206 protein-coding genes, 4 pseudogenes and 2 riboswitches (2 of these 212 running past the window's edge) are annotated in these 226,974 nt (G+C 72.7%); of the genes and pseudogenes, 135 read left to right on the forward strand and 75 right to left on the reverse strand.

The features are described from left to right. Positions 1-396, reverse strand: partial view of a type I pantothenate kinase gene (gene coaA / locus DDJ31_RS23095; protein WP_164784910.1) — the beginning only. It extends 573 nt beyond the left edge of the window; only the first 396 of its 969 coding nucleotides appear in the window; the start codon lies at positions 394-396; its stop codon lies off the left edge, out of view. 153 nt (positions 397-549) lie between these two features. Between coaA and glmS the strand changes: the two genes are divergently transcribed. The 8 genes from glmS (at position 550) to DDJ31_RS39700 (ending at position 9,311) form a co-directional block, all read left to right on the forward strand. Then, positions 550-2,397 (forward strand): glutamine--fructose-6-phosphate transaminase (isomerizing), encoded by a 1,848-nt coding sequence (gene glmS, locus DDJ31_RS23100; RefSeq protein ID WP_127178468.1) that lies wholly within the window; start codon positions 550-552, stop codon positions 2,395-2,397. 36 nt (positions 2,398-2,433) lie between these two features. Next, on the forward strand, positions 2,434-2,805 hold the full coding sequence (locus tag DDJ31_RS23105; RefSeq protein ID WP_127178467.1) for a holo-ACP synthase: 372 nt from the start codon (positions 2,434-2,436) through the stop codon (positions 2,803-2,805). A 72-nt stretch (positions 2,806-2,877) separates the two neighbouring features. Beyond that, entirely contained in the window at positions 2,878-4,317 is a 1,440-nt protein-coding gene (locus tag DDJ31_RS23110) for an NAD(P)H-hydrate dehydratase (RefSeq protein WP_127178466.1), read from the forward strand. Positions 4,318-5,084: 767 nt separating this feature from the next. Continuing rightward, positions 5,085-5,972, forward strand: a complete 888-nt coding sequence (locus DDJ31_RS23115; RefSeq protein WP_240678108.1) for a L,D-transpeptidase family protein — start codon at positions 5,085-5,087, stop codon at positions 5,970-5,972. Positions 5,973-6,019: 47 nt separating this feature from the next. Beyond that, positions 6,020-7,228: an alanine racemase gene (gene alr / locus DDJ31_RS23120; protein WP_127178464.1), complete on the forward strand. Its 1,209-nt coding sequence runs from the start codon at positions 6,020-6,022 to the stop codon at positions 7,226-7,228. A gap of 64 nt (positions 7,229-7,292) precedes the next feature. Further along, positions 7,293-8,534 carry an alpha/beta fold hydrolase gene (locus tag DDJ31_RS23125; protein ID WP_127178463.1) on the forward strand — a complete coding sequence of 414 codons (1,242 nt, stop codon included), beginning with the start codon at positions 7,293-7,295 and terminating at the stop codon, positions 8,532-8,534. Then, positions 8,500-9,018 carry a tRNA (adenosine(37)-N6)-threonylcarbamoyltransferase complex ATPase subunit type 1 TsaE gene (gene tsaE / locus DDJ31_RS23130; RefSeq protein ID WP_127178462.1) on the forward strand — a complete coding sequence of 173 codons (519 nt, stop codon included), beginning with the start codon at positions 8,500-8,502 and terminating at the stop codon, positions 9,016-9,018. The genes DDJ31_RS23125 and tsaE overlap by 35 nt, the downstream gene beginning before the upstream one ends. A gap of 164 nt (positions 9,019-9,182) precedes the next feature. Further along, a complete protein-coding gene (locus DDJ31_RS39700; protein ID WP_276319340.1) occupies positions 9,183-9,311 on the forward strand; it encodes a hypothetical protein in 129 nt (42 codons plus the stop codon). Positions 9,312-9,372: 61 nt separating this feature from the next. Here the strand turns inward: DDJ31_RS39700 and DDJ31_RS23135 are convergent, their stop codons facing one another. Next, the gene (locus DDJ31_RS23135) at positions 9,373-9,939 is read right to left on the reverse strand and encodes a hypothetical protein (RefSeq protein ID WP_127178461.1); all 567 of its coding nucleotides are present in this window, start codon (positions 9,937-9,939) and stop codon (positions 9,373-9,375) included. 161 nt (positions 9,940-10,100) lie between these two features. Here DDJ31_RS23135 and tsaB point away from each other — a divergent pair, with 161 nt between their 5' ends. The 4 genes from tsaB to DDJ31_RS23155 are packed head-to-tail and all read left to right on the forward strand — an operon-like array spanning position 10,101 to position 12,619. Then, entirely contained in the window at positions 10,101-10,757 is a 657-nt protein-coding gene (gene tsaB / locus DDJ31_RS23140) for a tRNA (adenosine(37)-N6)-threonylcarbamoyltransferase complex dimerization subunit type 1 TsaB (RefSeq protein ID WP_127178460.1), read from the forward strand. Beyond that, the gene (gene rimI, locus DDJ31_RS23145; protein ID WP_127178459.1) at positions 10,754-11,269 is read left to right on the forward strand and encodes a ribosomal protein S18-alanine N-acetyltransferase; all 516 of its coding nucleotides are present in this window, start codon (positions 10,754-10,756) and stop codon (positions 11,267-11,269) included. The genes tsaB and rimI overlap by 4 nt, the downstream gene beginning before the upstream one ends. Beyond that, positions 11,262-12,365 carry a tRNA (adenosine(37)-N6)-threonylcarbamoyltransferase complex transferase subunit TsaD gene (gene tsaD / locus DDJ31_RS23150; protein WP_127178458.1) on the forward strand — a complete coding sequence of 368 codons (1,104 nt, stop codon included), beginning with the start codon at positions 11,262-11,264 and terminating at the stop codon, positions 12,363-12,365. The genes rimI and tsaD overlap by 8 nt, the downstream gene beginning before the upstream one ends. Next, complete coding sequence (locus DDJ31_RS23155; RefSeq protein ID WP_127178457.1) at positions 12,362-12,619, forward strand: hypothetical protein; 258 nt, start codon at positions 12,362-12,364, stop codon at positions 12,617-12,619. Before tsaD ends, DDJ31_RS23155 begins: the two co-directional genes overlap by 4 nt. 33 nt (positions 12,620-12,652) lie before the next feature. Here DDJ31_RS23155 and DDJ31_RS23160 read toward each other — a convergent pair whose 3' ends face one another. Beyond that, positions 12,653-14,959: a glycoside hydrolase family 3 N-terminal domain-containing protein gene (locus tag DDJ31_RS23160; RefSeq protein WP_127178456.1), complete on the reverse strand. Its 2,307-nt coding sequence runs from the start codon at positions 14,957-14,959 to the stop codon at positions 12,653-12,655. Between the two features lie 215 nt (positions 14,960-15,174). On the opposite strand from DDJ31_RS23160, the gene DDJ31_RS23165 reads away from it, so the two are divergent. The 5 genes from DDJ31_RS23165 to DDJ31_RS23185 all read left to right on the forward strand — a co-directional run bounded on the left by DDJ31_RS23165 (position 15,175) and on the right by DDJ31_RS23185 (position 20,628). Then, entirely contained in the window at positions 15,175-16,242 is a 1,068-nt protein-coding gene (locus tag DDJ31_RS23165) for a LacI family DNA-binding transcriptional regulator (RefSeq protein WP_127178455.1), read from the forward strand. 83 nt (positions 16,243-16,325) lie between these two features. Next, entirely contained in the window at positions 16,326-17,690 is a 1,365-nt protein-coding gene (locus tag DDJ31_RS23170; RefSeq protein ID WP_127178454.1) for an endo-1,4-beta-xylanase, read from the forward strand. Positions 17,691-17,770: 80 nt separating this feature from the next. Next, on the forward strand, positions 17,771-18,817 hold the full coding sequence (locus tag DDJ31_RS23175) for an LCP family protein (protein WP_240678107.1): 1,047 nt from the start codon (positions 17,771-17,773) through the stop codon (positions 18,815-18,817). Positions 18,818-18,964: 147 nt separating this feature from the next. Beyond that, positions 18,965-19,321, forward strand: coding sequence for a YciI family protein (locus tag DDJ31_RS23180; protein ID WP_127178453.1), 357 nt, complete (start codon positions 18,965-18,967; stop codon positions 19,319-19,321). A 44-nt stretch (positions 19,322-19,365) separates the two neighbouring features. Next, on the forward strand, positions 19,366-20,628 hold the full coding sequence (locus tag DDJ31_RS23185) for an RNA polymerase sigma factor (protein ID WP_127178452.1): 1,263 nt from the start codon (positions 19,366-19,368) through the stop codon (positions 20,626-20,628). Between the two features lie 42 nt (positions 20,629-20,670). On the opposite strand, the gene DDJ31_RS23190 is transcribed toward DDJ31_RS23185, so the two are convergent. Beyond that, positions 20,671-21,837, reverse strand: a complete 1,167-nt coding sequence (locus DDJ31_RS23190) for a class I SAM-dependent methyltransferase (RefSeq protein ID WP_171480888.1) — start codon at positions 21,835-21,837, stop codon at positions 20,671-20,673. Positions 21,838-21,928: 91 nt separating this feature from the next. On the opposite strand from DDJ31_RS23190, the gene DDJ31_RS23195 reads away from it, so the two are divergent. The 4 genes from DDJ31_RS23195 to groL all read left to right on the forward strand — a co-directional run bounded on the left by DDJ31_RS23195 (position 21,929) and on the right by groL (position 25,999). Then, positions 21,929-22,894 (forward strand): polysaccharide deacetylase family protein, encoded by a 966-nt coding sequence (locus DDJ31_RS23195; protein ID WP_127178451.1) that lies wholly within the window; start codon positions 21,929-21,931, stop codon positions 22,892-22,894. After that, positions 22,891-23,721: a polysaccharide deacetylase family protein gene (locus tag DDJ31_RS23200; protein WP_240678106.1), complete on the forward strand. Its 831-nt coding sequence runs from the start codon at positions 22,891-22,893 to the stop codon at positions 23,719-23,721. The genes DDJ31_RS23195 and DDJ31_RS23200 overlap by 4 nt, the downstream gene beginning before the upstream one ends. A 223-nt stretch (positions 23,722-23,944) precedes the next feature. Then, entirely contained in the window at positions 23,945-24,253 is a 309-nt protein-coding gene (groES, locus tag DDJ31_RS23205; protein WP_003998759.1) for a co-chaperone GroES, read from the forward strand. Between the two features lie 120 nt (positions 24,254-24,373). Beyond that, on the forward strand, positions 24,374-25,999 hold the full coding sequence (gene groL / locus DDJ31_RS23210; protein ID WP_127178450.1) for a chaperonin GroEL: 1,626 nt from the start codon (positions 24,374-24,376) through the stop codon (positions 25,997-25,999). 292 nt (positions 26,000-26,291) lie between these two features. Here the strand turns inward: groL and DDJ31_RS23215 are convergent, their stop codons facing one another. Next, on the reverse strand, positions 26,292-27,065 hold the full coding sequence (locus DDJ31_RS23215) for an SDR family NAD(P)-dependent oxidoreductase (RefSeq protein ID WP_127178449.1): 774 nt from the start codon (positions 27,063-27,065) through the stop codon (positions 26,292-26,294). 60 nt (positions 27,066-27,125) lie between these two features. Then, positions 27,126-27,794 (reverse strand): MOSC domain-containing protein, encoded by a 669-nt coding sequence (locus DDJ31_RS23220; protein ID WP_127178448.1) that lies wholly within the window; start codon positions 27,792-27,794, stop codon positions 27,126-27,128. A 90-nt stretch (positions 27,795-27,884) separates the two neighbouring features. Here DDJ31_RS23220 and DDJ31_RS23225 point away from each other — a divergent pair, with 90 nt between their 5' ends. After that, a complete protein-coding gene (locus DDJ31_RS23225; RefSeq protein ID WP_127178447.1) occupies positions 27,885-28,784 on the forward strand; it encodes a LysR family transcriptional regulator in 900 nt (299 codons plus the stop codon). A 185-nt stretch (positions 28,785-28,969) separates the two neighbouring features. Here the strand turns inward: DDJ31_RS23225 and DDJ31_RS23230 are convergent, their stop codons facing one another. Then, positions 28,970-29,299 (reverse strand): WhiB family transcriptional regulator, encoded by a 330-nt coding sequence (locus DDJ31_RS23230; protein ID WP_127178446.1) that lies wholly within the window; start codon positions 29,297-29,299, stop codon positions 28,970-28,972. Positions 29,300-29,680: 381 nt separating this feature from the next. On the opposite strand from DDJ31_RS23230, the gene DDJ31_RS23235 reads away from it, so the two are divergent. From DDJ31_RS23235 to DDJ31_RS23250, 4 genes are all read left to right on the forward strand, one after another. After that, entirely contained in the window at positions 29,681-30,292 is a 612-nt protein-coding gene (locus DDJ31_RS23235) for a response regulator transcription factor (RefSeq protein WP_003948568.1), read from the forward strand. A gap of 265 nt (positions 30,293-30,557) precedes the next feature. Beyond that, positions 30,558-31,145 carry a sigma-70 family RNA polymerase sigma factor gene (locus DDJ31_RS23240; protein WP_127178445.1) on the forward strand — a complete coding sequence of 196 codons (588 nt, stop codon included), beginning with the start codon at positions 30,558-30,560 and terminating at the stop codon, positions 31,143-31,145. Positions 31,146-31,339: 194 nt separating this feature from the next. Further along, the gene (gene guaB / locus DDJ31_RS23245) at positions 31,340-32,842 is read left to right on the forward strand and encodes an IMP dehydrogenase (protein ID WP_127178444.1); all 1,503 of its coding nucleotides are present in this window, start codon (positions 31,340-31,342) and stop codon (positions 32,840-32,842) included. Between the two features lie 152 nt (positions 32,843-32,994). Continuing rightward, complete coding sequence (locus tag DDJ31_RS23250) at positions 32,995-34,119, forward strand: GuaB3 family IMP dehydrogenase-related protein (RefSeq protein WP_127178443.1); 1,125 nt, start codon at positions 32,995-32,997, stop codon at positions 34,117-34,119. Between the two features lie 155 nt (positions 34,120-34,274). On the opposite strand, the gene DDJ31_RS23255 is transcribed toward DDJ31_RS23250, so the two are convergent. Further along, positions 34,275-35,483: a nucleotide sugar dehydrogenase gene (locus DDJ31_RS23255; RefSeq protein ID WP_127178442.1), complete on the reverse strand. Its 1,209-nt coding sequence runs from the start codon at positions 35,481-35,483 to the stop codon at positions 34,275-34,277. 383 nt (positions 35,484-35,866) lie between these two features. Here DDJ31_RS23255 and DDJ31_RS23260 point away from each other — a divergent pair, with 383 nt between their 5' ends. Beyond that, positions 35,867-37,573 carry a glycerol-3-phosphate dehydrogenase/oxidase gene (locus DDJ31_RS23260; RefSeq protein ID WP_127178441.1) on the forward strand — a complete coding sequence of 569 codons (1,707 nt, stop codon included), beginning with the start codon at positions 35,867-35,869 and terminating at the stop codon, positions 37,571-37,573. Positions 37,574-37,637: 64 nt separating this feature from the next. On the opposite strand, the gene DDJ31_RS23265 is transcribed toward DDJ31_RS23260, so the two are convergent. Beyond that, the gene (locus tag DDJ31_RS23265) at positions 37,638-38,684 is read right to left on the reverse strand and encodes a serine hydrolase domain-containing protein (protein WP_127178440.1); all 1,047 of its coding nucleotides are present in this window, start codon (positions 38,682-38,684) and stop codon (positions 37,638-37,640) included. Positions 38,685-38,909: 225 nt separating this feature from the next. On the opposite strand from DDJ31_RS23265, the gene DDJ31_RS23270 reads away from it, so the two are divergent. The 5 genes from DDJ31_RS23270 (at position 38,910) to DDJ31_RS23290 (ending at position 49,826) form a co-directional block, all read left to right on the forward strand. Then, complete coding sequence (locus DDJ31_RS23270) at positions 38,910-41,078, forward strand: serine/threonine-protein kinase (RefSeq protein ID WP_127182640.1); 2,169 nt, start codon at positions 38,910-38,912, stop codon at positions 41,076-41,078. A gap of 163 nt (positions 41,079-41,241) precedes the next feature. Further along, positions 41,242-44,568, forward strand: a complete 3,327-nt coding sequence (locus tag DDJ31_RS23275) for a protein kinase (RefSeq protein ID WP_127182639.1) — start codon at positions 41,242-41,244, stop codon at positions 44,566-44,568. Between the two features lie 210 nt (positions 44,569-44,778). Beyond that, positions 44,779-46,485, forward strand: a complete 1,707-nt coding sequence (locus tag DDJ31_RS23280) for a serine/threonine-protein kinase (RefSeq protein ID WP_127178439.1) — start codon at positions 44,779-44,781, stop codon at positions 46,483-46,485. Between the two features lie 68 nt (positions 46,486-46,553). Then, on the forward strand, positions 46,554-48,116 hold the full coding sequence (locus DDJ31_RS23285) for a serine/threonine-protein kinase (protein ID WP_127178438.1): 1,563 nt from the start codon (positions 46,554-46,556) through the stop codon (positions 48,114-48,116). Between the two features lie 90 nt (positions 48,117-48,206). After that, on the forward strand, positions 48,207-49,826 hold the full coding sequence (locus DDJ31_RS23290) for a serine/threonine-protein kinase (protein ID WP_127178437.1): 1,620 nt from the start codon (positions 48,207-48,209) through the stop codon (positions 49,824-49,826). 10 nt (positions 49,827-49,836) lie between these two features. Here the strand turns inward: DDJ31_RS23290 and DDJ31_RS23295 are convergent, their stop codons facing one another. Continuing rightward, positions 49,837-51,852 carry a glycosyltransferase family A protein gene (locus tag DDJ31_RS23295; protein ID WP_127178436.1) on the reverse strand — a complete coding sequence of 672 codons (2,016 nt, stop codon included), beginning with the start codon at positions 51,850-51,852 and terminating at the stop codon, positions 49,837-49,839. Between the two features lie 275 nt (positions 51,853-52,127). Here DDJ31_RS23295 and DDJ31_RS23300 point away from each other — a divergent pair, with 275 nt between their 5' ends. Together DDJ31_RS23300 and DDJ31_RS23305 are read left to right on the forward strand one after the other, a co-directional pair. After that, positions 52,128-53,741 (forward strand): succinic semialdehyde dehydrogenase, encoded by a 1,614-nt coding sequence (locus DDJ31_RS23300; RefSeq protein WP_127178435.1) that lies wholly within the window; start codon positions 52,128-52,130, stop codon positions 53,739-53,741. Positions 53,742-53,812: 71 nt separating this feature from the next. After that, a complete protein-coding gene (locus tag DDJ31_RS23305) occupies positions 53,813-55,591 on the forward strand; it encodes a GMC oxidoreductase (RefSeq protein ID WP_127178434.1) in 1,779 nt (592 codons plus the stop codon). Between the two features lie 94 nt (positions 55,592-55,685). Here the strand turns inward: DDJ31_RS23305 and DDJ31_RS23310 are convergent, their stop codons facing one another. Then, positions 55,686-56,705, reverse strand: a complete 1,020-nt coding sequence (locus DDJ31_RS23310; RefSeq protein ID WP_127178433.1) for a cell wall protein — start codon at positions 56,703-56,705, stop codon at positions 55,686-55,688. 255 nt (positions 56,706-56,960) lie between these two features. Between DDJ31_RS23310 and DDJ31_RS23315 the strand changes: the two genes are divergently transcribed. Beyond that, entirely contained in the window at positions 56,961-58,106 is a 1,146-nt protein-coding gene (locus DDJ31_RS23315; protein WP_127178432.1) for a hypothetical protein, read from the forward strand. Between the two features lie 574 nt (positions 58,107-58,680). Here the strand turns inward: DDJ31_RS23315 and DDJ31_RS23320 are convergent. Beyond that, on the reverse strand, positions 58,681-58,968 hold the full coding sequence (locus DDJ31_RS23320; RefSeq protein WP_127178431.1) for a chorismate mutase: 288 nt from the start codon (positions 58,966-58,968) through the stop codon (positions 58,681-58,683). A gap of 288 nt (positions 58,969-59,256) precedes the next feature. On the opposite strand from DDJ31_RS23320, the gene guaA reads away from it, so the two are divergent. Further along, complete coding sequence (gene guaA, locus DDJ31_RS23325; RefSeq protein WP_127178430.1) at positions 59,257-60,837, forward strand: glutamine-hydrolyzing GMP synthase; 1,581 nt, start codon at positions 59,257-59,259, stop codon at positions 60,835-60,837. Between the two features lie 3 nt (positions 60,838-60,840). Here guaA and DDJ31_RS23330 read toward each other — a convergent pair whose 3' ends face one another. Beyond that, positions 60,841-61,314, reverse strand: a complete 474-nt coding sequence (locus DDJ31_RS23330; protein WP_127178429.1) for a pyridoxamine 5'-phosphate oxidase family protein — start codon at positions 61,312-61,314, stop codon at positions 60,841-60,843. A 140-nt stretch (positions 61,315-61,454) separates the two neighbouring features. Here DDJ31_RS23330 and DDJ31_RS23335 point away from each other — a divergent pair, with 140 nt between their 5' ends. Continuing rightward, positions 61,455-62,249: a class II aldolase/adducin family protein gene (locus DDJ31_RS23335; RefSeq protein WP_127178428.1), complete on the forward strand. Its 795-nt coding sequence runs from the start codon at positions 61,455-61,457 to the stop codon at positions 62,247-62,249. A 116-nt stretch (positions 62,250-62,365) separates the two neighbouring features. Here the strand turns inward: DDJ31_RS23335 and DDJ31_RS23340 are convergent, their stop codons facing one another. Next, positions 62,366-63,220, reverse strand: a complete 855-nt coding sequence (locus DDJ31_RS23340) for a DUF4429 domain-containing protein (protein WP_127178427.1) — start codon at positions 63,218-63,220, stop codon at positions 62,366-62,368. A gap of 137 nt (positions 63,221-63,357) precedes the next feature. Between DDJ31_RS23340 and DDJ31_RS23345 the strand changes: the two genes are divergently transcribed. Both DDJ31_RS23345 and DDJ31_RS23350 read left to right on the forward strand, forming a co-directional pair. Further along, a complete protein-coding gene (locus DDJ31_RS23345) occupies positions 63,358-64,653 on the forward strand; it encodes a hypothetical protein (RefSeq protein ID WP_127178426.1) in 1,296 nt (431 codons plus the stop codon). Between the two features lie 155 nt (positions 64,654-64,808). Beyond that, positions 64,809-65,342 carry a TQO small subunit DoxD gene (locus tag DDJ31_RS23350; protein WP_171480889.1) on the forward strand — a complete coding sequence of 178 codons (534 nt, stop codon included), beginning with the start codon at positions 64,809-64,811 and terminating at the stop codon, positions 65,340-65,342. 47 nt (positions 65,343-65,389) lie between these two features. On the opposite strand, the gene DDJ31_RS23355 is transcribed toward DDJ31_RS23350, so the two are convergent. Continuing rightward, the gene (locus DDJ31_RS23355; protein WP_240678104.1) at positions 65,390-66,370 is read right to left on the reverse strand and encodes an alpha/beta hydrolase; all 981 of its coding nucleotides are present in this window, start codon (positions 66,368-66,370) and stop codon (positions 65,390-65,392) included. Positions 66,371-66,514: 144 nt separating this feature from the next. On the opposite strand from DDJ31_RS23355, the gene DDJ31_RS23360 reads away from it, so the two are divergent. Further along, complete coding sequence (locus tag DDJ31_RS23360) at positions 66,515-67,078, forward strand: helix-turn-helix domain-containing protein (protein ID WP_127178423.1); 564 nt, start codon at positions 66,515-66,517, stop codon at positions 67,076-67,078. Between the two features lie 33 nt (positions 67,079-67,111). On the opposite strand, the gene DDJ31_RS23365 is transcribed toward DDJ31_RS23360, so the two are convergent. Both DDJ31_RS23365 and DDJ31_RS23370 read right to left on the reverse strand, forming a co-directional pair. Continuing rightward, positions 67,112-67,345, reverse strand: coding sequence for a hypothetical protein (locus DDJ31_RS23365; protein ID WP_127178422.1), 234 nt, complete (start codon positions 67,343-67,345; stop codon positions 67,112-67,114). After that, a complete protein-coding gene (locus tag DDJ31_RS23370) occupies positions 67,332-68,651 on the reverse strand; it encodes a PspC domain-containing protein (RefSeq protein WP_127178421.1) in 1,320 nt (439 codons plus the stop codon). Before DDJ31_RS23370 ends, DDJ31_RS23365 begins: the two co-directional genes overlap by 14 nt. Positions 68,652-68,839: 188 nt before the next feature. Here DDJ31_RS23370 and DDJ31_RS23375 point away from each other — a divergent pair, with 188 nt between their 5' ends. Then, positions 68,840-70,138 carry an ATP-binding protein gene (locus tag DDJ31_RS23375; protein ID WP_127178420.1) on the forward strand — a complete coding sequence of 433 codons (1,299 nt, stop codon included), beginning with the start codon at positions 68,840-68,842 and terminating at the stop codon, positions 70,136-70,138. After that, complete coding sequence (locus DDJ31_RS23380) at positions 70,135-70,872, forward strand: LuxR C-terminal-related transcriptional regulator (RefSeq protein ID WP_127178419.1); 738 nt, start codon at positions 70,135-70,137, stop codon at positions 70,870-70,872. The genes DDJ31_RS23375 and DDJ31_RS23380 overlap by 4 nt, the downstream gene beginning before the upstream one ends. 23 nt (positions 70,873-70,895) lie before the next feature. Here DDJ31_RS23380 and DDJ31_RS23385 read toward each other — a convergent pair whose 3' ends face one another. After that, entirely contained in the window at positions 70,896-71,960 is a 1,065-nt protein-coding gene (locus DDJ31_RS23385) for a C40 family peptidase (RefSeq protein ID WP_127178418.1), read from the reverse strand. Positions 71,961-72,412: 452 nt separating this feature from the next. Between DDJ31_RS23385 and DDJ31_RS23390 the strand changes: the two genes are divergently transcribed. Next, positions 72,413-72,766, forward strand: a complete 354-nt coding sequence (locus DDJ31_RS23390) for a hypothetical protein (protein WP_127178417.1) — start codon at positions 72,413-72,415, stop codon at positions 72,764-72,766. Here the strand turns inward: DDJ31_RS23390 and DDJ31_RS23395 are convergent. Beyond that, positions 72,744-73,763, reverse strand: a complete 1,020-nt coding sequence (locus DDJ31_RS23395; RefSeq protein WP_127178416.1) for a tellurite resistance/C4-dicarboxylate transporter family protein — start codon at positions 73,761-73,763, stop codon at positions 72,744-72,746. The genes DDJ31_RS23390 and DDJ31_RS23395 overlap by 23 nt on opposite strands. A gap of 260 nt (positions 73,764-74,023) precedes the next feature. Further along, positions 74,024-75,169, reverse strand: coding sequence for a C40 family peptidase (locus DDJ31_RS23400; RefSeq protein WP_127178415.1), 1,146 nt, complete (start codon positions 75,167-75,169; stop codon positions 74,024-74,026). Between the two features lie 8 nt (positions 75,170-75,177). After that, positions 75,178-75,333: riboswitch (cyclic di-AMP (ydaO/yuaA leader) on the reverse strand. A 269-nt stretch (positions 75,334-75,602) separates the two neighbouring features. On the opposite strand from DDJ31_RS23400, the gene pcrA reads away from it, so the two are divergent. Further along, positions 75,603-78,092, forward strand: a complete 2,490-nt coding sequence (gene pcrA / locus DDJ31_RS23405; RefSeq protein WP_127178414.1) for a DNA helicase PcrA — start codon at positions 75,603-75,605, stop codon at positions 78,090-78,092. 105 nt (positions 78,093-78,197) lie between these two features. On the opposite strand, the gene DDJ31_RS23410 is transcribed toward pcrA, so the two are convergent. Then, entirely contained in the window at positions 78,198-79,943 is a 1,746-nt protein-coding gene (locus DDJ31_RS23410; RefSeq protein WP_164784909.1) for a M23 family metallopeptidase, read from the reverse strand. A gap of 175 nt (positions 79,944-80,118) precedes the next feature. Next, a complete protein-coding gene (locus tag DDJ31_RS23415) occupies positions 80,119-80,988 on the reverse strand; it encodes an esterase/lipase family protein (RefSeq protein WP_127178412.1) in 870 nt (289 codons plus the stop codon). A gap of 339 nt (positions 80,989-81,327) precedes the next feature. Here DDJ31_RS23415 and DDJ31_RS23420 point away from each other — a divergent pair, with 339 nt between their 5' ends. Then, complete coding sequence (locus DDJ31_RS23420) at positions 81,328-81,738, forward strand: cobalamin B12-binding domain-containing protein (protein WP_127178411.1); 411 nt, start codon at positions 81,328-81,330, stop codon at positions 81,736-81,738. A 118-nt stretch (positions 81,739-81,856) separates the two neighbouring features. On the opposite strand, the gene DDJ31_RS23425 is transcribed toward DDJ31_RS23420, so the two are convergent. Together DDJ31_RS23425 and DDJ31_RS23430 are read right to left on the reverse strand one after the other, a co-directional pair. Further along, the gene (locus DDJ31_RS23425) at positions 81,857-83,800 is read right to left on the reverse strand and encodes a DUF5691 domain-containing protein (protein WP_240678103.1); all 1,944 of its coding nucleotides are present in this window, start codon (positions 83,798-83,800) and stop codon (positions 81,857-81,859) included. 46 nt (positions 83,801-83,846) lie between these two features. After that, positions 83,847-85,190, reverse strand: coding sequence for an SWIM zinc finger family protein (locus DDJ31_RS23430; protein WP_127178410.1), 1,344 nt, complete (start codon positions 85,188-85,190; stop codon positions 83,847-83,849). Between the two features lie 132 nt (positions 85,191-85,322). Here DDJ31_RS23430 and DDJ31_RS23435 point away from each other — a divergent pair, with 132 nt between their 5' ends. From DDJ31_RS23435 to sucD, 6 genes are all read left to right on the forward strand, one after another. After that, positions 85,323-86,519, forward strand: a complete 1,197-nt coding sequence (locus DDJ31_RS23435) for an ATP-binding protein (RefSeq protein WP_127178409.1) — start codon at positions 85,323-85,325, stop codon at positions 86,517-86,519. Positions 86,520-86,549: 30 nt separating this feature from the next. Further along, entirely contained in the window at positions 86,550-89,312 is a 2,763-nt protein-coding gene (locus DDJ31_RS23440; protein WP_431027432.1) for a DUF5682 family protein, read from the forward strand. A gap of 152 nt (positions 89,313-89,464) precedes the next feature. Then, positions 89,465-90,625, forward strand: a complete 1,161-nt coding sequence (locus DDJ31_RS23445) for a VWA domain-containing protein (protein WP_127178408.1) — start codon at positions 89,465-89,467, stop codon at positions 90,623-90,625. Positions 90,626-92,125: 1,500 nt separating this feature from the next. Further along, positions 92,126-92,593, forward strand: coding sequence for a hypothetical protein (locus DDJ31_RS23450; protein ID WP_127178407.1), 468 nt, complete (start codon positions 92,126-92,128; stop codon positions 92,591-92,593). A 510-nt stretch (positions 92,594-93,103) separates the two neighbouring features. Beyond that, positions 93,104-94,285 (forward strand): ADP-forming succinate--CoA ligase subunit beta, encoded by a 1,182-nt coding sequence (sucC, locus tag DDJ31_RS23455; protein WP_127178406.1) that lies wholly within the window; start codon positions 93,104-93,106, stop codon positions 94,283-94,285. 28 nt (positions 94,286-94,313) lie between these two features. Continuing rightward, positions 94,314-95,198, forward strand: coding sequence for a succinate--CoA ligase subunit alpha (gene sucD, locus DDJ31_RS23460; protein ID WP_127178405.1), 885 nt, complete (start codon positions 94,314-94,316; stop codon positions 95,196-95,198). Positions 95,199-95,354: 156 nt separating this feature from the next. Here sucD and DDJ31_RS40070 read toward each other — a convergent pair whose 3' ends face one another. Beyond that, a complete protein-coding gene (locus DDJ31_RS40070) occupies positions 95,355-96,206 on the reverse strand; it encodes an RNA polymerase sigma factor (RefSeq protein WP_431029176.1) in 852 nt (283 codons plus the stop codon). Positions 96,207-96,299: 93 nt separating this feature from the next. On the opposite strand from DDJ31_RS40070, the gene DDJ31_RS40075 reads away from it, so the two are divergent. Further along, positions 96,300-96,677 carry a hypothetical protein gene (locus tag DDJ31_RS40075; protein ID WP_240678489.1) on the forward strand — a complete coding sequence of 126 codons (378 nt, stop codon included), beginning with the start codon at positions 96,300-96,302 and terminating at the stop codon, positions 96,675-96,677. A 108-nt stretch (positions 96,678-96,785) separates the two neighbouring features. Here the strand turns inward: DDJ31_RS40075 and DDJ31_RS40080 are convergent. Further along, positions 96,786-96,911: pseudogene (locus DDJ31_RS40080) on the reverse strand (helix-turn-helix domain-containing protein); the annotation flags it as partial. A gap of 113 nt (positions 96,912-97,024) precedes the next feature. Here DDJ31_RS40080 and DDJ31_RS40085 point away from each other — a divergent pair. Further along, positions 97,025-99,262, forward strand: coding sequence for a cell division protein PerM (locus tag DDJ31_RS40085; protein WP_431027429.1), 2,238 nt, complete (start codon positions 97,025-97,027; stop codon positions 99,260-99,262). Between the two features lie 101 nt (positions 99,263-99,363). Here DDJ31_RS40085 and DDJ31_RS23475 read toward each other — a convergent pair whose 3' ends face one another. Next, entirely contained in the window at positions 99,364-100,182 is an 819-nt protein-coding gene (locus tag DDJ31_RS23475; protein WP_127178403.1) for a hypothetical protein, read from the reverse strand. Positions 100,183-100,472: 290 nt separating this feature from the next. Between DDJ31_RS23475 and purN the strand changes: the two genes are divergently transcribed. Continuing rightward, positions 100,473-101,111, forward strand: a complete 639-nt coding sequence (purN, locus tag DDJ31_RS23480; RefSeq protein WP_127178402.1) for a phosphoribosylglycinamide formyltransferase — start codon at positions 100,473-100,475, stop codon at positions 101,109-101,111. Beyond that, positions 101,108-102,673, forward strand: a complete 1,566-nt coding sequence (gene purH, locus DDJ31_RS23485; RefSeq protein ID WP_127178401.1) for a bifunctional phosphoribosylaminoimidazolecarboxamide formyltransferase/IMP cyclohydrolase — start codon at positions 101,108-101,110, stop codon at positions 102,671-102,673. Before purN ends, purH begins: the two co-directional genes overlap by 4 nt. Positions 102,674-102,816: 143 nt before the next feature. Here the strand turns inward: purH and DDJ31_RS23490 are convergent, their stop codons facing one another. Both DDJ31_RS23490 and DDJ31_RS23495 read right to left on the reverse strand, forming a co-directional pair. Next, positions 102,817-103,686 carry a hypothetical protein gene (locus DDJ31_RS23490; RefSeq protein WP_127178400.1) on the reverse strand — a complete coding sequence of 290 codons (870 nt, stop codon included), beginning with the start codon at positions 103,684-103,686 and terminating at the stop codon, positions 102,817-102,819. A 233-nt stretch (positions 103,687-103,919) separates the two neighbouring features. Next, positions 103,920-104,516, reverse strand: coding sequence for an RDD family protein (locus tag DDJ31_RS23495; protein WP_127178399.1), 597 nt, complete (start codon positions 104,514-104,516; stop codon positions 103,920-103,922). Positions 104,517-104,768: 252 nt separating this feature from the next. Here DDJ31_RS23495 and DDJ31_RS23500 point away from each other — a divergent pair, with 252 nt between their 5' ends. From DDJ31_RS23500 to DDJ31_RS23560, 13 genes are all read left to right on the forward strand, one after another. Beyond that, positions 104,769-105,623 (forward strand): bifunctional methylenetetrahydrofolate dehydrogenase/methenyltetrahydrofolate cyclohydrolase, encoded by an 855-nt coding sequence (locus tag DDJ31_RS23500; protein ID WP_127178398.1) that lies wholly within the window; start codon positions 104,769-104,771, stop codon positions 105,621-105,623. 172 nt (positions 105,624-105,795) lie between these two features. Beyond that, the gene (locus tag DDJ31_RS23505) at positions 105,796-106,458 is read left to right on the forward strand and encodes a DUF3017 domain-containing protein (protein WP_240678102.1); all 663 of its coding nucleotides are present in this window, start codon (positions 105,796-105,798) and stop codon (positions 106,456-106,458) included. Positions 106,459-106,814: 356 nt separating this feature from the next. Next, on the forward strand, positions 106,815-107,276 hold the full coding sequence (locus DDJ31_RS23510; protein WP_127178397.1) for a helix-turn-helix domain-containing protein: 462 nt from the start codon (positions 106,815-106,817) through the stop codon (positions 107,274-107,276). 147 nt (positions 107,277-107,423) lie between these two features. After that, entirely contained in the window at positions 107,424-108,701 is a 1,278-nt protein-coding gene (locus tag DDJ31_RS23515; protein ID WP_431027425.1) for a DUF2690 domain-containing protein, read from the forward strand. Between the two features lie 372 nt (positions 108,702-109,073). Continuing rightward, complete coding sequence (locus DDJ31_RS23520) at positions 109,074-110,063, forward strand: malate dehydrogenase (RefSeq protein WP_127178395.1); 990 nt, start codon at positions 109,074-109,076, stop codon at positions 110,061-110,063. Positions 110,064-110,248: 185 nt separating this feature from the next. Further along, positions 110,249-111,871 (forward strand): hypothetical protein, encoded by a 1,623-nt coding sequence (locus DDJ31_RS23525; RefSeq protein ID WP_127178394.1) that lies wholly within the window; start codon positions 110,249-110,251, stop codon positions 111,869-111,871. Between the two features lie 5 nt (positions 111,872-111,876). Next, positions 111,877-112,236 carry a hypothetical protein gene (locus tag DDJ31_RS23530; RefSeq protein ID WP_127178393.1) on the forward strand — a complete coding sequence of 120 codons (360 nt, stop codon included), beginning with the start codon at positions 111,877-111,879 and terminating at the stop codon, positions 112,234-112,236. Between the two features lie 3 nt (positions 112,237-112,239). Continuing rightward, complete coding sequence (locus DDJ31_RS23535; protein ID WP_127178392.1) at positions 112,240-113,262, forward strand: hypothetical protein; 1,023 nt, start codon at positions 112,240-112,242, stop codon at positions 113,260-113,262. Between the two features lie 254 nt (positions 113,263-113,516). Further along, positions 113,517-115,046 (forward strand): aldehyde dehydrogenase family protein, encoded by a 1,530-nt coding sequence (locus DDJ31_RS23540; protein ID WP_127178391.1) that lies wholly within the window; start codon positions 113,517-113,519, stop codon positions 115,044-115,046. Positions 115,047-115,125: 79 nt separating this feature from the next. Further along, positions 115,126-116,658: a GMC family oxidoreductase gene (locus tag DDJ31_RS23545; RefSeq protein WP_127178390.1), complete on the forward strand. Its 1,533-nt coding sequence runs from the start codon at positions 115,126-115,128 to the stop codon at positions 116,656-116,658. Continuing rightward, positions 116,655-117,743 (forward strand): quaternary amine ABC transporter ATP-binding protein, encoded by a 1,089-nt coding sequence (locus DDJ31_RS23550; protein ID WP_127178389.1) that lies wholly within the window; start codon positions 116,655-116,657, stop codon positions 117,741-117,743. The genes DDJ31_RS23545 and DDJ31_RS23550 overlap by 4 nt, the downstream gene beginning before the upstream one ends. Before the next feature lies 1 nt (position 117,744). Continuing rightward, the gene (locus tag DDJ31_RS23555; RefSeq protein ID WP_127178388.1) at positions 117,745-119,706 is read left to right on the forward strand and encodes an ABC transporter permease; all 1,962 of its coding nucleotides are present in this window, start codon (positions 117,745-117,747) and stop codon (positions 119,704-119,706) included. Between the two features lies 1 nt (position 119,707). Then, the gene (locus DDJ31_RS23560) at positions 119,708-120,655 is read left to right on the forward strand and encodes an ABC transporter substrate-binding protein (protein WP_127178387.1); all 948 of its coding nucleotides are present in this window, start codon (positions 119,708-119,710) and stop codon (positions 120,653-120,655) included. Positions 120,656-120,773: 118 nt separating this feature from the next. On the opposite strand, the gene DDJ31_RS23565 is transcribed toward DDJ31_RS23560, so the two are convergent. Together DDJ31_RS23565 and DDJ31_RS23570 are read right to left on the reverse strand one after the other, a co-directional pair. Then, entirely contained in the window at positions 120,774-121,592 is an 819-nt protein-coding gene (locus tag DDJ31_RS23565; RefSeq protein ID WP_127178386.1) for a hypothetical protein, read from the reverse strand. Positions 121,593-121,739: 147 nt separating this feature from the next. Then, entirely contained in the window at positions 121,740-122,312 is a 573-nt protein-coding gene (locus DDJ31_RS23570) for a TetR/AcrR family transcriptional regulator (RefSeq protein ID WP_127178385.1), read from the reverse strand. Between the two features lie 234 nt (positions 122,313-122,546). On the opposite strand from DDJ31_RS23570, the gene DDJ31_RS23575 reads away from it, so the two are divergent. Beyond that, positions 122,547-123,284 (forward strand): SDR family oxidoreductase, encoded by a 738-nt coding sequence (locus DDJ31_RS23575; RefSeq protein ID WP_127178384.1) that lies wholly within the window; start codon positions 122,547-122,549, stop codon positions 123,282-123,284. Between the two features lie 206 nt (positions 123,285-123,490). Here the strand turns inward: DDJ31_RS23575 and DDJ31_RS23580 are convergent, their stop codons facing one another. After that, positions 123,491-123,715: a hypothetical protein gene (locus tag DDJ31_RS23580; RefSeq protein WP_127178383.1), complete on the reverse strand. Its 225-nt coding sequence runs from the start codon at positions 123,713-123,715 to the stop codon at positions 123,491-123,493. A gap of 80 nt (positions 123,716-123,795) precedes the next feature. Here DDJ31_RS23580 and DDJ31_RS23585 point away from each other — a divergent pair, with 80 nt between their 5' ends. From DDJ31_RS23585 to DDJ31_RS23605, 5 genes are all read left to right on the forward strand, one after another. Beyond that, positions 123,796-124,650: a helix-turn-helix domain-containing protein gene (locus tag DDJ31_RS23585; RefSeq protein ID WP_240678101.1), complete on the forward strand. Its 855-nt coding sequence runs from the start codon at positions 123,796-123,798 to the stop codon at positions 124,648-124,650. Further along, positions 124,647-124,853: a DUF397 domain-containing protein gene (locus tag DDJ31_RS23590; RefSeq protein ID WP_127178382.1), complete on the forward strand. Its 207-nt coding sequence runs from the start codon at positions 124,647-124,649 to the stop codon at positions 124,851-124,853. Before DDJ31_RS23585 ends, DDJ31_RS23590 begins: the two co-directional genes overlap by 4 nt. A 17-nt stretch (positions 124,854-124,870) precedes the next feature. Continuing rightward, positions 124,871-125,077 carry a DUF397 domain-containing protein gene (locus DDJ31_RS23595; RefSeq protein WP_127178381.1) on the forward strand — a complete coding sequence of 69 codons (207 nt, stop codon included), beginning with the start codon at positions 124,871-124,873 and terminating at the stop codon, positions 125,075-125,077. 20 nt (positions 125,078-125,097) lie between these two features. After that, on the forward strand, positions 125,098-125,301 hold the full coding sequence (locus tag DDJ31_RS23600) for a DUF397 domain-containing protein (protein ID WP_127178380.1): 204 nt from the start codon (positions 125,098-125,100) through the stop codon (positions 125,299-125,301). Positions 125,302-125,376: 75 nt separating this feature from the next. Continuing rightward, positions 125,377-126,408, forward strand: coding sequence for a transcriptional regulator (locus DDJ31_RS23605; RefSeq protein ID WP_127182634.1), 1,032 nt, complete (start codon positions 125,377-125,379; stop codon positions 126,406-126,408). Positions 126,409-126,437: 29 nt separating this feature from the next. Here DDJ31_RS23605 and DDJ31_RS23610 read toward each other — a convergent pair whose 3' ends face one another. Further along, positions 126,438-127,433 carry a hypothetical protein gene (locus DDJ31_RS23610; RefSeq protein WP_240678405.1) on the reverse strand — a complete coding sequence of 332 codons (996 nt, stop codon included), beginning with the start codon at positions 127,431-127,433 and terminating at the stop codon, positions 126,438-126,440. A 181-nt stretch (positions 127,434-127,614) separates the two neighbouring features. On the opposite strand from DDJ31_RS23610, the gene DDJ31_RS23615 reads away from it, so the two are divergent. From DDJ31_RS23615 to DDJ31_RS23635, 5 genes are all read left to right on the forward strand, one after another. Continuing rightward, on the forward strand, positions 127,615-127,944 hold the full coding sequence (locus DDJ31_RS23615) for a hypothetical protein (RefSeq protein ID WP_127178379.1): 330 nt from the start codon (positions 127,615-127,617) through the stop codon (positions 127,942-127,944). A 3-nt stretch (positions 127,945-127,947) separates the two neighbouring features. Further along, entirely contained in the window at positions 127,948-129,132 is a 1,185-nt protein-coding gene (locus DDJ31_RS23620; protein WP_127178378.1) for a glutathionylspermidine synthase family protein, read from the forward strand. A 225-nt stretch (positions 129,133-129,357) separates the two neighbouring features. Next, positions 129,358-129,447, forward strand: a riboswitch (ZMP/ZTP riboswitch). A 44-nt stretch (positions 129,448-129,491) separates the two neighbouring features. After that, a complete protein-coding gene (locus DDJ31_RS23625) occupies positions 129,492-130,943 on the forward strand; it encodes a glycine hydroxymethyltransferase (protein ID WP_127178377.1) in 1,452 nt (483 codons plus the stop codon). A 403-nt stretch (positions 130,944-131,346) separates the two neighbouring features. Continuing rightward, positions 131,347-132,360 (forward strand): tryptophan--tRNA ligase, encoded by a 1,014-nt coding sequence (trpS, locus tag DDJ31_RS23630; RefSeq protein WP_127178375.1) that lies wholly within the window; start codon positions 131,347-131,349, stop codon positions 132,358-132,360. 137 nt (positions 132,361-132,497) lie between these two features. Further along, positions 132,498-133,082: a 2'-5' RNA ligase family protein gene (locus tag DDJ31_RS23635; RefSeq protein WP_127178374.1), complete on the forward strand. Its 585-nt coding sequence runs from the start codon at positions 132,498-132,500 to the stop codon at positions 133,080-133,082. 12 nt (positions 133,083-133,094) lie between these two features. On the opposite strand, the gene DDJ31_RS23640 is transcribed toward DDJ31_RS23635, so the two are convergent. Together DDJ31_RS23640 and DDJ31_RS23645 are read right to left on the reverse strand one after the other, a co-directional pair. Continuing rightward, positions 133,095-133,850, reverse strand: coding sequence for a decaprenylphospho-beta-D-erythro-pentofuranosid-2-ulose 2-reductase (locus DDJ31_RS23640; RefSeq protein ID WP_127178373.1), 756 nt, complete (start codon positions 133,848-133,850; stop codon positions 133,095-133,097). 89 nt (positions 133,851-133,939) lie between these two features. Further along, the gene (locus tag DDJ31_RS23645; protein WP_164784908.1) at positions 133,940-135,289 is read right to left on the reverse strand and encodes an FAD-binding oxidoreductase; all 1,350 of its coding nucleotides are present in this window, start codon (positions 135,287-135,289) and stop codon (positions 133,940-133,942) included. 164 nt (positions 135,290-135,453) lie between these two features. Here DDJ31_RS23645 and DDJ31_RS23650 point away from each other — a divergent pair, with 164 nt between their 5' ends. Genes DDJ31_RS23650 through DDJ31_RS23665 form a run of 4 tightly spaced genes read left to right on the forward strand, consistent with a single transcriptional unit; the run spans position 135,454 to position 138,353 of the window. Then, positions 135,454-135,978 carry a phosphatase PAP2 family protein gene (locus DDJ31_RS23650; protein WP_127178371.1) on the forward strand — a complete coding sequence of 175 codons (525 nt, stop codon included), beginning with the start codon at positions 135,454-135,456 and terminating at the stop codon, positions 135,976-135,978. Beyond that, positions 135,971-136,960, forward strand: coding sequence for a decaprenyl-phosphate phosphoribosyltransferase (locus tag DDJ31_RS23655; protein WP_164784907.1), 990 nt, complete (start codon positions 135,971-135,973; stop codon positions 136,958-136,960). Before DDJ31_RS23650 ends, DDJ31_RS23655 begins: the two co-directional genes overlap by 8 nt. Next, on the forward strand, positions 136,957-137,394 hold the full coding sequence (locus tag DDJ31_RS23660; RefSeq protein ID WP_127178370.1) for a GtrA family protein: 438 nt from the start codon (positions 136,957-136,959) through the stop codon (positions 137,392-137,394). Before DDJ31_RS23655 ends, DDJ31_RS23660 begins: the two co-directional genes overlap by 4 nt. Further along, positions 137,382-138,353: a YihY/virulence factor BrkB family protein gene (locus tag DDJ31_RS23665; RefSeq protein WP_127178369.1), complete on the forward strand. Its 972-nt coding sequence runs from the start codon at positions 137,382-137,384 to the stop codon at positions 138,351-138,353. The genes DDJ31_RS23660 and DDJ31_RS23665 overlap by 13 nt, the downstream gene beginning before the upstream one ends. On the opposite strand, the gene DDJ31_RS23670 is transcribed toward DDJ31_RS23665, so the two are convergent. After that, the gene (locus tag DDJ31_RS23670; protein ID WP_253302958.1) at positions 138,301-139,569 is read right to left on the reverse strand and encodes a D-alanyl-D-alanine carboxypeptidase family protein; all 1,269 of its coding nucleotides are present in this window, start codon (positions 139,567-139,569) and stop codon (positions 138,301-138,303) included. The genes DDJ31_RS23665 and DDJ31_RS23670 overlap by 53 nt on opposite strands. Positions 139,570-139,660: 91 nt before the next feature. On the opposite strand from DDJ31_RS23670, the gene DDJ31_RS23675 reads away from it, so the two are divergent. The 3 genes from DDJ31_RS23675 to DDJ31_RS23685 all read left to right on the forward strand — a co-directional run bounded on the left by DDJ31_RS23675 (position 139,661) and on the right by DDJ31_RS23685 (position 143,233). Continuing rightward, positions 139,661-139,900, forward strand: a complete 240-nt coding sequence (locus tag DDJ31_RS23675; protein WP_127178367.1) for an SCO4848 family membrane protein — start codon at positions 139,661-139,663, stop codon at positions 139,898-139,900. A 71-nt stretch (positions 139,901-139,971) separates the two neighbouring features. Continuing rightward, positions 139,972-141,261 carry a metallophosphoesterase gene (locus DDJ31_RS23680; RefSeq protein ID WP_127178366.1) on the forward strand — a complete coding sequence of 430 codons (1,290 nt, stop codon included), beginning with the start codon at positions 139,972-139,974 and terminating at the stop codon, positions 141,259-141,261. Between the two features lie 415 nt (positions 141,262-141,676). Beyond that, the gene (locus DDJ31_RS23685; RefSeq protein WP_127178365.1) at positions 141,677-143,233 is read left to right on the forward strand and encodes an ABC transporter substrate-binding protein; all 1,557 of its coding nucleotides are present in this window, start codon (positions 141,677-141,679) and stop codon (positions 143,231-143,233) included. 19 nt (positions 143,234-143,252) lie between these two features. Here DDJ31_RS23685 and DDJ31_RS23690 read toward each other — a convergent pair whose 3' ends face one another. Together DDJ31_RS23690 and DDJ31_RS23695 are read right to left on the reverse strand one after the other, a co-directional pair. Further along, positions 143,253-144,713, reverse strand: a complete 1,461-nt coding sequence (locus DDJ31_RS23690; protein ID WP_240678100.1) for a sensor histidine kinase — start codon at positions 144,711-144,713, stop codon at positions 143,253-143,255. Then, the gene (locus DDJ31_RS23695) at positions 144,710-145,399 is read right to left on the reverse strand and encodes a response regulator transcription factor (protein ID WP_127178364.1); all 690 of its coding nucleotides are present in this window, start codon (positions 145,397-145,399) and stop codon (positions 144,710-144,712) included. Before DDJ31_RS23695 ends, DDJ31_RS23690 begins: the two co-directional genes overlap by 4 nt. Before the next feature lie 205 nt (positions 145,400-145,604). Between DDJ31_RS23695 and DDJ31_RS23700 the strand changes: the two genes are divergently transcribed. After that, positions 145,605-147,995: an MMPL family transporter gene (locus DDJ31_RS23700; RefSeq protein ID WP_127182631.1), complete on the forward strand. Its 2,391-nt coding sequence runs from the start codon at positions 145,605-145,607 to the stop codon at positions 147,993-147,995. Here DDJ31_RS23700 and DDJ31_RS23705 read toward each other — a convergent pair. From DDJ31_RS23705 to DDJ31_RS23720, 4 genes are all read right to left on the reverse strand, one after another. Then, positions 147,992-148,726, reverse strand: coding sequence for a TetR/AcrR family transcriptional regulator (locus DDJ31_RS23705; protein WP_127178363.1), 735 nt, complete (start codon positions 148,724-148,726; stop codon positions 147,992-147,994). The two genes, DDJ31_RS23700 and DDJ31_RS23705, sit on opposite strands and share 4 nt — an antisense overlap. Positions 148,727-148,735: 9 nt before the next feature. Next, positions 148,736-149,251, reverse strand: coding sequence for a thiol-disulfide oxidoreductase DCC family protein (locus tag DDJ31_RS23710; protein ID WP_127178362.1), 516 nt, complete (start codon positions 149,249-149,251; stop codon positions 148,736-148,738). Further along, on the reverse strand, positions 149,248-149,655 hold the full coding sequence (locus DDJ31_RS23715; protein ID WP_127178361.1) for a hypothetical protein: 408 nt from the start codon (positions 149,653-149,655) through the stop codon (positions 149,248-149,250). The genes DDJ31_RS23710 and DDJ31_RS23715 overlap by 4 nt, the downstream gene beginning before the upstream one ends. A gap of 93 nt (positions 149,656-149,748) precedes the next feature. Then, entirely contained in the window at positions 149,749-150,159 is a 411-nt protein-coding gene (locus DDJ31_RS23720; protein ID WP_127178360.1) for a VOC family protein, read from the reverse strand. Positions 150,160-150,344: 185 nt separating this feature from the next. On the opposite strand from DDJ31_RS23720, the gene DDJ31_RS23725 reads away from it, so the two are divergent. The 3 genes from DDJ31_RS23725 (at position 150,345) to DDJ31_RS23735 (ending at position 151,707) form a co-directional block, all read left to right on the forward strand. Beyond that, complete coding sequence (locus DDJ31_RS23725; protein WP_171480891.1) at positions 150,345-150,815, forward strand: TM2 domain-containing protein; 471 nt, start codon at positions 150,345-150,347, stop codon at positions 150,813-150,815. Next, complete coding sequence (locus DDJ31_RS23730) at positions 150,808-151,212, forward strand: DUF2752 domain-containing protein (RefSeq protein ID WP_127178358.1); 405 nt, start codon at positions 150,808-150,810, stop codon at positions 151,210-151,212. Before DDJ31_RS23725 ends, DDJ31_RS23730 begins: the two co-directional genes overlap by 8 nt. A 231-nt stretch (positions 151,213-151,443) precedes the next feature. Beyond that, on the forward strand, positions 151,444-151,707 hold the full coding sequence (locus DDJ31_RS23735; RefSeq protein ID WP_127178357.1) for a TM2 domain-containing protein: 264 nt from the start codon (positions 151,444-151,446) through the stop codon (positions 151,705-151,707). A 71-nt stretch (positions 151,708-151,778) separates the two neighbouring features. Here DDJ31_RS23735 and DDJ31_RS23740 read toward each other — a convergent pair whose 3' ends face one another. The 5 genes from DDJ31_RS23740 to DDJ31_RS23760 form a co-directional block, all read right to left on the reverse strand. After that, on the reverse strand, positions 151,779-152,558 hold the full coding sequence (locus DDJ31_RS23740; RefSeq protein WP_127178356.1) for a succinate dehydrogenase iron-sulfur subunit: 780 nt from the start codon (positions 152,556-152,558) through the stop codon (positions 151,779-151,781). Then, positions 152,558-154,312: a succinate dehydrogenase flavoprotein subunit gene (gene sdhA / locus DDJ31_RS23745; RefSeq protein WP_127178355.1), complete on the reverse strand. Its 1,755-nt coding sequence runs from the start codon at positions 154,310-154,312 to the stop codon at positions 152,558-152,560. The genes DDJ31_RS23740 and sdhA overlap by 1 nt, the downstream gene beginning before the upstream one ends. A 19-nt stretch (positions 154,313-154,331) precedes the next feature. Beyond that, positions 154,332-154,814: a succinate dehydrogenase hydrophobic membrane anchor subunit gene (locus tag DDJ31_RS23750; RefSeq protein ID WP_127178354.1), complete on the reverse strand. Its 483-nt coding sequence runs from the start codon at positions 154,812-154,814 to the stop codon at positions 154,332-154,334. A gap of 5 nt (positions 154,815-154,819) precedes the next feature. After that, positions 154,820-155,200, reverse strand: a complete 381-nt coding sequence (gene sdhC, locus DDJ31_RS23755; protein WP_127178353.1) for a succinate dehydrogenase, cytochrome b556 subunit — start codon at positions 155,198-155,200, stop codon at positions 154,820-154,822. A gap of 190 nt (positions 155,201-155,390) precedes the next feature. Then, positions 155,391-155,954: a 2-oxo-4-hydroxy-4-carboxy-5-ureidoimidazoline decarboxylase gene (locus DDJ31_RS23760; RefSeq protein ID WP_127178352.1), complete on the reverse strand. Its 564-nt coding sequence runs from the start codon at positions 155,952-155,954 to the stop codon at positions 155,391-155,393. A 242-nt stretch (positions 155,955-156,196) separates the two neighbouring features. On the opposite strand from DDJ31_RS23760, the gene DDJ31_RS23765 reads away from it, so the two are divergent. The 4 genes from DDJ31_RS23765 (at position 156,197) to DDJ31_RS23780 (ending at position 159,712) form a co-directional block, all read left to right on the forward strand. Then, positions 156,197-157,846, forward strand: a complete 1,650-nt coding sequence (locus tag DDJ31_RS23765) for a beta-N-acetylhexosaminidase (protein ID WP_127178351.1) — start codon at positions 156,197-156,199, stop codon at positions 157,844-157,846. Between the two features lie 74 nt (positions 157,847-157,920). Continuing rightward, positions 157,921-158,436, forward strand: a complete 516-nt coding sequence (locus tag DDJ31_RS23770) for a hypothetical protein (RefSeq protein ID WP_127178350.1) — start codon at positions 157,921-157,923, stop codon at positions 158,434-158,436. A gap of 87 nt (positions 158,437-158,523) precedes the next feature. Further along, a complete protein-coding gene (locus DDJ31_RS23775) occupies positions 158,524-159,138 on the forward strand; it encodes a hypothetical protein (protein WP_127178349.1) in 615 nt (204 codons plus the stop codon). 160 nt (positions 159,139-159,298) lie between these two features. Continuing rightward, positions 159,299-159,712 (forward strand): hypothetical protein, encoded by a 414-nt coding sequence (locus DDJ31_RS23780; protein WP_127178348.1) that lies wholly within the window; start codon positions 159,299-159,301, stop codon positions 159,710-159,712. Between the two features lie 87 nt (positions 159,713-159,799). On the opposite strand, the gene DDJ31_RS23785 is transcribed toward DDJ31_RS23780, so the two are convergent. Further along, complete coding sequence (locus DDJ31_RS23785) at positions 159,800-162,040, reverse strand: peptidoglycan recognition protein family protein (protein ID WP_127178347.1); 2,241 nt, start codon at positions 162,038-162,040, stop codon at positions 159,800-159,802. A gap of 179 nt (positions 162,041-162,219) precedes the next feature. Between DDJ31_RS23785 and DDJ31_RS23790 the strand changes: the two genes are divergently transcribed. From DDJ31_RS23790 to DDJ31_RS23800, 4 genes and pseudogenes are all read left to right on the forward strand, one after another. Next, positions 162,220-162,885: an RNA polymerase sigma factor gene (locus tag DDJ31_RS23790; protein ID WP_127178346.1), complete on the forward strand. Its 666-nt coding sequence runs from the start codon at positions 162,220-162,222 to the stop codon at positions 162,883-162,885. Then, complete coding sequence (locus DDJ31_RS23795; protein ID WP_127178345.1) at positions 162,882-163,112, forward strand: hypothetical protein; 231 nt, start codon at positions 162,882-162,884, stop codon at positions 163,110-163,112. Before DDJ31_RS23790 ends, DDJ31_RS23795 begins: the two co-directional genes overlap by 4 nt. Before the next feature lie 28 nt (positions 163,113-163,140). Further along, positions 163,141-163,266: pseudogene (locus DDJ31_RS40090) on the forward strand (DUF6980 family protein); the annotation flags it as partial. Between the two features lie 124 nt (positions 163,267-163,390). Beyond that, complete coding sequence (locus DDJ31_RS23800) at positions 163,391-164,122, forward strand: class I SAM-dependent methyltransferase (RefSeq protein WP_127178344.1); 732 nt, start codon at positions 163,391-163,393, stop codon at positions 164,120-164,122. Between the two features lie 21 nt (positions 164,123-164,143). Here DDJ31_RS23800 and DDJ31_RS23805 read toward each other — a convergent pair whose 3' ends face one another. From DDJ31_RS23805 to DDJ31_RS23815, 3 genes are all read right to left on the reverse strand, one after another. Beyond that, positions 164,144-164,587, reverse strand: a complete 444-nt coding sequence (locus DDJ31_RS23805) for a DUF2267 domain-containing protein (RefSeq protein ID WP_127178343.1) — start codon at positions 164,585-164,587, stop codon at positions 164,144-164,146. Positions 164,588-164,642: 55 nt separating this feature from the next. After that, positions 164,643-165,038: a DUF2267 domain-containing protein gene (locus tag DDJ31_RS23810; protein WP_127178342.1), complete on the reverse strand. Its 396-nt coding sequence runs from the start codon at positions 165,036-165,038 to the stop codon at positions 164,643-164,645. Positions 165,039-165,142: 104 nt separating this feature from the next. Further along, positions 165,143-165,574, reverse strand: coding sequence for an Hsp20/alpha crystallin family protein (locus DDJ31_RS23815; RefSeq protein WP_127178341.1), 432 nt, complete (start codon positions 165,572-165,574; stop codon positions 165,143-165,145). 127 nt (positions 165,575-165,701) lie between these two features. Between DDJ31_RS23815 and DDJ31_RS23820 the strand changes: the two genes are divergently transcribed. After that, complete coding sequence (locus DDJ31_RS23820; RefSeq protein WP_127178340.1) at positions 165,702-166,343, forward strand: type III effector protein; 642 nt, start codon at positions 165,702-165,704, stop codon at positions 166,341-166,343. Between the two features lie 55 nt (positions 166,344-166,398). On the opposite strand, the gene DDJ31_RS23825 is transcribed toward DDJ31_RS23820, so the two are convergent. Further along, positions 166,399-167,307 (reverse strand): LysR family transcriptional regulator, encoded by a 909-nt coding sequence (locus DDJ31_RS23825; protein WP_127178339.1) that lies wholly within the window; start codon positions 167,305-167,307, stop codon positions 166,399-166,401. A gap of 230 nt (positions 167,308-167,537) precedes the next feature. Here DDJ31_RS23825 and DDJ31_RS23830 point away from each other — a divergent pair, with 230 nt between their 5' ends. The 9 genes from DDJ31_RS23830 to DDJ31_RS23870 all read left to right on the forward strand — a co-directional run bounded on the left by DDJ31_RS23830 (position 167,538) and on the right by DDJ31_RS23870 (position 175,798). Continuing rightward, complete coding sequence (locus DDJ31_RS23830; protein WP_171480892.1) at positions 167,538-168,287, forward strand: SDR family oxidoreductase; 750 nt, start codon at positions 167,538-167,540, stop codon at positions 168,285-168,287. A gap of 105 nt (positions 168,288-168,392) precedes the next feature. After that, positions 168,393-169,283, forward strand: a complete 891-nt coding sequence (locus DDJ31_RS23835) for an SDR family NAD(P)-dependent oxidoreductase (RefSeq protein ID WP_127178338.1) — start codon at positions 168,393-168,395, stop codon at positions 169,281-169,283. A 97-nt stretch (positions 169,284-169,380) separates the two neighbouring features. Next, positions 169,381-170,277 carry an alpha/beta hydrolase gene (locus DDJ31_RS23840; RefSeq protein ID WP_127178337.1) on the forward strand — a complete coding sequence of 299 codons (897 nt, stop codon included), beginning with the start codon at positions 169,381-169,383 and terminating at the stop codon, positions 170,275-170,277. 153 nt (positions 170,278-170,430) lie between these two features. After that, the gene (locus DDJ31_RS23845; RefSeq protein WP_127178336.1) at positions 170,431-171,345 is read left to right on the forward strand and encodes an NADP-dependent oxidoreductase; all 915 of its coding nucleotides are present in this window, start codon (positions 170,431-170,433) and stop codon (positions 171,343-171,345) included. A 752-nt stretch (positions 171,346-172,097) separates the two neighbouring features. After that, complete coding sequence (locus tag DDJ31_RS23850) at positions 172,098-172,436, forward strand: MerR family transcriptional regulator (protein WP_127178335.1); 339 nt, start codon at positions 172,098-172,100, stop codon at positions 172,434-172,436. 586 nt (positions 172,437-173,022) lie between these two features. After that, entirely contained in the window at positions 173,023-173,226 is a 204-nt protein-coding gene (locus tag DDJ31_RS23855) for a cold-shock protein (protein ID WP_031097515.1), read from the forward strand. Positions 173,227-173,451: 225 nt separating this feature from the next. Continuing rightward, positions 173,452-174,987: a DEAD/DEAH box helicase gene (locus tag DDJ31_RS23860; RefSeq protein ID WP_127178334.1), complete on the forward strand. Its 1,536-nt coding sequence runs from the start codon at positions 173,452-173,454 to the stop codon at positions 174,985-174,987. Positions 174,988-175,033: 46 nt separating this feature from the next. Further along, the gene (locus tag DDJ31_RS23865) at positions 175,034-175,438 is read left to right on the forward strand and encodes a hypothetical protein (protein WP_127178333.1); all 405 of its coding nucleotides are present in this window, start codon (positions 175,034-175,036) and stop codon (positions 175,436-175,438) included. Between the two features lie 48 nt (positions 175,439-175,486). After that, the gene (locus tag DDJ31_RS23870; RefSeq protein WP_127178332.1) at positions 175,487-175,798 is read left to right on the forward strand and encodes an SCO5918 family protein; all 312 of its coding nucleotides are present in this window, start codon (positions 175,487-175,489) and stop codon (positions 175,796-175,798) included. A gap of 113 nt (positions 175,799-175,911) precedes the next feature. Here DDJ31_RS23870 and DDJ31_RS23875 read toward each other — a convergent pair whose 3' ends face one another. Next, positions 175,912-176,271: a hypothetical protein gene (locus tag DDJ31_RS23875; RefSeq protein WP_127178331.1), complete on the reverse strand. Its 360-nt coding sequence runs from the start codon at positions 176,269-176,271 to the stop codon at positions 175,912-175,914. 326 nt (positions 176,272-176,597) lie between these two features. On the opposite strand from DDJ31_RS23875, the gene DDJ31_RS23880 reads away from it, so the two are divergent. Both DDJ31_RS23880 and DDJ31_RS23885 read left to right on the forward strand, forming a co-directional pair. Continuing rightward, the gene (locus DDJ31_RS23880) at positions 176,598-177,260 is read left to right on the forward strand and encodes an RNA polymerase sigma factor (RefSeq protein ID WP_127178330.1); all 663 of its coding nucleotides are present in this window, start codon (positions 176,598-176,600) and stop codon (positions 177,258-177,260) included. Beyond that, entirely contained in the window at positions 177,260-178,408 is a 1,149-nt protein-coding gene (locus DDJ31_RS23885; protein WP_127178329.1) for a hypothetical protein, read from the forward strand. Before DDJ31_RS23880 ends, DDJ31_RS23885 begins: the two co-directional genes overlap by 1 nt. A 200-nt stretch (positions 178,409-178,608) precedes the next feature. Here the strand turns inward: DDJ31_RS23885 and DDJ31_RS23890 are convergent, their stop codons facing one another. Then, the gene (locus DDJ31_RS23890; RefSeq protein WP_127178328.1) at positions 178,609-179,535 is read right to left on the reverse strand and encodes a L,D-transpeptidase family protein; all 927 of its coding nucleotides are present in this window, start codon (positions 179,533-179,535) and stop codon (positions 178,609-178,611) included. Between the two features lie 180 nt (positions 179,536-179,715). On the opposite strand from DDJ31_RS23890, the gene leuE reads away from it, so the two are divergent. From leuE to DDJ31_RS23910, 4 genes are all read left to right on the forward strand, one after another. Next, complete coding sequence (gene leuE / locus DDJ31_RS23895; protein WP_127178327.1) at positions 179,716-180,357, forward strand: leucine efflux protein LeuE; 642 nt, start codon at positions 179,716-179,718, stop codon at positions 180,355-180,357. Between the two features lie 9 nt (positions 180,358-180,366). Further along, positions 180,367-180,582, forward strand: a complete 216-nt coding sequence (locus tag DDJ31_RS23900; protein ID WP_127178326.1) for a hypothetical protein — start codon at positions 180,367-180,369, stop codon at positions 180,580-180,582. Between the two features lie 188 nt (positions 180,583-180,770). Further along, complete coding sequence (locus DDJ31_RS23905; RefSeq protein WP_164784906.1) at positions 180,771-181,160, forward strand: transposase; 390 nt, start codon at positions 180,771-180,773, stop codon at positions 181,158-181,160. A gap of 674 nt (positions 181,161-181,834) precedes the next feature. After that, positions 181,835-182,602, forward strand: coding sequence for a transposase (locus tag DDJ31_RS23910; protein WP_127178323.1), 768 nt, complete (start codon positions 181,835-181,837; stop codon positions 182,600-182,602). A gap of 27 nt (positions 182,603-182,629) precedes the next feature. On the opposite strand, the gene DDJ31_RS23915 is transcribed toward DDJ31_RS23910, so the two are convergent. Together DDJ31_RS23915 and DDJ31_RS23920 are read right to left on the reverse strand one after the other, a co-directional pair. After that, positions 182,630-183,274: a hypothetical protein gene (locus tag DDJ31_RS23915; RefSeq protein WP_240678098.1), complete on the reverse strand. Its 645-nt coding sequence runs from the start codon at positions 183,272-183,274 to the stop codon at positions 182,630-182,632. Positions 183,275-183,426: 152 nt separating this feature from the next. Then, positions 183,427-185,004 carry a recombinase family protein gene (locus tag DDJ31_RS23920; protein ID WP_127178322.1) on the reverse strand — a complete coding sequence of 526 codons (1,578 nt, stop codon included), beginning with the start codon at positions 185,002-185,004 and terminating at the stop codon, positions 183,427-183,429. A 43-nt stretch (positions 185,005-185,047) separates the two neighbouring features. Between DDJ31_RS23920 and DDJ31_RS23925 the strand changes: the two are divergent. Further along, positions 185,048-185,269: pseudogene (locus DDJ31_RS23925) on the forward strand (LysE family transporter); the annotation flags it as partial. A 16-nt stretch (positions 185,270-185,285) separates the two neighbouring features. Here DDJ31_RS23925 and DDJ31_RS23930 read toward each other — a convergent pair. Then, positions 185,286-186,701 (reverse strand): FAD-dependent monooxygenase, encoded by a 1,416-nt coding sequence (locus tag DDJ31_RS23930; protein WP_127178321.1) that lies wholly within the window; start codon positions 186,699-186,701, stop codon positions 185,286-185,288. A gap of 72 nt (positions 186,702-186,773) precedes the next feature. Between DDJ31_RS23930 and DDJ31_RS23935 the strand changes: the two genes are divergently transcribed. Further along, complete coding sequence (locus DDJ31_RS23935) at positions 186,774-187,427, forward strand: TetR/AcrR family transcriptional regulator (RefSeq protein WP_127178320.1); 654 nt, start codon at positions 186,774-186,776, stop codon at positions 187,425-187,427. 2 nt (positions 187,428-187,429) lie between these two features. On the opposite strand, the gene DDJ31_RS23940 is transcribed toward DDJ31_RS23935, so the two are convergent. The 3 genes from DDJ31_RS23940 to DDJ31_RS23950 all read right to left on the reverse strand — a co-directional run bounded on the left by DDJ31_RS23940 (position 187,430) and on the right by DDJ31_RS23950 (position 191,408). After that, on the reverse strand, positions 187,430-188,593 hold the full coding sequence (locus DDJ31_RS23940) for an acyltransferase family protein (RefSeq protein ID WP_240678402.1): 1,164 nt from the start codon (positions 188,591-188,593) through the stop codon (positions 187,430-187,432). Positions 188,594-189,090: 497 nt separating this feature from the next. Further along, positions 189,091-190,422: an alpha-2,8-polysialyltransferase family protein gene (locus DDJ31_RS23945; RefSeq protein ID WP_127178318.1), complete on the reverse strand. Its 1,332-nt coding sequence runs from the start codon at positions 190,420-190,422 to the stop codon at positions 189,091-189,093. Continuing rightward, complete coding sequence (locus tag DDJ31_RS23950) at positions 190,422-191,408, reverse strand: glycosyltransferase family 2 protein (protein ID WP_127178317.1); 987 nt, start codon at positions 191,406-191,408, stop codon at positions 190,422-190,424. Before DDJ31_RS23950 ends, DDJ31_RS23945 begins: the two co-directional genes overlap by 1 nt. A 222-nt stretch (positions 191,409-191,630) precedes the next feature. On the opposite strand from DDJ31_RS23950, the gene DDJ31_RS23955 reads away from it, so the two are divergent. From DDJ31_RS23955 to DDJ31_RS23970, 4 genes are read left to right on the forward strand one after another with little or no spacing between them, the layout of a single operon-like run. Continuing rightward, the gene (locus DDJ31_RS23955; protein ID WP_127178316.1) at positions 191,631-192,953 is read left to right on the forward strand and encodes a DUF6716 putative glycosyltransferase; all 1,323 of its coding nucleotides are present in this window, start codon (positions 191,631-191,633) and stop codon (positions 192,951-192,953) included. 32 nt (positions 192,954-192,985) lie between these two features. Continuing rightward, entirely contained in the window at positions 192,986-194,212 is a 1,227-nt protein-coding gene (locus DDJ31_RS23960) for an N-acylneuraminate cytidylyltransferase (RefSeq protein ID WP_127178315.1), read from the forward strand. A gap of 14 nt (positions 194,213-194,226) precedes the next feature. Next, complete coding sequence (locus tag DDJ31_RS23965) at positions 194,227-195,165, forward strand: N-acetylneuraminate synthase family protein (RefSeq protein ID WP_127178314.1); 939 nt, start codon at positions 194,227-194,229, stop codon at positions 195,163-195,165. A gap of 26 nt (positions 195,166-195,191) precedes the next feature. Beyond that, positions 195,192-196,256: a hypothetical protein gene (locus tag DDJ31_RS23970; protein WP_127178313.1), complete on the forward strand. Its 1,065-nt coding sequence runs from the start codon at positions 195,192-195,194 to the stop codon at positions 196,254-196,256. Between the two features lie 16 nt (positions 196,257-196,272). On the opposite strand, the gene DDJ31_RS23975 is transcribed toward DDJ31_RS23970, so the two are convergent. Further along, positions 196,273-196,953 carry a class I SAM-dependent DNA methyltransferase gene (locus tag DDJ31_RS23975; protein WP_240678097.1) on the reverse strand — a complete coding sequence of 227 codons (681 nt, stop codon included), beginning with the start codon at positions 196,951-196,953 and terminating at the stop codon, positions 196,273-196,275. 337 nt (positions 196,954-197,290) lie between these two features. Here DDJ31_RS23975 and DDJ31_RS23980 point away from each other — a divergent pair, with 337 nt between their 5' ends. The 8 genes from DDJ31_RS23980 (at position 197,291) to DDJ31_RS24015 (ending at position 207,181) form a co-directional block, all read left to right on the forward strand. Further along, complete coding sequence (locus DDJ31_RS23980) at positions 197,291-198,535, forward strand: M20 family metallopeptidase (RefSeq protein ID WP_127178312.1); 1,245 nt, start codon at positions 197,291-197,293, stop codon at positions 198,533-198,535. Between the two features lie 241 nt (positions 198,536-198,776). Continuing rightward, positions 198,777-199,847, forward strand: coding sequence for a BMP family lipoprotein (locus DDJ31_RS23985; protein ID WP_127178311.1), 1,071 nt, complete (start codon positions 198,777-198,779; stop codon positions 199,845-199,847). A 219-nt stretch (positions 199,848-200,066) separates the two neighbouring features. Then, positions 200,067-201,122 carry a BMP family lipoprotein gene (locus tag DDJ31_RS23990; RefSeq protein ID WP_127178310.1) on the forward strand — a complete coding sequence of 352 codons (1,056 nt, stop codon included), beginning with the start codon at positions 200,067-200,069 and terminating at the stop codon, positions 201,120-201,122. Positions 201,123-201,346: 224 nt separating this feature from the next. After that, positions 201,347-203,044, forward strand: a complete 1,698-nt coding sequence (locus DDJ31_RS23995) for an ABC transporter ATP-binding protein (RefSeq protein ID WP_127178309.1) — start codon at positions 201,347-201,349, stop codon at positions 203,042-203,044. Further along, a complete protein-coding gene (locus DDJ31_RS24000; protein ID WP_127178308.1) occupies positions 203,041-204,165 on the forward strand; it encodes an ABC transporter permease in 1,125 nt (374 codons plus the stop codon). The genes DDJ31_RS23995 and DDJ31_RS24000 overlap by 4 nt, the downstream gene beginning before the upstream one ends. Then, on the forward strand, positions 204,162-205,424 hold the full coding sequence (locus DDJ31_RS24005; RefSeq protein WP_127178307.1) for an ABC transporter permease: 1,263 nt from the start codon (positions 204,162-204,164) through the stop codon (positions 205,422-205,424). Before DDJ31_RS24000 ends, DDJ31_RS24005 begins: the two co-directional genes overlap by 4 nt. Then, the gene (locus tag DDJ31_RS24010) at positions 205,421-205,813 is read left to right on the forward strand and encodes a cytidine deaminase (protein ID WP_127178306.1); all 393 of its coding nucleotides are present in this window, start codon (positions 205,421-205,423) and stop codon (positions 205,811-205,813) included. Before DDJ31_RS24005 ends, DDJ31_RS24010 begins: the two co-directional genes overlap by 4 nt. 90 nt (positions 205,814-205,903) lie before the next feature. Next, entirely contained in the window at positions 205,904-207,181 is a 1,278-nt protein-coding gene (locus tag DDJ31_RS24015) for a thymidine phosphorylase (RefSeq protein ID WP_127178305.1), read from the forward strand. Between the two features lie 72 nt (positions 207,182-207,253). On the opposite strand, the gene DDJ31_RS24020 is transcribed toward DDJ31_RS24015, so the two are convergent. Further along, a complete protein-coding gene (locus DDJ31_RS24020; RefSeq protein ID WP_127178304.1) occupies positions 207,254-208,174 on the reverse strand; it encodes an AEC family transporter in 921 nt (306 codons plus the stop codon). Between the two features lie 189 nt (positions 208,175-208,363). Between DDJ31_RS24020 and DDJ31_RS39305 the strand changes: the two are divergent. Then, positions 208,364-208,561, forward strand: a pseudogene (locus DDJ31_RS39305) (STAS domain-containing protein); the annotation flags it as partial. Positions 208,562-208,591: 30 nt separating this feature from the next. On the opposite strand, the gene DDJ31_RS24030 reads toward DDJ31_RS39305, so the two are convergent. Further along, on the reverse strand, positions 208,592-209,611 hold the full coding sequence (locus DDJ31_RS24030; protein ID WP_127178303.1) for a sigma-70 family RNA polymerase sigma factor: 1,020 nt from the start codon (positions 209,609-209,611) through the stop codon (positions 208,592-208,594). Between the two features lie 162 nt (positions 209,612-209,773). Beyond that, complete coding sequence (locus DDJ31_RS24035) at positions 209,774-211,063, reverse strand: MFS transporter (RefSeq protein ID WP_127178302.1); 1,290 nt, start codon at positions 211,061-211,063, stop codon at positions 209,774-209,776. Positions 211,064-211,126: 63 nt separating this feature from the next. Here DDJ31_RS24035 and DDJ31_RS24040 point away from each other — a divergent pair, with 63 nt between their 5' ends. Then, positions 211,127-212,104, forward strand: a complete 978-nt coding sequence (locus DDJ31_RS24040; RefSeq protein ID WP_127178301.1) for a LysR family transcriptional regulator — start codon at positions 211,127-211,129, stop codon at positions 212,102-212,104. On the opposite strand, the gene DDJ31_RS24045 is transcribed toward DDJ31_RS24040, so the two are convergent. Then, the gene (locus DDJ31_RS24045; RefSeq protein ID WP_127178300.1) at positions 212,087-212,848 is read right to left on the reverse strand and encodes an alpha/beta hydrolase; all 762 of its coding nucleotides are present in this window, start codon (positions 212,846-212,848) and stop codon (positions 212,087-212,089) included. The two genes, DDJ31_RS24040 and DDJ31_RS24045, sit on opposite strands and share 18 nt — an antisense overlap. A gap of 123 nt (positions 212,849-212,971) precedes the next feature. Between DDJ31_RS24045 and DDJ31_RS24050 the strand changes: the two genes are divergently transcribed. Further along, positions 212,972-214,129, forward strand: a complete 1,158-nt coding sequence (locus tag DDJ31_RS24050) for an adenosine deaminase (protein WP_127178299.1) — start codon at positions 212,972-212,974, stop codon at positions 214,127-214,129. Positions 214,130-214,267: 138 nt separating this feature from the next. Beyond that, complete coding sequence (locus DDJ31_RS24055) at positions 214,268-214,621, forward strand: ATP-binding protein (protein WP_127178298.1); 354 nt, start codon at positions 214,268-214,270, stop codon at positions 214,619-214,621. A gap of 75 nt (positions 214,622-214,696) precedes the next feature. Here the strand turns inward: DDJ31_RS24055 and DDJ31_RS24060 are convergent, their stop codons facing one another. From DDJ31_RS24060 to afsQ1, 5 genes are all read right to left on the reverse strand, one after another. Beyond that, positions 214,697-214,897, reverse strand: a complete 201-nt coding sequence (locus DDJ31_RS24060; protein WP_127178297.1) for a PspC domain-containing protein — start codon at positions 214,895-214,897, stop codon at positions 214,697-214,699. 84 nt (positions 214,898-214,981) lie between these two features. Beyond that, the gene (locus DDJ31_RS24065) at positions 214,982-215,533 is read right to left on the reverse strand and encodes a VanZ family protein (RefSeq protein WP_127178296.1); all 552 of its coding nucleotides are present in this window, start codon (positions 215,531-215,533) and stop codon (positions 214,982-214,984) included. Positions 215,534-215,847: 314 nt separating this feature from the next. Then, positions 215,848-216,450, reverse strand: a complete 603-nt coding sequence (locus DDJ31_RS24070) for a hypothetical protein (RefSeq protein ID WP_127178295.1) — start codon at positions 216,448-216,450, stop codon at positions 215,848-215,850. Then, positions 216,447-218,030, reverse strand: coding sequence for a sensor histidine kinase (locus DDJ31_RS24075; RefSeq protein WP_127178294.1), 1,584 nt, complete (start codon positions 218,028-218,030; stop codon positions 216,447-216,449). Before DDJ31_RS24075 ends, DDJ31_RS24070 begins: the two co-directional genes overlap by 4 nt. Continuing rightward, positions 218,027-218,704: a two-component system response regulator AfsQ1 gene (gene afsQ1 / locus DDJ31_RS24080; protein ID WP_127178293.1), complete on the reverse strand. Its 678-nt coding sequence runs from the start codon at positions 218,702-218,704 to the stop codon at positions 218,027-218,029. Before afsQ1 ends, DDJ31_RS24075 begins: the two co-directional genes overlap by 4 nt. Before the next feature lie 230 nt (positions 218,705-218,934). Between afsQ1 and DDJ31_RS24085 the strand changes: the two genes are divergently transcribed. Next, a complete protein-coding gene (locus tag DDJ31_RS24085) occupies positions 218,935-219,678 on the forward strand; it encodes a SigE family RNA polymerase sigma factor (protein WP_127178292.1) in 744 nt (247 codons plus the stop codon). A gap of 244 nt (positions 219,679-219,922) precedes the next feature. Here the strand turns inward: DDJ31_RS24085 and DDJ31_RS24090 are convergent, their stop codons facing one another. After that, the gene (locus tag DDJ31_RS24090; RefSeq protein WP_127178291.1) at positions 219,923-220,558 is read right to left on the reverse strand and encodes a uridine kinase family protein; all 636 of its coding nucleotides are present in this window, start codon (positions 220,556-220,558) and stop codon (positions 219,923-219,925) included. Between the two features lie 127 nt (positions 220,559-220,685). Here DDJ31_RS24090 and DDJ31_RS24095 point away from each other — a divergent pair, with 127 nt between their 5' ends. Beyond that, on the forward strand, positions 220,686-221,102 hold the full coding sequence (locus tag DDJ31_RS24095; protein WP_127178290.1) for a hypothetical protein: 417 nt from the start codon (positions 220,686-220,688) through the stop codon (positions 221,100-221,102). A 111-nt stretch (positions 221,103-221,213) separates the two neighbouring features. Here the strand turns inward: DDJ31_RS24095 and DDJ31_RS24100 are convergent, their stop codons facing one another. Genes DDJ31_RS24100 through deoC form a run of 3 tightly spaced genes read right to left on the reverse strand, consistent with a single transcriptional unit; the run spans position 221,214 to position 224,511 of the window. Beyond that, positions 221,214-222,104: an aldehyde dehydrogenase family protein gene (locus tag DDJ31_RS24100; RefSeq protein ID WP_127178289.1), complete on the reverse strand. Its 891-nt coding sequence runs from the start codon at positions 222,102-222,104 to the stop codon at positions 221,214-221,216. Then, positions 222,097-223,548, reverse strand: a complete 1,452-nt coding sequence (locus tag DDJ31_RS24105) for an aldehyde dehydrogenase family protein (RefSeq protein WP_127178288.1) — start codon at positions 223,546-223,548, stop codon at positions 222,097-222,099. The genes DDJ31_RS24100 and DDJ31_RS24105 overlap by 8 nt, the downstream gene beginning before the upstream one ends. A gap of 6 nt (positions 223,549-223,554) precedes the next feature. Continuing rightward, a complete protein-coding gene (deoC, locus tag DDJ31_RS24110; RefSeq protein WP_127182628.1) occupies positions 223,555-224,511 on the reverse strand; it encodes a deoxyribose-phosphate aldolase in 957 nt (318 codons plus the stop codon). A gap of 127 nt (positions 224,512-224,638) precedes the next feature. On the opposite strand from deoC, the gene DDJ31_RS24115 reads away from it, so the two are divergent. After that, positions 224,639-225,442, forward strand: coding sequence for a PH domain-containing protein (locus DDJ31_RS24115; protein ID WP_127178287.1), 804 nt, complete (start codon positions 224,639-224,641; stop codon positions 225,440-225,442). A gap of 255 nt (positions 225,443-225,697) precedes the next feature. Here DDJ31_RS24115 and helR read toward each other — a convergent pair whose 3' ends face one another. Then, positions 225,698-226,974 carry the 3' portion of an RNA polymerase recycling motor ATPase HelR gene (gene helR, locus DDJ31_RS24120; protein WP_127178286.1) on the reverse strand. It continues 871 nt past the right edge of the window, so 1,277 of the gene's 2,148 nt are visible here — the last part of the coding sequence; its start codon lies beyond the right edge, outside the window; it ends in the stop codon at positions 225,698-225,700.

The raw sequence follows: 226,974 nt of genomic DNA on the forward strand, positions 1-226,974 counted from the left end.
GTCGGTGGTGACGCGCTCCACCCTGGGGTGCTCGGGCCAGCGGGAGAGCAGCGCCTGGAGCAGCCGGGCGACGGTGGACTTGCCGCCCGCGACGGAACCCGCCACCCCTATGACGAACGGCGTCCCCGACTGGGAGCCCTTCTCGCCGAGGAAGGTGTTCAGGGCGCCGCGCAGGCCGTCGGTGGCGCCGACGTAGAGGTTGAGGAGCCGGGAGAGCGGGAGGTAGATGTCCCGCACCTCGTCGAGGTCGATGACATCGCCGAGGCCGCGCAGCTTCTCCACCTCGTCGGCGGTGAGCGGCAGCGGCGTCTTGTGCCGCAGCGCGCTCCACTCGGCTCGGGTGAGATCGACGTAGGGAGTCGCCTCCGGCCTGTGCCGGTGGGCGCTCCGGGGCATCGGGGAGACCGGAGAGATCACAGTCCATTGTTAACGGAGTTTGAACGGGGCGGAGGGTGGGGTCGGTCACGTCGGCCGAACGGCCGTCGCCATTTCCGGAATCGGGCACGACGTGCCGTGTTCTGACCGGGTCCGGCGCCTAGGCTGCCGCTCATGTGCGGAATTGTGGGATACGTGGGGTCGCAGTCGGCGCTTGACGTGGTGATGGCCGGACTGAAGCGGCTGGAGTACCGGGGGTACGACTCGGCGGGCGTGGCGGTGCCCGCGGACGGGGGGCTGGCCGCGGCGAAGCGGGCGGGCAAGCTCGTCAACCTGGAGAAGGAACTGCTGGAGCGGCCGCTGCCGAGCGGCTCGACGGGCATCGGGCACACCCGCTGGGCCACCCACGGCGGCCCGACCGACACCAACGCCCACCCGCATCTCGACAACGCGGGCCGGGTCGCCGTCGTCCACAACGGGATCATCGAGAACTTCGCGGCGCTCAGGGCCGAGCTGGCCGAGCGCGGGCACGACCTGGTCTCCGAGACCGACACCGAGGTCGTCGCGCACCTGCTCGCCGAGGAGTTCTCGGCGAGCGCCGACCTCGCCGAGGCGATGCGGCTGGTGTGCCGGCGGCTCGAAGGGGCGTTCACGCTGGTCGCGGTGCACGCCGACGAACCGGACGTGGTGGTCGGCGCCCGCCGCAACTCGCCGCTGGTGGTGGGCGTGGGGGAGGGCGAGTCGTTCCTCGCCTCCGACGTCGCCGCGTTCATCGCGCACACCCGCTCGGCGATCGAGCTGGGCCAGGACCAGGTGGTGGAGCTGCGCCGGGACGGCGTCACGGTGACCGGCTTCGACGGCACCCCGGCCGAGGTCCGCTCCTACCACGTCGACTGGGACGCGTCGGCGGCGGAGAAGGGCGGCTACGACTACTTCATGCTGAAGGAGATCGCCGAGCAGCCCAAGGCGGTCGCCGACACCCTGCTGGGCCGGATCGACGCGGCCGGGTCGCTGACCCTCGACGAGGTCAGGATCGGCGCCGCCGAACTGCGCGAGCTGGACAAGGTCGTGATCGTCGCGTGCGGGACGGCCTTCCACGCCGGTCTGATCGCCAAGTACGCGATCGAGCACTGGACGCGGCTGCCCTGCGAGGTGGAGCTGGCCAGCGAGTTCCGCTACCGGGACCCGATCCTCGACCCGCGGTCCCTGGTGATCGCGATCTCCCAGTCGGGCGAGACGATGGACACCCTGATGGCGGTGCGGCACGCCAGGGAGCAGGGCTCCAAGGTGCTGGCCATCTGCAACACCAACGGGTCGACGATCCCCCGGGAGTCCGACGCGGTGCTGTACACGCACGCGGGGCCCGAGGTCGCCGTCGCCTCCACGAAGGCGTTCCTGACGCAGCTCGTCGCCTGCTACCTCGTCGCGCTGTACCTGGGGCAGGTGCGGGGCACCAAGTGGGGCGACGAGATCCGCGCGGTGATCAGGGACCTGTCGCGGATCTCCGGCGCGGTCGAGCGGGTCCTGGAGACGATGGAGCCGGTGCGGGCGCTGGCCAGGTCGCTCGCCGGCAAGAAGACCGTGCTGTTCCTGGGGCGGCACGTGGGCTACCCGGTCGCCCTCGAGGGCGCGCTCAAGCTCAAGGAGCTGGCCTACATGCACGCGGAGGGGTTCGCGGCGGGCGAGCTGAAGCACGGGCCGATCGCCCTGATCGAGGAGGATCTGCCGGTGGTGGTGGTCGTTCCCTCGCCGCGCGGGCGGTCGGTGCTGCACGACAAGATCGTCTCCAACATCCAGGAGATCAGGGCGCGCGGTGCCCGCACGATCGTGATCGCGGAGGAGGGCGACGAGGCGGTCGTCCCGTACGCGGACCATCTGATCCGCGTCCCGGCCACGCCGACGCTGCTGCAACCGCTGGTCTCGACGGTCCCGTTGCAGGTCTTCGCCTGCGAGCTGGCCACGGCCCGCGGCAACGAGGTGGACCAGCCGCGCAACCTGGCGAAGTCCGTGACGGTGGAGTGAGCGGGGCGGCGCCGCGCGGATCGTAGGGTGCTCGGCATGAGCATCATCGGGGTCGGGATCGACGTCGCCGAGATCGAGCGGTTCGGGGCGTCGCTCGCGCGTACGCCCGCGCTCGCCGAGCGGCTTTTCGTGCGGAGCGAGTTGGTGTTGCCGAGCGGCGAACGGCGGGGCGTGGCCTCGCTCGCCGCCCGGTTCGCCGCCAAGGAGGCCCTCGCCAAGGCGCTCGGCGCACCGGCGGGGCTGCTGTGGACGGACGCGGAGGTGTTCGTCGAGGCGAGCGGACAGCCCCGGCTGCGGGTCTCGGGGACGGTGGCCGCCCGCGCCGCCGCCCTGGGGGTGCGGTCCTGGCACGTCTCGCTGAGCCATGACGCGGGCGTCGCCTCGGCGGTGGTCGTCGCGGAGGGCTAGCCGAAGGCGGGGCCGGGGCGGAGATCTCCGTCCCGTAGGCGTTCGGGGCGTGCGGCAGGGAGACTCGGAGTCATGCGTACCGCTTACAGCGTCCAGACGGTCAGGTCCGCCGAGCGTGCCCTCATGGCGCGGCTTCCCGAGGGGGCGCTGATGCAGCGCGCCGCCGCCGGGCTCGCCGCCGCCTGCGCCGAACTGCTGGGACGGGTGTACGGCCGCAGGGTCGTCCTGCTCGTCGGGAGCGGCGACAACGGCGGGGACGCCCTCTACGCCGGCGCCCGGCTCGCCCGCCGGGGCGCGGGTGTGACGGCGGTGCTGCTCGCGTCGCCCGAGAAGACCCACGCGGGCGGGCTCGCCGCCCTGGTCGCGGCCGGCGGGCGCCCGGTGGCGGGCGACCGTGGCGCGGACGCCGTGGCGCGGGCCGATCTCGTCGTGGACGGCATCGTCGGCATCGGCGGGCGGGGCGGGCTGCGGGCCGACGCGGTGCCGCTGGCCGACGCGGTGGAGCGGGCGCGGGCCGCCGTCGTCGCCGTCGATCTGCCGAGCGGGGTGGAGGCGGGCAGCGGCGAGGTGCGCGGGCGGGCCGTCCGGGCCGATCTCACCGTCACCTTCGGGACGCACAAGCCCGCGCTGCTGGTGGACCCGGCGCGGGAGTACGCCGGGTCGGTGCGGCTCGTCGACATCGGACTGCGTCCCAAACTGCCGGCCGAACCCGAACTGGAGGCCCTCCAGCACACCGACGTCGCCGCGCTGCTGCCGCGGCCCGGCGCGGCCAGCGACAAGTACCGGCGAGGTGTGGTCGGGATCGCCGCCGGCTCCGCGCGGTACCCGGGAGCCGCGGTGCTCGCCGTCTCCGGGGCGCTGCGGGGCGGCGCGGGGGCCGTGCGGTACGTGGGGCCCGCCGGGGACGCCGTGCTCGCGCGGTTCCCCGAGACGCTGGTCTCGGACCGGGGGCCCAAGGAGGCGGGGCGGGTCCAGGCGTGGGTCGTGGGGCCGGGCGCGGGGGACGACGCGTCGGCGGTCGGCGAGGTGCTCGGCCAGGACGTGCCGGTGCTGATCGACGCGGACGGGCTGCGGCTCGCGGACCGCGCGGCGGTGCGGGCGCGGACCGCGCCGACACTGCTGACCCCGCACGCGGGCGAGGCCGCCGCGCTGCTCGGCGTGGCCCGCGAGGAGGTGGAGGCCGCGCGGCTCGCCTCGGCACGGGAGCTGGCGGACCGGTACGGCGCGACGGTCCTCCTCAAGGGCTCGACGACGCTGGTCGCCGACCCGGGCGGCGGACCGGTACGGGTCAACGCGACCGGTACGGGCTGGCTGGCGACGGCGGGCAGCGGCGACGTCCTGTCGGGGCTGGCGGGCTCCCTGCTCGCCTCGGGCCTCACAGCACGGGACGCGGGCAGCGTGGCCGCGTACCTGCACGGCCTGGCGGGCCGCTACGCGGCGGACGGCGCCCCGGCGGGCGCCCACGACGTGGCGGCGGCGATCCCGGACGCCTGGCGCGACGTTCTGAGCTGACGGCGGGACGGCGGGGCGGCGGGGCCTCGGCGGGGAGCGGCAAGCCGGGCGGGGCGGGGCGGGGCGCGGCAGGCCTGGCAGGGCGCGGCGGGGATGAGGGAGAGGCGGCCGGGATGAGGGAGAGGCGGCCGGGATGAGGGAGCAGGCGCCGGGACGAGGGTGAGGCGGCGCGGGTCGTCGGCGCTCGCTCGGGTCGGAGGCCGGTCGTTCGCGCTTGGGTCGAGGGGCCGGTCGTTCGTGACTGGGTCGAGGGGCCGGTCGTCCGTGCTCGGGTCGGGGACCGGCCGTCCGTGCTCGGGTCGAGGGGCCGGTTGCCCGTGCTCGGGTCGGGGACCGGTCGTTCGTGCTCGGGGGCCAGTCGGCGGCTAGTCGGCGGCTAGTCGGCGGGTGGGGGCGGCCGCGAGCCCCTCCGCGTCGGTCAGAGCGCGGGCGGTCGAGACGATGCTCGCTCGGGTCAGGGACCCGCCGTCCGTGCTCGGGACCGGGGCCGGTCGCCCGTGCTCGGCGGGTCGGGGACCGCTCGTCCGTGCTCGGCGGCCAGTCGGCGGCCAGCCGGGGGGTGGAGGCGGCCGCGAGCCCCCTCCGCGTCGATCAGAGTGCGGGCGGTCGAGACGATGCTCGCTCGGGTCGGGGACCCGTCGTCCGCGCTCGCTCGGGTTGGGGGGACCGCCCTTCGCGATCGGATGGGGCAGTGGTTCCGCTTCGTACGGGTGACCCCTTCAGCGTGCCCCGGGTGGCTGGGCGGGCTCGGGCGTTTCTCTGATCAGGTGATCAACAGACCTTTTGCTTGTCGTGCCGTCGCCGTGGCGCTCGTCGTCGCGGCCGTGCTGCCCGTGGGGAGCGCGCGGGCCGTCGAGCCCCCGCCGCCCGCCGCGGGGCCCGAGGCCGAGCTGGTGCCCGGGGTCTCCGGCCCCTACCGGCCGTGGCAGATCGACGCGCCCGACCAGGCGCTCCCGCCCGTCGTGTACGAACCGAGCGCCGCCGAGGACGCCGTCGAGCCGCAGGACGCGGCGCCCGGCGCCTACGACCTCGTCGAACTGGTGCCGCTCGGGGACGCCGTGGGGAAGGTCGCGTGCAGCAAGCGGACCGGGCCTTACCAGCGGCAGGTCGAGCGGTGGCTGAAGCTGCCGGTGGACGGGAAGCAGTCGGCCGCCGACTGCCGGGCCATCCGCGCCTTCCAGGCCGACCTGAAGATCAAGCCCGCCAACGGGTTCGCGGGACCGGTCACCTGGGCCACCATGCAGCTCGTCGGCGCGCGCGAGAACCCCAACGCGGCCGGGAAGTGCCCGGTGCGGTCGTACCGGGTCGCGTGCGTCGACCTGAACCGGCAGCTGACCTGGGTGCAGAAGGGGCGCGACGTCGTCTTCGGGCCCGTCCCGATGCGCAGCGGACGGCCCGCGCACGCGACCAGGACCGGCTGGTTCAAGGTGTACTGGAAACACAAGAACCACTGGTCGACGCTGTACAACTCGCCCATGCCGTATGCCCAGTTCTTCAGCGGCGGGCAGGCCTTCCACGCCGTGTACGGCAGCATCTACACGACCGTCGGTTCCTGGGGGTGCGTCAATCTGCGGCTGCCGGACGCCCGGAAGCTGTGGGGCGTGCTGAAGAAGAACGACCGGGTGTACGTCTGGGGGCGGCGGCCCGGCTCGTAGCCGTCCGTGGTCGCGCTGTCCGAGCCCTCTGAGAGACTGGGGGCGCCATGAACGAGACAGCCACCGCCGCCACCGCGCCCCTGCGTGCCCGTGCCGAGATCGACCTGGGAGCCCTGCGGTCCAACGTACGGGCCCTGCGCGCGCTCGCGCCGGGCGCCGCCCTCATGGCCGTCGTCAAGTCGCAGGCGTACGGCCATGGGGCGGTCCGGTGCGCCCGTGCCGCCGTCGAGGCGGGAGCCACCTGGGTGGGGACCGCCACGCCCGAGGAGGCCCTCGCGCTGCGCGCGGCCGGGCTGCCCGACGGGGTGCGGCTGATGTGCTGGCTGTGGACGCCCGGCGGGCCCTGGCGGGAGGCCGTCGAGGCCGGGATCGACGTGTCGGTGAGCGCCCTGTGGGCGCTGACGGAGGTCACCGCCGCCGCCCGGTCGGCCGGGGTGGTCGCGCGGGTGCAGCTCAAGGCCGACACCGGCCTCGGACGCAACGGCTGCCAGCCGGGCGCCGACTGGGCCGAACTGGTCGCCGCCGCGCTGCGCGCCGAGCGCGAGGGCGTGCTGCGGGTCACCGGCCTCTGGTCGCACTTCGCCTGCGCCGACGAACCCGGCCACCCCTCGATCGCCGCCCAGCTCACCGTCTTCCGCGAGATGCTCGGGTACGCCGAGGGCCAGGGCGTGCGGCCCGAGGTGCGGCACATCGCCAACTCGCCCGCCACCCTCACCCTCCCCGAGTCCCACTTCGACCTGGTGCGCTGCGGCATCGCCCTCTACGGCATCTCGCCCAGCCCGGAGATCGGCGCCCCGGCCGACTTCGGACTGCGGCCCGTGATGACGCTCTCGGCCTCGCTCGCGCTGGTCAAGCACGTCCCCGGCGGCCACGGCGTCAGCTACGGCCACCACTACGTCACGCCCGGCGCCACCACCCTCGGCCTGGTCCCGGTCGGCTACGCGGACGGCATCCCGCGGCACGCCTCGGGCACCGGGCCCGTCCTGATCGGCGGCAAGTGGCGGACGGTCGCGGGGCGGGTCGCGATGGACCAGTTCGTGGTCGACCTCGGCGGCGACGAGCCGGAGGCGGGCGCCGAGGCCGTCCTCTTCGGTCCTGGCGACCGCGGCGAGCCCACCGCGGAGGACTGGGCGCAGGCGGCCGGGACCATCGCCTACGAGATCGTCACCCGCATCGGGACCCGCGTCCCGCGCGTCTACCGCGACGAGCGGCCGCCGCGGGCGACGGCGTGGACGGACGAGGGACACCCGCGGTAGGCGGCAGCGCGCGACGACAGCGGCGCGGACGGTCCGCGCACCACCCGGCGAACAGGAGCGGTACGTGAGCGAGAGCAGTGCGGAGGCCGTGCGGGCCGCCGCCTCCGCCGCGGGGGCGAACGGGAACTGGCGCAGGGCGACCGGCATCGCGGGCGCCGCGATAGGCGTGGTCGCCGCGGGGGCCGCGGCCGGGGTCGCCATCGAGCGGCTCACCGTCGGCCGCGGCATGCGCAAGCGGGCCAGGCTCGCCCTGGACTCGACGGGACCGTACGGCGCCCTGCGCGGCACCCCGGGCACCGCGCACGCCGACGACGGCACGCTGCTCTACTACGAGGTCGACGACGTCGACCCGGAGGCCGTGCCCGCGCTCGGCCCGCGCCGCAGGCGGCTGTTCGGGCGGAAGGCGCCCGCCCCCGTCACCGTCGTCTTCAGCCACGGCTACTGCCTGAACCAGGACTCCTGGCACTTCCAGCGGGCCGCGCTGCGGGGCGTGGTGCGGACCGTGCACTGGGACCAGCGCAGCCACGGGCGGTCCGGGCGCGGCGAGGCACAGTTGCGGGACCGCGAGCCGGTCACCATCGACCAGCTCGGCCGCGATCTGAAGGCGGTCCTCGACGCGGCGGTCCCCGAGGGCCCGATCGTGCTCGTCGGGCACTCCATGGGCGGGATGACGGTGATGGCGCTCGCCGACCAGTTCCCCGAGCTGATCCGCGACCGGGTCGTCGCGGTGGCCCTGGTCGGGACCTCCTCCGGGGGGCTCGGCGAGGTGAACTTCGGGCTGCCGGTCGCCGGGGTGGCCGCGGTGCGGCGGGTGCTGCCGGGGGTGCTGAGGGCGCTGGGGCAGCAGGCCGCGCTGGTGGAGCGGGGGCGCCGGGCCACCGCCGACCTCTTCGCGGGGGTCATCAAGCGCTACTCGTTCGCGTCGCGTGACGTGGACCCGGCGGTCGAGCGGTTCGCCGAGCGGATGATCGAGTCCACGCCGATCGACGTGGTCGCCGAGTTCTACCCGGCGTTCAGCGACCACGACAAGACGGCCGCGCTCGCCCTGTTCCGGGAGCTGCCGGTGCTGGTGCTCGCGGGCGTCAAGGACCTCGTCACGCCGAGCGAGCACAGCGAGGCCATCGCCGACGAGCTGCCGGAGGCCGAGCTGGTCCTCGTGCCGGACGCAGGGCACCTGGTGATGCTGGAGCATCCCGAGGTCGTCACCGACCGGCTCGCCGACCTGCTCACCCGTGCGGGAGCGGTGCCCGTAGGAGCTACCGTGGGTGGCTATGGAAGCACCAACGGCACCGTACGACCGGGCTGAGACCGAGCTGACCGTCACCTCCCCCGAGCAGATGCGGGAGCTGGGCAGGCGCCTCGCCGGCCTGCTGCGCGCGGGCGACCTCGTGATGCTCAACGGCGAACTGGGTGCCGGCAAGACGACGCTGACCCGCGGTCTCGGCGAGGGGCTCGGGGTGCGCGGCGCGGTCACCTCGCCGACGTTCGTGATCGCCCGGGTCCACCCGTCCCTCGGTGACGGGCCGCCGCTGGTGCACGTCGACGCCTACCGGCTCGGCGGCGGCCTCGACGAGATGGAGGACCTCGACCTGGACGTCTCGCTGCCCGACTCGGTGGTCGTGGTCGAGTGGGGCGAGGGCAAGGTCGAGGAGCTGACCGACGACCGGCTGCACCTCGTCATCCACCGGGCGGTCGGCGACACCACCGACGAGGTGCGGCACGTGACGCTGACCGGGCTCGGGGCGCGCTGGGCGACGGCGGATCTGAGCGGGCTCGCGTTCCCCGCGTGAAGGTTCCGACACGGTGTCGGCATATTATTGCGTTCCACGTCACGGACGTGGTCACATGGTACCCAGCCCGTGGTTAGGTCTACCTAACCACGCCCGCCCCCAGGTTCCAGGAGGCGTCCGTGTCGGCCACCGAACGAGACAAGGCACTGCCGGGAATGTCCGGTGTGACCATGCGTGACCTGCTGGCGTCCTGCGGTGCGGCCCGCGCGGTCTCCACCCCGCCCCCCGCACCGGACCCCGAGCTGCCCCGCGCGGTCGCCCCGCTGACCCCCCGGCACCGCGACGCGGCCTGAGCGCGCGTCCCCGGTGGTACCCCGGCACCGCGACGCGGCCTGAGCGCGCGTCCCGGAAGGGTCAGCGGATCACGACCACCCGGCGGCCGATCGTCGCGAACTCCCACATCGCCGCGCCGTCCGCCGAGGACTCGCGGATGCCGCCGGTGCGGGCCCCGCTGCCCGAGCGGTCGGCCGGGCGGTTCGCCGCGCCCTCGACGGCCGCGCTGAACCCGATCGCCACCCCGTCGACGACGGTGAAGCGCACCACGTGCTCGACGGGCGTGCCGTCGGTGCCGGTGACGGCGTTCGAGCGGGAGCTGACCGCGTAGATGTTCGGGGGCGGGTCGACGGTGCCGGGGGTGACCTTGAAGGTGCGTTCGACCTTGTCGCGGCGGCCCACCAGCCAGACCCGGTCGTCGTCCACCGAGTACACGACCCGCTGGCCCGTGCCGGAGCCCGCGGGCAGCGCGGTGGGGTTCTTCTTGTCGCGGGGCGCCTTGGAGAGCGTCGGCGAGGCCGAACCGGTGGGGCGCGGCTCGCTGGGGTCCTCGGGGGCGGTCGCCGCGGCCTGGTAGGCGAGGACGCCGACCGTCGCGACGGCCGCCGCGGCGAGCCCGAACACCGTCACGGAGCTGCTTCCTGCCACCGTCGTCCACCTCAGCCTTCGCGTTCGTACGCCGTACCCCGGGCGACCGTAGCAGCCCATACCGGTACAAACCGGGTGCGGTGGCGGGGGTGCCGGCCGTGTCGGGGGACCGTTCGCCCCGGTCGTCCGACACGGCGGGCGGGGAGCCGTAGGCTGTTTGTGTGCTCTTGCTCGCTCTGGATACCGCCACCCCCGCCGTCACCGTCGCCCTGCACGACGGCCGGGACGTCATCGCCTCCTCCAGCCAGGTGGACGCGCGCCGGCACGGAGAGCTGCTGCTGCCGGCCGTCGACCGGGTGCTCGCCGACGCCGGGCTGCGGCTCGACGCCGTCACCGGCGTCGTCGTGGGCGTCGGACCCGGCCCCTACACCGGTCTGCGGGTCGGTCTGATGACCGCCGACACCTTCGGGCTCGCCCTCGGCGTCCCGGTGCACGGCCTGTGCACCCTGGACGGCCTCGCGCACGCGGCCGGCTTCGACGGCGGCCCCTTCGTGGTGGCGACCGACGCGCGCCGCAAGGAGGTCTACTGGGCGACCTACGCCGACTCCCGCACCCGGCTGACGGAGCCCGCCGTCGACCGCCCCGCCGACATCGCCGAGCGCGTCGCGGGACTGCCCGCGGTGGGCGCGGGTGCGCTGCTGTACCCCGACACCTTCCCCGACGCCCACGACCCGCAGCACGGGTCGGCCGCCGCCCTCGCCGAACTCGCCGTCGAGCGGCTCGCCGCAGGGCAGGAGCTGCCCGCGCCCCGGCCGCTCTATCTGCGCAGGCCGGACGCCCAGGTCCCGAAGAACTACAAGGTGGTCACCCCCAAGTGACCGCACCCGTGACACCTCGGCTGCGCGAGATGCGCTGGTGGGACATCGACCCCGTCCTCGACCTGGAGAAGGACCTCTTCCCCGAGGACGCCTGGTCCCGCGGCATGTTCTGGTCCGAGCTGGCCCACGCGCGCGGCGCGGGCGCCACCCGCCGCTACTTCGTCGCCGAGGACCCGGACAGGGCCGGCGGGGTGGTCGGGTACGCGGGGCTCGCCGCCTCGGGCGACCTCGCCGACATCCAGACCGTCGCCGTCGCGCGCGGCCACTGGGGCACCGGGCTCGGCGGCCGGCTGCTGGCCGAACTGCTCAGCTCCGCCACCGACTTCGAGTGCGCCGAAGTGATGCTGGAGTGCCGGATCGACAACGTCCGCGCCCAGAAGCTCTACGAGCGCTTCGGCTTCGAGGCGATCGGCTTCCGCCGCGGCTACTACCAGCCGGGCAACGTCGACGCGCTGGTCATGCGACTGACCGACCCCGCAACCTCCGTACAAGGAACCGAGATCAATGGCTGACGAACCGCTCGTCCTGGGCATCGAGACCTCCTGCGACGAGACCGGCGTCGGCATCGTGCGCGGCACCACCCTGCTGGCCGACGCCGTCGCCTCCAGCGTCGACGAGCACGCCAGGTTCGGGGGCGTCGTCCCCGAGGTCGCCTCCCGGGCCCATCTGGAGGCGATGGTCCCGACCATCGAGCGCGCGCTGAAGGACGCCGGGATCACCGCCCGCGACCTCGACGGCGTCGCCGTCACCGCCGGCCCCGGGCTGGCCGGCGCGCTGCTGGTCGGCGTCACGGCGGCCAAGGCGTACGCCTACGCGCTCGGCAAGCCGCTGTACGGCGTCAACCACCTGGCCTCGCACATCTGCGTGGACCAGCTGGAGCACGGCGCGCTGCCCGAGCCGACGATGGCGCTGCTGGTCTCGGGCGGTCACTCCTCGCTGCTCCTGTCGACCGACATCACCTCCGACGTCCGCCCGCTCGGCGCGACCATCGACGACGCGGCGGGCGAGGCCTTCGACAAGATCGCCCGGGTGCTGAACCTCGGCTTCCCCGGCGGCCCGGTCATCGACCGGTACGCCCGGGAGGGCGACCCGAAGGCGATCGCGTTCCCGCGCGGTCTGACCGGACCGAGGGACGCGCCCTACGACTTCTCCTTCTCCGGGCTGAAGACCTCGGTCGCCCGCTGGATCGAGGCCAAGCGCGCGGCGGGCGAGGAGGTGCCGGTGCGCGATGTGTCGGCGTCCTTCCAGGAGGCGGTCGTCGACGTGCTGACCCGCAAGGCGGTACGGGCCTGCAAGGACGAGGGCGTCGACCATCTGATGATCGGCGGCGGGGTGGCCGCCAACTCCCGGCTGCGGGCGCTGGCGCAGGAGCGCTGCGAGGCGGCCGGCATCCGGCTGCGGGTGCCCAGGCCCAAGCTCTGCACGGACAACGGCGCGATGGTCGCGGCGCTCGGCGCGGAGATGGTCGCCCGCGGCCGGCCCGCGTCGGACTGGGACCTGTCGGCGGACTCCTCGCTGCCGGTGACCGAGCCGCATGTGCCGGGCCACGGGCATGAGCACGGCCACGACCATGTGCACGAGGTCAGCAAGGAGAACCTGTACTCGTGACCGTCGCCCTGATGTGGGAGGCGCGGGCCGCCGAGGGCCGGGGCGCCGACCTGCTCGCCTGGGCCGGGGAGCAGGAGCTGCCCAGGCAGCCGCTGCGCCGCGAGGTGCTCCGCGCCCCGGGCGACCGGGTCCTCGTCATCACCTGGTGGGACGCGGAGTTCGACGCCGAACTGCCCGAACTGCCCGAGCCGGACCCCGGGTCGGTGACCCGCGCCGTGCACCGCTGGCGGTTCGAGTCGGTCACCGTCGGCTGACCGTTCCCCGACCGGCCGCCCGCCCGGCCGGGGTCACCGGGGCCGCGACACCTCCGTCTCGCACCACAGCCGCCGGTCGGTGCCCGGCCTGCGCACCGGCCCGGTCAGTTCGAGCCGCGCGGTGTGCCGCACGTCGGCGCTGGACGCCGCCAGCCGCAGCTCAAGGGCGCCCGGTTCGACCACCCGGGTGCCGGTGCGGTCGGTGAACGCGGACAGCTCGGCGTGGAAGCGGAAGCTGACCCTGGCCGCCTCGCCCGGATCGAGGTCGAGCCGCCGGTAGCCGATCAGCCGGACGTCGGGCCTGGTCACCGAGGCCACCGGGTCGTGCAGATACAGCTGGACGACCTCGGCGCCCGCGCGCCCGCCCGTGTTGCGGACGGTCAGCGCCAGCTCAAAGGAGCCGTCGGTGCCGATCCGCGGTTCGGTGCCCTCGAAGCCGTCCCAGGTGAACGTCGTGTACGAGCGGCCGTGCCCGAACGGGTACAGCGGGGTCGGGTCCAGGTTGCTGACCTCGCCCGCGAGGCCGAGCGGCGGCTGGAGGTAGGTCCAGGGCTGGCCGCCGGGCAGCCGCGGCACGCTCACCGGGAGCCGGCCCGACGGGTTGACCCGCCCCGACAGCACGCCCGCCACCGCGGGGCCGCCCTCCTCGCCGGGGAAGAACGCCTGCACCACGGCGCCCAGCCGGCCGTGCCAGCGGCCCAGCGCGTAGGGGCGGCCGGTCAGCAGCACCAGGACCACCGGGACGCCGGTGGCGAGCAGCGCGTCCAGCAGCTCGCCCTGCACCCCGGGCAGCCGCAGGTCCGTCACGTCGCAGCCCTCGCCCGAGGTGCCGCGGCCGAAGAGGCCCGCCCGGTCGCCGAGCACCGCCACGCACACGTCCGCCTCGGAGGCCCGCGCCACCGCCTCGGCGATCCCCGCCCGGTCGGGATCGGACACCCCGCAGCCCTCGGCGAACGTCACCTTGGCGTCCGGGAGTTCGGCGCGCACCGCGTCGAGCAGCGGCGGGATGTCGATGCCCAGCGGCACCTCGGGGTGGCGGGGCAGTACATGGGACGGGAAGGAGTAGCAGCCGAGCATCGCGAGCGCGTCGGCGGCGCGCGGGCCGACCACCGCGATCCGGGCGTCGGGGGAGAGCGGCAGCAGGGCGTCCGGGTTGTCGAGCAACACCGCCGATTCCTCGGCCAGTCGGCGGGCGAGGTCCCGGTTGGCCGGCGGGTCGAGGTCGATCGGGCCGGTCGGCTCCGGGGCGAAGTCCTCGTCGAGCAGCCCGAGTTCGCACTTCTGGAGCAGGACCCGGCGGGCCGCGCGGTCGATCAGCTCCTCGGGGACGGTGCCGTCGCGGACCGCGTCGAGCAGCGGGGTGCCGTAGCACTTCAGGGTGGGCAGCTCGACGTCGATACCGGCGTTCAGCGCGGCGTGCGCGGCCTCGGCGGGGCTGCCCGCCACCCGGTGCAGGCTCTGCAGGAAGCCGATGCCGAAGTAGTCGGCGACGACCGTGCCGGTGAACCCCCAGCGCTCCCGCAGGAGTTCGGTCAGCAGCCCGGGGTCGGCGGAGGCGGGGACGCCGTCCGTCTCGGTGTACGCGGCCATCACCGAGCGGGCCCCGCCCTCGCGCAGCGCCATCTCGAACGGCACCAGCGTCACGTCGGCGAACTCGCGCACCCCGGCCCGCACGGGCGCGAGGTTGCGGGCGCCCGCCGAGGACGCGTACCCGGCGAAGTGCTTGAGGGTGGCGACCACCCCGGCCGACTCCAGCCCCCGCACATAGGCGGCGCCCACGGTGCCGACCAGGTAGGGGTCCTCGCCGATGGTCTCCTCGACCCGGCCCCAGCGCGGATCGCGGACGACGTCGAGGACCGGGGCGAGGCCCTGGTGGACGCCGGCCGCGCGCAGGTCCTGGCCGATCCGCCGGCCCATCTCCTCGACCAGCGGCGGATCGAAGGAGGCGCCCCACGCCAGTGGCACCGGGTAGGCGGTGGCGCCCCAGGTGGTGAACCCGGCCAGGCACTCCTCGTGGGCGACGGCGGGCACGCCGAACCGGCCGGCCGCCATGATGCGGCGCTGGGCGCGGGCCAGCGCCTGCGCGCCCAGCGCCGGGTCGACGGGGGCGGTGCCGAAGGAGCGGGTGAGCTGGCCGAGGCCGTGGCCGATCAGCTCGTCCCAGTCGTGGTCGGCGGCCATCTCGCTCTGCAACGGCGCGACCCCGTCGCCGTCCGTGGCGGCGCCCACCCACACGCCGTACAGCTGGGCGGTCTTCTCCTGAAGGGTCATCCGGGAGAGCAGGTCGTCGACGCGGGCGGCGGCGGGCAGCGCGGGGTCACGCCAGGAGGCGGTGGTCATGAAACTCCTGCTCTTGTCGGGTCGGGACGGCGTGTCGGGCGGCGCGTCGCGTCGGGGGTGGGGCGAGGGGTGCCGGGCGGGTGTCTGGTGGGGCTGCGGGCGGGGGTTCCGGCGGGCTCTCGTGCGAATGTTTCGTTATGTACTTCGAATGTTCCGGGAACCTAGGCCGGTGCGAGGGGTTCGTCAAGAGGGAGCGCAGGGATACGATCGCCGCCATGACACCCCCGGAGCCCGTGGAAACCCGGACGGCAGCGACGACGACAGGCCGGTCGACGCAGACCGCGACCCTCGCCGAGATCGCCCGTGAGGCCGGCGTCTCCGCGCCGACTGTTTCGAAGGTCCTCAACGGCCGCGCCGACGTGGCCCCGGCCACCCGCAGCCGCGTCGAGGGCCTGCTGCGCGCCCACGGCTACCGGCGCAGGCGCGCGGAGGCCAGCCGCTCGCCCCTGATCGACCTGGTCTTCCACGAGCTGGAGAGCGCCTGGGCGATGGAGGTCATCCGGGGCGTGGAGGACGTGGCGCGGGAGGCCGGGCTGAGCGTCGTGCTCAGCGAGAGCGCCGGACGGCTCACCCCGGGACGCACCTGGGCCGACCAGGTCGCCGCGCGACGCCCGCACGGCGTGATCCTGGTCCTCTCCGGCCTCGACGAGTCCCAGCGGGCCCTGCTCACCAGCCGTTCCATCCCGTTCGTGGTGATGGACCCGGCGGGCGACCCGGGTGTCGACGTGCCGTCCATCGGCGCCACCAACTGGCAGGGCGGGCTCGCCGCCACCCGGCATCTGGTCGACCTCGGCCACACCAGGATCGGCGCCATCACCGGACCGTCGAGGATGATGTGCAGCCGGGCCCGCGTCGACGGCTACCGGGCCGCCCTGGAGACCGCCGGGCTGCCGGTCGACCCGTCGCTGATCGTGACCGGCGACTTCCACCACGAGGCCGGCTACCGGCAGGGCCTCCAGCTGCTGCGCCGCCCGGACCGGCCCACCGCCGTCTTCGCCCTCAACGACCTCCAGGCGCTCGGCCTGTACGAGGCGGCGCGGGAGCTGGGGCTGCGCATCCCGGAGGACCTGAGCGTGGTCGGCTTCGACGATCTGCCGGTGGCCCGCTGGGTCGGGCCGCCGCTGACGACCGTGCGGCAGCCGCTGACCGAGATGGCGGAGGCGGCGGCCAAACTGGTCCTCGACCTCGGCCGCGGGGAGCGCGCGCCCGCCGCGACCCGGGTGGAGCTGGCCACCAGCCTGGTGGTGCGGGCCAGCACCGGGGCGCCGGCGGCCGGAAGGTGACGTATTGACGGGTGGGGTGAGCGCCCCCACACTCCTCCGAAGTCAATCGGTTGCACAACCGAAACTTTCGGAGGCCACCCGCAATGAGAACCTCCAGATCAGCCGTACGCGCGCGGCTCGCCGCCCTCTGCGCCGGGCTTCTGGCAGCCGGCGCCCTGTTCGCGGCGGGCGCCGCGCCCGCGCACGCCGCCGCCACCCCGCTGCGCGACCTGGCCGCGGCCAAGGGCAAGGTCATGGGCACGGCGGTCACCGGCTCCAAGCTCACCGGGACCTACGGCGACCTGGCCGGCGCCCAGTTCTCCTCGCTCACCCCGGGCAACGCCATGAAGTGGGGGTCGGTCGAGCCGGCCCAGGGGACCTTCAACTGGGCCGAGGCCGACCAAATCGTCGCCTTCGCGCAGGCCCACGACCAACTGGTGCGCGGCCACACCCTGGTCTGGCACAGCCAGAACCCGAGCTGGCTGACCAACGGCACCTGGACGTCCGCCCAGCTCGGCACCCTGCTCCAGAACCACATCGCCACCGAGGTGGGCCGCTACAAGGGCAAGGTGTCCGTCTGGGACGTCGTCAACGAACCCTTCAACGAGGACGGCACCTACCGCTCGACCCTCTGGTACGACGGCCTCGGCCCCGACTACATCGCCTCCGCGCTGACCTGGGCGCGGGCCGCCGACCCGGCCGCGAAGCTGTACATCAACGACTACAACGTCGAGGGGGTGGGCGCCAAGAGCACCGCCCTGTACAACCTCGTCAAGTCGCTGAAGGAGCGGGGCGTGCCGATCGACGGCGTCGGCCTCCAGGCGCACCTCATCCTCGGACAGGTGCCGTCCACCCTCCAGCAGAACATCCAGCGCTTCGCCGACCTCGGCGTCGACGTGGCGATCACCGAACTCGACGTGCGGATGGCGCTGCCCGCCGACAGCGCGAAACTCGCCCAGCAGGCCGCCGACTACAAGGCCGTCACCGCCGCGTGCGTCGCCGTCACCCGCTGTGTGAACCTCACCGTCTGGGGCTTCACCGACTCCGACTCCTGGGTGGAGTCGACGTTCCCCGGCTACGGCGCGGCGACGCCCTACGACGCGAACTACGCGCCGAAACCGGCGTACAACGCCATCGCCGAGGCGCTCGGCGGCACCAGCACCCCGCCGACCGGCGCCTGCGCCGTCACGTACGCCGTGACCAGCCAGTGGAACACCGGGTTCACCGGGCAGGTGACGATCGCCTGCTCCGGGGCCGCGCTCTCGTCGTGGAAGGCGAACTGGACCTTCGGCGCTGGCCAGCAGGTCACCCAGGCGTGGAACGCCACCTGCACCCAGTCGGGCAACGCGGTCAGCTGCGCCAACGCCTCGTACAACGGGACGGTGCCGGACGGCGGCTCGGTGAGCTTCGGGTTCAACGGCTCGTGGAGCGGGAGCAATCCGGTGCCGACGGTCACCCTGGGCCAGTAATCATGAGATTTTCCGAAGAAAACGGTCCGGGAAGCGTTCCGCTAACAGCCTCCTCATAATTCGGACTTACGTTCCTGCCCGTGACCGGAGTTGACGAGAGCGGCGAGGGCGGACGCGGGGGCCGGCGGTCGGTCGTGGTGAAGACCGTCGGCCTCACCGTGGCGGCCGTGCTGGTGCTGGGCGCCGCGGCGGGCGGCCTGGCCTACTGGCACCTGAACGACAACATCAAGAGCGTCGACATCGACAGCGCGCTCGGCGACGACCGTCCGGCCCGCGGGGTGACCACCCCGTCCGCCTCCGCCTCCGCGACGCCGCTGCCGACCGGCGCCGTCAACCTCCTGGTCCTCGGCTCGGACTCGCGCAGCGGCGCGGCCAACGAGGAGCTGGGCGGCGGCGACAGCTCGGGCGCCCGCTCCGACACGGCGATGGTCGTGCACGTCGAGGCGGGCCGCGCCGGCGCCACCGTCGTCAGCATCCCGCGCGACACCCTCGTCACCCGGCCGTCCTGCCCGCTGTCGTCCGGCGGCTCGACGGCGGTGGCGTACCGGGCGATGTTCAACAGCGCTTACGCGGTCGGCGGCGCGGTGTGCGCGGTGAAGACCGTCGAGGAGCTGACCGGCGTCCGCATGGACCACTACCTGGAGATCGACTTCTCCGGGTTCGCGAAGCTGGTGGACGCGCTCGGCGGGGTCACCGTCACCACCGAGCAGGACATCGACGACGACTACAGCCATCTGAAGCTGGCCGCCGGGACCCACCACCTCGACGGCGAGCGGGCCCTGGCCCTGGCCCGCACCCGGCACGGCATCGGCGACGGCAGCGACCTGGGCCGGATAGCGCTCCAGCAGACGCTGGTGAAGGCCCTGCTGGCGCAGATGTCCTCGACGGAGCTGCTGACCGACCCGGCCGGGCTCTACCGGGTCGCCGACGCCGTCACCGGCAGCCTCACCACCGACACCGGGCTCGACTCGCTGACCGAGCTGATCCGGTTCGGCCAGAGCCTGAGGGGCCTCGCCGCGGACGACGTCAGGACGGTCACGATGCCCGTCGTCACCGCGCCGGCCGACCCCAACCGGGTGGTGGCCGAGGAACCGGCGGCAGGCAAGCTGTGGCGGTCGCTGCGCTGAGGGCGGGCGGCTCGCGCAGGGCGCCGCCAGGGATCGGAAAGATTTCTCGGAAATCTCCGGGGACGGTGTCGATCCCGGGCTCTCCCGTTCGACGTACGGGGTGAGAGGCCGGGAGGGACCGGCCCGCAACCGCACCGAGGAGTCACCATGCCCCGCTACCTGTCGCTCATCAGGATCGACGAGTCGAGCGCGCCCGCCGAAGGCCCGAGCCCCGAGCTGATGCGCCGGATGGGCGAGCTGATCGAGGAGATCACCAAGGCCGGGGTGATGCTCGACACCGCCGGTCTCACCCCGTCCGCGCAGGGCACCCGGGTGCGCTGGGAGGACGGCCGGATCAGCGTCACAGACGGGCCGTTCACCGAGTCCAAGGAGGTCGTCGGCGGCTACGCGCTCATGCAGTGCAAGGACCGCGCCGAGGCCCTGGAGTGGACGAAGCGGTTCCTGAAGGTGCACGAGGAGTTCTGGACGGTCACCTGCGAGGTCCGTGAGGTCGTCGAGGGCTGACCTCCGTTGGCCCCCGGGCCGCCGAGGGTGTTGCATGGTGGGCTGTGGAACCGCAGCCCACCGCCGCAGCCGCCATCGAGACCGTCTTCCGCATGGAGTCGCCCCGGGTGATCGCCGCCGCCGCGCGCGTCGTCCGTGACGTCGGGGTCGCGGAGGAACTCGCCCAGGACGCGCTGGTCGCCGCCCTGGAGCAGTGGCCGCGCGACGGCGTCCCCGACCGGCCGGGCGCCTGGCTCACCGCGGTCGCCAGGCGCCGCGCGGTCGACCTGGTCAGACGCCGTGCGACGCACGCCCGCAAGCTCGCCGAGATCGGCCGCGACCTGGAGAGCGCCCCGCCCCCCGGGGAGCCCGCCGACCTCGCCGACCCCGACGCCATCGACGACGACCTGCTGAGGCTCGTCTTCACCGCCTGCCACCCGGTGCTCTCCGCCGACGCCCGGATCGCGCTGACCCTGCGCCTGCTCGGCGGCCTCACCACCGAGGAGATCGCCCGCGCCTTCCTCACCCCCGAGGCGACGGTCGCCCAGCGCATCGTCCGCGCCAAACGCACCCTCGCCGAGCGCGCCGTCCCCTTCGAGGTGCCGGCGGGCCCCGACCGCGAGGCCCGGCTCGGCTCCGTCCTCGACGTCATCTACCTGATCTTCAACGAGGGGTACGCGGCCACCGCGGGCGACGACTTGGTGCGCCCCGCGCTCTGCGAGGACGCGCTGCGCCTCGCCCGGGTGCTCGCCGGCCTGATGCCCAAGGAGCCCGAGGTGCACGCGCTGACCGCGCTGCTGGAGTTGCAGGCGTCCCGCGTCGCCGCCCGCACCGGTCCCGACGGCGCCCCGGTGCTCCTCGCCGACCAGGACCGCGGGCGCTGGAACCGGATGCTGATCGCCCGCGGGGTGGCGGCCCTCCACCAGGCCGACGCCACCGCCACCGGCGCCCCCGGCCGGTACGCCCTCCAGGCCGCCGTCGCCGCCTGCCACGCGCACGCCGTCCGCTACGAGGACACCGACTGGGCGACCATCGCCACCCTCTACGGCCTGCTCGCCGCCCGCGCGCCCTCCCCGGTCGTGGAACTCAACCGCGCGGTCGCCGTCTCGATGGCCCGCGGCCCGGCCGAGGCCCTGCGGATCGTGGACGGCCTCATCCAGGACCCCGCGCTGCGCGGCTACCACCTGCTGCCCAGCGTCCGCGGCGACCTGCTGGACCGGCTCGGACGCCCGGCCGAGGCCCGCGCGGAGTTCGAACGGGCGGCGGAACTCGCCCGCAACGGACGGGAGCGGGAACTGCTGCTGGCGCGCGCCGCGCGGTGCGCCTGACGCGGCTCTGCGGCAGCGGGCGCGAGGCGGGCGTGCGGGGGCTCAGGACGGGGCCGGTGCGCCGATCAGCATGGTGGGGGCGCCCGCCACCCGGGTCAGGAACACCGTCGCCGCGTGCGGCCCCTGCGGCTTGACCTTCCTGCGCAGCTCCTCGGGCTCCACGGCCGAGCCGCGCTTCTTCACGGTCAGCGTGCCGACCCGCCGCTCCCGCAACAGCGCCTTCAGCCGCTTGAGGTTGAAGGGCAGCTGGTCGGTGATCTCGTAGGCGGTGGCGTACGGGGTGGCGCGGTGCTCGTCGGCGGTGATGTACGCGATGGTCGGGTCGAGGAGACCGCCGTCCAGGTCGGCGGCGACCTCCGCGACCAGATGGGAGCGGACGACGGCGCCGTCCGGCTCGTACAGCCAGCGCCCCACCGGCCTGACCTCCGGGTCGGGCAGGCCCCTGCCGAGCAGGGTGCGCGGTCCCGGCAGCAGGGTCGCGCGGACCGCGCCCGGGTCGGTGCCGAACCAGAGCACGGCCTCCTTCACGTCCCCGCCGTCCGAGATCCACTCCGCCTCGGCCTCGCCGGGCACCGCCTCGTGCGGGATGCCGGGGGCGACCTTCAGGGCCGCGAGGGGGGCCGCGCGGGCCGCCTCGACCGCCCACGACAGGGGCGGCGAGTACGCCTCGGGGTCGAAGATCCGGCCCCGGCCGCCGCGCCGCCCCGGGTCCACGAAGACGGCGTCGAAGCCGGCCGTGTCCACCTCGGTGACGTCGGCCTCGCGCACCTCGATCAGGCCGGCGAGCCCGAGCGCCTCGGCGTTGGCCCGCGCCACCGCCGCCGTCAGCGGGTCGCGGTCCACGGCGAGGACCCGGATGCCGGCCCGCGCGAGGGCGATGGCGTCGCCGCCGATCCCGCAGCACAGGTCGGCGAGCGAGGTCACGCCGAGCGCCTTGAGCCGCCCGGCCCGGTACGCGGCCACCCGGGCCCGGGTGGACTGTTCGACGCCGTTCGGGGTGAAGAACATCCGGCCCGCGTCCTCGTCGCCGAACTTCGCCGCCGCCCGCTGCCGCAGCCGTGCCTGGCCGAGCGCCGCCGACACCAGGCCGGCCGGGTGGGTGCGGCGCAGCCGGGTGGCGACGGCCAGTTCGTCGGCGGGGGCCGTGCCGCGCACCTCGTCGAGGAGTGCGCGGCCTTCGGGGGTGAGGAGGGGGGCGAGGTCGTTCACCGGGTCATTGTGGGCCAGTCGGTGGACGGTGTGCCGCCGGCGGCGGTGTCGGGCCGGGTCGGTGGGGGGTGACCTGGGAGGATCCGGCTCCATGGGATCAGTAGTACAAAATGACAAAAATAGGGCACCGGTCCAGATCCGCGGACGGTCCTGGACCCCGCTCCGCCGCGCCAAGGCCGGCGCCCGCGCCCGCGTCGCCGTCGCCCTGCTCGCCGTCACCGCCGTCGCCTCCGGCTGCGCCCAGAGCCCCGGCGGCGCGGCCCACCCGGCCCCGGGACAGCAGGCCCCGCCGGCCGAGGCGTTGGACTCCTACGCGGCCAGGCTCCGCGCCGAGCAGACCGCCCGGGTCGCCGCCGCCAAGCGCTGGCGCCTCGCCGCGGTGCCGCTGACCGCCCCCGCGCCCCCGGCGAGCAAACCGGAGATCACCGCCCGCGACGGCTTCGAGGTCGAGGGCCAGGAGGAGGAGAACCTGCCACCGGTCTTCACCACCGTCCCCACCCGGCAGAAGGTCGTCTTCCTCACCATCGACGACGGCGAGGAGAAGGACCCGGACTTCCTCCGGATGATGAGCGAACTGCGCATCCCGTACACCGCCTTCCTCAGCGACTACCTGGTCAACAAGGACTACGGGTACTTCAAGAAGATGCAGCAGCGGGGCGTGGTCCTGAACAACCACACCCTCCACCATCCCTACCTGCCCGGCCTCTCCTACGCCCAGCAGAAGCACGAGATCTGCGCCATGCAGGACATCATCGAGAAGCAGTACGGCAAACGCCCCAAGCTGTTCCGCCCGCCCTACGGCAACTACAACCAGGACACCCTGCGCGCCGCCAAGACCTGCGGCGTCAAGTACGCGCCGATCTGGGACGAGGAGGTGTTCGTCGACCACTGGGAGTACCGCGAGTGGGACCGCGACCTGCACCCGGGCGACATCGTCCTCACCCACTTCCGCGGCCGCAAGGACTGGAAGGGCACCATGCCCGACATGGTCAGGCGCTTCCTCGACCACGTCACGGCCAAGGGGTACGCGGTGGCCCGGCTGGAGGACTACCTGTGAGGCAGCGGGGCCCGGGTCGGCCGGCCGGCGTCCTGGCCGCGGTGCTGGCGGCCGTGCTGCTGGCCGGCTGCGCCCAGTCCGTCGACCCGATCGAACGGCTCGGCAAGAAGGCCGCCCAGCGGGTGCGCCCGCACGGACCCGCCGCCGAGCCGCCGTACCGCCGCTGGGGCCTGACCGCCCCGCTCACCCCGGCCCCGCACCCCGCCGCCCGGCCGCCCGCCGCCCACCCGGCGGCCCCGGGGCTGCCCCCGGTCGTCTCCCGGGTGCCGACCCGCGACCCGGTGGTCTTCCTCACCTACGACGACGGCGCCGAGAAGGACCCGCGCTTCGTCGACATGGTCCGCGAACTGCGGCTGCCCGTCAGCATGTTCCTCACCGACAGCGTCGTCGGACCCGGCTACGGGCACTTCGCGCGCCTCCAGGCGGTCGGCGCCTCCATCCAGAACCACACCCTCGACCACCCGGCGATGCGCGGACTGCCGTTCGCCGGCCAGCGCGCCGAGATCTGCGGCCAGCAGGACAAACTCCGCTCCCGCTTCGGCCACCGCCCCCGCCTCTTCCGCCCGCCCTACGGCGCGTACGACCGCACCACCCTGCGGGCCGCCGCCCGCTGCGGGGTCGCCGCGCTCGTCCTGTGGCGGGCCGCCTCCGAGGGCGACGGCAGCCTGACCTACCGCAGGGGCGGGCACCGGCTGCGCCCCGGCGACGTCGTCTCCCTCGCCTCGGGCGAGACCGCCGCGCTGACCCTGCGCGAACGCACCACGCGCGTCCTGCGGGAGGCCCAGCACCGACGTCTGACGGTGGGCCGTCTCGAGGACTACCTGTAGGGCCCGGCGCCTGGCCCGGACGGTCGCCGACGCCGCGCCCGGCGGACGGAATTGGCACTCCGCTTGACCGAGTGCTAATCGCGGTCATAGTCTCGGACCTGGCACTCCCCACTGGAGAGTGCCAAGAAGCGACGGGCAGGTCCGGCACCCGCGACGACGGATCGACCTGGTCGCCACCTCAGACAGTTAACCCCGTGAGATCTCCGAAGGGGGAGGTCGGATCGTGACGACCACCAGCTCCAAGGTTGCCATCAAGCCGCTCGAGGACCGCATTGTGGTCCAGCCGCTGGACGCCGAGCAGACCACGGCCTCTGGCCTGGTCATCCCGGACACCGCCAAGGAGAAGCCCCAGGAGGGCGTCGTCCTGGCCGTTGGCCCCGGGCGCTTCGAGAACGGCGAGCGCCTGCCGCTCGACGTCAAGACCGGCGACATCGTGCTGTACAGCAAGTACGGCGGCACCGAGGTGAAGTACAACGGCGAGGAGTACCTCGTCCTCTCGGCCCGCGACGTGCTCGCGATCATCGAGAAGTAGTTCACCCCGAGCACTGAACAGTTGCTCACAGCTGCGCCCCCGGATCCCGCGATCATCAATCAGCCGGGCGCCGGGGGCGCAGTCACATACACCCCATTTTTCGAGAGGGCTCACGCTGTCATGGCGAAGATCCTGAAGTTCGACGAGGACGCCCGTCGCGCCCTCGAGCGCGGCGTCAACAAGCTTGCCGACACGGTCAAGGTGACGATCGGCCCCAAGGGCCGCAACGTCGTCATCGACAAGAAGTTCGGCGCCCCCACCATCACCAACGACGGTGTCACCATCGCCCGCGAGGTCGAGATCGAGGACCCGTACGAGAACCTCGGCGCCCAGCTCGTGAAGGAGGTGGCGACCAAGACCAACGACATCGCGGGTGACGGCACCACCACCGCCACCGTGCTGGCCCAGGCGCTCGTCCGCGAGGGCCTGAAGAACGTCGCCGCCGGCGCCTCGCCCGCCCTCCTGAAGAAGGGCATCGACGCCGCCGTCAAGGCCGTCTCCGAGGAGCTCCTCGCCACCGCGCGCCCGATCGACGACAAGTCCGACATCGCCGCCGTGGCCGCGCTCTCCGCGCAGGACACCCAGGTCGGCGAGCTGATCGCCGAGGCGATGGACAAGGTCGGCAAGGACGGTGTCATCACCGTCGAGGAGTCCAACACCTTCGGGCTCGACCTGGACTTCACCGAGGGCATGGCCTTCGACAAGGGCTACCTGTCCCCGTACATGGTGACCGACCAGGAGCGTATGGAGGCCGTCCTCGACGACCCGTACATCCTGATCCACCAGGGCAAGATCTCCTCGATCCAGGACCTGCTGCCGCTCCTGGAGAAGGTCATCCAGTCCGGCGCCTCGAAGCCGCTGCTGATCATCGCCGAGGACGTCGAGGGCGAGGCCCTGTCGACCCTGGTCGTCAACAAGATCCGCGGCACGTTCAACGCCGTCGCGGTCAAGGCGCCCGGCTTCGGCGACCGCCGCAAGGCCATGCTCGGCGACATCGCCACCCTCACCGGTGGCCAGGTCATCGCCGAGGAGGTCGGCCTCAAGCTCGACCAGGTCGGTCTCGACGTGCTCGGCACCGCCCGCCGCGTCACCATCACCAAGGACGACACCACCATCGTCGACGGTGGCGGCGACTCCGACGAGGTCTCCGGCCGCGTCAAGCAGATCAAGGCCGAGATCGAGAACACGGACTCCGACTGGGACCGCGAGAAGCTCCAGGAGCGCCTCGCGAAGCTGGCCGGCGGCGTGTGCGTGATCCGGGTCGGCGCCGCCACCGAGGTGGAGCTGAAGGAGAAGAAGCACCGCCTCGAGGACGCCATCTCCGCCACCCGCGCCGCGGTCGAGGAGGGCATCGTCTCCGGCGGTGGCTCCGCGCTCGTCCACGCCGTGAAGGTCCTGGAGGACAACCTCGGCAAGACCGGCGACGAGGCCACCGGCGTCGCCGTGGTCCGCAAGGCCGCCGTCGAGCCGCTGCGCTGGATCGCCGAGAACGCCGGCCTGGAGGGTTACGTCATCACCTCCAAGGTCGCCGAGCTGGACAAGGGCCAGGGCTTCAACGCGGCCACCGGCGAGTACGGCGACCTGGTCAAGGCCGGCGTCATCGACCCGGTCAAGGTCACCCGCTCCGCCCTGGAGAACGCGGCCTCCATCGCCTCCCTGCTCCTCACGACCGAGACCCTGGTCGTCGAGAAGAAGGAAGAGGAGGAGCCCGCCGCGGCCGGTCACGGCCACGGTCACTCCCACTGACCCGAGCGTCAGTCCGACCCGAGCGTCGGCACCGAAGGCCCGGCACCCCACGAGGATGCCGGGCCTTCGGGCTGCGCGGGACCGGTCCCGGCCCGGCCGGGATCGCGGGCGGGTCCTGGCCGCGACGCGCGACGCGGCGGCGCGTCAGGTCCCCGGCGGGTCGGCGCGTCCCGTCCCCGGCGGGTCGGCGCGTCCCGTCCCCGGCGGGTCGGCGCGTCCCGTCCCCGGCGGGTCGCCGTGTCCGGTCCCGGGCAGGGCGCCGCGTCCCGTCCCCGGTGGGGCGGTAACGCCGTCACTGGGGCCCGTACTTCCGGCCCGTCCGCGAGGTGATCCCGCCCAGCAGGGCGTTGGGCGTCACCTTCACCATGCCCATCAGCGCCTTGTACCGCGGGTCGGGGATCGACAGCGACCTGCCCCGCGCCAGATCGTGCAGCGCCGCCGCGACCACCTTGTCCGCGTCCAGCCACATCCAGCCGGGGATGTTGTCGGTGCCCATCCCGGCCCGCGCGTGGAACTCGGTCCGCACGAAACCTGGGCAGAGGGCCATCAGCCGCACCCCGCTGCCCGCGAGGTCCTTCGCCGCGCCCTGCGTGAACTGCACGACCCACGCCTTCGACGCGCCGTACGTGCCGCGCGGCACGAACGCGGAGACCGACGAGACGTTCACCACGCCGCCGCGCCCGCGCTCGCGCATCGCCTCGGTCGCCGCCGAGGTCAGCCGCAGCACCGCCTCGCAGTGCACCTTGAGCATCTTCAGCTCGTCGGCCATCGGGACGTCGAGATACCGGCCCTTGTTGCCGAAGCCCGCGTTGTTGACCAGCAGGTCGACTGGGCTCGTGCGGTCGGACACCCGGGCGGCGACGGCCTCGATGCCGTCGTCCGTGGCGAGGTCGGCGGTCAGCACCTCCGCCTCGATGCCGTGCCGGTCGTGCAGTTCGGTCGCCTGCTCCCGCAGCCGCTTGGTGTCGCGGGCGACGAGCACCAGGTTGTGTCCGTCGGCCGCCAGCCGCCGCGCGAACGCGGCGCCGATGCCCGCGGTCGATCCCGTAATCAGAGCCGTTGTCATGGCCCAAGCGTAGTTACCCGACCCCTGGGCCCCATGCTCCGTCTCATCCCTGACGTACGGTCAGGAACCGTACTTCTCCAGGTAGGTCCGCGCGGCCCGCGCGGCCTCCGGGTGCAGCGCGGAACCGGCCGCCAACAGCCGTGGCAGCAGCTCGCGTTCGGTGGTCGTCGCCCGGAACTGGAGGGCCACGGTGACATCGTGGTCGGGCCGCTCCACGACCTCGACCGGATCGCCCGCGCGTATCTCGCCCGCCTCGATCACCCGCAGATACGCCCCCGGCGCACCCTTGAGGGTGAAGCGCCGCACCCACCCCTGTTCCCCCACATGGCCCTGGAAGGTGCGGCACGGGATGCGCCCGCTGGTCACCTCCAGGAGCACCGAGGAGCCGATCCGCCAGCGCTCGCCGATCAGCGCGCCCGACACCTCGACGCCCCCGGTGGTGAGGTTCTCCCCGAACCCGCCGTTCGGCAGGGGGCGGCCCAGCTCGCGCTCCCAGTCGTCCAGGTCCTCGCGGGCCATCGCGTACACCGCCTGGTCGTCACCGCCGTGGTGGCGCAGGTCGCACACCGTGTCCCCGGCGAGACCGCTGCCCGCGACGCCCTTGGCGCCGGGCGCGGCGACCCGCACGGGCCCCTCCACCGGGCGCTTGTCGATGCCGGTCACCCCCACCACGGGGTCGGTGTACGGGGCGGGCCGGGCGCGGCCGAGATTCACGGACAGCAACTTCATGGGGAAGACGGTAGGCGACCGAGATCAAAGTGTCGACGCGTTTTTCATCGCCGCGTCAAAGGATCTCTTATCTTTCAGTACCCTTCCAGGATGATCGAAGCACGCCATCTCCGGGTCCTGCGGGCCGTCGCCGCCACCGGTTCCTTCTCGGCGGCCGGACGTCGGCTCGGCTGCACCCAGCCCGCCGTCAGCCAGCAGATGAAGGCCCTGGAGGCGTCCGTGGGCACCCCGCTGCTGGTGCGCGGCGGGCGCGAGATGCGGCTGACGCAGGCGGGCGAGGCCCTGGTGCGGCACGCCGGCGGCATCCTCGCCGGGCTCACCGCCGCCGAGGAGGAGGTCGCCGCCATCGCGGGCCTGCGCGCCGGACGGGTACGGCTGGTGTCGTTCCCGAGCGGCAGCTCGGCGCTGGTGCCCGCCGCCCTGGCCGCCCTGCGCGCCGCGCACCCCGGCACCCGGGTCTCCCTGGAGGAGGCCGAGCCGCCGGCCTCCGTCGACATGCTGCGCGAGGGCGAGTGCGATGTGGCGCTCGCCTTCCGCTACCCGGGGGCGCCGGGCGTCGAGGAGTGGGACGACCTGGTGGTGCGGCCGCTGCTGACCGACCGCCTGGTGGGACTGGTGCCGGAGCGGCATCCGCTCGCCGCCAGGTCCGGCGCCGTCGGCATCGGGGAACTCGCGGGCGAGCCGTGGATCGCCGGGTGCCCGCGCTGCCGCGGGCGGCTGGTCGAGGTGTGCGAGGACGCCGGGTTCACCCCGCGCATCGACTTCGCGACCGACGACTACCCGGCCGTGGTCGGCCTGGTCGGCGCCGGTCTCGGGGTCGCGGTCCTGCCGCAGCTCGCCCTGGAGTCGGTGCGGCCCCGGCACGCGCGCGTACTGACCCTGGAACCGGCCGTCCGGCGCGAGATCGTCGCCCTCACCCTGCCCGACCTGGCCCAGGTGCCGGCCGTCGCGGCGACCCTGGAACAGCTGGGACACGCCGCGGACCGCTGAGAGGGCGGGGGGGGTGCGCGGGGACGGGAGTGGGGGCGGGGAGGGGAGCGGGGGGTGGGAACGGGAGGGGACCGGGGGGACGGGACGGGGGAGGGGGGAACAGGGATTCGGGGTGGCGCGGTGTGCGCACTCTGTGCGCCCGCGTGGAGAAACGTTCCTTCAGCCGGTTCGGCCGATCCGGCCGCTCAGTGGTCCGACGAGGTGTCGCCCGTCGGGGCCGACGCCGTCACCAGGCGGTTGCGCGCCCGCCCCATGAGTTCCTCGCGCTCGTCCTCGGTCAGGCCGCCCCACACGCCGTACGGCTCCCTGACCGCCAGCGCGTGCGCCGCGCACTGCGCGCGGACCGGGCACCTCATGCAGACCTCCTTGGCCGAGTTCTCGCGAGCGCTCCTGGCCGCTCCGCGTTCGCCTTCGGGGTGGAAGAAGAGCGAGCTGTCCACCCCACGGCAGGCAGCCAGAAGCTGCCAGTCCCACAGGTCCGCGTTCGGTCCTGGAAGACGGGAGAAATCTGCCATTACGTGACCCCTTGTAGCCGTGCTGAGCGGATACGGTGCCCACGACCGTACATCTACTATCTAAGGAGATGAAAATATGACTCATTGCGAATCTAGCCGCAGACACCCGCAGATGGGAAGAAAAGGGTCTAAATGGGGCACGGTTGTGATGAAACGTTGAGGGTTGGCCCCTCATGACTCCACCGTGTCCGTCCCCTCACGTAGAGTGCCGAAGATGGCTCACGGCCCCGTAACTCTTTCGAGTGACCGTCGTTGAGAGTGCCGAGGCGGTTGAATCAACAAAGCGCTCGGGCAGGCGTCCGAGACGGTCGACCGCACAGGTGACGATTCCGTACCAGCCTGGAGGCTCAAGGTGACGTGCATCAGCTGCGGAGGGCGGCCATGACATCCGTCCTCGTCTGCGACGACTCCCCGCTTGCCCGAGAAGCGCTCCGCCGCGCTGTCGCGACCGTTCCCGGCGTCGAGCGCGTGACGACCGCGGCCAACGGCGAGGAAGTCCTCCGCCGCTGGGGCGCGGACCGCTCGGACCTGATTCTGATGGACGTGCGCATGCCGGGACTGGGCGGCGTCGAGACCGTCCGCCGGCTGCTGTCCGCGGACCCCGGCGCCCGCATCATCATGCTCACGGTCGCCGAGGACCTCGACGGCGTGGCGCTCGCGGTCGCCGCCGGGGCCCGGGGCTACCTGCACAAGGACGCCTCGCGTGCCGAACTGCGCGCGACCGTCACGCAGGCCCTCGCCGACCCGACCTGGCGGCTCGCCCCGCGCCGGCTGCGCTCCGCGGAGATGGGCGCCGCGCCCACCCTCACGGCGCGTGAGATCCAGGTCCTCGAAGGGATGAGCCACGGCCGCTCCAACGCGGAGATCGGCCGGGAACTCTTCCTCTCCGAGGACACCGTCAAGACCCACGCCCGGCGCCTGTTCAAGAAGCTCGGCGCGTCGGACCGGGCGCACGCGGTGGCGCTCGGCTTCCGCTGGGGCCTGGTCCGCTGAGGGCGTCAGACGCACGGTAGCGGGGGTGCAGGCACCCCCGCCCGTCATCCGGTTGGCGGGGTCCGCGCGTGATCCCGCCGGGCGCCCGCTGCTCGTTTCGGCGCGGATGCCGCATCCTTGAGTCGTGGAGTCTCTCGGGGACGAGTCGGTCGAGCGGAAGGGGAGGGCGCAGGGGATGAGTGCCGGCGCACCTGCTCATAACGCTTCGGTGCACAACAACGGGCGCGGTGCCACGGACCGCGCCGCCGCAGGGCACCATGGACCGATGCGCGACGACGAGGCGGCCACAGCCGCAGGGGCCATCGGTGCACTCGTCCACCGCGCCGTCGACGGAGACGAGCAGGCCACCCACGACCTGCTCGCCCATGTCCACCCCCTGGCGCTGCGCTACTGCCGCACCCGGCTCTCCCGTCTCCCGGGCGACGCCAGGCACTTCGTGGAGGACCTCGCGCAGGAGGTCTGCGTCGCCGTCCTGCTCGCCCTGCCGCGCTACAAGGACACCGGCCGCCCCTTCGAGGCGTTCGTCTTCGCCATCGCCGCGCACAAGGTCGCCGACCTCCAGCGGGCGGCGATGCGCCACCCCGGCTCCACAGCGGTGCCCTCCGACGAGATGCCCGAGCGGCCCGACGACTCACTCGGACCCGAGGAGCGCGCGCTGCTCAGCAGCGACGCCGAGTGGGCCAAGAAACTCCTGGCCAACCTCCCCGAGAACCAGCGCGAACTGTTGCTGCTGCGCATCGCCGTCGGCCTCACCGCCGAGGAGACGGGCCAGATGTTGGGAATGTCACCCGGTGCCGTCCGGGTCGCGCAGCACCGCGCGCTCAGCCGTCTGCGGGCCCTCGCCGAGCAGTGAACCCGGCGCCGCGCGGCCCCCGTTGGCCGTCGCGGCGGGCACCGGCGGCCCCGCGCCGCACCGGCGGCCCGTCGATCCGTCCTTCCCGTACGAAAATACGAAGCCGTCGGCTGTCCCGAACCGTGGAATGAGCCAGCCGTGCTTCCCGTTAGCATGGACATCCGCACCGATCAAGGCCATTTGGGGAAGGTGTCATGACTGCAAACGTCGACGGAGTGCCCGGAAAATTCGCGACACTCGGGCTGACCTACGACGACGTGCTGCTGCTGCCGGGCGCATCCGAGGTGCTCCCCAACGCGGTCGACACCTCGTCCCGCATCTCGCGCAACGTCCGTGTCAACATCCCGCTGCTCTCCGCGGCGATGGACAAGGTCACCGAGTCCCGCATGGCGATCGCGATGGCCCGCCTCGGCGGCGTCGGCGTCCTGCACCGCAACCTCTCGGTCGAGGACCAGGTCAACCAGGTCGACCTGGTCAAGCGGTCCGAGTCAGGCATGGTCACCGACCCGATCACGGTGCACCCCGAGGCCACCCTCGCCGAGGCCGACGCGCTCTGCGCCAAGTTCCGCATCAGCGGCGTCCCGGTCACCGACCCGGCGGGCAAGCTGCTCGGCATCGTCACCAACCGTGACATGGCCTTCGAGAGCGACCGCTCGCGCCAGGTCCGCGAGGTCATGACGCCGATGCCGCTGGTCACCGGCAAGGTCGGCATCTCCGGTGTCGAGGCGATGGAGCTGCTGCGCAAGCACAAGATCGAGAAGCTTCCGCTGGTCGACGACGCCGGTGTCCTCAAGGGCCTGATCACCGTCAAGGACTTCGTCAAGGCCGAGAAGTACCCCAACGCCGCCAAGGACGCCGAGGGCCGACTGCTGGTCGGCGCGGCCGTCGGCGCCAGCCCCGAGGCCCTGGAGCGCGCCCAGGCGCTGGCCGACGCGGGCGTCGACTTCCTCGTCGTCGACACCTCGCACGGCCACAACAGCAACGCCCTCAGCTGGATGGCGAAGATCAAGTCGAGCGTCTCCGTCGACGTGATCGGCGGCAACGTCGCCACCCGTGACGGCGCCCAGGCCCTCGTCGACGCCGGTGTCGACGGCATCAAGGTCGGCGTGGGACCGGGCTCGATCTGCACCACGCGCGTGGTGGCCGGCATCGGTGTCCCGCAGGTCACCGCCATCTACGAGGCGTCCCTCGCGGCCCGCGCGGCCGGCATCCCGCTGATCGGCGACGGCGGCCTCCAGTACTCGGGCGACATCGGCAAGGCCCTCGCGGCCGGCGCCGACACGGTGATGCTGGGCAGCCTCCTCGCGGGCTGCGAGGAGTCGCCCGGCGAGCTGATGTTCATCAACGGCAAGCAGTTCAAGTCGTACCGGGGCATGGGCTCGCTCGGCGCGATGCAGTCCCGCGGCCAGGCGCGCTCCTTCTCCAAGGACCGCTACTTCCAGGCCGACGTCGCCTCCGACGACAAGCTCGTGCCCGAGGGCGTCGAGGGCCAGGTGCCCTACCGCGGCCCGCTCGCCAACGTGCTGCACCAGCTCGTCGGCGGCCTGCGCCAGACCATGGGCTACGTGGGCGCGGCCACCATCGAGGAGATGGAGTCCAAGGGCCGCTTCGTGCGGATCACCTCGGCGGGCCTCAAGGAGAGCCACCCGCACGACATCCAGATGACGGTCGAGGCGCCGAACTACAGCAACAAGTGACCTCCGCGCGCGCGGACACCGTCTCGCACACGGTGACCCGCACGCGCGCGTGACGCTCGGCCGGAGGCGGTCCCGGGGCACCGGGGCCGCCTTTGTCGTACCCGTCGGCAATACTGGAAGACGCTGAAACGCAACAGGGAAAGGCCACAGACGTGACTGAGATCGAGATCGGGCGCGGCAAGCGCGGGCGGCGGGCGTACGCCTTCGACGACATCGCCGTCGTCCCCAGCCGCCGTACGCGGGACCCGAAGGAGGTCTCGATCGCCTGGCAGATCGACGCCTACCGATTCGACCTGCCCTTCCTGGCCGCCCCCATGGACTCCATCGTCTCCCCGGCCACCGCGATCCGCATCGGTGAGCTGGGCGGCCTCGGCGTGCTCAACCTCGAAGGGCTCTGGACGCGCTACGAGGACCCGCAGCCGCTGCTCGACGAGATCGCCGAGCTGCCCACCGAGGCCGCCACCCGCCGCCTCCAGGAGATCTACGCGGCCCCCATCAAGGAGGAGCTGATCGGCGCGCGCCTCAAGGAGGTGCGCGACTCCGGTGTGGTCACGGCCGCCGCGCTCTCCCCGCAGCGCACCGCCCAGTTCTCCAAGGCGGTCGTCGACGCGGGCGTGGACATCTTCGTCATCCGCGGTACGACGGTCTCCGCCGAGCACGTCTCGGGCGCGCACGAGCCGCTGAACCTGAAGCAGTTCATCTACGAGCTGGACGTCCCGGTGATCGTCGGCGGCTGCGCCACCTACACCGCCGCCCTGCACCTGATGCGCACCGGCGCGGCCGGCGTCCTGGTCGGCTTCGGCGGCGGCGCCGCGCACACCACGCGCAACGTCCTGGGCATCCGGGTGCCGATGGCCACCGCCGTCGCCGACGTGGCGGCGGCCCGCCGCGACTACATGGACGAGTCGGGCGGCCGCTACGTGCACGTGATCGCGGACGGCGGCGTCGGCTGGTCGGGCGACCTGCCCAAGGCCATCGCCTGCGGCGCGGACGCCGTGATGATGGGCTCCCCGCTGGCCCGCGCCACCGACGCGCCGGGCAAGGGGCACCACTGGGGCATGGAGGCGGTCAACGAGGAGCTGCCGCGCGGCAAGAAGGTCGACCTCGGCACCGTCGGGACCATAGAGGAGGTCCTCGCGGGTCCGTCGCACACGCCGGACGGCTCGATGAACTTCTTCGGAGCGCTGCGGCGTGCCATGGCCACGACCGGCTACAGCGAGCTGAAGGAGTTCCAGCGGGTCGAGGTGACGGTCGCGGACAGCCAGCACATGCGGTAGCCGCCGACCCGGCCGCGAACGCCGGAGGGCCCGTCCACGATCTGTGGACGGGCCCTCCGGCGTGTCCGGTCGGCGGTCGTGCTGGTGCTGGTGTTGCGAGTGGTGCTGGTGGGGCCAGTGGGTTCTGTGGTCTGTCGGGGACGGTGGTGCGGCGGTCAGAGTCGGTGGGCCGCGCCCGTCGGGGTGGTGCCCCGGGTGTCCAGGAGGAGCTGCGCCTTCACCGACAGGCCCTGGAGGTCGTACGTGCGGTGGTGCTGGAGCAGGATCGTGAGATCGGCGTCGGCGGCCGCCTCGTAGAGGGAGTCCACGCGCGGCACCGGGCGGTCGAGGACGCTCCACGACGGGACGTGCGGGTCGTGGTAGCTGACCGCGGCGCCCAGCTCCGTCAGCCGGACGGCGATCTCCCGCGCGGGGGTGCCCTGCTGGTCGGCGAGGTCGGGTTTGTAGGTGACGCCGAGGAGCAGCACGCGCGCGCCCCTGGCCGACTTGCCGTGCTCGTTGAGCAGGGCGGCGGCGCGCTGGACGACGTAGCGGGGCATCTGGCTGTTGACCTGCTCGGCCAGCTCGACCAGGCGCAGGGAGCGGCCGGTGCCGCCGGTCAGGTTCTGCGGGACGGCGTGCCCGCCGACGCCGGGACCAGGCCGGAAGGCCTGGAAGCCGAACGGCTTGGTCTCCGCGCAGCGGATGACGTCCCAGAGGTCGACGCCGAGGTCGTGGCAGAGCACCGCCATCTCGTTGACCAGGGCGATGTTGACGTGCCGCACATTGGTCTCCAGGAGCTGCACGGTCTCCGCCTCGCGCAGTCCGCGCGCGCGGACCACCTTGTCGGTGAGCCGGCCGTAGAACGCGGCGGCCGACTCCGTGCACGCGGGCGTGAGGCCGCCGATCACCTTGGGCGTGTTGCCCGGGGTGAACTCCCGGTTGCCCGGATCCACCCGGTTGGGTGAGTAGGCGAGATGGAAGTCGCGGCCCGCGACCAGGCCCGAGCCGGCCTCCAGGAGGGGGCGCAGGAAGTTCTCCGTGGTGCCGGGGTGGACCGGTGACTCCAGGATCACCGTGGTGTGCGGGCGCATCCGCTCGGCCAGGGTGCGGGCGGCGGCCTCCACCTGGCTCAGGTCGAGCGCGCCGTCGGCTGCGCGCGGGGTCGGCGCGCAGATGACCGCCGTCCGCACCCGGCCGAGTTCGGCGGGGCCGGTGGCGTGCCGGAAGCCCCCCGAGAGCATCCGGCGCAGTTCGGCGGGGCTGAGCGAGCCGGGTTCGGGACCGGTCCGGTAGCCGAGGGTGGAGATGCCGGCGGCGACGGCGGCCTGGGCCAGCGGCAGGCCGAACGGGCCGAGTCCGATGACGGCGAGATCTGCGGGCATGGCGTGGGCCGTCCTTCCCAGTAACCGAAGCGGGACAGGTGCGCAAGCCCTGTGGACAGAACGAGCGAGCGCAATGTCAGACTAGGAGTAAATATGACCGATATGCGGGATTGGTCGGCTGTGTTTTCCGGGCGGCTCGCGAATGTTGTCCACAGGCTGAGGGCGACTGGTGGCTGAAGCGGGGCGTGGCGGTCAGACTGGGACGGAGAGGGCGGACGGGACCGCCGGGCCGGGAACGGGTCGGCAGCGGGCAGGGAACGGGCCGGCAGCGGGTCGGGCGGCCGGGTCGCTTCCGGGCATGAAGGTCAGATTCTGGGCAGGGGGAGAGGGACCGGGCTTCGCCCGACGGGCGCGGCCGGCACGACCGACAGCGGGAGGCAGCGGTGAGGACAGCGACTCTGGGGCCGGCGCAGCGGGCCGAGTCCTTGGCGGCCATGGCCGAGCGTGAACTGGACGTGCTGGTCGTGGGCGCGGGCGTGGTCGGCGCGGGAACCGCGCTGGACGCGGTGACCCGCGGCCTGTCGACCGGGCTCGTCGAGGCACGCGACTGGGCCTCCGGCACCTCCAGCAGGTCGAGCAAGCTGATCCACGGTGGCCTGCGCTATCTGGAGATGCTCGACTTCACCCTCGTCCGCGAGGCGCTCAAGGAGCGCGGTCTGCTCCTGGAACGGCTCGCCCCGCACCTGGTGAAACCGGTGCCGTTCCTCTACCCGCTCCAGCACAAGGGCTGGGAGCGGCTCTACGCCGGGTCGGGCGTCGCGCTCTACGACGCCATGTCCATGGCGCGCGGACACGGGCGGGGGCTGCCGACCCACCGGCACCTGAGCCGCCGTCACGCCCTGCGGGTCGCGCCCGCCTTGAAGAAGGACGCCCTCGTGGGCGCCCTCCAGTACTACGACGCCCAGATGGACGACGCCCGCTATGTCGCCACCCTGGTGCGGACCGCCTCGTCGTACGGGGCGAAGGTCGCGAACCGGGCCCGGGTCACGGGGTTCCTGCGCGAGGGCGAACGCGTCGTCGGCGCGCGCGTGCGGGACGTCGAGGCGGGCGGCGAGTACGAGATCCGCGCCAGGCAGGTCGTCAACGCGACCGGCGTCTGGACCGACGACACCCAGGCCATGGTCGGCGAGCGCGGCCAGTTCCACGTCCGCGCGTCCAAGGGCATCCACCTGGTCGTCCCGAAGGACCGCATCAACTCCTCGACCGGTCTGATCCTGCGCACCGAGAAGTCCGTCCTCTTCGTCATCCCCTGGGGCCGGCACTGGATCGTCGGCACCACCGACACCGACTGGGACCTCGACAAGGCGCACCCGGCCGCGTCCAGCGCCGACATCGACTACCTCCTCGAGCATGTGAACTCGGTGCTCTCGGTGCCGCTCACCCGCGACGACGTCCAGGGCGTGTACGCGGGACTGCGCCCGCTGCTGGCCGGCGAGTCCGACGCCACCAGCAAGCTGTCGCGCGAGCACACCGTCGCCCATCCGGTGCCCGGCCTGGTCGTGGTGGCGGGCGGCAAATACACGACGTACCGGGTGATGGCCAAGGACGCCGTGGACGAGGCGGTGCACGGGCTCGACGCGCGGGTCGCCGAGTGCGTCACCGAGGACGTCCCGCTGCTGGGCGCGGAGGGGTACCGCGCGCTGTGGAACGCGCGGGCGCGGATCGCCGCCCGCACCGGGCTCCATGTGGTGCGCGTGGAGCACCTGTTGAACCGGTACGGCTCGATGGCCGAGGAGGTCCTCGACCTGATCGTCGCCGACCCCTCGCTCGGTGAGGCCCTGCACGCGGCCGACGACTACCTGCGCGCGGAGATCGTGTACGCGGCCTCGCACGAGGGCGCGCGGCACCTGGACGACGTCCTGACCCGGCGCACCCGCATCTCCATCGAGACCTTCGACCGCGGCACCCGCAGCGCCCGCGAGGCGGCCGAGCTGATGGCGCCGGTGCTCGGCTGGGACAAGGACCAGATCGAGCGCGAGGTCGAGCACTACGAGAAGCGGGTCGAGGCGGAGCGGGAGTCGCAGCGCCAGCCGGACGACCTGACGGCGGACGCGGCGCGGCTGGGAGCGCCGGACATCGTGCCGCTCTGAGCCGGCCGGCGGCGAGGGGCACCGAGGGGCACCGAGCGGGATCTCGGTCCGGGCGCCGGTCGTCCTACGGAGTGCGAGGGCAGAACTCGGCGGCGAGCAGCCGGGGTTCGAGTTCGGGGTCGGCGATCGCGTCCGTGTTCACCCGGAAGGTGAGGACACGGCGGCCGTCCTCGGTGGCCGCGGTGCGCACATAGCTGCCGGCGATCCGGCCGTTGTGCCCCCACACCGTGACCCCGCACGGGAGCCGCACCGGGAACAGGCCCATGCCGTACGCGCCGTGTGCGGTCCTGGTGTCCCGCATCTCGCGCAGCCGGCGCGCGGGCAGCAACTCACCGGCGAGCAGCGCCGCGTAGAAGCGGTCCAGGTCGGCGAGGGTGGTCACCAACTCCCCCGCGGCTCCGGCCACCCGCGGGTCGAGGACGGTGACGTCGGTGCCGTCGGCGGAGTAGGCGCGGCCGTGCGGAGCAGGCAGATCGGTACGCGAGCCGGGGAAGGAGGTGCCCGTCAGACCCAGCGGAGCGATGATGCGGCGCTCGGCCTCGGCGGCGTACGAGTCACCGGTGACCTCCCGGATCACCATGCCGAGCAGCACGTAGTTGGTGTTCGAGTACGAGAAGCGGCCCCGGCCGGCCGGAGGGTGGGTGAGTGCCAGGCGGACGGCCTGACGAGGCGTGAGGGGCACCGTGCCCCCGGTCTCCGAGGTGAAGTCGTGCAGCCCGCTGGTGTGGTTGAGCAGGGCGCGCAGGGTCAGCGCGCGGCCGTCGTTGCCCGCTCCGCGCACCAGTCCCGGCAGATACCGCTCGACGGTGTCGGACAGCGACAGCCGGTGCTCGTCGGCCAGTTGCAGGACGACGGTGGCGATGAACGTCTTCGTGATGCTGCCGGCGCGGAAGTGGTCGGCGCGCGTGACGCCCTGCCCGGCGTGGGCGTAGCGCGTGCCGGTCGACTCCCTGGCCAGCAGGGCCGCGGCGCGCGCGGTGCCGCCCCGGGTGACGAGGAGCGGGAGGATGGCGTCCGCGGCCGGCGGGGCCGGGGCGGACGAGGCGGTCGGGGCCAGTGCGAGCAGGGCGCACGCCATGGCCAGGGTGAGCAGTGTCCGAAACGAAGCCATCACGCCCCTCCCTGTCCGCGCCCATCATGCAGGGCGAGTGCCGGGGCGGATCGGGGGGTACCCGGTTTCGATACCCCGGCGTGCGCGGGGCGGGGTCCGCTGTTCGCGGGCGCCGGGGATCGCGACGCGAAGCCTGGGACGTCGTCAGAGGCACCCTGGGCGTTGGGCACTTGTCGAGTGAGAGACAATGAAGGCTCTGTCAGGGCGGGTTGCATGAGGGGACGCATGTCGGAGGCGGAGCGGGCGGGGACATCCCGTCAGGACAAGAGCGAACGTCTCCTCGCCGGGCGGTACCGGTTGGGAGAAGTGCTCGGCCGCGGCGGCATGGGCACCGTCTGGCGGGCCGAGGACGAGACCCTGGGCCGCACGGTCGCCGTGAAGGAGCTGCGGTTCCCGACCAACATCGACGACGAGGAGAAGCGCCGGCTGATCACCCGGACGCTGCGCGAGGCCAAGGCGATCGCGCGGATCCGCAACAACAGCGCGGTGACGGTCTTCGACGTCGTCGAGGAGGACGACCGGCCGTGGATCGTGATGGAGCTCGTCGAGGGCAAGTCGCTCGCCGAGGTCATCCGGGAGGACGGCCTGCTCGAACCGCGGCGTGCCGCGCAGGTCGGGCTCGCGATACTCGACGTGCTGCGCTCGGCGCACCGTGAGGGCATCCTGCACCGGGACGTGAAACCGTCGAACGTCCTGCTGGAGTCCGGCAGCGACCGGGTCGTGCTCACCGACTTCGGGATCGCCCAGGTCGAGGGCGACCCGTCGATCACCTCGACGGGCATGCTGGTCGGTGCGCCCTCCTACATCTCCCCGGAGCGGGCGCGCGGCCACAAGCCGGGGCCCGCGGCCGACCTGTGGTCGCTCGGCGGGCTGCTGTACGCGGCGGTGGAGGGCGCCCCGCCGTACGACAAGGGTTCCGCGATCGCCACGCTCACCGCGGTGATGACCGAGCCGCTCGAGGAGCCGAAGAACGCCGGTCCGCTGAAGGACGTCATCTACGGGCTGCTCACCAAGGACCCGGCGCAGCGGCTCGACGACGCGGGCGCGCGGGCGATGCTCAACGCGGTGATCCACACGCCCGAGCGCGGCCGGGCCGAGCCGGAGCCGTTGGACGCGACCCGGGTGGTGCCGCTGCCGGCCCAGCCGGGTGAGCGGTCGGGCGGCAAGCGCGGCGAGGAGGCCGGGGAGAAGCTGCGCGGCGCGCTGCGTTCGGTGCGGAAGGCGGCCGTGGCGGCGGGTGCCGCGGGTGCGGCGGCCACGCGCGCCAAGTCGGGCGAGGAGAACGGCGGTTCGGGCGACGGCGCGACGGGTGCCGGGAGCGGCGGGTCCGCCTCCGGGACGTCGGGCGGTACGGCGACCGGGTCCGGCGCGGGGGCCGCGGGCGCGCGTACGGGTTCGGTGGCCGCGACCAAGTCGCTTGCCGCGTCGAAGCCCTCGGTGCCGGGGCCGTCCAGGCCGCCGGGGGCATCGTCCTCCAGCGGCTCCGCAGCCGCGGGCGGCGCGGGGGCCGGCGGGGCGAACGCGAAGTCGGGCGGCCGGAGTTCGGGGTGGCCCGTGATGACGCCGCCGGACCTGCCGCCGCGGCAGGTGCCGAGAGCGCCGCTCACCGACGTGGTGCCGAAGCGGACGCTGGTGATCATCGCGGTGATCGTGGTGCTGGCCGTGATCGGCGTGGTGCTGGCGTTCACGCTCGGCGGCGGTGACGACGAGGCGAACGGCGCCAAGGGCGGTGGCGCGGGGGCGCAGGCGAGCGCGAGCGCCGGTTCCGGCGCGGGCTCGGGCACCAAGAAGGACGACGACACCAGGACCGACGGGGGCTCCTCGGCGTCCGCGTCGGCCAAGGGCGGCTCCGGTGGCGCCTCGGACGACGGCGCCTCGGACGACGCGGCTTCCGGCTCCGACAAATCCGGCAAGTCCGACGATGCCGACGACGACTCCGACGGCTCAGATGACGGCGGCACCGCCGTCGACTCGACGTACAAGGGCGGCCAGGGGTACCGGATCGGGCTGCCCGACGGGTGGAAGTACCAGACGGCGAGCAGCGCGGGCGACCGGTTCACCGGGCCCGACGGGCAGAAGCTGCTCGTCGCGTGGACGTCCACGCCGAAGGGCGACCCGGTCGCCGACTGGAAGAGCCAGGAGCGCTACATGGTGCGCTCGCAGTACGACCGCATCCACATAGAGAAGGTGGACTACCGGGGCTGGAACGCGGCCGACTGGGAGTTCACCTATGTGGAGGGCGGCACCAAGTACCACACGATCGACCGGGGGTTCGTGGTCAACGGGCATCTCGGATATGCCCTGATGTACACCGCGAAGGACGCCAAGTGGGACACGGACCTGCGTGAGGACACCTGGGCGACGCTGGCGAAGACGTTCGAGCCCGCATCGTGACCTGACGGTGCCGGGTTTGCGGCCCGAGATCTGGCATCCCCTCATTGCGCGTTGCCTCCGGCACGTATCGTGAAGGTCTGCGGACCGTACGCGTCCAGCGACGCGTACGGAAGCAGGCGCAAGGCGAACGCAGGTGACCGACCGAGCGGCCGGGGGAGGCAACGTGGACGAGTACGCGGGACGGGTCCTCGCCGACCGCTACCGCCTGCCGCTGCCCCCCTCCGACGAGTACGAACTCACCGAGAGCCGCGCCTTCGACACCTACAGCGGGCAGGAAGTGCTCGTACGGCAGGTGCCGTTGCCCGAGGTCGTCGAGGCCGAGGTGCTCGACGCGGAGGGGCTGCCCGACGGGTTCACCGCCCGTGACCGCGGGGGGCGTCGCCCCGCGCGCGGCGGCGCGCGTCCGCCCGCCGAACCCGCCGTCCGCCGGGCGGTCGAGGCCGCTCAGGCCGCGGCGCGGATCCCCGACCACCCACGGCTCGACCAGGTCTTCGACGTCTTCGCCGAGGGCGGGTCGCTGTGGATAGTGAGCGAGGCGGTGCCGGCGCGACCGCTGTCCGTGCTGCTCGCCGAGCAGCCGCTGACGCCGTACCGGGCGGCGGAGGTCGCCTCCGACGTCCTCATGGCGCTGCGGGTGCTGCACGCGCACGGCTGGGTCCACCGCAACGTCACCGCGCGCACGGTGCTCATCTGCGACGACGGCCGGGTGATGCTGACCGGCCTCGCGGTCGGCGCGGCGGAGGAGGCGCTCTGCGGCTACGACCCGGTGCCGCCGGCCGAGGCGCCGCCGGGCGAGGATCCCGGCGGCGGTGACGGCGACGGTCCCGGCGCGGCGCCCGGCGGGTCGGCTCCCGCGGTCCGGGACCCCCGGGCCACGGACGACGACGCCGAGGCGGCCCGGCGTGCCGCGATGGCCGCCCGTACGGCGGGCGGGCTGCCACCGGCGTCCGGCGCGGAGCCCGGGGGCGGCACGGCGGCGGGGGGCACTGCGGTGCCCAAGGCGTTGGAGAGCGGCGGCGACATCAGGGCGGCACGGGCCGGGGCGATCGCCGCCTACCGGGCCGGTGCGCGGGCCGCGGCCCGGGTCCAGGAGTCCCAGCAGCAGGGCCGCCCCGCCCTGCCGGGCGCCCGCCCCGCACCCGAGGACGCGGACCGGGGCGCCGACCACGGCGATCGACGTCACGACGCGGCGGGCCGACCGTACGGCACGGGCGACACGAGCGGCCGGCCGTACGACATGGGCGGCCGACCGTACGGCGCGGCGCAGCCCTACGGCGCCGGGCAGGCGCCCGACGAGGACAGTCCCCCGTCCGGCCACGCGCCGGGCGCCCCCGGCGGGACGGGTGGTGCGGACGGTGCCGGTGGTGCGCCGCAGCCCTACGCGCAGGGCCAGTCCGGCAACTCCAACGGGTACGCCCAGCCTTACGGCCCTGGTCGGTCGGGCAGCCCCAACGGCTACGCCCAGCCCTACGGCGGCCCCGGCAGGCCCGACAGTCCCAACGGCCATGCCCAGCCCTACCCGCAGGGCCGGTCCGGCAGCCCCAACGGGTACGCCCAGCCCTACGCCCCCGGCCGGCCGGGTGACAGCGCGGCGCTGCCTCCGGGTACGGGACCGGGACCGAATTCCCACGGTGTCTCCGCGCACCCCTACGCCCCCGCCGACAGCCGCCGCGACGGCCGTGGTGACGGCGACGGCGGTGCGGCCGCCACGCCCGGACAGTCCCCTGGACACGCGCCAGGACAGATAGCCGATCCGTACGGTGTCACCGAGCGTCACGGCGTCACGGACCCGTACGGGGTCACCGACCCGTACGGGGTCGGCGGTTCGCAGGGCGGGCGGCCCGGCTCCTGGCACGGGGCGACCCCGCGCGGCGGCGCGGGCGCCCGGCCTCCCGGCGCGCCCGGCGACAGCCCCGCGCCCAACCCACCCGACTCACCCGCCTCACCGGGCGCACCCACCCGCCCCGGCGCACCCGCCGCCCCCGGCGCGCCCCGCTACGGCGTCCCCCAGGCCCCCGGCGCCCCCGTGCCCGGCCTCGGTGCGGCCCCCGCCTCCGGTGTCCCCGGACAGCCCCCGGGCGAGCCCCGCCCCACCGATCCCCGCCCCGGCACGCCCGCGGTGACCGGCGCCTCGCACGCCCCCCCCGCGCTCCCGCCCTCCGCGGCCGACGGCGCCGCGCACCCCCCGTCGCGCTGGGACGACCTGATCTCCCGTTCCGTCCCCGCGCCCCGGCACGGGCCCGCCACCGCGCTGGCCGCCGAGCGGGCGCGGCAGGCCCGGATGGCCGTCGTCGGTCCGGTGACCGAGCGGTGGGCGCCCGAGCAGGCCGTGCCCGTGCACGAGAACTGGCAGCTGGCCGCGCCCATCGGGCCCGCGACCGACCTGTGGGCGCTCGGCGCGCTGCTGTACCGGGCCGTTCAGGGGCACGCGCCGTATCCGGAGGAGTCCACCGCCGAACTGGTGCAGATGGTCTGCTCGGAGCCGCCCGCCTTCGCCGAGGAGTGCGGTCCGCTGCGGCCGGTCGTGGAGTCGCTGCTGCGTCAGGACCCCACCGACCGGCTGGACTTCGAGGAACTGCGCGGCTGGCTGCGCTCGTTGGTGCGGTCCGCGCCCGAACCCGACGCCGGTGTCCACCTGGTGGCCGCGCCGCCGGTCGACATCAGCAGGCTGCCGGTGGTGCGCAGGCGCGGCGAACTGGTGCGCAGGCGGCGGGCGGGACTGCCCGCGACCACCGCGCACGGCCGGCACAAGCGGGGCAGGCAGGAGGAGGGTTCGCCGCGCAGGCTGGGCCGCACCTTGCTGCTGCTGGTGCTGCTCCTGCTGGCCGGTGCGGTCGCGTACGCGATGATGTTCATGCCGAAGGCGGGCCAGGAGGACGCCGATCCGGGCGCCGGGAGCGGGGCCGCGGGGCAGGTGAGCCCGGCGCCCGACCGGTCGTCGGCGAGCGGTGAGCCGTCGTCGGGGAGCAGCGCGCCGCAGGGCGGGCCGAGCCCGTCCAGGTCGGGCGGTGCCACCGAGACGCAGACCGACGGCGCCGCGCCCGGCTTCACGCTGCGCAAGGACGCCACCGGGTTCCAGATCGCGGTGGCGAAGGGCTGGAGCCGCACGCCGAAGAACGGGAGTGGCCAAGTGGTCTACTCGCACGGCGACTTCGAGCTGATCGTCGTCCCCGGGCGGGACAGCGCGCAGTCCTACGGCGGCGACCCGATGGACTACCAGCGCGACGACGAGCGGGAGTTGCAGCCCTACCGGGACTCCAGTTGGGCCACCGCGACCGGTCTGAAGGCCATACAGGTCGGCGGACGGACCATGGCCGAGGGGCAGTTCACCTGGACCGACGACTCCGGGCACGATCTGTACGTCCGCAACCTCGCGATCCTGATCGCCGGGCGGTACCACGTGGTGCAGGTGCGCGGCCCCGAGTCCGAACGGGACGAGGTGACGCGGCTGTACGAGCAGGCGTCGCAGACGTACGAAGTGACCGGCTGACCCGGTTTTCCCCCGGTCCCGGCCCAACACGCCTCGTCACCAGTCGAATCGGCTGATCGACTGTGCGTGATGTCGGTGAAAGGTTGTCCACTCCCGACCGGAAGCGACAACCGTCACAGAGCTGTCTCCTTGGGACCCCCCTGGTTCCCTGACTGCCCGCCGGTCCTTAGTCTGGCCCTGTCAAGAGCATTGCGGGGCGACGTGAATCAGATGCAGGGCCAGCTCGTGGCGAGCCGCTACCGGCTCGTCGAGTCGATCGGCAGCGGGGGCATGGGACGCGTATGGCGCGCTCATGACGAAGTGCTGCATCGGGCAGTCGCGATCAAGGAGTTGACCGCCGCACTCTACGTCTCCGAGGGCGACCGCGACCGGCTGCTCAAGCGCACCAGGTCCGAGGCGCGCGCCGCCGCGCGGATCAACCACTCCGCCGTCGTCACCGTGCACGACGTGCTGGAGCACGACGGCCGGCCCTGGATCGTGATGGAGCTGGTCGAGGGGTACTCGCTGGCCGACGCGGTCAAGGAGCGCGGCCGCATCGAGCCCGCCGAGGCCGCCCGGATCGGCATGTGGGTGCTGCGGGCGCTGCGCGCCGCGCACACCGCCGGGGTCCTGCACCGGGACGTGAAGCCGGGCAACGTCCTGATCGGGCACGACGGCCGGGTGCTCATCACCGACTTCGGCATAGCGCAGATCGAGGGCGACTCGACGATCACCAGGACCGGAGAGGTCGTCGGCTCGGTCGACTACCTGGCGCCCGAGCGGGTCCGCGGCCAGGACCCCGGCCCGTCCTCCGACCTGTGGGCGCTGGGCGCCACGCTGTACACGGCGGTGGAGGGCAGGTCGCCGTTCCGCCGCACCTCGCCGCTCTCCACCATGCAGGCGGTGGTCGAGGACCAGGTCGCCGAGCCGCGCAACGCGGGAGCGCTGGGACCCGTCATCAGCGCGCTGCTGCACAAGGACCCCGCGGCCCGCCCGGACGCGGCCGAGACCGAGCAGCTGCTCGCCGAGGCGGCCGAGGGCCGCCGCCCCCAGGACGCCCAGGCGTATTTGTCGACCCAGCACGGCGCCCTCGAACGGGAGTCGAACACAGCGCCGACCGCGCCGGGCACCGCCGGCCAGTCGACGCCGTACCCGCCGCAGACCGTCGGCCACACCGGCCACACCGGCCACACCGGCCACACCGGACCCGCGGGCCCCGGCCCCACCGCCGGTCCCACCTCCGTCGCCGCGCCCGAGGCCACCGCCGCGCCCGCGCCCAGGCGCCGCAGGCTGCGTGCCGTCCTGCTCTCGATCGCCCTCGCGATGGTCGTCGCGGGCGGCACGGTCGTGGTGCTCCAGCAGTGGGACCAGAGCCGACGGCACGACACCACCGGTACGGACGCGGCGAAGGACCCGGCGGCCTCGGCGTCGCCGTCCGCGAGCACCGACCCGGCCGGCGACGTGCCGTCCGACTGGAAGCGCTACGACGACCCCTGGGGCTTCAGCATCTACCTGCCCGCGGGCTACGAGCGGCAGGTCGTCGGCGTCAACGGCGATCTGCGGCAGGTCGACTACACGCCCGACGGCGGCGAGCACTTCGTCCGGGTCGCCATCGACGCCTCACCGGACTTCAACGACGCGTACGCGCACCAGCTCGACCTGGAGCAGCAGTTGCGGCGGCTGGTCGACTACCAGCGGGTGAAGCTGGAGAAGAACACCTACCGCGACCGGCCCGGCTCGCTGTGGGAGTACACCTGGAGCGCGCAGGCCAAGGACACGCCGTTCCCCGGTCCGCGCCGGGCCGTCGAGGAGACGTACATGTCGCGGGCCGGGCACGAGTACGCGCTCTACGTCTCCGCGCCCGCCGCCGACTGGACGACGGCCGCACAGCAGTTCACCTCGATCCTGCGCGGCTGGCAGGAGACGTCCGGCTCCTGACACGGCTGTCGCGTTTTGGCCGGTCGGCGTCCCGGAGCCGGTTCGTCCGGTACGGCATCATGGGGCGTATGGGGACCGAGAGGGACCACGGCCGGGTCATCGCGGGCCGTTACCGGCTGCGGGCACGGCTCGGACACGGTGGCATGGGCGTCGTGTGGCGGGCCTACGACGATCTGCTCGGCCGCGAGGTGGCCGTCAAGGAGATCCCCCTCGAACTCGGCGACTCGGTCCCCGCCGAGGAGGGCCGCAGGCTGCGGGACCGCGCGCTGCGCGAGGCCCGCGCGGTCGCGCGGCTGCGCCACCCGCATATCGTCGTCGTCCACGACGTCGTCGAGGACGGCGAACGCCCTTACCTGGTCATGGAGTTGCTCGAAGGCGGCACGCTCGCCGACCGGATCGCGGCCCGCGGTCCCGTCGACGCCCCCGAGGCCGCCCGGATCGGCATCGCGCTGCTCGGCGCGCTCGCCACCGCCCACGCGGCCGGCGTGCTGCACCGCGACCTCAAACCCGCCAACGTCCTGCTGGACGGGGACGCCGACCGCGTGGTCCTCACCGATTTCGGCATCGCGCAGGTCGCGGGGGCGCCCACGCTCACCGAGCGCGGCGCGTTCGTCGGCTCGCCCGAGTACACCGCGCCCGAACGGATGTCGGGCGCGCACACCGGACCCGAGTCCGACCTGTGGTCGCTCGGCGCGCTGCTCTGCACCGCGCTGAGCGGCGAATCCCCCTTCAGACGCGACTCGTTGGGCGGTGTCCTGCACGCCGTGGTGACGGCCGAGATCCACCCGCCCGCGCAGGCCGCCCCGCTGCTGCCGGTCGTGCGGGGCCTGTTGGAGCGCGACCCGGGACGGCGGCTGGGCGCGGACCTGGCCCAGGAGATGCTCCGCGTCTACCTCGACACCGGCCGCACCCCCGCCCTGCCACCCGAGCACGGCCCCTCGCTGTCACCCGCGCACGCGCTGGCCGCCGCGCGGGAGGCGGCCCGTTCGGAGCGGCGGGTCCTGGTGACCGCGCTGCTGGTCGCCGCGATGGCGGGAGCGGGCGTCTCGGCGGCGGCCCTGCTCGTCAACGAGGGCCACCGGGGCGGCGGTTCGGGCGGCGGCCCGAGCGCCATGACGTCGACGGCGGTCACGACGGCCTCCATGAGCGGTGCGGCGCCGGGCGCGCGCACCCCCTCGGGCGGCGGCCCGGCGCCGTCCGGCTACCGGGTCGCCGACGACCCCGCCGGGTTCTCCCTCGCGGTGCCCGAGGGCTTCACCCGCGAGCCGCAGGACGAGGGCGTCCTCTACCGGCCGTCGGGGGAGACCTTCAGGATCGGCGTCAAGGTCACCCCGTCGCGGCGCGGCGGCCCGCTCGACGCGCAGCGGCGGGCGGCGGACGCGGGCCCCGCCACCCACCCCGGGTACCGCGACGGCCGGGTCACGGCGACCGTCCGGCACGGATCGCCCGCCGCGCTCCGGGAGTTCACCTGGGACGGCTCCCGCGCGGCCGGGGGCGCCCGGCACACCTGGGACCTGTGCTGGGAGGAGGGCGGCCGGCTCTACGAGGTGTGGGTGTCGGCGCCGGTCGGGCGGGTGCGCGAGGCCAAGGAGTACTTCGATGTCGCCGTGGACACCTTCACCCGCACATAACGGGCGATAGGTGGTGTCCCGCGTCACGGGTCTGTGACCGGGGGCCGCCCCTGGTGGCTGCCGCGGCGCCCGGCGCGGTATGGATGGTCCATGAACAGCGACGGGGGAGCCCCGAGAGGGCAGTCGGACGAGCCGACGAGTTTCGCTCTGCAACCACCCGGTGGGCCGGCCGCCGTACCGGTGCCCGCCCAGCCGGCCGCGGCGCCTCCAGCGGCCCGAGGGGGGTCGGCTGATCCCGGTTCCGGGCGGCTGATCGGCGGCCGTTACCGGCTGTTGGACCGGCTCGGGCACGGCGGCATGGGCACGGTGTGGCGGGCCCAGGACGAGACGGTGGACCGCGAGGTCGCCGTGAAGGAGCCCCGCGTCCCCGAGAACCTTCCCGAACGGGAACGGTCCAACGCCTACGAGCGGATGCGCCGCGAGGCCCGCGCCGCGGCTCGCCTCGACCATCCCGCGGTGGTCGGCGTCCATGACGTGGCCGTCGTCGACGGGCGGCCGTGGATCGTCATGGAGCTGGTGCGGGGCCGCTCGCTGGGCAGCGTGCTCCAGGAAGGCACCCTGGAGGCGCGCGAGGCGGCACGCATCGGCCTCGACGTCCTCGGCGCGCTGGAGGCGGCGCACGCGGCGGGCATCCTGCACCGGGACGTGAAACCGGACAACGTCCTGCTCGGCCGGCACGGCCGGGTCGTCCTCACCGACTTCGGCATCGCGCAGATCGAGGGCGAGACCGATCTGACCGACACCGGCGGCTTCGTCGGCTCGCCCGAGTACATCGCCCCCGAGCGGGTCCTCGGCCGCCGCCCGGGACCCGCCTCCGACCTGTGGTCGCTCGGCGTGGTGCTCTACGCGGCGACGGAGGGCGTCTCGCCGTTCCGCCGCAGCAACACCCCGGCCACCCTCCAGTCGGTCCTCAACGCCGCGCCCGCGCCGCCCGCGGGCGCGGCGGGCCCGCTGGCCGAGGCGATCGACGGGCTGCTCAGGAAGGACCCGGCGCACCGCCCGGACGCGGCCCGGGTGAGGGCGCTGCTCACCCAGGCCGCGCACCCGCCGGCGCCGGTGCCCACCCAGGAGGTCCGGGTGGTGACCCGGGGCGTCCGGCTGGGGCGCGGGGCGTGGACGGCGGTCGGCGCCGCGGTCGTCGCGGCGGCGCTGGTCGGGTACCTGGTGGTGGCCGACCCGTTCGCGGGGCCGCTGCCCGACGGCTGGACGGAGCGTGCCCTCGGCGCCCGCACCGGGATGTCGCTCGCCGTGCCCACCGCCTTCACCAAGGAGGAGATCCCCGACTCCGACGGCACCGACGCCCTGTTCAGCGACCCGAGCGGGGCCGTCTGGATCCGCGTCGACCGCGACATCAAGGCCGAGGACAAGAACGACGAGATCCCCGGCACCGCGCTGGAGAAGGCCGTCGAGGAGTGGGCCACGGTCAAGGGCGGCCGCTACAGCTGGGACATCGCCGCGAAACCGGCCCCGGTGGGCAAGCCGCAGGGCGCGAGATACCGGGACCGGGACGCCGGGGAGAACACCATCAGGTACACCACCGCCTCCTCCACGACCCCCCGCCCGCGCGAGGCGCGGGCCCTCTACTACCGCGCGGGCAACGGCGACATGTACGGGATCTGGATCGACTACCCGGGCACCGGCTACTTCACCGAGGAGGGCCGCGCGATCGCCACGACGGCCCTGGCGAACTGGGACGTCCGCGGCCTCTGACGGCGGTGTGTCACCGGCGGCGGGGGCGTCGCAGGCGGCGCAGCAGCGCCCGCAGCAGCGCGGTGCGGGCCACCCGCAGCGCGAACCGCCGCCGGCCCGCGCCGCCCGGCGCCGGTTTCGCGTACCGGGGCAGGCCGTGCCGGCGCCAGCGGGCGGGCGGCAGCCCCGCGGGCAGCGGCGGCAGCGGCAACGCCCAGCCGCCGAGCCGCAGTTCGCCGCCCCACACCCCGGCCGCCAGTCCGGTGACGGGAACGCGAACGACGAACCCGACGTCACCGTCGCGCCGGGCGGCGAAGGCGGCGGTGGCGCCCCGGCCGTCGTCGAGGACCACCCGCAGGGCGCCCTCGGGATACCCGGCCAGCGTGCACAGCCCGTTGATCTCCAGCTCGGGGACGGGCGCGCCTGCGGCCCAGCGGATGCCGTCGACGGTGAGGTGGGAGAGCACGGTGTGTTTGCGTTCGCCCAGGTCGAGGGTGAAGTTGCCGTGCGGCCTCGTGGTGTAGAGGGTGACGGCGCGCAGGCCGCCGTCGGCGGTGACGACGTGGGTGCGGGTGGCGCCGGACACCTCGCCCGCGCGGACCCGGCCGATCCGGGTCTCCCGGCTGAGGCCCTGGGCGCCGACCGCGAGGGACACGTCCCACAGGCCGTCGCCGAGGGGCGCGCCGCCGGCCGCGGTGGCGATGTCGACGCGGGCGGTGAACCCGGCCCGCTCGTAGGCGAATCGGCCCTGGTCCTCGTCGGCGCCGAGCCCGGGGGTCGCGGTGTGGGTGACCGGCAGCCGGTGCTCCACCCCCGAGTCCCGCTCCCGCAGCACCAGTTCGGTGCCGACGTCATGGGTGGGGACCCGGTGCAGATGGGCGTGCCCGGCCAAGTGGAGGGTGGGGCCGCTGAGTTCGGCGCGGCTGACGTGGTGGCGGACGGCCAACCGGTCGGTGACGTCGTAGCAGTGGTCGGGGACCGGACGGGCGGGGTCGCGCAGGAAGGGGTAGCGGGCGTAGGCGCGGCCGTTCTCGACGAGGAGCGGGGTGGCGGCGCCGCTCTCTTCGAGGTCCCGTTCGAAGGCGACGAGGGCGATCAGTTCGTCGAGCATGCGGTGGCGCACCAGGTGCAGGCGCAGCCGGGCCATCGCGGAGAGCCGCTGGTCCATGCCCTCGTGCAGCAAGGGCGCGATGGCGTCGGCGAGTTGGGCGAGCATCTTCTGCTGGGTGGCGCGCGGTTCGTGGACCAGCTGCCCGACGACGATGTTCCGGACGTCGACGGTGAGGTGCCGGTGGGCGAGGTGGTCGCGTCCGGGGCCCGCCGGGACGTGTTCGAGGAGCAGGTCGACGACGCGCGGCAGGAACCGTACCCGCAGCTCGGAGCCCTTCATCCGGCGGGTGATGTTGCCGCCGTCGGCGCGCAGCACCCAGAAGAGGCAGTCGTAGTCGGCGACGACGGAGATGCCGTCGGCGTGCAGATAGGCGGCGCCGACGAACACCTGGTCCTCGCCGATCGGCAGATCGGTCGGGAAGCGCAGGGCGTGTTCCTCCAGCAATGCGCGGCGGAACAGTTTCATCGGATTGAGGGTCCACCACACGCGGGACGAGAAGACGTCGGTGCGGGGCTGGTTCCTGTCGTACATCGATGCGGGGGCGCCGCGTCCGCCGACGCCGACCGTCCGGCCGAGGACAATGTCGGTGGAATTGCGTTCGGCGGCGTGGACCATGCGTTCCAGGGCCTCGGGGCCGAGGTGGTCGTCGGCGTCGAGGAAGAAGACGAACCGGCCGCGCGCGTGGTCGAGGCCGAGGTTGCGGGGGGCGGACGGGCCGCCCGAGTTCGGTTGCCTGAAGATCCGCAGGAGATCCGGATAGAGGGCGTTCAGCCGTTCCAGTTCGGCGGCGGTGCCGTCGGTCGAACCGTCGTCCACGACGATGACCTCAAGCGTTTCCCGGCCGATGGTCTGTTCGGCCACGGAGGTGACACAACGCGTCAGATAAGGCATCGCGTTGTACGCGGCGATAATCACCGAAACGGTGGGGCCGGGCATGGTCGCGCTCTCCAGATGATCGCGGGGAATCGCGAACGTATCACGCGGCCGATATTCACCCCGCCATTTACCGATAATGAAAGAATGTGTTCCTTTTTTCTTTCGCTCTTTCTTTTTCGGTTCGTGACAGATCGGTTGTCCAGGGTCCGCGGCCCCCGGACAACGCGCTGATCAGGGGGTTCGTTGCCAGTGGCCACTGGCGGCGTGTGAGCGGTCGGTGAAGCCGCGTTACCGACGGGTACCCAAAGCCTCCGTCCCGGCATAACCTGCCCGTCATGACGGACTCGCAGGCCCCGGAACTGACCGGCACCAACCCCCTCGCCCCCGCACCCGAGGGCGCCCGCACCGCCGCCGACGTGGTCACCCCCGAGCTGATCGCCCAGCTCACCAAGGGCGTGGTCGGCTCCGGGCGGACCGCCAACCACACCCCCTTCACCGGGGAGAAGCTCGCCGACCTGCCGGAGTCGACGCCCGAGGACGTCGAGCGCGCCTTCGAGGCGGCCCGCCGGGCGCAGTCCGTCTGGGAGCGCACCCCGGTGGCCCGGCGCGCGGCCGTCCTGCTGCGGTTCCACGATCTGGTCCTCGCCCGCCAGGCCGAGGTCCTCGACCTCATCCAGCTGGAGACCGGCAAGGCCCGGCTGCACGCCCACGAGGAGGTCCAGGCCGTCGCCGTCGCGGCCCGCCACTACGGCCGCAAGGCGCCCGCCTATCTGCGGCCCAAGCGGCACACCGGCGCGATCCCGGCCCTCACCAAGGTCACCGAGCTGCGCCACCCGCGCGGGGTCGTCGGCCAGATCGCGCCCTGGAACTACCCGCTGGAGCTGTCCGTCGGCGACGCGCTCCCGGCGTTCGTCGCGGGCAACGCGGTCGTCATGAAGCCCGACACCGAGACCTGCCTGACCGCCCTGTGGGCGCGCGACCTGCTCATCGAGGCGGGGCTGCCCGCCGACGTCTTCCAGGTCGTCCTCGGCGCCGGACCCGTCGTCGGACCCGAGGTGGTCAGGCACGCCGACTACGTCTCGTTCACCGGCTCCACCCGCACCGGCCGCGAGGTCGCACAGGGCGCGGCGGCCCGGCTGGTCGGCGTCTCCCTCGAACTCGGCGGCAAGAACGCCATGGTGGTCCTCGAGGACGCCGACATCGAGAAGGCGGCGGCCGGCGCGGTCCGGGCCTGCTTCTCCTCCGCCGGTCAACTCTGCATCTCCATCGAGCGGTTGTACGTCCACGAGGCGGTCGCGGACGCCTTCCTCGACCGCTTCGCCGCCCGCACCCGGGCGATGCGCCTCGGCCGCTCCCTCGCCTACGGCGCCGACATGGGCTCGCTGGTCGGCGCACGCCAACTGGAGACCGTCACCCGGCACGTCGAGGAGGCCGTCGCGAAGGGCGCCACGGTCGTCACCGGCGGGATGGCCCGCCCGGACATCGGCCCGTACTTCTTCGAGCCGACCATCCTCGACGGCGTCGAGGACGCGATGGCCGTCTGCACCGAGGAGACCTTCGGACCGGTCGTCTCGATCTACCGCTTCGGCACCGAGGACGAGGCCGTCGAGCACGCCAACTCCACGCCGTACGGACTCAATTCATCTGTGTGGACGAAGAACGCCCGGCGCGGTGCCGCCGTCGCGGCCCGGCTGCGCACCGGCACGGTCAACGTCAACGAGGGCTACGCGCCCGCCTACGGCAGCGTCCAGTCCCCGATGGGCGGCATGAAGGACTCCGGCCTCGGCCGGCGGCACGGCTCCGAGGGCATCCTCAAGTACACCGAGGCCCAGACGGTCGCCCAGCAGCGGCTGCTGCCGATGGCGCCGTCGCTCGGCATGGACGACGAGCAGTACGCGCGGTTCATGAGCCGCTCCCTGCGGGTGATGAAGGCCCTGCGCTTCAAGTAGCCACGCCCCGGGGCGCGGTGACCCGCCCGCGCCCACCGACCGTCCGCACGGACACTCGACGAGGAGCACACGTGCCCAAGGACACCTACGACTACGACGTCATCGTCGTCGGCTCGGGCTTCGGCGGCAGCGTGACCGCGCTGCGCCTGACGGAGAAGGGCTACCGCGTCGGTGTCCTGGAGGCCGGCCGCCGCTTCACCCGGGAGTCGCTGCCGAAGAACTCCTGGGACCTGAGGAACTACCTCTGGGCGCCGAAGCTCGGCATGTACGGCATCCAGCGCATCCATCTGCTGGGCAACGTCATGGTGCTGGCCGGCGCGGGCGTCGGCGGTGGTTCCCTCAACTACGCCAACACCCTCTACGAGCCGCCGAAGCCGTTCTTCGACGACCCGCAGTGGCGCGACATCACCGACTGGCACGCGGAGTTGACGCCGTACTACGACCAGGCGCGGCGGATGCTCGGCGTCCGGCTCAACCCGACGATGACCCCCTCCGACGTCCATCTGAAGGCCGCCGCCCAGCGGATGGGCGTCGGCGACACCTTCCACATGGCGCCGGTCGGCGTCTTCTTCGGCGACGGCCAGGACGCCGGCGGCTCACCCGGGGTGCGTCCGGGCGAGCGGGTCCCCGACCCGTACTTCGGCGGCGCGGGACCCGACCGCACGGCGTGCACCGAGTGCGGCGAGTGCATGACCGGCTGCCGGCACGGCGCGAAGAACACCCTCAACGAGAACTACCTGCACCTCGCCGAGAAGGCGGGCGCGGTCGTCCACCCCATGACGACGGTGGTCTCGGTCACCGACGACTCGCGGGGCGGGTACGCCGTCGCCACCCTGCCCACCGACGGCCGCCGCAGGGCGAGGGGCCGCACCCTCACCGCCCGCCGGGTGGTCCTCGCGGCCGGCACCTACGGCACCCAGACCCTGCTGCACCGCATGAAAGCGGGCGGCCAACTGCCTTACCTCTCCAACAAGTTGGGCGAACTGACCCGCACCAACTCGGAGGCGCTGGTCGGCGCGCAGACCGACGACCGGCGCTACCGCAGGGCGACCGGACAGGCCAAGGTCGACTTCACCCGCGGCGTCGCCATCACCTCGTCGATCCACCCGGACGCCGACACCCACATCGAACCGGTCCGCTACGGCAAGGGCTCCAACTCGATGGGCGGCCTCTCCATCCTCCAAGTCCCCTATGTCGAGGGCTCGTCGAGGGTGCTCGCCTGGCTGCGCGAGTCCGTCAGGCACCCTCTGCTGGTGCTGCGTTCGCTCTCCAACCGGCGCTGGTCGGAGCGGACCATCATCGGCCTGGTCATGCAGTCCCTGGACAACTCCCTGACGACGTACCTGAAACCGGACGGCGTCGGCAAGGGGCTGCTCACCGCCCGGCAGGGCCACGGCGCCCCCAACCCCAAGCAGATCAGGGCCGCTTCGGAGGGCGCCGCCGCGATAGCCGCCGAGATCAACGGCTTCGCGGGCTCCAACGTCGGCGAACTGATGGGCACCCCGCTCACCGCGCACTTCCTCGGCGGCTGCCCGATCGGCGCGTCCCGCGAGAGCGGGGTCATCGACCCCTACCACCGGCTCTACGGCCACCCCGGGATCTCCGTCGTGGACGGCTCCGCGGTCTCCGCCAACCTGGGCGTCAACCCGTCCCTGACCATCACCGCGCAGGCCGAGCGGGCGATGTCGTACTGGCCCAACAAGGGCGAGCCCGACCCGCGTCCCGCGCAGGGCGAGCAGTACCGGCGCCTCGCCCCGGTCAAGCCCGCCGCGCCGGTGGTCCCGGCGGAGGCGTTCGGCGCGCTGCGGCTGCCGTTCCTCGGGATACCGGCGGTCCCGCCGAAGAAGTGACCGGCTCCCGGCGACAGTGACAGAGAGAAGGACCCGCGTTCCCCTCCGAACGCGGGTCCTTCTCCCGGGTGGCGGTCATCTCCCGCCGGGCGCGTTACGCGACGGCCGAGCCCTTGCGGCGCCGCACGGTGAGGACCGCGCCGGCACCGGCGACCACCGCGACGCCGCCCAGCAGGCCGATCATCGGCAGCGCGGAACCGGCGCCGGTCTCGGCGAGGCTGCCGGTCGGCAGCGCGGAGACGTCACCCTGCGGCCGCTTCACCGAGCCCTTGTCACCGCCGTCGTCCGGGGTCGCGGTGCCCGGCTCGGGGTTGGCGGCACCGGACTTCAGCACCTCGAAGTCGTACTGCGCCCAGCCCTCGGCGATGCAATCCTGTCCGTCGACCTTGTCGAGGTAGGCGCCGGAGCCGAAGGAGTAGGCGTCACCGGCCGGGGCCTTGGCGTCGATGGCGACCCGCAGGCTGACGGACTTGGTGGCACCCGACTTCAGCTTGTCGACGTAGAAGAAGTAGTCGCCGGACCACTCGTCGTTGCCGATCCGCTCCCACGAACCGGACTGCGGGTTCTTGAACTCCAGGTCGACGTACGGGCTGAGGAACTTCGCCTCGTCCAGCTCGTAGTTCTCGATCTCGGCGTAGAACGCGACGCCGTCGACGGTGGTCTCGGACTCGTTGGTGACGAACAGCTCGAAGGCGTGGAAACCGTCACCCGCGACGATCTTGCCGGGCAGCCCCTTGATGTCCGCGGACACCCTGGCACCCGAGAAGTCCTCGTCGATGTCCTCGCAGAAGGGGACGTCGGGCGAGGTCGGCTCGGGGGACTCCGACGGCCCGGGTCCGGTCGACTCGCTCGGCGAGGCGCTGGCGGACGGCGACGAGGTCACCGAGTCGCTGGGGGCGGGCGACTCGCTCGGCAGCCCGGTCTCGGACGCGGACGGCGAGGCCGGGTCGGTGGTGGGGACCTCCGTCGGCTCCTCGGACACGGACTCGCTGACCGTGGGCGACGGCGACTGCGACGGGTCGTCGTCCGCGAAGGCGGCCGGCGCGGACAGCAGGGCCAGCGGTGCGATGACGGCGGTGGCGGCGGCCACTCCCATGGCACGACGGATTCTCATGAAGCCCCCCGGGCTTTCGGTGCCACGTGCTGTGGCTGGTGACAACTGTTGATCTCAGTGGTGTGACCGTCCGAACCTGTGAAGGGTTGCCCTCACCTTCACAGAACCTCTATGTGACGTGCGTCGCACCTGCACACATGCCGTCCGGCGGCCCCCGCGTTCCCGCCCGGCGGCCACTCGGCGACCGCCGCGCCGAAGTCGCCATGAGCATGGTTATCCTCACGGTCGGTCCAGCGGTCCCAGGGGGAGAGCGGCATGTCTGACAGACGGTTTGAACGGTCACCGGAGGACGAACCCACGTCCTCGATACCCGACGAGGAGTGGGAGCGGTTCGTCCGCGACAGCGAACAGGGCAGCGGCGCCTCCGTGCCCAAGGAGCCCTCCGCACGCGCCCGCGAGGTCGCCGCGCGCCTGAAGTCGGGCCAGGCGACGCGGCCCGAGGGCCGGCGGACCGGGCCCGACCGGTGGGAACCGGACAGACGGGCCACCCGCCGCCGCAGGCGGTGGACGCTCCTCGGCGTGCCGCTCGCCCTCGTCGTGGCCGTCGTCGCGATGAGGCCGTCGCTGATCCCCGGCGACCCCTTCGGAGCAGGCGGCGGGACCGAGGCCGCCGCCGAACTGCCCGCCGAGACCGCCGCCCCGACCGCCGCGCCCGGCCCGGAGTCCCTCGAACTCCCCACCCTGGACCGCCCGTTCGCCGGATCACCGGCACGGCGCTGGGCCGACGGCGCGGCCGGCATCGTCCTGCCGAAGGCCACCGCCGTCGGCGACGTCCCCGCCGAGACGGTCCAACTCGCCCTGGAACAGACCAGGAAGCTGCTCGTCGACGCCAACCTGAACCCCGCGGTGGTGGCGGGCGGCCACCCGAAGGCCGCGCTCTCCGTGCTCGACCCCGAGCAGCCGGATCTCCTCGACGGCCTGAAGGCCGGGCTGCGTTCACCCAGCGAGGCCCACGACCCGGTCTCCCTCATCAGCCGCTTCGACCCCGACGAGGTGCGGCTGGTCGGCGACGTCATCAAGACCCGCGGCCGGACCACCGTAGGCAAGGGCGAGTTCGGGGGCGTCCGGGTGCGCGCCGACTACACCTTCGTCTACCCGGTGGTCCGCTCCGACGGCTCCACCGAGGTCACCCGCACCATCGTCCGCCGCGTCATCGAAGCCGAGTTCCCCGACCCCGAGCGCTACCGGGCCACCCCCGGCCTGCTCACCCTGCTCCGCTACGACGAGGATGCGGGCAACTCGACCTGCGACGTCCACGACGGCTATCTGCACCCCGAGTTCCCGTCCCGGAACGGAAGTCCGGCGGGCGCCACCCCGAGCGGCCGGGCGATCGACCCCTACGACCGCAGCCGCGAGATCGGCAAGGACGGCCACGCCTGCGGCACCCTCAGCCGCACCTGAACCGGGGGACGGGAGAGGGGCCCCGCGGGACGTGCGCCGCGGGGCCCCTCTGCGTCGGCACCGGCGTCAGGGCAACGCCGGTGCCAGGGGGAAGCGGCGCCGGGGGGTTGCGCCGCTTGTTCGGGTCGAACGGATGAACCGGATGAACCGGATGAACCGGCCGAGAGTTCCGCGCCGCTGTGCGGACGGCGGCCACGGGCCTTCGACGGTACGGAGGGGTGTCACATCGGCACGACGCGGCGGGACGGGACATGGGGCTCAGGACGCGTCGTGTCCGAGGGGTCCGGCCTCCGCGGCGGTCCGGCCCGGGGTCGCGCGCGGGTGGAGTTCCGGCGGCCGGCCCCGGGCGTCCCCGGAACCGGCCGTTCTCTTGAGTGACCGGGCTGCTGTCCCCTGCCGTCCGGTCACAACCCTGGAGCGAGGTCCCACGACACACGGCACGTTCCATGTGTCTCATCGCCCCAGCGAGCCACGCGTGGATCTTTCGGGCCGCCCCTGGATGGCACGGACAACGGGACCAACGAAGCGGTTCCCGAGGCGGTCACGCGCCGTACGGGTGAGACGGCGCCCGAACTCAGATACGACCCCGGCACAGCTCGAGCAGCGTCATCGCGAGCGGGGTGCCCGGCCTGCCGAGGGCGTCGCTGTAGTGGCCGAGCACCTCCATCTCGCGGGACAGGCTGACCCGCCGGCCACCGGAGGCGATCCGCGCGTCCTGGATCACGGCCGAGACCGCCATCCGCTCCTGGATCAGCCCGATGATCCGGTCGTCGAGGGCGTCGACGCGCTCCCGGGCGCCGGTGATCACATCGGCGGCCTCGGGGGTGCGGGCGCCGGTCTTCTCCGCTGTGGTGAGGGTCATGTCGGGGCTCCTGTGTCGTGAGGGCGGGACGGCTGACAGGGAGCCCCGGGACGAGTGACCCGGAGAACGACAGACGCCCCGGGCCTTGTCGGCCCGGGGCGCCTGGGAAGTCGCTCGGCGTTCAGCTCAAGCAGGACGACCATGGCAGCCGGCGGGCCGGATGCCATAGGTAAAGAGGAAGGTCGTCTGCGTGAGCACGCGGTCAGTATGCCACGGGAGCCCGATGTCCGACCGCCTCGGTAGAATCGGGGTACACACAGACCCCCGCCCCACCGCCGGAAGGCTCCCGTGTCACCAGCGACCCCTACTGCCGCCGCCCCCGACACCGTCCTGGTCGTCGACTTCGGCGCGCAGTACGCCCAGCTCATCGCCCGTCGCGTCCGTGAGGCCCGGGTCTACAGCGAGATCGTGCCCAGCACCATGCCGGTCGCGGAGATGCTCGCCAAGAACCCGGCGGCGATCATCCTCTCCGGCGGCCCGTCCTCGGTCTACGCGGAAGGCGCCCCCAGCCTGGACCGCGCGATCTTCGACGCGGGCGTCCCCGTCTTCGGCATGTGCTACGGCTTCCAGCTGATGGCGACGACCCTCGGCGGCACGGTCGACGACAACGGCGCCCGCGAGTACGGCCGCACCCCGCTGACCGTCTCCCAGGCCGACTCCACCCTGTTCGAGGGCACCCCCGTCGAGCAGCCGGTGTGGATGTCGCACGGCGACGCCTGCTCCGCGGCGCCCGAGGGCTTCACCGTCACCGCCTCCACCGACGTCGTCCCGGTCGCCGCCTTCGAGAACGACGAGAAGAAGCTGTACGGGGTCCAGTACCACCCCGAGGTCATGCACTCCACGCACGGCCAGCAGGTCCTCGAACACTTCCTGTACCGGGGCGCGGGCATCACCCCCAGCTGGACCACGGGCAACGTGATCGAGGAGCAGGTCGCCGCGATCCGCGCCCAGGTCGGCGACAAGCGCGCCATCTGCGGCCTCTCCGGCGGCGTGGACTCCGCCGTCGCCGCAGCCCTCGTCCAGAAGGCCATCGGCTCCCAGCTGACCTGCGTCTACGTCGACCACGGCCTGATGCGCAAGGGCGAGACCGAGCAGGTCGAGAAGGACTTCGTCGCCGCGACCGGCGCCAACCTCAAGGTCGTCGACGCCTCCGAGCGCTTCCTCGGCGCCCTGGCCGGCGTCTCCGACCCGGAGACCAAGCGCAAGATCATCGGCCGTGAGTTCATCCGCGTCTTCGAGCAGGCCCAGCTGGAGATCCTGCGCGAGGACGGCCCCGAGGTCGCCTTCCTCGTCCAGGGCACCCTCTACCCGGACGTCGTCGAGTCCGGCGGCGGCACCGGCACCGCCAACATCAAGTCCCACCACAACGTCGGCGGGCTGCCCGACGACATCGAGTTCGAGCTGGTCGAGCCGCTGCGCCAGCTGTTCAAGGACGAGGTGCGGGCGGTCGGCGCCCAGCTCGGCCTGCCCGACGAGATCGTCCAGCGCCAGCCCTTCCCCGGCCCCGGCCTCGGCATCCGGATCGTCGGCGAGGTCACCAGGGAACGCCTCGACCTGCTGCGCGAGGCCGACGCCATCGCCCGCGAGGAGCTGACCGCGGCCGGCCTCGACCGCGACATCTGGCAGTGCCCCGTGGTGCTGCTCGCCGACGTCCGCAGCGTCGGTGTCCAGGGCGACGGCCGCACCTACGGCCACCCCATCGTGCTGCGCCCGGTCTCCTCCGAGGACGCCATGACCGCCGACTGGTCACGGCTGCCGTACGAGGTCCTCGGCAAGATCTCCACCCGCATCACCAACGAGGTCCGCGACGTCAACCGGGTCGTCCTCGACGTCACCTCGAAGCCGCCGGGCACCATCGAGTGGGAGTAGGCCCTACCTCCTGCGCAGCGTGCGCACCGGCCGCCCCGGCTGCCACACCCGCGTGACCAGGTAGGTCTCCTCCTCCACCCAGGTACGGACGACCTCCGTCAGCTCGGTGCGGAAGAGGTGGAACGGCTCAGGCGGTTCCACCTCTGCCCGGTACGCCCCCTTCACCACCGGGTCCACCACCTCGTACGCCCGCCCCGCCACCCGGACGTCACCGCCGCCCATCCCGGTGCCGTCACCCGGGTTCGCCTGCACCGCGAACCGCGGGTCCCGGCGCAGGTCACGGGCCTTGAGGGAGTCCGGCATCATGCCGAACCACAGGTCACCGCCCACGAAGCGGACCTCGAGCCCGCTGGTGCGCGGGGAGCCGTCCCGGCGCACGGTCGCCAGGACGTGGTGCGGGTACGCCGCGAACCGGGCCTCGGCGGTGGCCGCCAGCTCCGGCGCGGCGACGGCGAAGGCCGTCCAGTTCCATGTCATGCCGCGAGTCTCGCCGGGAAACCCGACATCCTCTGTCGTGAATCAGCCGCGTGCGTCATCTTTACATCACAAGCCTGTTCTGCTGCGCTGACCGACGGTAATTTCCGCCCCGTAGAGCACCCCCAGTGCCGGAGGACCACATGCACGGGCCGACCCCACCGCTGCCGCTCCCCACGGACCGGTTGCAGTTCGCGATGCCGCCGATGCACGAATCGCTCGACGACGAGCGGCGACACCGCAAGGAACGGCTCGCGGGCGCGCTGCGGATCTTCGGCCGGCTCGGCTTCGAGGACGGTGTCTCAGGACACATCACCGCACGCGACCCCGAGTACAGCAACTGCTTCTGGGTCAACCCCTTCGGCATGCCGTTCAAGCACGTCACCGTGAGCGACCTGGTGCTCGCCAACTCCGACGGGCAGGTCATCGAGGGCCGCTACCACGTCAACCAGGCCGCGTTCACCGTGCACGCCCAGGTGCACGCCGCCCGGCACGACGTCGTCGCCGTCGCCCACTGCCACTCCGTGCACGGGCGCGCGCTCTCCGCCCTCGGCGAGCTGCTCGACCCCATCACCCAGGAGAGCTGCGCCTTCTACGAGGACCACGCCCTGTACGACGCGTACACCGGCGTCGCCGTCGACGCCGACGAAGGGCGGCGGATCGCCGGGGCGCTCGGCTCCCGCAAGGCGCTCGTGCTGCGCAACCACGGGCTCCTCACGGTCGGCGACTCCGTCGACGCGGCTGCCTGGTGGTTCCTGTCCATGGAGCGCTCCGCGCAGGTCCAGCTGACCGCCAAGGCCGCCGGACGGCCCCTGCTCATCGACCACAAGCTGGCCGCCGCGACCCGGGAGCAGCTCGGCGGGGACCTGGTCGCGTGGATCAACTACCAGCCGGTCTGGCAGGACGTCAGCCGCAGCGAGCCCGATCTGCTGTCCTGACGGAGAGGGAGCCGGCCGTCGGCGGCGGGAGGAGGGGCGCGGGGGAGGTCCGGTTCCGGTGGAAGGAGGGGCGCGGGGAGACGCGGTTCCGGCGGACGGCCGCGCGGACGAGCGGTTCAGAAGTCCCTCAGGATCGCCGCCTTCGTCGTGGTGAACTCCTCGTCGGTGAGGACCCCGGCCCGGTGCAGCTCCCCCAACTCCCGGAGTCTGCGCAGCAGTACGTCATGCCGGTCGGTACCGGTGGCCTCCGGCCGCCGCGTCCTCGCCGACGGGTGCGGCAGCCGCGCCGTCACCGCCGCCGCCACCAGCGCCGTCAGCAGGTCCTTGCGCGCGCTGCCCCACAGCGGCAGCGTGTCCTGGTCCTTCTCCGACGGCGGTCCCGACGGCGCCGACCCCCTCGTCACGAACCGAAGGAAGCCGGTCTCGTAGCTCACGTTGGGCAGCCACTCGACCTGGACCAGGTCGTCGAGCGCCAGCACCCGCGGGCCCGTCGCCCGCCGCTGCCGGTCCGACGTGTCCGACCAGTCGATCCGCACCCGCAGGCCGTCGAAGGACACCGTGCCCTCCGACGTCCGCACCGACACCGGCACCATGGGCCCCGGCAGCAGATACGCGTCCGCCGGTGCCGCGGGGACCTGTTCGAGCAGCAGCGCCTGACGGATCTCCTCGGCGAGGTACTCCGCCGCCCCCGAACGGTCCGCGTCCACCGCGAGCCGGTACGGGTCCGCCGCCTCGGGCAGCCGTCCGCCCGTCGCCTGGAGCAGCGGATCGGCGCCCTCACGCAGCCGCAACCTGAGCCTGCCGCGCCTGCGTTCGGGCTCGAAGGCCACCCCCGCCACCGCGACCAGGGGCACCGAGACCTCCCCGTACGTCTGCCGGAACAGCGGCACGGAACGGTGCAGGCCCGGCGTGATCCTGACCGTCGCGCCGTCGAAGACCCAGGTCCCGTCCCGCTGGATGATCTCGGTCATGGGGGAATTCTCGCAGCCGGGTCAACACAGGGGGCCCGCCCTCACCCGGCCCGGTGGACGGGTGGGACGGGAGGGGCCCGTTCTAGGGCACAATTCGCTTTCAGCGCGGGGGAGTTGTGAGCGGAGAGGGTGGGGGAATGGGGGACAGTTCGGTGAGCGGCGCGGCCGGGACGTCTGACGTGCGGGGGAACCTCGCGCACTTGGGGGGATGCACCTGCGGAGGCTGCCCGCACGGGGCGAGGGAGGGGCATCGGCGGGCCGTGGCCGAATTCCTCTCCCTGCGCGACGAGTTCGCCGCCGGGCGGGGGCTGCCCGCCGGGGTCGCCCACTCCGCGTTCGCCTCCCGCCAGTGGGTCTCCGAGGAACTCACCCAGTCCGCCGGGCTCGTCGCCGAACGGGGCCGGGCCGAGGGCGGCGCCTGGCTCGCCGGGCTCTGGGCGCGCACCGTGTGCGTGGTGTGGGGCTCGGTCGTGGTGCTGCTGCTGGCGCAGGCGTTGACGGCGATCGGCGCCGGGTGGAGCAGCGCGCGGACCGGCGGGCTGCTCGCCGCCCTCGTGGTGGGCGGCGCGCTCACCGCCGCGTCGTGGTTCCACCGGGGCAAGGGCGGCGCGCTCGCCCCCGTCATCGGTGAGGACAACCGGCTCTCCACCTCGCGTGCCGTCGCCGCGGTGTGGGTGCTGTTCGTCGCCTACGCGGTGCTGGTGCTCGTCGGACGGCTGGCCGCCGCCTCCGACCACGACGAGCGGGACGCCCTGATCGCCGGGCTCGATCTCGCCCGCGGGGCCGGGGTCGTCACCGTGCTCGCCGTGGTGTGCGGGATCGCCGTGCTGATGCGGCGGGTGGTCGGGCTGCGGGTGCTGACGCAGCGGTTGCAGAAGGTGCGCGCCGACCGGCCGCGGGCGGCCGACCTGCTGACGGACGACTCGGGTCGGGGCACGTTCGCCGACATCCAGTACGTCGTGATCGGCGCGGTCGCGCTCGTCTTCGCGGCGGTGCGGCTGGCCCGGCGGCCCGACCAACTGCCCGATCTGCCCTGGGGACTCGCCGTGGTGGTGCTGGTCTCCGCGGCGACGTACGTCGCCGGGAAGTACGCGGAGGGCGGGCGGCCGGTGATCCTGTCCGTGGTGCGCTCCCGTGAGGCCGGTGATCTCGACGGGCCGATCAGGACCGGGGACGACATCGAGATCCGGGGCGCCGGGTTCGTGCCCGCCGGCGCGCAGGGGGCGGATCGGCTGGCGCGGATGGTGGTGCGGATCGGCGCGGTGAACGTACGGGTGCCGCTGGTGCCGGTGGCGGGCGGATTCAGCAACCCGACGGACGCGGTGCTGACCGTGCCGGTGCCGGTGGACGTCGAGGCGGGCCGGGTCGAGGTCCAGGTCGTCACGGCGGCGGGGGTGGAGACCCAGGGGTACGCCATCGACGTCACCGACTGAGACGGCCGGGCGCGGGGGCCGCGGGCCGCCGGGCGCGGGTGGCAACCCGCCCCGCGGGGTGGGGGTTCGGCCAATCCTCGTGCGGTGTGAACGTGGCGTTCGCTCTGTCCGTATGGTCTGACGGGGGCCGGTACCGCGGGTGAGAGGCGGCTGTTATGACGCATGGCCTTCGTACGGATACGCACAGCCCGTACCCGGAGGGCGGGCGCGGTGGCGTGCGGGAGAGCGCCGCTCGGTACGCCCTGCTCCCGCTGCGGATCTTCCTCGGGGTCACCTTCGTCTACGCCGGGCTCGACAAGCTGACGGACAGCGCCTTCCTCCAGAGTTCCGGCGGCGGGTCCATCGGCGAGACCATGCGGGCCGTGCGGGACTCGGCGGCGATCCCCGCGCTGGTCGACCTGGCGCTCAAGAGCCCTGTCGGCTTCGGGTACGCCATCGCCTTCGGTGAGTTGGCGGTCGGGATCGGGACGCTGATCGGGTTGCTGACCCGACTGGCGGCCCTCGGCGGGGCGCTGATCTCGTTGAGCCTCTGGCTGACCGTCAGCTGGGCCACCAGCCCCTACTACTACGGCAACGACCTGATCTATCTGATGGCCTGGATCCCGCTGGTACTGGCCGGCGCGGCCGTCTTCTCGGCGGACGCCCTCATCGGGCGGCGACGGCGCGGCGGGGGTGCCGGGGGGTACTAGGACGCGTACCGGGGGCGGGCGACGGGCGGTCCGGGGGCTCCGGTTCGTCACCGAAGCCTGTCGGCGACGGCGTCCCCGTGGACGGACGTCTCCTTGGTGGCCGTCACCAGCCGGTCGCTGAGCCAGGTGGCGACGAGGGTGAGCAGGTCCGCGTCGACCGGCTCGCGCAGCAGGCGACGGTACGAGCCGAGTGTGTGGCGCCCGGGGTCACGGCGCAGCAGGTGGCTGAGGCCGGGGACGCGGTGGGTCTCGGTGGCGCCCGGCACCAGCCGGCGGATCTCGTCCAGGTCGGCGGGATCGACCTGGAGGTCCTTGTCGCCGGTGACGGCCAGGACGGGCGCCTGGACGGCCCGGAGGTCGTCACGGCTGTCGTGGGCGAGCATCTCGCGCATCCAGCGGGCGTTGACCGGCAGTCCGGCGACGCGGGTGTCCGCGCGGCTCTTCTTGACGCGGGCGAGGGCCCGGTTGCCGAGGGCCCCCAGCGGACGCCGCAGCAGGCGTACGGGAGCGGGCATGACGGCGGCGATCGAGCGCGCCTGCCGGCGCAGGGCGTCCTCGCCGAGGCGGGCGTAACCGGCCAGCAGGACCACCGCCCGCACCTCCTGCTGACGGGCGGCGAGGCCCATCGCGTGCACGGCGCCCTCGCTGTGTCCGACGACGCCGACGGCGTCAAAGCGTACGGCGGGGTGGGCGGCCAGGGCGCGCAGCGCCGCGGCGGCGTCCTCGCGCTGGGTGGTGAAGCCGGTGGCCCGCCACTCCCCGGGGGTCGCGCCGGTGCCGCGTCGGTCGTAGCGCAGGGTGGCGATCCCCGCGGCCGCGAGGACGGCGGCGACCGGCCCGCCGAGGTCCATGGGGAGCTTGGCGGTGTTGCCGTCGCGGTCCAGGGGGCCCGAGCCGTGCAGCAGCAGGACGGCGGGGTGCGGGCCCGGGGCGGCGGGCAGGGTCAACGTGCCGGCCAGGGGGGTTCCGTCGTCCGCGGTGACCGTCAGGTCGCTGTCGGACGCGGTGCCGGCTGGTGCGTCGGTCACGGCGTCGGTCTCGGTGCCGGATGGTGCGTCGGTCTCGGTGCCGGATGCGGTGCCGGGTTCAGTGCCGGTGTCGGGCAAGGTGCGGCCTCTCACTCTCATTGATCTCAACTTCGAGAACGTTATCAGGTGTGAGAACATAGGGTCGTGTCCACTTCGAAGCTTCTCCTGCACCCCGTCAGGCTGCGCATTGTGCAAATCATCTTCGGCGCGGACGAGATGACCACGGCCCAGATCCGCGACCGGCTGCCCGACGTCTCCCCGGCCACGGTGTACCGGCACATCGCCGTGCTCACCCGGGCCGGCGTCCTGGAAGTCGTGCGGGAGAGGCCCGTGCGCGGCACGGTCGAACGCGGCTACCGGGTGCGGCAGGACAGGGCCCTCGTCGACACCGAGGCCCGCGCCGCGATGACCAAGGACGACCACCGGCAGGCGTTCACCGTCTTCACCGGCGCGCTGCTGGCCGACTTCGACCGCTACGTCTCCCGCCCCGACGCCGAACCCGCCCGCGAGGGCGTCCTCTACCGGCAGGGGGCGGTCTGGCTCACCGAGGACGAGTTCAGGGAGCTGTCGGAGGAGATCGAGGCCGCCGTGGCCCGCCGCGCCCACCACACCCCGGACGACGGCCGCACGCGCCACATCGTCAGCTTCGTCACCATGCCGGACAAGCCCGCCGACCCGGAGCCAGGGGACGGCGACCTGGCGCGTTGACCACCGGCGCCGCCAACGCCCGTGCGCAGCACCCTAGGGACCCGGAGATATGTCGTCGGGGCTGTTCTGCCGCGGGGTGCGGTGGCGTATCGCCCGGGTGACGACCGCCGCCGCGCCCGCCAGGAAGAGGCCGCCCACGACCATCGGCACGATCGCGAACCACGGCGTCTCCCAGAGGCCGCCCGCGTCCCCCGCGTACACCACTCCGGTCGCGGTGAAGGCCAGGCCCGCCAGCAGTCTTCCGGGCTGGAACTCATGACGTGGCACGGGTCACCTCCGCCTGGCCGAGACCGACCTCCAGGTCGAGGACGAGCGTGCCGACGCTGTGCTCCGGTGTCAGGGTCACGCTCTGGTGTCTGGCCGGCTGCACGTCCACGTCCCTCCTGTTCTCGCCGGGCAACTGGACGTCCCCCGCGCCCACGTCGATGGTCAGCTCCAGGGTGGCGTTCTTCGGGGCGATGATCCTCAGCTGCCCGAGGCCGACCGACGCCGTCGACGTCACCGTCTGGTCCTTGGCCAGTCTCAGCCGGCTCAGGTCCAAGGTCCCGACGCCCGTGCCCAGTTCGTAGCGCGACTGGACGTCGGCCGTCGCCGCGGGCTGCCAGGTGGTGCGCATCCAGTGGGTGTCGATGTCTCTCGGCAGCGTCGACGCCAGGGCCACCAGGGCGGCGGTGAGCACCGCCAGGAGTATCGACCCCGCGCCGGTGCGGCCCAGCAGGCAGCTCACCGCGATGCCCAGGCCGAACACCACCAGGGCGCAGGCCAGCCCCGCCTGGAGGCTGGTGGTGAGCGGGTGGCCGTCCCAGGTGGCCCGGGTGCCGGCGGCGCCCGCGCCCAGCGCCAGGAGGAAGACCCAGCCGCCGATCCAGCGCGGGCCGCGCGGCTTGGGGGCCGGCCGCTGCCGCTCGGCGCGCTCGCGCCAGACGGTGTCCCGGCCGATGGCGACCGCCGCCGCGATGTCACGGTCCCTGGAGTCCTGCGGGCCCCACAGGTAGCCGGTGCGCCCGTGGTGCCTGCCGTCCTTGACGATCGGGTCGCGCCACCAGGACGGGTAGCCGCCGGGGACCGGCGGGGCCTGGGCCTCCGGCGGGGCGTCGGCGGCCGCCTGGACGGCCAGCGGATCGGGGTCGGGGGTGCCGCGCTGGTGCGACCAGTAGCCGGCGCCCGCCAGGAGCAGGGAGAGGATCACCGCGAACGTCAGCACTCCGCCGTTGCCCAGCATCGACAGGAACACCCCGCAGCCGACCAGCGCGAACAGCACGGCGGTGAGCGCCTGGCCGTCCACCCGGCCGGTGAGGAGCTTGCGCAGCTCGTTCTTCTCCTCGTCGTCGTAGGGCAGGAGGAGCCAGGCGAAGCCGTAGAAGACCAGGCCGATGCCGCCGGTCGCGGAGAGGACCACGAGGGTGATGCGGAAGATGACCGGGTCCATGTCGCACTGGCGGCCCAGCCCTGAGCAGACGCCCGCGAGCACCTTGTGCCGCTGGTCGCGACGGAGCCCGGTGGGCGGCTCCGGGGCCTGCGGCGTGTCGGGTCCCGGGCCCGGTACCGTCGCGGCGCGCTCGTGGTCTGTCATGGGTCCATGGTGACGGGCAGCGAGGGCCCGCGGGAGTCGGGATGACCCTGGGGGAACCCTGAGATCGTCCCTGAGGGGGACGGGCACGGAGGGCCGTCGGCGGGCGGCCGCGGGGGCTTCGAAGATCAGGGGAGTATCGGGGGCCGACCCTGATGCTCCGCCATCGGTGTCGTGTGACCATCGGTGGCATGCCGGAAGCCGCAGCAGCGCCCCTCGCGCCCCTCACCGAACAGCGGTCGCCGCGCAAGCTCTACCGCAGCAGCGACGGACGGTGGCTGGGTGGCGTGGCGCGGGGGCTCGCCGGGCACCTCGGGCTGCCCGTGGTGTGGGTGCGGCTGGTCTTCGTCGGGCTGTTCATGGCCGACGGCCTCGGCGCGCTGCTGTACGCCGCGTTCTGGTTCTTCGTGCCGCTGGGCGTCGGCGGGGTCGGCGAGCAGCGGTCCCTGTCGCTGGTCAGCACCGAGACCTCGGCCGACGGACGGCGCAGGCTCGTCGCCCGCAGACCCGACAAGGGGCAGATCGTCGCCCTGCTCCTCATGGTCGTCGTGGCCATGGTCTTCGTCGGCAGTGTGAACGTGGGCAACGGCGCCAAGGCCTATCTGTGGCCGGTGGTGCTGGTCGGCGCCGGTGTCGCCCTGGTCTGGCGGCAGGCCGACAATGCCCGGCGGGCCCGCTGGGTCGAGGTCGGCCGGCGCAAGCGCACCCTCAGCCTGCTGCGGGCCGCGGCCGGCGTGGTGCTGGTCACCGCGGGCGTCAGCGGCGTCTTCGTGCTCCAGGGCTCCGCCGCCCACCTCGGCTCCGTCCTGCAGGCCGCCCTCGCGGTCCTGGTGGGCATCACGCTCCTGGCGGGCCCCTATCTCGTCCGGATGACGCAGGACCTCTCCGAGGAACGCCTGATGCGCATCCGCGCCCAGGAGCGTGCCGAGGTCGCCGCCCATGTCCACGACTCCGTGCTGCACACCCTCACCCTGATCCAGCGCAACGCGGAGAACGCGGGCGAGGTCCGCAGGCTCGCCCGCGCCCAGGAGCGCGACCTGCGCACCTGGCTCTACAAACCGGAGGGCACCGGCAAGGACGAGGCGGACGAACCGGCCGACCTCGCCGACGCGGTCCGCGGCAACGCGGCCGAGGTGGAGGACAAGCACGGCGTCCCCATCGAGGTCGTGGTGGTCGGCAACTGCCCGCTCGACGAGCGGATCGGGGCGCAGATGCAGGCCGCGCGCGAGGCGATGGTCAACGCGGCCAAGTACGGTGGCGAGGGCGGCGCGGTACAGGTCTACGCCGAAGTCGAGGGGAAGAAGGTCTTCGTGTCGGTGCGCGACCGGGGCCCGGGGTTCGACCTCGACGGGATACCCGCCGACCGCATGGGCGTCAGAGAATCGATCATCGGCCGCATGGAGCGCAACGGCGGTACCGCGCGGCTGCGCGCGGTACCGGGGGGCGGCACGGAGGTCGAGCTGGAGATGGAGAGGGCGGAGACGTCATGAGCGACCCGACCGAGGCGAACACCACGCCGTCAGCGGCCGAGCCCGCGCGGAGCACCGGGGGAGGTCCGGGCGGACGGCACGCGCGCGTGGTCCTCGTCGACGACCACCGGATGTTCCGCACCGGGGTCCAGGCGGAGATCGGCCGGACCGACGAGACGGGCGTGGAGGTCGTCGGCGAGGCCGCCGACGTCGACCAGGCGGTCACGGTCATCACCGCGACCCGCCCCGAGGTCGTCCTCCTCGACGTCCACCTGCCCGGCGGCGGCGGCGTCGAAGTGCTGCGCCGCTGCGCCCCGTTGATGGCCGACGCCGAGCGGCCCGTGCGCTTCCTCGCGCTCTCCGTGTCGGACGCCGCCGAGGACGTCATCGGCGTGATCCGCGGCGGTGCCCGGGGCTATGTGACCAAGACGATCACCGGCGCCGACCTGATCGACTCGGTCTTCCGCGTCCAGGAGGGCGACGCCGTGTTCTCGCCCCGGCTGGCCGGCTTCGTCCTGGACGCCTTCGCCTCCACGGACGCGCCCCCGGTCGACGAGGACCTCGACCGCCTCACCCAGCGCGAGCGCGAGGTGCTGCGGCTCATCGCGCGCGGCTACGCCTACAAGGAGATCGCCAAACAACTGTTCATCTCGGTGAAGACGGTCGAGTCGCATGTCTCGGCGGTGCTGCGCAAGCTCCAGCTCTCCAACCGCCACGAGCTGACCCGCTGGGCGACGGCCCGACGGCTCGTCTGACACCGCCCGCCCCGGCCCGCCGCTCACACCACCCGCGTCGCCCCCGCGAACGGCATCTCGTCGATCGGCGCGAGCCGGACGGGCGCCGACGGGTTCGGAGCGTGGATCATCTGCCCGTTGCCCACATAGATGCCCACATGGCTGATGCCCGAGTAGAAGAACACCAGGTCACCGGGGCGCAGTGCGGAGCGGGAGACCCGGCGGCCCGCGTCGATCTGCGCGTACGTCGTGCGGGGCAGCGACACCCCGGCCGCGCGGTAGGCCGCCTGGATGAGCCCCGAGCAGTCGAAGGCGTGCGGGCCCGTCGCGCCCCACACATAGGGGCTGCCGAGCTTCGCGTAGGCGTAGGCGACGGCCGCCGCGGTACGGGAGTTGGGCGCCGCGGCCGTCGCGGACGCGGGTGACGCCAGGCCGGCGCGGGTCGCGGCGGCCGACCGGGACGCGCGGCCGGCGCCGGTCTCGCCGACGAGCGCGCGGTCGTCGGCGGGGAGCCGGGACAGCAGCGCCCGCGCCTCGTCCAGCTTCCCGGTGATCGTCCTCTTCCGCGCTCTCAGCTCCGCCTGCCGTGCCTTGAGCGTCCCCAGCTCGACCCGGGCCCGGCCGCGCAGCCGCTCGATCTCCCGCAGCTGCTCGCGTACGGCGCCCACGGCCGCCGCCTGCCTGCCGCCCGCGTACTGCGCGAACTCGGCGCCGTTCAGATACTGGTCGGGGCTGCTCGACAGCATGAGCTGGAGCGTCGGGTCGAGGCCGCCGTCGCGGTACTGGGCCGCGGCGTACGAACCGAGCGCCTCCCGGGCCGTGTTGAGGTCCTCCGTCTTGCGGGCGGCCTCGTCGCGCAGCGCGCCCAGCCGCTTCTCGGCCGCGTCCGCCGTCTCCTTCGCGCCGTTGTACTTCTCGGTCGCGCGCTCCGCCTGCCGGTACAGCCGGTCCACCTTCGCCCGCACCTGGGCCGGGGTCGCGTTCGGTTCGGCGTGGCCGGTCCCGTCGAAGGCGGTCGCCGTCGCCGCGCCCGCGAGGGCGAGCGTGATCACGGCCCTCGCGGTGCCGCCGGTGACCGATCGCCGACTGGGCTTGCGGTGCGCTGCCACGTGGACTGCCCGTCCTTTCTCCGACCGCCCGGGACTGCTCACGCGTCCGGCGGCGGCCCGCACAGGGGGAGCGGGCCGCCGCCGGACTCTTCTCGGCGGTGGTGTCCGACTGCCGTCCCTGGTCGGGGCGGCGGTGGGGAGCCGGTCACCTGGAGGAGGACGCTAGGCCCGGAGGTGACAGGCCGGTAACGCGATGTACGGAACTGAAAGAAGGAGTTCGAGAGAGGACCGGAACTGACCGGGTCGCGGAGGCGAGACGGGCCGGTTCGCGTGGTGCGCTGACCGAACGGACCATTCCGGTTCGCGAGACGGTGACAGAGTGCTATGCAACGCATATATGCGTGACCGGGTGGCCGACGTCAGGCGGGCGGGGATAGGCCCCGGGGGGCGTGCGCCGAGGGGGCCCAGGGGCGGTGTCCCGGCCGTGCGAGGGCCTGATTAGGCTCCGGACCATGGACGTACTCATCCATCTCTTCGTCGCCCTGCACATCGTCGGCATCGCCGCGCTGCTCGGCGGCTTCCTCACCCAGCTGAAGGCGATGGGCCGCGGCGACGCCCGCTTCGTCCCCGCCATGCTGCACGGCGCGCTGACCATGCTGGTCACCGGAGCGGTCCTGGTCGGCCTCAACCAGGCCGACGACCACCCCGTCAACAACATCAAGATCGGCCTGAAGCTGGCCCTGCTGGTCGTCGTCCTCGGCCTGGTCTATGTCAAGCGCGACGACGAGAAGGTCGACAGGAACCTCTTCGGCCTGGTCGGCCTGTTCACCACCGCCAACATCTTCATCGCCGTTCTCTGGACCTGACCCCGCCCCGGTCACCCGCGCGGGAACGCACCGCGCCCACCAGGACCGTCAGCCACGCCGCCACCGCGACCCACACCAGCACCCGCCCGAGGTCCCCGAGCCACGGGACGCCGACCGCCGTCGCGACGTCCAGCGCGGCCACCGCCGTCATCGCCAGCGGGAACACCGTCGACCAGCGGAGCACGTCGTAGCGCGGCCTGGGGCGCACGGCCTCCGCGACGGCGAGCACCACGAACCAGGCGAGGCACAGCACCAGCAGCGCCACCGTGACCGCCCGCAGGACGCCGTGGTCGTCGTCGTTCCACAGGTACAGGCGACCGCCGTCCGCGATGAGCAGGCGCGCACCGGCCAGTGCCGAGACGGCGAGCGCGCCGCCCGCCACCCACTGGTCGCCCGCGCCCTCCAGCAGCTGCCGCCGGTCGAAACCGGCCAGCGCGAAGCCGTAGAGGACCAGGCCGAGCCAGAACAGCACGAGCGCCGCGTGCGCGAGCCAGGCCGCCGGCACCGCGCGGGCGAGGGTGGCGCCCAGCACGGCCAGCGTCTCCGTCGCCACGGACCCCAGGAACACCGCGCCCGGCATCCCGCGCCGCCGCCAGTGCCGTACGACGCCGACGAGCAGCACCGGCCAGCAGGCCGCCGCCAGCGCCAGCAGGACCTCGGCGAGGCGGTGCCGTCCCAGGCCGGAGAGGCGGGTGCCGAGGACGGCGGTGGCCGCCACGGCCGTCAGCGCGCCCGGCGTCCCCGCCTCCGCCGTCCACCGCGCGCGCTCCCGCGCCGGCCGTACGGCGAACCCCGCCGCGAGCGCCACCCACGCCCCGCAGGTGAGCGCCAGCGCGATCCACGACAGCACCGCGTGACCGGTCAGCTGAAGCCCCACCGAGATCATCCCGGTCGCCAGCACCGCCGCCCCGGCCTCCGGCGGACGCCGCGCCCACCAGGCGCGCGGGGAGAGTGGACCGACGGGGGCACCGGACACGGGACCGTGGGGGGCGGACATGCGCCGATGCTAAGGAGCCCGGGGCACGGCGACGGTGGGGCGCGCACGCGGGGGTACGGAAATACGCGCGGGCGCAGGGCAGCGGCCCGCACGCCCGGCGCCGGGCGGCACGTGACGAGCGGAACGCGCGGAGAGGGGGCGGCACGCGCGCGTACCGCTCTCCTCCTCGGTACGGGGGCGGCACGCGCGCGTAGCCGCTCCCTCTCCGCGCGGGGCGGCACGCGCGCGTACCGCCCCGCCCCCGTGCCCGTACCGTCCGGTCAGGCCGGGCGGACCACGCTGTGGATCGCCGACTCGCCGTCGTAGTAGAGGGACTCCTCGCGCACGTAGGCGCCCGGCTTCGGCGCGTGGATCATCATGCCGTCGCCGATGTAGATGCCCACATGGGTGACGTCGTCGTAGAAGAAGACCAGGTCACCGGGTTGCGCGGCGGCGAGGGAGACCGTGGTGCCGGCGTTCACCTGGTCGTAGGTGGTGCGCGGGAGGCTGACTCCCGCGGCCTTCCACGCGGCCTGGGTGAGACCGGAGCAGTCGTAGGAGTCGGGGCCCGTCGCGCCCCACACGTACGGCTTGCCGATCTGCGCGCGGGCGAACGCCAGCGTCTTCTGGGCCTTCGTGGAGTACGCGCCCGACGACGACGAGGGCGCCGACGACGAGGAAGCCGACGTGTCCGGCTGCCGCTGGGCCGCCTTCTCCGCCGCCGCCTGCCGCTTCGCCAGCTCGGCCGCCTCCTCGGCGGCCTTCTCCCGCTTCTCCTTCTCGATCGCCGCCAGCCGCGCCTTCTCCTCGGCGGTCAGCCTCGAGAGCACCGCGCGCGCGTCGGACAGTTTCCGCTGCACGGTGGCCTTCGCCGTGTGCAGGTCGCTCTGCGTCTCGGTGAGCGTCTGAAGACCCTGGGCGGCCTCCCGCCGCTTCTTCATGGTCGCCGACTGCTCGGTGACGTAGTCGTCGACCGCGCCCTTCTGCCGCGTGGTCAGACGGCTCATCAGCTGCGTCTGGTCGAAGTAGTCCTGCGGCGAGTCGGCGAGCAGGAACGTCGCCGTGTCCGGCGCGGAGGCGCCCGTGCGGTACTGCGCGGCGGCGAAGGAACCCAGCTCCTCGCGCGCCTCGTTGAGCTTCTGGGTGCGCCGGGCCACGTCGTCGAGGAGGGTGTCGACGCGCTTGCGCTGCTTGCCCGTCCGCTCCTTGGCCGCGTTGTACTTCTCCGTCGCCGACTCCGCCTGCCGGTACAGGGCGTCGACCTTCTTCTCGACCTCCTCCAGGCTCGGAGCGCCGTCGGCGGCGGGCGTGGCGTCGGCCGACTGGGACAGCAGGGCCACCGAGGTGAGGGCGGCCGTGGCGAGAGCGGGGGTGCGGATTCCTGCTACGCGCGTTCCGGCGGGACGCGACTTGCGGTGCGACGCCAAGAGTGGCGACTCCTTCCGATCTCCGCCTACCGAGTTAGCTGTCGGGTTCGGGCGGGTGGTGAGGAAGGGTTGCCCTACGGATCCTGCCCCCAGGGGGCTGCGGACCGATTCACCCCGGGATCGGTGGGTCCCCGGCTCCGGTCGCGCGGCGGCGCCCCGGACTCGGCGGAGGCCGCGCGGCCCGGCGACGTTCGCCGGTGGGGGTCGTGCGGCCTGCCGGGAACGGTAGCCAACTCGTGTGCCCCCTGTGAAGGTTGATGGCCGATATGCCCGATACATTTTCGTGACCTGGCGAGGCTCCCCGATCCGCCGTCGCCGCACGTGAGGGGCCGGTCGCGGACGGTCGCGGAGGGCGTCCGCACCGCCGCCCGCACCCGGGATCTTCTCAGGGCGGCGGCGGGCTGTCAGTGGGGCGGCCTAGACTCGGAGAGCGATGAGCAGCCTCTTTGACGACAGCTTCCTGGCGAACCTCCAGACCCCCCGCGGGCACGACGAGGAACCCCCGCCACCGCCCGAGGACGAGCACGCTCCGGAGTCGATCCCGGACGACCTGTTCGCCGGGAAGTTCGACGTGCCCCCGGAACGGGACGCCCACTACCGCGACGGCGCCCCCCGCCCGGTGCTCGACCCGGCGGCCCTGGTCGACGGGCTGAACGAGAACCAGCGGGAGGCCGTCGTGCACGCCGGCACCCCCCTGCTCATCGTGGCCGGCGCGGGATCGGGCAAGACCAGGGTGCTCACCCACCGCATCGCCTACCTGCTGGCCGCGCGGAACGCGCACCCCGGCCAGATCCTCGCCATCACCTTCACCAACAAGGCCGCGGGCGAGATGAAGGAGCGCGTCGAGCAGCTCGTCGGCCCCCGCGCGAACGCCATGTGGGTGATGACGTTCCACAGCGCGTGCGTGCGCATCCTGCGCCGCGAGAGCAAGAAACTCGGCTTCACGTCGTCGTTCTCGATCTACGACGCCGCCGACTCCAAGCGCCTGATGGCGCTGGTCTGCCGCGATCTCGACCTCGACCCCAAGCGCTACCCGCCGAAGTCCTTCAGCGCCAAGATCTCCAACCTGAAGAACGAGCTGATCGACGAGGAGGACTTCGCGGCCCAGGCCGCCGACGGCTTCGAGAAGACCCTCGCCCAGGCCTACGCGATGTACCAGTCGCGGCTGCGCGAGGCCAACGCCCTCGACTTCGACGACCTGATCATGACGACGGTCAACCTGCTGCGCGCCTTCCCCGACGTCGCCGAGCACTACCGCCGCCGCTTCCGGCACGTCCTGGTCGACGAGTACCAGGACACCAACCACGCCCAGTACGCGCTGGTGCGCGAGCTGGTCGGCAGCTCCGAGCACCCGGTGGACGTCCCGCCCGCCGAGCACGACCTGCCGCCCGCCGAGCTGTGCGTCGTCGGTGACGCCGACCAGTCGATCTACGCCTTCCGGGGCGCGACGATCCGCAACATCCTCCAGTTCGAGGAGGACTACCCGGACGCGACGACGATCCTCCTGGAGCAGAACTACCGCTCCACCCAGACGATCCTGTCCGCGGCCAACGCCGTCATCGAGCGCAACGAGTCCCGCCGCCCCAAGAACCTGTGGACCAACGCGGGCGCGGGCGCCCGCATCACCGGCTACGTCGCCGACACCGAGCACGACGAGGCGCAGTTCGTCGCCGAGGAGATAGACCGCCTCACCGACGCGGGCGACGCCAAGGCCGGCGACGTCGCCGTCTTCTACCGCACGAACGCCCAGTCCCGGGTCTTCGAAGAGATCTTCATCCGCGTCGGCCTGCCCTACAAGGTCGTCGGCGGCGTGCGCTTCTACGAGCGCAAGGAGGTCAGGGACGTCCTCGCCTACCTGCGGGTGCTGGCCAACCCGGAGGACTCCGTCCCGCTGCGCCGCATCCTGAACGTGCCCAAGCGCGGCATCGGCGACCGCGCCGAGGCGATGATCGACGCCCTCGCCCAGCGCGAGAAGATCAGCTTCCCGCAGGCGCTGCGCCGGGTGGACGAGGCGTACGGCATGGCGGCCCGCTCCACCAACGCCGTCAAGCGGTTCAACACGCTGATGGAGGACCTGCGGACGATCGTCGACTCCGGTGCCGGGCCCGCCACGGTCCTTGAGGCGATCCTCGAACGCACCGGCTACCTCGCCGAGTTGCAGGCCTCCACCGACCCGCAGGACGAGACCCGCATCGAGAACCTCCAGGAACTCGCCGCCGTCGCCCTGGAGTTCGAGCAGGAGACCGGCGACACCGAGAGCGAGACGCCCGCCGGGCTCGCCGCCTTCCTCGAACGGGTCGCGCTGGTCGCCGACTCCGACCAGATCCCCGACGAGGACGACGGCTCCGGAGTCATCACCCTGATGACCCTGCACACCGCGAAGGGCCTCGAATTCCCGGTGGTGTTCCTCACCGGCATGGAGGACGGCGTCTTCCCGCACATGCGCGCCCTCGGCCAGACCAAGGAGCTGGAGGAGGAGCGGCGGCTCGCCTACGTCGGCATCACCCGCGCGCGGGAACGGCTGTATCTGACGCGCTCCTCGCTGCGCAGCGCGTGGGGGCAGCCGTCGTACAACCCGCCCTCCCGGTTCCTCGAGGAGATCCCGCCCCAGCACGTCGACTGGAAGCGCACCGGCGCCACCGCGCCCGCGTCCTCAGGACCGGTGTCGGGGGTGGCGGGCTCCCTGTCGTCGTCCCGGTCCCGTTCCTCGGCGTCGGGTGCGTCCGGGTTCGCCACCCGCAGGACGTCGGAGAAGCCGGTGGTCACGCTGGCCGTCGGCGACCGGGTGACCCACGACCAGTTCGGGCTCGGCACGGTGGTGGGGGTCAAGGGCACGGGCGCCAACACGGAGGCGACGGTCGACTTCGGGGACCCCAAGCCGAAGCGGCTGCTGCTGCGGTACGCGCCGGTCGAGAAGCTCTGACCGGCGCGAGACCCGGGCGGGTTGGGGACGGGGTCCCCACCGGCCGGAGGACGCGGACGGCTCCGCCTCGACGCGGGTGGGCCGTCCGGTCCGCGCGGGCGGGAGTTACGTCGGGTCGATGCCGTGGCTGCGCAGCCACGGGAGCGGGTCGATGGCCGAGCCGCCCGCGGGCCTGACCTCGAAGTGCAGGTGCGGTCCCGTCGAGTTGCCCGAGTTCCCCGAGTACGCGATCGGGTCGCCGGCCTTGACCGGCGTACCGGAGGCGACCCGGTAGGTGGAGAGGTGGCAGTACCACGTCTCCGTGCCGTCCTTCGCGGTCACGATCATCATGTTGCCGTAGGCGCTGTTCCACTGCGTCCGCGCGACGCCGTCGGTCGCGGCCATCACGGTGGTGCCGTACGAGACCGGGAAGTCGATGCCGGTGTGCACCGACATCCAGTTGATGCCGGCCTGGCCGAAGTAGGCGCTGAGCCCGCGCTGGGCCACCGGGAGCGCGTACTTGGGGCGCAGCCGCTCCTTGCGGGCGGCCTCCGCGATGGCCTTCTTCTTCTCGGCGACCTGCTCGGCCTTGAGGTCGATGCGCTCCTGGGTGCGGCTCGCCCGGTCGGCGAAGTCGTCGGCACCGGCGGAGAGGCTCTGCAACTGGGTGTCCAGCTTGATGTTGGCGGTCGACGGCTGCACCGGCTGCGCGTCCGACGCCGACGCGGAGGTCGCCGCCTCGCCTTCGCCGGTCAGCGTGCCCACCGACGCGGCGGCGATGCCCGCGACCCCCATCACGCACGCCGACGGCACGGCGATCGTCAGCAGCGCGGACCGCTTGGGCGGCGGCCTGCGGCGCGAGCGCGACGCGGCACGCCCGGCGGCGCGTGCGGCCGGGACGATCTCCTCCTGGTCGTCCAGGAGCGGCGCGAAGGCGGGGAGTTCACCGGTGGCGGTCAGCCCCTCGTCGTCATGCGCGGCGGGCCGGTCGTAGTCGGCCTCGTCGAACCCGGTCTCGCTGTGACCGGCCTGGTCGTAACCGGTCTGGTCGTAACCGGTCTGGCCGTGGTGCGGTTCGTCGTCGTAGCCGGACGATCCGTGACCCGGTCCGTCGTGACCGGACCGGTCGTAACCGCGCTGGTCGTACCCGCCCTGGTCGTACCCGCCCTGGTCGTAATCCGCCTGCTCATGGCCGGGTTCGTCGTAGCCGCTGCGGTCGACGTGCTCGGCGCGGCCGAACTCGTCGTCGCCGTGCGGGTGTTCGACCTGGGAGAAGACGGCGGTCGACTGCTGGTCGAAGCCCGCGTCCGCCTGCGGGTCGTGGCCGCCGTCGGCGGCGGGGGCCGAGCCGTCGGAGTTCCACTGGGTGGCGTCGTACGTGCCCGTCTCGAAGGTCTGGGTGCCCCACTCCCACTGCTGGGTCCCGTCGGCGTGGCCGCCGGAGGCGTCGGGCTGGAGCCAACCGCTCGCGTCCCACTGCCCCGAGGCGTCGGAGACGTGCGTCTGCGGCGGGACCGCGGACAGGTGCTGCCCGGTGCCCCAGGCCGTCGTCTCGTACGCGCCGGTGTCGTACGTGGCGTGGTGCTGCGCCGCGTAGGCGTCGTAGTGGAGGGTCTGGTGGCCGCCGGTGTTCCAGGCCGACTTGTCGTACGCGCCGGTGGCGTCGCCGGGGAGGCTGCCGAAGAGGGGGTCGGCGGCGAACGTCGACGTGCCGTGGCCGTCGGTCGGGAAGGCGCCGGTGTCGTAGCCGCCGTACGGGGTGAAGTCGCCGTACTGGGCTTCCTGGGTGCCGTACGGCGCCTGGTGTGCCGGGTCGGCGTCGGAAGCCGGGGTCGGGGTGGTCAGTATCCCCGACGGGTGACGGTCGTTCACCAACTTCTCTTTCGCCTCGACAACAGGGGCTGCCAGAGCAGTGCGGCGACTGTACCCGGCGGTATACGGGCGCGACAATCTTCCGCAGGTTTCACCCTCGAAGGAAACGGGCATTCGGCCGTCTTTCGGCGGACCGCGGGACGGGCTTGGCCCTGTGTTCGAAGAATGTTCGACGTCAGGCCACGGTTAGCCCGTCTGTTCGGGCGCTTGAACCGGTCTCCGACTCCGCCTCGTCGAGGGCCTCGCGGACGCCGGCCGCGACGGCCGGATGCACCGGAAGGGCCAGATGTCCGATTCCGCTCACCCGGACGTTGCGCGCGAGCAGATCGGGGTGGTCGACACGGGCGGTCTCCGGCGGGTCCATGAGGTGGTCGAGGTCGCTCCAGAAACTGACGAACCGGGTACGGCAGCCCGGCGCGGGCCGCGCCAGCTCCTCCAGGAGGTCCGAACCGGGGCGCATCTGCCGCACGATCGGGTGCGCGTTCGCCAACGGCGCCACCCGGGTGCCCGAGTGCGGGGTGCCGAGGGTGACCAGCGTCCGCACCCGCAGGTCGCCGCCGAGCCGCTGCGCGTAGTAGCGGGCGATCAGACCGCCGAGGCTGTGGCCGACGACGTCCACCCGCGGGCTGCCGGTGCGCGCGCAGATCTCCTCGATGTGCCGCCCGAGCAGCTCGGCCGCGGTCCTGATGTCACACGTCAGCGGCGAGTAGTTCAACGACGTGAGCTGCCTGCGGCCGTGCTGGGCGAGGCTGCGGCGCAGCAGGACGAAGACGGAGCGGTTGTCGATGAACCCGTGCAGCAGCACCACCGGGGGCCGGTCCTCGATCGGCAGCCGCGCGGCGCCGTCCGGCGGGAGCGGGCCGGGGTCCGACTCCTCGGCGCGTTCGGCGACGATGCCGGACGGGTAGAGGAGAAGGTGGCCGACGAGGATCGCCAGCTCCAGGGTGGTCGCCTTCAGCAGGGTCAGGGAGAGCCCCGCCAGCCGGTCGGGCAGCAGCTTCTGACAGAGCGGGAACAAGGGCGGCACCGCCCGGGTGACCTTCATGGCCGACCTCCTGTCGGCGCACCGAGGACGGCGCTGTCCCCCGTGTGCCCTCATGGGAAGCCGAGCGGAGACGGTGCGGGCCAAGGGTCTGGGGCTGACGGTCGACGCGACCTCGTGGCGGCTTCCTCCGCGCCTGCTCCCCCTGTGGCGCGGGTGCCGCACGCGGATACGGCCCCTTGTGCCGCAGAGACTCGGAACGAGCGCTGCGAACATGTCCCTCTGTGTGATTTCCCCCTCGGTCGGCGCCGCGAAACTGCCGGTTGCGGGATGCTGTGGATAACGTTCGTTCACTTCACGGACGGACGTCTTCTTGGACGTCGTCGCTTCATGGAGGCAGTGATGGGTGTCGCAACCGGTCCGATCCGCGTGGTGGTCGCCAAACCAGGGCTCGACGGTCATGACCGCGGAGCCAAGGTGATCGCCCGAGCCCTGCGGGACGCGGGCATGGAGGTCATCTACACGGGGCTCCACCAGACCCCCGAGCAGATCGTCGGCACGGCGATCCAGGAGGACGCCGACGCGATCGGGCTGTCCATCCTCTCCGGCGCGCACAACACCCTCTTCGCCGCGGTGATCGACCTGCTCAAGGAGCGGGACGCGGCCGACATCCTCGTCTTCGGCGGCGGCATCATCCCGGAGGCGGACATCGCCCCGCTGAAGGAGAAGGGGGTCGCCGAGATCTTCACGCCGGGGGCGACCACCGGGACGATCGTCGACTGGGTACGGGCCCATGTACGGCAGCCGGCCTGACGGGGGGCGCGGCCGGTCTGGCGGGGGAGCGTAGCTGGGCGTGGTGGGCGGCGCCGGGGGCTCCGCCCCAGGTGTCCCCCGCGTCGGCCCCGCCCATCAGTGGCGCACCGGCTCGGGTTCAGAGGTCGGTGACCGTGCTCCTCCCCTCCAGTTCCTCTTCCATCGTGGCCCGCAGGCGCAGGGTCGTCACCAGGCGCTGGAACGCCTCCGCCCAGTAGCCGACCGCTCCCGGTGACGCGTCCTCCGGTTCGTCCGGTACGGCCAGGAGGCCGTTGAGTCGGGACGCCTCGGACGGGTCGAGGCAGCGCTCGGACAGTCCCATGACACCGCTGAAGCTCCATGGGTAACTCCCCGCGTCCCGCGCGATGTTCAGCGCGTCCACCACCGCACGGCCCAGCGGGGGAGCCCAGGGCACCGCGCACACCCCGAGGAGCTGGAACGCCTCGGAGAGGCCGTGCGCGGCTATGAAACCCGCCACCCAGTGGGCGCGTTCGGTGGCGTCCAGGGTGGCCAGCAGCTTCGCCCGCTCCGCCAGCGACACCGCGCCAGGACCACCGGCCTCGGGGGCGGACGGCGGGCCGAGCAGCGCCCGCGCCCAGGTGGCGTCCGCCTGCCGGGCGGCGGCCCTGCACCACGCCGCGTGCAGCTCGCCCTGCCAGTCGTCCGCCACCGGCAGCGCGACGATCTCCTGCGGGGTGCGCCCGCCCAGCCGGGGCGACCAGGTGGAGAGCGGCGCCGCCTCCACCAACTGGCCCAGCCACCAAGATCGTTCACCCCGCCCGTTGGGGGCCTTGGCCACCACGCCGTCGCGTTCCATCGCCGCGTCGCACTCGTGCGGTGCCTCGACCGCGAGGGCGGGGGTGCGATCGGCGGTGTGGTCCAGGGCGACGCAGGAGCCCGCTCGGGCCGCCATCCGGCCGGCCAGCGCCGAGTGCGGCAGCGCCGACAGCAACTCGGCCGCCGTCGCACGGACGTTGCGGCTGCGGTCCGCCAACGCCTCCTCCAGGAACGGTTCGTCCGAGGGGCCGAGGCCCGCGCGGAGCGAGTCGAGGAACATCAGGCGGTCCTCCGCGCGCTCCGTCGGCCAGGTGGAGACGAGCAGATCACGTGCGGCGTCCGGGTCCCGCGCACGCAGGGAGGCGAGCACGGCGACCCGTTCCGCGAACAGGCCCTCCTGCCAGAGGCGTTCGGTGCGGGCCGTGTCCTGCGGGCCGGGCACGGCCGCCTCGCCCGCCGCGGCCGTGCGCAGGGCGAACCGCCAGTCGGGGTTCAGACGGGCCAGCCAGCGTGCGCGCGGGCCCGCGAACGCCAGCGCGGCCGGCCGCAGATCCGTCCTGCCCCTGGCCGCGTCCAGGAGCGCGGGGAGGGACGGCACCGGCGCCGCGTAGCCGTGGGCGTTGGCCGACGCCAGCCACTGGGGGAGCAGCTCCACCAGATCCGGTGCGGTGCCCCGGCGTCCGCCGCCGCCCGAGCCGGTGCGGTCGGCGAGCAGCAGCGCGAGCCGGTGGGCCGCGGCCGGGGGCAGCGCCGGGCGGGTCTCCGGTGGGGCCAGGGCCGGGCGTTCAGCCGCGCGGGCCGGCCGCAGCCCGGCCCGCCGCCGAACGGTCTCCAGCGCCGCCGCGTCCAGCAGCGCGATCGGTGCCTCCCGGCCGGCCGCCGCCGTGAGCCCCTGCGGGGGTCGCCGGTCGGTCCCGAGCAGGGCGGCAGTGACGAGCCCTTCCCAGTCCCCGGGAGGGGGCGTCGGGGTGGATGCGGGGGCTTGGGCGTGGACGGTGCCGGGGGTAGGGGCAGGGGCGGGGGTGGAGTCGGTGGCGGCACCGGCACCGGTATTGGCATCGGCGCTGCCGGACCCGGACCCGGATCCGGACCCGGATCCGGACCCGGACCCGGAGCCGGAGCCGGGGCCGGAATCAGTGGCGTTGGTCGTGCTGGTGCTCGGTGTCCTTATGTTCTTGCTGCCGGTGCTGCCGGTGCTGCCGGTGCTGCCGGTGCTGCCGGTGCTGCCCGTGGTCTCCGTGCTGCCGGTGGTCCCCGTGGTCCCCGTTATGTTCGAGGCTTTCATGCACATCCCCTCTCAGACGTGACCGTGTGTCGGTGTGTGTGGTCGGTCAGCAGAGTCGGACCGGCTCTCCCGGGCCTTCCGGCCACCCGGTCAGTGGCGTGAAGCCCTGGTGGCCGCACTCGCCGAAGACCCTGACCGGGGCCCCGCCGGACAGGGCGACCAGGCGCCAGAAGCCGGGGCGGGAGCGGGCCGCGGGGGTGAGGGGGAGGGCGTTGTCCTCGTCGGCGTCCGCGAGCTGCCAGGTGTCGCCGTCCGGGGTCGGTATCACCCGGCCCAGGGTGACCGGGACGGAGTCGAGCCAGGGGTCGTCGCGCAGCGCCTGGCCGTAACGGGCCGCCGCCACGGCCGTCGTCACCCCGGGCGGCCTGGTGTCCGTCGGGGACGGGGGCCCGAACTGCCGGCCGAGCGCCACCCGGGACTGCCCGGCGCCCGGATACGCGGCCACCTCCGTGTCCAGCGCGAGCCCGACCGGCAGCGCCAGCTCCGGGGCGCGGCCCGCCGCACCGTAGGAGAGGAGCAGCACCGTGCGGTCCGTTTCCCCGCCGTACAGCCAGATCCGGCGGGTCGTCAGACGGGAGTCGGCCGTGTCGTACTGGGCGAGCACCAGCCAGGTGTCCCGTACGGCCGCCTCCGCGGCCTGCGCGGGCAGGCCCACCCGGGAGCGGACCGTCGCCGCGAGGCCCTCGGGCAGCTCCGCGCGCCGCAGCCAACCCTGGTCGAGCAGGTGGAGCAGCGCGCACTCCTCAAGCAGCCGTACCGGCCAGCCGGGTCCCGACGCCGGTATCGCCCCCAACTCCCGGGCCCGCGCGGCCAGTCCCGGTGCCTGGGCGTCGACCATCCGGGCCGCCGTCTCCTCCCACAGCGCGTACCCGGCCTGCTCCGCGCCCGCCAGCCCGCCGCGCAGCAGATCGGCGAGCCGCTGCTCCAACTCCGTCGCGCCCGCGGTGATCCGCTCGGCCCTGCGCTCCGCCCGCCGCCGTGCCGCCTCCGGATCACCCGCCCCGGCCGAGGCGTCCGCGGCCTTCTCCTCGGCCTTCCTCCTTCTCCCCTCCAGCCACTGCTGAGCCCAGTCCGGCGGCGCTCCCGCCGGGACCGCGTCCTCGTCGCCCGCCCAGAGGAGCAGCAGCCCGAGCCCGTGTTTGCACGGGAACTTGCGGCTCGGGCAACTGCACTTGTACGCAGGACCCGACGGGTCCGCGAGGTCGACGACCGTCTGGTACGGCTTGCTGCCGCTGCCCTTGCACAGCCCCCACACCGCCCCTTCGTCCGTGGTTCCCGCCCCGGACCACGGCCCCGCCGCTCCGAGTTTGCTTCCCGCTTTGCGTGACGGGGCATCAGGCGCCAGTGCCAGCACCTGATCCGCCGTCCAGCGCACCCCCTGCTGAGTCATGACATCGAAGGTAGAACCCACCACTGACAATCGGCCTCGCGAGAGCGTTTCCGCAGGTCAGATCGGATTGTCAGTGGCATGGTGCACGGTGGTCCCAGATCCGAACCGGCCGAGCTGGAGGGGGCCTCAGCCATGTCTGTGTCCACAGAACCGACATCCGCCGAAGCACGTGGGAGCGGCTCCGCGCCCGCGAATCCGACGAGCGGCACCGCTCCGTCCCCGACCCCGCGGGCGGCGGACGGGACCGGGGCGGAGGTGCTGCGTCCGCACGCCGAGGACGCCTTCGCCGGTGAACTGGCCGCACTCGCCGCGCAGGACGACCGCCCGCGCCCGGTCCGCTGGAAGCTGTCGCCGTGGGCGGTGGCGACCTACCTGCTCGGCGGCACGCTGCCCGACGGCACGGTGATCACACCGAAGTACATCGGCCCGCGCCGCATCGTCGAGGTCGCCGTCACCACCCTCGCCACCGACCGCGCCCTGCTCCTGCTCGGCGTCCCGGGCACCGCCAAGACCTGGGTCTCCGAACACCTGGCGGCGGCGGTCAGCGGCGACTCGACGCTCATCGTCCAGGGCACCGCCGGCACCCCCGAGGAGGCGATCAGGTACGGGTGGAACTACGCGCGGCTGCTCGCCCACGGACCCAGCCGTGACGCCCTGGTGCCCAGCCCGGTGATGCGCGCCATGGCGGAGGGCATGACCGCCCGGGTCGAGGAGCTGACCAGGATCCCGGCCGACGTCCAGGACTCGCTGATCACGATCCTCTCCGAGAAGACGCTCCCGATACCCGAGCTGGGCCAGGAGACGCAGGCGGTGCGCGGCTTCAACCTGATCGCCACGGCCAACGACCGCGACCGCGGGGTCAACGACCTCTCCAGCGCGCTGCGCCGCCGCTTCAACACGGTCGTGCTGCCGCTGCCGGAGAGCGTCGAGGCCGAGGTGGACATCGTCGCGCGCCGCGTCGAGCAGATCGGCCGCTCGCTCGACCTGCCGGGCGTGCCGGACGGCGCCACCGAGATCCGCCGGGTCGTGACCGTCTTCCGCGAACTGCGTGACGGCGCCACGTCCGACGGCCGCACCAAGCTGAAGTCGCCCAGCGGCACGCTGTCCACGGCCGAGGCGATCTCCGTCATCACCAACGGCCTCGCGCTGGCGGCGCACTTCGGCGACGGCGTGCTGCGCGCCGGGGACGTCGCCGCGGGCATCCTCGGCGCCGTCGTCCGCGACCCGGCGGCCGACCGGGTCGTCTGGCAGGAGTACCTGGAGGCGGTCGTCCGCGAGCGCGACGGCTGGACGGACTTCTACCGCGCCTGCCGCGAGGTGAGCGCGTGACCGGCGGCCCGGGGAACGGAGGTGGTGAACATGCCGGACGCGACGAACACGACGAACACGACGGGCGCGGGGGACACGGCGAACTCGGCGACCTCAGTGGCAACTGACGGGAGCGCGGGCGTGGTTGGCCGGCCGCTGCTGCTCGGGGTGCGGCACCACGGGCCAGGGTCGGCGCGCGCGGTACGGGCGGCGCTGGAGGCGGCACGGCCACGGACCGTGCTCATCGAGGGGCCGCCCGAGGCGGACGCGCTGATCCCGCTGGCCGCCGAGGCGGAGATGCGCCCGCCCGTCGCGCTGCTCGCCCACGCGGTCGACGATCCGGGACGCTCGGCCTTCTGGCCGTTCGCCGAGTTCTCCCCGGAGTGGGTCGCCCTCCGCTGGGCCCTGGAGCGGGGAGTCCCGGCCCGGTTCATCGACCTGCCCGCGACCCACACCCTGGCCTGGGAGAAGGCCGACGAGGCCGGCCCCGAGGAGGGGACAGGCGCCGACTCCGAGGAGGGGACAGGCGCCGGCTCCGGGGCGGATGGCGACGTTCACTCCGAGGCGGGGGGCGGCGATGGTTCCGGCGGCGGGGACGGCGTTGGGCGGGTCCGCCTCGACCCGCTCGCCGTCCTGGCCGACGCCGCCGGGTACGACGACCCCGAGCGCTGGTGGGAGGACGTCGTCGAGCACCGGGGACCGGCGGACGGTGACGCGCTCGCGCCGTTCCTCGTCCTGGAGGAGGCCATGGGCGCGCTGCGGGAGGTGTACGGCAGCGGCGGCCACGAGCGGGACCTCGTCCGCGAAGCCTATATGCGGCTCCAACTGCGTGCCGCGCAGCGCGAGTTCGGGGTGGACGGCGTGGCCGTCGTGTGCGGGGCCTGGCATGTGCCCGCGCTGCGGTCGCGGCCGTCCGTGGCCGCCGACCGGGCCCTCCTGAAGGGGCTGCCCAAGGTCAAGACCGACATGACCTGGGTGCCGTGGACCCACCGCAGGCTGGCGCGGGCCAGCGGCTACGGCGCGGGCATCGCCTCGCCCGGCTGGTACGGCCATCTGTTCGGCGTGCGGGACCGGCCGGTCGAGCGGTGGATGACCAAGGTCGCGGGACTGCTGCGGGACGAGGACCGGATCGTGTCCTCGGCGCACGTCATCGAGGCGGTCCGGCTGGCGGAGACGCTCGCCTCGATGCGCGGTCGCCCGCTGCCCGGCCTCGGCGAGACGACCGACGCGGTACGCGCGGTGATGTGCGAGGGGTCGGACGTCCCGCTGGCCCTGGTGCACGACCGGCTGGTGGTCGGGGACGTCATGGGAGAGGTGCCCGAAGGGGCGCCCGCGGTGCCGTTGCAACGCGACCTCGACCGGATCCGGCGCAGGCTGCGGCTCAAGCCTGAGGCGCTGGAGCGGGAGATAGAGCTCGACCTGCGCAAGGAGATCGACGCCGAGCGCGGCAGGCTGCTGCACCGGCTGCGGCTCCTGGGCGTCGACTGGGGCGAGCCGGTGGCCTCGCGGGGCAGCACGGGCACCTTCAGGGAGACCTGGCGACTGCGCTGGGAACCGGAGTCGGCGGTGCGGGTCGCCGAGGCCGGGGTGTGGGGCACGACGGTGCTCGCCGCCGCCACGGCCAAGGCGGAGGCGGACGCCGTCGCCGCGCCCGGCCTCGCCGAGGTCACGGGTCTGGCCGAGCGCTGTCTGCTGGCCGAACTGCCCGACGCGCTGCCCGTGGTGATGCGGGTCCTCACCGACCGCGCCGCCCTCGACACCGACGTCGGGCAGCTCGCCCAGGCGCTTCCGGCCCTGGTCCGCTCCCTGCGCTACGGCGATGTGCGTGGCACCAAAACCGGCGCGCTGGCGGAGGTGGCCGCGGGACTCGCCGAGCGGATCTTCGTCGGCCTGCCCCCGGCCTGCGCCGCCCTCGACGCCGACGCCGCCGAGGAGATGCGCCGCCATGTCGACGCGGTGCACGGAGCGGTCGGTCTGCTCGGCGACACGGGAGGTGCGAGTGGGACCGGCGGTGCGCATGGGACCGGCGGTGCGCATGGGATGGGCGGTGCGCATGGGACGGAGGGTGAGGACAGCGCGAGTGGTCCTACCCAGGCGGAAGGCGCCGGTGGGGCGGAAGGCGGAGACGGCGCCGGTGTGGCCGGCGGGGCGGAAGACGCGGGCGGCGGAGGCAGTGGCGTCGACGGGGGCGCGTTGCGGGCGCGGTGGCGCGGGGTGCTGCGGGTGCTGTGCGCGCGGGACACCGTTCCCGGGGTGATCCGCGGCCGGGCCGTCCGACTGCTGCTCGACGAAGGGGAGTTGGCGTCCGAGGAGGCGGCGCGGCTCATGGGCCTCGTGCTGTCGCCCGGCACCGCGCCCGCGGACGCCGCCGCGTGGATCGAGGGGTTCGTCGGCGGCGGCTCGGGCGGCGGGATGCTCCTCGTCCACGACGAACGGCTGCTCGGCCTGGTCGACGCCTGGCTGACGGCGGTGCCCGCGGAGGCGTTCACCGACGTACTGCCGCTGCTGCGGCGCACGTTCTCCGCGTACGAGTCCGGGGTGCGTCGCACCCTCGGCGAACTGGTCAAGCGCGGCCCAGGCCGCACCGGGCGGACGACGACCACCGCGCAGGGCGTCCCGGGCTTCGCCCCCGACCTCGACCCCGGACGCGCGGACGCCGTACTGCCGGTCGTGCGGCTGCTGTTGGGACTGACCGCCGGGGGAGCGGACGGAGAGAGAGAAGAAGGCGGGAGCGGAGAGGGCGACGGAGACGGCGCCGGGGCGATGGTGCGGGTGGAGAGCGGTGACGGCGGCTTGATGGGGGTGGAGACATGACAACGGAGCCTATGGCGGCGGCACGATCGGGTGACGGGAGCGACCGGGCCGGCGGAGTCGGTGGAGTCGACGGGAGAGACCGGGCCGGCGGAGTCGGCGAAGTCCACGGGACGGACGGGGGCGGATTCGCCGACCGGAGCCTCGGGAGCGACGTGGACGACGTCGCGCGGGAGCGGTTGCGGCGCTGGCGGCTCGTGCTCGGCGGAGAGGCGGCCGACGGCACCGGATGCGCGCTGACCGGGAAGGACGTCGCGATGGACGGGGCGCTCGCGGCGCTCTACGGCAACGGGGAGGAGAAGGGGCGCAAGCGGGCCGGACGGGACAGGTCGGCGGGGCTCGGGGCGTCGGCGCCGTCCGTGGCGCGCTGGCTCGGGGACATCCGGACGTACTTCCCGTCCTCCGTCGTCCAGGTGATGCAGCGGGACGCCATCGACCGGCTCGGGCTGTCCACGCTGCTCCTCGAGCCGGAGATGCTGGAGGCGGTGGAAGCCGACGTCCATCTCGTCGGCACGCTGCTCTCCCTCAACAAGGTGATGCCGGAGACGACGAAGGAGACGGCGCGGGCGGTGGTGCGCAAGGTCGTCGAGGACCTGGAGAAGCGGCTCGCCACCCGCACCAGGGCCACCCTCACCGGCGCCCTCGACCGCAGCGCGCGCGTCAGCCGGCCGCGCCACCGCGACATCGACTGGAACCGCACCATCGCGGCCAACCTCAAGCACTACCTGCCCGAGTACCGAACGATCGTGCCGGAGCGGCTCATCGGGTACGGGCGGGCCTCGCAGTCCACCAAGAAGGAGGTCATCCTCTGTATCGATCAGTCGGGATCCATGGCGGCGTCGGTGGTGTACGCCTCGGTGTTCGGAGCGGTGCTCGCCTCCATGAGGACGATCTCCACGCGACTCGTCGTCTTCGACACGGCGGTGGTCGACCTCACGGATCAGCTGGACGATCCGGTCGACGTCCTGTTCGGCACGCAGTTGGGCGGCGGCACGGACATCAACCGGGCGCTGGCCTACTGCCAGTCGCAGATCACCCGGCCCGCGGACACGGTGGTCGTCCTGATCAGCGACCTCTACGAGGGCGGCATACGGGACGGGATGCTCAAGCGGGTGGCGGCGATGAAGGCGTCGGGCGTGCAGTTCGTGGCGCTGCTCGCGCTCTCCGACGAAGGGGCGCCGGCCTACGACCGCGAGCACGCGGCCGCGCTGGCCGCGCTCGGGGCACCGGCCTTCGCCTGTACGCCCGACCTCTTCCCGGAGGTGATGGCGGCGGCGATCGAGAAGCGGCCACTGCCGGTTCCGGAGAGCGTCTGAGCGCTCCCTGGACGCCCTGGACGCCCTGGACACCCTGACACTCCGGTATCCCGACGCCCCCGGTCCGCAGGTGATTTGTCGACCTGCTGACTGGGGGCACGGGCCCAAACACGGACATGGCTACCCATCGGTAACGGCGGGCTTGCGCACCCTCGGGAGGGTCGTGCGAGGCTGAGCCCGCACCCTGGTCTTCTGACGTCTCGGATCGTCTCCGATCATCTTCGGGCCGTCTCCGATCGTTCTCCATCGTCTTCTACGTCTTCTACGTCTTCGGCGTCTTCGGCGTAGTTCGTCCCACTGGAGGGTCCGCCCGCCTTGACCTCGACAGCCGCTCTCTCCGGTGCCGTGGCGCGCGTGCGGCGCGTGGCGGCGGGACGGCGTGTGCTGTATGTCGCCCTCCTGGTGGGCGGGTTGTTCGCGCTGGGGTTCCTCTGCGGGGAGCAGGCGCGGGCGGCGGACGGGCCTGTGATGCCGCACGCCGTCGAAGGGGCCGGGCCGCAGACGACCGACGCGCCCGCCAGGCCGACCACGCTCCCCACACCCACACCCAAACCCACACCCACGCCCGCACCGTCACCGGCACGGCCGTTGCCGTCGTCGCCGGTCGGCGATGCGGTGACCACGGTGCTGGACGGGTTGGCGGAGGTCACGGGAGCGGTCACGGCGGGGGTGACCACCGGGATACCCCCGCTGTCGTCGCTCCCCGCACTCCCCGCACTTCCCGGGCTCCCCGCACTTCCCGGGCTCCCTGGGCTCCCTTCCCTGCCCGGCCTCCCCGCGTGGCCCACCCTCCCGACGCCGCCGTCGGAGTCGACGCCGCCGACGTTGCCGTCACCGCCCGGCCTCCCGTCGTCGCCCTCGTTGCCGGCGCCGTCCGAGCCGCCGACCCTGCCCACCTCGCCGAGCCTCCCCGCGCTTCCGTGGCTTCCGGGACTGCCGGGACAGGCCCCGTCGGTGTCGCAGCCGCAGGCCGGTGATCCGGGGCGCGTGGCGGGGGAGCGGCACGGGCACCCGGCGTCGGCCGGTGCCGAGGGACGTCAGGTGGCGTACGGGCCGGTTCTCGCGGTCGGCGGCGGTGACACGGCGCGGCGGGTGGCGCGGGACGGTGGGCACCGGGGCGCCGGTGCCGAGTACGCGCCGGTCCGGCGGGCGCCCGGCGGGGCCCCGGGCGGGGAGCCGGGTGGTGCGTTGGGCAGCCGTGCGGTCGTCGACGGCGCCGGTTCACGGCAGTCGCACGGTGACGCGCATGCCGTCGTCGTGGACCGTCTCGCGCCGGTGCGGTTGGTGCCCGGTGCTGCCGCGCGGCACGACGTGGCCGAGATCCGGAACCGGTACCGGGACATTCCCGTCTCCCCCGCTTAGGGCAGGCATTTCTTCTCGCCCGGCGTCCTGTCGGCCGACCTCGACCACCCGTTCCGCTCGCGCGGGCCGGGCCGAGGGCGGGCGGGGACGTCGGAAATGCCCCGAACCCCTTCGCGAGCCAAGGATCTGACGTACGCCATGAACGACGACATCCGCCTGAACGACGGTCTCCGCCAGAACGTCAGCCCCCGCGCCGACTTCGGCCCCCGCCTCCACGACGCCCCCCGCCTCCACGACGTCCCCCGCCTCCACGACGCCCCCAGCCTCCACGACGGCCCCCGCCTCGACGACAGCCGTCGTCGCTCCAAGGGGACCGCCGCCGCCCAGGTCATCCTGGGTGCCAGAGCCGCTCGGGCCGCCCGCGCGGTCGTCTCGGACGTGATGACGACGACGGCGCAGGCACCGGCACAGGCACAAACACCGGAACCGACGAAGACCCCGACGAGGACACCGACCCTCGCGCCCGCCGAGGGCGCCCCCGCCCCCGGCCCCCGCCCCGGTCTCGGCCTCAAGGGCATAGCCGCCGCCCGGGTCATCCAGGCCACCCGTGCCGCCCGCGCGAAGGCCCCCGGCGGCCAGACGCCGGCGCCCCGCCCTCGCGGCTGACCCTCGCGCCCGCCCCTCCCTCTCCCGCGATCCCTCCCCGCGATCCATCCCCCCCGCGATCCATCCCCCGCGATCCCCCCGCGATCGACCTCCACCTCCCAGAAGCTCCGTGAGCCCGGTCCGGGTGGGCGAAAGCCGTCGTTCCGCCCGGTTCGGCAGGTCGCGGAAACGAGCGCGGGGTCCCCCTGGGGTGGGGACCCCCGCTCCGGCCCCTCGGGGCTGCGCCAGAGGGCCTCACCGGGTCGACCCCACCCGGTGAGGCCCTTCCCCGGGGCCGCCGAACCGGCACGGCGTGCCAGCTCGCGCGGCATCATGTGACAGGTATCACCGCTCAGGTGTGACTCGCGATTTAGGGGCCTCCTTAAACCAGAGATAACCTGCGAGGCGGACATGCCGCGCCCTCGGACACCGTGTGCGCTTCCCCTGTGACCCATGCGGACGTCACGTTGCCCTTCGCGGCACGCCCACGCATCCAACGAACCGCGAGATCACTGATAGGGACGGAAGCGCGTGGACCTGTTCGAGTACCAGGCGAGGGACCTCTTCGCCAAGCACGATGTACCGGTGCTGGCCGGTGAAGTCATCGACACGCCTGAGGCGGCGCGCGAGATCACCGAGCGTCTGGGCGGCAAGTCCGTCGTCAAGGCGCAGGTGAAGGTCGGTGGTCGCGGCAAGGCCGGTGGCGTCAAGCTGGCCGCCTCCGCGGACGAGGCCGTCGCGCGGGCGACGGACATCCTCGGCATGGACATCAAGGGCCACACGGTCCACAAGGTGATGATCGCCGAGACCGCCCCGGAGATCGTCGAGGAGTACTACGTCTCCTTCCTCCTCGACCGTGCCAACCGCACGTTCCTCTCCATCGCGTCCGTCGAGGGCGGCATGGAGATCGAGGAGGTGGCTGCCACCCGACCGGAGGCCGTCGCCAAGACCCCGATCGACGCCATCGACGGTGTGGACGAGGCCAAGGCCCGCGAGATCGTCGCGGCGGCCAAGTTCCCGGCCGAGGTCGCCGACAAGGTCGCCAACGTCCTCGTCAAGCTGTGGGACACCTTCATCAAGTCGGATGCCCTCCTCGTCGAGGTCAACCCGCTCGCGAAGGTCGCCTCCGGTGAGGTTCTCGCGCTCGACGGCAAGGTGTCGCTCGACGAGAACGCCGAGTTCCGGCACCCCGAGTACGAGGAACTGCACGACAAGGACGCGGCCAACCCCCTTGAGGCCGCGGCCAAGGCCAAGGGCCTCAACTACGTCAAGCTCGACGGCGAGGTCGGCATCATCGGCAACGGCGCGGGTCTCGTCATGAGCACCCTGGACGTCGTCGCGTACGCCGGTGAGAACCACGGTGGCGTCAAGCCCGCCAACTTCCTGGACATCGGCGGTGGCGCCTCCGCCCAGGTCATGGCGAACGGCCTGGAGATCATCCTCGGCGACCCGGACGTCCGGTCCGTCTTCGTCAACGTCTTCGGTGGCATCACCGCCTGTGACGAGGTCGCCAACGGCATCGTGCAGGCCCTGAAGCTCCTCGAGGACCGCGGCGAGAAGGTCGAGAAGCCGCTCGTCGTCCGCCTCGACGGCAACAACGCCGAGCTGGGCCGCAAGATCCTCACCGACGCCGCCCACCCGCTGGTGCAGCGTGTCGACACGATGGACGGCGCGGCTGCCAAGGCTGCCGAGCTGGCCCACGCAGCCAAGTAAGCACTCAGGACGAGGACACCAACACACCATGGCTATCTGGCTCAACAAGGACAGCAAGGTCATCGTCCAGGGCATGACCGGCGCCACCGGGCAGAAGCACACCAAGCTGATGCTGGGTGACGGCACCGAGGTCGTCGGCGGCGTGAACCCGCGCAAGGCGGGCACCTCCGTCGACTTCGACGGCACCGAGGTACCCGTGTTCGGCACGGTCGCCGAGGCCATCGAGAAGACCGGCGCCAACGTCTCCGTCATCTTCGTGCCGGAGAAGTTCACCAAGGACGCCGTCGTCGAGGCGATCGACGCCGAGATCCCGCTGGCCGTCGTGATCACCGAGGGCATCGCCGTGCACGACACGGCGTCGTTCTGGGCGTACGCCGGCAAGAAGGGCAACAAGACCCGCATCATCGGCCCGAACTGCCCCGGCATCATCACGCCCGGTCAGTCGAACGTCGGCATCATCCCGGGCGACATCACGAAGCCGGGCCGCATCGGCCTGGTCTCGAAGTCCGGCACGCTGACCTACCAGATGATGTACGAGCTGCGGGACATCGGCTTCTCGACGGCCGTCGGCATCGGTGGCGACCCGATCATCGGCACCACCCACATCGACGCCCTGGCCGCCTTCCAGGCCGACCCCGACACCGACCTGATCGTGATGATCGGTGAGATCGGCGGCGACGCCGAGGAGCGGGCCGCGGCCTTCATCAAGGACAACGTGACCAAGCCGGTCGTCGGCTACGTCGCGGGCTTCACGGCGCCCGAGGGCAAGACGATGGGCCACGCGGGCGCCATCGTCTCCGGCTCCTCCGGCACCGCGCAGGCGAAGAAGGAGGCCCTTGAGGCCGCCGGCGTCAAGGTCGGCAAGACCCCGACCGAGACGGCGAAGCTGGCCCGCGAGATCCTCGCCGGCTGACCTCCGCCGCACTCCGGGACCGGCGGACCCACGACGGGTTCCGCCGCACCCACCCGGGCACCGATGGGCCCGCCCCCTCCCCAGGGGGCGGGCCCATCGCCATGTCCCGGCCCCTGGGGAGGGGGCGGGCCGACCGTCCGGTCCGCGGCCGTCCCCTCACTCCGCGCGCGGCACCAGCCGTTCGGGGCCGTGCGCCGTCTCGCCCCGCAGCTTCGTGCGCAGCTCCACCTCCGCGCCCGACAGCGGACCCGGCGCCACCCTGGCCGGCACGCCCTGCACCTCGACGCCCGGCGCCACCGGCGGCTCGTAGTGGGTGGGCGCCGTCCGCAGGGTGAGCGTGGTGGTGCCGATCAGCGCCACCGTGAACGCGATCGCCGCCCGCGTCCAGAACCGCGCCCGCCGCTCGCTGCCGTTGCGCACGGACGGCGGTTTCGCCGCGCGCAGCCGCTCCGCCGACGCCGTCTCGGCCAGCCGCTGGTGCAGCACGCGCGGGTCGGCGAGGTCGGGCAGCCGCGCGGCGATCCGCTCGCGCGCGTGCGTCAGCCGGCCGGCCGCCGCGGGGGTGCTCGCCTCCGTCTCAGCCGCCGTCTCCGGCAGGTCGAGGCCGACCCCGTCGTAGAGCAGGACCGTGCGGCGGTAGGGCGCCGGGAGCGCCTGGAGGGTGCTGAGCAGGGTGCGGGCCGAGGCGTCGGCGGGGGGTGGTTCGGGGTGCCGGTAGCGGGGGCGGAAGCGGTGCCAGGGGGAGAGCGCGTGCTCGTGCGCCCGCGCCCGCACCCAGCCGGCCGGGTCCCGGTCGACGGCCACCTCGGGCCAGCGCTGCCAGGCGAGTTGGAACGCCTGCTCGACCGCCTCCCGCGCCAGCTCGCGCCGCCCGGTCAGCAGATACGTCTGCCGGACGAGCGCGGGGGCGCAGAACGCGTACAGCGCGTCGAAGGCCTGAGTCGGGGTCAGCCCCTCGACGGGCTCGGCGGCGGGCGCGGGTTCCGCCGCGAGGGCGGCGACGGGCACCGGCTCGGGCGCCAGGGTCTTTTCGAGGTCGAACTCGATCTCGGGCTCGACGTCGGGATCGGGATCGGGGCGGGGTTCGGGGTGGGGTCCAGGGTGGGCACCGACACCGACACCGCCACCGCCACCGGCACTGGCACTGGCACCGCCACCGCCACCGCCACCGGCACTGGCACTGGCACTGGCACCGCCACCGCCACCGCCACCGGCACCGGCACTGGCACTGGCACTGGCACCGCCACTGACACCGGCATCGGCGTCGAGGCCGGGCGTGGGCGCCCCGGACGGCACGACCGCCCCGGATGCCCCAAGTTCCCCAAGTTCCCCAAGTTCCCCAAGTGTCTCGGGTGTCTCGGGTGTCTCAGGTGTCTCGGACGACGGCGGCGGCGGTGCGGGTGGCTGCTGCTGCCGTGCGCCCCGTTTCTTCTGCCGTTCGCGCTGCTTCTTCTCCAGGGACACCGTCACCACGGGTGACTCCTCCGACTTCTGACGTTGTGTCGACCCCGTGCCGTCCAGGGAGGCCAGGAACCTCGCGTACGCCTCCCGTTTCCGCCCGCGCGGAGTGGTGCGTCCCGTTTCCCAGGCGCGCACCGTCTCCCGGGTGACTCCGACCCGTTCGGCGACCTGAGCCTGTGTCAGCGACCGGGTCTCGCGCAGGCGTCGGCATTCCTTGGGCGGGGGGAGGGGGGAGGGAGGGCCTTGCGTCACAGGGCTCCCTTTCGTACGAAAAAGTACATAAACATATATTGGGCGACACTACGGAGCTTCGCCTGTTACGACGAGAAAGCGCGTGTCGTTGGGAGCATGACGGGGTGACCCAGATGACCGCTCGTCGACCGCCGTTGTCGTCCCTGCTCACCCGGATGCTCGCCCGACGGCCCGGGATCGGCGCCGGATTCCTGGGCGGCGCCCTCGCGGCCGGACTCGGGCTCGGAGTGTTCGCCGTGCTCGTGATGGTGCTGTGGATCAGCTCGCCGTACCCCGACAGCGGACCCGGCGGCGCGCTGCACGTCGCCGCCTCGCTCTGGCTGCTGGCGCACGGCGCCGAACTGGTCCGCGCCGACACCCTCACCGGCACCCCCGCGCCCGTGGGCGTCACCCCGTTGCTGCTCCTCGCGCTTCCCGTCTGGCTGGTGCACCGGGCGGCGCGGGACGCGGCGGACGGCGGTGAGTCGGACGACCATCCGGCGGGCGTCCGACCGGAGATCCCGGGCGGCACGGCGTGGGCGGGCGTCGTCCTCGGCTACCTCGCGGTCGGCGCCGCCACCGCGCTCTACGCGTCCGGCGGCGCCCTGCGTCCCGCGTGGGACTGGACGGCGGTGTGTCTGCCGCTGCTCGTCGCGGGCGCGGCCGGGGCGGGGGTCTGGACGGCGTACGGGCGTCCGTGCGACGTCGCCGACGGGCTGCTCGTCAGACTGCCCGCGCGGGTGCGCGGCCACGTTCTGGGCGTATCGGCGCAGGAACGCCTCGGGGTCGCGGCGCGGGCCGCGGGCGCCGGTGTCGCGGTGCTGGTCGGGGGCGGCGCGCTGCTGCTCGGCGGCTCACTGCTCTGGCACGGCGGGGCGGCCCGCGGCTCCTTCCTCCAACTGTCCGACGGCTGGTCGGGGCGGTTCGCGGTGCTGCTGCTCTGCCTGACGCTGCTGCCCAACGCGGCGGTGTGGGCGGCGGCGTACGGACTCGGCCCCGGCTTCCTGCTCGGCGCGGGCCACGCGGTGGGCCCGCTCTCGTCGGCGTCGGCCACCTCGCTCCCGCCGTTCCCGCTGCTCGCCGCTGCCCCAACGGCGGCCGACGGCACTCCGCTGACCTGGGCCGTCGCGCTGGTGCCGGTGGCGGCGGCCGTCACGGTGGGTTGCTTCGTGGCGCGCGAGAGCGGGGTGGGGGACCCGGACGGGCTCTGGTCGCGCGGCCGGACGGCGTCGACGACGCTGATCGCGGCCGTGGTGTGCGGGATCGGGGTCGCGGTCCTGGCGGCGGCGGCCGGCGGCCGACTCGGTGTGGCGGCGCTCTCCCGTTTCGGCCCGGTGTGGTGGCAGACGGGTGGCGCGGCTGTGGTGTGGGTGGCGGTGGCGGGGCTGCCGGTGGCGGTCCTGGCACGGGCCTGGCGCTGCCGGACCGGCCGGACCCCGACCCCGACGGGCGGCGTGGGCACGCGGGGCGGGAGCGGCGGGGCACGCGGACCCGCGGCGTCAACCGGCGGCCCCACCACCGCGGGCCGCAACGCCTCGGGACCTTCGACGACCGGAACCGTCGGCCGCAACGCCTCGGGACCTTCGGCGACCGGAACCGTCGGCCGCAACGCCTCGGGACCTTCGGCGACCGGAACCGCCGGCCGCAACGGCTCCGGCCCCTCGACGGCCGGTATCGGCGCGCAGGCCAGGAAGGGTGACGGGCGTGGGGCGGAGGCGTCGGACGTGAGCGCCGGTCAGCCGGGCGAGAAGCGCCGTCGGTTCACCTGGTGGCGCTCGAAGGCACCGGAGGGCGTCATCAACGGCGAGGCCGGGACGGGTGGTCGGGCGTCGGTGCCCGGCGCCCGCCGTTGGTTCGGCAGGCGGGCCGCGGACCCGACCGGCGCGCCCCAGCCCCTGGTCCCGGGAGCTGACATCCCCTACGACCAGGACCGTACCGCCAGCGGTCACGGGGGTTCCGGGGGTTCCGGGGGCTCCGGGGTTCGCGGGGTCTTCGGGGCCCCGGGAACGTCCGGGATCACGGCGTCGCCGCGCGGCCGGTCCGGTGACGGCGGGTCCGACCTCTGGGACTTCCTGCCGACCGAGCCGCCGCCGTCCGCCTCGCCCTGGTACGACGACGCGACCCGGGAGGCCCGCTGGGCGGAGCTGCGCAAGGCGTCGGACCCACCCCGGGCACCCCACCGGCCGGCGCTGACGCCCCAGCCACCGGAGTCACCACAAGCTCCCCAGCCGCCCGAGCCACCGGAGTCCCCCGAGTCACCTCAGCCCCTTGCGTCCCCCGAGTCACCTCAGCCCCTTGGTTCCCCGGTGTCCCCGGAGTCCCCAGAGCCCGCGAAGTCACCCGAGCCCCCGAACTCCCCGCAGACTCCGTGAGGTGCTCGCGGACTCAGTGACGTGCCCGCGGACTCACTAGACGTCCCCCCGGACTCACTAGACGTCCCCGCGGACTCCGTGACGTCACCCGCCAGGCGCCGTCAGGCCGCCGTGCCGATGAGGTTGCGCAGTTCCTTGGGGAGTTCCTGCTTGCAGGACTGCTTCGCCGTGCTGGTGAGGGCGTCCTTCGTGCAGGTGTAGTAGTCCTTGTAGACGAGCTGCGCCGTGAAGTACCCGGCGACCAGGACCAGCGCGAGCGCCGCGGTGATCAGGCCGCTGATCGCCGCCGTCGTCTGCGGTCTCGACGGCTCCGTGCCCGGCTTGGACTCGGTGGCCGGGCGCGACGAGGCGCGCAGCGAGCTGATGCTCCAGTAGAGGGCCAGCGCGCCCAGCATCAACGCCACGTACAGCCAGCCGAACAGGGCGAAGAAGAAGGCCCACATGCCGGTCAGCAGCGAGAGGCGGGCCCGGCGCTGGATCGGGTCGGTGGGGTCCCAGCGCATGCCGGGGCCCTTGCCGGAGCCGCCGGGGCCGTTCGGGCCCTCGGGTCCGTTCGGGCCTTCGGGGCCCTGGGCGCCGGGGCGGCTGCCGAAACCGTCGGACGAACGGCCGGGCTGGCGGTCGCTCCACTGCCGTCCCCAGGGCGAACGGGAGCCGTGGTCACCGGAGCCGTCGGACTGGTCGCCGTCGCCCTTGTCGTTCGCCGAGTGGCGGGGCTGCCAGGGGCGGTCGGGGGTGCCCTCGGGCGGGGGCGCGAACGGGTTGTCGTCGCGCGCCTGGTCGCCCCGCTCGTCCCCCGGGCGCTCGCCGGAAGGGGCGTCGGGCGAGGACGTCGGCCGGTCGCGCATCAGCACGCCGTCGCGCCTGCCTCCCGGCGCGGGGAGGGGGAGCGTGAGCAGTCGCGGGCTGCGGTCCGGCATCAAGTGAGCGTCTTCCCCTTGGTGGATAGGTCCGTGGACACGACCGTTTCGGCGTGAGCTGTCGCCTTGGTAACGCTCCGCGCACCGGCCGCGTTCCCGAGCCCGCTCCGCGCACTCCAGGCAGACGGTACCTCCCGGCCACGCCCCCGTCCCATGGGGGCCGTCCGGTGTGCCGGTATCGTTGCTGACGGCCGGGCGCTTCGTAGACTTCCCCGTATCCCGGGGCGCGAAGCATTCGTAGGACCGTACGAACCGGCCGTACAGACGCTCCCCCGAGAAAGGGCCCCACCGTGGCCGCCATCCCCGCCGGCAGAGCGGTCAAGCGCCTCGTCGTCCTCGTCTCCGGTTCCGGCACCAACCTCCAGGCGCTCCTCGACGAGATCGACCGCGTCGGCGGCGCCGCGTACGGCGCCGAGGTGGTCGCCGTGGGCGCCGATCGCGACGGCGTCGAAGGGCTCGCACGGGCCGAACGGGCGGGGCTGCCCACTTTCGTGCGGAAGGTGAAGGACCACGCGAGCCGCGAGGAGTGGGATCGCTCCCTCGCCGAGGCCGTCGCCGCCCACGAGCCCGACCTGGTGGTCTCCGCCGGGTTCATGAAGATCGTCGGCAAGGAGTTCCTCGCCCGCTTCGGCGGGCGGACCGTGAACACCCACCCGGCGCTGCTGCCCAGTTTTCCCGGGGCCCACGGGGTGCGGGACGCGCTCGCGTACGGCGCCCGGGTCACCGGCTGCACCGTCCACTTCGTCGACGACGGCGTCGACACCGGTCCGATCATCGCCCAGGGCGTCGTCGAGATCCGGTACGAGGACGACGAGAGCGCTCTGCACGAGCGCATCAAGGACGTCGAGCGCAGGCTGCTCGTCGAGGTCGTGGGGCGGCTCGCCCGCAACGGCTATCGCATTGAGGGACGAAAGGTAGTTATCCAGTGACCGCCGAGAGCACCAAGCGAGCCATCCGCCGCGCGCTGGTCAGTGTCTACGACAAGTCCGGTCTCGAGGAGCTGGCGCGCGGGCTGCACGCCGCCGGTGTCGAGCTGGTGTCGACCGGTTCCACCGCCTCACGGATCGCCGCCGCCGGCGTTCCCGTCACCAAGGTCGAGGAGCTGACCGGCTTCCCCGAGTGTCTCGACGGCCGGGTCAAGACCCTGCACCCCAAGGTGCACGCGGGCATCCTCGCCGACCTGCGCCTCGACAGCCACCGCGCGCAGCTCGCCGAGCTGGGCGTCGAGCCGTTCGACCTCGTCGTCGTCAACCTGTACCCGTTCCGGGAGACGGTCGCCTCGGGCGCCTCGCCCGACGAGTGCGTCGAGCAGATCGACATCGGCGGCCCCTCGATGGTGCGCGCCGCCGCCAAGAACCACCCCTCGGTCGCCGTCGTCACCAGCCCCGAGCGGTACGCCGACGTCCTCGCGGCCGTCCAGGACGGCGGGTTCGACCTCGGCGCCCGCAAGCGGCTCGCCGCCGAGGCGTTCCGGCACACCGCCTCCTACGACCTCGCCGTCGCCGGCTGGTTCGCGGCCGACTACGCGCCGGTGGACGACTCGCCGTTCCCGGAGTTCGTCGGCACCGCCCTGGAGCGCAAGAGCACCCTGCGCTACGGCGAGAACCCGCACCAGCCGGCCGCGCTCTACGTCGACGGCACCGGCGCCGGGCTCGCCGAGGCGCAGCAGCTGCACGGCAAGGAGATGTCGTTCAACAACTACACGGACACGGACGCCGCCCGCCGTGCCGCGTACGACCACGACGCGCCCTGCGTCGCGATCATCAAGCACGCCAACCCGTGTGGCATCGCGATCGGCGCGGACGTCGCCGAGGCGCACCGCAAGGCGCACGCGTGCGACCCGCTGTCCGCGTTCGGCGGGGTCATCGCCGTCAACCGGCCGGTCAGCAAGGAGCTGGCCGAGCAGGTCGCGGAGATCTTCACCGAGGTCATCGTCGCGCCCGACTACGAGGACGGCGCCCTCGAGGCCCTCGCGCGGAAGAAGAACCTGCGCGTCCTGAAGGCGCCGGCCGCGCCCGGGCAGCCCGCCGAGGTCAAGCCCATCGACGGCGGCGCGCTGCTGCAGATCACCGACCGCCTCCAGGCCGAGGGCGACGACCCGGCGCACTGGACCCTGGCGACCGGCGAGGCGCTGAGCGCCGCCGAGCTGACGGAGCTGGCGTTCGCCTGGCGGGCGTGCCGGGCCGTCAAGTCCAACGCGATCCTGCTCGCCAAGGACGGCGCCTCGGTCGGCGTCGGCATGGGCCAGGTCAACCGGGTCGACTCCGCGAAGCTCGCCGTGGAGCGGGCGGGCGAGGAGCGCGCGCGGGGCGCCTACGCGGCCTCGGACGCGTTCTTCCCGTTCCCCGACGGCCTTGAGGTCCTCACCGCGGCCGGCGTCAAGGCCGTTGTCCAGCCCGGCGGTTCGCTCCGGGACGAGCTGGTCGTCGAGGCGGCGAAGAAGGCGGGCGTGACGATGTACTTCACCGGCACGCGCCACTTCTTCCACTGAACCGCCCCCGGCCCAGCGGGACTTCCACCCGCTGGGCCGAACCGGCCATGAACCGGCCATCAACCTGCCATGCATCAAAGGGACTTCGGCTCGCCCGGCCGGCCCTGGCCCGGCGGGACTTCCGCTCCCGCGTCCGGCCCGGTTCAGTGGCGGCGGCGCTGGGTTGCCTGGCTGCCGCGGGAGTGGCCGCCGTCCCTGCGCGAGGACGTCCGCTCGCGCCGGCGCCCGCCGCTCCCGCCCCCGGGCGAGTGGTCCTGGACGGCCTGCGCGAGAGGGGAGTTGTCGGCGGCTGACGTCTGCGCGGCGGCGGTCGGCACCAGGCCGGCCTGGGGCACGATCGGCTGCGGGCAGAGGGTCGCGTAGCGGAACTCGTACTGGGTGACGTGCGGTTGCAGCCCCCGGGCCCGCGGCTGGTGCTGGAGCTCCCAGAAGGTCCGGAAGTCCCGGGGCGCGTCGGCGTAGATGTTCGCGCTCGACCTCTTGAAGTCCGCCTCCGACATGATCTTCCGGTGCCGTGCGGTGTTGTCGAACTCGATGCGCTCCATCTGGTAGGCGAAGAACTTCGTGGGCGTCAGCCCCTGCCTCTCCTCGGCCGACATCTGCTCGATCCCACCGCTCGCCGCGAAGGTCTCCCACTCAAGGCGCCTGCTCTCCGACGCGGCGTTGAGGATCTCGAACGCCACACCGCCCGTCAGCCGGCTGCTCGACGCGTCCCTGTTCTGGCGGGCCTCCGGGTTCATGTAGACCGTGCCGTTCGTGCCGTCCCAGTACAGCGGGTCGCCCGCCTGGATGTGGAAGTGCACGGCCAGGGGGCCGGCCTCCTCGCAGGCCGCCGCGAACTCGGGTGAGGCGGCGCGCAGCCCGGCGATGCCCTGGGCGATCTTCCGCATCTTCTCGGGATGCCAGTCGGTCTCGAAGAGGATGTCCCCGACCAGGCCGCGGAAGGGTGCGTCGTCGGAACCGCTGGGGGACGACGACCCGAAGGCCAGATCGGTGTCGTACTCATCGCTCACGGGTCGTCGCCTCTCTGAGGTGCGCGCGGCGGGTGGACCGCGGCGGCCTCCGGCGCGCCGATCGCCCGAAAGGAGCCGACGGTTCCCTGACCGCCCTTTCTTCCGTCAGAGTCCCGTTCCGTCTCGCGGGTTCAGTCGGAGTCCCGACCGGTGACGGGCCCGGCACGCACGAGGGCCGTGCCCCCCGCTGCGGGTGGGCACGGCCCTCGGACCAGGACGCGGGGCGAGCCGCCCTACTGTCCCGTGCGGATCACGATCGACGCGCACACCTTGTCGGCGAACGTCTGCTTCTTCGCGTCCCAAAGCGGCCACAGCCAGCCGAGGTAGCAGGCCACGCTGTCCAGGAAGTGCGCGAGGCGCCGCACGAACGCCATGCCGAAGCCGAGCGGCTGCCCGTCGGACTCACGCACCAGACGTATGCCGAGCGCCTTCTTCCCGGGCGTCTGGCCGGTCTTGCCCTCCTGGAACAGCAGCCACACCGCGACACCGATCACGGCGAGGAAACCGATCAGCATCAGCACCGGCACCTTGCGCCCGACCAGGACCAGCAGGTACGGGACGAGGATGATCAGCCCGTCGACGAGGGTCGCGAGGAAGCGCAGGCCCCAGTGCGCGTAGGGCGGCTGGCCGCCGTAGCCGTACTGGGGGACACCACCCTGCGGCGCCTGCGGGTAACCGGGCTGCTGGGGGTAGCCGTACCCCTGCTGCGGCGGCACGCCCTGCGGGGCCTGCGGGTAGCCGTAGCCGGGCTGCTGCGGCTGACCGTAACCGGGCTGCTGGGGCTGCTGCGGCTGCTGCTCGTACGGGTTCTGGGGCGAGCCGAAACTCATGGCGTGATTTCCTCCGTTGCACTGCGGGGACGACGCGGATGGCGCGGAGGAACGTCAGTAGACGAGCGGTTTGCCCCCCAACACGGACCGCGGTACTGCGCCGTTCATGGTGGTAGGCCGGAAAGGGCTTGTCCAGCCGTGTTCCGTAGACGTTGTGCAAGTGCAACATCTGCGATCTTGGCCGGATACGTACCCCGGAGCCCGGACCACCCTGATTGGAACCGAGGGCCTGTCATCCGCGAGGATGGGTCCATGACCGCCCAGATTCTCGATGGCAAGGCCACCGCAGCCGCGATCAAGTCCGATCTGACCGTCCGCGTGGCGGCGCTGAAGGAGAAGGGCGTCACGCCCGGCCTCGGCACGATCCTGGTCGGGGACGACCCCGGCAGCCAGAAGTACGTCGCGGGCAAGCACCGCGACTGCGCCCAGGTCGGCATCGCCTCCCTCCAGCGTGAACTGCCCGCCACCGCCACGCAGGAGGAGATCGAGGCCGCCGTCCGCGAACTCAACGACGACCCGGCCTGCACCGGCTACATCGTCCAGCTCCCGCTGCCCAAGGGCATCGACGAGAACCGCATCCTGGAGCTGATGGACCCGGACAAGGACGCGGACGGCCTGCACCCGATGAACCTCGGGCGCCTCGTGCTCAACGAGCCGGCCCCGCTGCCCTGCACCCCGAACGGCGTCCTGACCCTGCTGCGCGCGCACGGCGTGGAGATCAAGGGCGCCGAGGTCGTCGTCGTCGGCCGGGGCGTCACCATCGGCCGCCCGATGCCGCTGCTGCTCACCCGGCGCAGCGAGAACGCCACGGTCACCCAGTGCCACACCGGCACCCGTGACCTCTCGGCGCACCTCAAGCGCGCCGACATCATCGTCGCCGCCGCGGGCTCCGCCCACCTGGTCCGTCCCGAGGACGTCAAGCCGGGCGCCGCCGTCCTCGACGTCGGTGTCTCGCGCAGCGCCGAGGGCAAGATCGTGGGCGATGTGCACCCGGGCGTCGCCGAGGTGGCCGGCTGGATCTCACCGAACCCCGGTGGCGTCGGCCCGATGACCCGCGCCCAGCTGCTCGTCAACGTGGTCGAGGCGGCGGAGCGCAGTGTCGGCTGAGCCGCGCGAGCCCCGACGGGACGGCCGAGCCCCCCAGGACCCGGCCGCTCCCGCAGGCCCTGAGGAACAGGCGGAGACGGCCGTGCGCCAGGCGATCGACGGCGGGACGACGCCGTCTCCCGCAGACGCAGACGCAGACGCAGACGCAGACGCAGCCGCGGGCGGCTCGGCCGTGACCCGTGAGCCTGACGCGCCCCGCGAGGGCGCTGAGGGCGCAGAGGGTGCCGAGCACACGGTGGCCGCCGAGGCCGCCGAGCCCGGTGACGGCGACGCGACCACCGGGAACACCGGGGCCGCCGGGAACACCGGGAACACCGGGACCACCGGGGCCGCTGGAGCCGACGAGGCCGCTGATGCCCCCGAGGCGGAGGCCGAGGCCGGCGCGTCCGACGCGTCCGCGTCCGACGCGTCCGCGGCCGGGGCGCGTCGTGGGCGGTTGCGGCGTGGCAGCGGGCGGTTCCCGCTGTTCACGCGGGACACCGCGCGGCCCGAGGGCGGTGGCCGGGCCGCGCCCAGGGACGCCCCGGCGCCGGTCCGGCAGTGGCCGATCCTCGCCGTGCTCGGCGTGGTCGCGCTCGGGCTGCTGATTACCGCGCTCGACGTGTTCCGGGTCGGCACCCTGCTGATCGGCTTCGCGCTGCTGGCCGGCGGGGCGCTGCGCTGGGTGATGCCGGACGTCGGCATGCTCGCCGTCCGCTCCCGGTTCACGGACATCTGCACCTACGGCGTCCTCGGCCTGGCGATCGTCGTGCTGGCGATGATGGCGCAGCCGGACCCGTGGCTTCAGATCCCGTTCCTCAAGGACACCCTGCACTTCACGGTCAGCAGCGGCTGACCGCGCGGCGGACGACGGCCCGTCCCCTCCCCCGAGTGCGGGGCGGGCCGCCGCCCCCACACCCTCGACCCCCCGGAACGGCCTGTTCAACGGGTGTCGGCGCGCTGTGGCACGGCGGTGACCGTTCCGGCACGGTGTGCGGGTTCCGCCCGGATCAGGCCACGTCCCGTTTCGGGGGAACCGTCCCGGTGCCCGCCGTCGTCACTCGAACCGACCGGGCGGCAACGGGCGGGGCCACGGCGTGCCCTGACCGCCGGGCCGCCGGGATCACCGGGCCGGTCGGGAACATCGGGCCCGCCGAGAACGTCGTGAAGTACGCAGAGCACAGGACACGAAGAGAGCCGTGGAGGTGAGCGATGGGTGTCTGGCAGCCGCTGCCGGACGATCTGCCTCCGGAGGTACGGCACTTCGTGGAGCAGTTGCGGACCCTGAAGGACAGCACGGGGCTCAGCCTCGTCGCGCTCGGCGCGAAGACCGCGTACAGCAAGTCCTCCTGGCACCGCTATCTCAACGCCACCCAGCCGCCGCCCCGGCAGGCCGTCGCCGCGCTGTGCCGGATCGCCGGGCTCGCCGGGCCTGACGCCGAGCGGTTCGGGGTCCGCTGGGAACTCGCCGTCCAGGCGTGGCCCCGGCCCGCGACGCTGCCCGTCAGACCGGACGGCGCCGCCGAGTACGAGGACGACCCCACGCTCCCGTGGTGGGACGCCCCGCCCGACCACACCCCGGCCGCCCCCGACGGCAGGCTGCTGCGCTACGCCGTCGTGCTGCTCGTCGCGCTGCTGGCGGTCGGCCTCCTCGCCGCCGTCACACTCGGGTGACGTGCGCCCCCGCGCCGGGAGCTGAGATCCTGGCCGGGAGCGACCCCGCGCGCGGCCGCGACGGACGCGGCGCGGGTGGCGCGCGAGGGGAACGAACAGCACCGACCGGGGGGAAAGAGGGGGGAAGGAATGCCTCGTTGGAAAGACTTGCCGGATGAACTCGATCCGCAGGTCAGGGAGTTCACGAGCCAGCTGCGTCGACTCGTGGACCGCGGTGGCCTGAGCGTCGCGGCGGTGGCCGACCGCACGGGCTACAGCAAGACGTCCTGGGAGCGCTATCTCAACGGACGGCTGCTGGCGCCGAAGGGCGCGATCGTGGCGCTGGCCGAGGTCACCGGGACCAACCCGGTCCATCTGACGACGATGTGGGAGCTGGCCGAACGCGCCTGGAGCCGTTCGGAGATGCGCCACGACATGACGATGGAGGCCATCCGGATCTCCCAGGCGCGGGCCGCGCTGGGCGAGTTCGGGACGACGCCGACCACCGACGCGGCGCGGCAGGCCGGTTCACGCAAGGGCGGCGACCCGACGACGGCCAGGCCGGGGGTGGCGGGACCCGCGGGCGTCTCACCGACCGTGCCGCCGCAGCCCGCGGCGCCCGAGCAGGGGGACGGCCGGCGGCGCGAGGGGTCGGAGTCCGGGGCGGACGCGGCCGACAGCGGCGGCAACTCGTGGCGGCTGGCCGGGTACAAGGGACCGTCCCCGTCCGGTGGCGCGGGGCCGCGCACCGGCGCGCATCCGCGCCAGGGCGCGGGCGCGGGCCCCGGCGCGACGGGTGCGACGCGCGCGATGGGCGCCGCGCGTGCGCCGGGCGGCGGGCCCGCGTGGACGCCGGGACCGCCGTCGGGTCCGGGGGCGTCAGGTCCTTACAACGGGTCGGCGGCGCGCGGTCCTGGGCCGGGTGCCCCGCGCGGTGGCGGCGGGGCCGGCAAGCGGCGGCTGACCATGTTCCTCGCCGGGGCCGTCGGTGTCCTCGTCGTCGTCGGGGGCGTGTTCTACCTGACCGGCGGGGGCGGCGGCTCCACGGAAGCGGACGGCGGCGCGTCCCCGTCGCCGTCCGTGAGCGTCCGCACCGATCTGCCGCCCGGCGTGAAGTGCGCGGGTGAGGCGTGCACGGGCAAGGACGCGGAGGCGATGGGCTGCACGACGGACGCGACGGCCGTGACGACCGCGAAGACGGCGGTCGTCGGGGCGGTCACCGTCGAGGTCCGCTACAGCAAGGTCTGCGAGGCCGCGTGGGGCCGGATCACGCAGGGGGTGCCGGGCGACCAGGTGGTCGTCACGGCCGGGAAGGCCAAGCAGTCGGACGCGATCACCGAGGCGGGCGACACCATCGCCTACACGCCGATGGTGGGCGTGAAGGACGCCGGCGAAGCCGTCGCGTGCGCCACCCTGGCGTCGACGGAGAAGGGCTGCACGCCCTGACGGGAGCGGCCCGCCCCGCCGAGCGGGCCCTCGGTCTCCCCCCGGCCGAGGCCCGCGCGGCGAAGATTTCTCCGTCCCGCCGCGCATACGCCCCCGCCCGCCGGGCAACCGCACAGTACCCCCACGGGAGTCCGGCGAGACGCCCCCCCGGGCGGGCGGGCCGTCTGTTCCACCTCTCCCGGACAGGCGGCCCGCCCCCCTCCCGGCCGCCCGCCGGCTCCGTTCACTCTGTGGGGCGGGCCACACGGACCCGGACGTCCGCTCTCCCGCGGGCGCGATAGCCTGACCGGTGGATTTCTCTTGATACCAAGAGATCGATCACTTGTACGTCCCACCCGGACGACCACCGCCAGCTGTCCTACGGAGAACGCCATGACCCGCACTCCCGTGAACGTCACCGTCACCGGCGCGGCCGGCCAGATCGGTTACGCCCTTCTCTTCCGCATCGCCTCTGGCCAGCTGCTCGGCGCGGACGTGCCGGTGAGGCTGCGCCTGCTGGAGATCACCCCGGCGCTCAAGGCCGCCGAGGGCACGGCGATGGAGCTGGACGACTGCGCGTTCCCGCTGCTCCAGGGCATCGACATCAGCGACGACCCGAACGTCGCCTTCGACGGCGCCAACGTCGCCCTCCTCGTCGGCGCCCGCCCGCGCACCAAGGGCATGGAGCGCGGCGACCTGCTGGAGGCCAACGGCGGCATCTTCAAGCCGCAGGGCAAGGCCATCAACGACCACGCGGCCGACGACATCAAGGTCCTCGTGGTGGGCAACCCGGCCAACACGAACGCGCTCATCGCGCAGGCCGCCGCGCCCGACGTGCCGGCCGAGCGGTTCACCGCGATGACCCGCCTCGACCACAACCGCGCGCTGACCCAGCTGGCGAAGAAGACGGGCTCCACGGTCGCCGACATCAAGCGGCTCACCATCTGGGGCAACCACTCCGCCACCCAGTACCCCGACATCTTCCACGCGACGATCGCGGGCAAGAACGCGGCCGAGGCCGTCAGCGACGAGAAGTGGCTCGCCGACGACTTCATCCCGACCGTCGCCAAGCGCGGCGCCGCGATCATCGAGGCCAGGGGCGCGTCCTCCGCCGCCTCCGCCGCCAACGCCGCCATCGACCACGTCCACACCTGGGTCAACGGCACCGCCGACGGCGACTGGACCTCCATGGGCATCCCGTCCGACGGCTCCTACGGCGTCCCGGAGGGCCTCATCTCCTCCTTCCCCGTCACCACCAAGGACGGCGCGTACGAGATCGTCCAGGGTCTCGACATCAACGAGTTCTCCCGCGCCCGCATCGACGCGTCGGTGCGGGAGCTGGCGGAGGAGCGCGAGGCCGTGCGCGGTCTCGGCCTGCTCTGAGCCGACGCGGCAACAGCCGTCACCACGGGCCCCGTTCCGGAACGATCCGGAACGGGGCCCGTCCGTTCTTGACCGGTTCGGTATTCAGCTGTCGTGCTTCCTTGCTGGCCCCCTACGCTGATGGTTTGTCAACTTAACGTCTGACAACGGCCTTTCCACGCATCGGGGGATGCAGCGTGCGTACCGTGCCCAAGCAACCGCCGGACACCTCCACCGGCGTCCCGTCGAAGCCCGCGCCCACGGCGCCGCACGCCAGTGAGGCCACCCGGCTGCTGTGCGCGGGCACCTACCTCGACACCGGATACCGCGACCGGGTGATCGAGGAACTGCACCTCAACGAACAGCGCGTCGTGGCGCCCTCGCTCGGCTTCGACGCCGCCCGCGTCCTGGCCCACGCCCTGCGCGCCCGCCGCCTCGAACTGCTGTGGTCCTGCGCCGTCCTGGCGCTGTGGGCCGGGGGCCTGGCGGTGAGCTACGGCCTCTTCGCCGGCTATCTGCTGCCGGGCGTGCTGCTCGCGCTCGCCCCCTGGGTGCGCGGCAAGGCGGCCCACCCGCCGCTGTACCGCTGGTACCCGGCCTTCCTGCTCCGCTGGTGGGCCTGGACCCTCCTGGTGGTCCTCCTCCTCCTGAACCTCCTCGGCGCGGTAGGGGTGTTCGGCGACCTCGTCGTGGCGCCCTGGCAGTGGTGGGCCGCCCTCGTCGAGTTCGGGCTGATCGCGTTCTGCGCGCACACCCAGCGCGAGCAGTTCCACCGCGCCCTCGCCGCCGAACTCTCCCCGGCCCGCTTCCCCGACACCGCGAACGACCCCGCCGAGCAGGCGGCCGGCGCGCGCCGGCGCCGTCTCATGCGGCGCATCCGGGTCGAGCAGCACGCGCCGCTGATCATGTACCGGGAGGCCCATCCGTTCTGCGGCGCCGGATTCGCCTACGACACCTGGGTGCTCGCCGTCGAGCTGCGGCCGGACGACGAGCGGGAGGACGGCGACCGCACCCCGATCAGCAACCGCGTGGTGCTCGACAAGGTCCGCCGACTGGTCGAGCAGCTCCGCGTCCCCGCCGAACAGGCGGGCCCCAGTGTCCGCGACCGGCTGCGCGCACTGGAGGTCGACGAGTGCGTGTTCCTGCCCGTCGAGGGCCTGACCGCGCGGGAGCAGGCGCCGTACAGCGCCCAGGCGTTCGAGGAGCACCGGGCGCGGGCCGTCGAGGAGGGCGCCGAGAAGCGCAGGCACTTCCTGCGGATCAGGGTCGGCGGCTGGGACGAGGAGCTGGTGGTCACGGTCTACGTGCGCATCCACACCCAGGGCGGCATGCTGATGCTCGAAGTGGCCCCGCATGTGCTGGCGCCGGTGCGCGCCGCGTTCAAGGACGCCGACCGGGACGCCCACCGGGTCCGCAACAACACGGCGTTCGGCAAGGCCGCCGGCGCGCTCGCGCTGGTGCCCGCCTCGCCGTTCCGCGCGGTGAGCCGGCTCCTGTGGGGCGCCGTGCACGCGGCCCGGCTGCTGACCGGCGGGTACGCGGGCGCCCTGCCCGAGGGGCCCGCGCTGTCGGTGCGGGAGCTGGGCACCGACGGCACGGGTTCGCAGTTCCAGGCGATGGACGTCGACCGCTACCTCAAGAGCGTCCAGGACCGGGTGGCCAACGGCGTCCGGGTGGCGCTCGCCGAATGCGGTTACCAGACGGGCGAGTTCGTCCAGAAGGTCGTGAACATCAGCAGCGGCGACGTGCACATCGGCTCGGTGGAGGGCAGCACCTTCGCCGTCGGCTCGGGCGCGTCCGCCACCGTCTCCAAGAATCAGGGGAGTTGACGTCGATGGCGCAGGACGAGCCGAAGGTGACGATCGGGAACGTCGACCGGAGCACCTTCGCGATCGGCGCCCACGCGCGCGCCGAGAGCAGCGCCCGGTACGGGACGGAACCGGGACGCGACCAGGAGACCGAGGAACTCCTGCGCCTGGTCCGGGAGTTGAGAGCGGCGCTGCCGGCGCTGCGGGTCACGGACGAGACGGCCGCGCTGGGGGAGGCGCTCGCCGACACGGAGGCGGAGATCGACCGCACCGGGCAGGCGGGCCCCACCCGCAGGGAACGTCTGCGCGCGCTGCTCGCCGACTCCCAGGGCGTGGTCTCCCTGCTCACCTCGGCCGCGGCCCTGGCCACCCTGCTGGGAGGCTGACCGGTGGGCGGGGGCGACCGGCACTGGAACGACGACACCCAACGCTGGGAGACGGGCCCACCGCCCCCGGCCCCGAACCGGGCCCCCGCGCCCTTCCCGGCCCCGGCCCCCGACCCGGCCGACCCGGCCCGTCCGGCGGACGCGCCCACGGCCGTCACCCCCGCCCCTTCCGCCGCTCCCGACCCTTTCGCCGCCTCCGGCACCTCTGGCGCCTCCGACACCTCCCCCCAGTGGCACGAGGAGACCGGTGGCTGGCTGCTGCCCGAGGGGTCGGCCGAGCCCGTGCGCCGGCCGGGCGGCGGTGTCGACCGGCGGCTCGTGTGGTCCGTCGTGGTGGGGGCGGCCGTGGTGGGGGTGGCCGTCAGCCTGGTGCTGACGTTCGTGGGCGGTGACGGCGAGGGCGGCGACGAGGGCAAGGCGTCCGCGCGGTCCGCCTCGGCCCCCTCGACGGACCGGGCGAGTGAGGCACCGCCCGCGGAGGGCTCGTCCGGCGTTCCGTCGCCTCTGTCGCCGTCCCCCTCGGTCTCCGGGCCGCCCGCCGGATTCACCGTGCGCGGCGACAAGGAGGGGTTCAGGATCGCCGTCCCCGAGGAGTGGACGCGCTCGTCGGTCCCCTCGCAGTACGGCATCGCCGTGGTCAGCTACCGCAGCCCCGACCGTGCGCACCGGCTCCAGGTCTTCCAGGTGGCGGAGTCCTCGCCCGAGGAGTCGTTCCGGCTGTTCCTGTCGGACGGGACACCCCGGCCGGCCGGCTTCCGGAAGGTTTCCCTCCGGAAAGTGGACGACGGCGGGACGGTCGGCTTCCGGCTGGAGTACCTGGCCTCCCGGCTCAGGGGCGAGCCCGACCTCGGCACCTGGCACGTCGACGACGAGCGGTTCGTCGGGGTCGACGGCCAGGTCTGGGCCATCGCCTCCTACGGTCCCGACGCCGACGGCGGCGTTGACGAACTCCGTTATCTCACCGTGGCGTTGGAGTCGTTCTGTCCGCCGGGCGCCGGCTGCCTGACGGTCTCCGTGCCGGGCTGACCCGCCCTGGCCCACCGTCCGCCCCACCCGCCCAGGGGCCGGGCGACGCCCCTTCCGCAGCCCTTGTCACCGCCTCTTACCGTCGTTTCCTGATCGAATTTGACCCCGTCTGTCCGCAATTTCAGTGACGCCGCACACTTTCCGATGCGAATTGCGCATGCAACGGGGTTGTGGGGGCAGGTGCAGACGGTCCCGAGGGGTGACACCGGCGTGACTCAGGGGGCATGGAACAGGAACGGAAGGCAGCACCGATCATGGCCGACAGAGCGGAAACCCACGCGTTGGACGCCCAGGCGACCATCCATGTGGCGGGGGAGTGGCGCGACGCCGTCTCCGGTGCCACACGCGAGATCCTCGACCCCGCGGACGGACTGCCCTTCGCCGTGGTCGCCGAGGGCGACGAGAAGGACACCGACCTGGCCGTCGCGGCTGCCCGGCACGCCTTCGACCACGGGGACTGGCCGCGCACCCCCGCCGCCGAGCGCGCCGCCCTGCTGCACCGGGTCGCCGACCTGCTGGTGCGCGACCGGGAGCGGCTCGGCCTGCTGGAGAGCCGGGACGCGGGCAAGACCGCCGAGGAGGGCCGCGTCGACATCGACTGCGTCGCCGACGCCTTCCGCTACTTCGCCCAGCTGGTCGCCGCCGAGGCACCCGGCCGGGTCGTCGACGCGGGCACCCCCGACGTGCACAGCGTCGTCGTGCACGAGCCGGTCGGTGTCTGCGCGCTGATCACGCCCTGGAACTACCCCCTCCTCCAGGCGAGTTGGAAGATCGCTCCGGCGCTCGCCGCGGGCAACACCTTCGTCGTCAAGCCCAGCGAGATCACCCCGCTGACCACCGTCGCCCTGATCGACCTGCTCGTCGAGGCCGGCCTGCCGACCGGCGTCGCTGGACTGGTCACCGGCGCCGGGCACACGGTCGGCGCCCGGCTCGCCGCCCACCCGGACGTCGACCTGGTCTCCTTCACCGGCGGCCTGGTCAGCGGCACCAAGGTCGCGCAGGCCGCCGCGCCCACCGTCAAGAAGGTCGCCCTCGAACTCGGCGGCAAGAACCCGAACGTCGTCTTCGCCGACGCCTGCGCCACCGACGAGGGCTTCGACACCGCCGTCGACCAGGCGCTCAACGCGGCCTTCATCCACTCGGGGCAGGTCTGCTCGGCCGGCTCCCGGCTCATCGTCGAGGAGCCGCTGCGGGAACGGTTCGTCGCCGAACTCGCCCGCCGCGCCGCCGCGATACGCCTGGGCCGCGGCACCGCCGACGGCGTCGAGTGCGGCCCCCTGGTCTCCGAGCGGCAGCGCGCCAAGGTCGAGGGGTACGTCGAGTCGGCGCTCGCCGAGGGCGCGGTCCTGCGCACCGGCGGCAAGCGCCCCGAACCCGCCCCCGAGCGCCCCGACGGCGGCTACTTCTACGAGCCGACCGTCCTCGACCAGTGCCACCGCGAGATGCGGGTGGTCCGCGAGGAGGTCTTCGGACCGGTCCTCACCGTCGAGACCTTCCGCACCGAGGACGAGGCCGTCGCCCTCGCCAACGACACCGAGTACGGCCTGGCCGGCGCCGTCTGGACCACCGACGCGGGCCGCGCCCGCCGGGTCGCGGGACGGCTGCGCCACGGCACCGTCTGGATCAACGACTTCCACCCCTACCTCCCGCAGGCGGAGTGGGGCGGCTTCGGCAAGAGCGGCGTCGGCCGCGAACTGGGCCCCGCCGGACTCGCCGAGTACCGCGAGACCAAGCACATCTACCAGAACCTGGCACCGAAGCCGGTCCGCTGGTTCGCCGGCTGACCCCAGCCCCCTCCCCGCCCGCCGCCGCCCGCCCCAGGGCCGGCCAGGGCCTCCGCACTTCTCGTACCTGGAGCGGCCCATGCCCGAGAACAACCTGGTCCACGACTACGTCGTCATCGGCGGCGGCACGGCGGGCTCCGTCATCGCCTCCCGCCTCACCGAGAACCCGGACGTCACGGTCGCCGTCATCGAGGGCGGCCCGAGCGACGTCGGCCGCGACGACGTCCTCACCCTGCGCCGCTGGATGGGCCTGCTCGGCGGCGAACTCGACTACGACTACCCCACCACCGAACAGCCACGCGGCAACTCCCACATCCGGCACAGCCGGGCCCGGGTGCTCGGCGGCTGCTCCTCCCACAACACCCTGATCGCCTTCAAGCCGCTGCCGTCCGACTGGGACGAGTGGGAGGCGGCGGGCGCCAAGGGCTGGGGCTCGGTGTCGATGGAGGCGTACTTCCCGCGGCTGAAGAACAACATCGTCCCGGTCGACGAGAAGGACCGCAACGCCATCGCCCGCGACTTCGTCGACTCCGCGCACGGCGCGCTCGGCGTGCCGCTCGTCGAGGGCTTCAACCAGAAGCCGTTCACCGAGGGCGCCGGCTTCTTCGACCTCGCCTACCACCCCGAGGACAACAAGCGGTCCTCCGCGTCGGTGGCCTATCTGCACCCCGTGATGGACGAGCGGCCCAACCTGACCATCCTGCTGGAGACTTGGGCGTACCGCCTGGAGTTCGCCGGCACCCGCGCGGTGGGCGTCCATGTGCGCGCCGCCGACGGCACCGAGCAACTGGTCAGGGCCCGCAAGGAAGTTGTGCTGTGCGCGGGCGCCGTCGACTCGCCCCGGCTGCTCCTGCACTCCGGCATAGGCCCGCGCGCCGACCTCGACGCGCTCGGCATCCCGGTCGTCCACGACCTGCCGGGCGTCGGCGAGAACCTGCTCGACCACCCCGAGTCGGTGATCGTCTGGGAGACCGAGGGACCCATACCGGAGAACTCCGCGATGGACTCCGACGCCGGCCTCTTCGTGCGCCGCGACCCCGAACACCAGGGCCCCGACCTGATGTTCCACTTCTACCAGATCCCGTTCACCGACAATCCCGAGCGACTCGGCTACCGGCGCCCCGAGTTCGGCGTCTCCATGACCCCGAACATCCCCAAGCCGAGAAGCCGCGGCCGCCTTTACCTCACCAGCGCCGACCCGTCCGTGAAACCCGCCCTCGACTTCCGGTACTTCACCGACGAGGACGACTACGACGGCCGCACCCTCGTCGACGGCATCCGCATCGCCCGTGAGATCGCCAGGACCCAGCCCCTGGCCGGCTGGCTCAAGCGCGAGGTCTGCCCCGGACCCGAGATCCTCGGCGACGCCGAACTCGGCGAGTACGCCCGCAAGGTCGCCCACACCGTCTACCACCCCGCGGGCACCTGCCGGATGGGCGCCGCCGACGACCCGCTCGCCGTCGTCGACCCGCGGTTGCGCATCCGCGGCCTCGACGGCATCCGGATCGCCGACGCCTCCGTCTTCCCGACCATGCCCGCCGTCAACCCGATGATCGGCGTCCTCATGGTCGGCGAGCGGGCCGTCGACCTGATCGGGGGCGACCCGCGATGAGCACGACCACCGAGCCGGGAAACCCGACCGGCAGCACGACCGGCGCCCCCGTCTTCTCCGTCCAGAACCTGTGGAAGGTCTTCGGACCCAAGGCCGACCAGGTCCCCGCCGACCCGGCGCTCGCCGCGCTCGACCCGGCCGGACTGCGCGCCCGCACCGGCTGCACCGCCGCCGTCCACGACGTCTCCTTCGACGTCCGCAAGGGCGAGGTCTTCGTCGTCATGGGCCTGTCAGGATCGGGCAAGTCCACCCTGGTGCGCTGTCTGACCCGGCTTATCGAGCCGACCGCGGGCACCATCGCCATCGACGGCGAGGACGTCCGCGCGATGGACAGGACCCGGCTGCGCGAACTGCGCCGCCACCGCGCCGCGATGGTCTTCCAGCACTTCGGTCTGCTCCCGCACCGCACGGTCCTCGACAACGTCGCCTACGGCCTGGAGATCCAGGGCGTCGGCAAGGCGGAACGCCGGGCGCGCGCCAAGGAGATCGTCGCCAAGGTCGGTCTCGACGGCATGGAGCAGCGCCGCCCGAGCCAGCTCTCCGGCGGCCAGCGCCAGCGCGTCGGGCTCGCCCGCGCCCTCGCCGTCGACCCGCAGGTGCTCCTCTTCGACGAACCGTTCAGCGCCCTCGACCCGCTGATCAGGCGCGACATGCAGGAGGAGGTCGTCAGGCTGCACCGCGAGGAGGGCCGGACGATGGTCTTCATCACCCACGACCTCAGCGAGGCGCTCAAGCTGGGCGACCGGATCGCCCTGATGCGCGACGGCCGGGTGGTTCAGCTCGGCAGCCCCGAGGAGATCGTCGCCCGCCCCGCCGACGACTACGTCCGCGAGTTCGTCAGGGACGTGCCGCGCGAGCAGGTCCTCACCGTGCGCACCGCGATGCGCCCCGGCGGCTGCGGCGCCCCCGACCACCCGGGCGCCCTCCCGCCCGACGCGGTCGTCGCCGACGCCGTCAAGGCCGTCGCCCGCAGCGGCCGGGCCGCCTGCGTGGTGGAGGACGGCCGCTGCCTCGGCGTCGTCGACCACGCCAGGCTGCTCGGCGTGGTGGCCGGAGTGGAGTCGCCGGCCGAGGAGGCCGTCTGACATGGCGACCCTGACCACCTCGGCCCCGCGCCTCGCCGTCCCCGGCGTGCTCAGGAGCCGGGCCGCGCACAAGCTGCTGCTGCTCGCGCTCGCCGCCGCCGTCCTGGTGCCGCTGGCCAACGCCCGCTGGGCCAGCGGAAGTTGGCCAGACGCGCTGACCGTCGACCTGACCGCGCCGCTCACCCGGGTCAGCGACTGGATCATCGACAACCGCGACAGCCACCCGCTGTTCCTCTACTTCTTCGGCTACGTCAGCAACGCCGTCGTGCTCTCCGTGCGCGCCGTCTACCTGGTGCTCCTCGGCATCGGCTGGGCCGGGGTCGCCGCCCTCGGCGCGCTCATCGCCTGGCGGGTGGCCGGCGTCCGGCTCGCCCTCGGCTCGGCCGCCGCGTTCCTCGCCTGCGGACTGCTCGGCATGTGGGTGCCGACCATGCAGACCCTCGCCCTGATGGTCGTCGCCGTCCTCGCCTCGGTCGCCGTGGGCCTGCTGCTCGGCCTGGCCGCGGGGCTCTCCGACCGCCTCGACCGCGCCCTGCGCCCGGTCCTCGACACCATGCAGGTGCTGCCCGCCTTCGCGTACCTGCTGCCCGTCGTGCTGGTCTTCGGCATCGGGGTGCCCGCCGCGGTCCTCGCCACCGTCGTCTACGCGGCCCCGCCGATGGCCCGGCTCACCTCGCTCGGCCTGCGCGGCGCCGACAAGGAGGTCCTGGAAGCCGTCGAGTCGCTCGGCGCGACCGCCCGCCAGCGGCTGCTGACCGCCAGGATCCCGCTGGCCCGCAGGGAACTCCTGCTCGGCCTCAACCAGGCCATCATGATGGCCCTGTCGATGGCCGTCATCGCGTCCGTGATCGGCGGCGGCGGCCTCGGCGACCGCGTCTACCAGGCGCTCGCCTCCGTCGACGTCGGCGCCGCCCTCGCCGCCGGCATCCCGATCGTGCTGCTCGCCGTGGTCCTCGACCGGGTGACCGGCGCGGCCGGCGCCCGCGGCGACGCCGGTACCCCGACCGGCGCGGGGCGCGCACGCCGGGCGTACGCGCTCGGCTCGCTCGGCGCGCTGGCCGTCGTGGCCGTCGCCGGACGGCTCGCCGGCGGCCTCGACTGGCCGGACGGCTGGACCCTGAACATCGCCGAACCCGTCAACAAGGCCGTCGACTGGATGACCGCCCACCTCTACTCGGGCGTGCCCGTGATCGGCGGCACCGCCGACTGGGCCGGCCACTTCACCACCTGGGTCCTCGACCCGGTGCGCGGCGGCCTCCAGTGGCTGCCCTGGTGGTCGCTGCTGCTGATCGTCGCCGCCCTCGCCTGGCTGATCGGCACCTGGCGCACCGCGCTCACCGCCGTCCTCGCGCTCGCCGCGATCGGCGTCCTCGGCCTGTGGAAGCCGTCCCTCGACACCCTCTCCCAGGTCCTCGCCGCCGTCGCCGTCACCCTCGTCCTCGGCGTCCTGACCGGCATCGCGGCGGCCCGCAGCGACCGCGTCGAACGCGCCCTGCGCCCGGTCCTCGACGTCTTCCAGACGATGCCGCAGTTCGTCTATCTGATCCCGGTGGTCGCCCTGTTCGGCGTGGGCCGCGCCCCCGCCGTCGCCGCCGCCGTCGTCTACGCGCTGCCGGCCGTCGTACGGATCACCGCGCAGGGGCTGCGCCAGGTCGACCCGGCCGCCCTGGAATCCGCCCGCTCCCTCGGCGCCACCCCCTGGCAGCAACTGCGCCAGGTCCAACTGCCGCTGGCCCGGCGCTCGTTGCTGCTCGCCGTCAACCAGGGCGTGGTCCTGGTCCTCGCCGTCGTCATCATCGGCGGCCTGGTCGGCGGCGGCGCGCTCGGCTACGACGTCGTCTACGGCCTGGCCCAGGGCGACCTGGCCACCGGACTGGTCGCGGGCGCCGCGATCGTCTGCCTCGGCCTGATGCTCGACCGGGTCACCCAGCCCACCGAACGCCGTGCGAAGAAGGGGGCCTGACATGAGGGTCCGTGGCATCGCGGCGCTCAGCGCGCTGTTCCTGCTCACCGGCTGCGGCGCGGCCGACATGACCAAGCAGGCGTCGCCCTTCGCCAACGCGGGCGGCACCAGGTCCGTGACGCTGTCCGTGCAGTCGTGGGTCGGCGCGCAGGCCAACGTGGCCGTCGCCCAGTACCTCCTGGAGCACGAACTCGGCTACCGCGTCGACACCGTCCAGGTCGACGAGGTGCCCGCCTGGGACGCCCTCAGCCAGGGCCGCGTCGACGCCATCCTGGAGGACTGGGGCCACCCCGAGCAGCAGAAGCGGTACGTCGACGACAAGAAGACCATCACCGACGGCGGCGGCCTCGGCGTCACCGGCCACATCGGCTGGTACGTGCCGACCTACCTGGCTGAGCAGCACCCCGACATCACCGACTGGAAGAACCTCAACAAGTACGCGTCCCTCTTCCGCACCCCGGAGAGCGGCGGCAAGGGGCAGCTGATGGACGGCTCGCCGTCCTACGTCACCAACGACAAGGCGCTGGTGAAGAACCTGAAGCTGGACTACCAGGTGGTGTTCGCCGGCTCGGAGGCCGCGCAGATCACCCAGATGAAACAGTTCGCCAAGGAGAAGAAGCCCTTCCTGACGTACTGGTACGCGCCGCAGTGGCTGTTCGAGAAGGTCCCGATGACCGAGGTGAAGCTGCCCGCGTACAAGGAGGGCTGCGACGCCGACCCGGCGGAGGTCGCCTGCGCCTATCCGCACACCCCGCTGGAGAAGTACCTCAACGCGGACTTCGCCAGGAGCGGCGGCAAGGCGGCGGCCTTCCTGAAGAAGTTCAAGTGGACGACCGAGGACCAGAACGAGGTCTCCCTCCTCATCGCCGACCAGAAGCTGGCGCCCGAGGAGGCGGCGAGGAAGTGGGTGGCGCGACACGAGTCCACCTGGAAGGCGTGGCTGTCGTGAACGCCCGTCACTGACACAGACGTTGGCCCACGGCCCGCCGTCACGACCCGCCGGGCAGGCGGCCCCCCGGACGCCGTGGTCCGGGGGGCCGCCCGAGTGCTCGGGGGACCGGTGACTGTTACCGGCCGCGTCCTCGGTTGCTGAGGTTCTGGTTGGTGTTGTAGGCGCCCCGGTTGCTGCCGCTGGCGTGACCACTGCTCTGGCCGGTGGTCTGACCAGTGGTCTGGCCGGTGGTGTACGACGCGGGCTGGTTCTGGTTCGTGTAGGTGGCGACGGGGTTGTTGGGCGGCGCGGCCCTCTGCACGGCCGTCGAGTCGAAGGACAGCGGCGGGAGTTGTGGGGCGGTCGCGCTGACGGAGCTCGACGTCGGCGCGGTGACGGGAAGCCTGTTGTTGGTGTTCGCCGCGTTCTGCTGCCAGCTGTTCATCACCGACTGCCCGAACGCGCCGGCCGCCTGCATGCCCGCGCCGATCGACTGCACCGTGGGGTTCGGTCCGGCGAGCCCCGCGTACATGCCGGCTCCCGCGGCCTCGATGGCGCCCAGCGTGAACCTGGGCAGGCTGCCGGGACGGTCCGAGTTGGTGCTGAGTGCCCGCCGGCCCTCGGCGACCACCGTGTAGACACCGCTGGCCCCGGTCATCGCTACGCCCCAGTTGTAGGCGGAGCTGGCGCCCTGGGCGGAGTCGCCCCGCGCGGTACCGGCGGACTGGAGCGCCAGGCCGAGCGCCGGGATGGACTGCACGGCGGTGTCCAGGATCTCCCGCCGGTTCTCCGCCACCCAGCTCACGGCCCCGGTCGTGGCGTCCCTGGCGCTCGTGTAGAGCTGGACTCCCCGGCCCGCCGTGTACGCGACGTAGTGCGACATTCCCTGGTAGGTGCGGTTGGCCCAGCTGTTCGTGTTGCCGCTGGGCGGTACCGCCGGTGCGGGAGTGGTCATCGTAATCCGTTCGTTGTCGAGGTCATCACGCCCCCACGACGGATTTGACGGCCGTTCGGTTTCATCGATTTCAGCAGATTACGTCGGGTTGATAGACATTTACTGACGGTCAACCCTCCCGGGGGTGGGTGTCACGGACCCCGGATCTCACGGGCGGACGGCGAGCCCGTCGAGGGTGAGATCGAGCAGGCGCTCCGCGCGCGGCCGGTGCTCGGCGCCGGCCGAGGTGAGGGCGATGCCCTCCAGGGCGGCGAAGATGTCGGTGGCCGGTATGTCGGAGCGGATCACCCCGGCCGCCGCGCACGCGTCCATGAGCGCGGTGAGGGCGGCCTGGATCAGCTCCCTGCTGTGACCGTAGGGGTTGTTCCCGGTGGCGGCGATGGCCCGCAGGGCGTCGATCATGCCGTACTTGGCGGTGACGTAGTCGAGGAAGAGGCGCGTCCAGGCGCGCAGGGCCGCCTCGGGCGGCTGCTGGGCGAGCAGGGCGGGGGCGGCGTCGCACAGGTGGGCCACCTCGTTGCGGTAGACCGCCTCGATGAGGGCTTCCCTGGTGGGGAAGTTGCGGTACAGCGTGCCGCTGCCGACGCCCGCGGCCTTGGCGATGCGGTCCAGGTGGGCGTCGAGGCCCTCGGCGGTGAAGACGCGTACCGCGGCGTCGAGGATCTTCTCCCGGTTGCGCCGCGCGTCGGCGCGCAGCGGTCGAGGCGCTTCGCTGGTCATCGGTGTCTGCCGTCCCTTTCCCGAACCGTGCCGGCTTCCTTGCTCGGCTTGCGTTGCTTGCGTGGCTTGCTTGGCCGGCTCGGCTTGTGTGGCTTGCTAAGTGGAGGCGCCTCCACTTAGCCTGCTGGAAGCGGGGGCGTCCCCGCTTTCACTGTAGGTCACGGCGCGGGGCGCCGGCCCGCGCGTGCGCCGGAAAGCGCGCACCGGAAGACGTGTGCAGGAGAAGGAGACGACATGCCGGATCTCGCGGACAAGGTCATCGCGATCACGGGCGCCAGCAGCGGCATCGGGGAGGAGACCGCGGCCCACCTCGCGCGACGGGGAGCCCGACTGGTCCTCGGCGCCAGGCGGGAGGACCGGCTGACCGCCGTGGTGGACGCCATCACGGCGGAGGGCGGCACGGCGACCGGGGTCGTCGTCGACGTCGGGCGCCGCGAGGACCTCCAACGGCTGACGGACACGGCCGTCGACCGGTACGGACGGCTCGACGTCCTGGTCTCCAACGCGGGCACGATGGCCGTCTCGCCCTTCGACGACCTGCGCCAGGACGACTGGGACGCGATGGTCGCCACCCACATCACCGGCCTCCTCAACGGCATCGGCGCCGCGCTGCCCGTCTTCCGCCGGCAGGGTTGCGGCCACTTCGTCAACGTCGCGTCGACGGCGGCGTACGTGGTCACGAGCCCCATGGCCGTGTACGCGGCCACCAAGACGGCGGCGAAGGTACTGACCGAGGGCCTGCGCCAGGAATCGGGCCCCGACCTGCGCGTCACCCTCGTCTCACCGGGCTTCACGGACACGGAGGGCGTCGGCAAGGGGACGGACCCCGAGATCGCGGCGGACCTGATCCGCAGACGCGACGAGATCGCGATGCCGCCGTCCGCCGTCGCGTCGGCGATCACTTACGCGATCGAACAGCCGGAGGGAGTGGACATCGGCGAAATCGTGCTCCGCTCGACGGCGCAGGGGTGACGGGGGGCGGGTGCCGGGTGTGGGGGCCCGGGGGTCGGCGTGCGGGTCGGGGGCGACCGCGTTCCAGGTGGCCGCGCGCACTGCCGCCGTGCCCTGCGCGGTCGCGCTCTCCGCTTCCGTCGCGATCGGGGTCGCACGGCGGCGCACGGGCTCGCGCCTGCGCCCGACAGCCGCGCATCCCATGCGAGTTGGCTGCGCCTGACCGCTCACAGCACCTCGCCCCGGCTGCGCGCGTTCGCCCGCGCGGTCCTGGCCCGCAGCCGTTCATCGGCGTCCGCCGGCCGCACGGTCCGCGGGTCAACGGTCCACTCCACACCGCCGGTTACCGGACGCAGGTACCAGAGCCCGGACTCCACGCCCTGGAACACCCCGACCCGCTCCGCGCTGTCGACCAGCAGTGTCCCGACGCGCGGGATGTCCTGACTGGGCATGACCACTCCTCTCCGTAGCGAATCCACTACCAAGCGCATTCAGAGTGGTCTAGGGTCGAGAAGTCCTCAACCTGCAGGGTTTGCACGAAGAGTTGGGTCAGTGGCCGTTGAATCGAAAAGAGCTGGATCCCGAGAAATCACCCAGCGCCGCGTTCGGCCAGCGTCTGCGCACGTTGCGCGACGAACGCGGTTGGACGCAGGACGAGCTGGCTGATCGGATGGGATGCTCCGGAACGCATATTTCTGCCGTCGAAACTGGTCGGCGTCCCCCAACTCGTCGTTTCGCGACAAACGCCGACCGCGTCTTCGGCACGGGGGGTCGACTTGAGCGGCAGAGCCAGGCCGTGCGATACACCGCGCTGCTCGAGGGCTTCCCGGAGTACGTCACGCATGAGGCGCGGGCCGCAGAGATCCGGTTGTACGAGGTGGGTGTGGTGCCGGGGCTCCTGCAGACGTCGGAGTACGCGGCAGCGTTGGAAGAAGACGCGGTGCGACGTGAGGCGATCACGATCGAGCAGGCTGACGAACGGGTCGATCTGGTGGCCAAGCGGCAGGGCGCGCTTCTGCGTTCGCCATCGCCTTTGATCTCCGTGGTGCTCGACGAAGGGTGTGTCCGGCGACCGATGGGCCCGCCTGCCGTCATGGATGCCCAGTTCGGGCGATTGCTTGAATTCGCCGAGCTGCCGAGCACCGTCCTGCAGGTGGCACCGTTCTCGATGGGGGCGCGGAGGCCGTTCAGCCTCCCCATCACCGTGCTGACGATGCCGGACCGGTCGCTCGTCTCGTACGCGGAGTCTGCCCAGCGTGGCCATCTTGAACGCGAAAACAGTGCTGTGCTGCCGATATTGGCGGCCTACCATCAACTACAGGCCGAAGCCTTGTCCCAGGCGGCATCTGTGGCCATGATCCAGAAGTTACGAAAGGGCATCCTGTGACTACCGAATCCCCCCGTTGGTTCTCCTCCTCCTACAGTGGCAACGGCGGCCAGTGCATAGAGATCGCCGTCAACCTTGTCTCCTCGCTCGCCGTCGTCCCGGTCCGCGACTCCAAGAATCCGGACGGTCCGGTTCTGACGGTTCCCGCCGACGTGTTCTCTTCGTTCGTGGCGGGCATCAAGGGAGAGTCCGGCGTGATGTGACGGTGAGAGGGCCCTTCGTGACGATCGATTCCCCCCGCTGGGTCACCGCCTCGCGCAGCAACAACGGCGGTCAGTGTGTTCAGGTCGCCGTCAACCTTGCCTTTACGCGTGGCGTTGTCCCTGTCCGTGATTCCAAGAACCTGGCTGGTCCCGTGCTGATGCTCCCTGCCGACGTGTTCGCTTCGTTCGTGGCGGGCATCAAAGGGGAGTCCCGAGTGATGTGACGGTGGGAGGGCGCTTCGCGATGGCCGATTTTCCCTGTTGGTTCACCTCTTCGTACAGCGACAACGGCGGCCAATGCCTTCAGGTCGCCGTCAATCTCGCCGCGACTCACGGTGTTGTCCCCGTCCGTGACTCCAAGTCCCCGAGCGAATCGACCCTGTTGTTCCGCACCGGCGCCTTCGATCGCTTCGTCGGTGGAGTCAAGAGCGGGTTCGGGTCTCGCTGATCCGGGGCTCTCAAGTCGTCGGGAGCAGCGGGGCTCTGGTCGGGGGAGGAGGGGATCGACGTGTACCGGCAGGGCATGGTGCCCGCACGGCGAGGCGTTCTCGGTGTCGGGTTGCTGGCCGTCGCCCTCACCGTCCCCGGTTGGCCCGACGTGCTCGGGCGGCTTGAGGCGTTCTCGGCCGGTCGAGCCGCCCGTATCGGTATGCCCGAGGTCGACATGGTCGTCGACATGACGGCCAAAGTGTCCGAGCTGGACGACCAGTTCGGCGGACGGCACGCCCGGCCCATGGCCGCCGCCTTCCTCGTCAACACGGTCGCCGGGTACCTCAAGGCGGACGCGTCGGACGACGTCCGCAAGGCCATGCTGTCGGCGGCCTCCGACCTCAGCTACCTCACCGGGTACATGGCCGTCGACGAAGGTCTGCACGGCCTCGCCCAGCGCTACTACGTCAAGGCCCTCGAACTGGCCGGCGCCGCCGGTGACCACCTCATCTACTGCACCACGCTGCGCGGCACGAGCGTCCAGGCCGTCGATCTCGGTCACGGGGCGCGAGCCATGGACCTCGCCGACGCCGCCGCCACCGCGTCGCCCGCCGCCGGTCCCCGGATGCGGGCCTTCCTCGCCGGGCAGCAGGCCCACGCGGCGGCGCAGACAGGTGACCGCACCAGCGCGCTCCGCCACCTGCGCGAGGCCGAGGCGCACATGGACCGGGCCGAGTCCCGCGCCACGACGTTCGGTTCGTACGACCCGGCCGCTCTCAACTACCACGTGAGTCAGGTCCGTTACGAACTCGGCGACCTGTCCGGAGCCGTCGAGGCGATGCAGCAGTCCGACCGGCTGCGGTACAGCGTCTACCGACGCACCCGGGTGCACCGCCGCGGCACCCTCGCCGAACGCCAATTCGCGGTCGGCCACCTCGAAGCCGCCGTCCAGACCTGGCGGTCCGCTCTCGACGAGTGGCCCCTGGTGCAGTCAGGCCGTGCCGACGAGCGGATGCGCAGCATGGTCCGGCTGCTTCGGCCCCACCTCAAGAACGGGCACGCCCGCGCCCTGTACGACCGGGCGCGGGCCGTGCTGCCGGTCTCCCTGCACGCTCCCACCCGCTGACGGCACCCGTCCGCGTCCCGTCAGACCGTTCACCGCCCCCTGTCCGAACCCTCCGCATCCGCTCCCCGCTGCCTCTCCGAACCCTCCGCATCCGCTCCCCGCTGCCTCTCCGAACCCTCCGCATCCGCTCCCCGCTGCCTCTCCGGATCCTTCGATTTCTCCGAACTCCCCATATCCATAGCCCCCGTTGCCGTCGGCGCCTCGCCGAACCGTGCCAGTGCCAGCGCGCCCGTCACCGCCACGGCGAAGCCCAGTACCGCCAGCCACGTCAGGCCCTCGCGGGTGCGGTCGCCCAGCCAGATCACGCCCACCGCCGCCGGGCCGAGCGTCTCGCCGATCACCAGGCCCGCCGTCGCCGCCGTCACCGAACCCCGTTCCAGCGCCGACGTCAGCAGCAGGAACGCCGCGCCCCCGCCCACCAGCAGCGCGTACGTCGCCGGGTTCGTGAGCAGGGCCGACGGGGTCACCGAGTCGATCAGGCGGACCGACACCTCGACCACCCCGAACCCGAACCCCGCGCCGAGCCCGAGCGCCGCCGATCTGCCGGGGCCCGTCCAGCGGCCCGCGCCGAGCCCCAGCAGCAGTACCGCCACCGCGACCCCGAGCGTCACGTACCGCAGCGTGTCCGTTCCCGGCCGGTGGCCCTCCGCGCCCGACGCAAGGCCCAGCATCGCCAGCCCCGCGCACACCACCCCGACCGCGCCCCACTCCATCCCGTTCAACCGCACCCGCAGCAGCCGCGCCGCGACCACCGCCGTCACCGCGAGGCTGGACGCCAGCGCCGCGCCCACCGCGTAGATCGGCAGCGACCGCAGCGCGGCGATCTGGAACACGAACCCGAGGCCGTCCAGGGCGAGTCCGGCCAGGTACCGCCACTGCCGGACCGCCCGCAGCAGCAGCGCCGTCTGACCGCCGGGGCCGGCGCCCGCGCCGTCGTCCCCCGGAGCGGACGCCGCCCGTGTGGCGACCGCCTGCAACACCGTCGCCGTACCGAAACAGACCGCCGCGCCGAGCGCGCACATCATCCCGAGAAGCACAGGAGCGACTGTAGGGGAGGCCGGGCCCGACAGGTCCGGACCGACGGGTTGTCACATCCCCCTCTCGTTCTAGGCTGTGTTCGAGCCACACGGAATCCGGACAGCTCCGGATCTCGATCGCCGCGCCCACCGGTGCGGCACCGACGCGGCACCGACGGGGAGACACGACATGGCGGACGCACGCAGGCAACTACGGTCAGGCACCGTCGTTCTGGGCGGGATGGGGCTGCTCGCCGCCGCCCTCACCGCCTGCTCGTCCGATCCCGACAAGCGGTGCGTCGACCGCGACAGCTACAACCTCGGCAAGGGCTACCGGGTCGTCTCCGACAAGAACTGCAAGTCAGGCAGCGGCACGGGCACTTGGTACTACGGCGGCAAGAAGAAGGGCACCTGGGTCGAGAGCGGGTCGTTCAGCAAACCCCGCAAGGGCTCGGGGAGCGGCGGCGGTGGCGTCGACCGGGGCGGCTTCGGTGGCGGCAAGGGCGCCAAGGGCGGCTGACCCGTGCGCCGACACACCCTCACCCCGCGCCCCGACTGGCAGCGCACCGTCGAGGAGCAGGGGCTCGTCTACCCGCTGACCCGGTACCCCGACGACTCCCTGCGCCCCTACTGGGACGAGAGCGCCTACTACTCCTTCTCCCTCGCCGAGGTCGAGGCCCTGGAGGAGGTCGTCGAGGAGTTGCACGCGCTCTGCCTCGCCGCCGCCGACCACCTCGTCACCGCCGGCCGCCTCGCCGAACTCGGCATCACCGATCCGCGGGTCGCCGACGCCGTCGCCGAGTCCTGGCGGCGGCGGGCCGAACTGCCGTCCCTGTACGGCAGGTTCGACCTGCGCCACGACGGGACCGGGCCCGCCAAACTGCTGGAGTACAACGCCGACACCCCGACCTCGCTCGTCGAGGCCGCCTCCCCGCAGTGGTTCTGGATGACGGAACGATTCCCCGGCGCCGACCAGTGGAACTCCCTGCACGAACGCCTCGTCGCCGCCTGGCGCAGACAGGCACCGCTGCTGCCGCCCGGCGCCCCGCTGCACTTCGCGCACTCCTCGGACGACGAACTCGGCGAGGACCTCATGACGGTCGCCTACCTCAAGGAGACTGCCGAGCAGGCCGGCCTGGAGACCGAGTGGATCTCCATGGAGGAGATCGGCTTCGACCCGCTGTCCGGGCGCTTCGTCGACCAGCGGCTGCGGTTCATCCGCAGCTGCTTCAAGCTCTACCCGTGGGAGTGGCTCACCACCGACCGGTTCGCGGGACACGTCCTCGACACCCTCGACAACGGCGGCGGCACCGGCACCACCCTGTGGATCGAGCCCGCCTGGAAGATGCTCCTCAGCAACAAGGCGCTGCTCGCGATCCTCTGGGAGCTGAACCCCGGGCACCCCAACCTGCTGCCCGCCCACCTCGACGGGCCCCGCGAGCTGGCCGCCACCACCGGGTACGTCGCCAAGCCGCTCCTCGGCCGGGAGGGCGCGGGCGTCACCGTCCACCCGGCGGGCGGCCCTCCCGCCGCCCCCGCGCCCGGTCACTGCTACCAGGCGCTCGCCCCGCTGCCCGCCTTCGACGGCAACCACGTCGTCCTCGGCGCCTGGGTCGTCGACGGCGAGCCCGCGGGCCTCGGCATCCGCGAGTCCGCCGGGCTGATCACCGACGAGTACGCCCGCTTCGTCCCGCACGTCATCCTCTGACCACCTGCCCGTACCGCCGCCCCATCCCGCACGTCATCCTCTGACCACCGGCCCGTACCGCCGCCGCGCCCGGGCGCCGACCGCCGGTGGCAGGTCGCCCGCCCTCCGGAACCCGCCGTCCCCCTCCCCGTCCGCAACCCGCCGTCGCCCTTCCCGCCCGCCGTTCGGCGGCCCGCTCGCATGGTGGACTGCGGACCGTGCGCCCGGCGGGCGGCGGGTACGCTGGCCGCGGGCCGTGACTGGCGCGCTGGGATGGGAACGACCATCGGGGAGCGGCCTGTACGTCAGCGAGTGCCGTGCGCCTGGGCCGAACCGTGACACCGTGACCGCTTCAGCCACGCCATCCGGAGGCCGACCTGATGTCCGAGCAGCAGCCCCTCTCCCCCCAGTCCACCGCCTTCCGCGCCGCCCTCGACGTGATCCGCGCCGTCGAGCCGCGGGTCGCCGACGCCATCGGCCAGGAGGTCGCCGACCAGCGCGAGATGCTCAAGCTGATCGCCTCGGAGAACTACGCGTCGCCGGCCACCCTCCTCGCGATGGGCAACTGGCTCAGCGACAAGTACGCCGAGGGCACCATCGGCCGCCGCTTCTACGCGGGCTGCCGCAACGTCGACACCGTCGAGGCGCTCGCCGCCGAGCACGCCCGCGAGCTGTTCGGCGCCCGCCACGCCTACGTCCAGCCGCACTCCGGCATCGACGCCAACCTCGTCGCCTTCTGGTCGGTGCTCGCCGCCCGGGTCGAGGTGCCCGCCCTGGAGAAGGCAGGCGTCCGCCAGGTCAACGACCTCTCCGACGCCGACTGGGCCGAGCTGCGCCGCGCCTTCGGCAACCAGCGGATGCTCGGCATGTCCCTGGACGCGGGCGGCCACCTCACCCACGGCTTCCGCCCCAACATCTCCGGCAAGATGTTCGACCAGCGCTCCTACGGCACCGACCCGGCCACCGGCCTCATCGACTACGAGGCGCTGCGCGTCTCCGCCCGCGAGTTCAAGCCGCTGATCATCGTCGCCGGCTACTCCGCCTACCCCCGCCTGGTGAACTTCCGGATCATGCGGGAGATCGCCGACGAGGTCGGCGCGACCCTCATGGTCGACATGGCGCACTTCGCGGGGCTCGTCGCGGGCAAGGTCCTCACCGGCGACTTCGACCCCATCCCGCACGCCCAGATCGTGACGACGACCACCCACAAGTCGCTGCGCGGGCCGCGCGGCGGCATGGTCCTGTGCGACGACTCCCTCAAGGACCAGGTCGACCGCGGCTGCCCGATGGTCCTCGGCGGCCCGCTCCCGCACGTCATGGCCGCGAAGGCCGTCGCCCTCGCGGAGGCCAGGCAGCCCGCCTTCCAGGACTACGCGCAGCGCATCGTCGACAACGCCCGCGCCCTCGCCGAGGGCCTGACCAGGCGCGGCGCCACCCTCGTCACCGGTGGCACCGACAACCACCTCAACCTGATCGACGTCACCACCTCCTACGGCCTCACCGGCCGGCAGGCCGAGGCCGCCCTGCTGGAGTCGGGCATCGTCACCAACCGCAACGCCATCCCCGCCGACCCGAACGGCGCCTGGTACACCTCCGGCATCCGGATCGGCACCCCGGCGCTCACCACCCGCGGCCTCGGCACCGCCGAGATGGACGAGGTGGCCGGCCTCATCGACCGGGTCCTCACCACCACCGAGGCCGGCACCACCAGCAAGGGCGCCCCCTCCAAGGCCCAGCACGTCCTGGACGAGAAGATCGCCGACGAGATCGCGCAGCGCGCCACCGACCTGGTCGCCGGCTTCCCGCTCTACCCCGAGATCGACCTCGGCTGACGCCCCCGCTCACCCCGACGCCCGTGCGGCGGTCCGGCCCCGGGCCCGGCCGCCGCCCGGCGGATCAGCAGGGTTCCGCCCGCTCCGAGGCCGAGCCCCACGGCAAGCCCCGGTAACGCCGGCCAGAGCCCGCCGTCGTCCGGCACGGGCCGCCGGCCCGCCACCGCCGCCCCCACGGGACCGTCCGCCGCGGCCGGTGGCGCCCCGGCGTCCGCCGCCCGCGCCCCCGGCATCCCGCACAGCAGCGCCACCGCCGCCCCCGACACCACCACGGCGCGTCCGTGCCGTCTCCCCATGTGCCCCTCCCGAGTCCTCCCCCTTCCCACACCGGCGGGCCCGGATCGGTTCCCTCCGCCGCCGACCCGTTCCCGATCGGGCCCCGGCACCTGAGAGAATGGTGGGCATGGCCTCTGACGTCCCCCGCGTGCTCTCCGGAATCCAGCCCACCGCAGGCTCGTTCCACCTCGGCAACTACCTCGGCGCCGTCCGCCAGTGGGTGGCGCTCCAGGAGTCCCACGACGCGTTCTACATGGTCGTCGACCTGCACGCGATCACGGTCCCGCAGGACCCGGCCGAGCTGCGCGCCAACACCCGGCTCGCCGTCGCCCAGCTGCTCGCCGCCGGGCTCGACCCCGAGCGGTGCACGCTGTTCGTGCAGAGCCATGTGCCCGAGCACGCCCAGCTCGCCTGGGTCATGAACTGCCTGACCGGCTTCGGCGAGGCCGCCCGGATGACGCAGTTCAAGGACAAGTCCGCGAAGCAGGGCGCCGACCGCGCCAGCGTCGGCCTCTTCACGTACCCGATCCTCCAGGTCGCCGACATCCTGCTCTACCAGGCCAACGAGGTCCCGGTGGGTGAGGACCAGCGCCAGCACATCGAGCTGACCCGCGACCTCGCGGAGCGCTTCAACGGCCGCTTCGGCGCGACCTTCACCCTCCCGAAGCCGTACATCCTCAAGGAGACGGCGAAGATCTACGACCTCCAGGACCCGTCGATCAAGATGAGCAAGTCGGCGTCCACGCCGAAGGGCCTGGTCAACCTGCTGGACGAGCCGAAGACCACCGCCAAGAAGGTCAAGAGCGCCGTCACCGACACCGACACCGTGATCCGCTTCGACGCGGAGCGGAAGCCGGGCGTCAGCAACCTCCTCACCATCTACTCCACCCTCACCGGGACCGGCATCCCCGCCCTGGAGGAGAGGTACGAGGGCAAGGGCTACGGCGCCCTCAAGACGGACCTCGCCGAGATCATGGTCGAGTTCGTGACGCCCTTCAAGGAGCGCACCCAGCAGTACCTGGACGACCCGGAGACGCTGGACTCGATTCTGGCCAAGGGCGCGGAGAAGGCGCGCGCGGTCGCCGCGGAGACGCTGGCGCACACCTACGACCGGGTCGGTTTCCTGCCCGCGAAGCACTGAGGCGCACGACCGCACTCCCGTTCCACCCGCAGAGCGCTGCACATCACTTCCGTTGCGCCTGCCCACAGCCCGGCCATAGCCGTACAGTCGATAGCCGGACGGCCGGGAACCGAACCGGCATGACGACAGGAGACGACGTGGGGACCGTAACGATCGGTGTCTCGATCGCGGTCCCGGAGCCTCACGGCAGCCTGCTCCAACAGCTGCGCCAGGGCTTCGGCGACGCCGCGGCGCACGGCATCCCCACGCACGTCACCCTGCTGCCCCCGACCGAGGTCGACGCCGCGTCGCTGCCCGCGATCGAGGCGCACCTCACCGAGGTCGCGGCGGCCGGCCGGCCCTTCCCGATGCGGCTCGCGGGCACCGGCACCTTCCGCCCGCTCTCCCCGGTCGTCTTCATACGGATCGCCGACGGCGCCGAGGCCTGCACCTGGCTCCAGAAGCAGGTCCGCGACGCCTCCGGGCCGGTCGCGCGCGAACTCCAGTTCCCGTACCACCCGCACGTCACCATCGCGCACGGCATCGAGGACGAGGCGATGGACCGCGCCTACGCGGAACTCGCCGACTACGAGGCGGGCTGGCCCTGCACCGGCTTCGCCCTCTACGAGCAGGGCCCCGACGGCGTCTGGCGCAAGCTGCGCGAGTACCCCTTCGGCGGCTCGGCGGTGGTCCCGCCGCAGGCCGACCGGCTGGGCCGCAGCACCCTCCCCGGCGGCCGCTGAGGCCGCCCCGGCTCAGACCGGCAGCCTGCGGAACACCGCGCGCGGCGCGTGCCGCAGCGCCGACATCACCACCCGCAGAGCCCCCGGCACCCACACCGTCTCCGACCGCCGTCGCAGCCCCAGTTCGACGGCGGCGGCGACCTCCTCCGGGGTCGTCGCGAGCGGCGCCTCGGGCAGCCCCGCGGTCATCTTCGAGCGCACGAACCCGGGCCGCACGACCATCACGTGCACGCCGGTGCCGTACAGCGCGTCGCCGAGGCCCTGCGCGAAGGCGTCGAGCCCCGCCTTGCTCGACCCGTAGATGAAGTTGGCGCGGCGGGCCCGCTCGCCCGCCACCGACGACAGCACGACGAGCGAGCCGTGGCCCTGCGCCTGGAGCGCGCGGGCGGCCACCAGGCACGCCGACACCGCGCCGGTGTAGTTGGTCTGCGCGACCCGCACCGCGGACGCCGGATCGCGCTCGTCGCGCGCCTGGTCGCCGAGGACCCCGAAGGCGAGCAGCACCAGGTCGATGTCGCCCTCCGCGAAGACCTTGCCGAGCGCCGTCTCGTGCGCCTCGGGCTCCAGCGCGTCGAAGGCAACGGTGTGCACCTCGGCGCCCAGACCGCGCAGTTCCGTCGCGGCCCGGTCGAGGGCGGGCGAGGGCCGGCCGGCCAGCCAGACCGTGCGGGTCCTGCGGGCGATCAGACGGCGGGCGGTGGCCAGCGCGATCTCGGAGGTACCGCCGAGCACGAGCAGGGACTGGGGGAGACCGAAAGCGTCCTTCACGACAGCTCCTAAAGCAGGGCAGAGGGGAAGCGGGGCACAGCGGGCTCAGCGGCGGAGTCAGCGGGCTGAGCGGCGCGCAGACAGCGGGCTCAGAGGGCGAGGCGGCGGGAGAGGTCCGAGGTGAAGACCCCGCGCGGGTCGAGGTCGGCGCGCAGGGCCCGGAAGTCGGCGAGGCGCGGGTACATCGTGGTGAGCAGCTCGGGGCGGAGCCGGGAGTCCTTGGCGAGGTAGACCCGGCCGCCCGCGGCGGCCACCTCGTCGTCCAGCTCGTCGAGGAACCCGGCGAGGCCCGGCAGCCCCGCGGGGAGGTCGAGGGCCAGCGTCCAGCCGGGCACCGGGAAGGAGAGCCAGCCGGGGTCGGCCTCCCCGAAGCGCTTGAGGACGGCGAGGAACGACGGGCAGCGGCGCTCGGAGATGCGCCGCACGATCCGGCGCAGGGTCTCCTCCTGGCCGTGTCCGACGACGAACTGGTACTGCACGAAGCCGCCCCGCCCGTAGACCCGGTTCCAGTGCGGCACGCCGTCCAGGGGGTGGAAGAAGGTCGACATCCGCTGGAGTTCGCCGGTGCGGGCGCGGGGCGCCTTGCGGAACCACAGCTCGTTGAAGAGGCCCACCGTGCGGCGGCTGAGCAGGCCCTCGGGGAAGACGGCGGGCGCGGCCGGCAGCCGCGGGGTGCGGAAGGCCAGCGGGGCGCGGCGGGCGCGGGCGGGCAGCGCGTCGAGCGGGGCGTGGTCGCCGCGGGTGAGGACGGCGCGGCCGGTCGCGGCGCCGCGCGCCAGCAGGTCGATCCAGGCGACCGAGTAGCGGTAGCGGTGGTCGGTGGCGGTCAGCCGGGCCATCAGGTCGTCGAGGTCGGCGGCCCGCTCGGTGTCGACGGACATCAGGGACGTCTCGACGGGCTGGAGCCGTACCGCCGCGGTCAGGATCACGCCGGTCAGGCCCATGCCGCCCGCGGTCGCGTCGAACAGCGGGGTGCCCTGGGCCACGGTGCGCACCAGGCCGTCGGCGGTGAGGAGTTCGAAGGACCGGACATGGCGGGCGAAGGAGCCGCTGACGTGGTGGTTCTTGCCGTGGATGTCCGCGCCGATGGCGCCGCCGACGGTGACGTACCTGGTGCCGGGCGTCACCGGCACGAACCAGCCGAGCGGCAGCAGCAGTTCCATCAGCCGGTGCAGGGAGACGCCCGCGTCGCAGAGCACCGTGCCCTCGGTGACGTCGATGGCGTGGACGCGGTCGAGGGCCGTCATGTCGAGGACCGCGCCGCCGGCGTTCTGCGCGGCGTCCCCGTACGCCCGGCCGAGGCCCCGGGGGATACCGCCGCGGGTCCCGCACTCCCGGACGGCGGCCGCCGCCTCCTGGTAGCTCCGCGGGCGGATCAGCTGGGCCGCGGTGGGGGCGGTGCGGCCCCACCCGGTGACGGCAACGGTGTCGGCAGGCATGTCGGAGACCGTATCGTCCTTGTCCATGACGAATGCTGACAGACACTTATGAAGGAGAACGGACAGCGGTAAAACGTGACCTCCCTCCCCGAAATGGGTGATTAATGGGATGTCGCTCAATATTGCCGCAGCTCCGACAGTGCGGACGGGAACAGTGAGTCCACATGGACCATATCGATCAGATCGATCACATCGGCAAGGTCGATCAGCGCATCCTCTCGGCGTTCCGCGCGTGCGGCGCCGATCCACGCGTCGCCGGCGCCGCGCGCGCCCTGTCCCGGGCCGGTGAGCACGGCGCGCTGTGGCTCGCGGCGGGGCTCGCGGGGGCCGCCGTGGACGGCGCGCGGCGCGGCGCCTGGTTGCGTGCGACGGCGCTCACCGCGGGCGCGCACGCTGCCAGCGTGGGCGTGAAGAGGGTGGTGCGGCGCCCGCGCCCGGCCACCGAGCCCCTCGTACGGACCGCGGGCCGGCACTCCTTCCCCAGCTCCCACGCGACCTCGGCCGCCGCGGCCGCCGTCGCCCTCGGAGCCCTCGGGGCGCCCGCCCTGGCGCCGCTCGCCGCCGCGATGTGCGTCTCCCGCCTGGTCGTCGGCGTGCACTACCCCACGGACGTGGTCGCGGGCGCGGCCCTCGGGGCGCTCACGGCGCGGGCCGGGGCGCGCTGGGTGAGCGGGGGTTCGCGTGACTGAGACGGCGCCGCTCGCGGGCGGCGCCCGCACCCGCGACCCGGCGCTCGTCGAACAGCGCACCCCGCCACCGCACCCGGGGCCGCCTGCCCCGGGCCGGGGCGTCGGCGGCCTGCTCGGCGGCCTGCTGCGGACCGCCCGCCCCAAGCAGTGGGTCAAGAACGTCCTGGTCGTCGCCGCCCCGGCCGCCGCGGGCCAGCTGTTCTCCCGGCACGCGGCCGGCCGACTCGCCCTGGTCTTCGTGCTGTTCACGGCCTGCGCCGCCGCCGTCTACCTGGTCAACGACGCCCGCGACGCCGAGGCCGACCGCGCCCACCCCACCAAACGGCGCCGCCCGGTCGCCGCGGGACAGGTCCCGGTGCCGGTCGCCTACGCCGCCGGAGCCGTCCTCGGCGTCCTCGCGCCCGCCCTCGCCGCCTGGCTGGTCTCCCCGGCCGTCGCGGCCCTGCTCGCGGCCTACCTCGGCATGCAACTGGCCTACTGCGTCAGCCTCAAGCACGTCCTGGTGGTCGACCTCGTCGTCGTCACCACCGGCTTCCTGATGCGGGCGACCGCCGGCGGGCTCGCGCTGCAGATCCCGCTGTCGCGCTGGTTCCTCATCACCACCGGGTTCGGCGCGCTGTTCATGGTGTCGGCCAAGCGCTACTCCGAGGCCCTCCAGATGTCGGGGAAGGCGGGCGCCACCCGCGCGCTGCTCACCGAGTACACGGTCGGCTACCTGCGGTTCGTGTGGCAGCTCGCGGCCGGTGTCGCCGTCCTCGGCTACTGCATGTGGGCCCTTGAGGAGGGCGGCGGCCACGCCGGCGTGCTGCCCTGGCGGCAGCTGTCCCTGGTGGCGTTCATCCTCGCCGTCCTGCGCTACGCCGTCTTCGCGGACCGCGGCACGGCCGGCGAACCCGAGGAGGTCGTGCTGCACGACCGCGCCCTCGCCGTCATCGGCCTGGCCTGGCTGGCCATGTACGGCCTGGCGGTGGCCCGTTGGTGAGCGCCCGCGCGACGGCCGGGCGCCGGGAGCTGATCGGCTTCGCCTGTGCCGGGCTGCTCGCCTACGCCGCCGACCTCGCCCTGTTCAGCTGGCTGCGCGGACCCGCGGGACTCGACCCGCTCACCGCCAAGGCGCTCTCCTTCGTCGCCGGCTGCTCGGTCGCCTACGCGGGCAACGCGCTCGGCACCTACCGGGACGCCCGCCCGCCGGGACCGCGCCCCTACCTCGTGTTCCTCGCGGTGAACGTCGCGGGCGCCCTGGTGCAGCTGCTGTGCCTGGCCGTCAGCCACTACGGCCTCGGTCTCACCTCGCAGCGCGCGGACACCGTCTCGGGCGCGGGCGTCGGCATGGTCCTCGGCACACTTCTGCGGTTCTGGGGTACCCGGACATGGGTGTTTCCGAGTGAGGGCAGAGTCGCACCATGGACTGGCTGAAAAAGCTCCCCGTCGTAGGGCCGCTGCTGACGCGGCTGATGCTCACCCATGCCTGGCGTTCCTACGAACGCCTCGACCGGGTGAAGTGGGCACGGCTGGCCGCGGCGATGACGTTCATCAGCTTCATCGCGCTGTTCCCGCTGCTCACCGTGGCCGCCGCGGTCGCCGCCGCCACGCTGAGCCCGGCCAGGACCCAGAGCCTCCAGAACAAGATCGCCGACCAGGTCCCTGGCATCTCCGACCAGCTCGACCTCAACAGCCTGGTGCAGAACGCGGGCACCGTCGGACTCATCGCGGGCGCCCTGCTGCTGTTCACCGGCATCGGCTGGGTCGGCTCGATGCGCGAGTGCCTGCGCGCGGTCTGGGAACTGCCCGACAAGGAGGAGAACCCGCTGCTGCGCAAGGCCAAGGACGCGGGCGTCCTGCTGGGCCTCGGCGGCGCGCTGCTGGCCACCATCGCCGCCTCCGCCATCGCCTCCGCGCTGGTCAACTGGATCGGCGGCCAGCTCGGCCTTGAGGCGGGCGGGGTGGGGCGGGCGCTGCTGCGGACCGCCGCGTTCGCCGTCGCCGTCCTGGCCGATTTCCTGCTCCTGCTGTACGTCCTCACGCTGCTGCCCGGCGTCGAACCGGCCAGGCACCGGCTGCTGGTGGCCGCGCTGACCGGCGCGATCGGCTTCGAGCTGCTGAAGCTGCTGCTGAGCGGCTACATGCAGGGGGTGGCGGGCAAGAGCATGTACGGCGCGTTCGGGGTGCCCGTCGCCCTGCTCCTGTGGATCAACTTCACGTCGAAACTCGTCCTGTTCTGCGCGGCCTGGACGGCCACGCCGAGCAAGGAGCAGGACCCGGAGCTGAACCAGGGCACCCCCGACGGCGGCGACGACGGTCAGGGCGGCCCCGCCGCCACCGTCACGGACGGGAGCGGCGGCGCACCAGGTCCGGCAGTGGCCAACGGCGGTTGACCAGGAACGCGGCGGCGGCGAGCACCACCAGCGCGCCGCCCGCCAGAGCCAGCGCCATCCCCATGCCGCCCGAGCCCGACCGGTCGCCCGCGGCCTGCGCGGACGCCGTGTCGGCGGCGCCGCCGGCCTCGCCGGGCGACGCGGTGGAGCCCGGCTGCGCGGTGGCGCCGGCGGCGCTGCGGGGCGCCACCAGCTCGCCCACCGGCCGGGCCTTTCCGGCCGCCTTGAAGCCCCAGTCGAAGAGGCTCGCGGTCTCCTTGTAGATCTCGTTGTGCTCGTTCTTCGCCGGGTTCATCACGGTGACGAGCAGCACCCGGCCGTCGCGCTCGGCGACCCCGGTGAAGGTCGCGCCCGCGTTGGTGGTGTTGCCGTTCTTGACGCCCGCGATGCCCTGGTAGACGGAGATGTCGGAGTCGCCGCTCAGCAGCCGGTTGGTGTTCTGGATCTCGAAGGTCCCGCGGACCTCCTTGCCCTTCTTCTTCTCGGTGTCGCCGGGGAATTTCGCGCGCACCGTCGAGCAGTACTCGCGGAAGTCCTTCTTCTGCAGCCCGGAGCGCGCCACGAGCGTCAGGTCGTACGCCGACGACACCTGCTCCGGCGCGTCGTAGCCGTCCGGGCTGACCACGTGGGTGTCGAGCGCCTGCAACTCCTCGGCGTGCTCGTTCATCTCCCGGACGGTGTTGTCGACGCCGTCGTTCATCGCCGACAGCACGTGCACGGCGTCGTTGCCCGAGCGCAGGAAGACGCCCAGCCACAGATCGTGGACCGTGTACGTCTCGCCCTCCTTTATCCCCACCATGCTGGAACCGGCGCCGATGCCCGCGAGGTCGGCCGGCACCACCGTGTGCTTCTCGGACTTCGGGAACTTCGGCAGGACGGTGTCCGCGAACAGCATCTTCATGGTGCTCGCAGGCGGCAGCCGCCAGTGCGCGTTCTGCGCGGCCAGCACCTCGCCCGACTCGGCGTCCGCGACGATCCAGGACCGCGCGGTCAGCCCCTTCGGCAGCACCGGGGCGCCGTCGCCCAGATCGGCCTGGGCGCCCGGCTGTCCGAGCCGGGCGCCGCCCACCGACGACATGTGCGCGGGCGGGGTGGCCGAGGGGCTCGTGGACGGGCCGGGGGCCGCGAGCGCGGCGGGCGCGGTCAGCGCGAGCGACGACAGGGCGGCGGAGGTGACCAGCAGGGATCGCCTGACGGTCCGGTGGGGTGCGGGCACGGACGAGAAATTACCCGCCCGGGACCCGGAAGTCCCGTCGGCGGTCCCACCCCGGCCGTCGAGCCGCCGCGGCGGCGGCGATACTGGACGTATGAAGCTCAGCCGCCCGGTCTCCTGGTTCCTGCTCGCCTTCGGGGTGTGGAGCTGGGTCATCTGGGTCACTTTCGTCAAAAACCTGATCAAGGACGGCAGCGGGCTCGCCTTCGAGGACGGTCACCCGACGGCGTACTTCTGGGTGCATCTGACGCTCGCCGTCGTCTCCTTCGTACTGGGGACGGTCGTCGGCGGCATCGGGTTGCGCGGAGTGCGCGCACTGCGCCGCATGTCATAGCCCGACCCGGCCGCAGGCCCGGCGGGTTCACGCCACATCCGACTACGTCCGACAACGGGGGGCACGGCACCGTGGTCATCGTCTTCGTCCTGCTCGCGCTCGCCGTCCTGGTGGGCGGCAACTGGTACGTCTGGAGACGCCTGTTCCGCGACACCACCCGGGCGCCGGGCGCGGTGCGCAGGGCGGGCGCGGCGGTCGTCGTGGGCGGCTGGGCCCTGGCGGTCGGCGCCCTGGTCGCCGAGCGCGCGGGGGCGCCGTTCTGGCTCCAGCGCACCCTCGGCTGGCCGGGCTTCCTCTGGCTTGCCCTCTGCGTGTACCTGCTGCTCGCCGTCCTCGCGGGCGAGGCGGTACGGCCCCTGCTGACCCGCCTGCCCGCCCGCCGCCGGCCGACGGCGGACGCCGTGACGGCGACGGCCTCCCAGGTATCCCCGGCCGACGGGAAGGCGGGCGCCGACAGGAGCACCGTCACCGTAGGACCGGACCGCCCCGCCACCGACCCGGCCACCGACCCCGACCCCGCCCCCACGCCCGCCCCCGCCGATGTCTCCCGCCGTCTCTTCGTCTCCCGGGTCGTCGCCGGGGCGGCGGGCGCGGTGGCCGTCGGGACCGTCGGGTACGGGACGTACGGGGTGCTGCGCGGGCCCCGGATCAAGCGGGTCACCGTGCCGCTCGCGAAGCTTCCGCGCGCCGCGCACGGCTACCGGATCGCCGTCGTCAGCGACATCCACCTGGGGCCGGTCCTGGGGCGCGGGTTCACCCAGGGGATCGTCGACACGATCAACGCGGCCCAGCCCGACCTCGTCGCGGTCGTCGGCGACCTCGTCGACGGCAGTGTGCGCGACCTCGGGCCCGCGGCGGCGCCGCTCGCCGGGCTCGACGCGCCCAGCTACTTCGTCACCGGCAACCACGAGTACTTCTCCGGTGCCGCGCAGTGGGTCGAGGAGGTGCGGCGGCTGGGGCTCGTGCCGCTGGAGAACGCGCGCACCGAGCTGCCGTGGTTCGACCTGGCGGGCGTCAACGACATCGCGGGCGAGAGCGAGGGCCAGGGGCCCGACTTCGCCAAGGCGCTCGGCGACCGCGACCCGGCCCGCGCCTGTGTGCTCCTCGCCCACCAGCCGGTCCAGATCCACCAGGCCGTCGACCACGGCGTGGACCTCCAGCTCTCCGGACACACCCACGGCGGCCAGCTCTGGCCGGGCAACCTCATCGCGGCGGCGGCCAATCCGACCGTCGCGGGACTCGACCGCTACGGCGACACCCAGCTCTACGTCAGCCGGGGCGCGGGCGCCTGGGGGCCGCCGACCCGGGTCGGCGCGCCGTCGGACATCACCATGATCCAGCTCGCCTCCACGCACGCCTGACGCCCCTCCGGGACCCCGCGCGCCGGCTCGCGGTGCGAGCTGGCCGAAACACAGCGGACATACGTGGTCGGTAAGTGTTTTCTCATCTGCCGGTTACCTCTTCCGCCGACCTAAACCCATGTGGTTATGTGAGCCTCGCCACTGGGCCTGTCGTTTGGATCAGGCGGCGCCGAGGTGCGGTGCCTTGTCGGCCGACCCGAGCGGGTCAGGACGCGTGCAGCTGCAAGGCGGAGGAGGGCGTCGACGCGGAGCGTCGGCAACCGACGACAACGCCTGGGGGTCCCCCTGCTCGCAGAGCTCGGGGGAGTGCGTGGCCTGGGCCGCGACTCGCCGCATGATCCAAACGACAGGCCCCAGGGGAGTGGCTGGTGGGGTGGGCCTTTGAGGCCCCTGTGGGCCCGGGGAGGGCATACCGATGCGTTCGGTGCGCACGCGGATCATCGCGACGCTTGTGGTACTCGCGGCTGCCGGAGTGGGCGGCTGGCAACTGCTGCCCCGGCAGCAGGACACGGAGAAGAGGATCACGGTCGGCACGACCGACGCGGTCACCGCGCTCGACCCGGCGGGCGCCTACGACGCCGGCTCCTGGGCGCTGTACAGCAACGTCTTCCAGTCACTGCTGACGTTCGAACCGGGAGCCGCCCAGCCGGTCCCCGACGCGGCCCGCGACTGCGCCTTCGACGGCACCGACCTGAAGACGTACAGCTGCACCCTGCGGGCGGGGCTCACCTTCCCGAGCGGGCGTGCGATGACCGCCGAGGACGTCAAGTTCTCCTTCGACCGGGTCCGCGCGATCAACGCCGACGTCGGCCCTTCGTCCCTGCTGAGCACCCTCAAGTCGGTGTCGGCGGACGGCCTGAAGGTCACCTTCCGGCTGTCGTCGCCCGACGCCACCTTCCCGTTCAAGGTGGCCACCGGCGCGGGATCGATCGTCGACCGGGAGAAGTACCCGAGGAACGCCCTGCGCACCGGCACCTCCGTCGACGGCACGGGACCGTACGCCCTCACCTCGTACAGCAAGGGCCAGAAGGCCGTCCTCACGCCCAACAGCCGCTACAAGGGCGACCTCAAGGACACCGGGCGGCCCGTCGAGCTGCGTTACTACGCCGACGCGAAGGCCCTGCGCCGCGCCTGGGAGGACAAGGCGATCGACGTCGCCACCCGCCAGCTGCCGCCCACGACGCTCTCCAAGCTGTCCGCGAGCGACCCCGACCAGCGGGTCTCGGAGTCCGACAGCTCCGAGACCCGCAACCTCTACCTCAACACCCGCGCCTCCTCGCCCCTGCACGACACCCGGATCAGGCAGGCCATCGCCTGGCTGATCAACCGCGAGCAACTGGCCGCGACCGTCTACGAAGGCACCGTCGACCCGCTCTACTCGCTCATCCCGACCGGCATCACCGGCCACACCACGTCCTTCTTCGACGCCTACCCCAGGCAGGACGTGGACAAGGCGCGGTCGCTGCTCGACCAGGCCGGGGTGAGCACGCCCGTCGCGTTCACCTACGGCTACGCGCAGGGGCGCGGCGCCGCGGGGCCCGAGGCCGAGGACATCAAGAAGCAGCTGGAGGCGACCGGCCTCTTCAAGGTGACGGTCAAGGGCTACGAGTGGACCGACTTCCAGAAGCGGTGGTCGGGCGGCAAGCTCGACGCGTACGCCGTCGGCTGGGTCGCCGACTACCCCGACCCCGACACCTTCGGCGGCCCCCTGGTCGGCACCGGATCGACCATGAACACCGGCTACAGCGACAAGGGCGTCGACCGGCTGGTGCGCTCCAGCCAGCAGTACGCCGACCGCGGCGACGCCACCGCCGACTTCCGCACCCTCCAGGCGGACATCGCCCGTGACGTGCCGGTCATCCCGCTCTGGCAGGGCAAGGAGTACGTGCTCAGCAGCGAGGCGGTCGGCGGCGGCCAGTACCTGTCCGACGGCACCGGCATCTTCCGGCTCTGGTCGCTCGACTGGATCTGACCCGGACGCCGCCCGGCGCTCACGACCGGGCGGCCGCCTGCGCCGGCAGCGTGACCGTCACCGCGAGCCCCTCGCCGGGCGCCGTGCGGACGGTCACCTCGCCGCCGTGCGCGTGCACCACCCCCTGCACGATCGCCAGGCCCAGGCCGCTGCCCGCGCCGCCGCCGGCCCGGAAGAACCGGTCGAAGACCCGGGCCGCGTCCTCCTCGGCGAGTCCCGGGCCGTCGTCCTCGACCCGGATGTGCACCAGGCCGTCCGCCCGGTCGAGCCCGAGCCGCACCGGCACGTCGGCGGCCGTGTGGGTGCGCACGTTGCCCGTCAGGTTGCCGAGCACCTTGCGCAGCCCCGACTCGTCGGCGCGCACCAGCAGCGAGCCGTCGGCGCCGACCGTCACCGGCCGGCCGGGCTGCTGCACCCGCAGGTCCTCCGCCGCGTCCCGCACCAGCCGGCTCAGGTCGACCGTGCGGAACCGCAGTTCGGGCTGCTGGTCGAGGCGGGCCAGGGTGAGCAGCTCGTCCACCAGGTGCCCCATCCGGTCGGTCTCCGCCAGCACCCGCCCCCAGGCCCGCTCGCGCTGCGCCGGATCGGTCAGCATGCCCCGCTCGTACAGCTGGAGGTAGCCGCGTATCGCGGACAGCGGGGTGCGCAGCTCGTGCGAGGCGTCCGCGACGAACCGGCGCAGCTGGGCCGCGCTGCGCTCCCGGGTGCGGTACGCCGACTCGACCTGGTGCAGCATCGCGTTCAGCGACAGCCGCAACTGCTCGACCTCACGCGTCGGATGGTGGCTGGAGGGCACCCGCCGGGTCAGGTCGCCCTCCGCGATGGCCGACGACGTCTCCACCATCGCCTCCAGCGGCACCATGCGCAGCCGCACGCTGAACAGCGTCAGGCACGCCAGCACGGCGAGCAGCAGGGTGCCGACGGCCAGGTCGAGCTTGAGCGCCTTGGCCATGCCCGCGTGCAGCGCCTCGGTCGAGGTCGCCATCAGCACGTAGCTGCCGTCGGCCAGGGCCACCGCGGTGACCCGGTAGGCGGCGTCCTCGACCCGCACGTCACCGGGGTCGGCGGCGCGGGCGAGCGCCCCGCTGTCGGGGACCGCGTGCGCCAGCGCGGTCTGCGCCTCGGTCGGCCGCACCCCGAAGAGGCCGATGGCCCGGCCCTCGTCGTCGACGGCGGCGAAGATCGAGTCGGGGGCGGGGCGTTCGCGGGTGGGGCCGCCGTCCGACGCGATCCGGTCGCGGATGAACCCGAGGGCGCTGAGCGAGTCGATCTGCCGCACGGTCAGCCGCGAACCGGCCAGCGAGTCACGCAACTTGACCAGCTCGGTGTCGACCTGCCCGAGCAGGTAGTAGCGCATCCCCATCAGGCTGACGGCGGTGGTCGCGACGATGCCGAGGGCGAGCAACGCCACGTTGGCCAGGGTCAGTTTGACCCGCAGCGAGTGGATGCCGCCACCGCAGCCGGGGATCGCGAACCTCACGCCAGCCCGTATCCGACACCGCGCCTGGTGGTGATCAACGGCGGCCCCAGGGCGTCCAGTTTGCGCCGCAGATAGCTGATGTAGGTCTCCACGACGGTCGATTCGGGCGGGGTGTGCTCGTACTGCCAGACATGGCGCAGGAGTTGGTCCTTGGGCACGACCCGGCCGCCGTTGCGCACCAGGAACCGCAGCAGCGCGTACTCGGTGGGGGTCAGCTCCACCGAGCGGCCCGCGCGGTGCGCCGAGTACGTCGTCTCGTCCAGCTCCAGGTCGCCGTAGCGCAGCGGCGGCCGCTCGGGCAGCACGTCCGCGGTGCGGGTGCGGCGCAGCACGGCGGTGACCCGGGCGACCACCTCGTCGATGTTGAACGGCTTGGTGATGTAGTCGTCGCCGAAGCCGAGGGCGCCGACGATCTCCGCGGGCGAGTCCCGGGCGGTGACGAAGACCAGCGCCAACTCCGGCTGACGGGAGCGCAGTTCACGGCCGAGGGCGCGGCCGTCACCGTCCGGGAGCATCACGTCGAGCAGCGCCGCGTCGGGCCGGGTGCGCTCGGCTAGCGCGCGGGCCTCACGGACGGTGCCCGCGGTCATCACCTCGAAGCGGTGGTAGCGCAGGGCGATGGTGAGGACGTCCGCGATGCTCGGCTCGTCCTCCACCACCAGCACGGTGCCTGGAGCCGTCGTCATGCCCCCAGTATCGGCCGGGCCGCGCGCGGCCGGGACCGCTCCGCCTTTGGAGTTCCTTGAGAGTCATGGGCTCCCGGTGTCGCCGGGCGCCGCGCGCTGCCGATCCTGGGCGCGGGACCCGGGGGACGACCGAGGACGACGAAGGGGTGCGCGCGTGACGGCATGGGCACGATGGTGCTACCGGCATCGGCTGGTGGTCCTGTTGATGTGGGTGGGGGCGCTCTGCGGGCTCGGGGTGTCCGCCTCGGCCGCGGGCACGGAGTACGCGAACGTCTTCTCGCTGCCCGACACGGACTCCAAGCGCGCCTACGACCTGCTGGCGAAGGCGTTCCCCGACACCTCGGGGGACAGCGACACGGTGGTCTGGAAGGTCGACGACGGCTCGGTCGGCGACCGGGCGGTCCGCGACCGCGTCGAGCCCGCCCTCGACCGGATCGCGCGGATGCCGGGCGTCGGCGCGGTCGCCAGCCCCTACGCCGGGGACCGCGGCGCCGCCCAGATCAGCCGGGACGGCACCATCGCCTACGCGCAGGTGACCTTCACCCAGCGTGCCGACGAGATCCCCAAGCGGCTGGTCCAGGACGTCGTCGACACCGCGAGGGACGCCCGACGCGACGGCCTCGACGTCGAGTTGGGCGGCCAGGCGATCCAGCGCGTGCAGGAACCGCCCAGCGGGCTCGCCGAGATCGTCGGCCTGGCCGCGGCGGCCGTCGTGCTGTTCCTGGCGTTCGGCTCGCTCTTCGCGATGCTGCTGCCGATCGCGGTCGCGGTCTTCGGCGTCGGCACCGGCCTGTTCACCACCCAACTCCTCAGCCACAGCACCGACATCCCCGACCTCGCGCCGCTGCTCGCCTCGCTGATCGGCCTCGGCGTCGGCATCGACTACGCCCTGTTCATCGTCACCCGGCACCGGCGCGGCCTGCTGCGCGGCCTCGACCCCGAGGAGTCGGCGGTCGTCGCCCTCAACACCTCGGGCCGGGCCGTGCTGTTCGCGGGCGGCACGGTCTGCATCGCGCTCGCCGGGATGCTGGTGACCGGCCTGCGGTTCCTGGACGGCGTGGTCATCGCCACCTCGCTGACCGTCGTGCTGAGCGTCCTGGCCGCCACCACCCTGCTGCCCGCGCTGCTCGGCTTCCTCGGCCCGCGGGTGCTCAGCCGCGCCCAGCGCGGGACCCTGGCCGAGCGGGGACCGCGGGCGGAGCCGGAGCGGGCGGGCGGCCTCGCGGCCCGCTGGTCGCTGGGCGTGCAGAGGCGTCCGCGCCGGACCGCGCTGCTCGCGGCGGTCGCCATGGCCGTCCTCGCGCTGCCGGTGCTCTCGCTGCGGCTCGGCGCCACCGACCAGGGCAACGACGACGCGTCGACGACCACCAGGAAGGCGTACGATCTGCTCGCCGAGGGCTTCGGGCCCGGCTTCAACGGGCCGCTCCAGGTGGTCAGTTCGGGCGGCGACAGCGCCGCGCTCGTCAAGGGCGTCGAGGCGACGGCGGGGGTGGCCAGGGTGACCGTGCTGCCGCCGGCCGGCGGGGTCACCCTGATCCAGGTCGTGCCGACCACGTCACCGCAGTCGGAGCGGACGGACCAGCTGATCGACACCCTGCGCGACCGGGTCATCCCGGCGGCCGGGGCGGACGCGCACGTCGGCGGGGTGACGGCGGTCTCCAAGGACTTCGCGACGGTCACGGGGGACCGGTTGCCGCTGTTCGTCCTCACCATCATCGGCCTCGGCTTCCTGCTGCTGCTGATCGCCTTCAGGTCCCTGGTGGTGCCGCTGACGGCGGCCGTGATGAACCTGCTCGCCGCCGCGGCCTCGTTCGGGGTGCTCGTCGCGGTCTTCCAGTGGGGGTGGGGGCTCGACCTGCTGGGGCTCGGCAGGGAGGGCCCGATCAACGCCTTCCTGCCGGTCATCATGTTGTCGCTGCTGTTCGGGCTCTCCATGGACTACCAGGTCTTCCTGGTCAGCCGGATGCACGAGGAGTGGGCGCACACCCGGGACAACGCGCGCGCCGTGCGGGTGGGGCTCGCCGAGACCAGCCGGGTCATCAACTCCGCCGCCCTCATCATGGTCTGCGTGTTCCTGGCGTTCGTCCTCAGCGGCGACGGCAGCGCCGCCACGGCGGGCGTCGGGCTCGCGGCGGCGGTCGCGCTCGACGCGTTCATCCTGCGCACCGCGCTGGTGCCGGCCGTGATGCATCTGCTCGGCGCCGCCAACTGGTGGCTGCCCGGCCGGCTGGACAGGTGGCTGCCGCACCTCGCCGTGGAGCCGGCCGAGAAGCCCGAACCCGCCCCCGCGCCCACCGAGGCGACCCCGGCCGACGGGCCCGCCTCGGTGGTGCACGGCTTCGTCCGCACCGACGAGGGCGACCCGGTCGAGGGCGCGTCGGTCACCCTGCTGTCGCGGGGCGGACGCCCACTGGACCGGGTGACCTCGCTGGCCGACGGCTCGTACATCGTGTCGGTGCCAGGACCGGGCGCCTACCTGCTGGCGGTCACCTCGGCCGCCCACGGCTCCCGCGCCCGGCACGTGGTGGTGACGGACGGCCCCCTGGTCCAGGACGTGGAACTGACCGGCGACGAGGTGGACTCGGCCAGGCCCTAACCGGCCTTCCCGCCGGGGGCCGGCATCATCCTCGTCATCCCCGGCAGGAAGTCCGTGAACAGCTCGTGGACATCGAGGACGAGCGGGCGCAGCACCCGGAACCGGGCCAGTGACACCCCGCGCGCGGTGAGCCGGGCGCCGCGCTCGGCCAGCCGGTAGCTGCGCTCGCGGCCCTCGGTGCGGTCGAAGACCCAGTACAGGACCAGGCCCATCTGGGACAGCCACATCAACTCCGGCAGTACCTCCCGCAGTTCCGGTGCCACCTTGGTCTTCGCGCCGCGCAGCACCTCCTGGTGGACGGCGATGGCCGCCACCCGCGCGTGCTCCGACTCCGGGGAGAACGGGCTGAGCGGGCTGTCCGGGTCGGCGGCGTTCTTGAAGAACTGCACGGCGAACTCGTGGTACGGCTGCGCGATGTCCAGCCACACCTTCAGCACCCCCGCGAGCCGCGCCTGCAGGTCCGTCTCCCTGGCCAGCACCTCACGGACCGCCTCCTGGTGCTCGGCGGCGATCCGGTCGTAGAAGCCCTGGATGAGGTGTTCCTTGCCGGCGAAGTAGTAGTAGGCGTTGCCGACCGACACCCCGGCCTCCTGGGCGATGGCCCGCATGGTCGTCTTGTCGTACCCGCGCTCCTGGAAGAGGCGCATCGCGGTCTCCAGGATCAGCGCGCGGGTCTGCTCGGACTTGCTGGGGGACCCGGCCCCGTCGGGGCCGTCGTTCTTCGCGGACACGGGAGGAGCCTAACGAGTGGCGCAGGCGTCGCCGACGCAGGCGGGCGGTGTGAAGGTCCAGCCGATGTCGGGGTGGTAGGTCCAGCCGTCCGGCTGCCGGTAGGTCCGCCCGTCCGAGTGCGGGCCCCGCCGCCGGCTCTCGCGCCACCGGGCGGCGGCCAGCACGGCGCCCCTGGCGAAGGGGGCGCCGGCCGGGGTGGCGAGCCGGTATGCCAGCGGACGCTGCGCCCGCAGCGCCCACAGGACGACGATCCAGGCGGCCGTCGACCGGTAGACCTGCCCGGAGTCGGCGACCACGGTGACCTCGTCGAGGGTGGCCCGGTGGTCGAGGCCCGGGTAGCGCCTTCGGGCCTCCGCCGAGGCGGCGGGCAGCAGTTCGAGCGGCACCAGTTGGGGCTGGCGCACCAGCCAGTCGCGGAGGAAGGCGCAGAGTCCGCAGTCGGCGTCGTAGAGCACGGTGAGTCCACGGACCGGGACCCGCGCGGCGGCGGTGTCCCGGCTCCCGGTCGCCGGCACGGCTGTCACACCGCGGTCGTCGGCGCGACCCAGCCCTGCGGCGGGACGGGCGGCTGCTGCTCCCGCTCCATCACCCCGCGGCGCCGGATGCGGCTGAGGACGTACACGTTGCCGAGGTGCATCGCGCCGAGCACGAGGAGCACCACTCCCAGCTTGGTCGACAGCGCCTCGAAGACGCCACGGGCGCTGCCGATGGAGTCGTCGCCGGTCAGGTAGAGGGCGACGAAACCGAGGTTGACCAGGTAGAAGCCGACCACCAGCAGGTGGTTGACGGCGTCGGCGAGCTTCTCGTCGCCGTGCAGCACGTCGGAGAGGAAGACCCGTCCGTTGCGGCTGAGCGTGCGGGCCACCCAGATCGTCAGACCGATGCTGACGAACAGGTAGATGACGTAGGCGATGACCGTCAGGTCCATGCCCCCACCCTTCTTGAACACGTTCAAAAAGCTGACGGGGATGACTCTAGACCTGTTTTTGAACGTGTTCAACCGTTCGGGGGGCGTTCCGCGTCACGGCCGCCGGCCGAGCTCCGGCCGCTTCGTGTAGTCGGTGAACCCGATGACGTTCCCCCACGGGTCGGCGATCTCGACGGTCCAGCCGGTGGCCACCGGGAAGGGCTCGTCGAGCAGCCCGACCCCGGCCGCCCGCAGCGCCCGCGCCGCCTCGCGCGCGTCGCTCACCTCGATCCACACCCGCGCCGACGGCCACGGCGGCGGCCGGTGCCCGAACGCCTCCTCCACCCGCAGCAGCAGCCCCGGCGTCTCGCCGCCGACCGTCAGCACCGCGATCCCCGCCTCGTCGAGCCTGAACCCCACGGAGAACCCGGCGCGCTCGTAGAAGCCGACGGCCGCGCCGAGGTCGCCGACGGGCAGCAGGACGTTGTCGAAACCGAGCAGTTCGTACGACTGGTCATCTGACATGCGGTCAGATTAAGTGCCGTACCCGGATGAACGCGGCATTTCCCTGCCCCACTCCGCCGTCGCCGCGCTCAACTTCCCACCGCCGCCGCGCTCCGCCGTCTCGCCGACCCCGCGCTCCGCTTCCCGCCGCCCGGCGGTTTCCTGCAAGATGGTGCGTTCATCGTCCAAATGCACCGGAGAACGCCGTGACCGATCAACCGCCCCAGCAGCCCCCGTCCGGCTACGGCTACCCCGGCCCGCACCCCCAACCCGGCCCGCCGCCGGGCCCCGGTGCCCCCTACGGCTACCCCCAGGGCGGCCAGCCCCAGGGCGGCTACCCGCCCCCCGGATACCCGCCGCCCGGCTACCCCCAGGGCGGCTACCCGCCCCCCGGCGGCTACGTCCCGCCCGGCACCTACACCGGCGACCCCAACGCCCCCTACGGCTACGACCCGTTCGGGCGGCCCTACTCCGACAAGTCGAAGATCGTGGCCGGCATCCTGCAACTGGTCCTCGGCACCCTCGGCGTCGGACGGTTCTACATGGGCAACGTCGGCATCGGCCTGGCCCAGCTGTTCACCTGCGGCGGCTTCGGCGTCTGGGCGCTCATCGACGGCATCCTGCTGCTGACCGGCAATCACCACACCGACTCCGAGGGCCGGATCCTGCGTGGCTGACCTGCCCGCCGCGACCCTGCTGCGGCATCCGGCGGCGGCACCCCTCGCGGTGCTCGCCGCCGGCGCCGCCGGCGCTCTCCACCTCTACCGCACCGACCCGCACCAGCCCGGCGGGCTGCTGCCGCCGTGCCCGTTCCACCTGCTCACCGGCCTGCTCTGCCCGGCCTGCGGCGGCACCCGGATGGTCTACGACCTGATGCACGGCCACCTCGGGCAGGCCTGGCTCGACAACCGGCTGCTGCTGCTCGCCGCGCCCTTCGCGCTGGCCCTGGCGGGCCGCTGGGCGGTGGAGGGGCTGCGCGGCAGACGGTGGCGGCCCGCCCTCGGCCGCCGGGCGCAGGCGGCGATCCTGCTGACGGCGGTGGCCTGGACCATCACGCGCAACCTCGTCGGCTGACGGGCGGAACTCCCCGAACCCGCCCAATCCGCGCGCGGATTGTCCGGATCCGATCACGGAACCGGCACGATCCCATGCTCATGTTTCTTTCACATCTTTACCTTCTTTAGACTCCCGAACCAGGGGGGAACGGCGGCGAGGCTTCGTCGCGCAGGGATCTCCCCTGCGCACACACCGGAGCACCCGTCCTGGGGGCTCCGCGTCCCTTTCACGGCACCAGGAGCAGCATCCATGTCCGTCCCCACCCCGCAGGCCCCCTACGGCGTCGACCCGCAGGGCCGCCCGTACTCCGACAAGTCCAAGATCGTCGCGGGTATCCTCCAGATCTTCCTCGGCACCCTGGGCATCGGCCGCTTCTACGTCGGCTCGGTGGGCGTCGGCATCGCCCAGCTCCTCACCTGCGGCGGCCTCGGCGTCTGGGCCCTGATCGACGGTGTCATGTTCCTGGTCAGCAACGACCGCACGGACAAGCAGGGCAACATCCTGCGCGGCTGACCGCCGCCCCGCCACGCCCGAGGGCCCCGCTTCCAGCAGGAAGCGGGGCCCTCGGGCGTACTGCGGGCGGGTCAGAAGCGGCGCGTGATCAGCGCCCGCTTCACCTCCTGGATCGCCTTGGTGACCTCGATGCCACGCGGGCAGGCGTCCGTGCAGTTGAACGTGGTGCGGCAACGCCACACGCCGTCACGGTCGTTGAGGATCTCCAGGCGCTGCTCTCCGGCGTCGTCGCGCGAGTCGAAGATGAAGCGGTGCGCGTTGACGATCGCGGCCGGCCCGAAGTACTGGCCGTCGTTCCAGAAGACCGGGCAGGACGAGGTGCAGGCGGCGCACAGGATGCACTTCGTCGTGTCGTCGAACCGCTCGCGGTCCTCGGCCGTCTGCAACCGCTCACGCGTCGGCTCGTTGGTGTCCTTCGTGATCAGGAAGGGCATCACGTCCCGGTACGCCTGGAAGAACGGCTCCATGTCGACGACCAGGTCCTTCAGGACCGTCAGACCCTTGATGGGCTCGACCGTGATCGGCTTCTCGGGGTTGATGTCCTTGATCAGCGTCTTGCAGGCGAGCCGGTTCTTGCCGTTGATCCGCATCGCGTCCGAGCCGCAGATGCCGTGGGCGCAGGAACGCCGGAAGGTCAGCGTGCCGTCGACGTCCCACTTGATCTTGTGGAGGCCGTCGAGGACGCGCTCCTTGGGGTCGATCTCCAGCGGGAAGTCTTCCCAGGTCGCCTCCGCCGAGACCTCCGGGTTGAACCGGCGGACGCGGAAGGTGACGGTGATGTAGGGGGAGTCGGCGAAGCCGGGCTCGGGCTGGCCGGCCGCGTCCGCCTTGTCCAGAACAGGGGTAGCCATCAGTACTTACGCTCCATGGGCTGGTAGCGGGTCTGCACGACCGGCTTGTAGTCGAGACGGATGGACTCGGTGCCGTCGTCGCCCACCTCGCGGTACGCCATGGTGTGGCGCATGAAGTTGACGTCGTCGCGGTTCGGGTAGTCCTCGCGGTAGTGGCCGCCGCGGGACTCCTTGCGGGCGAGCGCGGAGACCGCCATGACCTCGGCCAGGTCGAGCAGGTTGCCCAGCTCGACGGCCTCGAGGAGGTCGGTGTTGAACCGCTTGCCCTTGTCCTGGATCGAGACGTTGCGGTAGCGCTCGCGCAGCTCCGCGATCTTCTCGACCGCCGTCTTGATGGTCTGCTCGGTGCGGAACACCATGACGTTGGCGTCCATGGTCTCCTGCAGCTCGCGGCGCAGGACCGCGACCCGCTCGGTGCCGGTGGACTCGCGCAGCCGCTCGATCTGCGCCACGACCAGCTCCGCCGGGTTCTCCGGCAGCTCCACGAACGCGGCGTCCTTGCTGTACTCGGCGGCCGCGATGCCCGCCCGCCGGCCGAACACGTTGATGTCGAGCAGCGAGTTCGTGCCGAGCCGGTTGGCGCCGTGCACGGAGACGCAGGCGACCTCGCCGGCCGCGTACAGGCCGGGCACCACCGTGGTGTTGTCGATCAGGACCTCACCCTCGACGTTCGTCGGGATGCCGCCCATCGCGTAGTGCGCGGTGGGCTGGATCGGGATCGGGTCGGTGTACGGCTCGATGCCCAGGTAGGTGCGCGCGAACTCGGTGATGTCCGGGAGCTTCGCGTCGAGCTGCTCCGGCGGGAGGTGGGTGAGGTCGAGGTAGACGTGGTCGCCCTCGGGACCGCAGCCGCGGCCCTCCCTGATCTCCGTGTAGATGGAGCGGGAGACGACGTCACGGGACGCGAGGTCCTTCATGACCGGCGCGTACTTCTCCATGAAGCGCTCGCCGTCCTTGTTGCGCAGGATGCCGCCCTCACCGCGGGCGCCCTCCGTCAACAGGATGCCCATGCGCCAGATGCCGGTCGGGTGGAACTGGAAGAACTCCATGTCCTCCAGCGGCAGCCCGCGCCGGTACACGGCGGCCTGGCCGTCACCGGTCAGGGTGTGCGCGTTCGACGTCACCTTGAAGAACTTGCCGCAGCCGCCGGACGCGTAGATCACGGCCTTCGCCTGGAAGACGTGGATCTCGCCGGTCGCCAGCTCGTAGGCGACCACACCGGCGGACTTCTTGACGCCGTCGACCTCGGTGATCAGCTGGTCGAGGACGTAGAACTCGTTGAAGAACTCCACGCCCTCCTTGACGCAGTTCTGGTACAGCGTCTGGAGGATCATGTGGCCGGTGCGGTCGGCCGCGTAGCAGGACCGGCGGACCGGGGCCTCACCGTGGTTGCGGCTGTGACCGCCGAAGCGGCGCTGGTCGATGGTGCCGTCCGGGGTGCGGTTGAACGGCAGGCCCATCTTCTCCAGGTCGAGGACGGAGTCGATGGCCTCCTTCGCGAGGATCTCGGCGGCGTCCTGGTCGACCAGGTAGTCACCGCCCTTGATCGTGTCGAAGGTGTGCCACTCCCAGTTGTCCTCCTCCACGTTGGCGAGCGCGGCGGCCATGCCGCCCTGCGCCGCGCCCGTGTGGGAGCGGGTGGGATAGAGCTTGGTGAGCACGGCGGTGCGGCTGCGCTTCGTCGACTCGATGGCCGCGCGCATGCCGGCGCCGCCCGCGCCCACGATGACGGTGTCGTACTTGTGGATCTTCATGATTCTCGCAGCCCCGTGCCTAGCGGATGTTCGGGTCGAAGGTGAAGATCACCAGCGTGCCCAGCAGGATGGTGAACACCGTGGCGGTGTAGAGCAGGCCCTTGAGCCAGAGCCGGGTGTTCGCGCGCTCCGCGTAGTCGTTGATGACCGTGCGCAGGCCGTTGGCGCCGTGCAGCATCGCCAGCCACAGCATGGCCAGGTCCCACATCTGCCAGAACGGGGACGCCCAGCGGCCGGCCACGAAGGCGAAGCCGATCTTGGAGACGCCGCCGTCCAGCACGAGCTGGATCAGCAGGTGGCCCAGGACCAGGACGACCAGCACGACACCGGAGAGCCGCATGAACAGCCAGCCGTACATCTCGAAGTTGCCCCGGGTGGACTTCGGGGACTTCTTGGTGCGCTGGCGGGGGGCCTCGATGAGGGGTGCCGGGTTGTCGGCGGTGTAGACGGGGGCGCCCTCGACGGGGCCCACGCCGGACACGGTGGATTCGGTGGTGGACATCGGCGTCAGCTCCCGAACAGTTCACGAGCGGCGTGGCCGAGGACGGGGTAGATCGCCCCGAGCATCAGCACGACCCAGATGCCCACGACGGACCAGAGCAGCTGCTTCTGGTAGCGCGGGCCCTTCGACCAGAAGTCGACGGCGATGACGCGCAGGCCGTTGAGCGCGTGGAAGAGGATGGCGGCCACCAGGCCGTACTCCAGACACGCGACGATCGGGGTCTTGTACGTGGCTACGACCTTGTCGTAGTCCTCGGGTGAGACACGGACGAGTGCGGTGTCCAGCACGTGAACGAACAGGAAGAAGAAGATGAGGACGCCGGTGACTCGATGAGCCACCCAGGACCACATTCCTTCCCGGCCGCGGTACAGCGTTCCAGCCGGCACGGAAGAACCCTCCGGGAGCGGGGATTGGGGCCTGCCGGCTTCGGTGTCGGACGGGCCCGGCCGGGTACGGTCCACCGGCCCCCAGCATCGTAGCGACGTGTTGTCGGAACGCTTACAGCGGGCCTACCGGTGTGATCAAAGTGGCACGCGGATGGCTTAGAGGGCGCGGCTTCCGTGCCGGTTCGTCCGGTTATGCACCGGGTGTGGCGCGAACGGACGGGTTCGCGCCTTCGAGCAGCTGACGCAGCCGTTGCCTGGCCAGGCCGCGCAGCTCCTCGGCGGCCACCGCGCGCTCCTCCTCCGGATCGTTGGCCAGCCGGGAGCGGATCGCTGTCAGTACGTGGTCAAGTCGCTCGTTCGGGTTAATCGCATCCAGGCAGATGACGAACGCGTGTCCGAAGCGGGCTTCGTAGGCGGCGCGGGCCGCGTCCAGCGCCATGTACGCGGCCTCGTAGGTGTCCGGCGGCAGGGCGGGCAGCGTCTCCGCGGTCAGGGCCAGGGACAGTTCGGCGGGGGTGAGGTCGTAGGCCGCCTCGTCCGCCGCCGCCAGCAGGGCGTCCAGGTCGGGGTAGGGGCGGTGGGCCGCGACGCGCTCCGTCCAGCGGGCGCTGTGCAGGCAGTCGAGGAGCCGGCGGCGGAGGTCGGCCTCGGGCGCGCTGTTGAAGGCGGGCAGGGCCGTCGCGGACAGGGGGGCGCGGGTCTGCTCGGGCAGCGCCGGTATGGCTACTCGGCCAGGGAGGTGTGTGGGCGTCACGTGTGTTTCGGCAGAGGGGGCGGTGTGTGAGATACGCGACCCGCGCCCGGTTACCGAGGCGTGCGGGACGTGCGCGTGCGGGGTGTGGGGCAGGTGCGGCTACAGGTGCGCCGACACGTTATCGAGCAAGGGTGACATGTGTCCGACGGATGCCCGAATTTCACCCGGACGAGAGAGTTTCGGAACGTGTGGTGGACGACCGCGGTCCTGCGGAGCCGTCACCTTGCCTCTAGGTTGGCGCTGTGAGCCAGCACAGGCGCCGGGTCCCGGCGAAGAAGGTGAAGCGCAGGCGAGCCGTCGTCGTGACGGCGTTCGCCGCGACCGTCGCGCTCGGACTCGGAGTCGGGGTCTGGGCCTCCACGGGCGAGGACAGCGCGGCCCGGCCCTCCGGCGGGCGGGCGGCCGTCTCCGCGGACTCGCCCTCGGCGACCCCGAGCGGCACCCGGCCGAGCCCCAGCCGCTCCTACGCCCTCTCCACGGCGCCGAGCACGGTACCCGCCGTACGGACGCACGCCGCGGCCCGCGGCCCCGGCTGGCGCCCGGCGCACGCCGGGCGGGTGGTGGTGAGCGACGCGGAACTCGCCGCCGACGGCAAGCTCATAGCCGGCGAGCTGGGGATGACCTACGCGGGTCAGAAGAACGACGACCGCGCGGGCGACCTCCGGCTGGCGCTCGGCGGCAGCGACGGCGCCGACCCGGAGTCGTACACGATGACCGTGCGCGGCGGCCGGGTGAACATCAGCGCCCCCGCGGCCCCGGGCGTGTTCTACGGCACCCGCACCCTCAAGCAGGAGGTGCACGGCGGCGGCACGGCCCCGGAGGGCGTGGTGCGCGACGGGCCCGCCAAACCGGTGCGCGGCTTCATGCTGGACATAGCCAGGAAGTACTTCACCGCGTCCTGGATCGAGGACCGGGTCCGTGAGCTGGGCGACCTCAAGTACAACGAACTGGGGCTGCACTTCTCCGACGACCAGGGCTTCCGCATCCAGTCCGACACGCACCCCGAGATCGTCTCGAAGGAACACCTCAGCAAGGCCCAGGTCCGGAAGATCATCAAGCTGGCGGAGAGCCGGCACATCACCGTGGTGCCCGAGATCGACTCGCCCGGCCACCTCGGCGCCGTCATCGCCGCCCACCCGGACCTCCAGCTGCGCAACACCAGGGGCGTGGCCACCCGGGGCGCCGTCGACATCTCCAAGCCGGCCGCCGCCCAGATCGTCGACGACCTGCTGAACGAGTTCGCGGGCCTCTTCCCCGGCAAGCAGTGGAACCTCGGCGGCGACGAGTACCAGGCCCTCACGGTCCCCGACCCGGCCGCCTCCTTCCCGCAGCTCGCCGCGGCCGCCCGCAAGGAGTACGGCTCCGGCGGCACCGTCTCCGACCTCGCCACCGGCTGGCTCAACGACCGCGCCGACACGGTCCGCGCCCACGACCGCACCATGCGCGCCTGGAACGACGGATTCCTCAAGGGCACCTCCGTGCAGCCCGCCAAGGACCTCCAGGTCGCCTACTGGACCGGCAAGGAGCTGGGCGCCAGGCAGCCCGTCGAGTATCTGAGCACCGGCCGCGACCTCATCAACTACAACGACGAGTTCCTGTACTACGTCCTCGGCCAGCCCAACACCTTCGTCTACCCGACCGGGCAGCGGATCTACGAACAGTGGACGCCCCGCGTGGTGCGCGGCACGACGGCGGTGCCCGCGAAGTACGACGACCAGATCCTCGGCGGCACCTTCGCCGTCTGGTGCGACCTCGCCAACTCCCAGACCCAGGACCAGGTCGCGGCCGGCATCCGGATGCCGCTGGCGGCGACGTCCCAGAAACTCTGGGACAGCAGGCGGCCCACCCGGTCCTGGCCGCAGTTCAAGGCGCTGGCCGGCCGACTGGGCTGAATCCCTGCGAACAGGCGTACGCCTGTGGTGTATTCGGCCCCAGCCGACACCGACAGGGCACGGGGGAACGGGACATGGGCTACTGGGATTACTTCGTGGTGGGCCGCAGCGGGCGGCCGCTCACCGGGACGGCGGCGCTGACCGGGGCGGACGGCGGCGCGGCGGAGTGGGTGCCGCACGGGACCGCGCCGGACGGCTGGCAGGTCTGGGAGTGCCGGGGCGACGGGGGCGACGTCGGCAGCATGAACGTCCTCGCCCGCGAGACCGGAGCACCCGCCCTCTTCGGCTACGTCATGGACAGCGCCTCGGTGGTGGTGGAGGCGGCGGGACCCAGGAGCGGCGCGTGGACGACGTGCCTGGCGCGGGCCGCGATGGCCGGGTACCTCGGCGCCGAACGCGAGGGCCTCACCGTGGAGGACTACTTCCTCCAGCCGGGCGACGACGCCCGCCGCGCCGTCGAGTGGGCCGCCGAGGCCGGCCGCGAGGTGGCCGAGGAACCCCTCCTCGACGTCCTCACCTCCGACGCCGACCCCCTGGCCGAAAACCTCTTCTTCCGGTTCCTCGACCGACTGGGCGTCGTACCGCTGTGACACTCCCGGGTCACCGCACGCAGTAAGGGGAAACGCGGTGGTGGCACGGGTCGTGGACCCGAGGCCGCCGCGCCCGAGGAGGCCCGGATGAGCCTGGTTCAACTGATCGCCCACGCCGACGAACGGGGGCTCGCCGCCAGCGGGTTGGCCTGTTTGGATCGCTGCGTGCCGCTGCTCGGCGGCGACGACGAGATCCTGCGCCCGCTCTGGTCGACCCTCGCCCACCCCGCCGACGCCGACGCCTGGGCGTCCCGGCTGGCCCGGGTGCGCGGCGCCCTCGCCGGTCCTGGGGAGCCGGGCGAGGGCGAGGCGGCGCTGCTCGCCCGCCGGATGCTGGCCGCCGCGCCGTCCGAGCCGTCGGCGGCGGGCCTGCGGGTGTGGGCCGACGCCTGCTCCCTGGCCGCCCTCCGTATCCACCGGCTCCTCGACCCGGCGGGGGAGGACGCGCCGGAGGAGACGGGAGAGGCGGGGGAGGCGGGTGGTGCGGGCGAGACGGGCGGCGCGGGAGACGCGGAAGTGACGAGCGGTGGCGTGCGGGGCGGGTCGCCGCTCGTCGCCGCCGAACTGCGCCGCCAGACCGTGGTCCTGGAACTCCTCGCCGAGCACGGCACCGGCGGCCTGCGGCGCGCCCACGAGGTGACCACGGAGGGCCGCCGCGTCCTGCGGGCGGTGGTGTCCCGGCGGGCCCGCGGCCGGGGGTGAAGGGGAGGACGTCCGTGCCCTGGGGCGGGTGCGGGCGAAACCCGCTCCCCGGGGGAATCCTGTGTGCGTCGTGCGGGGTCCGTGGGGCGGTCCTGCGCCGGTTCGCGGCAGGGCCGGGAAACCCTGTGACGAAACGCTTCTCCAGAGCGCTCTACCTACTGTGACAGCGCAGACAACGACACCAGAGCAGCAGCACGCCAGGCCCAGCGCGGCCGCCCGCCCGGTGCGGTGGGCGGCCGACGTGGTGGCGACGATGCGGGAGGGGGCGCGGGTGCGCCTCGACTACTCGGCGCAGAGCCTGTGGCAGGTCGACCGGATCATCGACGACCTGCGCCGCGAGAACACGCCGTACGCCGCCGTGGAGGGGGTGCTGCGCGGATTCGGGGCGTACGCGGGTGAGGTGATCGCCCGGCAGGGCGGCGCCGAGTGGTGGGCGAGCGGCGGCGACCACTGGATCAGGACCCCGGACGGCCGGCTGTGGGACCCGATCGAGGAAGCCCGCCACCGTTTCGCCGGGGAGGGCTCCCTGCGCCTGCTGTGCCGGGACGCGACCGAGCGGCCACCGCGGGGATAGGGCCGGGGAGACGGGTCCCCCGGCCCTATCCCCGCGGTGCGGAGACGGGGGTCTCCCCCCCCGGCCGGGTCCCGTCACCGAGGTGGGTCACTTCACGTAGACGAGCCCGTCCGTCGTCACCGTCGGACGGCCGCCGGTGCCCGACACCACGATCTTCACGGTGTGCTTGGCACTGCCCGACCAGGTCTTCGTCCAGATCGCCTGCCGGTACCGCGTGGTCGACGACTTGAGGTCGACGGTCGTCACCTTCTTGCCGTCCACGTACACGTCGGCCTTCCCGGACTCGGCCGCGCGGGACACCACCCAGGACGCCGAGCGCCCGGTGAACGTCCAGGTCAGGCTCGCGTTCTTGGTGCCGCTCGCGTACGACTTGCCGCCCAGGTAGCTGCTGGACGAACGGGTGCTCCAGGTACCGGACTTGACCGCCGAGGTCTCCTGGAGGATCACCGGCGTGAAGGACGGCGACGCGGTGCGGGTGTTGCCCGCGGCGTCGGTGGCCCGCATCGACCAGACGCCCGCCGAGCCGGACTTGGCGGTGCGTGCGGACGACGTCACGGTCGGCCCGAAGGCCGCGGTCGTCGGGGAGAGCAGCTCCACCGACTTCAGCGCCTGGGCGTCGGCGGCCTTCCAGCCGAGGACGACGGGGACGGCGGCGGTCTCGACGGTGCCGGTGCGCAGGGCGATTGTCGGCGCGGTCGGGAAGGTGGGCGCGGTGGTGTCCGTGGCCACCTTCACGGCGGCCGTGGTCACCGTCAGCCCCGACTGGTGCACCGCGCGCACGGCGACGGTGTGGCTGCCCGCGCCGGGCGTGACGGTCGCCGAGGTCGCCGAACCGGCCGCGGTGGCCGCCGACTTGCCGTCGACCAGCACCTCGTACTTCTTGATCAGCGCGGCCGGTGTGGTGGCCGACCAGCGGGGTGTGACCGCGCCCTTGGTCCAGTACGTCGAACCGGACAGGGCCGCGCCCGAGAGCGAGGCGAGCTTGAGGCCCATCACCGGACCGGCCGCCAGGGTGCGGATGGCCGGCAGCTGGGCGTAGAGGGAGCCGCCTGGGCACTCGGTGTTGAAGCCGTCGCGGTGGGCGGAGATCCGCTCGAAGGGATAGCTCTGACCGGTGGTGAAGGACCGGCCGGTGAAGTTCTTCTGGGTCGCGCCCGCGGTCAGTTGGACGGTGCCGGTCGGCTCGGCGCCGTACTGGCCGAGCTTCCAGGCGGCGATCCGGGCGATCGAGGCGAGCGCGGCGTCGGACGCGGGCGTCGCGGTGTGCTCGCCGAGGACGGCGACGCCCGTCGAGTCACGGTTCCAGCCGTAGGTGTGGGCGCCGAGCACCGGCAGCCCGGTGCCGCCCTTGCGGCCCTCGAAGATCGTGCCGCACTTGTCGACGAGGAAGTTGTAGCCGATGTCCTTCCAGCCGTTGACCAGCACGTGGTACGCGTGGACGCCGCGCACCAGGGACGCGGAGTCGGCGCAGGCGTAGGTGTTGCTGCCGGTCGAGTGGTGCACGAACACGGCCTTCACACCGGTGTTGTACTCCGGCTCCTCCGGGCTGATCGACTCGTCGGCGCCCCAGTCGGCGCGGGCGGTGACCGGCGGCGCGGGGACGGTCGACGCGGGCGGGGTGGGCGTCGAAGCGGAGGGGCTCGGCGTCGAGGTGCCGGGGTCGGAAGGGCCGGGGTCGTCGGGAGTCGGCGCGCCGGTGTCGGGGTCGGACGGGGTCGGGTCGGGGGAGGGTGTCTCGTCCGCGGCGAACGCGGCCGGCCGGGGCGCGGCGGTCGCCCGGGTCTCCGCGGCCGTCGCGATGCCCGGGTCGACCAGGTCGACCCGCAGCCCCGTCGGCAGCCCCGCGCTGGTGGTGCCGTCCTCGTGGACGACCTGGACCTGGACGCCGTCGGACGGCCCCACCCACAGCGGCTCGGACGCGCCGCGTGCCTCGGCGCCCGCCGCCGGGTCGCGCAGCGGGTCCGCGTCGGCCTCCAGGTCACGCCAGGCCGACCAGGTGCCGGTCGCGGCGGCCCGGGTGCGCACCTGCGCCGTCCCGTTGAGCTGCTTGGTGGCGCCGGTCCAGGAGACGCCCAGCATCGAGAAGGTCCCGGTCTCGGTGCGCGGCAGCTCACGGCGGCCGGCCCCGTCCGCCTTCAGCGCGAAGTCGTACACCTTCACCGGCCGCTTGGCCCGGGTCTCGGCACCGGGCGTGGCGGGCTGGCCCGCGGCGGCGTAGGTCGCCAGGCCACCCCCGCCGATGACCACCGCCCCCAAGGTCAGCCACGCGCGCCGCTTCAGGCTCAGCGGCCTGTACGCGCGGGAGGTTCTGGGCGGACGAGGTCTCATCACGTGTTCCCCCAAGAGAGGCCGAGAAGGCCACAGAAGCCAAAGGAAATTCACAGTAACCGCACGAGCCACCCGAGTTGACCTCCCCGAACCCGGTGAGGAGACGGTATGGACACCGCGCGTGCGGACAGTGACGTTTCCGTGACGGCTGGCGCAGTTCACTGCGGAGACGTGAACGTGTGTTCGGCACGGCCCGCTCCGGGCACCTCCCGACGCCCGGAGCGCGGCCGGGCCATGGAGGGGGACCCGGCCGGGTGCAGCCGTACGACGGGGAGTTGGGCGACGCCGTGGCGCGCGCCCAGCGGGGCGACGAGACCGGGTTCGCGGACGCCTACCGGCTGGTGCAGCCGGGACTGCTGGGCTATCTGCGCGGGATCGTCGGCGACGACGCCGAGGACGTGGCGTCCGACGCGTGGCTGGAGATCGCCCGCGATCTCGGCCGTTTCAAGGGCGACGGCGCCGGGTTCAGGGGCTGGACGGCGACCATCGCGAGGCACCGGGCGCTGGACCATCTGCGCCGGCTGAAGACCCGTCCGCGCGCCGGGGCGCTCGAACCCGACGTCCTGGAACTGCCGGGCCCGCACGACACCCACGACCAGGCCCTTGAGGCGCTCTCCACGGCACGGGCCCTCGAACTGGTCCGCACCCTGCCGCCCGACCAGGCCGAGGCGGTGCTGCTGCGGGTGGTCGTCGGCCTGGACGGACCGGGCGCGGCCCGCGTCCTCGGCAAGAGCCCCGGCGCCGTCCGCACCGCCGCCCACCGGGGCCTGCGCGGCCTCGGCCGCCGGCTCGCGGCACGGGACCACGGGCCCGACGAACCCCGGACGAGGGGAGAGCCGACATGAACGACGAGCCGCGCGGCGAACCGGTGCCGCCGGAGTCCCGGTGGGCGGACGCGATGCGCGAGGGCGCCGTCGACGCGGAGGGGGTACGGCGGGCGGTGGCCGCCTTCCGGGCCGCGAGGGACGCGGGCCGCCACCGGGCCCGCACCCGGGACCGGGACGACTGGCGCCACGCCCACCACGACCCCGACCCCGAGCCCGACCAGGAGAACGACACCCCCGCCCCATGAGCCCCGCCCGACCCGACAGCCCCGCGACTGCCCGGACGCGCTGATCGACTTCGCCCTCGGCTCCCGGGAGCACGGGCTGATCGTCCACGACGGCGGCACATCGAGCGTCACCATCGGCTGCTGCCCCTGGTGCGGAAGGCGTCCGGGGGCGTAACGGGACCGGCGCCCGGACGGGGCGGAGCGGTGAAGGGGGCGCGGCGCGCTTGCCCTCGCCGCCCGGCCGCGCGTAGTCAGGTCCGCGCGGCCCGCGTCGGGCGGGCCCGAGCCGGGGAGACCGCATGGACGTGTCGTCGCGCTACCGCGAAGCCTGGGAGGGCTACTGGCGGGAGACCTCCGACGCCCCGGGCGAGGCCATCTGGGACGCCGACCCGTCCTTCTCGGCCGCGCCCCACAGCGAACTGCTGCTGCCGCACGCCGACGCCTCGCTGCCGGTGGTCGACCTCGGGTGCGGCAACGGCACTCAGACCAGGTACCTCGCGGGCCGCTTCCCCCGGGCGATCGGGGTGGACCTCGCCCAGGCGGCGATCGACCACGCCCGGCGCGCCGACCCCGAGGGCGTGGCGGAGTTCGAGCGGCTCGACCTCGTCGACCGTGACGCGGTGGCGGCGCTGCACGAACGGATCGGTGACGCCAACGTCTACATGCGGGCCGTCATCCACCAGAGCGACGCCGGGGACAGGCCCGCGGTGGCGCGCGCCGTGGCCACCCTGATCGGCTCCCGCGGCCGGGCCTTCGTGACGGAACTGACCCGCGCCGCCAAGGACGTCCTCCAGCGGGCGATGCGGGAACCCGACGGCCCGCCCGAGAAACTGCGCCGGGTCTTCGCGCACGGCCTCAGACCGGCCGACGCCGAGGACACCGAGACACCGGAGCTGCTGCGCGCGGCGGGCCTGACCGTCCTGGCCTCGGGCGCCGCGCCCCTGCCGCAGACCGCCCACCTCACGGACGGCACCCGCATCGAACTGCCGGCCCACTGGTACGTCCTGGCGGGGCGCGGAACGCCGTCGTGAGGCGGGCGCTCCCGCCCTCGGCTACGCGGCGCGGGTGAGTTCGGCCCGGCCGAACAGCAGGGCGTAGCCGGCGGGGAGTTGGTGGAGGACGCGGGTGACGAGGTCGGGGCCGGCGTGGGCGGCGACGGCGCTGAGGACGGACCCGGTGTCCCAGCGGGTGGTGGCGAGGGAGGCGCCGGTGCGGGAGGCGAGGTCCTTGACGAAGGCCCAGCCGGTCAGCGGCTGGGGGGCGGGGATCTGCGCGGTCAGGACGCGTGCGGCCTCCAGCGGCAGGCAGGCGGCGAGATCGACTCGTTCGTCCCCTGTCAGCTGGCGTCCGAGCCCGGCGAGGACGAGGCGGACGGCTTCGTCGGCCCGTTCGCGGGTGGGGTAGGCGCCCTCGTAGCGGACCTTCTCCAGCATCTGCTCGTACGCCGTCCCGTACGGCTGCTGGTGTTCGAGCGGTACGCGCGCGTCGGAGATCACTGCGGTGCATGCCTTTCGTGGAGCTGGGGGACGGGTGCGCCGGCCCCGGTCTTGGTCAGGTGGGCTGGGGGCGGCCGAAGAGGAGGTCGTAGCCGGCCGGGAGCTGGAGCAGGATCTGCCCCGTCAGGTCGTCGCCCGCCGCGTCGGCGACGGTGGACAGCACGGCACTGACGTCCCATGTCGCCGTCTGCTCGGTGGCGCCCTCGATCCAGGCGGCGGTCGCGCGGACGAACCGCTCGGGCGACAGGGGTTCGGCGCTCTGCAGCGGGTTGAGCAGGATCAGGGCGAAGCCCTCCGGCAGGCGGGCCGCGAGCTGGGCGCGGACCTCGCCGACCAGGTGCGCGCCGAGCAGGGCGAGCACCACGCGGGCCGCGCGCTCGGCCTCTTCCACCGTGCCGTACTCGCCGCGCTCCCTCACATGGCCGAGGAACGCTTCGCGTCGCAGAGGCATGGGGACCGCCACCCCTTCGTGTTTCCGCGGATGTCCGAGGGAGTGCGGAGGACAGACAGGGTGAGGGGGTCAGGTGCCTGTCCTCCGCACTATTCCAGCCGGTGTCAGCCGGAGATCTCCTTCTGGCCCGAGCCGACGCCGACGGAGATCCTGCGAGGCTTGGCGCGCTCGGCGATCGGGATGCGCAGGGTGAGCACACCCGCGTCGTAGTCGGCCTTGATGCGCTCGGTGTCGAGGGTGTCGGCGAGCACGATCTGGCGGGAGAAGACGCCCAACGGCCGCTCGGACAGCTCCATCTGCACGTCGTCGGCCTTCGCGACGGGGCGGCGCTCGGCCTTCACGGTGAGCATGTTCCGCTCGACGTCGATATCGATCGCGTCCGCGGAGACACCGGGGAGATCGAAGGCCACCACGTACTCGTCGCCCTCGCGGTAGGCGTCCATCGGCATCGCCGACGGCCTCGACCAGGTGCCGGGTCCCATCAGCTGCTGTGCCAGCCGGTCCAGCTCACGGAAGGGGTCAGTGCGCATCAACATCGTGAAAACACCTCCAGCGGGTTCGGGCAGTTGCTGCCAATGCGCTGCACTGACACCGTTGTAGCATGTCATCCAATGGATGACAAACATGGTGTCGTCCAGATGATGACAACCGAGGGAGGTGTCGGTGACCACAGCCGACCAGCCGTCCATGACCAGCACGGACGCCCACAGCCCGGCGTCTTTCCTCGCCGCCGCGGCGGCCCTGAACGCCATCGACGACGCCCTGCACGACGCCCATCGGGACTCCCAGGACCCGCCCGACGGCCCCGGACCGACGCCGGGGCCCGAACAGGCGCTGGCCTCACTGCTGCTGCTGCGCCAGGTGCGCGAACAGCTCGCCGGATGGGAGACCGGCCTGATCGAGACCGCCCGCGACGCCGGCGCCAGCTGGGCCGACCTCGCCCATCCCCTCGGCGTCGCCAGCCGCCAGGCCGCCGAACGCCGGTACCTGCGGGGCCGCCCCGGCCCGGCGGGGACCACCGGCGAACAGCGCGTGACGGCCACCCGCCAGGCCAGGGCCGCCGAACGCACCACCGCCGCCGGGGCCCGCGCCAACGCCGCCGACCTGCGCCGCGTCGCCGGGCAGATCACCTCCCTCACCGACCTGCCCGCCGCCGCGCGCCGCCCGCTCGACAGGCTCCTCGCGGCTCTCGCCCACGACGACCCCGCCGACCTCATCGCCCCCCTCGCCGCCACCCGCCCCTACCTGGCCGCAGACCACCCCGACCTCGTCGCCCGGCTCGACACCCTCACCGCCGCCCCCTGAGCCGGCGCGGGCCGCGCCACCCCCGTGCCGCCCACCCCCGCGCGCCGCGACGGCGCTACGCGGCCGGCCCGGCGAGGACCTCGCGGACGCTGTCGCGCAGCCAGCGCTGTGCCGGGTCGTCGTCGAGCCGGGGGTGCCAGGTCATGTGGTAGCGCAGCGGGGGGATCTCCTGCGGCGCGGGGCTGGTGCGCAGTGCCGGGTCGGACGCGTGCTCGGCGGCGATGCGCCGGGGCAGCGTGGCGATCAGGCGGGTTCCCGGTAGGGCCAGGGGCGCCACGGAGTGGTAGGGCACCGTCAGCCCGGCCCGGCGCGGTGTGCGGCGCTGTTCGAGCAGGTCGTCGATGGCGGTCTGCCGGCCGCCGACGGTGGCGACGATCACGTGCGTGGAGTCGAGGTAGTCGTCCAGCGTCAACTGCTGCCGGTCGGCCAGCGGGTGGTCCCGCGCCATGACGCACACGAACTCGTCGTCGAACAGGTGCTCGGAGCGCAGGCCGGGCGCGGCCTTCCTGGTGGCGTAGAACAGCAGGTCGACCAGACCGTGGTCGATGTCCTCGAAGACGCCGTCGTACCACCTGCCGAAGTGGAGGGTGGAGCGCGGCGAGCCCCGGAAGAGGCGCTGGAAGAGGGCGGGTACGAAGACCGACGCGTAATCGGTCCCGGCGATCCGGAACCTCTCGGACGCGTTGGCCGGGTCGAAGGTCTCCGGCGCGAACAGCGTCTCCAACTGCGGCACGACCGCGCCGAGTTGACGCTGAATGCGTGCGGCGCGCGGGGTGAGCTGGTACCCGCTCGGCGTGCGGACCAGCAGTTCGTCGCCGAAGGCGTCCCGCAGCCGCCGCAGGGCCCGGCTCATCGCCGGCTGACTCATGCCCGCCAGCTCGGCGGCGCGGGACACATGCCGCTCCGCCAGCAGGGCCGACAGCGGGCCGAGCAGGTTCAGGTCCGCCCGTTCAATATGCACCATACGCATATTCTAGATATCAGAGATTCATTAGACAAATAACTCCTGTCTGGCGGAGGGTGACGTCACGGGCAAGGACGGCGCGGGGCAGGACAGAACCTCCACGACCTCCGAAGTCCGTCCCATTCCGACCAACGACGAATTCCGCCCGGCGACGCATTCCGACTGACGACGAATGTCGACCGACGGCGAATGTCGACTGGCGGCGAATTCCGACCAGCAGGGAGAAGAAGATGACGGACGCAGCGCACGGAACGCGCAGGGTCGCGCTGGTGACCGGCGGATCGGGCGGGATCGGCAGCGCGGTCGCCCGCCGGCTCGCGGACGCGGGCATGGCGGTCGCCGTCCACTACGCCGGGGCCTCGGCGCGGGCCGCCGAGGTGGTGGAGTCGATCACCGCGGCCGGTGGCACGACGTTCGCCGCACCCGGTGACATCGCCGAACCGGAGGCGATGACGCGGGTGTTCGACGCCGCCGAGCAGCGCTTCGGCGGGGTCGACGTGGTGGTGAACACCGCCGGGATCATGCTGCTCGCGCCGGTGGCCGACACGGACCTCGACACCTTCGACCGGATGCACCGCGTCAACGTCCGCGGCACGTTCGTCGTCTCGCAACTCGCCGCGCGGCGGCTGCGCCCCGGCGGCGCACTGATCAACTTCTCCACCTCGATCACCCGGCTCCAGCAGCCGACCTACGGCGCCTACGCGGCCACCAAGGGCGCGGTGGAGGCGATGACGCTGGTCCTCGCCCGCGAGCTGCGCGGCCGGGACGTCACCGTCAACGCCGTGGCCCCCGGGCCGACCGCGACCCCGCTCTTCCTGGAGGGCAAGAGCGCCGAACTGGTCGAACGGATCGCCGCGGCCTCCCCGCTCGGACGCCTCGGCACCCCCGAGGACATCGCGAGCGCGGTCGCGTTCCTGGCCGGCCCCGACGGCCGCTGGATCAACGGCCAGGTGATCTTCGCCAACGGCGGCGCCGCCTGACGTCCGCGTGCGGGACGGCACACCGCCTCCCCTCGGGCACACCGCCCCCCCGGCACCCCTCCCCCTTCCGACACCTCTCACCTCACCCTCGACGGAGAAGACCCCATGTCCACTGTTCTCATCACCGGTGCCGCCACCGGAATCGGCAACCTCACCGCCAAGGCGCTCGCCCGCGCCGGGCACCGCGTCCACGCCACGATGCGCTCGCCCGAAGGCCGCAACGCCCCGCGCGCCCAGGAGCTGCGTGACATCGCCGCCGCCGAGGGCGTCGACCTCCGCGTCGCCGAACTCGACGTGTCCTCGCAGGAATCGGCCGACGCCGCCGTCGTCGCGGTGCTCGCCGACGGCGGCGACCTCGACGTGGTCATCCACAACGCCGGTCACCTGCTGGTCGGTTACGTGGAGGCGTTCACCGCCGAGGAGATGGCCCACCTCATCGACGTCAACACGCTGGGCGTGCAACGACTCAACCGCGCCGCCCTGCCCCACCTGCGCCGGCGCGGCAGCGGCACCCTGCTCTACGTCGGCAGCACCACGTCCGTCACGACACCGCCCTTCCTCGGTCCCTACGTCGTCTCCAAGGCGGCGATGGACTCGCTGGCCCTGGTCACCAGCTACGAGGTCGCCCCGCTCGGCATCGAGACCGTGATCGTCATGCCGGGCGCCTTCACCGAGGGCACCGACCACTTCCCCAAGGCCGGCCGGGCCGCCGACACCGCCGTGGCCGAGGCGTACCAGGCCCTTGACCCGCTGGTCGCCCGGAACGAGGAGGCCACCGCGAGCCTCTTCACGCCCGGCACGCACGCCGACCCCGTCGTCGTCGCCGAGGAGATCACCCGCATCCTCGCCCTGCCCTACGGCGAGCGCCCCTTCCGCAGCGTCGTCGACCTCACCAACTCCTCGGTCGAGCAGGCCAACGACGCCGTCACCGAGGCCCGCACCGACTTCGTCCGCCGCATGGGCTTCGGCGAGGTCCTGGAACTGCGCCGCGCCTGATCCCCGCCGCCGAGCCACCCCCCCGAACCCACCGCCCCCAGAACCCACCATCCCCAGAACCCGCCACCCCCCGACCTCTTGGACAAGCGAGATCACCATGACCGAATCCGGGCTCGGCGCCGTCGTCGACCTGCTGCGCGCCTCACCGCTCGACATGGGCGGCGACCCCCGCGCCATGCGCCTCGTCTTCGACGAGATGATCGCCTCCCACCCGGTCCCCGAGGACGTGCGCACCACGGCCGAGCGGCTCGGCGGCGTCCCCGCCCTCGCGGTCACCGCGGGCGACGCCGAGCCGTCGGGGACGGTGCTGTACTTCCACGGCGGCGGCTACGCCCTGGGCTCCGCCGCCGCGAGCGTCAACCTGGCCGCCGACATCGCCCGCCGCTCCCGAACCACCGTCCACACCGTGGAGTACCGGCTCGCACCGGAGAACCCCTTCCCGGCGGCCGTCGACGACGCCCTCGCCGCCTACCGCGGACTGCTCGAACGGGGCGTCCCGGCCGAGACGATCACCGTGAGCGGCGAGTCCGCGGGCGGGGGACTGGCCCTGGCCCTGCTGGTGGCGCTCAAGGAGTCAGAGCTGCCGCAGCCGGCGGCCGCCGTCGTCCTCTCGCCCTGGGCCGACCTCACCCAGTCCGGCCGCAGCCACCGCACCAAGGCCGCCGTCGACCCGGCACTGACCCGCCGGGCGCTGACCGTCCGGGCCGACGACTACCTCGCGGGCGCCGACCCCCGCTCGCCCCTCGCCAGTCCCCTCTTCGCCGACCTGCGCGGACTTCCCCCGCTGCTCGTCCAGGCCGGAACGTACGAGGTGCTCCTCGACGACGCCCTCCGGCTGGCCGCCAAGGCCGCCGACGACGACGTGGCGGTCACCTTGCGGACGTTCCCGGGCGCACCCCATGTCTTCCAGGGCTTCGCCGCGGTCGTCGCCGAGGGCGCGCGGGCGCTGGACGACGTCGCGGCCTTCCTGCGCACCCATCTCGACGGCCGGTAGACCGGGCTGAGCGAGCCGGGTACCCGCACCGGCCGGACGCCCTGGCCCGTCGGACCGACCTCCGACCCGAACCGACCTGACCCGACCTGATCCGAACCCACCTGATCCGACCTGATCCGAACCGACCTGATCCGATCCGAAAGGCAGGACCCCGTGCGAGCCGTCCGCTTCCACCACTACGGGGACATCGACGTGCTCCGCGTCGAGGACGTCGAACAGCGGGCGCTCCGACCGCACGACGTCCTGGTCAGGATGCGCGCCGCGGGCATCAACCCGGGCGAGGCCAAGATCCGCACCGGTGCCCTGCACGAGCGGTTCCCCGCGTCCTTCCCCTCCGGACAGGGCAGCGACCTGGCGGGCACCGTGGTGGAGACCGGTTGCGAGGTCACCCGGTGGCGGGTCGGCGACGAGGTGCTCGGCTGGTCCTGGGAACGCTCCAGCCACGCCGAACTCGTCGTCGTCCCCGACGGGCAGCTCGTCGCGAAGCCTGAGGGCCTCGCCTGGGAGACGGCAGGCGCCCTGTACGTGTCCGGCAGCACGGCCTGCGCCGCCGTCGCGGCGGTCGTCCCCGCGCCGGGCGAGACCGTCGTCGTCACCGCCGCCACGGGAGGGGTGGGGAGCATCGCCGTCCAACTGGTCCGCCGGGCCGGCGCGCACGTGATCGCCGTCGCCTCGCCACGGCACGGTGACTGGCTGCGCGCCCGGGGCGCGACGGTCGTCCCCTACGGCGAGGGCGTCGAGGACCGCCTGCGCCGGACCGCCGGGCCGGCCCCGTCCGGGTTCCTCGACTTCCACGGCGGTGACTACGTCCGGCTCGGCCTCGCCCTCGGCGTCGCGCCCGCCCGGATCAACACCATCGACTACGGCGCCGCCGCCGCGTGCGGGACGCGATCGGACGCGAGTGCCGAAGGCTCCACCCCCGGGACCCTCGCCCGCCTCGCCGGCCTAGTGGCCGAGGGAACCGTGCGGGTTCCCGTCAGCGCGGTCCACCCCCTGGAAGAGGTGCGGCAGGCGTTCCGGGAACTCGAACACGCCCATCCGCTTGGCAAGATCGTGCTCACCTCCTGAGCCGGGGAAGCCGTGAGGCGCGCGCCGGCGCCGACTATCTCTCCGCCCGAGCCACAGAAATCTATGTCGGCCGGAGTAGACATTGGGTGGCGGTGTGGGTATGGTTTCTCTCGTAGCCAAGGAGACAGCAGAGCCCGGCAGAGACGAACTGCCGGGCAGCAGTACCGCAGTCGCAGGACGGTGCGGTGGTGGAGTGTCGAAGCCAAGATGGATGCAGGACGGCGACGGGACTGACGACCGGACCGGGTGGCCCGCAGTGATCAGGGGCCGCCGCGAGCAGTACCGCAGTTCACGCAGGAGCAGTACCCAGCAGTGAGGTGAGCAGTACCTCGGTGAAGGCGTCGGCTGCGGACGCGCGCACCGGGAGGTTCGGTAGTGGGGTTCCAAGCCGGAGCAGACGCAGGACGGGCGACGGGGCTGGCTGCCGAAGAGCGGTGCTGTGACAGGCCGCTGAGCAGTTCGCAGGAACAGCAGTAGGCAAGTGATCGATCCCAGAGGGAAGAACGGAGGAGCACAGCGCCATCAGGATCGCCCGGGTGGAGTGTTGAGCCCGGGTACCGCAGGACATCGATAGTGAGGTGGTCTCCGGTCAAGCAACCGCGATCCCCGCGGCTCCGACAGCTTCCAGGTCGGGACAGCGGACACAGTAGGCCGGCGTTGTACCAGAGCCGGTAGATGGTGTAGCAGTTCCTTCGGGGCTTGGGTGCCGCATGGCACCCAAGCCCCTCCACGCGTTGCGCAGAGAGGTGCAAATGACAGCAGACGACTCCTTCGGCCGTCTCGACGACGACGACTATCCCGCCTACACGATGGGCCGGGCCGCCGAGATGCTCGGTACCTCGCAGGGCTTTCTCCGCGCCGTCGGCGAAGCCCGCCTCATCACCCCGCTGCGCTCCGAGGGCGGCCACCGCCGCTACTCCCGGTACCAGCTGCGCATCGCCGCCCGCGCCCGGGAACTCGTCGACCAGGGCACCCCCATCGAGGCCGCCTGCCGCATCGTCATCCTTGAGGACCAGCTCGAAGAAGCTCAGCGCATCAACGCCGAATACCGCCGCGCCGCCGCCTCGGGGAACTCGACGACCGCAGGCTGAGGCGGCCCGGCCCCGCCCGTGCGCGGAGCGCACCGCGGGCCGGGCCCCGGGCCTCGGCGCAGTCGCGTGATGTCCCGCCCGTGATCACCCGGACCCGGGCAGGGCCGACGGGCGGTTCGGGCCGCGCTCCCACCGGGACCGGCCCGCGCGGCACACGACGACGCGAGTCCACCGGTCACCGTTCACCGCTCAAGGGATCACCGGCAGTTTCCCCCCGTGGTCCCACGCGATTCGATGTCCGCGTGCGCGTGCCCCCGAGCCCTGGGCGACGGCCGCTCCTGCGGCAACACTGCGGCGCGGGTGGGGCAATATCTGTCACCGCCGGACGAAGGTTAAACAGACCGCGCGGACAGCGTGTTTATCGCAGTGAACTCATGGGCGCTATCGTCCGTACACGGGCCACTGCCGCGTGCTACTGTCGATCTCAGTTGCAGTTGTGGTTCCCAAAATCTTCAACGCTCACGCAGGCATTCAGTCGCGGGAAGCGTTTTTTATTTCCGGTTGTTCTCCGGGCGGGGCATCATCGCGGCGACCCGGGCCCGCGCATCGCGGGTTCCGGCGTACAGCCCCGACAAGGAGATACGACATGGCGTCCGGCACTGTGAAATGGTTCAACGCGGCCAAGGGCTTCGGCTTCATCGAGCAGGACGGCGGAGGCGCCGACGTGTTCGCGCACTTCTCGAACATCGCCGCCCAGGGCTTCCGCGAGTTGCTGGAAGGCCAGAAGGTCACCTTCGACATCGCGCCGGGCCAGAAGGGCCCGACGGCCGAGAACATCGTTCCCGTCTGACGCCGACACGCACTTCGTAGCTGGGGCCCGCATCCCTCGGGGTGCGGGCCCCAGCTGCGGGGTTTTCTCCTGGCGCCACCTCATTTCATCGCCTGCGCCCCGCACCCGTTCACCGCATGGCGAATTCCCTTTCGCATTCCATTCCGGCCCGTTCTTGTGATTCCCCGCGCTGATCTTCCGCAGCGGGAATTCCTTGATACGTGCCGTATCGAGGAAGGTTCTTACATGAACCCCACACGTACGAACGACCGCACCTCCCGTACCCGCCGCACCGGCGGCCCCGCTTTCGGTTCCACCGCCGGTTCGGGCCGGGGCAGCCGCTACGGCTCGCCCGCCCCGAGCCGCTCCGGAGGCCCGAGCCGTTCCGGCGGCCCGAGCCGCTCGGGCGGCTACGGCCGGCGCTCCGCCGCGGTCTCGGGGGAGTTCGCCCTGCCGAAGACGATCACCCCCGCACTGCCCCCGGTCGAGGCGTTCGCCGACCTCGACATGCCCGCCCAACTGCTCGCCGCGCTGACCGCGCAGGGCTTGAGCGTCCCGTTCCCGATCCAGGGCGCGACCCTGCCCAACACCCTCGCGGGCCGCGACGCCCTGGGACGCGGGCGCACCGGCTCCGGCAAGACCCTCGCCTTCGGCCTGGCCCTGCTGGCCCGCACCGCCGGCCTGCGCGCCGAGCCCCGCCAGCCGCTGGCCCTGATCCTCGTCCCGACCCGCGAGCTGGCCCAGCAGGTGACCGACGCGCTCACCCCCTACGCCCGCTCGGTGCAGCTGCGCCTGGCCACCGTCGTCGGCGGCATGTCGATCAGCCGGCAGGCCAACGCGCTGCGCGGCGGCGCCGAAGTCGTCGTGGCCACGCCCGGCCGGCTCAAGGACCTGATCGACCGCGGTGACTGCCGGCTGAGCCAGGTCGCGATCACCGTCCTTGACGAGGCCGACCAGATGGCCGACATGGGCTTCATGCCCCAGGTCACCGCACTCCTCGACCAGGTGCGCCCCGAGGGCCAGCGGATGCTGTTCTCCGCCACCCTCGACCGCAACGTCGACCTCCTGGTCCGCCGCTACCTCACCGACCCGGTCGTGCACTCCGTCGACCCGTCCGCCGGCGCGGTCACCACGATGGAGCACCACGTGCTGTACGTGCACGGCGCGGACAAGAACCGGACGACCACCGAGATCGCGGCCCGCGACGGCCGAGTGATCATGTTCCTGGACACCAAGCGCGCCGTGGACAAGCTCACCGACCACCTGCTGGCGAGCGGGGTGCGGGCCGCCGCACTGCACGGCGGGAAGGCCCAGGGGCAGCGCACCAGGACCCTGACGCAGTTCAAGACCGGGCACGTCACCGTGCTCGTCGCCACGAACGTCGCCGCCCGCGGCATCCACGTCGACAACCTGGACCTGGTCGTCAACATCGACCCGCCGACCGACCACAAGGACTACCTCCACCGCAGTGGCCGCACCGCGCGGGCCGGCGAGTCGGGCAGCGTCGTCACCCTGGTCACCCCCCAGCAGCGCCGCGACATGAGCCGTCTCATGACCGCCGCCGGGATCGTGCCCCAGACCACCCAGATCCGCGTCGGCGAAGAGGCCCTGACCCAGATCACCGGTGCCAGGGAGCCCTCCGGCGTCCCCGTCACGATCACCGCGCCGGTGGCCGAGCGGCGCAAGCGCGGCAGCGGCGCCTCACGCGGCCGCCGCAGCCCCGCCTCGGCCGCCCTGCGCAGGTCCGCACGGCAGAGCTCCTTCGACGCGGCGGCGGCCTAGAGACGTCATGCTCCGGAAACTGGCCCACCACTGCAGGAGGCACCTTTTGACGCTGGTTCAGCTGCGGCTCCGCCCGACGAACGCCGTCCCCGCACAGAGGACCGCGCCGGACGCCATGGACACGGGCGCCCTGCGGGTCTGGGACGACATGACCGTCGAAGTCGCCCTCTCCGTCATGGCGGGCGCCCGCACCGGGTACCTGTTCATCTGCGACGACGACGGCCTCTGCACCCGACTGGTCACCCACGACCAGCTCACCGCGGTCCGTGACAGCCCCGCGTACACGGACCGGGTCCAACTGCGCGACCTCCTCGGCGGCGGCGGGCCGTTCACCTCACCCGTGACCACGACCGCCCAGGCCGAGCACCCGGCCCAGAGCCGCAGGCCCGCCGCGACACCGGCCGTCGGGGACCAGGACGGCGCTCAAGGCGTCCTCGCCCTCACCCACTGACCGCCTCACCGCGGTGGAACCCTCCCCTCCTTCTCCCTGTGAGGCGTCATGCGCTGTGTCATCGCCCGCTTCCCGTTCGACCTCACCAAGAGCGGCGTCCTCGAAACCATGAAGGGCGTCAAGCCCGAACAGGTCGTCGGCGAGTCCGTGATCATCGGCCGCCGCACCTACCCGGTCATGCAGGTCGGGCAGGTCATCACGCGCCAGGACCGCCGCGACTTCAGCGCCGGTGAGGTCCTCCGGGCCATGACCCGGCTCGGCTTCACCTGCCCCGGCCTCCGCCGGGCCGCCGCGCCCGAGCGTGCCCTCACCCCGTTCCAGCGGGCCGCCGCGCTCCTCGGCGCCCCTGCCGCCGTCTGACCGACGGACGGACGCGAGCCGCCACCCGCGCAACGAGTGAGGGTCCGACCGGCAGCCGCAGGTCGGACCCTCACCGCGTCGCCGCGCGGTCCGTCACCGCGCGGCGTCGGGTCTCACTGGTCGGAGTAGCTGAAGTCGCCCACCGTCCAGGCGCTGACGTCATCGATCGCCACGCGGTACATCCCGCCCGTCTCCGGGATGCCCAGCGTGCCCTGCAGGATCCGCGCCACATGGAAGTGCAGATGCGTGGGCGCCTTCTCCCCGTCCGTCGTGGTGGTGAAGACGGCGGAGAACTCGGTGAGGCGGGCCGAGTCCGCCAGGACCTCGGACACCCGCTGCCGCCAGACGGCCTCGGGAGCCAGGCGACCCGTGATGACAGCACCACCGGTGACCACGGTCAGCGTCATCTGGTTGCTGTGCCCGGACTCCACCAGGGCAGCGACGTCAACAAGCAGTTGGTCAGGCTTCGACATGAGAAGCGATTCTAGTCAACGCCGCACGGTCCGCCCGAGTGGTCGGCGCCGGTGCGGCCCGCGGAGCGGACACCGCGACAACGGCCGGGGCCGCCACCCCCCACAGGAGAGGCCCCGGCCGTCGCGCGGTACGGGCCGCGCGGCGGCCCGTACTCTCTTCAGCGTCCTGAGTGCGTTTTCTGTCACACCCCGGCCGGTCGCGAGGGGGGCGGACATGGACGAGCAGCGGTTTCAGGTCGTAACGTGCCTTTCGCGCCGGGTGCGGGGTGAGGATTGTCTCTCCGGGCACCGGCGCTACCGTCCAACTGACGACTGAGGAATCACGGGTGCTGGGGGACGACGCGGAGTTGACCGCCGCGGTGCTTGCGGCGCAGGACGGGGACGAGACCGCGTTCCGGACGGTGTACCGGTCGGTGCACCCGCGGCTGCTGGGCTACGTGCGCACACTGGTCGGCGACCCGGACGCCGAGGACGTCGCGTCCGAGGCCTGGCTCCAGATCGCCCGCGACCTGGAGCGGTTCAGCGGCGACGCCGACCGGTTCCGCGGCTGGGCCGCCCGCATCGCCCGCAACCGCGCCCTCGACCACATACGGATGCGCGGCCGCCGTCCCGCCATCGGCGGTGACGAGACGGAACTGACCGGCAGGGCCGGGCGGTCGGACACGGCGGGCGAGGCCATCGAGGCCCTCGGCACCGACCGCACCCTCTCCCTGATAGCACGGCTGCCGCAGGACCAGGCCGAGGCCGTGGTGCTGCGGGTCGTCGTCGGCCTCGACGCCAAGACCGCCGCCGAGACGCTCGGCAAACGCCCCGGCGCGGTCCGCACCGCCGCCCACCGCGGGCTGCGCCGGCTCGCCGAACTGCTCGGTGCCGATCCGGAATCGGCCGGCGTGCTCGACGCGCTGCCGCCCCAGCGAGAACCCCGTGACCGCGCGGTGACGTCCCCGAGTGTGACGCATACGCGCGCGCGGACGCAGAAGGACATGTGATGGCCGACGAGCAGTTCAGGTGGCTCGACCGTGCGACGGCGGAGATCCTGCTGCGCGGCGAGTCCCTCGAAGCCGTCCCCGACGACACGCGTGACCAGGCGGAACGGCTCGCGAGGACGCTGGAGTCGCTGACCGCGGAGCCCGCCAAGCCCGGCGCCGAACTCCCCGGCGAGGCAGCCGCGTTGGCCGCCTTCCGCGCCGCACGCGCCGACCGTGACCAGGCCCGCGACCGCACGGCCGGGCCCGCGCGCACCCGTTCCTCCGACGCCGGACTGGTCCGCATCGGCGGCCCCGAGCGGAACCCGGGCCGGCCGCGCTGGAGCAGGCCGGTGCGGCTCGGGCTCACCGCCGTGCTGGCCGCCGGGATGGTCGGCGGGGTCGCCGTCGCCGCCACCAGCGGGGTGCTGCCGACGCCGTTCATCCGCGACGATCCGAGCCCGGCCGCCTCCGTCTCGGCCGCCGCCACTCCCGAACGCCCCCTCGGGTCGCCCTCCCCGAAGGGCGTCCTGCCCGGCGAACCCACCCCGGGTGAGCCCACCGCGGCGACCCCGGGCGACGACACCCGCGACCGGCCCCCGGGCGGGCAGGCGTCCGGCGACGACAGCACCCCGGGCCGCTGGAGCGGCGCCCCGGCCGCCTGCCGCGACGTCCGCGACGGCAAGGAACTCACCGCCGACCGCCGACGGGCCCTCCAGGGCGCGGCCGGCGGCCCGGGGCGGGTGCGGTCCTACTGCCGGACGGTCCTCACCGGCGCCGGTGGTACCGGTGGTACGGGTGGTACCGGCCACGACAGCGAGGGCGGCGGGCAGGGCCGCCCCGGAGCCGGCGGCGAGGGCCAGGGCGACCGGCCGGGCGGCAAAGGCGGCCAGGGCGAGCAGAGCGACGACGAAGGGCACCACATAGCCCCGGGCGGCAAAGGGGACGGGGACGGCGGCAAGGGGAGCGGTGACGGATACGGCTCCGGTCACGGTCAGGGAGCCGGGTACGGGCACGGCCACGGACACGGACACGGCCGCCACCGTGGCGGCGTCGACCATGACGGCGACCGTGACGGCGACGGCCAGGGAGGCCGCCGTCACACCGACGGCTCGACGGACCTGACCCCCACCTACCGCGCCCTCAAGTCTGCTTCCGCGAAAAGCCTCTGACCTGCGGTTTCTCCCTCGCGTTCGGTGTGCTGGAAAAAATCTTCCCCCAGGGTGTGACGTTTTCGGCCGCTCCCGCGCAGTACTGAGTGAGCCGACTGGTCATCGGCCGTCGCACAGAGCCGGGGTTCCCCCCGTACTCACGGCTCGTGCAACCGGCGCGGGCGGGACACGTTCCCCCGGTCCCGTCCGCGCCCCACTCCTCACCGGTGCACGACGACCCTGTCGCCGTCCCGCACCTGCCCGTACAGCGCGGCGATCGCCGCCTCGTCACGGACGTTCACACAGCCGTGCGAGCCGCCCGCGTAGCCCCGGGCCGCGAAGTCGTTCGAGTAGTGCACCGCCTGGCCGCCGCTGAAGAACATCGCGTACGGCATCGACGAGTCGTACAGCGTCGACCAGTGGTTGCGGGACTTCCAGTAGACGTGGAACACGCCCTCCCTGGTCGGTGTCCCCGTCGCGCCGAACCGCACGGCCATCGTCGAGACGGTCCGCCCGTCGACCATCCAGCGCAGCGTCCTGCTGGTCTTGTCGATGCACAGCACCCGCCCGGTCAGACAGCGCGGGTCGGGCGGGCCGGCCGGCTGGCCGCCCATCAGATACAGGTCCCAGGTGCCGGGTTCCCGGCTCATCCCGACCAGCCGCCGCCAGGTGACGGTGTCCACGGCGCCGGTCCTGGGCAGCCCGCGCTTGCCCTGGAAGCCGCTGACGGCCCGCTCGGTCAGATCGTCGTAGGTCCCGGTCGGCCCGTCGAACAGCCACTGCGTCTGGCGCAGCCTGGCCTGCAGCTCCCGCACCCCGGGACCGCTGTCCCCGCGCCGCCACAGGACGGCGGCGGGCGCCGCCGGGAGGGTCACGGCGGGCGGCCGGGTGGCGGGCGACGACGGCACGGGGGCGACCGGGGTCGGCGGGGCGGCCGGGGTCGGTGGAGCGGCCGGGGTCGGTGTGGTCGGTGGGGTGGCCGGCCGGGTCCCGCCCGGGAGTTGGATGTGCACGGGGGAGCGCGCCTTGCCGTCGCCGCCACCGCCGTCGACCGGTTGGACGGTGCAGCCGCACAGGACGGTCAGGGCCGCGACGGCGGTCAGCGCCCCCGGGGCGGTTCGCCTTGTCCTCATGCCGGTGGTACGCATTGCGGACTCCCTCGTCTCACCGATGGCCCTGCCGGGCACCACGGTCACTTCGGTCACCACGGATGGTGCCCACCGACGCCGGGCCCCGAACGGCCGCGCGCCGGGCACGCGTGTGCGTGCCGTCGGCTTCTCGCGCACGGGCCTGGGGGAGTGTCGTACCCGCGTGCGACACTTCGTCGCATGTTCGGCGTCATCGACCTTCCCACCTATCTGGCAGGACTCGTACTGATCGTCCTGCTGCCCGGCCCCAACTCCCTCTACGTGCTGTCCGTCGCCGCCCGCAAGGGCGTCCGCACCGGGTACACCGCCGCCGCGGGCGTCTGGTGCGGGGACACCGTGCTGATGACCCTGTCGGCGGCCGGCGTCGCCTCGCTGCTCCAGGCGAACGCGCTGCTGTTCGGGATCGTGAAGTACGCCGGCGCCGGCTATCTGACCTGGCTCGCGATCGGCATGATGCGGGCCGCCCGGTCGATGTGGCGGACCCGGCGCGACCGGATCGAGCAGGAGGCCGCGCCGGCCGAGGCGGACGAACGGCCGTTCAGGCGGGCGCTGGTGGTCAGCCTGTTCAACCCGAAGGCGATCCTGTTTTTCGTGGCCTTCTTCGTGCAGTTCGTTTCGAAGTCCAACCCGGTCGTCGGCTTCCTGACCTTGGGCGTACTTGCCCAGGCGGCAAGCGTGTTGTACCTGTCCGCGCTCATATTTGGCGGGTCTCGTCTGGCTGCCGCGTTCCGCCGCCGCAGGACGCTCAGCGCAGGGGCCACCTCGGCGGCCGGGGTGCTGTTCCTCGGTTTCGCCGTCAAGCTGTCGCTGGCCAGCGTCTAGGGGGTTGGCATGACTCAGCTTGACGATGCTGCGGCCGCTTTCACGCGCATGAGCCTCCAGGAGCAGGAGGAGGCACTGGGAGCCCTCGGCGTGCCCAAGCGGCCCCCGAAGGGGCCCGCGGGGGCCTCCAAGGTCACCCCGTTCTCTGCCCTGGTCGGCACCCCGAGCAGGCGGAAGCGTCAGGCGCTCACGGTGAAGGCCGTGAGCGGCCCCGAGGGCCCCTGAAGCCCCAGCGGCTGCGCTGCCCCCTTGGCTCCGCCACGCCGGTTTACCCGACCACGCGAATATTGCCGTTGCCGCACAGGGCTCGTAACAGGATCTTGGTGAGAGGCCCTGGTCGGGCGTGACCGGTGTGACGATCCAGCCGTTCGTAACGCTGTGAGTACTCGGCCGTGGAACGTGGACGACGACTTGTGGGCACTCCTCTCAAGGTCATCACGACCGCGGCAAACGTCAACGACGTCACCCAGCCCCTCGCCCTGATCGACGGCGTCCCAGTCGTGGCCAAGTGGCCAGGCCGTCGCCCCGACTCTCTGCTCGGCGACAAGAGCTACGACTCCAACCCTCACCACGAGGAGCTGCGCAAACGCCGGACCCTGCCGGTCATCTCCCGCAAGGGCGCCCCGAACAGCAAGGGCCTGGGCAAGCTTCGCTATGTCGTCGAGCAGACCTTCGCCCTGCTCCATCAGTTCAAGCGTCTCGCCGTTCGCTGGGAACGCCGAACCGAACTCCATGACGCCTTCGTCTCATTGGCCTGCGGCCGCATCTGCCGGAGGCGGCTTCGCAAGCCCACGAACGGCTGACCGTTGCAGGTCGGCCGTGGCCCCAGCGGGCTGCTTCAGAGCGTTGGTACTCTCCGCGTCCAGGGCGATGCAGGGGGGATGATCGTGGGAGCAGAGTCATCGAGTCTTCCGCGCGGCCGGCTCGGTGGAATTGGCTCCGGTGCCCTCATTGGCGGGCTGACCGCAGTGGTGACCATTACTGCGACTGCACGGGCATGGACTGCTTGTGACATCGGCGTCAACGCAGCAGCCAACGGCATGACTTTGCTGTTTCTCACGCCTCTCATTTGGATCGCCGCCGCGGTTCCGTGGGTGATCCTGCACAACACCCTCGGAAGACGTCATCGCAGGACAGCCCTGATGGCAGGCCTCATCTTCACCTTGTGGTTCACATGGTTCCTTGTCACATGGCTCGGGATGCCGGACTCCTACCCCGCCCCGCTTTGCCCGGACAACGTCCCACCCTGGTGGCCGAGCTTGATCCCGGCATAACTCCGGCATGGTTGGTGAACAACCCTGGCACCAGCAGCGGCAACCCACTCAGCAGCGCCCCCGACCTGCCTCTTCACGCCAGCAAGATCGTGTTACGAGCCCTTACGGAGCTTCGCTCTACGGGCCTCTACGGCGTCCGCGTACCGGTCCAGGTTGCTAAGGGCTGTCCCGCAACTGCTGGTCACGGGTGAGATGATCTTGGTGTGGCTGGTGTGATCACGGCATCAGAGCCGTCTTGGATACGTCCGTTCACTGGACTGAGCCCGCGCTGCTTCGGCAAGTTGGTGACCGCGGTGAAGCGCGAGAGCGCAGCCGAACCACGGACGGGGCGTCCGTGGGGCCTGTCACTTGAGGACCGTATTCTGTTGGTCGCGGCCTACTGGCGCACCAACTTGACCACGCGCCAACTGGCCCCGTTGTTCGGGATTTCGAAGTCGGCTGCTGACCGGATCATCGACCGCATTGGCCCTCTGCTGGCCTTGCCGCACCGACGCCGGTTCGCGAGGGGCACTGTGCTGATCGTGGACGGGACGCTGGTGCCCACCCGCGATCACGCGGTGGCCGAGCAGTCGAAGAACTATCGGTACTCCACCAATCACCAGGTCGTCATCGATGCCGACACTCGCCTGGTCGTTGTGGTCGGACGGCCGCTGCCGGGCGACCGGAACGGCTGCAAGGCGTGGGAGGAATCGGGGGCAAAGACAGCCGTCGGCCGGACGACCGTGATAGCTGATGGCGGCTATCCAGGAACCGGATTGATCATGCTGCACCGCCGCACGCAGGGCGAGGAACTACCCGCCTGGAAGCGGGAGCACAACCGCCCACACAAGCAGGTCCGTGCACGAGTGGAGCACGTCTTTGCCCGGATGAAGACCTGGAAGATTCTCCGCGATTGCCGACTCAAGGGCGACGGCGTCCACCACGCCATGCGCGGCGTCGCCCACCTGCATAATCTCAACCTTGCTGGATAGGACCGTGGCCGTACTCAGGCAGGTCGCTCACCAGCGTCCGCCAGCGGAAGGCGCGGCATGTGCCGCGGCCACTGCGCGCCCCTGTTCCACCACAGCGGCCCGGAACGCTTCCAGAAGGACGCATCCGGGATACGTCCCAAACGCTCCATACTTCCAGCGGTAGTAGCACGACCAGTAGCTCACCACGCGCCGCTCCGTGCGCGCGAAGAAGGCCGGATTCCGAGCGATGAACTCCCCATAGAGGCGGCGCTGGGCCGAGCCCGGGACCGTGAGCCCGGGAAGCCCCCGGCCGATCGCCTCAAGGATCTCCAGCACGTATTCGCCGGCCAACTGCACCACGAACGGGACCACCCACGGCTCGCCCGACGCCACCATCTGCTCGAGGTGCCGCTGGCGGACCCAGCCATCGTGGTGTCGGGAGTACAGGCAGTGCAAAATCACCTGCTGGGTTTCGGCCAGGGGACGCCCCAAGTCGGCGCCGGGCTCCTCGTTGTAGATGCGCGACGGGATGGCGACGGTCTCGCCCTGCACCTCGACCTCGAAGGGCGTCATCGGCGCGAGCCTGGCCTCCGGCATGACCGCTAGGACACTCTGCACGTCACCGACAAGACGCGTCGGAAACGCGGCCACCAGGGCATGGGCGACGTTCGAAGGATCCCGAGGCAGCTGCACAACAGGAGGATAGGCGGCGAACCTCTCGGTCTCTCAACCGCCCGCCTCAACGTTGCGGGACAGCCCTTAGGGATCGGCGCACGGTCCCGGCGCTGACAGGGGGCGTATGCGTGTTGTAACCGTTGTCTTCGCGCGGAGTGCAGGCGTGTGGGCTAACTCCAGGTGCTGTCCATTCTGATCAACCGCTTCTTGATGTCATGCGGAATGATCAACTTTCCCAGTAGTTCCCCATCGTCCTGCCTTCCGAGCTCGAAGGTAATTCCAGAACTCAGTAGGTCCTTTTCCATGGCCTCTACGCCGCCGGTCTCCCAATGCTGCCTGTACGTTACGCCGGTGCTTTCGTAGATCCACCTATCCTTTGTGGAATCCGGGTCGATCTTCGTCAAGTCGTTCATGAGAGCAGCTAGCGTGCTCTCTGCTTTCTCGCGAATGAATCCGACCTTGTCGAACTTTCCACCGGGCTCCAGACCGGACATGTAGGAGGCGATGGACTCTTCTAGCCTCTTCCGCTCTCGCCTGTTCTCTTCGCCTCTCGCGTACTCGCGGCGGATCACCTCGAAATCCCCCAGCGCTTCGAAGACGGCCTGTGCCAGAGCCGAGTACACATGCTCAGGATCTAGTGTCACGAATCCCGGCTTCCGGCATTCGGGGCACCGCAGGTATCGGTACTCCTTCACTTCACCGGCGGAAAGTGTCTTGTAGCTGTTTGTCTCGTTAACGTTTCTTCCGCACCGGTGTTTCATGACGCCGAGGAACCTGGTCGGACGACGGTTCTTCTCATGGTGCCGCCTGTTCTTCGCGCGGGTGGCGAGTGCCGCTTGAACGCCTTCGAATTCCTCGCTAGTCAGGATCGGCTCATCGGTGACTCTGATTTCCTGGCCCTGCTTGTCCAGTACCGGCGTAGATTTGTAGGTAGTCGCCTTCACTCCGCCCTCGGTGCGAATCCCTTTGACGGCAGGGTTCCTGAGAATCCTGAGGACCTGCCGATTATTCCATTTCCGGTCGCTGTAGGTTGGAACCTTGGCTCTGTCCAGGACCTTGGAGATTCGGTTTGCCGGAACCCCTCGCATTGCAGCGTGGTACATGTAACGCACCGCTCGCGCTTGCTTGGGCTCCTGTACGAGGCGGAGTTTGCCGCCCACCCTGGCAGTCTTGTATCCGTACGATGGCTTGCCGATCCGCCATTGGTCCTGGTGCTTCGTGTATTCCCAGTGTGACGATACGCGAGTCTTGGTGTTGGCGGTTTCAATCTCTGCAACTGCCGCAATGAAAGTCACCATCGCCTGAGCCGCGGGGGATGACAGGTCCAGGGTGTCATTGAGGGAAATCAGATTCTTCCCGAATTTCTTGCACCACTTGATGACCTCATGTAGGTCAGAAATGCGCCTGATGAATCGGTCCAACTTCCAGAACAGAATCAGGTCGAACTCGGGGATGCGGTTGTTGAGCCAGTCCCCGAGTTCCTTCCGCTCCCAAGGTGCTTTCTTGGTTGCGGACACTCCAAGGTCCCTAGCCACACCGACAACTCTCACGCCCTCGCGGATGGCATGGCGACGGAGGTCAAGTTCCTGCCTGGCGGGGGAGGTTGTGTCCTCCGTGAGGATCGACAGACGTACCGACAGGAGGCCACGGGGCGCGTCCTCCGGTAAGGCGTCGTTCCTGGCCTGGAGGTCGGCCAGCTCTGCCAGTTCCTCAACGGTCCACTCGGGAGCGGTCTTGGTGGCGGTCATGGGCGGGAGCGTACCGGCAGTTTGATTTTGGAACGTTCTTCAGCAGTTCGTCGACCCCGCGTACGCCTACCCGGCGCTGTCGTTCGTCGTTCTCGGGGCGTTCGCGCAGGCGGCCAGCTTCCTGTATCTGAGCGCGCTGATATTCAGCGGGACCCGTCTCGCCGCGGCCTTCAGGCGCCGCAGGCGGCTGTCCGCGACGGCCACCTCGGCGGCCGGGGTGCTCTTCCTCGGTTTCGCCGTGAAACTGACACTGGCCAGCGCCTGACCGGCGGCCCGGTGGCTCAGGGCGCGGCGCGCAGTCCCGCGCCCGCCGCGTGCGCGGCCAGGCCCTCCGCCGTGTCGCCCGCCCACGCCAGGTAGCCGTCGGGGCGCACCAGGAGGAGCCCGGGGCCGTACCCCGCGGGCGCCGCTCCCGTCACCACCCGCACCGGTGCCCCGGCGAGGTCGGGGGCCGGGGTGTCCAGCGCCAGCAGGGTCCAGTGCGGTCCGCGGAACGCGTCGAAGAGGCGGACGCCCGCCACCGTGCCGTCCGGCGCCCGGTCGCCCGCGCGGACTCCCGCCGGGGCCCGCCTGGTCTCCCGGGTGAGCGACGAGTCGCGGTAGCCGAGGCCCAGTTGGCGGGTGGCCGCGCCGCGCCGCACCTGGCCGTGATGCACCCCGGTCGACAGGCCGAGCACGCCGGCCGCGATCGGCCGCCGCTCCTCCTCGTAGCTGTCGAGCAGCGCGGCGGGCGCCTCGCCCGAGACCACAGCGGCCAGCTTCCAGCCCAGGTTGTAGGCGTCCTGGACGCTGGTGTTGAGGCCCTGCCCGCCGGCCGGTGAGTGGACGTGCGCCGCGTCTCCCGCGAGCAGGACCCGGCCGTCGCGGAAGCGGTCGGCGAGGGCCGCTCGGGGCCGGAAGTCGGAGGCCCAGCGGACCTCGGTGACGTCCTCGGCGGCGAGGTGCGAGCGGTCGGCGATCAGCGCGCGGACGCCGTCGGCGGAGACGTCGACCGCGTCGCCCTCCGGGAACCGCGCGGAGACCTGGAAGTCGTCGGTGCCCGCGAGCGGGGAGAGGGCGAGGAAGTCGGCGCCGTCGCCGCGCGGCGGGAAGACGTGCCAGTGGTCCCGGCCGAGTCCGGTGATCCGGACGTCCGCGACCAGCATCGGGTACGGGTCGACGCTCTCGCCGGTCATCGGGACGCCGAGCGCGCGCCGCACCGTCGAGCGCCCGCCGTCGGCGGCGACCGCGTACCGGGCGCGCAGGGCGGTGCCGTCCGCGAGCGACAGGGTGACACCGTCGTCGTCCCGCGTCAGGCCGGTGACCTCGTGGCCGAAGGCGATCCGGCCGCCCAGCTCGGCCAGCCGCCCGGCCAGGATCTCCTGGGTCCGCCACTGCGGGACCATCCACGGCTCGGGGTAGGGGGAGTCCTCGCCCGCCTCGGCGGGGTCGAACATCCGGTGCTCGCCCGCCGGTCGGCCGTCCCGCCAGAACAGCTGGGTCGGGTACGGGCCGCCGGCCGCGCGGATCGCGTCGACGACCCCGAGGTCGTCGAAGACCTCCATCGTGCGCGGCTGGATGCCCTTGCCGCGCGAGCCGGGGAAGAGGCCGGCCGCCTTCTCCACCACCAGCGCCGCCACCCCGCGCCTGGCCAGGTCGATCCCGAGGGCGAGCCCGGTCGGCCCGGCGCCCACGATCACCACGTCCGTCGTCACCATGATCCACACTCCTTAACGTTGTTAAGTCCCGCAGCTCACGAGGGTGCCCTTAACGCTGTTAAGCTGTCAAGCGTGAGCACGGAACGACGCACCCCCCTCGACCGCAAACGGGTCGCCGACACCGCCCTCGACCTGCTGAACGAGGCCGGACTCGACGGCCTCACCCTGCGGGCCATCGCCAAGGAACTGGACGTCAAGGCGCCCGCCCTCTACTGGCACTTCAAGGACAAGCAGGCGCTGCTCGACGAGATGGCGACGGAGATGTACCGCCGGATGTGGGCGGACGTCCCCCTCGACCCCGCCGACACCTGGCGGCAGCGGCTCCTGAAGACCAACCGCGGGCTGCGCGCGGCCCTGCTCGGCTACCGCGACGGCGCCCGCGTCTTCAGCGGCTCCCGCTTCACCGGCGTCGACCACGCCGAACAACTGGAGGAGACCCTGCGCCTGTTCACCGCCGCCGGCTTCACCCTGCCGCGGGCGGCCCGCGCGATCACGACGGCCTACCTGTACACGCTGGGCTTCGTCACCGAGGAACAGGGCGTGCGGCCGCTGCCCGGCGAACGCCGTGACGGCTACGACCTCGACGAACGGGCCAGGAACCTGGCCGACTTCCCGCTGGCGGCGGCGGTCGGGGCGGAGATCTTCGACGACTACGACCGCCACTTCGAGGAGGGCCTCGAACTGGTCCTGGCCGGAGTGGAGTCCCGCTACGCCGGACCCGGCTGAGGTCAGGCGGCGGGCCGCGCGGTTGCCGTGTCCCGCCGGGCGACGGGCGCCAGCAGGGCCCGCCGCAGCCGTGGCCCGAACGGTCTCTCCACCGCCCGGTGCAGCAGCCACGCCAGCGCCAGCAGGGCCGCCACCGCCACCACCAGGGTCACCGCGGCGGACAGCCCGAGACCGCCGTGCAGGGCGCGCACCAGGGGCCAGCCCAGATGCTCGTGCACCAGGTAGAACGGATACGTCAGCGCGCCCGCCGCCGTCAGCCACGGCAGCTCCGCCCGGCGCGGCCGGGCCAGCGCGACCGCCGCCACCGCGGCGAAGCCCAGCGTCACCACCAGGACGATCCCGGCGGCCGTCCGGTGCGAGAACGCGTCCGCGTGCGGCGGGCGCCACAGCGCGGCGACCGCGTGGTGCTGCCCGATCAGCCAGCTCACGGCGACGACACCCCACGCGGGCACGTCCCGCCGGTCGCGGTGGACCAGGTAGAGGCCGATGCCCCCGACGAAGAACGGCGCGTACGCGGGCATCACCACCGCGTCGAGGAGCGGCGCCCGCACGCCCCCCGCGAGCGCCGCCGCCAGCGTCCAGCCCGCGCAGAACAGCAGCACCCGGCGCCGGTCGACGCCGGGCGCCACCACCAGCAGCGCGAACAGCACGTAGAAACGCACCTCGGCCCAGAGCGTCCAGCAGACCCCGAGCACCCGGTCGGCGCCCAACGGCTGCTGGAGCATCGTCAGGTTCACCAGCGCGTCGCTCGGTGAGACCGCCCGCGCGGCCGTCACCGGCAGCGCGGAGACCACCGTCACCAGGACGACCGCGGCCCAGTAGGCGGGCAGCAGCCGCCCGGCGCGGGAGGCCAGGAAGGTCTGCGCGGTGCGGCCCCAGCCGCTCATGCAGATCACGAACCCGCTGATCACGAAGAAGACCTGGACACCGAGACAGCCGTAGGCGAAGTAGGTGTGCAGGACCGGGAACTGACGGGCGGGCGAGGAACCCCAGGCCCGGGAGACCTCACCGCCCCGACCACCGAGGTGGTAGACGGCCACCATCAAGGCGGCACCCAGCCGCAGCCCGTCCAGGGCCCAAAGCCGGGGGACGGGCGGAACGGATGGGACGGATGAGACGGATGGGCCGACTGCGGGTGAGGGGGTGGAGAGGACTGGAGGGGTGATCGAGGGCGCGGAGACGGCAGTGGTGGAAGCGGTGGTTGCGGATGCTGCGGCAAGAGCGGCAACAGCGACGCCAGAGGTCGCTGTGGGCGCTGTGGGCGCTGCGGTCACTGAAGCCGGTGAAGCCACTGAAGCCGCTGAAGCCACTGAGCCCGAGGAATCAGTCGGGTCGGGAGGGACGGGCTCGGGATCGGGCTCGGTGCTGGTCATGGCCGTTTCGGTCACGCCGGTGTCCCTCGCAGTGCGCGGTTCGTCCTCCGTGCCCGGCCGGTCCGGGAAACGGAGCCGTCCGCCGCACCCTAGGCGCCGCGCCCGCGTGATCCCGGCCCACCCGACGGCGTGCCGGTCCGCCCGCGCCCTGGTTCACCTGCCCGCAGTAGCGTTTCTGCACAGCGGGCGCCGACGCCGACGCCGACGCCGTGAGTCGCCGTCGTCCCCCGTCCCTCGTGGCCCCGTGGCCCCGTCCCCCGTGGCCCCGTCCCCCGTAGCCCCGTCCCCCCTCAGCCCTTGACCGCTCGTCGCAACGCCCGTGCCCTGCGGACCACGCGGCGGGCCGTCGCGTTGTGGGGGAGGAACGCCAGGCGTTCCGGGATGCCGCCCGGTAGGCCCAGCGACGTCAGGCGGCGCTTCTTGAAGTAGCGGCGGGTGCGCGGGCCCAGGTGCCGGGTCAGATAGCGTTCCGCCGCCGTCCGCAGGCCCGGGTACAGCTGGGCCTGCATGGTGAAGCCGACGGCCTCGACCAGCCCGGTGAGCTGGTCCTGCGGGATCGTCTCCTCGCCCGCGCGGTCCTCCAGGTCGGGCAGCAGCGCGTCCGCGAGCACGGCCGGCATCCGGTTGCTGTTCTGGTACGGGGTGAGCCGCTCCAGGAGCCGTTCGGTGCCGATCCGGGCGACCGGCAGGCCGTAGAACGCGGACGCGGTGAACAGCGCGGTCGAGAAGCAGCCCACGACCAGTCCGGGCGGCGACTTCTCGAACAGCACCTCGGCGAGGACCGGCAGGTCGAGGACGGTCAGCGTGACGCCCAGCTTCTCGGCCTCGGCCTCCAGGGCGCGGCTGTAGCGGGCCGGCGCGGTGGGGTGCGGCTTGAAGACGATCTCCCGGTGGCCGCGCGCGACGGCGCCGCGCACCATCCGCACATGCAGCTCCTCCTCCTCGTCGGGGGAGAGGATGTCGAGCGCGGACAGGTACTGCCCGAGCAGCAGCGCCGAGTTGTCCGGAAGCACCGGCAACTCCGGTACCGCCGAGGTGAGTTCGCTCATCGACTTGAGGAAAGCGGTGGTCGGCACCAGCTCCGCGGGCACGCCGAACTCGGTGAGCAGCAGCGGCGTGAGCCCCGGCACCAGGTCCAGGTGGAGCAGCCTGCGCACCCGGGTGCCGACCAGCGGGTCGAGCTTGTTGCGGGTGGGCCCGTAGCTCATCAGGCCGTCGGCGTAGACGTGCACCGGCGCCTCGGGGAACAGCTGCGCCACCGTGAGGGCCGGGGTGACCTGGATGGACTCCACGACCAGCTCGACCCGGTCGTCGCCGAGGCCCCACAGCAGCCGCAGATGGCGCTCCAGGATCGGCACGTCGTCGGCGCGCGGGGTCCAGGAGCCGGGGTGGAAGGGCCGGATGGCCTCGTTCCACGACAGGACGGCGTCGAAGTGGGCGCGCAGCGGCTCGAACCCGGGCATCTCGTCGACGGCCGGGGTGGTCTCCGGGGTCGCGGAGTTGTTGAAGACGAGGAGCAGCCTGCGGTCCTCCTCCGTGAAGCAGTCGGAGTCGATCGCGGCGGCCAGCGTGGCGGCGCCGTACAGCGTCGAGACGCAGAAGATCCGGGTGGTACGGGACATCAGGCAGCCGCCTTCGCGGTGGTGATCCGGCGCCGCAGCCGCCGCAGTTGGGCGGAGCGGTCCAGGTCCATGGTGTCGAGCACGTCGCCCAGCGCGCGCTGCGGCATCCGCCGGACGGCGGCGGCGCTCATCGTGCGCAGCTGCTTGGCGACGGCCGGTTCCCATTTGGTCTGGTCGGACAGGTGGTGGGCGATGATCGCGCAGTAGGTGCGCACGGCCTTGGGCAGCAGCCGGTCGGCGTCCGGGTCCTTCGCGGTCTCCTCGATGACCTGGTCGAAGGCGCGGATGAAGTCGAGCTGGCGGACGTCGCCGATCTGGGTCAGCGAGGACGCCACCCCGCGCCGGTAGAAGACGCCGAGCAGGCTCACCACGGCGAACGACTCCGCCTCCCGGTGCAGCTTCCAGATCCACGGCCGGTCCTCGGCCGTCCGCAGTCCGTCGGTGAAGTGCAGCAGGCCCCGGTCGACCAGCCGGCGGTGGTAGGCGCCGGCCCACGCGTAGGCGTAGTCCACGGAGGTGGTCCGGTCGGCCGGCAGGATCGCCTCCCGCGGGTCGAGCACCTCGCGGCGCCGCCCGTGCGGTACCCGGTGCACGGTCCTGGCGCGCGCGGTGGTCTGGACGTGGTCGGTGCGCACGAAGTCGCAGCCCAACTCCTCGATGGCGGCGACCAGTTGAGCGTAGTAGCCGGGCGCCACCCAGTCGTCGCCGTCCAGGAACGTCAGGTACTCGCCGCGCGCGGCGTCCAGGCCGGTGTTGCGCGCGGTGGCGAGCCCTCCGTTCTTCTCGTGGCGGAGGTAGCGGACCTGGGCCACATCGGAGAGCTGCTCGGCCGCACGTTCGAGAATGGCCGGAGTCTCGTCCTTCGAATGGTCGTCCACCAGCACGAATTCAAAATCCGGGTGGGCGTTCAGGCGAAGGCTCCGGAGAGTGTCCGGGGCGTATTGCTGCACGTTGTAGAACGGCACGATCACGGAAAGCTTGGGCACCCGCAAAACGCTAGGGGCCGGCCCGGAGCCGGAACTTTCCGGTATGCGTACAGGGGGTGAACTCCATGTGGCGGAACGGTGCATCGCCTGTACTTCCGGGGGTTTCCCGGGCCAGTTCGGCTCACGGCGGGGTGTTGTTAACTTTTTGTTGAGGTGCGGTTGGGCCGCGCCTAGGAATTGCTTCCTAGCGTCTACGACGTGCCACCACGTACACCGAAACCCATGCGCATCGCGGTCCTCGCGGACTCCGACACCCGATGGAAATGGGGGGCGTTGACCGCGGCCCGTATCGCACCGGGTCCCCCCATGGAAGCCGCACCGCGCGAGGACGCGCAAGTCGGCCCGCGACTCGACGGATTCCTGCTGCGCGGCCGCTCCACGCCGACCGCCAGGCAGCTCGCCGAGGTGGGCGTGCGCGCCGACTCCCTCACCGAGGTCACCGCGGGCGAGTTCCTGCGCGCGATGACCGAGGAGACGTACGACCTCGTCGTGCTCGCGCTGGTCGGCGGCGGTGTACAGGCCATGCTGCACGGGCTCGGGCACGCCTGGGCGGGCCGGGAGCGGCGGCCCGTCGTCGTCACCGGCTATGTCGGCGTCGTCTACGAGAAGCTCGCCGACGGTCTGCTGCTGCGGCACGGCGCGGACCTGGTGCTCGCCAACTCCCGTCAGGACGCGGAGCGTTTCCGCGCCGTGTACGAGGGGGTCGGCGCCGACGCCTCCGCGGTCACCGAGGTGGCCCTGCCGTTCCTCGGCGGCGCCCCCTACGAAGGTGAACACGCCCCGTACACCGTGGTGTTCGCCGCCCAGCCGTCCGTACCGGACAACCGGCGCGACCGCACCTACCTGCTGGAGCGGCTCGTCCGGCACGCCCGGCAGCACCCCGAGCGCGAGGTGCTCCTCAAGCTCCGCTCCCGGCCGGGCGAACACACCACACACATCGAGGAGTTGCCGTACCAGAAGCTGGCGCAGCGGCTCGACCCGCCGGCCAACTTCCGCCTGGTGTACGGGAACATGGGCGAGGTCCTGGACCGCACCGACCTGCTGGTCACCGTCAGCTCCACGGCGGCCCTCGAATCGCTGCACCGGCGCATCCCGACCGCCGTCCTGACCGACCTCGGCGTGCGCGAGGTGCTCGGCAACCACCACTTCGTGGGCTCGGGCTGCCTCGCCTCCTGGGACCAGCTCGACGCGGGACACGCTCCCGGGCCCGACCCGCGGTGGGTGGCCCGCCAGGGCGTGGCCGCGGACGGCGGCTACGCCACCGCCTTCGACGCGGCCCGCGAGCGGATCGCGGGGCTCCTCGACGGCCGGGACCCGATGCCGCCCCTCACCCCGTACTACACGCCCCGGACCGCGCCCGGCTATCTGCCCGGCATCCTCGCCCGCCACCACCTCGGCCCCGACGGCGGCCCGCTGCCCGGCGCGCCCGCCGCCGACCGGGATCCGGGACCCGTCCGCCAGATCGTCCGCCGCGCGGCCCGCGGCGCCTACCGGCACGGCGTCCAGCGCGTCGCTCCCGTCATCCGGCGGATGGGGGAGCTGTGAGCGCGTCCCCGAACTCCCAAGGAGAACAGGTCATGTCCGACCCAGCAGCCAGGGTGCGCCGCGTCCTCGCCGTGATCCCCGCGCGCGGCGGCTCCAAGGGGGTGCCCGCGAAGAACCTCGCCCCCGTCGGGGGCGTGCCGCTGGTGGTCCGCGCGGTCCGCGAGTGCCGCTTGGCCCGCCTCGTCACGGACGTCGTGGTCTCCACCGACGACCAGGCCATCGCCGCCGCGGCCCGTGCGGCGGGCGCCGAGGTGGTGCTGCGCCCGGCCGCCATCGCCGGTGACACCGCGACCTCGGAGGCGGCCGTCCTGCACGCCATGGACAGCCACGAGGCGCTGCACGGCGCCCCGGTCGACGTGGTCCTGCTCGTGCAGTGCACCAGCCCCTTCCTGGTCGGCGAGGACGTCGACGCGGTGGCCGGCGCGGTCGCCGTGCAGGGCGCCGACACCGCCGTCGCGGTCGCCCCGTTCCACGGCTTCGTGTGGCGGCACGCCGACGCCGAGGACGCGGCGGCCGAGGGCGGGCACGGCGTCAACCACGACAAGTCGTTCAGGCCGCGCCGCCAGGACCGCCCGCAGGACTTCCTGGAGACCGGCGCCGCCTACGCGATGGACGCCACCGGCTTCCGCGCGCACCGGCACCGCTTCTTCGGCCGCACCGAGCTGGTGCGCACCGACCCGGCGCGGGTCCTGGAGATCGACGACCCGCACGAGCTGGCCCGCGCCCGCGCGCTGGCCCCCCTCTTCGACGCACAGCGCCCCGGCGCTCTGCCGACCGCCGACGACATCGACGCGGTCGTACTGGACTTCGACGGCACCCAGACCGACGACCGGGTGCTGATCGACGCCGATGGAAAGGAGTTCGTCTCCGTGCACCGCGGCGACGGACTCGGCATCGCGGCCCTGCGCAAGAGCGGCCTGTCGATGCTGATCCTCTCCACGGAGCAGAACCCGGTCGTCGCCGCACGGGCCGGGAAGCTCAAGATCCCGGTCCTGCACGGCATCGACCGGAAGGACCTCGCGCTGAAGCAGTGGTGCGAGGAGCAGGGCATCGCGCCCGAGCGCGTGCTCTACGTCGGCAACGACGTCAACGACCTCCCGTGCTTCGCCCTCGTGGGCTGGCCCGTGGCGGTCGCGAGCGCCCACGACGTGGTACGCGGCGCCGCCCGTGCGGTCACCACCGTCCCCGGTGGCGACGGCGCGATCCGAGAGATCGCCAGCTGGATCCTCGGCCCCTCTCTCGACTCCCTCGAAAAGTAAGGACAGTTCCTGCCATGAGCACCAACTCCCGCATCCGCTCCTTCGGTTCGCGCGAGGCCGGCCCCGGCCGCCCCGTCTACATCTGCGGCGAGATCGGCATCAACCACAACGGTGAGCTGGAGAACGCCTTCAAGCTCATCGACGCGGCGGCCGAAGCCGGCTGTGACGCCGTCAAGTTCCAGAAGCGCACCCCGGAGATCTGCACCCCGCGCGACCAGTGGGACATCGAGCGCGACACCCCCTGGGGCCGGATGACGTACATCGACTACCGCCACCGCGTGGAGTTCGGCGAGGACGAGTACCGCCAGATCGACGAGTACTGCAGGACCAAGAACATCGACTGGTTCGCCTCCCCGTGGGACACCGAGGCCGTCGCCTTCCTGGAGAAGTTCGACGTCCCCGCCCACAAGGTCGCCTCCGCCTCCCTCACCGACGACGAGCTGCTGCGCGCCCTGCGTGCCACCGGCCGCACGGTGATCCTCTCCACCGGCATGTCGACGCCGAAGCAGATCAGGCACGCCGTCGAGGTCCTCGGCTCGGACAACATCCTGATGTGCCACGCCACGTCGACCTACCCGGCGCAGGCGGAGGAGCTGAACCTCCGCGTCATCAACACCCTCCAGGCCGAGTTCCCGAACGTGCCGATCGGCTACTCGGGCCACGAGACGGGCCTGCAGACCACGCTGGCCGCCGTCGCGCTCGGCGCCACCTTCGTCGAGCGCCACATCACCCTGGACCGCGCGATGTGGGGCTCCGACCAGGCCGCCTCCGTCGAGCCGCAGGGCCTGACCCGGCTGGTCCGCGACATCCGCACCATCGAGTCCTCGCTCGGCGACGGCGTCAAGAAGGTCTACGACTCGGAGCTGGGCCCGATGAAGAAGCTGCGCCGCGTCCCCGGCGTCGTCGCCGAGGCGGAGATCGCCGCCGCCGCGGGCGAGCCGGTCTCGGTCTGACACACCCCACGGACGGTTCCACGTCGATGAGTCTTCGCGCCGGATCGGCCGGCCACCCCACTCTCGCCTTCGTCGAGAGCCCGGTGCAGCTCCTCAACGTGCTGGAGTGGGCGCACGCCCACGCGCCCGGCGCGGAGCTCACCCTCGTCGTGCTGTCCCCGATCGACCCGATGACCCGCGGCCAGCTGCGCCGGATGGCGGAGCTGGCCCGCGAGGAGGGCCACCAGGTGCGCTGGGAGGAGGCCAGGGGCGGTCCGGCGGCGCCGTTCCAGACCATCGGCGGCCTGACCGGCCTGCTCAGGCGGGCCTCCCGGATCGTCCTGGGCGACCCGTTCTCCCGGTACGTGCAGCTGCTGCTGACCATCACCAGCGCCCGCGATCTCGTCGTCGTCGACGACGGCACCGCGACCATGGAGTTCGTCGCCCAGCTGGCCCGCGGCGAGCGGCTGGTGCGCTGGCACCGCAAGGGCGGCCGGCCGGGCCCGCGCGACCTGGTCTTCGCGCCGGTGTCGTCGGTGGCGCGGCGCCGTCTCACGCCGAGCGGGAAGCGGCGGGTGACGGTGTTCTCGTCGATGCCGGTGACCGACAGGCCCGCCGGCGTGACCGTCGACGCCAACGACTTCGCCTGGACCCGCGCCAGGTTCGGCCCGCCGCGCATCACCAAGGGCGCGGACCTGGTCGGCACCTCCCTGGTGGAGACCGGTGTGGTGGACGGCGAGCACTATCTGGAGGCGGTGCGCACGCTGGCCAAGGCGCACGGCGTCACCCGCTACTTCGCGCACCGCAGGGAGAGCACCGAGAAGCTGCACCGGCTGGCCGTGGAGACGGGACTGGAGATCGTCCGCCCCGACCTGCCGCTCGAACTGATCGCCCGCCGCGGCCCGATCGGGCGCACCGTCCTCAGCTTCCCCTCCACCGTCGTGCACACCCTGCCGCTGGCCCTGGCGGGCACCGAGGTGCGGGTCGCGGTCTGCGACATCGACCCGGCGTGGCTGACCCAGCACGCCTCCCCGCGCGCCCAGGGCTTCCTGTCCGGCGTCACGGGCACCGCCAGGGACGTCCACCGGCTCCAGGCGGTCAGCGCCGTCTGACGCGCCCCCCGGGAGGTCAGACCGCCTTGTGCGCCAGCAGATAGGCGCGCGGGCGGCTCTCGCCGTCCAGGGCCTCCCGCACCACCCGCGCGGACAGCCGCAGCCCGGCCTTCGTCAGATGCCCGACGACGGTCTCCGGGGCGCGGAAGTGGTAGTCGAGGTCCATCGGGTGGCCGAACCGCTCCGCGAGGTGCAGCCGCTCGGTCGTCCCGTCGGCGGAGCCGCTCTGGAACCCCAGCAGCACCTGCCCGCCCGGCACCAGCACCCGGTGGAACTCGGCGAGGACGGCGGTCAGCCGGCCGTCCGGGATGTGGATCAGCGAGTAGAGCGCCACGATCCCGCCGACCGTGGCGTCCGGCAGGTCGAGGGCGGTCATCGAGCCGACGTGGAAGCGCAGCCCCGGATGGGTGCGGCGGGCCAGCGCCACCGTGCGGGGCGACAGGTCGACGCCGAAGACCGGCACCCCGAGCGCGTCGAGCCGGGCGGTGAGGTGGCCGGGGCCGCTGCCCACGTCGGCCACCGGGGCGGGGCCCGCCGCCCGCACCAGCTCCACGAAGGCGTGCAGCAGGGCGCGGTCCACCGGCAGGTCGTCCATCGCGTCGTCGGGGAAGCGTGCCGCGTACTCCTCCGCCATCGCGTCGTAGGCGTGCCGGGTCCTGTCGATGAAGTCCGGGTCCCCCGGGGTGTCGGCGCTCACGGCCCCGCACCCTAGCGGCCGCGGCGCCCGGCTCGCTCCGTGTGGCGTGAACGTCACGCGGAGGCAATGATTCCGGTATCCGGGCGCGGTGCGCTCCGCCGGTTGATCCCGACAGATGAACACTCCGCCCGGGGCCGAGCGGACCGTGATATCCGTGGAGAGTGTCACTCTCCGTCGTTCTCATGATCCACTCGACGGAAATCGGCGAGTTTACCCATCTCCATCGACGGCTATGCGCGGGACGGCCGGCTTTTCTTCGCCTGACGGGCTGAAGTTTTGTTGATCGTGGGGCAGTTGACCCCCTCCGCGTCCTACCCTTCAGAGGGTGAAGCAACTGATGTCACCAGAGACCGAGGCCGCTCCTTCCGCGGAAGCCACGCTTCCCGGCACGCTCTCCGACGTGCTGCGTGCCGAACTCGTCGCGTTCCGCCGGGACCTCCACATGCACCCGGAACTCGGCAACCAGGAGTTCCGCACCACCGCGGCGATCAAGGACCGCCTGGAGGAGGCCGGCCTGAAGCCGCGGGTGCTCCCGCTCGGCACCGGGCTCATCTGTGACATCGGGGAGTGGGACGGCGGCCGGCCCATGCTGGCGCTGCGCGCCGACATCGACGCCCTGCCCATCCCGGACACGAAGAGTGACTGCGCGTACCGCTCCACCGTGCCGGGCCGGGCCCACGCCTGCGGCCACGACGTGCACACCACCGTCGTCCTCGGCGCCGGACTGGTGCTGGCCGAACTGCACCGCGAGGGCCGGCTGCCGCGCCCGGTGCGGCTGCTGTTCCAGCCCGCCGAGGAGGTGCTGCCGGGCGGCGCGGCCGACGCCATCGAGTGCGGGGTGCTCGACGGGGTCGGCCGGATCATCGCGGTGCACTGCGACCCCAAGGTGGAGGCGGGCCGGATCGGTCTGCGGCACGGCGCGATCACCTCGGCCTGCGACCGCCTGGAGGTCGCCCTCGACGGCCCCGGCGGCCACACCGCCCGCCCGCACCTCACCACCGACCTGGTCACCGCCGTCGCCCGGGTGGTCACCGACGTGCCCGCCCTGGTCGCCCGGCGGATCGACAGCCGCAGCGGCCTCGCGGTCACCTGGGGCCGGATCGAGTCGGGCCACGCCCCGAACGTGATCCCGCAGCACGCCGAGCTGTCCGGCACCGTCCGCTGCCTCGACCTGCCGTCCTGGCGGCAGGCGCCCGACCTGGTGGTCGCCGCGATCGACGAGGTGGCCAACCTGCACCGGGCCAAGTCGGAGATCACCTATGTGCGGGGCGTCCCGCCGGTCGTCAACGACGCGGACGTCACCGACCTGCTGCACGACGCGATGGTGGCCAGGCGCGGCCCCGACTCCGTCGAGGGCACCGAGCAGAGCCTGGGCGGCGAGGACTTCTCCTGGTACCTGGAGCACGTGCCCGGCGCGATGGCCAGGCTCGGCGTCCGCGCCCCGGGCGAGCGCACCGCCCGCGACCTGCACCAGGGCGACTTCGACGCCGACGAGTACGCGATCACCGTCGGCGTGGAGCTGTTCACGGCCACCGCGCTGCTCGACGCGGCCGACGACGCCACCGCCTCGGCCGCCTCCTGAACCGGACGGGACGGAGGGGCGACACCATGCCCGGTCGGTGCCCCTTCGTCCCCTTGTGTCACCCGGGTGTAACCGGCGGCGCGCAAACGTAACCGGCTGTCGGCACGGTTCGATAACGGCCGCGAGGAACACCGTTCCCCTCCCCTTCTACGCGCGTTACTGTGCGCCGCAATCGCCACCGAAGGCGGCACAAGGGGAAGCGGGCCGGCGACGGTGCCGTGGGGACGAAGGGGTGCTTGCTGTGCGTCAGATATCTCGGAGGAGAACGTTCTCCCGGGCCGCGGTCGCCGTCGCGGTCGTCGTGCTCGCCGCCGCCGGCTGCGGCAAGTCCAGCACCGACACCTCCAGCGGTGACGAGGACTCCGGAAAGTACTCGGGCAAGGGCATCGGGCTCGCCTACGACATCGGCGGCAAGGGCGACCAGTCGTTCAACGACGCCGCCTACGCGGGCTTCCAGAAGGCCGAGAAGGAGTTCAAGATCAGCGGCCGGGACGTCGAGCCCAGCGACAACGAGACCGACGCGGACAAGGTGCAGCGCCTCGAACAGCTCGCCAAGTCGGGCTACAACCCGATCATCGGCGTCGGCTATGTCTACGGGCCGGCGGTCAAGGAGGTCGCCGCCAAGTACCCGAAGATCACCTTCGGCATCATCGACGACAGCACCGTCCAGGCGAAGAACGTCGCCGACATGGTCTTCCACGAGGAGCAGGCCTCGTACCTGGCCGGGGTCGCCGCCGCCAAGGCGACCAAGAAGAACCACATCGGCTTCATCGGCGGCGTCGACATCCCGCTGATCCACAAGTTCGAGGCCGGGTTCGACCAGGGCGCCAAGTCGGTCAACCCGAAGATCAAGATCGAGTCGCAGTATCTGACCCAGACCGCCCAGGAGGGCGGCTTCTCCAGCCCCGACAAGGGCAAGGACGCGGCCAACGGCCAGATCGAGGCCGGCGCCGACGTGCTCTACCACGCGGCCGGCCTCTCCGGGCAGGGCGTGATCCAGTCGGCGGCCGAGCACAAGATGTGGGCCATCGGAGTGGACTCCGACCAGTACGCGCAGTCCTCGCTCGCCAAGTACAAGGAGTACATCCTCGGCTCGGCGCTGAAGAACGTCGGCGGCGCGGTCTACGAGCTGGCCAAGTCCGTCGTGGACGGCAAGCCGCTGAGCGGCGAGGTGCGCGGCGACCTCGCGTCGGGCGGCGTCGGATTCGCCGACACCAACCCGAAGTACCAGGCCATGACGGCAGTGGTGGCGGCCGTCGACAAGGCCAAGCAGGACATCATCGACGGTAAGGTCACCGTCAAAACGGAGTGACCGGTTCCGCACCCCCCGAGCCCGTCCGGGTCACCCGGTGATCGCGTGCGCCCCTTGCGTCCCGCAAGGGGCGCGCCGCTGTCCGTCATCAGCCCCCAAAACTGTGGCCACAGCTCGGTAACGGACCGGACAGAAGGGGTTTTCCGTCTGGTCTACGCGCGTTACGCTGCGGCGGAACCAGCGCCTGGTTTGGGCGCTTGCACAAAGGAGTCTCGTTCCATGCGCCGGGTGTCCCGTATCGCGGTTGCAGGCGTTGCAACTGCGGCTCTTGCCGTCACTGTTTCCGCCTGCGGATCCAGCTCGACCAGCTCATCTTCCTCCTCTTCCTCCTCCGGTGGCGCCAAGGGCCTGGCCCTCGCCTACGACGTCGGCGGCAAGGGCGACCAGTCCTTCAACGACGCTGCCACGGCCGGTCTCGACCAGGCCGACAAGGAGTTCGGCTACAAGTCCACCGCGGTCGAGCCGCAGGACGGCGAGTCCGACGCGGACAAGGTGCAGCGCCTCGAGCAGCTCGCCAAGTCGGGCTACAACCCGATCATCGGCGTCGGCTTCGCGTACGCGCCGGCCGTCAAGGAGGTCGCCGCCAAGCACCCGAAGGTCACCTTCGGCATCGTGGACGACGACACCATCAAGGCCGACAACGTGGCCGACCTGGTCTTCCACGAGGAGCAGGCGTCCTACCTGGCCGGCGTCGCCGCCGCCAAGGCCACCAAGACCAACACGGTCGGCTTCATCGGCGGTGTGGACGTGCCGCTGATCCACAAGTTCGAGGCGGGCTTCAAGCAGGGCGTCCAGGACACCAAGAAGAGCGTCACGGTCAAGTCGCAGTACCTGACCGAGACGGCCGCCGAGGGTGGCTTCTCCAGCCCCGACAAGGGCGAGAGCGCCGCCGAGGGCCAGATCGACGCGGGCGCGGACGTCGTCTACGCCGCCGCCGGCCTCTCCGGCCAGGGCGTCATCAAGGCCGCCGCCGCGCACAAGATCTGGGCGATCGGCGTCGACTCCGACCAGTACAAGCAGGACGCGCTGGCGAAGTACAAGGACTCGATCCTCACCTCGGCCATGAAGAACGTGCAGGGCGCGGTCTTCGAGCTGGCCAAGTCGGTGCACGACGGCAAGCCCGAGACCGGCGAGGTCCGCGGCAGCCTGGAGAACGGCGGCGTGAGCCTGTCGGAGTCCAACCCGGCCTTCAAGACGAACGCCGACATCCAGGCCGCGGTCAAGAAGGCCGAGGCGGGCATCAAGGACGGCAGCATCAAGGTCAAGTCCTCCTGACCTGCTGTTGGTGCCGGGCCCATGGGCCCATGGCCGGAAAGACGCTGTAATGGCAGCGTTACGGCCGCGGAACGGGGTGTGGGGACGATGATTCCTCGCGCCCCGTTCGCGCGGCAGAATGCTCGGAACGGATCGATGAAAGATCAAGATCGATCAGGTCCGGGCACTATTTAAAGCAGGGGCGCTACGCGCGTAGATGGCCCCTTTCCCGAGGAGAGTGCGCCATCGACGCGACCAGCAGCCCTCCGCTCGACGATCGGACGACGATCGCGGTCGAGCTGGCGGGGATCACCAAGAGGTTTCCCGGTGTCGTCGCCAACCACGACATCCACCTCACCGTCCGAAAAGGCACGGTCCACGCGCTCGTCGGTGAGAACGGCGCCGGCAAGTCGACCCTGATGAAGATCCTCTACGGCATGCAGAAGCCGGACGAGGGCACCATCGCGGTCGACGGCGTCCAGGTCACCTTCGCCAGCCCCGCCGACGCCATCGCGCGCGGCATCGGCATGGTCCACCAGCACTTCATGCTGGCCGACAACCTGACCGTCCTGGAGAACGTCGTCCTGGGCAGCGAGAAGCTGTACGGCATCGGCGGCAACGCGCGCAGGAAGATCAAGGAGATCTCCGACCGCTACGGCCTGGGCGTGCGCCCCGACGTGCTGGTCGAGGACCTCGGCGTCGCCGACCGCCAGCGCGTGGAGATCCTCAAGGTCCTCTTCCGCGGCGCCACCACCCTCATCCTCGACGAGCCCACCGCCGTCCTGGTCCCGCAGGAGGTCGACGCACTCTTCGACAACCTGCGCGAACTCAAGGCCGAGGGCCTCTCCGTCATCTTCATCTCGCACAAGCTCGGCGAGGTCCTCTCGGTCGCCGACGACATCACCGTCATCCGGCGCGGCACCACCGTCGGCACCGCGGTACCCGCCGAGACCACCCCGCGCCAGCTCGCCGAGATGATGGTCGGCAGCGAACTGCCCACCCCGGAGACCGCCGAGTCCACGGTCACCGACCGCCCGGTCGTCGAGGTCCGCGACCTCACCGTCTACGCCAGCGGCGGCGCCTCCCTCGGCGTCGACTCCGAACCGTCCGGCGGGATCGGCCTGGCCACCGAGGGCGGCGACGTCAAGAAGGTCCTCGACGGCGTCACCTTCACCATCCACGCCGGTGAGGTCATGGGCATCGCCGGCGTCGAGGGCAACGGCCAGACCGAGCTGATCGACGCGCTCATCGGCACCAAGAACGCCGACTCCGGGGCCATCGCCTTCCTCGGCGAGGACATCACCGGCTGGACCACCCGCAAGCGCCGGGTGGGCGGCGTCGGCTACATCCCCGAGGACCGGCACCGCCAGGGACTGCTCCTTGAGGCGCCGCTGTGGGAGAACCGCATCCTCGGCCATGTCACCGAGACGCCCAACGCCAAGGGCTTCTGGCTCACCCCGAAGGCCGCCCAGGCCGACACCCGCAGGATCGTCGAGGAGTACGACGTCCGCACCCCAGGCATCGACGTCACCGCGGCCTCGCTCTCCGGCGGCAACCAGCAGAAGCTGATCGTCGGCCGCGAGATGAGCCACGAGCCCAAGTTCCTGATCGCCGCCCACCCCACCCGGGGTGTGGACGTCGGCGCCCAGGCGCAGATCTGGGACCGCATCAGGGAGGCCCGCCGCCAGGGACTCGCGGTGCTGCTGATCTCCGCCGACCTCGACGAGCTGATCGGCCTGTCGGACACCCTGCGGGTGATCTACAACGGCAGCCTGGTGGCGGACGCCGACCCGGCGACCATCACCCCCGAGGAGCTGGGCTCCGCCATGACGGGTGCCGCAACCGGCCACCTGGAGCACGCGGAGTCCGCTGAATCCGCTGAGACGACCGATCCCACTGACGACACCGCGGAAGCCGCCGGTCCGGAGGACGAGGCCCGATGAAGAAGTTCGACAAGGAGCGCGCGCTCCTCGCGGTGGCCGGCCCGGTCATCGCGCTCGTCGCGGCGATCCTGCTGACGTCGGTGGTGCTGCTCGCCTCCGGCAAGAACCCGTTCGAGCCCTACCGGCTGATGCTGGAGCAGGCGTCGTTCTCCGACGTCCAGGTGCTGATCCTCAACCAGGCGTCGATGTACTACATCGCGGCGCTCGCGGTGGCGGTCGGCTTCCGGATGAACCTGTTCAACATCGGCGTCGACGGCCAGTACCGGCTCGCCGCGATGATGACGGCCGTGGTCGGCGCGCACGTCGCGCTGCCGTCCGTGCTGCAGATCCCGATGCTGCTGCTGGTCGGCGCGCTCACCGGCGCCTTCTGGGCCGGCATCGCCGGTGTCCTCAAGGTCACCCGAGGGGTCAGCGAGGTCGTCGCCACGATCATGCTGAACGCCATCGCCACCAGCGTCATCGGCTACCTCACCCTCCGCGACGTGTGGGGCGTGCAGGTCGGCAACAACATGACCACCGGCACCATGAAGGACTCCGGCTGGGTCCCCGGCATCGACCTCGGCGCCGACGTCGGCGAGATCTACGGCCTGGTCTTCCTCGCCGTGCTGCTCGGCATCGCCTACTGGATCGTCCTCAACCGCACCCGCTTCGGCTTCGACCTGCGGGCCACCGGCGCCTCCGAGACCGCCGCCGCGGCCTCCGGCGTCGACGCCAAGAAGATGGTCCTCACCGCCATGCTGATCTCCGGCGCGGTCGCCGGCCTCTCCGGGCTGCCGCTGCTGCTCGGCGACGCCCACACCTACAGCCTGAGCTTCCCGACCGGACTCGGCTTCACCGGCATCACCATCGCCCTGCTCGGCCGCAACAACCCGGTCGGCATCGCCTTCGCCGCCCTGCTGATCGCCTTCCTCGACAAGGCGTCCCCGGCCCTCGACTACGCCACCCCGGTCGCGTACGAGAAGGAGATCGCGACGATCATGCAGGGCCTGATCGTCTTCGCCGTCGTCATCTCCTACGAAGCCGTCCGCCAGTGGGGCCTGCGCCGTCAGCAGCGCCAGGTCGGCATCGAGCTGGCCGCGGCCGCCCAGAACACCGAGAAGAAGGAGGTGGCGGCCCGATGAGCACCGCGACCATCACCAAGCCTCAGTCGAAGCGGCCAGGCGGCAAGAGCCGCCGCATGTCCCTGCCGGTCCTGCTGCTGGTCATCGCGGGCGTCCTGGTCCTCACCTCGGCCGTCCGTCTGATCACCGGCGCCGACGGCATCACCTCCACCGGCCAGATGTCCACCGCGCTGCGCCTCGCCGTCCCGATCGGCCTGGCCGGACTCGGCGGCCTGTGGGCCGAGCGCGCGGGCGTCGTCAACATCGGCCTCGAAGGCATGATGATCCTCGGCACCTGGTTCGGCGCCTGGGCCGGCTACCAGTGGGGCCCGTGGACGGGGATCGTGTTCGGCATCATCGGCGGCGCGCTCGGCGCGCTGCTGCACGCCGTCGCCACCGTCACCTTCAACGTGAACCACATCGTCTCCGGTGTCGCGATCAACATCCTGGCGCTCGGCACGACCCGCTACCTGTCGAAGTTCACCTTCGAGAACGCCCCGCAGGGCTCCTCCAAGCAGTCCCCGCCGATCGAGTCGCTCGGCACCTTCGACATCCCAGGGCTCTCCAGCGCGTTGTCGACCCTCAACGGCAAGCACTGGTTCCTCGTCTCCGACCTGGCCGGCCTGGTCGGCGGTCTGATCACCGACCTGTCGCCGCTCACCGTCATCGCCGTCGCCCTCGTCCCGATCTCCTGGTACGTGCTGTGGCGCACCGCGTTCGGGCTGCGGCTGCGCTCCTGCGGCGAGAACCCGGTGGCGGCCGAGTCGCTCGGCGTCAACGTCTACAAGTACAAGTACATCGCCGTGATCATCTCCGGCGGCTTCGCCGGACTCGGCGGCGCGTTCCTCTCGATCGTCGCCTCGAACGTCTACCTCGACGGCCAGACGGCCGGCCGCGGCTACATCGGCCTCGCCGCGATGATCTTCGGCAACTGGATGCCCGGCGGACTCGCCCTGGGCGCGGGCCTGTTCGGCTACACCGACAGCCTCAACCTGCGCGGCGGCACCACCAACGTGCACGCGCTGATCCTGCTCCTGGCGATCCTGCTGGTCTTCGGGGCGGCCTACCTGGTGTGGAAGAAGAAGTACACGCCCGCCGTCATCACGCTGGTCACCTCGGTGCTGATGTTCGTCTGGTACGCCACCACCAACGACGTGCCCAAGCAGGTCGTGACGGCGACCCCGTACGTCGTCACCCTGCTGGTGCTCTCGCTGTCCGCGCAGAGCCTGCGGATGCCCAAGGCGGACGGCATGCCGTACCGCAGAGGGCAGGGCAAGTGACCGTCGACTGGGAGGCGTTGCGCGCCACGGCCCGCGAGGCCATGGCGCACGCGTACGCGCCCTACTCCGGGTACCCGGTCGGGGTGGCCGCGCTGGTCGACGACGGCCGCACGGTCTCCGGGTGCAACGTCGAGAACGCGTCCTACGGGATCGGCCTGTGCGCCGAGTGCGGTCTCGTCTCCGAGTTGCAGCGCACCGGCGGCGGCCGGCTGACGCACTTCACCTGCGTCGACGGCCGCGGCGAGATCCTCGTCCCGTGCGGCCGCTGCCGCCAGCTGCTGTACGAGTTCGGCGGCCCCGACCTGCTCCTGGAGACCCCCGAGGGCATCCTGCCGCTGTCCGAGATGCTGCCCCAGGCGTTCGGCCCCGGCCATCTCACCGCGCGCTGAGCCACTCCCCACGCGGCCCCCACCGACCGGCAGGACTGGCCGGCGCGGGGGCCGCGCACATTCGTGAACGTTCGGAAGGAAAGCAAGGCCATGGACGTCATCTCCGTCATCCGCGCCAAGCGGGACCGCGGTGAACTCAGCGACGAGCAGATCGACTGGGTCATCGACGCGTACACCCGCGGGGAGGTCGCCGACGAGCAGATGTCCGCGCTCGCGATGGCCATCCTGCTCAACGGCATGAACCGCAAGGAGATCGCCCGCTGGACGGCGGCGATGATCGCCTCGGGCGAGCGCATGGACTTCTCCGCGCTCACCCGCCCGACCGCCGACAAGCACTCGACGGGCGGTGTCGGCGACAAGATCACGCTGCCGCTCGCCCCGCTCGTCGCGGCGTGCGGCGCGGCCGTCCCGCAGCTCTCCGGGCGCGGCCTCGGCCACACCGGCGGCACCCTCGACAAGCTGGAGTCGATCCCGGGCTGGCGCGCGCTGCTCTCCAACGAGGAGATGCTGTCCGTCCTCGACTCCACCGGCGCGGTGATCTGCGCGGCGGGCGACGGCCTCGCCCCGGCCGACAAGAAGCTGTACGCGCTGCGCGACGTCACCGGCACGGTGGAGGCGATCCCGCTGATCGCCTCCTCCATCATGTCGAAGAAGATCGCCGAGGGCACCGGCTCGCTGGTCCTGGACGTGAAGGTCGGCTCCGGCGCCTTCATGAAGACCATCGAGGACGCCCGTGAGCTGGCGTCCACGATGGTCGGCCTCGGCACCGACCACGGCGTGCGCACGGTCGCCCTCCTCACCGACATGTCCACCCCGCTCGGCCTCACCGCGGGCAACGCCCTCGAGGTCCGCGAGTCGGTTGAGGTCCTGGCGGGCGGCGGCCCCGCCGACGTCGTCGAGCTGACGATCGCGCTGGCCCGCGAGATGCTCGCGGCGGCGGGACTGCCCGACGCCGACCCGGCGAAGGCACTGGCCGACGGTTCCGCGATGGACGTCTGGCGCCGGATGATCGCGGCCCAGGGCGGCGACCCGGACGCGGCCCTGCCCACCTCGAAGGAGCGGCACGTCGTCACGGCCCCGGCGTCCGGTGTCCTGACCCGCCTCGACGCGTACGGCGTCGGTGTCGCCGCCTGGCGCCTTGGCGCGGGCCGGGCCCGCAAGGAGGACCCGGTGCAGGCGGCGGCGGGCGTCGAGATCCACGCCAAGCCGGGCGACACGGTCACCGCGGGCCAGCCCCTGCTGACCCTGCACACCGACACCCCCGAACGCTTCGCGTACGCCCTGGAGTCGACGGAGGGCACCTTCGACATCGCCCCCGAGGGCACCCCGTTCACGGCGACCCCGGTGGTACGGGAACGTATCGCCTGACCCGCGGTTTCCTCATACGGGTGAGCGGGGCCGGTGACTGTCCGCCGGCCCCGTTCTGCATGCTGGGACCAGTCACCCCAGCAGCGTCGCGATCACCACCAGTACCGGGACCGAGATCACCGTCGACAGCAGGATCGAGTCGCGGGCCAGGGTCTCGCCCACCTGGTAGCGGCTCGCGTAGGTGTAGAGGTTCTGGGCCGCCGGGAGCGCCGATGTGACCACCACGTCAAGCAGCAGGTGGCCGTGGAGGCCGAACAGGCCCGTCGCCAGGGCCCACGCGGCGAGCGGCTGGCCCACCGCCTTCAGGGCCACCGACAGGAACACCGGGTGCCGGTCGGCGCCCCGGCCCGGCATCGTGCTGGCGCACAGGGAGATCCCGAACGCCAGCAGCACCGCGGGGACCGACATGTTGCCGATCAGGGTCAGCGGGTCCATCACCGGGTCGGGGACCCGCAGTCCGGACGCCGCCACCGCGACCCCCAGCAGGGACGCGATGGCGATCGGGTTGGTCAGCGGGGTCAGCAGCCGCCGCCAGAGCGGGCCCTCGCCGCCCCGGCCCGACAGATCGAGGATCGTCAGCGCCACCGGCGTCACCGCGACCAGTTGGAACAGCAGGACCGGCGCCACCAGGGAGGCGTCGCCGAGGACGTACACCGCGATCGGGATGCCCAGGTTCCCGGAGTTGACGTAACTGGAGCACAGGGCGCCGATCGTGGTGCGGCCCACGCCCCAGCCGCGGGCCGCGCCGATCGCCACGAAGACGCCGGCCGCCGCCACCGTGCTCATCGCCGTCACCAGCAGCCTGCTGGAGAACACCACCGACAGGTCGGCCCGCGCGAGCGTCGTGAACAGCAGCGCGGGGGAGGCCACATGGAAGGCCAGCTTCGTCAGGACCTCCCTGCCGTGCTCGCCCAGGTACCCCTGCCGCCCGATGAGATAGCCGACGCCGATCACGACCGCGATCACCGCGAACCCCGTCAGCACGCCTTGCACGGCACCTCCCGCGCAGGTCGCGGGCGGTCGGGTATCCAGGGCGGAGCTGATCCATGGGGCATACACCCAACCCTCGTGGGGAGGAGGGCCACGGGTCAATGTGATCCCGAACGGTGGACCCGGCCGGGGCCGACGCGGCGACCCGCGATGAGTTGCGGCCGTCCGCCGGGTCTACCGCTTGTGGATGCCATGACACCCTCGGTACTCGTGCTGCGCGGCCCCGTCACCCCCGAGGAGCTGACGGGGCTCAGCGACGCCGTGCGGGCCGCCCTGCGGCCCGGCGGACCCCGGGTGGTCGTGGTCGACGTCGGCCCCCTCCGAGCCCCGGGCCTGGGCACCGTCGACACCCTGGCCCGGCTCCAGCTGGCCGCCCGCCGGGCCGGCGGGCGGATCCTGCTGCGCGGCCCCGACCCGGCCCTACGCGCCCTCCTCGACCTGGTCGGGCTGCCCGTCGACATCGAGGTGGAGCGGCACCCCGAACAGCGGGAACCACCGCTTGGTGTCGAGGTAGAAGTGGAACCCGGTGAGCCGGCCGTCTGAGATCTCCAGGACCTGGATCGCCCAGGGCGCGAACCCGCCCGCCTCCGGGTCCGGCTTGTACTGGGCGAACCCGGGCACCCCGTTGACCTGGACCGGCAGCAGCCGCGAACCCGCGCAGGCCGCGCCGATCGTCGTCATGAAACCGGCGATGTCGGCGTGGCCGGTGAGCCACAGGTCGAACGGCGGCATCGTCATGATGGCGTCCTCGTGCAGCAGCGCCGTCAACGCCGTCATGTCGTACCCCTCGAACGCCGCCACATAGCGTTCGAGCAGCTTCTGCTGCTCCTCGTCCAGCGGATCGGAGACGGCCGCGCCCGCGCCCTTGTCCTCCCGCTCCGCGAGCGTCGAACGGGCCCGCTGGAGCGCGCTGTTGACCGAGGCGACCGAGGTGTCGAGCAGCTCCGCCACCTCACTCGCCCGCCACGCGAGCACCTCCCGCAGGATCAGCACCACCCGCTGCTTGGGCGGCAGTTGCTGGAGCGCGGCCATGAACGCCAGCCGCACCGACTCCTTCGCGACCGCCGCCTCCGCCGGGTCCTCCACGGTGGGCAGCACGCGCGCGTCCGGCATCGGCTCCAGCCAGGTGTGGTCGGGGCGGGGCGAGAGCGCGGCCTGCGCCAGCGGTGTCGACGCGGACAGGTCCATCGGGCGGGCCCGCTTGTTGCCCGCCGTCAGCATGTCCAGGCACACGTTGGTCGCGATGCGGTAGAGCCAGGACCGCAGGCTGGAGCGCCCCTCGAAGGTGTCGAAGGCGCGCCAGGCCCGCACCAGGGTGTCCTGCACCGCGTCCTCGGCCTCGAAGGACGAGCCGAGCATCCGGTAGCAGTAGCCCGTCAGCTCGGTCCTGTGCTTCTCCAGCCTGATGTCGAGGTCCGTCGTCGCCGTGCCGTCGCTCATCGTCCACCCACCCCTGTGGCCTTCCTGTCGCGCGCGAGTGCGCCCAGCACTTCGGAAGCTACCGCAGGCCACCGACAATGGCCCCCGGAGCCGACAAAGCGGCAGGTGGGAGGGGGGTTGTGGCAAGCGCTCACTGGCCCGCGCGCGCCGCCGGGCCGCCGTCTAGCGGGCCGTCGCCGGCTCCGTGACGGACGCCGTCCTGGCCGCGCGGGTGCCCGCGACCGTGATCGTCACGACGCCCAGCACCGCCAGCAGCCCGACCCCGACGGTGCCGCTCCAGCCGCCCGCGTGGAAGGCCATCGCGCCGACCGTGCTGCCCACGCTGGAGCCGATGTAGTACGACGACTGGTAGAGCGCCGACGCCTGCGCCCGCCCGTGCGTCGCGGTCCTGCTGACCGCCGACGACGCCACCGCGTGCCCCGCGAAGAAGCCCGCGGTGATCAGCACGAGACCGAGCAGCACCGGCACCAGCGAGTCGGCGAGCGACAGCAGCAGCCCCGCCGTCGTCGTACCGCCCGCCAGGTAGAACGTGCCGCGGCGGCCCAGCCGGTCCACCAGCCGGCCGGCCGTGGACGCCGACACCGTGCCCACCAGGTACACCAGGAAGATCGAACCGACCACGCCCTGCGCGAGACCGAACGGCTGCGCGGTCAGCCGGTAGCCGATCACCGTGTACACCCCGCCGAAGACGGTCATGAACAGCGCGCCGATCGCGTACAGGCGGCGCAGCAGCGGGTCGGAGAGATGGTCGCGGACCGTGCCGAACAGCACCCGGGGGCGCAGCGAGCCCGCCGTGAAGTGGGCCGGCGCCGGCAGCAGCAGCCGGAAGGCGACCGCGCAGCCGACCGCGAGGACACCGATCACGCCGACCGCGATCCGCCACCCCCACTCCTGGGCCACCCAGCCGGTGATGATCCGGCCGCTCATCCCGCCGACGCTGTTGCCCGCCACGAAGAGGCCGATCGCCGTGACCAGCGCCCGCGGCCTGACCTCCTCGGCGAGGTACGCCGTCGCCGACGCGGGCAGCCCGGCGAGCGCCGCGCCCTGGACCGCGCGCAGCGCCACCAGCGCGCCGATCGACGGCGCGAACGGCACCAGCAGGCCGACGGAGACGGCGACCGCGAGGGAGGCCGTCATCACGGTACGGCGGCCGAACCGCTCGGACAGGGCGCTCATCGGCAGCACGAACAGTGCGAGTCCGCCGGTCGCCGCCGCCACCGTCCAGCTCGCGTCGCTCGCCGCCACCCCGAACTCGCCCGAGATCAGCGGCAGGAGGGCCTGGGTGGAGTAGAGGAGGGCGAAGGTCGCGACGCCCGCGAGGAAGAGGGCGAAGCTCATCCGGCGGTAGCCGGGGCCGCCCGGTGCCAGCCGGGTGTCGGCGGCGGGTTCGGGAGCGGGGGACGGGGCGTGGGCGGCCACGGTGGTGGACGCCCCGGTACTGGCGGGAGACATGGGTCGAAGGTACGGACGGCCCCTTTCATCCGTCCAATGCACGGACTGGCCATAATCGTTCCCATGGCGCATGAACAGAGGTCAGAGGGTTACCTGTCACCGTCCAGTGACACAGAAGACATGGTGCTCTCGCTGGTGCCGCGGCTCGCGCACTTCGCCGGGGTGGCCAGGACCGAGCACGTCACCCGGGCCGCGGCCGGGATGCGGGTCCCGCAGTCCACGCTCTCCCGGGCGCTGGTGCGGCTCGAACACGACCTCGGTGTCGAGCTGTTCGCCCGGCGCGGCCGCACGGTCTCCCTCACCCCGGCCGGGCGCACCTTCCTCGGTTCGGTGGAGCGGGCCCTCGCGGAGATCGGGCGGGCGGTCGAGGAGGTGCGCGCCGACGCCGACCCGGCCACCGGCAAGGTCGCCTTCGGGTTCCTGCACACCATGGGCGCCGAGACGGTACCCGGTCTGCTCCAGGCGTTCCGCGCCGACCATCCCCGGATCCGCTTCGCGCTGGTCCAGAACTACGGCGAGGCGATGCTCGAGCGGCTGCGCGCGGGGGAGCTCGACCTCTGTCTGACCTCGCCGGTCCCGGACGCCCCCGACCTGGTCGCCCGCCGTCTCGACGAGCAGAAGCTGCGGCTGGTGGTGCCCGCCGACCACCGGCTGGCGGGACGCCGCAGGATCCGGCTCGCGGAGGCCGCCGAGGAGACCTTCGTGACCCTGGAACCCGGCTACGGGCTGCGCCGGATCACCGACGCGGTCTGCGAGGAGGCGGGGTTCCGGCCGCGGGTCGCCTTCGAGGGCGAGGAGGCCGAGACCCTGCGGGGCCTGGTCGCGGCGGGGCTCGGGGTGGCCCTGCTGCCGCCGCCGGTCTTCCCCCGCCCGGGGGTGGTGGAGCTGACGGTGACGGCCCCGCGCGCGGTCCGGGAGATCGGCCTCGCCTGGCTCGACGGCCACCCCGACACCCCGCCGGTCGCGGCCTTCAAGAGGTTCCTGCTGGCCCGCAGGGGCAATCTGCTGGCCCGCCCGGCGCCGCTACCGCCCGCGCAGTGACTTCCCGAAACCGGCCGCGAGCGGCATCCGCAGGCCCAGCGGTGGCGGTGCGGCGAGGGCGTCCTCCACCGGCCGCGCGAAGGACCGTCCGAAGAGGGTTCCCATCACGAAGTCCTGCGCCAGCGCGTGCACTTCGGACCGGTACTGGTGCAACCCGTGGCCGTCCGCGTGCACTTCGAACCGGCACACCTCCCGGTTCGCCTTCTTCGCCCGCGCCGCGAGGCGGAACGACAGTTCGGGGTCGGTCCGCCGGTCGTTGGTGCCGTGCACGATGAGCACCCGCCGGCCCACCAGTTGCCTCACCGGTTCGGGCGGCGCCGCCATGTCGTCCTCGGGGAGCCAGGGGGCGATCGCCAGCACCGAGCTGACGGCGTCGTGGCCGCCCGAGCGGAGCGCGGCCCTGCCGCCCATGTCGACGCCCGCCAGGCAGACCGGGACGTCACCGTAGCGCCTGACGATCTCGTCGGCGGCCCAGGTCGCGTCCTGGGCGAGCTGCGCCTGGCCGCCGTTCCAGCCCCGGCCGCGGTAGCGCACGACGTGCACCGCGAGGCCGTCGGCGCGGCCCGCGCGGGCGAGCCTGCGGCCGAGCGCCCTGACCGAGGCGGCCGCGAGCGGCGACGGTCCGCGGGACGACTCCTCGTCGCCGCCGGGCAGCAGCAGGACCGCCCCGCTCACCGCCGTCGGCTCCGGTCCGAACGCCCTGCCCAGCCGGGCCCGTCGAACCGGCGTCGCTTGGTGTGCCATGACAGAACAGTGTCAGAAGCGTCGGTGTACGCGACCCGTCCGTGCGGTCACCGTTCAATATCGACAGCGATCACCTGTGGGCGACTCCCGGTGATCTACGCGCGTAGGAGTTAGAGTGCGGAAATGACGAGCCAGAGCACCGCGAACACCCCGACGCCGGACCAGATCCGCCGGGCGCCGAAGGTTCTGCTGCACGACCATCTCGACGGCGGCCTGCGCCCGGCCACCGTCGTCGACCTCGCCCGCGCGAGCGGCTACCCGCATCTGCCCGACACCGATCCCGACAAGCTCGGCCTCTGGTTCAGGGAGGCCGCCGACTCCGGGTCGCTCGAACGCTATCTGGAGACGTTCTCGCACACCGTCGGCGTGATGCAGACCCGGGACGCGCTGGTGCGGGTGGCCCGCGAGTGCGCCGAGGACCTGGCCGCCGACGGCGTCGTCTACGCCGAGGTGCGGTACGCGCCCGAACAGCACCTGGAGGGCGGGCTCGGCCTCGAAGAGGTCGTCGACGCCGTCAACGAGGGCTTCAGGGAAGGCGAACGGCTGGCCCGCGAGGCCGGGCACCGCATCCGGGTCGGCGCGCTGCTCACCGCGATGCGGCACGCGGCCCGCTCCCTGGAGATCGCCGAACTCGCCAACCGCCACCGGGACCTGGGCGTCGTCGGCTTCGACATCGCGGGCGCCGAGGCCGGTTTCCCGCCCACCAGGCACCTCGACGCCTTCGAGTACCTGAAGCGGGAGAACAACCATTTCACGATCCACGCGGGTGAGGCGTTCGGGCTGCCGTCCATCTGGCAGGCGCTCCAGTGGTGCGGCGCCGACCGGCTCGGGCACGGGGTGCGGATCATCGACGACATCGAGGTCGCCGCGGACGGCGGGGTCACGCTGGGGCGGCTGGCCTCCTACGTGCGCGACAAGCGCGTCCCGCTGGAGCTGTGCCCCAGTTCCAACCTCCAGACCGGGGCCGCCGCCTCCTACGCCGAGCACCCGATCGGGCTGCTGCGGCGGCTGCATTTCCGGGCCACGGTCAACACGGACAACCGCCTCATGTCGGGCACCAGTATGAGCCGGGAATTCGCGCACCTTGTCGACGCCTTCGGTTACACGCTCGACGACATGCAGTGGTTCTCCGTCAATGCGATGAAATCAGCGTTCATTCCTTTCGACGAACGGCTGGCCATGATCAACGACGTGGTGAAGCCCGGATACGCGGAACTGAAATCCGAATGGCTGTTCCAGCGGACCGCCTCCACCAGCGGTTCCGCTGAATCGGCGGGCTGAACAGGGCAGTTCGGGGCAGCTGAATGCGGACAGGTTATTCACAACCCGTCCGCATTTCGATGTTTGCGGCCGGTCGCTTCGCGTGTTTACGTTCTCGAACCGCTCGTCCCCCGTACCCCCATTTCGAGGACGCATTCCATGAAGCAGTCTGCTGCCAAGACCCTCGGTGTCGCCGCCCTCGGCGCCGCCTTCGCCGCCGTCGGCGCGGGTGCCGCGAACGCGGCCCCGGCTGTCCCGGACGCGACCCAGGCGCTCGGCTCCGTCGCCCAGACCCTGCCCGCCCAGAACCTCGCCTCCGCGGTGCCGGGTGCGGGACAGGCGCTGAGCCAGGGCACCACCGCCCTCCAGGCGGGCGTAACCGCCGTGCAGCCGGCCGCGGAGCGCCTCCTCTCCGAGGGCCCCACCGCCCCCGTCAAGGGCCTCCTCGGCGGCCTCCCGCTCGGCCAGCTGCCCACCCACGGGCTGCCCCTGAACGGCATCCCGCTGGGCTGAACCGCCCTCGGCACGCCGATGGGGCGCACCCCGCTCGAACACGGGGTGCGCCCCATCGGCGTACGCGCGGGCCGGTCACCAGGCGGTGCGGGCCTTGTCCTCCGAGGGCAGCAGCACCCACAGCGCGATGTAGAGCAGGAACTGCGGTCCCGGCAGCAGACACGACAGCAGGAAGATCACCCGCATCGTCGTCGCGGAGGTGCCGAAGCGCCGCGCCAGCGCAGCGCACACTCCGCCGAGGACACGGCCTTGGGTGGGGCGGGCAAGGGCGGACATCCGCGGCTCCTTCGTGAGGATCGGTACGGGGCGGGTGCCCCATGACCCTCACGCTATGCGGACCGCCCGGCCCCGGGCATCGCCCTACGGTGCGATGCCCACCCTGGGAATCGTCGGGGTCCGACCCTGAAGCACGTCCTCCTGGACGGCCGGCGCACGCCGCCCGCGCCCGTCCCGGCGCCGCGCCCGGCGGCGCCCGGCGGGCACCACCAGAACGTGCGCGAGCAGCACGCCCGCCGTGTTCAGCAGCACCGTGTCGACGTCCGGGACCCGGCCGGGCACCCCGGTCTGCGCCAGGGTGATGGCCACCGAGACGAGGGCGCCCGCCGACGCCGTCCGCACCAGGGAGCCGAGCGGGGACGCCTGGAGCCTGCCGTGCGCCAGCGGGATCAGCACCCCCAGCGGCGCCAGCAGCGCGAGGCCCGCGGCGATCCGGCGGACCGGGGCCGCGCCGCCCAGGGCGAGGTCGGCGCGGATCCCGGCGAACGGACGCAGATTGGCGGGCCGCACCCACAGGACGTCCAGCGGACGCAGGGTGAGCCAGAGGACGAGCGCCAGGTGCACGACCAGGAGGACACCTGCCGTCACCCGGACGTGGTTCGCGGCGCTGCCGCCGATGGAGCCTTCACGCTGCACGCACCCCAAGACGCCGGGCCCGGCGGAATCGGTTCCGGCTCACCACGAGGCGGCCGGATGAGGCGTCCGCCACACCCGCCGTCCGCCACCGTCCGCTGTCCGCCGCGCCCGCCGCGCCCGCGGTCCTCCGAACCCCGCGGTCCTCCGAACCCCGCGGTCCTCCGAACCCCGCGGTCCTCCGAACCCCGCGGTCCTCCGAACCCCGCGGTCCTCCGAACCCCGCCGTCCGCCGCGTCCGCTGTCCGCCGAACCCGCCGTCCGCCGAACCCGCTGTCCGCCACGCCCCGTGGCCCCCGGGCCGCCGTACCCCGCCGTCAGCCGCCGGTGATCTCCGCCGACGGTGGCTGGCGGCTGCCGGGTCTGGCCCGTACCTCGTCCGTGCACTGGTAGCGGCGCAGCCGGTCGTCGCCGGGGCCGCCCAGGATCACCGAACCGTCGCCCTCGGCCGCCGCCGAGTCGGAGAACGTGCACACGATCTGCGCAAGCGCGTACGACGTGAGGTCGCCGGGCGAGCTGCTCAGCCGCAGCGTGTCCTCCGGGTCACCGCGGCGCGGCCCGGCCACCGTCATGCCGCCGCGCACGTCCGTCGTGTACCCGGCCTCCTGCTCCGAGGGCGAGGGCGTCGCCGTCAGCTCGTCCAGCAGGCCCTGCGCGACCAGGACCCGCCGCGCCGAGTCCGCCGTGCCGTCCGGGACCCGCACCGTGCGGTCCACCGCGACCAGCGACGACCCGCACAGCAGGAACACCTGCACCGGCAGCCCACGCGACGACTGCGTCGAGACGTCGGGTTCGGCCAGCGAGCACTGCACCCGCGAGGGCGCGGCACCGAAGTCCGTCGGCACCTCCGTGGCGCGGATGCCGCACCCGGTGAGCACGGCGGCGAGCAACGGCAGCGCCAGCAGCCTGCGGCCCCTCATCGGATCTCCCCCTCGGCCCCGGCCGGCCCGTCCACGGCGCCCGGCTCCTCCGTCAGCTCCGAGATGTCCCGGGGCAGCCGCAGCGTGAACACCGCGCCGCCGTCAGGGGAGTTGGCGGCCGTCAGCTCACCGCCGTGGATGCGGGCGTTCTCCGTGGCGATGGAGAGGCCGAGGCCGCTGCCGTCGGAACGCGGCCGGGACGCGCTCGCCTTGTAGAAGCGGTCGAAGACGTGCGGCAGGATGTCCTCCGGGATGCCGGGCCCGTGGTCGCGGACGGCGATGACGACCTCGTCGCCCCGCTCGCCCGCCATCCGCACCGACACCCGCACCGGGGAGCCGCCGTGCTTGAGGGCGTTGCCGATCAGGTTGGCCATGATGACGTCCAGGCGGCGCGGGTCGAGCCGGGCGTGGATGCCGCGCTCGGCGTCCAGGTCCACCGCGTCGAGCCAGGCCCGCGCGTCGATGCAGGCGGTGATCTGGTCGGCGACGTCGACGTCGTCGAGGACCAGCCGGGCGGTGCCCGCGTCGAAGCGGGTGACCTCCATCAGGTTCTCCACCAGGTCGTTCAGCCGCCGCGTCTCGCTGACCACCAGCCGGACGGCGGGCTCGATCATCGGGTCCACGCTCCCCGACTCCGCCTCCAGCTCGTCCTCCAGGATCTCCGTGACGGCGGTGATCGCGGTGAGCGGGGTCCGCAGCTCGTGGCTCATGTCGGCGACGAACCTGCGGGACGCCTCGTCCCGGCCGGCCATGTCCGCGACCCGTTTCTCCAGGGCCTCCGCCGCCAGGTTGAACGTCCGTGACAGATCGGCGAGTTCATCGGTGCCCGAGACCCGCAGCCGGGTGTCGAGCCGGCCCTCGCCGAGCCGCCTCGCCGCCACCCCGAGCCGGTGCACCGGCTTCAGCACGGTCGTCGCCGCGGCCTGCGCGAGCAGCGCCGAGCCGACCAGCGCGAGCGCCGTCGCGATCCCGAGCGACCAGGCCAGCGAGTTGAGGTCCTTGGCCTCCGGTTCGAGGGACTTCAGCATGTAGCCGGTCGCCCCGCCGTTGATGACCTGCGAACCCGCCACCAGATAGGGGGTGCCGTCGTCGACCACCCGCTGCCAGTACAGGTGGTACGGGTACTTGTTGGCGGAGTCGACCTTCTGTTCCTTGTTCACCGCCTTCTGGAGCGAACGCGGCACCTCCCGCAGGGAGAAGCCGTCCAGCGCGCCCGAAGTGCCGTACACCGCCTTGCCGTCGGCGGACTCGGCGACCAGCAGCACACTGAACCGCTGGCTGCTGTTCGCCATCTGCCCCGCGGTGTGCTGGAGTTCGTCCTGCGACGGATGCTCGGGCAGCGCGCCCGCCCGGTTCTGCATCTCCTGCTGGAAGTCCCGCAGCACCGCGTCCTGGGTGCGGGTGAGGACCGCCTCGCGGTTGAGCCAGTACGCGATGCCCGACGCGGACACCGCCGCGGTGAGCGCCACGAGCCCGAACACGACCACAAGGCGCAGCCGCAGACTGGTGAACCGCAGCCGTGACCAGACCCCCTTGCGACCCGCGAACCAGCCGCGGATCCCCCCGTGCGCGTCGGTCACTGAGGAACGTCCAGGCGGTAACCGACCCCGCGGACCGTACGGATGAGCGTCGGCGACGACGGGACGTCCTCGACCTTGGCGCGCAGCCGCTGCACACACGCGTCCACCAGACGGGAGTCGCCCAGGTAGTCGTGCTCCCACACCAGACGCAGCAACTGCTGCCTGGACAGGGCCTGTCCGGGCCGCCGGCTCAGTTCGAGCAGCAACCGCAGCTCGGTCGGGGTGAGTTGGAGGTCCTCGCCGTTCTTCGTGACGGTCATGGCGGCGCGGTCGATGACGAGGCTGCCGAAGGCCGCCGCGTCGTTCGCCTCGCGCTCACCGCGCCGCAGCACGGCCCGGATGCGGGCGTCGAGGACCCGCCCCTGCACGGGTTTGACGACGTAGTCGTCCGCGCCCGACTCCAGGCCGACGACCACGTCGATGTCGTCGCTGCGCGCGGTCAGCAGGATGATCGGGAGCTGGTCGGTGCGCCGGATGCGCCGGCACACCTCGAACCCGTCGATGCCGGGCAGCATCACGTCCAGCACGATCAGGTCGGGGCGCTGCTCACGCAGCAGCTTCAGGCCGTCCTCTCCGGTGGCAGCGGTGGCCACCCGGTGTCCCTGGCGCGTCAGTGAGAGCTCCAGGGCCGTACGGATGGCGTCGTCGTCCTCGATCAGCAACAGGGAAGGCACGGGGCTCATTCTGGCCCATGGCGGGGTGGGGTTTCGACTCCTGTGCGGGTACGTGCCCTTACCGCCCCGTTCTGTGATCGTCCTGTGTACACCGTGCGACGGGCCCCTGTGACAGCTCTGTGACAGTCGGCGGACACGGTCATGAAGTGACCCCGGCAAGCTTCTCGGCACAGGCAAGGCAGCACCGCCTGGCAAGCGGAACACCGGAAGTCCACGACGGGGGGCGCGAGATGAACACGCTGCACAGCACCAGCAACAGCGCGGTGGTCACGCGGCTGCACGACGTGGGCCGGGGTTCGGAGAAGTCCGGTGCCGTGAACTTGCGGGGGTGCGCTCACGGCACCGGGCGTCAGCACACCGCCTACATGACGGTGGTCGACGCCCGCACGGGGGACGCGGGGGAGACGGGGGAGAGCGCGTACAGGGAGGACACGGGGGAGCGTCGTTCACTGTCCGAGGCGGAGTTCACCGCCTACGTCCAGGAGCGCCGCGCCTCCCTGTACGCCACCGCCTACCACCTCACGGGGGACCGGTTCGAGGCCGAGGACCTGTTGCAGAGCGCGCTGTTCTCGACGTACCGGGCGTGGGAGCGGATCACCGACAAGGCCGCGGTCGGCGGCTATCTGCGCCGGACCATGACCAATCTGCACATCAGCGCGTGGCGCCGCCGCAAGCTGAACGAGTACCCGACCGAGGAACTGCCGGAGACGCCCGGCGACACGGACGCGATGCGCGGCACCGAACTGCGCGCCGTCCTGTGGCAGGCGCTCGCCCGGCTGCCCGAACTCCAGCGCACGATGCTGGTCCTGCGGTACTACGAGGGCCGCACCGACCCGGAGATCGCGGACATACTCGACATCAGTGTCGGCACGGTGAAGTCGAGCATCTGGCGCTCCCTGCGCCGGCTGCGCGAGGACGAGGTCCTCAGCTTCGGCCGTGACGAGGAGGACGCCTTCGGCGAGTTGGTGGCCTGAAGGTGACGGGGGGAACGAGGGAACGGTGACCGCCCCGGGGGGAGCGGTGACCGGACACGGGGGACCGAGGGGGGACGGGGGACACGGGGGACACGGGGGAAAACGGGGGGAGAGCGGGACTGGAGGGCCGGGGGGTCCCGCCAGTCCCGCTCTCATGTGTGCGTCCGGAGGCAGCCGTGGCCCGGGAGGTCCTTCCGCGGGCGGGTCCTCACCCTCGGACGCGGACGGCACCCGGTCCGTTCGGTCAGGGCGTCGGTGACGCGGCCGGGTCGCGGCCCACCGCCGCGGCGGCCAGCCGGCCCAGCGCCTCGTCCTTGGAGCAGGGGTGCGCGCCGAGGGCCGTCTGACGGACCACGATCGAGCGTTCCTGGCGCATCAGCCGCCAGCCGCGCCGCACCAGGAACGGCACCGACTTGCGGCCCTCGCGCAGATCGCGCACGAAGCGGCGGCGGAAGGTGCGCAGCGGACCGCGGCTCAGGCACAGCGCGTCGGCCAGCAGGCCCAGTTCCCGGCAGCGGCCCACTATCTCGGCCGCGAAGATGCCCTCCGCCACGAACAGCGGGGTCCTGGCGATGTCGACGGTCTCGGTGCCGGTGCGGGCGCTGAGCGAGATGTCGTACACCGGCACCTCGGTACGTCCGGCCCGGCACAGCTCCGCGATCGCGGCGACCGCCGCCTCCGTGTCCCAGGACCCCGGATGGTCCCAGTCGATGTCCGAACTCCCCGCCACCAGCGGCAGCGTCGGGTCGTCACCCTCTTTGTAGAAGTCGTCGAGCCGCAGCACCGGCAGTCCCGAGCGGGCGGCGACGAGGGACTTGCCCGAGCCCGAGGGGCCGCAGAGCAGCACGACACGGGCGGAGGAGGGGAGATGGATGCTCACGGGACACCAGTTTGACGCATCCCGTACCCGCTGCCGACCCCGCGGGTCGACTTTGGAGCGCGCGTCACACCTCAACTACCCTGTGTGCTGACCTGATTACACTGCGCACCAGAAGGTGGCACCAGCGATGGCACGACAAGCGCCCTCCCCCCGACCGACCGCCCAGCGCGCCCTGATCGCCCTCGCCACCGCGGGAGCGGCCCTCGGCGCGGGCGCCGCGACGGCCTCCGCCGCCGACTCCGCCCCGGTGGTGGACGTCATGCGGACCCGGCCCACGTCCCTCGGGAAGATCGACCCGCAGTCCGGCCTCCAGGCGCTGACCGGCTCGGTCGGCTACGTCACGGGCCCGCTCGCCGGACTCAAGCCCAACCCGCTGGCCGGCACCGGCGTCGACCCGCTGGACAACGGCGTCGGCACCCAGCTCGCCGACTTCAAGGCCCTCAACACCCAGATGCTGACGGCGCCGGTCGCCCAGGCGTCCTCCATCGGCAACCTGCCGCTGGTGGGGCAGGCGACGGGGCTGTTGGGGGGTCTGGGCGGCTGAGGCCCGCAGGGCGCGAGGAAGCCGCGCCCGCCCCGGACGGAGGGCGGACGCGGCTTCCGGTTCCAGGGCCCCGTCCGTACGCGGACGCGGCTTCCGGTTCCGGGGCCCGCGTCAGTACGAGGAGCCGCCCGCGCCCAGCGAACCCGTCGGGTGCCAGACCGTCTTCGTCTCCAGGAACGGCGTCAGGCGGTCCGTGCCCGGGTCCGCCGACCAGTCGTCCACAGGCTGTGGACGCAGCACGCGCTTCAGGTTGCCGGCCGCCGCGATCTCCAGCTCCTTCGCCAGCGCCTCGTCGGCGCCCGCGAGGTCGATCGCGTTGACGTCCTGGTGCGCGGCGAGCGGCGCCGCGATCTCCGCCGTCCGGCCGGACAGCACGTTCACCACACCGCCCGGCACGTCCGAGGTGGCCAGCACCTCGCCCAGGGACAGGGCGGGGAGCGGGGCGCGCTCCGAGGCGACGACGACCGCCGTGTTGCCGGTCGCGATCACCGGGGCCAGCACCGAGACCAGGCCGAGGAACGAGGAGTCCTGCGGGGCGACGACGGTGACCACGCCCGTCGGCTCGGGGGACGACAGGTTGAAGTACGGGCCCGCGACCGGGTTCCCGCCGCCCACCAGCTGGGCGATCTTGTCGGTCCAGCCCGCGTACCAGACCCAGCGGTCGATCGCCGCGTCCACCTGCGCCGCCGCCTTGGACTTCGACAGGCCCTCCGCCTCGGCGACCTCACGGGTGAACTGCTCCCGGCGGCCCTCCAGCATCTCGGCGACCCGGTACAGCACCTGGCCGCGGTTGTACGCCGTCGCGCCCGACCAGCCGCCGAACGCCTTGCGCGCGGCCACCACCGCGTCCCTCGCGTCCTTGCGGGACGACTGCGGCGCGTTGGCGAGCCAGTTGCCCTTGGAGTCCGTCACCTCGTACACCCGGCCGCTCTCGGAACGCGGGAACTTGCCTCCCACGTACAGCTTGTAGGTCTTGAAGACGGACAGTCGCGCGTCAGACATCGAGGTACGCCTCCAGGCCGTGCCGGCCGCCCTCGCGGCCGAAGCCCGACTCCTTGTACCCGCCGAACGGCGAGGTCGGGTCGAACTTGTTGAACGTGTTGGACCAGACGACACCCGCCCGGAGCTTGTTCGCGACCGCCAGGATGCGCGAACCCTTCTCCGTCCAGATGCCCGCCGACAGGCCGTACGGCGTGTTGTTGGCCTTCGCGACCGCCTCGTCGGGGGTGCGGAAGGTGAGCACCGAGAGCACCGGGCCGAAGATCTCGTCACGGGCCACCGTGTGGGCCTGGGTGACGTTCGTGAACAGCGTCGGCGCGAACCAGTAACCGGCGGAAGGCAGTTCGCACGCCGGGGACCAGCGCTCGGCGCCCTCCGCCTCGCCCGCCTCGACCAGGGAGGTGATCCGGGCGAGCTGCTCGGCGGAGTTGATCGCGCCGATGTCCGTGTTCTTGTCCAGCGGGTCACCGAGGCGCAGCGTGCCGAGGCGCCGCTTCAGCGCGTCCAGCAGCTCGTCCTCGACCGACTCCTGCACCAGCAGCCGCGAACCCGCGCAGCAGACCTGCCCCTGGTTGAAGAAGATGCCGTTGACGATGCCCTCGACGGCCTGGTCGAGCGGGGCGTCGTCGAAGACGATGTTGGCGCCCTTGCCGCCCAGTTCGAGGGTGAGCTTCTTGCGGGTGCCGGCGACCGTGCGGGCGATCTCCTTGCCGACGGCCGTGGAGCCGGTGAACGCCACCTTGTTCACGTCCGGGTGCGCCACCAGCGCGGCGCCCGCGTCGCCGTACCCGGGAAGGATGTTGACGACACCCCTGGGCAGGCCCGCCTGGCGGCAGATGTCCGCGAAGAACAGCGCCGAGAGCGGGGTCGTCTCGGCCGGCTTCAGGACGACCGTGTTGCCGGTCGCGAGCGCCGGGGCGATCTTCCACGCCAGCATCAGCAGCGGGAAGTTCCACGGGATGACCTGGCCCGCGACGCCCAGCGGACGCGGGTCGGCGCCGTAGCCGGCGTGCCCGAGCTTGTCGGCCCAGCCCGCGTAGTAGAAGAAGTGCGCGGCGACCAGCGGGAGGTCCGCGTCGCGCGTCTCCCGGATCGGCTTGCCGTTGTCGAGGGTCTCCAGGACGGCCAGCTCACGGCTGCGCTCCTGGATGATCCGGGCGATCCTGAACAGGTACTTGGCGCGCTCGGAGCCGGGCAGCGCCGACCACTTCTCGAACGCCTTGCGGGCGGCGCGCACCGCGCGCTCCACGTCCGCCTCGCCCGCGCGGGCGACCTCGGAGAGCACCTCCTCCGACGAGGGCGACACCGTCTTGAAGACCTTGCCCTCGGCCGCCTCGGCGAACTCGCCGTCGATGAACAGGCCGTAGGACGGCGCGATGTCGACGACCGCGCGCGACTCGGGCGCCGGCGCGTACGCGAATGCGGATGCCTGTGATTGCGTCGTCATGGGATCTCAGTCCACCGTCACGTAGTCAGGGCCGGAGTAGCGGCCGGTGGCCAGCTTCTGACGCTGCATCAGCAGGTCGTTCAGGAGCGAGGACGCACCGAAGCGGAACCAGTGGTTGTCGAGCCAGTCGGCGCCCGCGGTCTCGTTGACCAGCACCAGGAACTTGAGCGCGTCCTTGGTGGTGCGGATGCCGCCGGCCGGCTTCACGCCGATCTGGACGCCGGTCTGCGCGCGGAAGTCGCGCACCGCCTCCAGCATCAGCAGGGTGTTGGCCGGTGTCGCGTTCACCGCGACCTTGCCGGTCGACGTCTTGATGAAGTCGGCGCCCGCCAGCATGCCGAGCCAGCTGGCCCGGCGGATGTTGTCGTACGTCGACAGCTCGCCGGTCTCGAAGATGACCTTGAGCCGGGCCGCGGGCCCGCAGGCCTCCTTCACGGCCACGATCTCCTCGTACACCTTCAGGTAGCGGCCCGCGAGGAACGCCCCGCGGTCGATGACCATGTCGATCTCGTCGGCGCCCGCGGCGACCGCGTCGTGGACGTCGGCCAGCTTCACGCCGAGCGCGGCGCGGCCGGCCGGGAAGGCGGTGGCGACGGAGGCGACCTTCACCGGGGAACCGGCCACCGCCTCCTTCGCGACGGCCACCATGTCGGGGTAGACGCAGACGGCCGCCGTGGCGGGCGTCTGCCGGTCGGTCGGGTCGGGGCGCACGGCCTTGACGCCGAGCGCCCGGACCTTGCCCGGGGTGTCCGCGCCTTCCAGCGTCGTCAGATCGACCATCGAGATGGCCAGGTCGATGGCGTACGCCTTCGCGGTCGTCTTGATGGAACGGGTGCCGAGGGAGGCCGCACGGGCCTCGAGGCCGACCGGGTCGACGCCGGGCAGCCCGTGGAGAAAACGGCGCAGCGTGCTGTCGGACGCGGTGACGTCCCCGAGAGCGGGTGCTGTGGGTGCAGTGGGCATGGTCACCAGACGAGCATATCTACGCGCGTAGCGGCTGTACACCCCCGGGTCTCCGTCCGTGACCCGCGGCACCGTCCACGGGCACCGCGTACCGGCGGCGCCGGGGCCGTCGGGCAGAATCGGGAGCATGAGCACCCCGGAACACCCGTCACCCGCGCCGCGGCCCACCGCACCCGAGTCACCCGACCGGGCCTACCGGTCGCCCGCGGCGCTCGCCGGCGGTGTCCTGCTGCTCGGCATCATCGGCTGGCTCGGCATCGACGCGATCGTCAAGGGCCACGGCCGCACCCCCTGGCTGGCCCTCGCCACCCTGCTCCTCGTCGTCCCGCTGGTCGTCGCCTTCACCCTGCGCCCGGCCGTCTTCGCCAACGAGGAGCGGCTGCGCATCCGCAACCCGTTCCGCGTCGTCGTGGTGCCGTGGTCGCGGGTGGTCTCGCTGCGCTCCAGCTTCTCGAACGAGGTCGTCATCGACTCCGGCGCCAAGTACCAGCTCTGGGCGGTGCCGGTCTCGCTGCGCGGCCGCAAGAAGGCGTCCCGCAGGCAGGCCCGCGCGGCGGCCGAGGCGTCCAGGGCGGCCCAGGGCGGCGGCCGGGGCGGACGCGGCTTCGGCGGCGGCTTCAGCGGGTTCGGTGGCGGCTTCGGCGGCTTCGGCGGGACGTCGGACGAGGCTTCCGCGGCCGACGGCCCGGCCCGCGCCGAGACCGACAAGGTCATGGACGACCTGCGCGAACTCCTCGCGGCCCAGGAGTCCCGCGCGACCGGCGGAACCCCCGGGACGGGCGGGACGCCCGGGACCACGCCGGCCGCCGCGACCACGGACCCCACCGCGATCACCCCGCACGGCGAGGTGACCGCACGCTGGGCGTACGAGATCGTCGCCCCGGCCCTCGCGGGCGCGGTGGTGCTGGCGATCCTGCTGGCGACGGGCTGAGCGGGGGGCGAGGGCGGGGCGCCGGGAACCCGGAGCCGGGGGTCAGGCCGCCGGACGGCCTCCGCCGCCTCTCCGGGACGTGACGGACGGCCCCTCGGGCCGGTCCCGCTGCCCGCCGCCGGGACACCCGACGGCTGCCGTCCCCGGGACGGCGACCGGGCAGGGCACCGGGCCGCGGCGCCGCCGTCCCGCCCGCTCGCCCCGCTGATCGCCGCCGTCCGGGCTGCCTTCCCCGTGCTGCTGCCGTGAGGTCGCTCAGGTGCTGGTGAGCACCACGAGTTGCCGGGTCGCCCTGGTCATCGCCACATAGCGGTCGACGGCGCCCTCGACGCCGGCGCCGAACGCGTCCGGGTCCACCAGGACGACCAGGTCGAACTCCAGGCCCTTCGCCAGTTCCGGCGTCAGCGACCGCACCCGGGGCGTTGGGCGGAACGTCGGATCGCCGATCACGCACGCCACGCCCTCGGAGTGCGCGGCGAGCCACTCCGCCAGGACCGTGTCCCGGTCCGCGAGCGGCCCGTGGACGACGGGAAGGCCGCCGCCGCGGATCGACGTCGGCACGTTGGCGTCCGGGATCGCGGCCCGGATGACCGGCTCGGCCTCCGCCATGACCTCTTCCGGTGTGCGGTAGTTGACGCTGAGGGACGCCACGTCGATCCGGTCGAACCCGACCCGTTCGAGCCGCTCCCGCCACGACTCGGTGAACCCGTGCCTGGCCTGGGCGCGGTCCCCGACGATGGTGAAGCTTCTGGACGGGCAGCGCAGCAGCAGCATCTGCCACTCGGCGTCCGTCAGCTCCTGCGCCTCGTCCACGACGACGTGCGCGAACGGGCCGGTGAGCGGCTCGGGGTCGGCGGCGGGCAGGGTGTTCTCGTCGACCAGGGTGTCTCGCAGGTCCTGCCCGTGCAGCATCGTCACCGCGCTCTCGCCGTCCGGGTCGGCGGCCAGCAGGTTGTCGATGACGCCGGACATCCGCTCGCGTTCGGCGGCGGCCGACGCCTTCTGCCTGCGCTGTCTGCGGGCCGACTCGGGGTCGCCGAGCCGCTGCCTGGCCGCGTCGAGGAACGGCAGGTCGGAGACGGTCCAGTTCTGCGGGTCGGCGCGTTGCAGGCGGCGCACCTCGTCGGGGCCGAGCCAGGGGGCGCAGCGGCGCAGATAGGCGGGCACCGACCACAGGTCGCCGACCAGGTCGGCCGCCTCGAGGAGCGGCCAGGCCCGGCCGAACGCCGTCCGCAGCTCCCGGTTGCCCAGCAGCGACCTGCGCAGCAGGGCGGCGGGCGCGTCGCCGTCGTGCTTGTCCATCAGGAGGATGAGCAGCTCCTCCCAGACCTGCTCGCGGGCCTCGTTGTGCGGGGTGCCGGGTTCCGCCGCGTCGAAGGCCACGGCCCAGTCGTCGGCGGTCAGCGGGATGTCGTTCCAGTGGGTGGTGACCGTCATGCCCTCGGCGGGCGGCTCCTCGTAGAAGCGGACGGCCGGTTCGATCGCCGTCACCAGCCGCGCGGACGCCTTCAGACGGGCCACCTCGGGGTCGG

The sequence above is a fragment of the Streptomyces griseoviridis genome, assembly GCF_005222485.1.
GTDB classification, from domain to species: Bacteria; Actinomycetota; Actinomycetes; order Streptomycetales; family Streptomycetaceae; genus Streptomyces; species Streptomyces hintoniae.

What these genes read in the sequence shown, in the direction of transcription:
- glmS (WP_127178468.1), top strand. Translation starts at nt 550, where the DNA reads ATGTGCGGAATTGTGGGATACGTGGGGTCGCAGTCGGCGCTTGACGTG.
- DDJ31_RS23105 (WP_127178467.1), top strand. Translation starts at nt 2,434, where the DNA reads ATGAGCATCATCGGGGTCGGGATCGACGTCGCCGAGATCGAGCGGTTC.
- DDJ31_RS23110 (WP_127178466.1), top strand. Translation starts at nt 2,878, where the DNA reads ATGCGTACCGCTTACAGCGTCCAGACGGTCAGGTCCGCCGAGCGTGCC.
- alr (WP_127178464.1), top strand. Translation starts at nt 6,020, where the DNA reads ATGAACGAGACAGCCACCGCCGCCACCGCGCCCCTGCGTGCCCGTGCC.
- tsaE (WP_127178462.1), top strand. Translation starts at nt 8,500, where the DNA reads ATGGAAGCACCAACGGCACCGTACGACCGGGCTGAGACCGAGCTGACC.
- tsaD (WP_127178458.1), top strand. Translation starts at nt 11,262, where the DNA reads ATGGCTGACGAACCGCTCGTCCTGGGCATCGAGACCTCCTGCGACGAG.
- DDJ31_RS23160 (WP_127178456.1), bottom strand. Translation starts at nt 14,959, where the DNA reads ATGACCACCGCCTCCTGGCGTGACCCCGCGCTGCCCGCCGCCGCCCGC.
- DDJ31_RS23165 (WP_127178455.1), top strand. Translation starts at nt 15,175, where the DNA reads ATGACACCCCCGGAGCCCGTGGAAACCCGGACGGCAGCGACGACGACA.
- DDJ31_RS23170 (WP_127178454.1), top strand. Translation starts at nt 16,326, where the DNA reads ATGAGAACCTCCAGATCAGCCGTACGCGCGCGGCTCGCCGCCCTCTGC.
- DDJ31_RS23180 (WP_127178453.1), top strand. Translation starts at nt 18,965, where the DNA reads ATGCCCCGCTACCTGTCGCTCATCAGGATCGACGAGTCGAGCGCGCCC.
- DDJ31_RS23195 (WP_127178451.1), top strand. Translation starts at nt 21,929, where the DNA reads ATGGGATCAGTAGTACAAAATGACAAAAATAGGGCACCGGTCCAGATC.
- groL (WP_127178450.1), top strand. Translation starts at nt 24,374, where the DNA reads ATGGCGAAGATCCTGAAGTTCGACGAGGACGCCCGTCGCGCCCTCGAG.
- DDJ31_RS23215 (WP_127178449.1), bottom strand. Translation starts at nt 27,065, where the DNA reads ATGACAACGGCTCTGATTACGGGATCGACCGCGGGCATCGGCGCCGCG.
- DDJ31_RS23220 (WP_127178448.1), bottom strand. Translation starts at nt 27,794, where the DNA reads ATGAAGTTGCTGTCCGTGAATCTCGGCCGCGCCCGGCCCGCCCCGTAC.
- DDJ31_RS23225 (WP_127178447.1), top strand. Translation starts at nt 27,885, where the DNA reads ATGATCGAAGCACGCCATCTCCGGGTCCTGCGGGCCGTCGCCGCCACC.
- DDJ31_RS23230 (WP_127178446.1), bottom strand. Translation starts at nt 29,299, where the DNA reads ATGGCAGATTTCTCCCGTCTTCCAGGACCGAACGCGGACCTGTGGGAC.
- DDJ31_RS23235 (WP_003948568.1), top strand. Translation starts at nt 29,681, where the DNA reads ATGACATCCGTCCTCGTCTGCGACGACTCCCCGCTTGCCCGAGAAGCG.
- DDJ31_RS23240 (WP_127178445.1), top strand. Translation starts at nt 30,558, where the DNA reads ATGCGCGACGACGAGGCGGCCACAGCCGCAGGGGCCATCGGTGCACTC.
- guaB (WP_127178444.1), top strand. Translation starts at nt 31,340, where the DNA reads ATGACTGCAAACGTCGACGGAGTGCCCGGAAAATTCGCGACACTCGGG.
- DDJ31_RS23255 (WP_127178442.1), bottom strand. Translation starts at nt 35,483, where the DNA reads ATGCCCGCAGATCTCGCCGTCATCGGACTCGGCCCGTTCGGCCTGCCG.
- DDJ31_RS23265 (WP_127178440.1), bottom strand. Translation starts at nt 38,684, where the DNA reads ATGGCTTCGTTTCGGACACTGCTCACCCTGGCCATGGCGTGCGCCCTG.
- DDJ31_RS23270 (WP_127182640.1), top strand. Translation starts at nt 38,910, where the DNA reads ATGTCGGAGGCGGAGCGGGCGGGGACATCCCGTCAGGACAAGAGCGAA.
- DDJ31_RS23280 (WP_127178439.1), top strand. Translation starts at nt 44,779, where the DNA reads ATGCAGGGCCAGCTCGTGGCGAGCCGCTACCGGCTCGTCGAGTCGATC.
- DDJ31_RS23285 (WP_127178438.1), top strand. Translation starts at nt 46,554, where the DNA reads ATGGGGACCGAGAGGGACCACGGCCGGGTCATCGCGGGCCGTTACCGG.
- DDJ31_RS23290 (WP_127178437.1), top strand. Translation starts at nt 48,207, where the DNA reads ATGAACAGCGACGGGGGAGCCCCGAGAGGGCAGTCGGACGAGCCGACG.
- DDJ31_RS23295 (WP_127178436.1), bottom strand. Translation starts at nt 51,852, where the DNA reads ATGCCCGGCCCCACCGTTTCGGTGATTATCGCCGCGTACAACGCGATG.
- DDJ31_RS23300 (WP_127178435.1), top strand. Translation starts at nt 52,128, where the DNA reads ATGACGGACTCGCAGGCCCCGGAACTGACCGGCACCAACCCCCTCGCC.
- DDJ31_RS23310 (WP_127178433.1), bottom strand. Translation starts at nt 56,705, where the DNA reads ATGAGAATCCGTCGTGCCATGGGAGTGGCCGCCGCCACCGCCGTCATC.
- DDJ31_RS23315 (WP_127178432.1), top strand. Translation starts at nt 56,961, where the DNA reads ATGTCTGACAGACGGTTTGAACGGTCACCGGAGGACGAACCCACGTCC.
- DDJ31_RS23320 (WP_127178431.1), bottom strand. Translation starts at nt 58,968, where the DNA reads ATGACCCTCACCACAGCGGAGAAGACCGGCGCCCGCACCCCCGAGGCC.
- DDJ31_RS23330 (WP_127178429.1), bottom strand. Translation starts at nt 61,314, where the DNA reads ATGACATGGAACTGGACGGCCTTCGCCGTCGCCGCGCCGGAGCTGGCG.
- DDJ31_RS23335 (WP_127178428.1), top strand. Translation starts at nt 61,455, where the DNA reads ATGCACGGGCCGACCCCACCGCTGCCGCTCCCCACGGACCGGTTGCAG.
- DDJ31_RS23340 (WP_127178427.1), bottom strand. Translation starts at nt 63,220, where the DNA reads ATGACCGAGATCATCCAGCGGGACGGGACCTGGGTCTTCGACGGCGCG.
- DDJ31_RS23345 (WP_127178426.1), top strand. Translation starts at nt 63,358, where the DNA reads ATGGGGGACAGTTCGGTGAGCGGCGCGGCCGGGACGTCTGACGTGCGG.
- DDJ31_RS23350 (WP_171480889.1), top strand. Translation starts at nt 64,809, where the DNA reads ATGACGCATGGCCTTCGTACGGATACGCACAGCCCGTACCCGGAGGGC.
- DDJ31_RS23370 (WP_127178421.1), bottom strand. Translation starts at nt 68,651, where the DNA reads ATGACAGACCACGAGCGCGCCGCGACGGTACCGGGCCCGGGACCCGAC.
- DDJ31_RS23375 (WP_127178420.1), top strand. Translation starts at nt 68,840, where the DNA reads ATGCCGGAAGCCGCAGCAGCGCCCCTCGCGCCCCTCACCGAACAGCGG.
- DDJ31_RS23380 (WP_127178419.1), top strand. Translation starts at nt 70,135, where the DNA reads ATGAGCGACCCGACCGAGGCGAACACCACGCCGTCAGCGGCCGAGCCC.
- DDJ31_RS23390 (WP_127178417.1), top strand. Translation starts at nt 72,413, where the DNA reads ATGGACGTACTCATCCATCTCTTCGTCGCCCTGCACATCGTCGGCATC.
- DDJ31_RS23395 (WP_127178416.1), bottom strand. Translation starts at nt 73,763, where the DNA reads ATGTCCGCCCCCCACGGTCCCGTGTCCGGTGCCCCCGTCGGTCCACTC.
- pcrA (WP_127178414.1), top strand. Translation starts at nt 75,603, where the DNA reads ATGAGCAGCCTCTTTGACGACAGCTTCCTGGCGAACCTCCAGACCCCC.
- DDJ31_RS23415 (WP_127178412.1), bottom strand. Translation starts at nt 80,988, where the DNA reads ATGAAGGTCACCCGGGCGGTGCCGCCCTTGTTCCCGCTCTGTCAGAAG.
- DDJ31_RS23420 (WP_127178411.1), top strand. Translation starts at nt 81,328, where the DNA reads ATGGGTGTCGCAACCGGTCCGATCCGCGTGGTGGTCGCCAAACCAGGG.
- DDJ31_RS23425 (WP_240678103.1), bottom strand. Translation starts at nt 83,800, where the DNA reads ATGAAAGCCTCGAACATAACGGGGACCACGGGGACCACCGGCAGCACG.
- DDJ31_RS23430 (WP_127178410.1), bottom strand. Translation starts at nt 85,190, where the DNA reads ATGACTCAGCAGGGGGTGCGCTGGACGGCGGATCAGGTGCTGGCACTG.
- DDJ31_RS23435 (WP_127178409.1), top strand. Translation starts at nt 85,323, where the DNA reads ATGTCTGTGTCCACAGAACCGACATCCGCCGAAGCACGTGGGAGCGGC.
- DDJ31_RS23440 (WP_431027432.1), top strand. Translation starts at nt 86,550, where the DNA reads ATGCCGGACGCGACGAACACGACGAACACGACGGGCGCGGGGGACACG.
- DDJ31_RS23450 (WP_127178407.1), top strand. Translation starts at nt 92,126, where the DNA reads ATGAACGACGACATCCGCCTGAACGACGGTCTCCGCCAGAACGTCAGC.
- sucD (WP_127178405.1), top strand. Translation starts at nt 94,314, where the DNA reads ATGGCTATCTGGCTCAACAAGGACAGCAAGGTCATCGTCCAGGGCATG.
- DDJ31_RS40085 (WP_431027429.1), top strand. Translation starts at nt 97,025, where the DNA reads ATGACCGCTCGTCGACCGCCGTTGTCGTCCCTGCTCACCCGGATGCTC.
- DDJ31_RS23475 (WP_127178403.1), bottom strand. Translation starts at nt 100,182, where the DNA reads ATGCCGGACCGCAGCCCGCGACTGCTCACGCTCCCCCTCCCCGCGCCG.
- DDJ31_RS23495 (WP_127178399.1), bottom strand. Translation starts at nt 104,516, where the DNA reads ATGAGTTTCGGCTCGCCCCAGAACCCGTACGAGCAGCAGCCGCAGCAG.
- DDJ31_RS23500 (WP_127178398.1), top strand. Translation starts at nt 104,769, where the DNA reads ATGACCGCCCAGATTCTCGATGGCAAGGCCACCGCAGCCGCGATCAAG.
- DDJ31_RS23510 (WP_127178397.1), top strand. Translation starts at nt 106,815, where the DNA reads ATGGGTGTCTGGCAGCCGCTGCCGGACGATCTGCCTCCGGAGGTACGG.
- DDJ31_RS23520 (WP_127178395.1), top strand. Translation starts at nt 109,074, where the DNA reads ATGACCCGCACTCCCGTGAACGTCACCGTCACCGGCGCGGCCGGCCAG.
- DDJ31_RS23530 (WP_127178393.1), top strand. Translation starts at nt 111,877, where the DNA reads ATGGCGCAGGACGAGCCGAAGGTGACGATCGGGAACGTCGACCGGAGC.
- DDJ31_RS23540 (WP_127178391.1), top strand. Translation starts at nt 113,517, where the DNA reads ATGGCCGACAGAGCGGAAACCCACGCGTTGGACGCCCAGGCGACCATC.
- DDJ31_RS23545 (WP_127178390.1), top strand. Translation starts at nt 115,126, where the DNA reads ATGCCCGAGAACAACCTGGTCCACGACTACGTCGTCATCGGCGGCGGC.
- DDJ31_RS23550 (WP_127178389.1), top strand. Translation starts at nt 116,655, where the DNA reads ATGAGCACGACCACCGAGCCGGGAAACCCGACCGGCAGCACGACCGGC.
- DDJ31_RS23555 (WP_127178388.1), top strand. Translation starts at nt 117,745, where the DNA reads ATGGCGACCCTGACCACCTCGGCCCCGCGCCTCGCCGTCCCCGGCGTG.
- DDJ31_RS23560 (WP_127178387.1), top strand. Translation starts at nt 119,708, where the DNA reads ATGAGGGTCCGTGGCATCGCGGCGCTCAGCGCGCTGTTCCTGCTCACC.
- DDJ31_RS23565 (WP_127178386.1), bottom strand. Translation starts at nt 121,592, where the DNA reads ATGACCACTCCCGCACCGGCGGTACCGCCCAGCGGCAACACGAACAGC.
- DDJ31_RS23570 (WP_127178385.1), bottom strand. Translation starts at nt 122,312, where the DNA reads ATGACCAGCGAAGCGCCTCGACCGCTGCGCGCCGACGCGCGGCGCAAC.
- DDJ31_RS23575 (WP_127178384.1), top strand. Translation starts at nt 122,547, where the DNA reads ATGCCGGATCTCGCGGACAAGGTCATCGCGATCACGGGCGCCAGCAGC.
- DDJ31_RS23580 (WP_127178383.1), bottom strand. Translation starts at nt 123,715, where the DNA reads ATGCCCAGTCAGGACATCCCGCGCGTCGGGACACTGCTGGTCGACAGC.
- DDJ31_RS23600 (WP_127178380.1), top strand. Translation starts at nt 125,098, where the DNA reads ATGGCCGATTTTCCCTGTTGGTTCACCTCTTCGTACAGCGACAACGGC.
- DDJ31_RS23605 (WP_127182634.1), top strand. Translation starts at nt 125,377, where the DNA reads ATGGTGCCCGCACGGCGAGGCGTTCTCGGTGTCGGGTTGCTGGCCGTC.
- DDJ31_RS23610 (WP_240678405.1), bottom strand. Translation starts at nt 127,433, where the DNA reads ATGATGTGCGCGCTCGGCGCGGCGGTCTGTTTCGGTACGGCGACGGTG.
- DDJ31_RS23615 (WP_127178379.1), top strand. Translation starts at nt 127,615, where the DNA reads ATGGCGGACGCACGCAGGCAACTACGGTCAGGCACCGTCGTTCTGGGC.
- DDJ31_RS23625 (WP_127178377.1), top strand. Translation starts at nt 129,492, where the DNA reads ATGTCCGAGCAGCAGCCCCTCTCCCCCCAGTCCACCGCCTTCCGCGCC.
- trpS (WP_127178375.1), top strand. Translation starts at nt 131,347, where the DNA reads ATGGCCTCTGACGTCCCCCGCGTGCTCTCCGGAATCCAGCCCACCGCA.
- DDJ31_RS23645 (WP_164784908.1), bottom strand. Translation starts at nt 135,289, where the DNA reads ATGCCTGCCGACACCGTTGCCGTCACCGGGTGGGGCCGCACCGCCCCC.
- DDJ31_RS23650 (WP_127178371.1), top strand. Translation starts at nt 135,454, where the DNA reads ATGGACCATATCGATCAGATCGATCACATCGGCAAGGTCGATCAGCGC.
- DDJ31_RS23665 (WP_127178369.1), top strand. Translation starts at nt 137,382, where the DNA reads ATGGACTGGCTGAAAAAGCTCCCCGTCGTAGGGCCGCTGCTGACGCGG.
- DDJ31_RS23675 (WP_127178367.1), top strand. Translation starts at nt 139,661, where the DNA reads ATGAAGCTCAGCCGCCCGGTCTCCTGGTTCCTGCTCGCCTTCGGGGTG.
- DDJ31_RS23685 (WP_127178365.1), top strand. Translation starts at nt 141,677, where the DNA reads ATGCGTTCGGTGCGCACGCGGATCATCGCGACGCTTGTGGTACTCGCG.
- DDJ31_RS23695 (WP_127178364.1), bottom strand. Translation starts at nt 145,399, where the DNA reads ATGACGACGGCTCCAGGCACCGTGCTGGTGGTGGAGGACGAGCCGAGC.
- DDJ31_RS23700 (WP_127182631.1), top strand. Translation starts at nt 145,605, where the DNA reads ATGTGGGTGGGGGCGCTCTGCGGGCTCGGGGTGTCCGCCTCGGCCGCG.
- DDJ31_RS23715 (WP_127178361.1), bottom strand. Translation starts at nt 149,655, where the DNA reads ATGGACCTGACGGTCATCGCCTACGTCATCTACCTGTTCGTCAGCATC.
- DDJ31_RS23720 (WP_127178360.1), bottom strand. Translation starts at nt 150,159, where the DNA reads ATGTCAGATGACCAGTCGTACGAACTGCTCGGTTTCGACAACGTCCTG.
- DDJ31_RS23735 (WP_127178357.1), top strand. Translation starts at nt 151,444, where the DNA reads ATGTCCGTCCCCACCCCGCAGGCCCCCTACGGCGTCGACCCGCAGGGC.
- DDJ31_RS23740 (WP_127178356.1), bottom strand. Translation starts at nt 152,558, where the DNA reads ATGGCTACCCCTGTTCTGGACAAGGCGGACGCGGCCGGCCAGCCCGAG.
- sdhA (WP_127178355.1), bottom strand. Translation starts at nt 154,312, where the DNA reads ATGAAGATCCACAAGTACGACACCGTCATCGTGGGCGCGGGCGGCGCC.
- DDJ31_RS23750 (WP_127178354.1), bottom strand. Translation starts at nt 154,814, where the DNA reads ATGTCCACCACCGAATCCACCGTGTCCGGCGTGGGCCCCGTCGAGGGC.
- DDJ31_RS23770 (WP_127178350.1), top strand. Translation starts at nt 157,921, where the DNA reads ATGGGCTACTGGGATTACTTCGTGGTGGGCCGCAGCGGGCGGCCGCTC.
- DDJ31_RS23775 (WP_127178349.1), top strand. Translation starts at nt 158,524, where the DNA reads ATGAGCCTGGTTCAACTGATCGCCCACGCCGACGAACGGGGGCTCGCC.
- DDJ31_RS23785 (WP_127178347.1), bottom strand. Translation starts at nt 162,040, where the DNA reads ATGAGACCTCGTCCGCCCAGAACCTCCCGCGCGTACAGGCCGCTGAGC.
- DDJ31_RS23795 (WP_127178345.1), top strand. Translation starts at nt 162,882, where the DNA reads ATGAACGACGAGCCGCGCGGCGAACCGGTGCCGCCGGAGTCCCGGTGG.
- DDJ31_RS23800 (WP_127178344.1), top strand. Translation starts at nt 163,391, where the DNA reads ATGGACGTGTCGTCGCGCTACCGCGAAGCCTGGGAGGGCTACTGGCGG.
- DDJ31_RS23810 (WP_127178342.1), bottom strand. Translation starts at nt 165,038, where the DNA reads ATGCCTCTGCGACGCGAAGCGTTCCTCGGCCATGTGAGGGAGCGCGGC.
- DDJ31_RS23815 (WP_127178341.1), bottom strand. Translation starts at nt 165,574, where the DNA reads ATGTTGATGCGCACTGACCCCTTCCGTGAGCTGGACCGGCTGGCACAG.
- DDJ31_RS23825 (WP_127178339.1), bottom strand. Translation starts at nt 167,307, where the DNA reads ATGGTGCATATTGAACGGGCGGACCTGAACCTGCTCGGCCCGCTGTCG.
- DDJ31_RS23830 (WP_171480892.1), top strand. Translation starts at nt 167,538, where the DNA reads ATGACGGACGCAGCGCACGGAACGCGCAGGGTCGCGCTGGTGACCGGC.
- DDJ31_RS23835 (WP_127178338.1), top strand. Translation starts at nt 168,393, where the DNA reads ATGTCCACTGTTCTCATCACCGGTGCCGCCACCGGAATCGGCAACCTC.
- DDJ31_RS23840 (WP_127178337.1), top strand. Translation starts at nt 169,381, where the DNA reads ATGACCGAATCCGGGCTCGGCGCCGTCGTCGACCTGCTGCGCGCCTCA.
- DDJ31_RS23850 (WP_127178335.1), top strand. Translation starts at nt 172,098, where the DNA reads ATGACAGCAGACGACTCCTTCGGCCGTCTCGACGACGACGACTATCCC.
- DDJ31_RS23855 (WP_031097515.1), top strand. Translation starts at nt 173,023, where the DNA reads ATGGCGTCCGGCACTGTGAAATGGTTCAACGCGGCCAAGGGCTTCGGC.
- DDJ31_RS23860 (WP_127178334.1), top strand. Translation starts at nt 173,452, where the DNA reads ATGAACCCCACACGTACGAACGACCGCACCTCCCGTACCCGCCGCACC.
- DDJ31_RS23870 (WP_127178332.1), top strand. Translation starts at nt 175,487, where the DNA reads ATGCGCTGTGTCATCGCCCGCTTCCCGTTCGACCTCACCAAGAGCGGC.
- DDJ31_RS23875 (WP_127178331.1), bottom strand. Translation starts at nt 176,271, where the DNA reads ATGTCGAAGCCTGACCAACTGCTTGTTGACGTCGCTGCCCTGGTGGAG.
- DDJ31_RS23885 (WP_127178329.1), top strand. Translation starts at nt 177,260, where the DNA reads ATGGCCGACGAGCAGTTCAGGTGGCTCGACCGTGCGACGGCGGAGATC.
- DDJ31_RS23890 (WP_127178328.1), bottom strand. Translation starts at nt 179,535, where the DNA reads ATGCGTACCACCGGCATGAGGACAAGGCGAACCGCCCCGGGGGCGCTG.
- leuE (WP_127178327.1), top strand. Translation starts at nt 179,716, where the DNA reads ATGTTCGGCGTCATCGACCTTCCCACCTATCTGGCAGGACTCGTACTG.
- DDJ31_RS23900 (WP_127178326.1), top strand. Translation starts at nt 180,367, where the DNA reads ATGACTCAGCTTGACGATGCTGCGGCCGCTTTCACGCGCATGAGCCTC.
- DDJ31_RS23920 (WP_127178322.1), bottom strand. Translation starts at nt 185,004, where the DNA reads ATGACCGCCACCAAGACCGCTCCCGAGTGGACCGTTGAGGAACTGGCA.
- DDJ31_RS23930 (WP_127178321.1), bottom strand. Translation starts at nt 186,701, where the DNA reads ATGGTGACGACGGACGTGGTGATCGTGGGCGCCGGGCCGACCGGGCTC.
- DDJ31_RS23945 (WP_127178318.1), bottom strand. Translation starts at nt 190,422, where the DNA reads ATGTCCCGTACCACCCGGATCTTCTGCGTCTCGACGCTGTACGGCGCC.
- DDJ31_RS23955 (WP_127178316.1), top strand. Translation starts at nt 191,631, where the DNA reads ATGCGCATCGCGGTCCTCGCGGACTCCGACACCCGATGGAAATGGGGG.
- DDJ31_RS23960 (WP_127178315.1), top strand. Translation starts at nt 192,986, where the DNA reads ATGTCCGACCCAGCAGCCAGGGTGCGCCGCGTCCTCGCCGTGATCCCC.
- DDJ31_RS23965 (WP_127178314.1), top strand. Translation starts at nt 194,227, where the DNA reads ATGAGCACCAACTCCCGCATCCGCTCCTTCGGTTCGCGCGAGGCCGGC.
- DDJ31_RS23970 (WP_127178313.1), top strand. Translation starts at nt 195,192, where the DNA reads ATGAGTCTTCGCGCCGGATCGGCCGGCCACCCCACTCTCGCCTTCGTC.
- DDJ31_RS23980 (WP_127178312.1), top strand. Translation starts at nt 197,291, where the DNA reads ATGTCACCAGAGACCGAGGCCGCTCCTTCCGCGGAAGCCACGCTTCCC.
- DDJ31_RS23990 (WP_127178310.1), top strand. Translation starts at nt 200,067, where the DNA reads ATGCGCCGGGTGTCCCGTATCGCGGTTGCAGGCGTTGCAACTGCGGCT.
- DDJ31_RS24000 (WP_127178308.1), top strand. Translation starts at nt 203,041, where the DNA reads ATGAAGAAGTTCGACAAGGAGCGCGCGCTCCTCGCGGTGGCCGGCCCG.
- DDJ31_RS24005 (WP_127178307.1), top strand. Translation starts at nt 204,162, where the DNA reads ATGAGCACCGCGACCATCACCAAGCCTCAGTCGAAGCGGCCAGGCGGC.
- DDJ31_RS24015 (WP_127178305.1), top strand. Translation starts at nt 205,904, where the DNA reads ATGGACGTCATCTCCGTCATCCGCGCCAAGCGGGACCGCGGTGAACTC.
- DDJ31_RS24030 (WP_127178303.1), bottom strand. Translation starts at nt 209,611, where the DNA reads ATGAGCGACGGCACGGCGACGACGGACCTCGACATCAGGCTGGAGAAG.
- DDJ31_RS24035 (WP_127178302.1), bottom strand. Translation starts at nt 211,063, where the DNA reads ATGTCTCCCGCCAGTACCGGGGCGTCCACCACCGTGGCCGCCCACGCC.
- DDJ31_RS24040 (WP_127178301.1), top strand. Translation starts at nt 211,127, where the DNA reads ATGGCGCATGAACAGAGGTCAGAGGGTTACCTGTCACCGTCCAGTGAC.
- DDJ31_RS24045 (WP_127178300.1), bottom strand. Translation starts at nt 212,848, where the DNA reads ATGGCACACCAAGCGACGCCGGTTCGACGGGCCCGGCTGGGCAGGGCG.
- DDJ31_RS24050 (WP_127178299.1), top strand. Translation starts at nt 212,972, where the DNA reads ATGACGAGCCAGAGCACCGCGAACACCCCGACGCCGGACCAGATCCGC.
- DDJ31_RS24055 (WP_127178298.1), top strand. Translation starts at nt 214,268, where the DNA reads ATGAAGCAGTCTGCTGCCAAGACCCTCGGTGTCGCCGCCCTCGGCGCC.
- DDJ31_RS24060 (WP_127178297.1), bottom strand. Translation starts at nt 214,897, where the DNA reads ATGTCCGCCCTTGCCCGCCCCACCCAAGGCCGTGTCCTCGGCGGAGTG.
- DDJ31_RS24070 (WP_127178295.1), bottom strand. Translation starts at nt 216,450, where the DNA reads ATGAGGGGCCGCAGGCTGCTGGCGCTGCCGTTGCTCGCCGCCGTGCTC.
- DDJ31_RS24085 (WP_127178292.1), top strand. Translation starts at nt 218,935, where the DNA reads ATGAACACGCTGCACAGCACCAGCAACAGCGCGGTGGTCACGCGGCTG.
- DDJ31_RS24095 (WP_127178290.1), top strand. Translation starts at nt 220,686, where the DNA reads ATGGCACGACAAGCGCCCTCCCCCCGACCGACCGCCCAGCGCGCCCTG.
- DDJ31_RS24100 (WP_127178289.1), bottom strand. Translation starts at nt 222,104, where the DNA reads ATGTCTGACGCGCGACTGTCCGTCTTCAAGACCTACAAGCTGTACGTG.
- DDJ31_RS24105 (WP_127178288.1), bottom strand. Translation starts at nt 223,548, where the DNA reads ATGACGACGCAATCACAGGCATCCGCATTCGCGTACGCGCCGGCGCCC.
- deoC (WP_127182628.1), bottom strand. Translation starts at nt 224,511, where the DNA reads ATGCCCACTGCACCCACAGCACCCGCTCTCGGGGACGTCACCGCGTCC.
- DDJ31_RS24115 (WP_127178287.1), top strand. Translation starts at nt 224,639, where the DNA reads ATGAGCACCCCGGAACACCCGTCACCCGCGCCGCGGCCCACCGCACCC.